Genomic DNA, 221941 nt, shown 5'->3' on the forward strand with positions numbered 1-221941 from the left:
GAAAGCTTTTGGAAAAAGGCTTCATCCCGGTGCTCTTTGGAGATACTGCAGTTGCCCTTGATAAAGGAATAGATATCCTCTCTGGAGACCAGATAGTGGGCTATTTAGCAAAGATGTTCAAGCCAAGCAAAGTAGTCTTTTTGATGGACGTTGATGGAATTTATACCAAAAATCCAAAAGAAGAGGGGGCAGAGCTTATTAAAGAGCTTACCAAAGAGGGAATCGAACACCTATTAGAAAGCTCAGAATCAGCGGGAATAGACGTAACCGGTGGCATCGGAAACAAGCTCAAAAAAGCCCTTGAGATATCCCACTATTCGGAGGTTTACTTCATAAACGGAAAGGTTAAGGAAAATCTAGGCAAGGCAATACGAGGAGAGAAAGTTGGCACAAGGATTAAGGTTTAATGTCAATGTTTGTTTTTGTTCATTCTTTTTACTCTGGTTTCTCTTGGCTAATAGGATCTGGAGATACGATTAAAAGATAAAATTAACTACAATTAGTGAAATAAAATATTTACCCTAGTTCCCATTAGATCGTTAGAGTTATAAGCACTTAAGTCTTTTGGTTGATTGGTGGTTGTATTGAGCTTTCAAAGGAAAATCCTGATCATAAAATCCGAAATCTATCCGATAATCAGCAAACACTACCCGAAAAACACTCACAGGGAAATAATCAGCCTCTACGACCTAATAACCTTCGCAATACTAGCACACTTGCACTTTAACGGAGTTTACAAGCACGCTTACAGAGTCCTAATCGAAGAAATGAAGCTGTTCCCCAAAATCAGGTACAACAAACTAACAGAACGCTTGAACAGGCACGAAAAACTCCTGCTCCTAGCGCAGGAAGAATTATTCAAAAAACACGCCAGAGAATACGTTAGAATACTGGACTCAAAGCCCATTCAGACCAAGGAGTTGGCCAGAAAAAACAGGAAGGATAAGGAGGGTTCTTCAGAAGTCATCTCTGAAAAGCCCGCAGTTGGGTTTGTTCCCTCTAAAAAAAGTTTTACTATGGGTACAAGCTGACCTGTTACTCTGATGGAAATTTGCTGGCTTTACTGTCTGTTGATCCGGCGAATAAGCATGATGTGAGTGTTGTCCGGGAAAAGTTCTGGGTGATTGTTGAGGAGTTTTCCGGCTGTTTTCTGTTTTTGGATAAGGGGTATGTTAGCAGGGGGCTCGAGGAGGAATTTCTGAGGTTTGGCGTTGTTTACACGCCAGTAAAGCGGGGGAATCAGATTAGTAATCTGGAGGAGAAGAAGTTTTACAAGTACTTGTCTGACTTTCGCAGGAGGATTGAGACTTTGTTTTCGAAGTTTTCTGAGTTTCTTCTGAGGCCGAGCAGGAGTGTTAGTTTGAGGGGGTTAGCTGTCAGGATTTTAGGGGCGATTCTGGCCGTGAATCTGGACAGATTATACAACTTTACAGGTGGTGGGAACTAGGGTAATATTTATAAGTCTTGAAGTCGAAAATATATGTGTTGGAGAGATTTGTCCAACAAGCATCTTGGAGGACAAAAGATGAATAGGGAAATTCTTTATCCAGCTCGCTTTCTTCACAATTTTTTAAGTGGAATAGTTCCAGCAGAAGTACTTAGTTTGGTTTTTGGCACTGTCAATCCTCAATTTGGACTTAGATTCGCTCTGCTGTATTGGTTTATTATGAGTCCATACCTCTTGTACTTATATAACAGAGAGAAGGATGCTCTTATTAAAAAGCATGGCTGGAAGGAGGGAAGAGGAATTGTATTAAGATTGCTGTTTGTGAGATATTTCATTGCTGGAATTGCCCCCACCGCTGCAACTGTGGAAAAATACTTTGGCGAGAATATTCCTCTTCTGTTACTTCTGGGGCTTATCTGGACATTAATATACGCAAAGGTACTTGCTGACGTTAATCGTCCTGAGGTTCCGCATTACTGGGCAATGAAGCTTGTAAATAGATCAGCATAATATCTATTTTGTTTCGCGGCTTCTATCATAGAGTTAAGTTTAATTATTCCCGAAACATACTTTAAATCATGAAACTTGAAGATGAAGTAAGAAGACTTGCTCTTAACAAAGAGGAAAAAGTTAAATTCATAATTCTGCATGGCTTTCATGCAAATGAAGAAGCTCGAAACCGACAGCGACGTTGATTTATGTATCCACCATAACAGCTCAAAGAGAAAAGCCTTCCAATTTAAAATGGGAATGATAGGGGAAGTCGCCAAGAATGTCCCCAAAGAGATTCAGCAGAAATACCCTCAAATACCTTGGAAAGAAATTGCTGGAATGAGAGATAGACTTATTCATGCTTACTTTGGAGTTGATCTAGAGATCGTCTGGTTACCGAAGTTAGAATCCGAGTTATCAAGAGGGAGGGCTAAAAATGAGAGTTCTTGCTTCCGCACCTGCTAAAATTATCCTCTTTGGAGAGCACAGCGTAGTTTACGGAAAACCTGCAATAGCCGCGGCTATTGACTTGAGGACATATGTAAAAGCGGAGTTTAACGAAAACGGGAGAATTAGAATAGAAGCGAAAGACATCAGGACTCCAGGCTTGACGGTCTCGTTTTCTGAAGCCTTGGTGTCTCAACAAAAAGCTTGAGTGATTTGGTGTATGCTTCAAGAGAAGCTGGAGCTCTTGGGGCAAAGATAACAGGTGCCGGAGGGGGGGGATGTATGTATGCGTTAGCTCCAGGAAGGCAGAGTGAAGTGGCAACAGCAATAAAAATTGCCGGTGGAATGCCTATGATAACTAAAATCAGCAGGGAAGGCCTTAGGATTGAGGACGTTACACAATAATGTTCTTCTTTGTTCAGTCTTTTACTCGGGTTTCTTTTGACTATTGGGATTCTTGAAGATTCAGTTGGAAAGTAAGAACTCACGAAAAAAAAGCGTAACAGATTAAAACTCGAAAAGGAAAAACTTATAAATTTCAAAGTTAAAAATATTATTGCAATATTTTGATGGAGGTGCAAGCATGAAGAAAGTGTTTGCAGTATTAATAGGATTATTGATAGTTGGAGGAATAGCAAACATTGTAAGCGCAAGGAATAGTATGGAAAATCCAATAGAACCAAATGATTACGTCGCTCTGGGGCACGATAAAGGTTCCAATATCAGAGATATGGACACCTGAATGTAAGAGTATTGTCTCATAGAGGTGAAATTTATGGAAAAGTTCGGGTGGAGTATAGTTGTTGTTTCAATCTTTCTTTTCTCAGCTCTTTTGGTGGGAATTTCTAATGAGAAGAGTGTTGAATCATTACGCTGTAGTTCTGATATTTTTCTCAGTGAATATGTAGCCTATGTATACACATCTCAAAACGATACTATAAATGTGCCCATCTATTGGTGTCCTTCAAAGGTTGGGAAAAATGTAAGCGTTGTGTTGTATCTCCCATTTTTTAATGCGTGGGTCAATTATGACAAAAGTAGTATCCGCAGAGGTTTCAGAGGATACTTTAAACTGCAGGTTCCTATGCCCATAATGCTCAATCACAGCAGAGATATTAAAAATCTTAGTTTGGATGTTCTAATTAGAGATTCAAACTCTGAGAAAAATCTTATAATTCCCTTCGGGAACTGGAGTTTTGAAATTAGCAAGAAGAATCCTTATAAATTGGTGGTTGTGGAACATAGAGAGGAGGTCTTTACCCCAAAGATTGACACGGCTTTTATAACCTATGGACTTGGACTTCTCAATCCAACAAACACGACTGTTTATATAATGAATCTATCTTACTCTCTCAGTCCTTCAAAAGTCAGCACTATAGCAGTAGCATGCTATAACGTTACATCAATCTCTGATTTGCCCTGGGTTAATAAAATAGAGGACATCCCAAAAGATTTAATGCTTTCTAATGGGGGATGCCCTATTCTACCGGGTAAAAGGATTTATGTGCTTGTTTACATGAAGGTTGATCCTTCAGTGAGAATGTTACTATTAAGACCAAAAATTATATATAGGATAGGTAATAGAACAGAGTCCATGCCTGGTGGAACAATGAGCTTCATACGAATACCCGAAATGTGCGAATGTAATTTTAGGTAACTTTATTTTGTTCATAATTCTAAATGCAGCCCTTTATCCCAAAACTCTTTTAACTTGTTTTTGCATCTCTTAATGGGATTTGCGATGATAATCATCAAACTTGGTGGAAGTGTAGTAAGTGACAAGGAAAAAGAATACTCATTCCACAAGCACATAGTGGAGCAGATAGCTGAAGAAATTGCTCAATTTTACCCAGATGAGGACTTCATATTGGTTCACGGCGGCGGGAGCTTCGGGCATCCAAGTGCAAAGGAATACAAAATCACTGAAGGTCTTGGAGGAGATGTTGATAGAAAGAGAATTGGCTTTTCGAAGACCCACCAGGCAATGCTCAAGCTCAATGATTTGATAATTCAAACTTTCTTAGAGAAAGGCTTGCCCGCTTATTCCCTCTCTTCATCATCAATTTTTCTAATTGAAAATAAAGAGATAATCTATGGGGAGATTGAGATAGTGAGGAAGCTCCTCGAGCTTAAGTTTATTCCCATTCTGTTTGGGGACACAGCGATAGCCCTTGATAAAGGCATAGATATTCTTTCGGGAGATCAGATAGTAAGCTATCTCGCAAAGATGTTCAAGCCAAGCAAAGTCATCTTTTTGATGGACGTTGATGGAATTTATGACAGGAATCCGAAGGAAAGAGATGCAAAGCTAATTGAAGAGCTCAACGCTGAAGAAATCAGACATTTACTGGAAAGTTCAGAATCGGCTGGAATTGATGTAACCGGAGGAATTGGAAACAAGCTGAGAGAGGCTTTAAAGATAGCAAAGCACAGTGAAGTGTACTTCATAAATGGAAAGGTTAAGGAAAATCTGGCCAAGGCAATACGAGGAGAGAAAGTTGGCACAAGGCTTAAGCTTAAGGTTTAATGCTCTTCTTTGTTCAGTCTTTTACTTGGGTTTCTTTTGATTGATGGTGTTCTTGAAGATTCAGTTGGAAAGTAAGAACTCACGAAAAAAAAAGCGTAACAGATTAAAACTCGTAAAAGAAAATATTTATAAGTCTTGAAGTCAAAAGTATTGTTGCAATATTTGGTAGGAGGCGCAAGCATGAAAAAACTGCTGGCCCTACTTGTTGGAGTGTTAATAATTGTTATTGGGATACAGCAAGTAATAGCCGGCAATGATTGTGAATATTGTGAATGGCCACCAAGTTCATGGACTCTTGTTTCTGTGGACTATACTACTGACTATGCTTATACAGAACAGAAATTTAAGTGGGACTGGGAACATTTACAAGCATTGTGGAGCTATCCGGATGAGGATTATCATTAAGAAGAATTGATGGAGCTGGACAAGATATTAATGTGTGGGATTATTTTACAGACTGCAACTACAGACATGGGACATATTGGACAAACCTTCCTGATCCAACTGATATCTACTCAGAAGAATCCCATTGTTCAATAATAGACAATGAAGAATTTGAGATTAAAGTTAAGGAACATTATTCTTCCTACAAAGTGAATCAGAAGTTAAATATCTTACTGGATTTGAATGGTGCATAATGGAGAAACAGTTAATATCCTCATGAAAAGATGATATAAGGTGGTGATATAATGAGAAAAAAGACGCTTGTATTAATGTTTGTGGGAATACTTGCAGTATCGTTAATTGTTTCTGCTTTCACATTAGGAGATAAACAAAATACAGTTGAGATGAAAGTATTCCATATGAAACTCCCGATAGCACGAGACAAAGCCAGTGTTATCCCAGACATTCACAGCAAAGAGGAGCTTCTTCTCTTTGTCCGTGAAAACAAGAAGAGGCTTTATTCTCTCAAGGATGGAGAAGTTGTTAGTGCAACGATAACCTTTAGCAGACCTCTAAGCAAAGAGGAAGTTCTGGAGCTCTTGGGATCAAATGTAAAGATACTGGCGGTGAGGTATAAGTCTTATCCAGAGGGCATTGGTCAGTTACCTTATCCCATGGAAGTAAATGAGTCTAAAGAACTCATGTTACTTGAAAAAGACTTAAGGCAAAATTTTGGAGAGGAATTTAAACTTATTGAAGGCTTTATTTCGACAAAGGTTGTTGCACCAAAAGAGGAATTGATAAGGATTTCAAAATCAAGAGATGTCTTTGATGTTAACATTGGACCAAAAGCTACCTTAGATGGCTATGGTGTTAAATATGTGACTATCGAAGACGTTTGGTGGAAGTATGAAAAGTACATTCTTAAAGCAGAAAACAGGTAAAGTTTAGAGTTTCTCACCCTAGTTCCCATCAGGTCGTTAGATTTATATGCATTTAAATTTTTTGGTTGATTGGTGGTCGTGATGAACTTCTACCAGGAAATCCTGATCATAAAATCCGAGATTTACCCAATAATCAGAAAACACTACCCGAAAAACACCCGCAGGGAAGTAATCAGCCTCTACGCGTAACGCGCAATACTGACACACTTACACTTTAACGGAGTTTACAAACACGCTTACAGGGTTTTAATTGAGGAAATGAAGCTCTTCCCAAAAATCAGATACAACAAACTGACAGAACGCTTGAACAGGCACGAAAAACCTCATCATAACTCAGGAAGAATTATTCAGAAAACACGCCAGGGAATACGTCAGAATAATCGACTCGAAGCCAGTTGAGACCAAAGAGTTGGCCAGAAAAAACAGGAAAGGGAAGGCAGGTTCTTCAGAAGTCATCTCTGAAAAGCCCGCAGTTGGATTTGTTCCATCTAAAAAAAGTTCTACTATGGGTACAAGCTGACCTGTTACTCTGATGGAAATTTGCTGGCTTTGCTGTCTGTTGATCCGGCGAACGAGCATGATGTGAGCGTTGTCAGGGAAAAGTTCTGGGTGATTGTTGAGAAGTTCACTGGTTGTTTTCTGTTTTTGGATAAGGGGTATGTCAGCAGGGAGTTGGAAGAGGAATTCCTGAAGTTTGGCGTTGTTTACACGCCGGTAAAGCGGGAGAGTCAGATTGGTAGTCTGGGGGAGAGGAAGTTTTACAAGTACCTGTCTGATTTTCGGAGGAGGATTGAGACTTTGTTTTCGAAGTTTTCTGAGTTTCTTCGGATACCGAGCAGGAGTGTTAGTTTGAGGGGGTTGGCCGTTAGGATTTTAGGGGCGATTCTGGCTGTGAATCTGGACAGATTATACAACTTTACAGGTGGTGGGAACTAGGGTTAGGAACTATAGACTGAGGTGATATTGGAGTGTTGAAGATACCCTACTCCAAAAAGTGTTATGTAATAGTGGAAACTCCCCAACATCCATACAACACAGAGGATCCAGTAAATGTTAGGGAGACTCTCCAGAGTTGGGATGTTGATGGAGTATTTTTAAGCTATAACCAAGGATTTGGAGAAAGAGAGAGATTTTATGAATATTACTCAGCTTTGGAAGACTACATAGAAAATTCGGGATTTATCGTAAATACATTTGGACCTTATTTCTCCGATTATACAACAACAGCTTGCACTACTGGAGAAGATATTAGTGGGTGGATCAATCCTTATTTGATCTCAAAACTTTGGAGGAGTTTTGCATCCCCAGAGGAATTCAGAAAATAACACTTGTTGCCAAGCTTGGAATGTTGGACAAGCATATGATGATACAAAGGGTATCACAAGATGCCTTGGTTTTGTAGCTGTAATGTTGATAGTTATAAATGACGCACTGAATTATTTTGAAGGGGTTGTCTTTTGGGAATACCAATCACTAAAGAGCAACTTTGGAGGTATAGGGAGGGATTAAAGATGAAGTTGGAGTTCAGGATAAAAATCTTTGTAGTTGTAGTTCTTGTGCTTTTACTTTCTCTTCCTTTTTCATTAGTCCAAAGTGTTCCTGTGGAAAAAGATTACCAAATGAAAACGCTCTACTCTCATTCCAAAAATTACGGAATATCAAGTTATGATTTTGTTGAAAAGAGTGATGACTTTTATCTAACATGTCTTAAAGTCATAGCTCTTGCAAGAAGCGAATTTCCAAAGAATTCTCCAGAATTTCAAAGGTTAGTCGAAGAAATAAAATCAAAACAGTTTGAAGATGGTTCATTCCCCCCAATAATTACCGATGATTACTCAAGGGCTGAGGGTGAATGGGTTTACTGGGAGAAATCCAAAGCCGCTGGAACTGCTCTCGCTCTGCTGGCTCTTCTTGAGGCTGGAGAAAGCCCAAACTCCGAAGTTGTAATCAAGGGAATTAAATTTCTCTTGGCTAACAAAACAAACGAGTATTGGACGTCTACAGTTTACATTGATTGGGAGCGGAGCGGAATTAAAAGAATTGGAGAGTTTCCAAGCTTAGTAGCAACAGCTTATGCTACTGCCCTGTTACATAGACTCGGTTACAATGTTACTGATTCTTGGCAATGGCTTAGGGCTAACCTGAATACAAAGAACTTAACCAGAAACTATGCTTTTGATAATCTTTTTGTAGGTTTTCTCTTTCCAATGCCCTACAGGGATTTCAGAATGCCCTATGAAAGCCTAAGTTTACCATTACTTTACTTAAGAGAAGAAGGCTTTAAGCTCAATAATGAAACTTTAGAGTTCTTTAGTTCGCTCTTTAAGCAGTCTCAGTACTTGGAAAACACAACTTTGCTCTTCGTCTTCTACGAAAATTATAGTACCAAGTATGAGCTCAAATTCCTTCGCTTTTCTTTGATAAACAAAATGTGGGAGGAGAGTAAAGTAATCCGGGGAGTTGCTAACGAGAAAATTGAGCTCCAATTAAATCCCGAAGAGGAGATTGCAGTTCTAAAGATAGAGGGTTTGCGAAAGATAAATCCTCAAAAGTCAGGCGTTTTTAAGAAGTTGGGGATAATCAACAAAAGTATGAAGATTTACCCGGAGTTCCCTATGAACTACATAAACTTTCGTTCTTACGCTGCCTCCCAAATACTCCACTTTTCTGAAACCAATGGAACTTACTACATAATCCCTCTCCCCAAGCTGGATAAATCATGGAATCATGATGTATATTCAACCTCAATAGCCCTGATTTGGTTGTACCTAGCAAATAAAACCGGGTATAAAGGGTTTAATGGTGGAATCGAATTTTTACAAAGTAGTGGGGAAAGTCTAAGCTTTGACGGTTATGCTTATGCTTTGATTGCTTTAAGCTTGTATGGTGGAGACTGGGAGAAGAACAAGCCAGAGATTAATGCCATTGTCTCTAATAAGGAAAAGAATATTAAATACCCAGTTTACATTCTCGCGATAATTGTGATATTTTCAATAGGTTACTTCTGGAGAAAGCGTAAACAAGATAAAGGTCTCTAATAGAATGTTAATCCATCATTTTCTACTTTTTTATATCTCATATCAACTCCCGGTTCCCTAAGCTTAGTGGGAAGCCAACAAAGCAACTTCAAACCGCTTATAGGAGTAAAGTGTTGTTTATACTATTAAAAGTATTAAAAATCAAAAAGCTTAAAAAGTATTACAAAATGACTATTTATTGAGGGGACTGAATGGCAAAGTTTGGATTGTGGTATGTTAAATGGGACTCTTCCTCTGGAAGATACACCTCTAGGCTAAAAACACTAAACAAAAGCTCAGCAACAGTTGAAGACTTTAAAGAGCGATTTGATATTGCTGTTGTCACAACCCTTGGTGGATTCGATGCCAAAAACAGTGGAAATGGATATGAAGATGGGAAAGAGCTGGCAACATTCACAAAATCCATTATTGGAACAGGAGTTGATGGGCAGTTAGCATACCACTTCGGAGTGACCCTTGATGTCGTGGATGAAGTTTTTGACTATTATCTCAAGCGCATGGGGTGTTATGGTGAAATTTAAACTCCTCGCTTCCTTTGTTCTGTTGTTTTCTTTACTTGGCAGCTCTTTATCTTATGCCGCTCCAACTCTCACCGTTGATTTTTGCTCTTCAGGTTTTCAGGTAACTGTCGTCGCAACAACCAAGGGTGTTATCTATGTGAGTATTGGTTTCTATGGTCTCAAACCTCAAAACTTTGGAGAGTGCATCGCAGAATACGACCTAACTACTCAGCGCGCCCACTTTTACCTTGTAAACTCAAGCGGTGCATATCATATTGGCTGGTATCATGAATACGGCTATCAAAACAAAACGCTTTCTGAACTTTTGGGCAGAGTGGAGAGAAGTGTCCTCCCAGTGCCCGGAAAACTTGAGGGAGATTATGTGGTGTTTTTGCTTAACTCAACAACCTATAAAGTGCCCGCCAAAGAGCTTTTACCTTATTTATGGAGAGAGGATTTGTGGAACAATTTAGTGGCATTTTCTTATGAAGAAGGGATTGTAATAGTCCCATCTTTTAAGATAGATGCCGTTGAAAATAACTTCACGGTAATTAAAACTCCCGGGAAGCGCATTGGAACGACTTTGCTGGACTTCAACTTTACCTACTGGATCTCTTATAGGTATCCCATATACCTAAATGGCACCGTCGATGGTAGGTTTCTATGGAAAGGAGAAACAAAGAAAGAACTAATAGCTTGGGAAGAACTCTCTCAGATGTTCGATAAACCCCTCTATGCATTCTATTTTGATGGGGAGTCTCTAAGGCTATACCCCCTGTTTAGAGTCAAGATTTCACCGGAGCTAAAGGAGTTTAAGCTCTCCCTAAATTATGAATTCGAGAATCTGGCGCATCCCTATGCTCCGCCAACAACACCCGTTTTACCGACAGCTTCTTCTACCCCTCAAGAATCTGAATCTTTAATCTCTACTGCCGGCTCGAGCACATATTATGCCCCGGAAAATATAAAAGAGCACATTTCTTGGATTTCCCTTTTGCTCGTTATAATTGTGACTGTAGCTTTAATAGAAGTTCTGCATTTAAAAAAGACCAAGTAAAGAAGAGCAAATTTTATACTCCATGGGTGATCCAAAATTATCTTAATGGTATCCGCTTACATTAAAAGCTTTTAAACAATCTTCTCAAAACTTCAAAGGGGTGAAAACATGGCAAAGCTTCAGGCTCATCACATAAGGGTATCAACCTTTGCCCACGCAACCGAAGACCCGGAAAAGGTTCTCGAGGCCATGGGGACTTTTTTTCCAGAGGACATTCCTTCTGAGGATATAGAGTTTGAGGTAGTTGAAACCGAGGGCTACTTCGGAAATCCGATAAAGGTCATAAACGCCGAGGTAAAGAGAAGCAGAAGCGTAAAAAAGATGTTGGAGCATATTAAGGGACTTTTAAGCGAAGAGGATAAAGAGTATCTCTTAGAGAACCTTGAAGAAAAGGTTGACGAGACGGGAACGTTTTTCATTCGCTTCAGCAAGCAGAAAGCATACCTAGGAGAGGCGGAGGTTAGTGAAGGAGAAGACGTTATCCAAGTAAAGATAAAAGTTAAAGCATTCCCAATGAAAAAGGAGAGCGTTGTAAAGGCAATCAGGGAGTGGTTGAGTGAATGAAGTGGATTGAAATGGACGTCAGGAGTGAGGAAGCTTACAAGCAAGCAAAAGAATGGTACGACGAGGTAGTTTTTACAAGGAAGATTTATCTAAAAAGTCCTCCAAACTTTGATGAACTTAAAAGCGAAATTAAAGGGCTTAAAGAAAAGTACAAAAATGTTGCATTGCTGATTATCACAGAAAGGCCCTCCCTAATAAAAGAAATTAGAAAAAGGGTTCCAAACTCCCTCATCTATGTGCAGGGAGGAAATCTGAGGGTTGTTAGATTCGCGATAGAGAACAAGGTTGATGCGGTGATAGCTCCAGAATACGGGAGAAAGGATTCCGGTTTTGATCATGTCCTTGCGAAGTTGGCGGCCAAAAACAACGTTGCTGTGGGGTTTTCTCTTGCTCCCCTGCTGAAGGCAACTCCCTATGAAAGGGCAGAGATATTGAAGTTTATGATGAAAAACTGGAGGCTTGTGGAGAAGTATAAAACTCCCAGATTTTTAACTTCCTCAGCTGAATCCAAATGGGAAGTGCGGTTTCCGAGGGATTTAATGAGCCTTGGAATAAATATAGGCATGGAAATTCCACAGGCAAAGGCATCTCTGAGCTTTTATCCAGAAATGGTGCTAAAAAAATTGAAAAGGGCTTGAAAGTCTAAAACGCTATTCTTTGGCTTCTTCGAGCAAGCGAGTTAGCAGTGCCCACTGCTGGTCTTCAAAGGCGTCCTTCTCCGCTACCAGAATTAAAGTTCCCTTATGGCTCACGACAAAGTCCTTCAGCTTGTTTAAGAACTTCATCACGCTTGTGAATTCGTTGTACATGATTAGGTATTCAAGACAGTCTATCAGTATGATTCCCCTACTCCCGGCTTCTTCCATTGCTTTTAGATATTTGTATGACAGCTCTGTCATTCTTTCTAGGTTCATTGGTGATATGGCCTCTACATCACTTTCTTTGGTAGCAGTGGTTACGAAATAGTGAGTCCAACTCTCGGGGATATTGTTCAAAGTTCTAACAAACGCAAGCACAGGCACATTTTTCAGCTTTTCTTTTATCTTTTTGTACTCTTCTTGGTTTAGTATTTTGACACCGGACTCTATTTCGACTTCATGAATCTCCATTGTTTTTAGCCTAAGGAACTCTTCAGAGGAGGTGAGCCTTATTGTTAAGAATACTAGTCCAAGGATAAGTACTAATGAAATAGTGGAGCCTATGATCGGATATATTTTGCTGCCAAGTATAATGGATATTGGAACCGGAAGCAAGTGAAGTCCAAAAAGCACTAAAAGTGTTGAAAGATATTTTGCTTTTCTTCCATAAATGTATGTCAACTCTTTCATAAGATAGCCTGTAGTGACCATAACAATTGTCGCTAGACCATGAGATACGTAGAGACTTGCTATGCCCCTGAACAACCCATATTGAAACATGTAATCTGGAAATAGAGAGTACACTGCGAATAACAAAGACAACAGAGGGAACAACACTTTATAGTTTACTTCAATACTTATGTTCTCTTCTCTTATCAGTTCTATAGTCCCGTTCAGGAAAAATGCACTGAATAGGAGTATAAACATCCCCGCCAATGGGAGGAGCTGAAATGCATAGCCAATGACCGTTAATAAGTCGCAAATCCACGCTAGGGAAAGCAATAATGCTGAAGTTCGTTTGTTTTTTAGATAGATGCGAAAGATAAGTAAAAACGCCAACAAGTCTGCTAGTGCAACAATAAACCCCTCACTTATCGTTATGGTTTGAGGATTTGCCATATTAACACCTCCTCTTTGGATTTGCGAAACCATCCCACTTAAATGGTTTTTCGGGTGCAGCACGGGTAATATAGTCATCTTCCAGCTTTACAACCAACAGCTCTGGTCTTGCGATTATAAGTCCCATCTTGCCACTTTCTCCTCTATTGGCTATAGTGTATCCATTTCGGGTAACCTTCAAAGGGAAGACTATAGTAAATGGATAGTTCGGAAAATACATGAGGTCATTATTTTTAACTATTCCAACGTTATCACCAAAGCCGTAGTAGCCATAGAAAGGTATAACAACAGAATTCGGGAACTTCTTCCTAGCAAGTTCAATTGCATCCATATTCAACCCAACCCCACTAAAAATAATAGTCAGTATTTCCTCTTTTCTGATAAGGTAGAGATCTAAAAAATGAGGAATGGTGCGGATGAAGTTTATGTGATCTTTTTCGAGCACCCTTTTCGTGTACTTCAAAAACGGAGAATATCTCATTTTTAATATGTATCCTACTCCTTTTTCCTCAAGTTCCCGCTTAACACCATCGGTTTCCAAACCAATAAAATATAAGATCCCTCCATATGACCACACTAACTCACTTATCTCCTCTTGATACCACCCATAGGGTCCTCCACTGAGAGCCCGCATTTTATTTTCCTTATAGATCTTATTCAACTTGTAGATTTCATCAAGGGTTACTTTTAAATATTTCACAAGGAGCTTCATATACTCATAGTCCCAGTGAAGGATGCTCCTTTCTCTGGTGGTTCCGGAAGATTGGTAAAATCTGATTCTCCCTTCATAATTTTCAGGAAGAAAATCAAGCCAGTTGTTTCGGAGATAATCTTCGCTAACAGCCAGATTTGAGTTGAAGATATTCTCAAAAACGTCTTCAAGCTTTCCCTCAAAAATCTCATCCAAATTTACCTTGTTTCTCATCCTTTTCCAGTAAGGGGTGTTCTCAAAATGATACTCAAACACTTCTCTAAGATAAGATAAAGTTTCTTTTTCTGTCACATTAAGGGGATCGTAGTCCTTTGCAAAATCTTCGTATCTCATTTTACCATCCTCCAAGAACTCCCAATTAGATGTTTGCTAAATATAATAGGCGAAGATGCTATTAAATTTTTCTACATTTGAACAGATACTGTCAGGATAACTTGAGTATCACCTCCTTAAGCCATTCAGCAAAATCACTGAGTGACTTTAAAACCAGAATGAAGCCCAGCAAAATTATACCAGAAGGCAAACAGAAAAACAAACTTTTGAGCTTTCCACTCTTTACCCCTGAAATTATTCCAGAAACGCTTCGTACTCCCCTTCAACGTCCCAAACCAGCGCTCAACACAATTCCTTGGCCCGAAAGTCACATGCGGATAACCCAACCCCAGACTCTTAAATGCTGACCTGTACCCTAGCATTATCAACCAGAAAAACAGGCCGCCCTTCACAGGACTTCAAAACAACCAGAATGAAATTTTTTAGTTAGATTGCTTCTGCTATTTTCTGAACTGCCAAGTTGTCACGTGGCTGATTTTGAGAATTCTGGCGGTTTGTCCGTAGCTTAGGCCTTTCAGTTACAAGTTTATCACCCTGATTTTCTTCTCTACTGGAATTTTGTTGAGGTGAAAGGGTTTTAAGGGAGTAAATAATGACTTCAACTTCCATGTTCTCCCTTTCTTTTTTGAGAATTTCAGTGATTTAAACCTGACGCTCCACAGCCTATCCTAACATTATCACAGTACCAAGGAAAAATATTAATAGAGGGCAAATACATAAATCATAACTAGGTGTCGCAACTATGGGCGGCATTTTGCTTGGGAAGAAAGACCTTGAGGATTTAAGATATACAGCCGAGACAGCCTATAAAACAACGGAATTCTGGAAAGAAAGGTTTTCAGACGTTGATATAGATGAATTAAAACCAGAAATCCTTGCTTCTCTAACTGACAAAGTAATCATAGAGCCCCACGATCTGCATGAAAGAGAAAAGGTCTGGCCATCATACATAAAGAATCACGAGATTTTTTACGGGGTTATGAGAACCAGCGGAACTACTGGAAAACCGAAAAGAATACCCTTTACTAGGTACGATAAAATAAGAACAAGCAGACAGTTCTCTTTCTGGGTGGAGGAATATCTATACAAACAAAAACTTGCCTCATTCCTACCGCAGTTGCCTTCTGGTTCGGGATTTCTAACGGCGACTTCTCTTGAGTACATGGATGTAAAAGTAGGATTTTATCAGATCCCAATACAATATTTGAGAATGAGAGATGCATTAATAGAGGAGTTCAGGGATACGAGGGCTACGGCAATTTTCACCCTCACAACGGGGGCTTATGTTTTGGGACTAACGCTACCTGAAGACATCAAAAACGATATACAGGTTATTTTGGTAGGCGGAGAGACGTTGAGTCAAGAAATGGCCAATGCTATACTGGAGAGCTTCCCGAATGCTGTTATCTTAGATGTATTTGGAAACTCCGAAGATGACGTCACAGGCAGAAGGGCAGTAACTAAAAAGGGGATGGAACCCTTTACTTTTCCGGAATCACTAATAGTCCTAAAAGAGAACGAGGACCCAGAGTATAAGGACTATTACGAAATGTATATCACCAAGATAATGAAAGAAGGCGAACTTACAGGACTGCCGCTCTTCAACTATAAGATTGGAGACTTGGCAAAGGTAGTTGACGGAGAAGTCATGAACATCATCAGGGTAAAAGACGTGATAAGTTTAGCTGGAGCAAAGCTTCACATAGACCAGGTCATGGACATCGTTCACAGATATCCCTTCTTGGTGGACTTTGTAATAATCTACCACCCCCTCTCGCCGGGTAATCCAAAACCAAAGGCAATAATAAAAGTCGGATACGTGGGGGAAAAGCCATCCGGCATAGAAGATGAGATAAGAGAGCTGATATATGAAGCCAACAACCCAGTGAGATATGAGGTTGAAGAGGCTAAATCCTCCGAGCTTGTAGTGGAGGCAGTGCCGGCGGAGAAAGTAAGAGAAGGCTTACCTCAAAAACCAGGAAAGACAAAGAGAATCTTCATAGTTGGAAAAGACCTCTAGCCTTTATTTTCTCCTTTTGTACGATAAATTATTTAACTTAAAGCATCAAATCCGTTCTAGGTGAGAAATCATGAAGCCGAAGATAATCCACGACCCCATTCACGGAAGCATGAAGATAAGCGGGCTCATTTTAGACCTCATAAAAACTCCAGAATTTCAAAGGCTGAGGAACATAAAGCAACTCGGCCTTGCATACCTCGTCTACCCCGGTGCAAATCATTCTCGCTTTGAGCATTCCCTCGGCACATACAACATTGCAAAAAGGCTTGCAATGGAGCTGGGACTTAGCGAAGAGGAAAAAACCCTCCTGGAGGCAGCGGCTTTGCTTCACGACATTGGTCACGGTCCGTTTTCACATACCTTTGAACAGATATACGAGCACTACGTTAAGGAATACGACCACATGCATCTCGGCCAGAACATCATCCTTGGAAAGATAGACATAATAGATGGGGAGATAGAAGAGAGGCAGTTCATACCTGAGATACTTGACTTTTACGGATACAAGCCAAAAGAAGTTGCCGACCTTATTCTGGGCAAGTACGAAAAGAGGTATCTCGGGCAGGCATTGCATGGAGACGTGGATGTGGACCAGCTGGATTATCTTATCAGAGATGCCCACTACACCGGAGTAGCCCATGGGATAATCGACCTCGAAAGGCTCCTGAAGGTTCTAAGAATTCACAACAATGAACTTGTTGTTGACGAGAAGGGAGTGGAAGCTGTTGAGGGCATGATGGTTGCCAGAGCTTTGATGTACTCCAGAGTTTACTTCCACCACACGGTAAAGATAGCGGAGGGAATGCTAACCAGGGCTTTGGAGTTTGCCCTCGAAGACGGTTACCTCTGGGAGTTCTGGAAGATGACAGACTGCAGAGTTCTCGTGGAGCTCGAGGATTTGGAAGGCTATCCAAGGGAAATCGTCAAGCGCATCAAGTACCGCGACTTGTTTAAGGCAGCATTGCTATTAGGGGCCGATGAGCTTACCGCCGAGGAGAAAAGGGAATTGTTGACTGTCTATAGAGACATAAAGAAGCGCCAAGAGCTCGAAAGGAAACTGGTAGATGCCGTGGGAGCGAAGGAAGGAGAGGTGATTATAGAATTCTCAACGGCTGACCTAATGCTTACCGAACCGAGATTGAAGTCAACGGAAATCGGAGTGGTAATGCACACCGGAGAGATAAAGCCCCTAACAAAGGTTACACCCTTAGCAAACGCCCTCAAGAGAAGGCAAACACCAAGATGGGCCGTAATGGTTGCATCGCCTTCGAAATATGTCGATAAGATTAGAGACGTGTGGAGAAAGGTTTTCTTCAGCTGAATATCTCTCTCTTTATTTCCTTCTTGAGCTCTTCAATCATCTCAATAAGCTCATCGGCATCCCTAATCTCGTTGAGCTTCTCCTTTGGGATGAGGGGAATTTCCCCCACAACCTCGATTTTAGTTTTTTCAAGGATGAACAGCCCGTCGCTTTGGATAATTTTGCTGACTTCATTTACCATTTGAGCCCTCTTCACAGTTGATGATGTCTTTTTCTCACTTATGCCCGTTAAAATCTTCACTCCCTCTTCCTTTGAGATAGCATCAAACGGAGCTTTTTTGATTTTAACAACACCCATTCCAAAATCTTCTAAGCGTTTGAAAACTTCCTTTTCAAGCTCTGTCTCCGGTTCAACTTCCATCTTAGCCTCAACTCTGGCGTGAAGGACATCAATGGGCTTTGCAATTGGAGCCTCAAACAGCTCTTCAAGCCTCAGGGCAACCTCAAGGCTCATAGCCTGTTCTCCCCTTTCATAGTTTTGGAGACTCTTTCTTGAAACTCCAAGAAGTTCGGCAAGCTCCCCAATACTGTAACCGTGTTTTTCCCTAAGCTTTCGCAAATACTCCCCATTAACTCTCACGTAAAAGCCTCCTCTCTCGGCAAAGATTGCGGGCAATTCATTTTCCACAAGAACGTCATACAGTGTTTGAGGGCTCAGAGCGTAAATTCCATGTCTCTCGTAAACCACTCCCTCTTCAAGCTCCTCGCTTTTAGATCTTAGCCCCACAATAAGCGGAGAAGCCTCAAAGAGCTTGGCCAAACGCTTTAAATCTTCTGCCTGCTCCTCTGTGAGGGAGTCGATGTTTTGAATAACCTTCACAAAGAGCAACAAAAAGAGCCTACTCGCGGCTAGGTCAAAGCACGAACCTTTAAACTCCATTCTCGCTACCCTAAATCCAGTTCCCCTGAATATGCTTTCAACAATTCGCAACAATCTCTCTTTTTCCATCGTATATAAATAAAGCTTTGGAAATTTAAAAGTTTCCCATCGATGGATAAACTTTTAACCATTTGACATATCCTACGGGATGATGAAGCTCCACATAGGCATCGACGACACGGATTCACCGGACGGGATGTGCACCACTTATCTTGGTGCCCTGCTTTATAGAGAGATCTCCAGAGTAGCGGAGCCTCTAGATTTTCCAAAGCTCATCCGTCTAAATCCAAACGTACCGTACAAGACAAGGGGAAACGGAGCTGTGGCAATGAGTTTCGAAGTGGAAGAGAAGGAGATTCCAAAGATAAAAGATTTCGTTTTGAAAATGGTTGAGGGGTTATCAGACTTTAATCATGAGAACACAAACCCCGGAGTTGTATTTCTGGAAGGAGAAATTCCCAAGGAACTGGAGGAGTTTACGTATAAGGCCATATGGGAGCACGTTACCGTTGAGGATGCTGAAAAAGTTGCGAGAGAAGTAAACGCAGAAATTCACAAGTTCAAGCTCGGCAGGGGCATAATAGGAGCCCTAGCGGCAGTTGGTCATCCATTGAAAAACTTCACCTATGAACTCTTGGCATACAGGAAAAGGGAATTTTGGGGAAAGGAAAGGAGGGTCAACAGAGAGAGCGTTTTTGAAGCTGACAGATTAACCTATCCCTTCACATACGATAACGTCGACCCCTTCAAGGGGAGCGTTCTAATAACACCCCACGGAAAAGACCCTGTTCTGGTCGGCATTAGGGGAATAGACAAAAATAGGGTCTTGTGGACATTTGAAAACCTCATCATCGAAGAGCCCGTGGAGTTTTTCCAGATTTATAAAACAAATCAGAATACAGATGAACACTTGAGGTTTAGAAAGATCGGTGAACTGAAGCCCTTAGAAAGCGCTGTTGTAAGGGGGAGGGTTAGCGGAGAGTACTGGGAGAAAGGGAGGCACGTATTTTTTGAGCTGAGCGACGAAACCGGCACAATTAGAGTTGCAGCCTTTGAGCCAACCAAGGGATTTAGAAGGTACGTTAGAATGTTAATTGAAGGTGACGAGATCATTGCAGCCGGAGGAGTAAAGGAATATGAAGGTGTTTTGACCCTCAACTTGGAAAAATTTTATCCACTGAAGCTTGCCGAAAAAATAGTTTATGAAAAGCCAAAATGCCCGAAGTGCGGAGGAACTATGAAAAGCAAAGGGGACTATCTGAAATGCAAGAAGTGCGGGCATAAAATGCCAAAAGTCCTGATCCCAAAAAGACTGCCCCGCCGGCTTGAGAAAAAAATTTACGAAGTTCCACCAGATGCCAGGAAACACCTCTCCAGACCGCTCGTCCTCCCGCTTGGAGAGAAAAAAATCTTGGAGGCGGCTGAGAGGGACTAACTTCTCTCCCTTCTCTCGACCTCTTCTATGTAGGCTATTACGTTATCCACTATCTGGGGAGCCAAACCAATGTAGTTTTCAGGCCTTAGGGAGTTTAAATCGTCTTCAGTGAGATATTCCATGGCTTCACTTTCCCTTACTACTTCTAACAAGTCCCTTCCCTCTTCGAATGCCTTCATGGCGAGTTTCCTCACCAGTTCGTGAGCCTCTTGTCTCCCCATTCCCTTCTCCGCAAGCTTGAGCATCAGCGGCTCGGCCATTATGAGGTTCTTTGTGAGGTATAGGTTCCTCTTTATGTTATCCGGGAAAAACTCCAAGCCGGATAAGACCTTCTTCATGCTCTTCAACATCTCGTCCAAGAGTATAAACGTCTCTGGAAGGATAACACGCTCAACTGAAGAGTTGGTGAGGTCCCTCTCATGCCACAGCGGATTGTTGAGTAAAGCTGGAATAACGTTGGAATAGATAACCCTTGCAAGCCCGCTGATTTTTTCACACCTTATCGGGTTCCTCTTGTGGGGCATTGTTGAAGAGCCGACCTGCTTCTTTCCAAAGGGTTCGCTGACTTCAAGAATCTCAGTTCTCTGGAGGTTTCTTATCTCAAGGGCCATTTTGTCGAGGGTTGAAGCTATTAAGGCTAGAATGCTCATGAGCTCTGCGTAGATGTCTCTCTGAATTATTTGGTTGCTTATTCTTGCGGGTTTAAGGCCAAGATCCTCCATAACTAAACGCTGAAGTTCGAGCCCTTTTTCGCCAAAGGATGCCATTGTTCCAACAGCACCGCTCATCTGGCCTACAAGAATCCTCTCCTTGGCCTCTTCAACTCTATCAATATGTCTTTGGATCTCATCCAGCCAGATGGCAAACTTCATTCCATATGTGGTTGGGACGGCATGCTGGCCGTGAGTTCTTCCAATGCACACCGTATGCTTATGCTCCTTTGCAAGTTTTTTGAGTATTGAACGGAGCTCCCTCAGGTCTTTTAAAACAATCTCCAAAGATTCTTTAATGAGAAGAGCGTTGGCGGTGTCTATTATATCATTGGAAGTCGCCCCAAGATGGACGTATTTTCCATGTTCTCCACAGACCTCGCTTAAGGCTTTAACAACGGCCATTATATCGTGGTGGATTTCGGCTTCAATTTCTTTAACCCTTTCAACTTTTACCCATTTTGTGTTTGCCCTTTCGCTGATTATCCTCGCGCTCTCTTCGGGGATGTTGCCGAGCTTTGCATGGGCTCTTGCCAAAGCAGCCTCAACCTCAAGTAGTTTCTGGAGCTTATTTTCTTCCTCCCAAATGCGTTTCATCTCCTCGCTACCGTACCTGTAATCGATTGGATGAATGGCCATCGTATCACCAATTTTTTGTAATAATCAACCTTAAAAAGATTTTCTAATGTACACAAAAATGTTAAAACTCAAACTCAACTTCCTGAGTTTTTGGGGCATATCTGAAAACCCCGGCAGTTAACCGAAAAGTATTTAACCACATATCCAAAGTCTGCTATTGACAAAACTTTCGGAGGGTGTCAAAAATGGCAGAGGAGCATGTTGTCTTCATAGGAAAGAAGCCTGTTATGAACTATGTATTGGCCGTAATAACCCAGTTCAACGAGGGTGCAAAGGAAGTTAGCATCAGAGCAAGAGGTAGGGCCATCAGCAGGGCCGTTGACGTTGCGGAGATCGTCAGGAACAGGTTCCTTCCAGAGGTTAGGGTTAAGGAGATAAAGATCGGCACAGAAGAGCTCCCAACAGCTGACGGAAGAACAGCCAACACTTCAACAATCGAGATCATCCTCGAGAAGCCATGAATTTAGCTTTTCTTTCCTTTTCATAACTTTACTCGAATTTTTTGCTTCAACCCCTTTCGAAGTGAAAACAAAGGTTTTAATATTTCTATTGCAAAATAGTCTTGGTGTGGCAGGTGGAATTTGAAACAATTGATGTGAGAGATGAGAAGGCCAAAGAACTTGCTCAAATCCTTGCAAATGAAACCTCACTTCTAATACTGGGACTCCTGCAAGAAAGGGCGCTTTCAATGTCGGAAATAGCAAGGGAACTTGGAATCCCAATGTCAACCGTCTCTTACCACTTAGATAAAATGATGAGGGTGGGACTTGTAGAAATTGCCGGAAAAAAGTATGGCAAGCGATTGCAAGAGGTAAAGCTTTACAGGGCATCATCAAAACCAATTCTTCTGCTTCCCAGAGGAATGCCCGTCAAAAAACGTTTCCTAAGAGTTTTTGAGAAAATACAGATTATAAGCCTGGGAATAGCCGGGCTTCTGGCTTCGGGAGTTTATGTAGTATTCGACAGGCTCCTCCAAGAAGAACCCCAATTAGTTGCCAAGAATGCAACGTACACTATTAAACGAGCCCCTTCTCCAGGGCTTGAGGGTATTAACGAAACGGTTACATCCAAGTTAATTGAGAGTTCACCAATACCATACATTTTGGCGATTTTAGTATTTGTGGTGGGGTTTTTCCTGGTTTCTCGATACCTAATGAAAAAGAAAATTTAACCCCAAAACATTTTTAAGTTTCTCATCGTAGTTCAACATGAATCAGGAGGGAAGAACAATGATGCCCAAAATTACTGTGGAGCAAATAGTTAAAAGGAAGGCAGTTGTTGTTAGACCAACCGAAACTGTTGAAAAAGTTGCGAAAATTCTCGCAAGAAACAAAGTAAGCAGTGCGGTTGTCATGGACAAGGACGAGATAATAGGTATAGTTACTGATAGAGACATCCTCAACAAGGTAGTTGCCAAGGGAAAAAATCCCAAAGAGGTAAAAGTCAGTGAGATAATGACAAAGGATCCAATAACCATAGAATACGATTATGACATTCAGGATGCCATCGAGCTTATGATGGAGAAAGGAGTGAGGAGAATCCTAATAACAAAGCTTGGAATGCCCATGGGCTTTGTAACGGCGGCTGATCTCCTTGCAGCGGTAAATGCTTACAATCACGAGGAAGAGGAAGCTGAAAAAGAAGAAGGAGAGGTCTATGGGATATGCGAGGTCTGCGGGCAGTATGCTCAGCTTCACAGAGTTGTCCACGAAGGCTATGAGAGATGGGTCTGCGAGAGCTGCAAGGACATGCTTGAAGGTTGAATACTCCTTCGATTATTTTTAAATCCGCTTTAGCTTAGCTTATATTCCCAAAGGTTTAAAACTCTTCTAAGGAATACACATCCAGAGGTGAGAGGATATGGAAAAGAAAACCGGAACAACTACCGTTGGAATTAAATTGAAAGATGGAGTAGTATTGGCAGCGGACACTCAAGCTTCTCTCGACCACATGGTGGAGACCCTCAACATAAAGAAAATTCTACCCATAACCGATAAGATAGCAATAACAACCGCGGGAAGCGTTGGAGATTTGCAGGCTTTGGCGAGGATGCTCGAAGCTGAGGCGAGATACTACCAATTCACCTGGGGAAAACCAATGACGGCAAAGGCAATGGCAAATCTCCTCAGCAACATACTCAACGAGAGCAGATGGTTCCCCTACATGGTGCAGATAATAATAGGTGGCTACGTTGAAGAGCCAACACTTGCAAGCCTCGATCCTTTGGGAGGGCTTATCTTTGATAACTACACTGCAACAGGCTCTGGGAGTCCCTTTGCAATAGCGATCCTTGAAGACGGGTACAAGGAGGATATGACAATCGAAGAGGCAAGGGAATTGGCCATAAGGGCAGTCAGGACAGCAGGTAAGAGGGATGTTTACACGGGAGAGAGGAAGATTCAGGTGGTTACAATAACCAAAGATGGTATGAAGGAGGAATTCGTCGAGTTTAAGGAGTGATTTTTGCATTTCTGGTGGTTAAATGAGGAACAAATCTCTCCTTGCCCTTTTTCTCGTAGGTATTTTCTTTATTGCATTCTTGTATCACACCTACTCCTCTCCAAGCGAAGATGCCCAGCAAGTGCTTCAAATAGCCTCCAACATATCGAAAGAAGTAGAAGAAACAAGGGGGCTTGGTTTTAAGGAGAGTCCCAAGATAGTTGTCCTTACTAAGGAAGAAGCCCTTAAAAGATGGGGTCCGGGCAGAGAGGATTACCAAGAAATCAGAAAATGGGAGCTAATATACAAAATGACCCTTCTTGTTCCGCTTGACTATAACCTTACAAAAACAAGAGAAAAGGAAACTGCCTCATGGATAGCAGTTACCTCCGGGAATAAAGTCTACATAATCTCGGAAAACTTTTTTAAAACAGGGGATACCTCCAAGAGAGTTCTGGCTCATGAATTTACCCACGTAATACAAAAGCAGCACTTCGACCCAAAGTATCCAGAGACACTTGACGGTAGCCTTGCCATTAAAGCCCTAATTGAAGGCGATGCAGACCTAACTGCTGACCTTTATTGCAGGAAGCACGGTATCAGAATAGAGAAAATAACTTCGCTGTACCTCAAAGATCCCCCAATGAACTTTGGGTACTTTCCCTATGTTTTTGGTGACAAATTCGTCGAATACCTTTACCAAAAAGGAGGTTGGGAGCTTGTCAATGAAGCCCACACCAATCCACCACAAACAACCCAGCAGATAATGCATCCAGAGATTTATTTAGCCAAAGTTCTTCCCCAAGAGGTGGAGATAAGCTTGGACAGAGGTTACAGGATAATTCACGAAGATCGACTCGGGGAGTTCTATTTCTATCTCCTTCTTGTGACGAATGGCGTAGACCAAGAAGAGGCCTTAAAAATCTCTATGGCATGGCGGGGAGATAAAGTAATCCTAGCGGAAAACTCCACGCACTATATACTAATGTGGAAGAGCCTTTGGAAAGACGATAGAGCTCTTCAGGAAATCCAAAACCTTCTCACTAAAAAGGCCAACAAATCAACCAAATTGGAGGCCCAAGTAACGGTTAGTGGAAACGAGCTCATGCTTAAAACGGCACTCCCAAAACAATAGGTGTTCTCTTATGTCCAGTTTTGTAGTACTATTATCGAAACTTCTTTTTAACTAACGAGGGCAGAATGAAGATTTTTGGACGAAATATTTCATTAGGCAACAAAAATAGTTATAAATGCCAAAATTCAAACACCATTTGCCCAAATCAAAATATTTTGAGGTGATAGAAATGGCCGAAAAGAAAAGAAAGAGGGTCGTAATTCTTGGTGCGGCAGGGAGGGATTTCCACAACTTCAACATCTTCTTCAGGGACAATCCCGAATATGAAGTGGTAGCTTTTACAGCCACCCAGATTCCGGACATCGAGGGTAGAATTTATCCCCCAGAGCTCGCTGGTGAGCTTTATCCAAAGGGAATCCCAATATGGAGCGAGGACAATCTTGAGAAGATAATCAAAGAACACGACATTGACATCGTTGTTTTCGCATACTCAGATGTTTCCCATGAACACGTTATGCACCTTGCCTCAAGGGCACATGCAGCCGGCGCTGACTTCTGGCTCCTTGGACCAAAGAGCACAATGATAAAGAGCACCAAGCCAGTTGTAGCGGTTACAGCCGTTAGAACGGGTTGTGGAAAGAGCCAAACATCAAGGAAAGTTGCCCAGCTCCTTCAGGAGATGGGCTACAAAGTAGTGGCAATAAGACACCCGATGCCCTACGGTGACTTGAGAAAGCAGGTTGTGCAGAGGTTTGCAACCTTTGAGGATCTCGATAAGTACGAGTGCACCATCGAAGAAAGAGAAGAGTACGAGCCCTACATAGAGAGGGGCATGGTGGTTTATGCGGGCGTTGACTACGAGAAGATTCTGAGGGAGGCCGAGAAGGAAGCCGACATCATCCTCTGGGACGGAGGAAACAACGACTTCCCGTTCTATGTTCCGGACCTCTGGATAGTAGTTACCGACCCGCACAGGCCCGGGCATGAGCTCAAGTACCACCCCGGTGAGACCAACTTCCGCGCAGCTGACGTCATAATCATCAACAAGATAGACACTGCCAACAGGGAGGACGTTCAAAAAGTGAGGGAGAACATAGAAAAGGTTAATCCAAACGCCATTGTAATCGAAGCCGCTTCCCCGATATTCGTTGACAAACCAGAGCTCATTAAGGGCAAGAGAGTTCTCGTGGTTGAGGACGGCCCAACACTAACGCACGGTGGAATGAGATACGGAGCAGGTTATGTGGCGGCCAAGAAGTTCGGCGCCAAGGAGATCATCGACCCAAGACCCTACGCCGTTGGCTCAATAGTTGAAACATATAAGAAGTACCCACACCTTGACGTCATATTGCCGGCAATGGGCTACGGCAAGAAGCAGATCAAGGAGCTTGAGGAGACCATCAACAGGGCAGATGCAGATGTGGTTATAATGGGCACCCCAGTTGACCTTAGAAGGTTCATGAACCTCAACAAGCCAGCTGTAAGAGTCAAGTACGAGCTTGAAGAGATAGGATATCCAAAACTCAAGGATGTCCTCAGGGAATTCGTAGAAAAGCACGTTAAGAAGGATTGAATCCTTCCCTTTCTTTTATTCTGACTTTTAAATCGAGTTTGGTGTCACATTCTTCTGCTCTATGGATAATTTTGGCACCGGTGTTCGGTCTAATTGGGGCGGCTGCATACTATATTGTGGGGGAAGGGAGGTTAGGTCCCTTCAACTTTGATTTTTTCTCCCCTGTAAAAATCTATAAGGTGTCTCTTCATTGATGTTAAGGTTACGGGCTTTAGCGTTTCCCTCATCCAATCTGGGAGGTCCCTTTGAACAGACTTCCAGAGCAAGCGGTAGTCCAAGACTATTATCGCTCCCTTTTCTTCTTCACTTCTGTGCACTCTTCCAGCGGCCTGAACGAGCTTTCTATGAGCCGGCAAAATGTATCCATAGTACCTACCCTTTCCGGGGAATTTGTTTTCGAAGTACCTTATCTGGGCTTGAACCCTCGGTGTTGGCCTCGCATAGGGGATGCCCACTAAAACAACGCCGTTCATCTCATCTCCGCTGTAATCCTGCCCTTCACTGTTCCTTCCCCCCATCACACCAAGCAAAACAGCACCATCCTTTTTTGCTTCCTCCTTAAATGCCATTACCAAAAGGTCGTTCTCTTTTGAGGAGGCCCCTTTCTTCTCAATGAACACCTTTTTTCCGGTCTCTTCTCTTATTCGTACATCAACATTGACAGATAAAAGACCTTCGAGGACTTCATAAGAGGCCGTGAAAACGCCAACGTTTTTTGGGATTAGCCTTACTGCTTCGACAACATATCCGGCAAGCTTCTTGTAAAGTTCAAGGCTTCTTTCGTCCCCCCTTGTGGAGACATCCCTCGCAACTAAAACAAGGGCATTTTCCCTCTTAACCATCCGGGGGAATTTTTTAAGCCTGCCCTCTACTCCCATTATGTCCGCAAAAGCCTCTAAAGGAGTCAGCGTTCCGGACATGAAGATTGCCGATTGCACATTCTTGATAAAACTCAGAGCTTTTGAAGGATCCAACGCCACAAGCTCAAGAGAGAAGCCTTTATCTCTGCTCATCAAAAAGAGGTAGTCCTCCTTCCCGATAAGGGCAAACCAAAGGAGCAAAAACTCCCCCACCCTTCCAACATAGCTCCTCGGAGGAAGATTTCTCTCAATCTTGTCTTCTCTTATCGCATCCCCAGCCTTTACCATCTGATCGAGAATTCTAATAAGCTGCCTCTCGTTAATCCCCAGAACGTCAAAAACGTGGTAAAAGATACTCTCGGGCAGTATGGGAACTTCCTCAATCTTCATGTCCTTTAATTTTTCCTGATAGAGATTCTCCAGACCCTTTAAAAAGATGCTCAAAAAATTGGCAATCTCGTGTTCCTTGTATTCATCGGCCTCCTTTATTGCCCTGTTGATGCTATGGATGCTTATTTTATCGCTTAGGGCATTTATTGCCTGATCCGGTAGATTATGTGCTTCATCAAAGATCACTATCAAATCAGAGTAGTCAAAATCAAAATAGCTCATAAAGTTCTCTCTGATAGCTGGATTTATCATGTACAGATAGCTCGCCACTATCACGTCAGAATTAAGTGCAACCTTCCGGGTAAGCTCGTAAGGACAGAAGTCAAACATTTTAGAATAGGTGAGCACTGTTATGGGCTCCGCAGGCGTTTGGATGAAGTACTGGACAAGCTCTTCAAATTCCTCCTTCTTTTTCTTTAAGTTTTCAAAAAACTCGCATTTGCCAAGCTTTTTGAGATTCTTGCAGACTATCATCGCGTTGTATGCATCAGGGGCAAAGTCTTGAATATACTGGTGAAGGCAAAGTTCTTTTCTGCTCCTGAACTCAACCCCGCTTACATGGATTTTCTTGCTTATGGCTTTGAGCTCTTCTATAACTCTGTCCATCTGCTTATGCGTTCTTGCGAGGTAGATTATCTTGTATCCCATCTCCTTGGCATAGGGCAAAGTTCCGGCCAACACACTTACGGTTTTTCCAAAGCCAGTTGGAGCCTCAATGATGATGTTTTCACCATTTCTCACTGCATTATCCACTAGCTTGATGAACTCTTCTTGGTTTGGCCTTAAAGAGTTGTAAGGGAAGTATTCGCTCATCTCAACTCATCAAAAAGGTTATTAATGAAGGTTTTTAACTTTTCCCAAAGTGAAGAGAGGGAGTAAAATGGAGGAATACCAAAAAAAGCTGATAGAGGCTGGAATTGAGGGAGCTATAATCACGGTTTTAGCGTACTTTTTCTACTACCAGAACTATCTTCTCTATAAGTGGCATCGCGGTCTTCCGTTGCCGTCAAAAATTCCCTTCGTAATAGCTGGAATTCTCACGGGAGCGGCTTATCTCATTTACAAACTCTACAGAATCTATCCTTTGATGCAAAAGGAGAAAATAGCAAATGTGATAAGAGAAGAAGAAAACTTAGAAACCATTTAATCAGATCTCAAGCTCGTGTATGTGCTCAAGAACCTTTACCATGAGCTTAACGCTTGCATCGACGTCCCTCTCATCAACAACCTCAGCGTTTGAGTGGATGTACCTTGAGGGAATGCTTACTGCCCCAGTTGGAACACCCGCCTTGTTGAGGTGTATTGCCCCAGCATCGGTCCCTCCGCCAAGGAGAATGTCCCACTGGTAGGGTATCTCGTATTTCTTCGCAAGTTCCTCCATCCATCTGACTATCTTTGGATGGCATATGACTGAGCGATCCATTATCTTTATTGCCGTTCCCTTGCCGAGCTGAGTAACTTGCTTGTGCTCCGGAGTGCCCGGAACGTCAGCTGCTATTGTAACGTCTATTGCAAACCCGTAGTCCGGGTCAATCCCAAAGGCACTTGTCTTCGCTCCTCTAAGCCCCACTTCTTCCTGAACTGTTGCCACGAAGTATATGTCGGCGTTTGACTCTTTAAGCTGCCTTGCAGTCTCAACGAGAGTGTAGACAGCTATTCTGTCGTCAAATGCAATGCTAACAAAGCGGTGCTTGCCGAGCCTCTCGAGTCTTCCATCCCATGTAATCACGGTTCCGATTTTGACGCCCATCTCTTCTGCTTCTTCCTTTGACTCAGCTCCTATGTCAATGAAAATTTGGTCCCAATCGGGGGCTTTTCCCCTATCCTCGGGTTTTTGAATGTGTGGAGGAACACTCCCACCAACACCGTAGATGAACTTGCCCTTGTCAATCCAGACCTTGAAGCGTTGGGCAATCAAAGTTCTCGGATCAATTCCTCCTACTGGAGCAACTCTCAAAAACCCATTTTTTTCAATGTGCGTTACCATAAGGCCAATTTGATCCATATGACCGGCAATCATAACCTTTGGACCATCACCCTTCTTGTGGGCAATAACGTTTCCGAGCCTGTCAACTTTGATCTCATCAACGTAATCCTTTAGCGCTTCAATAACAACGTCCCTAACTCCCATGAACTCATAGCCGGTAACTCCAGGAGCTTCGACTATCTTCTTTAACAGTTCATAGTCCACCATCACTACCACCTCGTTTAGATATTCATCTTAATGTAGGACGGGTAATATTTAAGGTTTTAGGTCAATAATCCACTGGGGAGCGCCGTGTTGCTAAAACTTCCGATAATCGAGTGCACGTTTATAAGAAGACTGAACAGATTTGTGGGAATAGTGGGGGTTAACGGGGAACTCAAAAAGGCGTTGATAACGAATACCGGAAGATTGGAAGAGTTCATGGTTAAAGAAAAGAAAGCATTTTGCATTCCCAAACAGGGAGGAAAAACAGAGTTTGTTCTTGTTGGATTCCTTGAAAAAGATGGGAAGGGTGCAATTATAGACACAAGAACTCAGGCAAGAGCCTTTGAAAGGGCTGTTGAGCTGGGACTGATCAGGTGGCTTAAAGGATGTAGAATCAAAAGGAGGGAGGTTAGAATCGGCAACTCTCGACTTGACTACCTCTTGGAATGCGACGGTAAAGAGATTTGGGTGGAAATGAAAAGTGCCGTTTTGAGAGAGGGAGACTACGCAATGTATCCTGACTGTCCGAGTTTAAGGGGGCAGAGGCATATAAAAGAGCTGATACGCTTGAGGGAAAACGGCAAAAGGGCAATGATAATCTTCATAGGCGCTCTGCCGGGAGTTAAGAGGTTCAAGCCCTACACCAAAGGCGACCCAAAAATTGCCGAGCTGTTAAAAGAGGCAAAGAAAAAGGGAGTGGAGATTAGGGGAATATCGATAAGCCTCCTTCCCAACGGGGAAGTAATTCTAGAAAACGAGGATCTCATAATTGAGGTATAGCCCAAAGGCTTTTATAACGCTTACCCTATAAAAGCTCGGGGTAACACCCCGCGGAGGTGCTGGGAATGACTATTGTTGATGTTAGGATTTTGGTGGAAGGAGCAAGTGATGTAGAAGTTGTAAGTAAGGCCCTTCAAGGGTTGGCTCTCGGTAGTGAATACAACATAACTATTTCCGCAATAATCCCAACGACGAATCTGGAGATAGCCAAAAGTGCCGCAGCGGGGGCGGATTTATTGATAATAGCCACCGATGCGGACAGAGTTGGACGAGAATTGGCAGAGAGAATGTTTAGAGAGCTTGGCGAGCTCGTTGGGCATGTGGAGAGAATGAAAATACCCCTGGGGCATGATTTGGAACATATAGATGTCGAGCTTGTGAGAAAGGAAATCAAGAACACGCTCGTAAGGGCAGGCCTAAAGAGTCTCCAGATTTTGCCGGAATACATGGCATTGAGAAACCAGCTGCTCGACCTAAAAGGAAAATATGAAATGCTCATGCAGGAAAACGAGAAGCTCAAAAGTGACTACCAAGAACTCGAGGGCAATTATAGAAAATTACTGGAGGAATACAGCAAGCTGGTTGAGGAGAACAACAAACTGAAAGAGTCCTTGAAGAAAAGAGCCAATGTTTTTAAGATAAGCGAGATATGGAAAGAGCTCTTTGGAGAGACAGAGCCTCCAGAGGAGAAATACATAGCAGAGGCAGTTGAGAAACTCAACCTCGGCGGAAAAATCATCGTTGGCCAAGGGTACATATATTCAGATGATGAAGACCTGGTAATCGAGCTGCTTAGAATAGTCCACTTAAGCCTCATCATAGCAAAGAGCAGAGAAGAAGAGAGAGCAGAAAAAGAGGAGAAAAAGGCAGAAAAATTAGAGGAGCGTATAGCTGAATTTGAGAGCTTTTAGCCCTTTAAAACTCATTTTTTGTGGTTTGTATGGACGTTATAGAGGAATTCAAAACGTATCTTGAACTCGAGGGGAAAAGTCCCCAGACTGTCAGAATGTACACCTACTATGTAGACCGATTCTTAAAAGAGACAAAAACCCCCAACTATCGCTCTGCACTTAGATTCCTGGCAAAGCTTAAACAAAGCGGATACTCAAACAAAAGCCTCAACCTTGTGGTTCAAGCGCTAAAGGCGTACTTTAGGTTTGAGGGATTGGAAGAAGAAGCGGAGCGGTTGAAATCCCCAAAAGTACCCCGGAGCTTGCCGAAGAGCCTAACAAGAGAAGACGTGAAGAAGCTCATAAAGGCCGTTCCACCCACAAGAAAGAGGGACAGGTTGATAATCCTGCTCCTTTATGGAACTGGATTAAGGGTAAGCGAAGTTTGTAACCTTAAAATAGAGGACGTGGATTTCAAACGGGGGATTTTAATCGTAAGAGGTGGCAAGGGGGCTAAAGATAGGATTGTACCTATCCCGGACTTCCTTTTAAAGGAAATCGAGGATTACCTAAAAACAAGGGAAGACGGGAGTGAATACCTCTTTGTTGAAATTAGGAGGGAAAAGAAGGATAAAATCTCTCCAAAGACAGTTTGGTACCTCCTCAAAAAGTATGGAAGCAAAGCGGGAGTGAAGGTGACTCCACACATGCTCCGCCACAGTTTTGCAACTCATATGCTGGAAAAAGGAGTGGACATAAGGGTTATCCAAGAAATCCTTGGCCATTCAAATCTCTCAACAACGCAGATATACACGAAAGTCACGGTAGAACACCTAAAGAAAGCGCAGGAAAAAGCAAAGCTCGTTGATGAAATAATGAAAGAGTAGTCTCTACCCCTTTCTTCTCAAAAGGCTTAAATAGCTTGCAAAAGCTCCAGCGGATATCGTGTCCCCTAACCCTACCGTGGATACGGGATTTTTGACAAGCCTTGTGGGGATAATAACTATCTTGTATTCCCTTGTCCTCATTTTGGCCTTTGCTTCTTCAAACCTCAGCTTTACGTATTCCCCTTTTTCGTTGAATGGAATGTTCAAGCCGGCCTTAACATCTTCCGGCCTTTTGATGTCTCCAAGAAATGCCCTTGTAGCTGCGAGGGTTGTTCCCATATCTAAGGACTTCATTAGCTCTTTCTCGGTGAGCGGATTGTCGTCGTGGGTGATGTACATCAGATAGTAAATCGTGTGCACCTGAAGAATTTCAAGATTTAATTCATCGAGGAGGATTTTGGCCCCTAAAACAGCATCCTCGATTCTATTGTACGTGAAAATTCTGTCGCTTAATTCTCTATATCCGAGAACACTCAATATATGCGCTATCTCCGCTTCGTCCATTCCCACACTGTCAACGAGGGGGAAGATGTTGTAGATTACCTTCTTCCTGAGCTCTCTATCTTGAATAGAGGCAAATTCCACGTGAATCTTTATGTCCTTTTTCTTCTTTAGCAGCTTTATGTCTTCTTTAGCCTTCCTTAGATAGTAATTGGCATCTTTCCCATCACTGTAATATCTTCTTAGCCCCTGATAGCCAGAGAGAATAGCCCCATCAACCATCTCTCCTATTTCCGGTAGATAAGGCTTAAGTTCCGGGGAAGTTTCAATTCTAGCAAAATCCTCGAATCTGCAGGCAACTATAAACCTTCCAGAATAGGGAACTTCAATAGTTTCATTCCCAAGTTTGAATTTTGTGCCCGCCCTAAACTCGAAAATTCTGTTGATTTTTACTGGATCATCCTCCCTGTAAGCTTCCAAGGGCTTCTTTAGGACAAGCCTTCCATTCTCAACAACAGGATAAAGGAGGTTGTCCCTATTTACGAACATTTCAGCCTGTTTTCTTCCAAGAAGAGGGGAATATGCGATAACTTTATTAAAGTCCAGGTTGGCAAGAAGGTTCGCTATTACCCCCACCTGCCCCCCAATTCTCTCGAAATCATATTTAAATCGAGAATTGAACCACCTATCAGCTTCATAGCTTACCAAAGGTACGGCTTGGGGTTTTCCAGTCTTGAGGGCATGGATTAATCTCGCAACAAAGTCTAAAGGCTCGTTTATCTCTCTCGGATATTCATCTATTCTTTTCTTAATGTTCTCTGCCCCGAATTCCTTTATGAGGCTCTCTATGTGCTTTTCGTTCAAATATACTATTGCGTCAACGTTCACGTTGTAGGCCAGGTAGATGCCCATCTTCTGGAAGTCCTTGAGGAACTCCATCATGTTATCACCCTCAGTGAATACTTGGAGAAAAGTTTACAAAAGTGCTTAAAAATATTTTTGTGAAGATAAAGAAAATCGCCAAAAGAGTTAAAACTCCCTAAAAAGCTTTCCGAGCCGGGGGATTTTCTCCCCTATGTCAATTTCCCTCAAAGCAAGCCATAGAGAGGCTTGATTGCTTGTAACGACAGGAACTCCTAAGTCATCTTCGAGGGCCTCGATTATCTCAAAGGTCCTCAAATTAGTACAGCTTATGAATACTGCATCAGCCTCATCGGTAAAGAGTGCTTTAGCCATTCTGTAAGCCTCATAGGGCTCGAGCCTTCCTATTCTGGTGTTGTCAACTATCCCGAGCCCCCTAATGTCTATGACCTCAAACTCATTGGCCTCCAAAAACTCTCTCTCCCTCTGGTTTATCTCATCGGTATAGGGGGTTATGACAAGTATCCTTTGGGAGTCAAGAATCTTAAGGGCTTCAACAACCGCTGTACTCGTCGTTATAACCGGTAGCTTCACCTCGCTCTCGATTTTTTCCGCAAGCTCTCTGTCAAAGTCTCCTCCGCCTATAAAAGAACCGCTTGTACACCCATAAAGAATTAAGTCAACGTCGGCATCCCTCAATAGCTTCGCACTCTCCACTGCAAGCCCGCTCATCGTTACAAGCTCCTCTTCAGTAACGTTCTTCAGGGGCATCCTTGCTGTGTGAAGTGATACTCCCTCAGGTAAAGCTGAATGCAGTTCCATCTCCATTGTTGTGTTTGAAGACGGTACTATCAAGCCAATTCTACCTCTCCATCCGTACATTATTTCCACCTAAAAGGAGCTTTAGCCCCCACCTATATTAAAGTTTTCCAAGAAACCCTAATAAACCTCCGGTGCAAATAGAGTGTGGTGATGAAAATGATAAGATATCCCGCAGTTGCCGGGAGCTTTTATCCTTCCGGAGGAGAGCTAAAACTCATGCTTGATGAGTTTTTCAGCGACCTTGGAGAGCTTGGAGAAGAAAGGAAGATTACCGCAGGGATTGCACCTCACGCTGGATACATCTTCTCCGGTTATACTGCATCAAGAACGTACAAAGCAATCTATGAAGACGGTCTCCCGGAGACGTTTGTGATCATAGGGCCAAACCACACTGGATTAGGTTCTCCCGTAGCAATTTACCCTGAAGGCATCTGGAGAACTCCAATGGGAGATGTTGAAGTTGATGCCGAGCTGGCAAAGACTATCGCAAAGCATTCCAGTTTGGCTGATTTAGACGAGTTTGCTCACAAATACGAACATTCTCTCGAAGTGCAGGTTCCTTTCATTCAGTACATCTCCGAAAAAGCAAAGAAAGAAGTGAAGATAGTCCCCATAGCGCTTGGACTGCAAGATGAGGAGGTTGCCGAAGATCTGGGAAGGGCGATATTTGAAGCAAGCCAAGAGCTCGGGAGGGATGTAGTAGTTATAGCAAGTACGGACATGATGCATTACGGCTATGCTTACGGCTACGTGCCCTTCAGAGCAAGAGGAGATGATTTGCTGGGAAGAATTAGGGAGTGGGACTTCAGAGTAATTCAAAAGATTCTCGAATTTGATTATAAAGGAATGTTCGACGAGATAAGGAAAATGGACCATACAATGTGCGGCCCGGGGGGAGTTGCAACGGCAATAGTCTTCTCAAGGCTCAGCGGAGCGGTTGAAGCAGAGGTTTTGCACTACACCACAAGCTTTGAGGTGAGCAGGAGTACAGACGCAATAGTTGGCTATGTGTCAGTTGTAATGAGGGGAACATGATTCATGGTTTGGGGTATTGAATTTGCTTCTTTCTTTTAATGTCTATTTTTGTTCAGGGAAAAACATGGCGCCAGAAACCATTATTCACCATTTACTTCCTTAAAACCCTTCACCTCAACAAAATTCCAGCAGAGAAGAAAATCGGGGCAATAAACCCATATCTGCAAGGCTTAAGTTACAGACAAACCGCCAGAATCCTTGGAATTAGTCACACAAGAGCCGAAGCAGTTCAAAAAATAGCGGAAGCAATCTACCGGCCAAAAATCCTCGCAGTTGAGGAAACAATAATAAAAATCAAAGGGAGGAAGAAATGGCTTAAGGAGGTGATGCCGCAGCCTGACAGTATCAGCTCGCCTGAAGAAAAGTTTTTAACTTCAGCAAAGATACTTCTGGTTTGGCGGTAAGACATGCCTCACTGGGAAACCGAGAAAATATTGGTTATCGGACATAGGGGAGGAAGAGGCAAGTACCCGGAGAACAGCCTACTTGCCTTTGTTGAAGCAATAAAAGCCGGGGCTGATGGTGTGGAATTGGACGTTTGGCTAACTAAAGACGGCAGAGTTATAGTTATGCATGACGAAAGCATAGATAGGACAACAAATCTAAGGGGGAAGCAGAAGGAAATGACGTTGGATGAACTCAAGAAGGCTGACCTTGGAATGGGGCAGAAAATACCGACACTTGAGGAAGTTTTTGAAACTTTGCCAAAAGATGCACTGATTAACGTTGAGATAAAGGATATAGAAGCAGTGGAAAAAGTGCTTGAGATAGTGGATACGTTCAATGCCGTGGAGAGAACCATGATTTCCTCTTTCAACATAGATGCACTGAGGAAAACAAGGGAGGTAAACAAAGATATAACCTTAGGACTCCTCGTGGAAGAAGAAAGTGTAGCTCCTCTAATTCCAAAACTTAAAGATGAGCTTTCCCTTTACTCGGTCAATGTTCCCATAGACGGCATACGGGTAATTGGCTTTGAGAGGTTTAGGCAAGCTTTAGCATGGGTTAAAAGCCTAGGCCTTAGGATAGCTCTGTGGCCTGCAAATGAAGAGCTCTATTATCAAAACAACAACCTTGAGAGGCTTAGAGGACTTTTCGATACCGTAATCACAGACGATCCCGGGAAAATGGTGAAACACCTCAAAGCACTGGGATTAAGGTAGCGCCAAACTTAAATATATCAAAATTCTATCTCTTTTTTTGGTGGGAAAATGGAGAAGTTTGTTCTTGCGTTGGATGAAGGCACCACTTCGGCAAGGGCTATTGTTTTCGATAGAGAAAGCAACATTCTTGGCGTTGGCCAGTACGAGTTTCCCCAGCACTATCCAAGGCCCGGATGGGTCGAACACAATCCAGAGGAGATATGGGAAGCCCAGCTCAGGGCGATAAAGACGGCAATTAATAGCGCTAAAATCGAACCGAATCGGATAGCTGCCATTGGCGTTACCAACCAGCGCGAGACGACGCTCGTTTGGGATAAAGCTGGAAAGCCCCTCTACAACGCGATAGTCTGGCAGTGCAGGAGAACGGCCGAGATGGTGGAAGAAATAAAGCGCGAGTACGGGGCGATGATAAAGGAGAAGACCGGTTTGGTTCCAGATGCCTACTTCTCGGCGAGCAAGCTCAAGTGGCTCCTCGACAACGTTCCCGGCTTGAGGGAGAGGGCCGAGAAAGGGGAGGTGATGTTTGGAACAGTGGATACATTCCTCATCTACCGCCTAACCGGGGAGCACGTTACGGACTACTCCAACGCCTCAAGGACGATGCTTTTCAACATCAAAAAGCTCGACTGGGACGAGGAACTCCTTGAGCTCTTTAACATCCCGGAAAGCGTCCTCCCCGAGGTCAGGGAGTCAAGCGAAATCTACGGCCACACAAAGAAGGAGCTCCTCGGCGCTGAGATTCCCGTGAGCGGAGATGCCGGTGACCAGCAGGCCGCTTTGTTCGGCCAGGCCGCCTTCGATGCTGGGATGGTGAAGGCCACCTACGGTACGGGAAGCTTCATCCTCGTGAACACGGACAAGATGGTGCTCTACTCCAACAACCTGCTCACGACCATCGGGTGGGGTCTCAATGGGAGGATTTCTTACGCCCTCGAAGGGAGTGTTTTCATAACCGGGGCAGCGGTGCAGTGGCTCAGGGACGGAATAAAAATCATAAATCACGCTTCCGAGACAGAGGAGCTCGCCAGGAAGCTCGAAAGCAATGAAGGAGTTTACTTCGTCCCTGCATTCGTTGGCTTAGGGGCGCCCTACTGGGATCAGTTTGCAAGAGGCCTAATAATCGGCATAACCCGCGGTACCGGAAGAGAACACTTGGTGAGGGCTACTCTTGAAGCTATTGCTTATCTTACGAGAGACGTTATCGAGGAGATGGAGAAGCTCGTCCAGATAAAGGAGCTCCGTGTCGATGGTGGGGCCACTGAAAACGACTTCCTCATGCAGTTCCAGGCGGATATTCTCAACAGGAAGGTCATAAGACCCGTTGTGAAAGAAACCACCGCCCTTGGTGCTGCTTACCTTGCGGGACTGGCCGTGGATTACTGGGAGAATACCAAGGAGATAGCCGAGCTCTGGAAGGCTGAGAGGGTTTTCGAGCCTCTGATGGATGAGAAAACAAGGGAGAGGCTCTACAACGGATGGAAGGAAGCTGTGAAGAGGGCCCTTGGCTGGGCAAGGATTGTTGAAACTCAGTAAGCTATTCATCACAGATGTCCACTAATTCAATGTCTAACCATGTTCTCTCTTTTTATGCCCAAAACTGTTCTTTCCTTTCCGTTGAGATGTACTAAAGCCCAGAGAAAGCTTTAAAATGATGAAAGTCCTATACTAAGCTAAATTGGGGGATGGACCATGAAGACAAGAGCTGTCATAATAGGCGCTGGAATAAGCGGTGCGAGCATAGCACGTGTTTTAAGCAGATATGAAAATCTTGAAGTTCATCTGATTGAAAAGAACGCCGACGTTGGCTGGGGCGTGAGCAAAGCCAACACCGCCCTCATCCACGGCGGCTACGATGATGACCCTGAGAAGTACCCAACAAGGGCAAAGCTTTGCATAAAGGGAAACCGCCTCTGGCATGAGTGGGTAAAAGAACTCGAGATTCCTCACATCTGGAACGGGGCTTTGATAGTCGCGTTGGAAGATGAAGACTTCAAGGAACTTGAGAAGCTCTTAGAGAGGGGGAGAAAAAACGGAGTTCCAGAGATGAGGATTGTCGGTAGGGAGGAGCTCTTCCACCTTGAACCCAACCTTAATCCAGAAGCTCTTGGTGGGCTTTGGGTTCCTATAGTTGGTCAGATAGGCCCGATTCCAGCGGTTATTGCAATAGTGGAGAATGCCGTTGCAAATGGAGTAAAACTTCACCTTGAAACAGAGGTCAGAGGGATAAAAGTTGAAGGAGGGGAAGTGAAAGGCGTTGAAACTAACAACGGCTTCATTGAAGCGGATATAATCATAAACGCCGCAGGACTGTATGCGGATGAAATCTCCAGAATGGTAGGAGTGAATGACTTTGAGATTCACCCGAGAAAAGGCGAATACTGGATTTTTGATGACGATATACCCGGTCCAAGAAGGGTTCTCTTCCCTACACCAACTCCAAAGAGCAAGGGTGTAGTTGTTACCACGGAGATAAGCGGTCATCTGATGATTGGGCCAAATGCTCAAGATTTGCCAAGGGAGGAGAAAGAGAATACAGCCACCACCAGAGAAGGGCTCGAAGAGGTGTGGAAAAAAGCAAGGGAGCTCTGGCCGAACTTGCCTCCAAGAAGCAAGGTAATAAGGACGTTTGCCGGATTGAGGCCCGAACCCACAGGAGGAGACTTCATTATAAGGGCAGAAAAGGAGGTTTGGGGATTTATCAACGTTGCCGGCATCCGCTCTCCAGGCTTAACAAGTGCTCCTGCCATAGCATATGAGGTTAGGGATATAATAAAGCGAGATCTCGGGATAAAGTTAGTTGAAAAGAAAAAATGGAACCCTTACCGCAAAGACATAACGCACTTCTTCATGCTTTCCAGGGAAAAAGCAAACGAGCTCGTGAAGCAAAATCCATCTTATGGAAAGATTGTATGCAGGTGCAACCACGTAAGCGAGGGTGACATTCTGGAGGCTATTGAGAGAATGAAACTTATAGGCGTCAAGACTCCAAGCATCGACTCAATCAAAGTAAGAACAAAAGCCACAAGCGGGACATGTCAGGGAAGCTTCTGCAGGGTAAGGATAGCAAGGATACTGGCGAGAGAATATGGGGTAGACCTCTGGGATGTGACCCTCAAAGGAAAGGGAAGCGAGATTGGTATTGGGGATGTAAAGGTTCTCCTCAGGGGTGAAGTGGAGTGATCTATGACACCATAGTAATCGGTGGGGGTCCGGCGGGTTTAGCCGCTGCAGTTAAGGCAAAGAAGCTTGGCCTAAAAGTTCTTCTGTTAGATGAAAATGAGTTCTTAGGGGGCATTTTGCCCCAATGCATACATCCCGGGTTTGGACTGCACTATTTCAAAGAGGAACTTACCGGGCCGGAATTTGCATATAGGTTTGTCAAACAGGTCAAGGAATTGAACATAGAGCACTATACCAATGCATACGTTCTTGAGATCGAGAACTACTCCGACTTGGAGAAGAGGGTTGTCTTTTCTTCTCCGAAAGGGGTGATGGAGGTATGGGGGAAGACGATAATTTACGCTGCTGGGGCAAGAGAGAGGCACGCTTCCGAGATAGGCATTGTGGGAGACAGGGTTGCCGGAATTTACACGGCCGGAGAGGCTCAAACCTTGATGGACATTTACGGTGTAATGCCCGGAAAAGAAGTGGTTATAGTTGGCTCCGGTGACGTTGGCCTAATAATGGCACGCCGCTTTGCCTTAGAAGGGGCAAAAGTAAAAGCGGTCATTGAGCTCATGCCCTACCCTGGCGGTCTTGCAAGGAACGTTATGATTCTCAGAGACTTTGAAATTCCCCTCTACTTAAGTCACAAGGTTGTTGAGGTAAGGGGAAAGAAGAGGGTGGAGAAAGTTAAGGTGGTTAAGGTCGATGAGAACCTGAAAGAAATCCCCGGAAGTGAATTCTGGATCGAATGCGATACGCTGCTTATTTCAGCAGGGCTAATACCAAACGTAAAGCTTCTCAAAAAGATAGGGGCTCAAATAGACCCCCTAAACGGAGGGCCTGTGGTTAATGAACTCCTTGAAACAACGATCCCGGGAATATTTGTGGCAGGGAATGCTCTGCTCATAAACGATCTCGTGGATTACGTGGCGGAACAGGGGGAGCTAGCAGCTTTAGGCGCTAAGGAGTTCATCGAAAACCAAGGCATCCCCTCAAGAAAGTGGATAGAGCTGAAAAGAGGTAAAAATGTCAGAATTCTGGCCCCACATTACGTAAGCGGAGAGAGGGACGTCTATATTTATGCAAGGGTTTCCAGACCGATGGAAAACGTTAGGATAACTTTTCCAGAAATCGGAAAGGAGCTAAGACTTCCGGTGGTTAAGCCCTCTGAGATGCTCAGAATAAGACTCAAAGCCGAGGAAATACGGAAAGCGGAGAAGGAGATAACCATGGAGGTGGGGGAGGGTGAGGTATAGGCTCACCTGCATAGTATGTCCCATGGGATGCACGATGGAAGTGGAGATCGAAAATGGCAAGGTTAAAGAGGTAAGCGGCTACAAATGTCCCAGGGGAAAGGAGTGGGCAATTGAAGAGGTCATAAGCCCAAAAAGGGTTGTAATGAGTGTAATAAAGGTTAAAGATGGCAAGCTGCCCACGGTGAGTGTTAAGACTGACAGGCCTGTTCCCAAAGAAAAAATACCCGAGCTCATGAAACTGCTTGCAAAGATTGAAGTTAAAGCACCGGTAGAGGTTGGTCAAGTAATCTTGGAGAAACCGCTAAATTTAGACGTGAAGGTAGTTGCAACCAGAGAAGTTGATTCGGCTTGATCCCTTCATTTTTAATTCGTTTGGACCTTTTCAGCTTTTCAAAGTAATCTTGAATTGTCATGTTTGCTTCGCCACTCCGCACTATCTTATTGTCCCTCTCTGTTGCAAAGGAGAAGTATATAACATCTCCGAAAAGGGTTCGATTTGAGTAAAAACTTCATTGTTGCTCTGAATTGTAATTAGCTCTCAGAACGCCTCTGTCTTTTTCTGCACAGATTTCCCCAATAAAGAAAAAAGAAAAGTCAGCTCTTGGATTTTAAGAGTTTTGAAGTCTCCCTCAGCTGGGCGTATCCAGACTCTAAGTAGGTATCCCCTTCCCTAATGTATCCATCTGCATAGGCACTCCAGGCTCTGTTTAGATGTCTTTCGGCCTTGATGAAAAGGCCTCCAAGCCTGTATGCTGTTATTAAGAGCGAAGCAAATGCAAAAATTGCTCCACCGATTAGATAGTATACTGGAAGCTCCTCACTATTTCCATTTTTGTCTCTCACCCTGCTCGCCTGTGCAAGGCTTTTCATTGCAACAGCAATTACCGGAAGTGAGAGTATAAGTCCCGCTATTGAACCGCCAAGAAGCATTCCTATACCAAGGGGTCTTGTCATAGTTCCATAAACGTAACCGCTTATAGCACTGCCTTGAACGTCAGCTGGAATCCATCCAAGGGCTTTAACCACTGGGGTTATGATGTAGTAGGAGAGCATACCACCAGCAAGAACTATCAGACCGTTCCTTCCAGTGATTAAACCCATACCGAATACCATAAGTGAGAGGGCTATAGTTAGGTTAATCCATTCTGGAAGGTGGAGCACTGAGCCAAGGTCAACGACCCCAGGTATTATGTGCGCCAAATATAGGGATACTGTTGAATGAGATAAACTAGGCACTGAGGATTATGCCAAAGAACAGCAATCTTGCCTTCTCTATACCGCTACCGGAAGTTTTGAGTATTGTAGCCACTGCAGTATCTGTTGGAAATCTAAGTCTGTCTATCTCGATCATTTGCTTCCTGAGTGGAATTATGAATGTTATACCCAAAATTGCTCCAGCGGCTGTTGCCAGGAAGAAGTAGAAAATCCAAAAATCATTGGGAGGAGCTTCCTCAGAGAGAACTAAACTTTTGAAGGAATATCCTTAGGTCTGTTTTAAAGGGCTCTTGGGAGTTCCTTATCTCTTCTTCCAAAGATTCTACAAAAGAGACTTCATCTCGGGCTTTTGAACTTATCTCCTCAACTTTTTTCTTTAGCTCCTCATAGTACTCAATATACGGCCTTACCTCAAAGAGGGCTCTCTCTATTTTTTCCTTCATGCCTTCACCTCCTAACGAACCAGTACCACCACGCCCTTTCGAGGTCTTCCCTTTGTCCAAGCATTATAAAATACCTAATGAGGGCTATGTTAATAAAAATCAGCAATATCGTGAGGATGTAATACGAGGGGATTGCAAGGCTTAAGAACGCGAAATAATCCCACAGAAAGTGGAGCAGTATTGCAAGGGCAAAATAGCTTGAAAGGCTTTGGATTTTCCCCTCCGCTTTTAGGCCATATCCAACGCCAACGATTGCACTCCAAGTGGCATGGGCGAAAGGTGTTAAGAAAGCCCTCACAATGGTAGTCCCAACCCCAAAGCCAATCCCGTACAAGAAATTCTCGGTAGCTGCAAATCCCAATCCCGCTGCAACACCGTAAACCACGCCATCCATTATCCCATCCATCTGGCCTGCCTTAAATGGAAGCCTAATGGCCAGAGCTTTTGCCGGTTCTTCCACAACGCCAGCCACAAGCGCCATATAAAATGCGGTTGCTGGTAATAGAGCATATCCAAACTCTCCTTCTACTAAAAAGGCCTCGAAGAGCACTGCGATGCCAACGGAGAGAGTACCCCCCAAGATGAATGTTGCTATAACATAGCGTTTTGGCTCGGGTTCATACTTATCCTTGTGATAGAAATACCAGAGCAGTGCCAAAGCTGGTGCATAGGCGAAGAATATTATGGCACTCAATACATCCATATCATCACCAGAAGAAATTTAGTTCTTTTTGATTTTAATCCTTGCGGTCAAATTCTCTGGAGTGCTTTGATTAGGTCTCCAAGCTTCCCAAAGTCCAAGAGTTCTTTGTCCAGGGGCACAAGAACCTTAAAGTTGAAAAGATCGACATCTCTAAGAAATGGAGAAACGATTTCCCTGAGAATATCGTTTCCATATGCCCATGGGGAAAAAGCCGGGAGCACTATTAGAGGATCACCCACTAAAAATATCGGAACTTTTATTAATGCTCCGACTTCATCCCTGAGCCTTATTGCAGGGTGCTCATGTCCTATTATAAACTTCTCCCCCTCGACAAGCTTGTGACCGTGAACTATTTTCCACTTCCCGATTTCAAGCTCATCAACGACCTCCACACCAAGTTCCCTGACCCAGCTTATCCCTACGTCATGGTTACCCCTTACAACAACTATTTCCTCTACAAGAGGAGTTACCTTCCCAAAAAACGCCTTGAGCTCAAGCTTTTCTCGCTTGAGGGGAATGAACGAATGCTTGAGGTCGCCGTTTATTATCAGCCTTTTTGGCCGTTCTTCTCTGAGGAGTGCAAGGACAGAATTGACCATCTGTCTGAAGGCTTTTGGAAGGTAGATGCCTTCTTTTGCCATGCTTTCTTCATACCCAATGTGCAGATCAGCTATTATGATGGAGTTTTTAATTTTAATTGCCTTCTGGGGGAGGAGCTCATACATGTTCGGGATTACTCCTCAGAATTTTTAAACATATTGAATTTTGTTAGGCTAACCGAAAAATATTTAAATTTGGGCTGAGAGCTAAAGCCGGTGGTAATATGGCTTATATAGGATTTGCAAAGACAGATTTAGCCCCTTATGAGACCTATAGCATAATACTAAAGGAACTCGAAGAAAGGGGCTTTAAGATAAAGTTTTCCAAACATCATTGGGCAGGAGACATGCCCTTTGGTCTTGTTATAGTCGAGAGTGACAGAGGAAATATAGCGATAAGATGGGCGCTTGGAAAAACCTTTGAGCTCAGAATTGAAGAAGTAAGCGATAAAGATCTTAGCGAATTCATTGATGATACCTTAGAATACATAAGCGGGGATTAGCTTCTCTCGCTTTTTATTCTCTCTATCACATCAAAAATGCTCCAGAGGTCCTGGATAACGTGAAGGTGCGGAATTTGGTCCAAGATTTCCTTGGTAACGTATTTTGCCGTTGGAGGAAAATAGTACCAAACGTACTCCGTGTTTTCATCTCCCCTTCCAATAAAGCGCCATGGTTTATCATCAACCCATACAAAAATTTCGTTTCCATACTTCTCCCTAACAAGCTGAAATGCCTCGCAGAGCGTCATCTCCCTTCCAAAAATTATCACATCATCAAAAAGTTCATAAAAGCTCCCAGCTTTCAGTCTGTATTCCTTCATGCCATCTAAAAAATCCTCCGCAGAGAAGGAGATCACAATATGGCCATCTCCCTTAAGCTTTTTCAGAAGTTCTTTTGAATCGTCAATTGGTTTTGAAAGTTTTGCTCTTTCTTCAAACCATGTGCGGGCAAATTTAGTCCTAAAAAGTCTTGGTTGCTTTATTTTACCCGTATGCTTTCCAAATTTAGGTCTTTCAAAGTAAAGCTCTATCTCGGTGAGAATTTTAGCGAATAATCCTTTAAATGGAAGCCAAGGAAAATGTTTTTTTAATGCTCTTCTAAATGCCTCCTCTATGACTGAGTAGCTGTCCACGAGCGTTCCATCAAAGTCAAAAGCTATTATCATTTCCGCTCCTCCTTTTATTCTACCACTACCTCAATGAATGCTATCCCCTTTAAGTTTTGCCCTCCACAAAGCATATATTTTAGTGAAGCAAAATGTTCAGATGATAATTTCAAAAAGGTGGTGAACATGGGGAGACACTACATTCCAAACTCGGCACACAAAGAGGAAATGCTTAGAGAGATTGGCTTTAAGAGCATTGAAGATCTCTTCTCCGATGTTCCGAAAGGCTTTGTCAAGAAATTTAACCTTCCAGAAGGCAAGAGCGAATATGAAGTTTTCCTTGAGATGAACGAGATTCTCAGCAAAAACAAGACTGTCCTTGAGATGCCAACGTTTCTTGGTGCTGGGGCTTACTTCCACTATGTACCAGCTCATGTAAAGTACCTCATAGAGAGGAGCGAATTCATAACCTCCTACACTCCATATCAAGCGGAGATAAGCCAGGGGATGCTGCAAGCGCTCTTTGAGTACCAGAGTTTGATCGGAGAACTTGTGGGCTTAGAGATTGTAAATGCCTCGATGTATGACTGGGGAACTGCACTCGGTGAAGCGGCAAGAATGGCAGCGAGGGTTAAGAAAAAGAACAAATTCGTGGTTCCAAAGCATCTTCATCCGGAAAGAGATAAGGTTCTCAAGACCTTTGTGGAAGGAGCGGACATGGAGATAGAATACGTAAAATGGAATGAAAAGGGGCAGATTGATCTTGAGGATCTGAAGGAAAAGGTAAAAGATGCCGCCGGAGTTTACGTTGAGCTTCCCAACTTCTTTGGAATAATAGAAGAACAGGTAAAAGAAATCGGAGAGATTGCTCATGAAAACGACGCCCTATTTGTTGTAGGAGTAGACCCAACGATTTTGGGGGTAATAGAGGCACCAGGTAACTTAGGAGCTGACATTGTGGTTGGCGAAGCGTCTTTCCTCGGAAGTGCACTAAACTTCGGAGGCCCAAGAGCGGGAATATTCGCCACTAAAAATGAAAGGGCCCTCGTAAGACAGATGCCAGGAAGAATTATTGGAATGACAAAGGATGCTGAGGGCAGGAGAGCTTTCGTCATGACACTTCAAACAAGGGAACAGCACATAAGGAGGGCAAAGGCAACATCAAACATTTGTTCAAATGAGGCCCTTGTAGCAGTTGCAGCCGCAATTCACATAGCTTCCCTTGGGCCAAAGGGACTGCAGAAGCTTGGAGAAATAATCCTGAAGAACACGGCGTATTTCAAGAAGAGATTAAGCGAAGTCGCTGAAATACCGTTTGATGCAATCAACTTCAAGGATGTCCCAGCTAAATTCGAGATTCCCTACTCGGTAATCCATGAGAGACTCCTCGAAAAAGGAATACACGGTGGTTTCTACCTAAAACCACACTTCCCGGAGCTCGGCGAGAGTGCTCTATTGGCAGTAACTGAAACAACCAGGAAAGAATGGATAGATGCACTCATAGAGAATGTTAGAGAGATAATAAACGAGGCGGAGCTGTGAGGTGGTAAAGATGTTCAGGCAGGCTAAATGGGATGAGCCTCTAATTTTTGAGCTCTCAAAGCCCGGAAGAATCGGCTTTACTCTTCCAGAACCTATTGAAGACGTTAATGTTCAAATTCCAGAAGGCTTAAGGAGGAAAAGCCTTGAGCTTCCGGAACTCAGTGAACCGGAGATAGTCAAACACTATACAAGACTAAGCGAGATGAACTATGGCGTGGATTCCGGCATATACCCACTGGGCTCCTGTACTATGAAATATAACCCAAAGATAAACGAGGAATTTGCCAACCATCCCAAAGTGGCCTTCATACATCCCTACCAAGATGAAAGAACTGTTCAAGGTGCCTTGCAGATAATGTGGGAGCTCGAGCAGTGGCTTAAAGAGATTACCGGAATGGATCGCTTCACCCTTCAGCCGGCTGCAGGTGCCAATGGTGAGTTCACGGGAGTCATGGTAATCCGTGCCTATCATCTCGACCGCGGAGAGACCCAAAGGACTGAAATGCTTGTTCCCGATTCAGCCCACGGCACAAATCCAGCCTCAGCAGCGATGGCTGGCTTTAAGGTCATTGAGATACCCTCGAACGAACAGGGCATGGTGGACTTAGAGGCTTTGGAAAATGCTGTAAGCGAGAGGACAGCTGGGATAATGCTCACAAATCCCAATACTTTGGGAATTTTCGAGGAGGACATTTTGGAGATAGCAAAGATAGTCCACAAAGCAGGCGGGTTGCTCTACTATGATGGCGCAAACTTGAATGGAATTCTTGGCAAGATAAGACCCGGAGACATGGGTTTTGACGTTGTCCACGTAAACCTTCACAAAACGTTTTCAACGCCTCACGGAGGTGGCGGCCCCGGAGCAGGGCCTGTCGGTGTAAAAGAGCACCTCGTAGACTATTTGCCAGTGCCATTAGTGGAATTCGACGGAGAAAAATACTACCTAAACTACGATCTGCCAAAGAGCATAGGAAAGGTTAAGGAATTCTATGGAAACTTCGCAGTGCTTGTGAGGGCGCTCACGTACCTTAAGATGATGGGAAGAGAGGGACTTAGGGAAGTTGCTGAGGTTGCCGTGTTGAATGCCAACTACCTCACACAAAAACTAAAGGGTACAAGAGGATATAAGCTGCCCCACAAAGAACTTAGGAAGCACGAGGTGGTATTTTCAGCGGAACCCATGAGGGAGGAGACAGGTGTAAAGGCCTTAGACGTCGCCAAGAGATTGCTCGACTTTGGACTGCATGCACCGACGATTTACTTCCCGCTCATAGTGCATGAAGCATTGATGATCGAGCCAACAGAAACTGTCAGCAAGGAGGAATTAGATGCTTACGTTGAAGCGCTCAAGAAGATCAGCGAGGAGGCATACACAAACCCAGAAATCGTCAAGAGTGCTCCCCACAACACGGCAGTTAGGAGAGTTGACGATGTGCTCGCAGCTAAAAAGCCGATTGTAACATGGAGAATGTACAAAGAGCTCAAGGAAAAAGGGGAAGTTGATTACTGAGTTTTCTTTTTTCTTCTCCTTTTCCAAAAACGATATAAACCCTCTTTAGCTCTCTTCTTTGGGGGTTGTATGGAAGTTGAAAAGCTAATCAAAAAAGCCGAGGAGCTCAGTCAAAAGTACGGGATACCTTACTACGAGGTGAGAATAGCCAGAATAAGTGCAACCCATATTGAAATGCAGAATTCTCACTTTGAGGACATCTCTTCAAACGTAGAAATTGGGATCGGTGTTAGAGCTTTTGACGGTTCCTGGGGTTTCTCATCGGCAAATGACATTAGAAGGGCAGAAAAAGCCATTGAAACTGCAATGAAAATTGCAAAAGCCACAAAGAGGAACTCAAAGATTTACGTCGGAGACCCGGTCAGGGATGATGCGGAAATAAGTGTTAAGAAGCCATTTTCCGATGTGGATTTGGAGGAGAAAATAACCCTTCTAAAGGAGCTGGATTCTCTGTTGGTGGAAAAAGAACTACCCAACAGAAGGATAGCCTACGGAGATGGGGTGAAAGAGCAGTTCTACTTCAACTCCGTGGGAAGTGAAATCAGAACAGTGGTTCCAAAAATACGCTTGAGCTTCTCCGTTACTGCAAAAAAAGGCAATGACATGCAGACCTACTGGAAGGTCTTTGGAGGCACTGTTGGGTGGGAGATGATTGAAGAAATAAACCTTGAGTACTGGACGTCTTTTGTCAAAAATAAAGCCAAAGAACTTTTAAACGCATCCCTACCTCCCTCCGGAGAGTTTGACGTAATAGTTGACCCCGAGCTGGCCGGAGTTTTCATTCACGAGGCCCTTGGGCATGCCGCTGAAGGAGATGCCGTTAAAAACGGCGAAAGCATACTGGAAGGAAAACTCGGGAAAGAGATAGCCGTTGAAGAGCTCACCGTTGTAGACGATCCCACTTTGCCAGGAAAATTTGGCTCATACATCTACGATGATGAAGGGATAAGGGCGAGGAGAGTTGAGATAATAAAAGATGGAGTTCTTAGAGAATATCTCCTCGATAGAGAAACCGCAGCATTCTTTGGGCTTGAGCCTAACGGTCATGGAAGGGCACAGAGCTACAGCTATCAGCCCCTCGTGAGGATGAGCAACACCTATATAGAGCCCAGAGACTGGAGCTTTGAGGAGATGGTTGAAGAGGTCAAAAACGGGCTCTACCTCATAGGAGACAAGGGCGGGCAGGTGGACATAGCGAACGGAACCTTCATGTTCGGGGCAAAGGAGGGGTATATAATCGAGAACGGAGAGATAAAGACCCCCATAAGAGATGTAGCGCTTTCGGGCAAGATTCTGGACGTCCTCAAAAACATAAGAGCCATAGGGAGAGACCTCAAAATCGAGTTCCCCGGCTACTGCGGAAAAGGACAGTGGGTATCTGTTGACGACGGAGGGCCCCACGTTTTGACGAGGGCACTAGTGGGAGGCCTCCTCTGAGCCCCAGATTTTATCTTAACTTTTTCCAAACGCCTTGCTTAACTGTTCTCTCTGAACGAAAGCTTTGCTTTAAATATTTTCGTGAATAATTGTGAGTGTATGGTAGTGAAAGAGAAACTCTACACGGTAAAGCAAGCAAGCGAAATTCTCGGCGTTCACCCAAAAACAATTCAAAAATGGGATAAGGAAAGGAAAATCAAAACCATTAGGACACCCGGCGGAAGACGAAGAATACCAGAAAGCGAAATCAAGAGACTTCTCGGTATAAGCGAAGAGAAAGGCATAATCATTGGCTATGCAAGAGTCTCAAGCCATACCCAAAAAGATGACTTGGAAAGGCAGGTTGAAGCTATCAAGCAATACGCAAAAGAACGAGGCTGGCAAGTCCAAATACTCAAAGACATCGGTTCAGGATTGAACGAGAACAGGAAAAACTATCGCAAACTCCTCAAACTCGTCGTAAAGGGAGAAGTCTCAAAAGTCATAGTCACTTATCCCGACAGGCTCACCCGCTTTGGCTTCAAAACTATCGAATTCTTCTTCAAGGAAAACGGTGCAGAGATAATAATCATCAACGAGAAAGAAAAATCCCCACGAAAAGAACTCATTGAAGACTTGATAACAATAATCAGCCACTTCGCTGGCAAGCTCTACGGAGCTCGTTCCCACAAATACAAAAAGCTCAAAGAAGGCGTGAAAAAATTAATCGAGGAGGTCGAGAATGACTAAAGTCGTTCTCACATACAAAATGCCTCACAACTGGAATGTTGATTCGTTCCTCAAAGAATATCAAAAACTGCTCCAGAGAGCAATTGATGAAATATGGGAAAGCACGACTTGGAAGGAGAAGAGAGTTAAGCACAGGTATTCCATCGGTGACAGGAAGCATCACTACTACGAGACAACTCGTTTAATCCCTTATTTTCCACAATCAAACGAGTTCAAGCGAAAACTGAGGAACGAACTCCTCCGAGAGTGGCCTTTTGCTAAGCACTACGTTGATTCTGCAATAAAGACCGCTTATTCAATCCTCAAGAGCTGGAGGCAGAACTACCTCAAAGGAAAGCGAAGAAGAGCGAAGCCAGTCGTTAAGAGAAAGTTCGTGAGGGTGAAAACGACTCTGATGAAAGTCGAAGACTCGACAATCAGAATAACAATTAAACCGAGGGAAGAATACCTTGAACTGGACTTCTCAAAGGAGTGGTTCTACGAGAGAATCAAGGAATGGAAGGTTGGTGAACTGATAATCAGAGAGAAAGATGTCCTCCTCACTTTCTCAAAGGAAGTCGAGTTCTCTGGAAGAATCAAAATCGGTATTGACAGCAACCTCACAAGCCTTGACATCTTTCACCCTGAAAGAGGTTGGATTAGGGTAGACTTGAGCAAGCTACACAGGATTGCCGAGACTTATGACAGAATTATTGACGGACTGAAGAGCGTTCAGCGGAAAGCCCCGAAGAGGATTGGAGTGTTGCTCAAGAAATACTGGACGAGAAGAAGGAACAGGATTGATGATTACCTGAACAAGCTCGCAGTCCAGCTTTCGAGGGAGTTTCCCGACGCTGTTTTCGTCTTCGAGGACTTGGACAAATTCAAAATGCTCCAGAACGGTTCGAGAAAGTTTAACAGGAAGCTTTCCCGTGCCATTTGGAAGAAAATCGTTGGAAAGCTTTCTTATCGTGTTCTAATCGAGTTTGTCAATCCCGCTTACACTTCGTCCACCTGCCCGGTGTGTGGGAAGAGGTTGGAGTCCCGAAACGGGCTGGTGGAGTGTCCCAACTGTGGTTTCGAGGCTAATAGGCAGTTTGTTGGTGCTTTTAATGTTTGGGTGCGGGGACTCGGGGTCGCCCTGAGCGGGGCTGAGCGTGATGGTTTGCTCCTCGATGAACCCAGAGGGGAGCTGAACGTGATGAGGCCCAAGTCCGTCGTGAGGGTTGATTTAAACGGGAGGAGGTTTACTCATATTCCTCCCTAAAAACTCACGACAGACAGACCCCTATTGTGAAATGGGAGAGGGATGCACCACAAAACCTTTAATAATCTTTTTCGGCTTATGAAAGCCGGGTGGAAAAATGATAGATGAGCTGATTAAAATCCTAAACCGCGAGAACGTTGAGTGGGAAGTTTACTGGGAGATTGGTAGGGGAAGTTCGTTTAAAATTGAGAATTGTGAGCTTGAGAGAGCCCAGAGGAGATACCATTCTGGCATTGGCCTTAGGGTAGGGTATAAAGGGAAGCAGGGCTTTTCCTATATTACCGGGCTAACCCACTCAAAAGAAGACCTTGAAAAGTTTGTTAAAAAGGCCATAAAACTTGCAAAGGTCGGAGAGGTAAAGTTTTACGGATTCCCCGAAAAAAAGTCCGCCAAAAAGGTTAGCGGGATTTATGATAAGCGGATAGCGGAGCTGGAGTTTGAAGAAGCTTTGGAGCTGGGGATGGAGATTTCCAAAAAAGAGAGCGAGCTGAGAGATAAATACGGCAGAAGCTATACTTTTTCGGGGAGATTGGCCTTTGGTGTGGCAAAAGACGGCATAGTGAATTCAAACGGGATCGAGATGGAAGAAGAAGGCACAGCGATGAGCTTTAGCGTTTACATAGTTAGAAAAGACGGGAAAGTTGGAACAGGGAGTTACCACAAAGCCTCAAGAACTATGATGGACTTCGAAAGAGAGCTTGAGGAAGGGCTAGAAAAGGCTATGCAGGAGGTTGAGCTAAGCTACAACGCAAAACCGCTTGAGTCCTTTGAGGGAGAACTCGTCTTAGAGCCGCACTCAGTTGCGTCAATCCTTGAACTGTTCATTTCAAACCTGAGGGGGGATAACGTATATCACAAAAGGGGCAGATTCAACAAACTGGGTGAAAGCGTTGCAAGTGAGGCGTTTACCCTCGTTGATGATGCCACGCTGAAAGGCAGAATAGCAAGCTATTCCTTTGACGGCGAAGGAAACCCCAGCCAAAAGACTGTTTTAGTCAAAAATGGAATATTGACAAACTTTCTCTTAGATGAAACCTATGCAAGGCTTCTTGAAATGGAGAGCACGGGAAATGCCGTGAGAGACTTTAGGAATCCTCCCCACATAGGGACGAGCAACATAATCGTGGAGGGAAAAGAAGAGAACCTCGAGGATTTTGAAGGAGTTATAATAAAAAAGGTCTTTGGCGAGCACACTGCAAACCCAATAAGCGGGGATTTCTCATTAACAGTGGAACTTGGATATGTTGTTAAAAATGGTGAAATAATCCCGTTTAAGGACAACATGTTTACTGGAAATATATTCGAGTTCATGAGCTCTATACTTGCCGTAGGGAAGAAAAAGGAGGAGCTTGGAGCGTTTATATCTCCCAGAGTACTCGGTATGGGGAGGATTGTTTAGCCAGTTTCCAATAGCATAACCGGTATAAAGGCTCTCAAAAACCTCCCCCTAATCTCCTTAATTTTTAGCTTCAGTTTTTGGGTGCGTTCCCCCTCCAAGCAATGCAACTTCATTGTTAAGGAAACAAAGCGTGCACTCTGAAATGACAACATCAAAAGCGTTTATCTGCTAAGATAAAAGTAGTTCTACCTTCCATCCGCCACAAAAGTTTATACGCTTAGCGGCTCAGGGGTTGACCATCATCACAGTTCAGATACCCTAGAGTTCGTCATCGCCTGCTCTAAATACAGAGGAAGCCTTATAAAAATTATTCGATGAGTCGAGAATTAAAATAAAAGATAAAAGGAAATATCAAGCATTCCTCTTCTTCTCAAGATACTCCTTAATTCCCTTTGCGGCTTTTCTTCCGTCACCCATTGCCAGGATTACCGTGGCTTCTCCCCTTATGGCATCCCCACCAGCAAAAACACCTGGAATGTTGGTCATTAGGTTCTCATCGACCTTTATTACTCCGTACTCATCAGCCTCTATTTGCGGGAGTGTCATCCTGAGGAGCTTGCTTGTTGTTTTACCTATTGCTATCACAACCGTGTCTGCCTCAAGGACTACGGTTTCTCCGGTGGGGACTATCTTTCTCTTTCCTCTTGCGTCTCTCTCTTCAAGGGGTTTCATTTTCATGAACTTCACTGCCTTCACTCTACCGTTTTCGTCGCCAATGAACTCAATTGGATTGAGGAAGAACTCGAACTTGACTCCTTCCTCCTTAGCGTGTGCAACCTCTTCAACCCTCGCCGTAACGTCCTCCTCTCCCCTTCTATAAGCTATCGTAACCTCCGCCCCAAGCCTTCTCGCGGTTCTCGCTGCATCCATTGCGGTGTTTCCGGCTCCAATGACTATAACTTTCTTGCCCACCTTTATTGGGGTGTCGTATTCTGGGAACGCATAAGCCTTCATAAGGTTGACCCTTGTTAGGAACTCGTTCGCTGAATAGATTCCATTCAGGTTTATTCCGGGGATATCTGGAAGTTTAGGAGTCCCAGCGCCGGTTCCTATAAAGATGGCATCGTACTCCTCAAGGAGTTCATCGAACGTTACAGTCCTTCCCACAATGTAGTCGGTCTTTATCTCAACGCCAAGCTTTTTGAGTTTTTCAAGCTCCTTTTCTATGGTATCATTCGGCAATCTAAACTCCGGAATTCCGTAAATCAGAACTCCCCCAGGCTTGTGAAGGGCCTCAAATATTGTGACCTGATAGCCATCTTTTGCCAGCTCGGCGGCACATGTAAGACCAGCTGGCCCGGCCCCAATAACGGCAATTTTCTCCTTCTTCTTTTCAATTTTTGGAATAATTTCCTGAAGCAATTTTTCGTCTATGCCTTTTTCCCTCGCATAATCTGCCACAAAACGTTCAAGCTTTCCTATGTTAATGGGCTCACCAACTTTGCCCATAACACACGGGGCTTCACACTGGTCTTCTTGGGGGCAAACTCTACCGGTAATTGCGGGCAAAGTATTGCACGCCCAGATAACTTCTAATGCCTCTTTAACGGCTTTTTCTGGATTATCCTTGTTCTCGCGGAGCTTCCTTATGAAACCGGGAATGTCTATGTGAACGGGGCATCCCTGGACACAGGGGGCTGGATTACACTGGAGGCACCTTTCCGCTTCTTTAACGGCAAGCTCAAACGTATAACCTAAGTTAACCTCCATAAAACCTTTAAGCCTTTCTTCTACAGGTCTCTCTGGAGTTGGAACCCTTTCCTTAATAAGCGCCATCATTGAACACCCCCTTGCTGGAGTTTGGCAAGGTAATCCTCCAAAGCCTTCTTCTCCAGATCCGTATAGAACCCGGACCTAGCAACAAGCTCATCCCAGTTTACTTCATAAGCATCAAAGCTCGGGCCATCTACACATGCAAATTTGACTTCTCCTCCAACGGTAACTCTACATGCACCGCACATTCCAGTTCCGTCAACCATTATAGGATGAAGATCAACTTCCATGGGTATTCCATATTCTTTAACCACTTCAAAAATAGCCTTCTGTCCCTCCGCTGGTCCAACCATGAAAACCAAATCTGGCTTTTCTTTTTCAATGAGCTCCCTTACCTTTGCTTGTCCCCTTACGACAAGCTCTTTGAATATTTCTGGCATTCCCATGCCTTCTCTAAGCGGGAAGCTCTCTATCACATGTTTTGAAACTGCGCTTTCTAGCTCTTCTTTAAGGAGAACCATTGGCTCTGGAGCTATGTGGAGGGTTATTACCTCGTTTCCAATTTCTTGCCACGCTTTTGCTATTGGGTAAACCTCCACTATCCCGGTCATCATCCCTATTGCCAGAATCTTCCCAAATTTTTTCATCGGTGCCGGGTTTCCAAGAGGGCCGGCTATGTTCAATATTTTGTCTCCTTCCTTCAGCTCTACGCTCATTCTTAAGGTGGTCTTTCCTCTTATGAAAACCACAAGTACTATCCATCCTTCCTCAGGATCCCACATCACGGGGGTTAGGGGAATCCTTTCACCGTTCTCGAATGCCCTAACTACGACAAATTGGCCCGGCTTGACTTTTTTAGCTATGTGTGGGGCGTGGATTTTATACAAAACGTTCTTAGCGGCTATTTCTCTCTTTTCCAGTATCTCGTACATGATGAACACCTCCGTACATTGGTTCAGATTTGATCATCTACTTTTGTTCAAAACTTAGGGTATTTATAAAATTATTGTAAACCAAAGGTTAAGAAGCATGCCAACAGGAGAAAGCCTAAAAAGATAAACACCCGCAAAAAAGATTAATGGGGGATAAAAAGAAGTGAAGGCGATTTATCTTTTTCTAGCAAAGGTTATGTAACCTGTATGTGCCAGCATTGTCGTTCTTGGTCTTGTGCATTCTTCCTTAACCTCCTGCTCCCTCACCAAACACTCAACAGTCTTTGGATTCGTAAAGTGGGCTTTATGCTTCCTCAACTCCCTATATAGTCTATCAACCTGATTTATACAGGGAGTGTATGCAACAAAAAACCCTCCCGGCTTTAGAGCTTTTATCGCATGTTCCACAACATTTTCTGGCTGTGGAAGGTCTAGGATGATATGATCAACATTATCCTCATCAATTCCATCATAGATGTTCTTTAGCTTTATCTCGACCCTATCAGCGAAACCTGCCCACTCAATGTTCCTCCATGCGAGCTTTGCGAAATCTTCCCTCACTTCGTACCCAATTATTTTTCCCTGAGGACCAATAATGTTGGCCAAGAAAAGTGTTAGTGCCCCACTTCCCACTCCTGCCTCAACTATAACATCTCCCGGAGAAATTCCGGCAAATGCCACTATCTGGGCGGCATCTTTGAGATGAATTATCTGGGGGCCTCTTTTCATCCTGTCGATGTAGTCTATTATTTTCGGCTTAAGAACCCTAAATTTGTATCCCTTGTGAGATTCGACAAAATCCCCAAATTCTCTCCCTAAAAGATCGTTTAAATCTATCTTGCCAAGATCTGTATGGAATTCCCCCTCTTTTACCGTTATAAGATATCTCTTTCCCCTGGGGTCAAGTAACACAACTTTATCTCCCTGTTTTATCATTTTAACCACCAAACTACTCCTCTATTTCGAGTTTGTAGAGAGTTCCCTCTTTTCGAATCTTTATTGACTTGCTTGCGAGCTCCCTTAAAACAGCAATTTGTTGGCTATCCAAAATATCATTATTTATAAAATAAATGGAGGTCCAGTCTTCAAAGGGAAGCGTGCTCCTTGTAAACAGAATTGCCCTAAGAGCCTTGTCCCCACCGAAGTAAATGTACTGAGATATGCCAAGGGTTATTGAGTACTCAACTTTTGTTGAAGAAGAAAAAAGCTTCATCAGAGCGTTGTAATAATTCCTCATGAACTCGGAGATCTCATACGTAACCGGCATCTCTTCAACTACAGAGGCGTAGCTTGTTCTACCGGGACCAATCCTTATTGCCCTTATCTTTTTTGTGGACTCCATTAACACCTTATATTTTTCGGGAGAGCTTTTTCTTAGATAATCCCTAAACAGCAGATTACCCACACCAAAAAAGTCGTCTATTAAGATCTCACGACTGGAAAGTGAGGGTATAAGCTCCCCCCATATCAAAGTTTCAAGAGGGTACAGCGAGGGATATTCTATGAGAATGAAATCGCCAGGTGCAGCTTGTTTTTTTAAAAACTCAGTAAGTGAATTCACTTCCATGCTCTCACCAAAGAATTTTTAATGCCAAAGCTTTTAAACTTTTTAGGTGTTCAAAATGAGCAAGTTCGTAATATGGACAAACGAGATAGATGCCAGGATTCCAAGGAAGTACGGCAGAGAGGTTCCAAAAAACCTTGCAGTAGAAAAGCCAGACATAGATGAAATAATAGAGGCGGCTAAAAGTATAGGAATAACCATTGTAGGTATCGATAGGGAAGCCCTTAACCCAAGGCTTGCAGGAGTAGATGATGAACTGCGAGTTAAAGGCAGGATTGTAGTAGAAAGCAGGCATGGAAAATCAAAAACTCTAAAGCTGATAGCCCAAAAGATTAGAGAATTTAGGAAAGCACATAGGAAAAAGTAACTTTACTCCTCTGTTTCTACAACTATTGCAGTTGTTGTGTCAATTACCCCGTCTATGTTGTGTATGTCGTGCAGGATTTTTCTTGTAAGCTCTCCCAAATCTGCAGCCTCAAGTTCAACTATTGCATCGTAGGGGCCGGTAACAGCATCGGCCTTCAAAACCCCTGAAATCGCTTTTATTTCTTCTATTACCTTTTCAACCTTCCCGATTTCAATTGTTAACAAAATGTATGCCCTAACCATTTACATCACCAGATTTTGTTGTCAGTCTTTTTAGAGATGTTCTATAATTTAAGGTTTTCGCATTTATTTTCAGGATATCCGACAAAAGTTATTTCGTTATTGCTACAAAAACATTGCTCAATAGAAGGGAATAACCGGGCCATATTATGTTATTTGTTGCACAACCAAGCTCTTAGAAAGAGTGTCAGGATAGGCCGGGCATCACCTTAGAGGGTTGTAGAGTGCAGAGAAGCTTTCCAACCAGCTTTGGGTTGGGGTAAAAGCTTGTGTGGGGATTTCTTCCAGAACCTCCCGGTTCCTCTCTTCAGCAAAGAAGGATCCCGCGCGGGAACAAGTAAGCGCCCACATCAACCACAACCGATACTGTCAGGATAGGCCGGGCATTACCTCGTGAAGCCATTTCTTCCTCCCGTTGATTTTTATTATTGTTTTCTCAACTGCGATGAAGTTTCTCCGTTTTCTCACTGCGAGGATTTTTGGCCGGTAGATTGCTTCCGCTATTTTTTGAACTGTTTCGGCTCTTGTGTGGCTTATTTCGAGTATTCTGGAGACTTGTCGGTAGCTGAGGCCTTGCAATAATTTTACTGCTTTGATTTTCTTTTCTGGTTTTGTTTTGGCAAGAGGGTTTTAAGGAAGTAAATAATGACTTCGGCCTTCATGTCCCCTTCTTTTTAAACCCGACACTCCAATGCTTATCCTGACAGTATCTTGTGAGTTTTAATACGCTTTTATTTTTTTGGATTTTTACTTTCCTGCTGAATCTTCAAGAACCCCCAATGGTCAAAAGAAATCGAGTAAAAGGCTGAACAAAAATGAGCGTTTAAAAGCAAAAAAGCTAAACTTTTCTCCTGCTTACTCTGAGAAACTCAGCTAAGTCAACTCTCTGCTCAAGCCACTCTCTTGCAAAGCCGGTGATCACGAGGGGGACTTTCCTAAGTTCCTCAACGTTTCTTGCCCCCACAAGGAACATGGCATTTTTCAGCTCGTCTATGTAGCGCTGGAGGATCTTGATTACCCCTTCAACATCTCCCTTTACAGCTGGTTTGAGCAAGGGCAAAGCGACTCCCGCTAAACTCGCACCGAGGGCCAAAGCCTTTGCTACCATTATACCATCCCTTATCCCACCCGTGGCGATTATTGGTAGCTTTGTTGCATAGCGAACTTCAGCCACGCTTAAAGCCGTTGGAATTCCCCAGTCCCAGAACTTTAGGGCTAAATTTTTACTCCTTTCGTCCTTTGCCCTATAATACTCAACGCCGCTCCAGCTCGTACCTCCAAGCCCACCAACATCTATTGCATCTACGCCAATGCTCTCGAGCCTTATCGCCACTTCCATCGAAACTCCCGCGCCGGTTTCCTTGGCTATTATCGGGTAGGGAAACTCCGCCTTAAGTTCAGCCAAGGCTTTCAAAACGCCTCTGTACTGGGTATCTCCTTCAGGTTGGACGCTCTCTTGCAAAGGATTCATATGAATAGCCAGAGCATCAGCTTGAATTGTTTCAACGGCTTTTAGGGCTTCTTCAACTCCATAACGGCTTGGCATTGTCTCGGCAAACTGGGGAGCACCCAAGTTGCCAACCAAAAAGACATCTGGAGCGACGTCCCTAACGTAGTAGCTCTCCCAAGTTTCGGGCTTTCTTATCATCGCCCTCTGGCTCCCAACCCCCATTGGGATGTTCAGCTCTTGAGCGGCCTTGGCAAGGGTTTTGTTTATTCTCCCGGCAAGCTGTGAGCCTTTAGTTCCTCCTGTCATTCCAGCAATCATTATTGGGTAGTCAAACTTTTTCCCAAGGAATTCAACGCTCAGGTCAATTTCATCCTTGTCTATTTCGGGCAGAGAACGGTGAACGAAGTGGATGTTCTCAAATTGAGTAGTTACGTGAGCTTCAACCTGTTTCTTTAAGCAGTGCTCTATGTGCTCAAATTTTCTAATGACAGTAAGCTCCTCCTTATCCATAACACCACCAAGATAAAAAAGAAAAAGGAGGTTAAGAGGTTTTTGGACACTAAAGATTAACTTGCATTTTCTCTGAAGAGTTTTGTAGAAAGTGGATCAATACCAACACCAAGGCAACTAAACTCACTAAAAAGAGATGCCCCTAGGTATACAACAAGCTCCGGCCGTTCGTATTTAGTTACTTCTTCCCCCCGAGTAGGAAAGCCACAAGTCCGGAATTATCGTTCCTATTTGTCTCTACCCTTTTAGAGAGTATCCCAACAAGTTATGGAAGTTATTCCGTAAGTTGCGCTGGAGTTGGAATTGGCACGATCTCGTAAGTATATACAAGTGGAATGGCGTAAAATCCGTCTTTTGTTCTGTACGATATCTTGAATCTAATTACTGCCGGCTTTCTCGGATATCTAAAGTCCCCTTCTTTAAAGTGAACTATTATAACCTTGCTCTCATTAGGTTTAAGCGTTAGCCCTTCCGCTGGAAATCCAATTTCTTTTGTGTCATTTTCGATTTCGCTAAGATTAGTTGCGTTAACGTATGCTATCCCATCAATTTGAAGACTAGAGAGGTTGTATTGAATCCCTAATACAGTTAATGGCTGCGTTCCTATATTTTTCACTGCAAATATGCATTCAGGAGAGACATTTTTGTCAAAGAACCCTATTTCCAAGTCGATCATATCCGTTATCTTCAGAGGATGTCTCTGTTTGGGAGAAATTTCAAAAATCCATTTCATATTAAGCTCTTTGTGATAATTTTTCTTTTTATTCTCTATTATCAAAGTCACGTTGCTCTCGTAAGTTCCAGTTTTGTTTAGCGTGAGATATATCCCGAATGTCAACTCTTTTATTGCTGGGTCGTGATATTTTATGGTTTCTTTTATTCCTGCTTTTTTAAGTGTTGCAAAATCGTCCAAACCAACGATGTTCAAATTAGAGTCTTTAATAAGGGCATATTCTTTGGAGTCTGTCCCAATCCAGTAAATCCTGACCAGCACTGTGTCGTTAACCTCACCATAAATGTAAGCATCGGGGGCTAGGAATATGCTCTTTTTTGGAATATGATAATGAATGTAGCTGGCTCCAATAAAGATAAGAGAGAGAAACAGAAAGATACTTATTTTCTTTGTTTCCATATTTTCACCCTCAGTTCAGAGGTTGAGCTCGTTTTTGATAAAGTAGAAACTTTTTAACCCATGCTGTTTCTCTTTCTTCAGTTGGATAATTTTGTCCGTCAATATGTATATATTTTCTCTGGGTGACTTCATATTCTTCATACTTGGGTCTTATTTGGAGGGCTACAATCTGCTTATCATGTTCAAACTTCCCACTAATGGTTACTTGAACAGCTCCCGTAGCTGTTACGTCAAAACCAAGAGCCGCAGAGAGCACACTATATGTTACCATCACCGTACCGCTAATTTTATGTGCCCATGATACCCAAGTGCTAAAGGAATATTCTTGACCAGCATATCCGAAAACTTCATCCAGAGTTATCCAGGATCCATAAGTTGACCCGAGATCGTCTACATCTTCTACTTTCCAGAACTCCCAGTATCCCGCGTTTGGGGAAACAGCTCCTTTGCTACTTGTTGGTTGAGCAACTACCACTTTACCTACTATTAACAACCCAATAAGTAGTGCAAGCAGTTTTTTCATGCTTACACCTCCTTGCTATCCACAATACCTCACCCCTGTTCATATAACTCAGAGTAAAACTTTGATACCTTTGAAGCTATTGAGGAATCAACGGAAGATATACGGTAAAGATACTCAAAAGCAGTTTGATCACCTCCCAAGAAAATATCTACAAGCACTATACCAGTTTCTTTGTCAACGTATAAAATCCTCTCTACGTTATCACTGAAATATTCGTGAACTTTGAGGATTTCTCTATCCCTATAATGAAGTACTTTTTCCAACGTGGCGTTGAAGTTGTATCCGTGATAAATCCTCTTCTGCCTAATGATGTCTGCCCATGAAATGAAATACCTTATCCCAGTTCTCTCCATCTCTCCCTCCGCTTTAAAACCTTTAAGTTTAGTTATATCCCCTGGCTCCCTTACAGGTAACTGGAGAGTATACATATAGTACCTCAGATTGCCATATTTATCATAAAACATAATCTGCAAATCATTGTGAACGTTTTTCTTTCCACGTCTGCTGATATAATAGAGCCAGAACACCGTATACCCAGTATCGTTCTTTATTACAACATAATATTCCTGCTCCGTATAAAAGGGAACTTCACGGATAATCCCCCTCACGTATCCAGTTCCATTGTAATAAAATAGTGTGTCATTTGTAAGAGGATTTGTGAGATTTTTAAAAACTTCAACTGGAATCAAACTTAAGTATTTCTTATCAGAACTATTCGAGGTCTCATAAGTATATATGAAAATTCCTCCAGCAAGTAATAGGACGATAAGAAGAATGATAGCTTTTTTCATCCAATCACCTCCAACCATTGTTCCCAGCTCCATCCTTTACAGTCATTTAAGGTACATTCTCCTTTTAACCAGAACAACATTCTTTTCTCTGAATCAATTGCTAGCAGTAGAATAGCATCATTTGTTTTAGCCCGTACCAATAGACACTTTCTTCCATATATTTCCTCAATATCAACAACTGTTAAGATAAAATACTTTGAAGTATACGAGTAATCCTTCTTTAAGGGAAGCTCCGAGAACAAAGGGACATAGGGGTACCTAATTCTAAGGAGCTCGGCCTCCGCCTGTTCCCCTTCCATGTACTCCGATCCGTCTGGCTGGAGTAGCTTTATATGCGAATTCATAATTTCAGCTTCGTCTCCTTCACCTTTAAAATATGAATAGCTCTGTTCCCGCCACTCAGTTTGGACGTATTCTTTGATAACAATTGTAGTCCCATTCCTGTAAATCCTAAACAGGCAAGTTGAATTGTCTATCAATTTGCTACCTGAGTATTCGACCATTCTATAAATAAGGATTATATTATCCTTGTCCTTAATAGAGTGAAGATTTATAGCTTCAAATTTTACAGATTCAGCAGGAAATTCCTCTCCCCTTTGATTCCAAAAAGGAACATGCAAGATGAAGAATAATATATCCAAGGTCAAAAAGAAAAATACAAAAACAAATTTAAGTCTCATTTTCTCCACCATCAGCAGGTATCATGCCATAAAAATGTCAACTCAGGCCAAAAGCCATGACTAAAACCGTACCAATTAGCCTCTGGATTTGGCTCTGGTCCTTCACTGTATCCCATTTTTGTGTTTTTATTCCACCAAGATTCATATCTGTATCCATATCCTATTCCTCTCGTATAATCATATCCATATGATCCATACGCAGCATACTTTGCCGTTTTGTGGTATCCTTTACTTGTGACTTCCTCAACAAAATCATTTAAAGTGTTAAATGCTCTCTTTTTCCATCCTAGTTTAGGATCTGCATTAGTACATCCCCATAAACATGCTATCTCACCTTCTTCTTTACACAACTGTGGAGTTGGATCTGTCCATGAGCAGGGAATTGCTCCAAGTTTTGAGTGCGTTGGTATACCTGTAGCATGGATTACTCTACGAGGGAGCTGATAATCACAGGAATACGTGCCACTTGAAGACATTGGACTAACCTGGCTTGTTATGAATTTGCTTAGGAGACAAATTCTCTTTCTTTCTATCTCTGCTGTTATTAATTTGTTGAGAATTATTTCCTTCTTCCTTTCTTTCGGTAGACTACAGAAAATCTTTACTTTTTTGATTTCTTCTTTTGTCAGACCATCCTTAAGCATTTCCTCATCAGACATTTTACACAGTCTTTCTTCAAAGTCTTTGACTATTAGAGTTGCTTGGCTGTCGAGAATAACTAATATTTGCTTGTCTAATCTTTCTTTAGGGCTTTCAGCAGAGATAAAGTTATTCGCCGTAGCTACCAGCAAGAACAATCCAATAAGTAGTGCAAGCAGTTTTTTCATGCTTACACCTCCTACCAAATATTGCAATAATATTTTTGACTTCAAGACTTATAAATATTTTCTTTTACTAATTGTAGTTGATTTTATCTTTTAGTCGTATCCCCAGAACCTATTAGCCAAAAGAAACCAGAGTAAAAAGAATGAACAAAAACAAACATTATTATATAACATCCTCGATTCTTAGTCCTTCTCTGCTTATTTTTGTTATCATTGGTACTCCGCCCGCTATCTTTATGGCCGTTGCAACCTCGGTCTGCTTTCCTGGAGCTAACGCATACATACATCCCCCCCCTCCGGCACCTGTTATCTTTGCCCCAAGAGCTCCAGCTTCTCTTGAAGCATACACCAAATCACTCAAGCTTTTTGTTGAGACACCAAGGCTTCAGAAAACGAGACCGTCAAGCCTGGAGTCCTGATGTCTTTCGCTTCTATTCTAATTCTCCCGTTTTCGTTAAACTCCGCTTTTACATATGTCCTCAAGTCAATAGCCGCGGCTATTGCAGGTTTTCCGTAAACTACGCTGTGCTCTCCAAAGAGGATAATTTTAGCAGGTGCGGAAGCAAGAACTCTCATTTTTAGCCCTCCCTCTTGATAACTCGGATTCTAACTTCGGTAACCAGACGATCTCTAGATCAACTCCAAAGTAAGCATGAATAAGTCTATCTCTCATTCCAGCAATTTCTTTCCAAGGTATTTGAGGGTATTTCTGCTGAATCTCTTTGGGGACATTCTTGGCGACTTCCCCTATCATTCCCATTTTAAATTGGAAGGCTTTTCTCTTTGAGCTGTTATGGTGGATACATAAATCAACGTCGCTGTCGGTTTCGAGCTTCTTCATTTGCATGAAAGCCATGCAGAATTATGAATTTAACTTTTTCCTCTTTGTTAAGAGCAAGTCTTCTTACTTCATCTTCAAGTTTCATGATTTAAAGTATGTTTCGGGAATAATTAAACTTAACTCTATGATAGAAGCCGCGAAACAAAATAGATATTATGCTGATCTATTTACAAGCTTCATTGCCCAGTAATGCGGAACCTCAGGACGATTAACGTCAGCAAGTACCTTTGCGTATATTAATGTCCAGATAAGCCCCAGAAGTAACAGAAGAGGAATATTCTCGCCAAAGTATTTTTCCACAGTTGCAGCGGTGGGGGCAATTCCAGCAATGAAATATCTCACAAACAGCAATCTTAATACAATTCCTCTTCCCTCCTTCCAGCCATGCTTTTTAATAAGAGCATCCTTCTCTCTGTTATATAAGTACAAGAGGTATGGACTCATAATAAACCAATACAGCAGAGCGAATCTAAGTCCAAATTGAGGATTGACAGTGCCAAAAACCAAACTAAGTACTTCTGCTGGAACTATTCCACTTAAAAAATTGTGAAGAAAGCGAGCTGGATAAAGAATTTCCCTATTCATCTTTTGTCCTCCAAGATGCTTGTTGGACAAATCTCTCCAACGCATGGGGGATTTGCTGGGGGATAGCTTCTCTCTGGATAAGCATCATATGAAATTTCAACTTGTGCCTTGATATACTTTTCCCATCCTCCACTAACATAACTGCCAATGAGTTCACTTACTCCCCATGAAACAGTTCCAGATATTATTTTAGAGCCTGTTGTTCCAAACAATGCCTCAGCGGCTTCTGGTGAGAACCAAAGAGACATTGCAATACTCACAGTGAGTCCTACAGCATCTGAACCATCCCATGTATGATAATAGAGTTCTAAAGTCGTCAATTCCATCTCCTGATATTCCCTCTTTGGACGAACTCCAACATAAATAATTCCTCCTGGGACGTCATCATCAACTGGGATTTTAATTTTAGCGAAAGTAAACCAGTAACCCCCAATGTACTTTGGATTTAGATCCATGCTAATAATAGGGGTTCCTACTGAAGACTTATACTCTTCCCAAACACTTACATATACATAAGGAACATCATTTTCAAAAAGTCGCTTCCATTCCCCATTAATTTTGATTTCCCATGGAATTTCTATTACAATGTAGTCCTTACTTCCATCAAAAATCTCGGTTAGTCCCTCCCAATACCACCAATATGCCAAGTAGACAGTACCCCTGTAAACATAAGATGAATCTGGGTCAAATTCAAGATGAAGTTGGTCTTTATCTCCAAAATATTGTGGTTGTGGTGGCTTCTCGATTGTGGGTTCTGCACTTGCCACTTCCATTGTCATTCCAATCGTCAACAACCCAATAAGTAGTGCAAGCAGTTTTTTCATGTTTGTACCTCCTACTAAATATTGCAATAATATTTTCGACTTCAAGACTTATAAATATTTTCTTTTGCGAGTTGTAATATGTTACGCTTTTTTCGTGAGTTCTTACTTTCTAAACCCTAGTTCCCACCACCTGTGAGGTAATCCCTCCAGATTCACAGCCAGAATCGCCCCCAAAATCCTAACAGCCAATGTTGCATAACCTACTTGACGCATGATCAATTGATGTTTACCTTTAAAAGTAGTAAAATTTTGACTCTGTGATTATTAATAACGGGATTTCCCATGGTTAGCTTTAAATAATTTAGGGCTTATTTACATTTAGGTGATAGCGTTATGAGTAAGATCGAATGGAATGAAAACACCTTCTCTAAGTTTGCCTATTTGAGCGACCCTAGGATATCGAAGGATGGGGAGAAAATCGCATACGTCCTAACAAGGGCAAATCTGAAGGACAACAGGTATGAGAACACGATAGTTGTTGAAGACGTCGAAGAAGGCGGAAGAAAATTCATTGAAAATGCATCGATGCCCAGATTTTCTCCAAGCGGAAAGAAAATAACCTTCGTAAGGGCAAATGAAGAAAAGAAAACTGCAGAGGTGTGGCTTTATGATTTGAGTTCAATGAGCGGGAAGAAAGTCCTTGAGGCAAAGAACATCCTCGACGTAAGCTGGAATGAAGATGACAGGAGAATACTAATAACTGGCTTCAAAAGGAGAGACGACGAGGATTTCGTCTTTGAAGACGACGTTCCCGTATGGTTCGATGCTAAGGGCTTTTTTGATGGTGAGAAGACAACTTTCTGGATAGTCGATACTGAGAGCGAGGAAGTTCTTGAGGAGTTTGATGCAGAGAGGTTCTCCTTCGCAATATGGCATGGGGATGCGGTTATTTACAACGTTCCCCACAGAATGGAGGGGAAGCTTCAGTTCTTCAAGTTCTACGACGTGTATCTCTACAGGGATGGAGAAAGCGAAAAACTCTTTGAAGGAGTTTCCTATGCTGCTGTGCACTCCAATGGAGAGCTGGTTTTACTCTATGGAAAGCCAAAGAAGGAGAAGAGAAGCGAGCATAACTTCTTCTACCTCTGGGACGGCAAAGATGTCAAACCCCTAACGGAACAATTCATCTACAACAACGGGGGAGGAAAGCTCGATGAGAAAGGAAACCTCTACTTCACCATGGCAAGGGAAGGCAGAGTGAGTCTCTACAAGCTGGAAGGGAGGACTTTAACTCCAATAGTAGAGGACAACTCCTGGGTAATGGGTTTCGACGTGAGCGGAGATGGAAAAGTAGTTCTCCTTAAAGAGACCGACACGAGGCTTGGGGAACTCTACCTTTGGGATGGAGAGCTGAAGCAGATAACAGACTACAACAAGCTGATATTTGCGAAGCTTAAGACAAGACCAATAAGGCACTTCCGCTTCAAGAGCATCGATTTAGAGCTTGACGGCTGGTACATCAAGCCCGATATCAAAGAAGGTGAAAAGGCCCCGGTGATAGTGTTTGTCCACGGCGGGCCCAAAGGAATGTACGGCTATTATTTCAAGTACGAGATGCAGCTAATGGCCGACAAAGGCTATTACGTGGTTTTCGTTAACCCAAGGGGGAGCAACGGCTATGATGAAGACTTTGCCCTAAGGGTTCTTGAGAGAACAGGTCTGGAGGATTTCCAAGATATCCTCAATGGAGTTGAGGAATTCTTTAAACTCGAGCCTCAGGCAGATAGGGAGAGAGTCGGGATAACGGGTATAAGCTATGGCGGCTTCATGACAAACTGGGCACTAACGCAGAGCGATCTCTTTAAAGCCGGGATAAGCGAGAACGGCATAAGCTACTGGCTAACAAGCTATGCTTTCTCCGATATAGGCTTGTGGTTCGACAAGGAGGTTATAGGGGATAACCCACTCGAAAATGAGAACTACAAAAAATTGAGCCCGCTTTTCTATGCAAAGAACGTCAAAGCCCCGCTCTTGCTGATTCACTCCCTTGAAGACTACCGCTGCCCGCTCGACCAGAGCGTGATGTTCTACCACGTGCTCAAGGACTTGGGTAAAGAAGTCTACATTGCCATCTTCAAACGAGGCGCCCACGGGCACAGCCTAAGGGGAAGCCCAAGACACAGGGCAAAGCGCTACAAGCTCTTCATGGAGTTCTTCGAAAGGAAGCTTAAGAAGTATGAGGAAGGCTTTGACGTGGAGAAGATATTAAAGGGGTGTGACAATAAAAAGGAAGAATGAGTTCTCTTTCCTTATTTTTTGATTTTCATAAGTAGCAATAAAATTCGGCTTCTGGTCTACTAATATCCCAAAAACTTAATTTTTCTGCAAACCAACGTAAAAACACGAAAAACCTTAAATCCCTATAATAAATGCTCTCCCTTGAACGATGAGGACACTTTGACCATCTGAGTGGTGATGACTACGGGAGTGACCGAGCTCAAAGCTCTATTATCCTTGCCTTTCCATTCTTTTTGAGCCAGTCCAGAAGCATTTGAGCAATTTCAAACTTTTTCTTCTTACTTTCCCATATTGGGCCGTGTTCCTCCAAGTAAGGCTTGCTCCACTTCCCGACGATTTCCCCAAAATCAAAGCCAATGAGAAAAATTTCCTTTGCTCCAAGCTCCTCCGCAAGAAAAACAGCTCTGTCTCCATCGGTAAAACCGCCAAAGTTGTAAACAATGTCCAGAGGCTTTGTTTGACATGTTCCCAAAACGTTCCTGAGCTTTGGGACATAAGCTTTAAGTTTGTCCATGTTGTCGCCATGGGCATGAACAACGGCATAAGCCCCAAGCTCGTTTGCCCTCTTTATGTCTTCAAATCTTCCATCCAAATCCGTGACAACAATATCCGGAGTGATGCCATACTCCAAAAATGCTGAGGTTGCCCCATCGGCGGCTATTAAGGTTCCCTCAAATTTTTCTCCCCTGAATGCCTTCTCCAAGCTCGGCCCGGCTCCAAAAACATAAGCTCTCTCGCTAATTCTTTTTTTGAGGTCTTCAACCAGAATGTAGTTTTTGTTCTCCAACAAAAGTTCCCTCAATAAAAAGGCAGCTTCTCTGTCTCTCCCTCTATCGTAGCCCATTTTGTTGATGATTTGGATGTAAAATGGTTCCCAATCCACCCATTTCATGTGCTTATCTATGGCACTCTACTTTATAGAGATTTTGTTGCAAGGGAAAATCAAAGGGTGCAAAAAGAATTGTTTTAGAGTAATTTTTCACTCATCTCTATTTGAACATCCGACAACTTTTACAAAAAAGTAAAAATTTCCCCAATTTAGCGATTTTGCCGCCTAAATGACTACAAAAATTTTAAATACACAAGCCCTCTTAGATACACCTTGGTGAACCTCTATGAAGAGGAAAGTACTGTCTTTAGCATTGTTGTTCATTTTTGTTTTTAGTGTAGTGGCCAGCGGGTGTATAGGGGGAGAAAAAACAACCACCCAAACAGGTGGAGCAGGATACGCAGAGCAAATAGTAATAGGGGTAACGGATAAGGTCACGGATCTCGATCCAGCAAACGCATACGACTTTTATACATGGGAGGTTCTCAACAACATAATGGAGGGGCTTGTCAAGTACAAGCCCGGAACTCTCGAGATAGAACCAGCCCTTGCAGAAAGCTGGGAAGTTAATGAAGATTCCACCGTTTGGACGTTCCACCTTAGGAAAGACCTGAAATTTGCAGATGGAACACCTTTAAAAGCTCAAGACGTTGTAAGAAGCATAGAGAGAGTAATGACAATCCAAGGAGATCCTTCGTGGCTTGTCACTGACTTTGTGGAAAGAGTCGAGGCAAAAGACGATTATACAGTCGTGTTCTACCTGAAACAGCCGACGTCTTACTTCTTGGCACTTTTAACAACGCCACCGTACTTCCCAGTTCATCCAAGCTATTCTCCAAATGAAATCCAAAGTGACCAAACTGCAGGTGGAGCCGGGCCATACAAGATAGCCAAGTGGGTTAGAGATGAGGAACTTGTCCTCGAGGCCAATCCAAACTATTATGGAGAGCCTCCCAAGACCAAGAGGATAATAATCAAGTTCTATAGAGATGCTTCAACGATGAGACTGGCACTGCAAAACGGTGAGATAGACATTGCATGGAGAACCCTGAGGCCAACGGACATTGAGAGCTTGAAGAGTGAGGGCAAATATTCCGTTATTGAAGTACCCGGAGGATTCATAAGATACGTATGTCTTAACACAAAGGCCGAGCCAACAAACAACTTGAAAGTAAGGCAGGCCCTTGCAGCGGCAATTGATAGACAGGAGATTTCAAACAAGGTCTTCAAAGGTACAGTCGAGCCACTGTATAGTCTGGTTCCAAATGGAATGTGGTCCCACATAGACGCATTTAAGGAGAAATACGGTGACGGCAACATTGATCTCGCTAAGAAGTCGCTCAAGGAGGCGGGTTATGATGAGAACAATCCGCTAATGATACAGCTCTGGTACACCCCAACTCACTACGGTGACACTGAGGCAGATCTTGCCCAAGTGCTCAAAGAGCAGTGGGAGAGAACGGGGGTAATAAAAGTGGATATCAAGAGTGCCGAATGGGGAACATACGTCGACTATGCAAGAAAGGGACAGATGCAAGTGTATCTCCTTGGATGGTATCCGGACTATTTGGATCCCGATGATTACACAACCCCCTTCTTAAAGAGCACCGCAAACAGCTGGGCTGGAACAGGATACGCAAATCCAACCGTTGATGAGTTATTGACAAAAGCCCAATCGCTCACAGACCAAAACGAAAGGACAAAGCTCTATGAGCAAGTACAAAAGATACTTGCCGAAGAAGCTCCCTACATACCTCTGATACAAGGGAAGCTCTTTGTTGTGGCAAGTTCAGATGTCAAGGGCGTGACAATAGGCCCGGACATGATATTCAAGTACTCCACCATTTATAAGGAGAAGAGCTGATTTTTCCCTTATTCTTCCTTCTTTTTGAATTTTTGAACTGCAATACATCAAGGTGGTGGTCAAATGGCTCGTGGAATCGGCCAATACATAGTGATAAGGGGTCTCATGATAATCCCAACAATTTTGATCCTTTATACAATTGTTTTTATCTTCCTCAGAATTTTACCCGGAAACCCTGTTTTAGCCGTTGTTGGAACCAAAAACATTTCTCCAGAACAGCTTCAGCATTTGATGAAAATGGCGGGGCTTGATAAGCCCCTGTATGTTCAATACTTTGATTATCTCTGGAAGATGCTTCATGGGGATTTTGGAGTGACTTTAGCATTCCCCATGGGAAAGCCCGTTGTTGAATATTTAAAATTAAGATTCCCCGCCACGTTAGAATTAACTATTTTTGGATTCACTGTAAGCGTTCTCCTTGGCCTTTTGACCGGGACAATAGCGGCAACAAAAAAGGGCACAAAAATTGATACTGGAATGAGGCTCTACAGCATAATAGCATACACACTCTTCATCCCATGGTTTGGGATGATGCTTCAGTACGTTTTTGGCATACACTTTCATGTACTCCCAACTTCCGGAAGAATAGACCCCGGGATAGAGTTGCAAAGAATAACCGGCCTTTATGTGCTGGACAGCATACTAACCGGAAACTGGGAAGCATTCGCCAGCGCAATAAGGCACATCATACTTCCAGCGACGACATTAGGCATAGTGCTTAGTGGAGCATATACGAGGCTTGTTAGAAACAACATGGTCGATGTCCTCAGCCAAGATTTTATTCGCTCCTACTACGCCAGAGGAGTTAGGGACTGGAAAGTTACATGGTACGCTCTTAAAAATGCATTTATTCCCGTTGTAACCTTAATGGGACTTCAGTTTGCAATTTTGCTTGGGGGTGCAGTTTTAACTGAAACTACCTTCAACTGGCCGGGTATGGGAACCTTCATAGTAGATAGAATCGATTACAGAGACTACAATGCCATTCAAGGTGCGGTGGTGTTCTTTGCCTTCTTTGTGGGGCTCATCAGCTTGATAGTGGACATTGTGTACGCACTCTTAGATCCGAGGGTTAAATACTGAGGTGATTTAAATGGAAGTAATAACCAAAATTGCAGGATTCATCTTTGATAAAAAACCCGGAAGAGGGCTTCTACTGTTTGGACTTGCAATAGTGCTGGTAGTTATTCTAATGGCGATTTTTGCACCTTTCATAGCTCCGTACGATCCCACAAAAACAACGGAAGATAGCTTTGCGCCGCCAAGTAAGGAGCATCCAATGGGAACGAACAGATTGGGACAAGACGTCTTCTCAAGAATAGTCTGGGGATCGAGAGTAGTTCTTTATGTCGTGTTTATAGCCACCATGCTCTCTATGAGCATAGGTGTTCCTCTGGGCCTCCTCTCTGGATACCACGGAGGAAAAATAGACAGGGTACTGAGCGTAATCATGGACAGCATCTACGCATTTCCGGCACTCATACTTGCAATAGTCATTGCCGTAGTCCTGGGCCCAAGTCCGGTAAACACCGCCATTGCAATATCATTTGTATACGTGCCAACTTACTTCAGAATGGTTAGGGGACAAACGCTGAGCTTAAAAGGACAATTATTTGTCGAGGCTGCTAAGGCATTGGGAGCAAAAAACAGGGAAATAATGTTTAAGTACATCCTCCCCAACCTAGCACCAACCGTATTAGTCGTTTTCACTTTAAGCGTTGCAGATGCCATTCTGACAGAGGCGGGATTGAGTTTCTTAGGACTATCTGTAACACCTCCAACTCCAGACTGGGGATACGACCTGAGAGTAGGGCAACCATTTCTCTTAGATGGCTACTGGTGGCTTGTATTTTTCCCGGGAGTGATGATAATGCTGCTCGCAATGGCATTTGCACTAATTGGAGAAGCCTTGAGCGAAAGAATTTCCCTCGGGACGAGGTGATCGAAATGTTGCTTGAGGTAAAGAACCTAAGCATTTATTATTACACCCTTGCCGGCACTGTGAGAGCGGTTGAAAACGTGTCTTTCACAATAGACAAAAAAGAATGGGTGAGCTTTGTTGGAGAAAGTGGAAGTGGAAAGTCTACAGTAGCTTACGCTCTCTTGAACCTCGTCCCATCTCCAGGTAAAATCGTCAATGGAGAGATTATCTTTGAGGGAAAAAACATACTTGGACTGACAAAAGATGAGCTGAGGGAGATAAGAGGAAGAGAGATCAGCATGGTATTTCAAGACCCTATGACAAGCCTAGACCCCCTGAGGAAGATTGGTGACCAAATAGTGGAGGTTATGGTGGAACACGGTATGAAAAAAGACGAAGCATATAATAGAGCCAAAGAATTGCTTGGGAAGGTAAACCTCCCAGAAGACAGAATGAGCTATTATCCTCACCAGCTTAGCGGAGGCCAGAGACAGAGGATTGCCATAGCCATTGCCATGGCCTTCAATCCCAAACTCCTTATAGCGGATGAACCCACAACTGCTTTAGATGTTATAGTGCAGGATGCAATTATGGATCTCATTGAGGGCCTTAAGAAAGAGGGAACAAGCATATTTTTTGTGACGCATGATATATCCCTTGCGGCAGAGAGAAGTGATAAAATAGCCGTAATGTATGCAGGAAAGCTGGTGGAGTTTGGGAAAGTGGAGCAAATTCTTGAAAATCCCCTTCATCCCTATACCCAATCACTGCTCGCCAGCGTCCCTGATCTGTGGAGTGAAAAAGAGATAAAAGCAATACCCGGCTATCCTCCCGACCTCAGAAATCCTCCAAGTGGATGTAGATTTCACCCAAGATGTCCCGTGTTTAAAGAGAAATCCGATTTAAAGGGAGTCTGTGATTCCATAGAACCTGAAACTATTGAAATTGAAAAAGGCCACTTTGTGGACTGCCACTTCTATAGGTGATAAAAATGGAAAGCATACTCAAAGTTGAAAACCTCAAGAAATATTTTCCGGTCAAGAGAACCATCTTGGAAACCATCAGAAAAGAGCCTCAAAAATACGTCAAAGCTGTGGATGGAATAAGTTTTGAGGTGAGGAAAGGTGAAACCCTCGCGTTAATTGGGGAAAGTGGATGCGGGAAAACTACCACGGGCAGAGTTGTTCTGAGGCTTATTGAGCCTACCGACGGAAAGATAATCTTTGATGGAGTAGACATCACTCACCTCGGCTACGAGGCCTTAAGACCCTACAGGAGAAGAATGCAAATGGTTTTCCAAGACCCATACGCAAGCCTGAGTCCAAGAATGAAGATTGGAGATGCAATTGCTCATCCACTTTTGATTCACAAAGTAGCGACAAAAGAAGAGGCAAGAGAAATGGCCCTAAAAATGCTTCGCAGAGTGGGCTTAACTCCCGAAGAGGAGTTTTACGAAAGATATCCTCACCATTTGAGTGGTGGGCAAAGGCAGAGGGTTGTCATAGCCAGAGCAATGATACTGAAACCGGAGTTCGTAGTTGCGGATGAAGCGGTCTCCATGATTGATGTTTCGATGAGAGCATCCATTTTAGAGCTTCTTGAGAGCTTTAAGAAGGAATATCACCTAAGCATGCTTTTCATAACACATGACATAGCCGTTGCGAAGCTCATAGCCGATAGAGTAGCCGTTATGTATCTTGGAAAAATCGTGGAGATAGGACCAACAGAGGAAGTTCTCAAAAATCCAGCCCATCCATACACAGTGGCGCTAATTCAAGCTGTTCCTTCAATCGTTAAACGGGAAAAGAAAAGGAGGATAGGGATAACAGGTGAAGTCCCCAACGCGGTTAATCCTCCGAGCGGGTGCAGATTCCATCCAAGATGTCCATTCATGACCGAAGAATGCAGAACAAAAGAACCGGAACTTGTAGAAATAGGCAAAGAACACTTCGTTGCCTGCTATCATCCCCTTGTCTGAGCTATTTATTTTCCTTTAAGTTTCTCAACTTTCTATCCATTTTTACCATCTCTTTCCACTGCCTCCCGGGCCAGTAGATTTGACCGCACTGAGTGCAGATGTAAAATTCATCGTAATCCTCATAAACGCCTTCTGGCACTTTCCCCTTGATTTCTTCTTTTTTGGCCCTTCTTATTAGCCCGTTACACTTCGGGCATCGTGCATTTTCTGGAAACAGCTCTTTAAACTCAAAGCCCAGCTCCATAAGCTGCTTCACCTGCTTTTCGAACTTATTGGACTTTATCAGAATTGCATTCTCACACCTCTTCGCAAGGTCTTCGTCCCTCGTCAGAATTACTCTGCCTTCCTCTTTAGCAACCTTCAGAATTTCCTCGTCATCTTCTATCCCGTAGAGCGTGTCGTAACCGTATAACCTAAGCCACCTCGCTAATCTTCCGAGCATCATGTCTGCAATGAACTTCATTCACACTCCCCTGAAATGTTAGAAAAGAACATTAAGGATTTTTCGATTGGAACCCTCTTTAGAAATCACTTCCTAAGACAGCACTTTTTGAATTTCTCCTCAACTCCCCAGTGGGGGATATCAGCTTTGAGGACGTGTAAAGTCTTCAATCCAGGATTTTTCTATCTCGACCACTATCCACCAACCTCCTCCTATCCTCGAGATTTCACCCCTCCTCCATGCACGCGTGTTTCTCGTGCAGAGAGTCTCTTACCTCTTTTTCCGCTTTTATAAGATTATTCCTGTAGAAAAGGGGTAAAAGCGAGATATGCGCATGAATTTGAACGTCTTCTCCCTCTTGCACTCGGGGTTCGTGGGCACAGCCTTCCAGAAACCGGTGCCCGTTATCTCCCTGAGAGCCTCCGTTTTATCACCCGCCCCTCACTACCTCCAGGCCTATTTCCCCAAACGCTTGAGGTCGTAGAGAAACACATCCGCAAGTGGCTCAACTTTCTTTAAAACGTCCAAAGGTGCGTATCCCGAAGTATCAAGCGCGGTGTTGATGTGGTGTTCCCTTACTGCCTTCAGGGCCTCCACCAGGAAATTTGGCTGGAAAAGCAGCCCTTCCAGAGAATGTGACAACACCACCCGAATCGTCGTAGAGCTTGACATCCCTCTCAACTTTCCTCATGAGTTCATCGAGGCTTATTGTTCTTCTGACAAGCTTCAAAGCGCTTGTTGGGCAGAATTCTGAATAAACACCACATCCATCACATTTTTCCCGGTCTATGTGCTGAATCTCGTTCTTGTCCAATGTGATGACTCCAAGGGGACAGACGTTAACGCAAGTGTGGCAGTGGATGCATTTTTATTCAAGATACATCAGCTGAGGTTTCGACAATATTCCCTCGGGATTATAGCACCACCAGCATTTCAATGGACGCGAACAGTCGTCGGGAGGAAATAAGCCCTTTTTGATGCTTTCCTAACTGGAGAAGGCGGAGAGCTCTCGATGAGCTTGACTACTACTGGGTGTTGTACCTCGCTCTGCCGCAGTTGTAGTCTTTGGCGTTTTTACGCAGTCCTCTATCCAGAGGGACATAAACGGCACTGGCAGATACTTTGCGTAGAGAGCCTCAATTATGTTGTTGCCCTTCATCTTTATGTCGAGGAAGTGCTTGACCTGCCTCATGAATGCATTCCAGAGCTCTTCAAAGCTCTTGAATTTCCCCGGATTACCGGTCTCAAGGCCAATCTTCTTGCCCGTTCTTGGATTAACGCCGTTGTTAGGGGTTATCTCAAGGATTTTTGGTAAAGTCGTTATAAGTGAAGCTCTCCTCCGCAGTCACCCCAACCTTGGGACGGCCGGCTGGTTGTTGAACTTGAGCCAGAAACACTAAAGGATCTTGCCAGAGCTGTGGGGACTCTTCGGAAAAGCCGCCCTTCTCTGCGATTGGCAATATTATCTTCACTAAGGATAATCCTTGTTGGCATAAAAATTTAAGGTATTGGAGGTTGAGATAAGTGGGGCGCTCTCACACGGCTCCATAAAGTTTTTCTGCAGAACACTTGAGAATTTATGGTGATTAAATGTGTGTCCCTGAGCTGGCTAAAAGGAGAAAGACTGTTAGAAAGTTCATGCCCGACAAACCGCCGAAAGAGGACATTCTAAAGGCCATAGAAGCAGCAAAAGAAGCTCCCTCCGGAATGAATGCCCAGCCGTGGCACTTTGTTATCATTGAGAGCATCGAAATGAAGAAAAGGATTCGAGAAGTCTGTGAGGAAGGAGAGAGAAAGTTTTACGAGAAGATGAAAGGAAAACTTGGGGAGTGGCTGCAGGAGAGAGGTTTTACATGGGAAAAACCCTTTTTGAGCGAGGCTCCCTATCTTGTTCTCGTGTTTGCCGATGTTAGGGCGCCTTTTGCAGTTCAGTCCACATGGCTGGCAATAGGTTACCTCCTGCTCGCCCTTGAGGAAGAAGGGCTCGGCACGGTGACTTACACTCCTCCCAATCCCAAAGAGATTGAAGAACTTGTAAATGCTCCTAAACACTACAAGCTCCAGACAATACTTCCCATAGGCTACCCCAACGATGAAAAGCCCAAATATGAGAGGAAGAAGCTGGGAGATGTAGTTAGCTTCAACAGCTTCTGAGCACTTTCCTTTTCTCCTTGATATTTGCAAAGTTAACAATTTGCACAACGCCAACATTTTTGAACTTTGCCGAAATTTAATCGACTAAAAAGTGATTTTTGAGAAAAATTTTTCAATTTTTTAGATTTTTAGAAAATTTATTCGATAAAACTTCAAAATTACCGAAAAATTTATATGCTCTTTCCAATCATATCTGAGTGGGTGGTGCATATTAAGTGGTGGAATAATGGTGCTGGACTCAACGCTCAGGGAAGGGGAGCAGACACCGGGAGTAAACTTCAGCCCTGAGGACAGGCTTAGAATAGGAATTGCCCTCGACGAGATCAGGGTCGATTTTATAGAGGCCGGCCATCCAGCAGTAAGCGAAGAGATCCTTGAGGGGATACGCCTTCTCGCTTCTCAGGGCCTCAACGCGAACATTCTGGCGCACTCAAGGGCCCTGAGAAGCGACATTGACCTAGTTCTAAAGGCCGAGGCAGAGTGGATAGGCATCTTTATGTGCCTCTCCCGGAGGTGTCTGGAAAGGAGGTTCAGGACGGATCTCAGTGAGGCCCTCGCTAGGATCGAGGATGCCATTCTATATGCCAAAGACCATGGGCTGAAGGTCCGGTTCACACCGGAGGACACCACTAGGACGGAGTGGGAAAACTTAACTGCAGCCCTGAATCTCGCCAGGGAACTCAAAGTCGACAGGGTGAGCATAGCAGACACCACAGGGGTCGCTCACCCACTCGAGTTTTACGACCTCGTCAAGCGCGTCGTCGAGTTCGGCATTCCGGTGAATGTCCACTGCCACAACGACCTGGGATTGGCCCTGGCAAACGCAATAATGGGAATAGAGGCAGGAGCTACGCTGGTGGATGCAACCATTAACGGAATAGGCGAGAGAGCTGGGATAGTTGATCTGTCCCAGCTCTTGGCGGTGCTGTACTACCACTATGGGATCAAGAAGTACAGGTTGGAGAAGCTCTACTCACTGAGCAGGCTCGTGAGCGAGATAACAGAATTGCAGGTTCAGCAAAACTATCCCATAGTAGGTCAGAACGCCTTCACCCACAAGGCAGGTCTGCACGTTTCGGCAGTCGTCAGGGATCCATCTTTCTACGAGTTCTTACCTCCTGAGACCTTCGGGAGGGAGAGAACTATCTACGTCGACCGCTTCGCTGGCAAGGATACTATACGATTCCACCTCTGCAGATTCGGAATCCACGACGAGGGGATAATTGAAGAGCTCCTCAGGAGGGTAAAGGCCTCAAGAAGACCTTTCACACCCGAGATGCTGGCCGAAGAGGCGAGGAGGATGATGACATGACGCTCGTTGAGGAACTTCTCGGAGCCAAAACAGGCGAAGTTGTTGTGAGGGAAGTCAACCTCGTTTACGCGCACGACGGTACGATGCCCCTTATAATAGAGGCATTCAGGAGAAACTTCACGAGAGTCCTTCCGGAGACCTACGTTTTCTTTGACCACGTCTTTCCGGCCCCAACGGTTAAGGTGGCAAACCTCCAGAGGGAAATCTTGGAGTTCGCGAGGGAGCAAGGAATTCCAGTGGTCCAAGGGCAGGGAATATCACACCAGGTGGCCGTTGAGATGGGCTTGGCCAATAATGCGAAGATAGTGGTCGGTGCAGACAGCCACACGCCCACTTTGGGAGCCCTTGGAGTTTTTGCCGTTGGGATGGGGGCCACCGACACTGCGGTGGTTATGGGGCTTGGAAAAACCTGGTTCCGCGTTCCCGAGAGCGTTTCAGTGGTCTTCGAGGGAAAACCTGGAAAAAACGTCATGGCGGCAGATGCCATGATTTACATCATTACCTCATTGAGGGACTTCGAGATGAACTATAAAGCTATAGAGTTCTTCAACGTCCCCTTCAGTTTCGACGAGAGGTTGACACTCACCAACTTCAGCGTCGAGGCCAACGCGAAGACCGGAATCATAGGCGGGGAGTACACAGGTGACGGCTACGTCTTGGAGCTTGAGATTGACCTCTCATCCATTCCACCGATGGTTGCAAAACCGCACCATCCATCGAACGGCGTCCCCGTTGAGGAGGTCGATGGGACAAAAATAGACCAGGTCTTCATCGGCTCGTGCACCAACGGCCGCTTCGAGCAGATAGAGAAGGCGGCGGAGATACTCGCTGGGGAGGAAGTAGCGGTCAGGACGATAATCGGGCCCGCATCGGTCAACGTCTACCGCAGAATGATTGAGACCGGCATTGCCAAGGTCTTGATCGATGCCGGAGCGGTCATACTCCCGCCCGGCTGCGGCCCGTGCCTCGGGAGGCATATGGGCGTTGCTGGTGATGGCGACGTTATCCTGAGCACAACGAACAGGAACTTCCGTGGAAGGATGGGCTCGCCCAACTCCGAGATTTACCTGGGGAGCCCGGTAACCGCTGCCCTCAGCGCCCTCTACGGAGAGATAACGAACCCGGAGGGAGGGGCATGATAACGAGGGGAAGAGTGTGGCTCTTTGGTGACAACGTTTCAACCGACACGATAACCCCGGGGAGGTACAACCTCACGAAGGATCCCGAGGAGCTGGCCAGGATAGCCTTCATAGAGGCCCGTCCCGAGTTTTCGAAGGAGGTAAAGCCCGGGGACGTTGTGGCCGGCGGGAGGAACTTCGGGATAGGCTCTTCCAGGGAATCCGCTGCCCTATCGCTCAAAGCGGCGGGAGTTGCTGGGGTTATAGCCCAGTCATTCGGAAGGATATTCTACCGCAACGCTGTGAACCTCGGCCTCCCCCTGCTCGTCGGCGACACGAGCGGGCTGAGGGACGGGGAGATAGTCGAGGTGAACTGGCGGACCGGTGAGGTGAGAACTGAGAGCGGAACCTTTTACTTCAAACCGCTCGACGGCTTCCTCCTCAGGATCGTCGAGGAGGGGGGAATACTTAGCTTCATCGAGAGGAGGGGTGACCTGTGTATAGAGTAGCCGTGATTCCCGGAGATGGAATAGGACCGGAGGTCATCGATGGTGCTGTGAGGGTTCTAAAAGCCGTAACCGACAGGATAAGGTTCGAGTACTACGAGGGAGGATTGGATGTTTTCCGGGAGTGCGGGAGCCCGATCAGAGAGGACGACCTTGATGAGATAAGGAGGAGCGACGCGGTCCTCTTTGGAGCAACCACAACCCCCTTTGATCTCCCCGGTTACAGGAGTTTAATACTCACCCTCAGGAAGGAGCTCGGCCTCTACGCCAACCTGAGAATAATACCTGAGCTCAAAGGCGGGAGAGAGATCGTCATAGTCAGGGAGAACAGCGAGGGCCTCTACTCTGGAATAGGCTCGGTTGTGAACGAAAGAGCAGTTGACGTCAGGCTCATAACGAGGGAAGGGGCTGAAAGGATAGCCCGCTTTGCCGTGGAGCAGGCCAAGGTCAGAGGGAGCTTCATAACCTTCGTCCACAAGGCGAACGTCCTCATCGGTGACAAGTTCTTCAGAAGGATAGTCTTGGAAGTGGCGGAAGAGGAGGGCGTTGAGGTTAAGGATGCCATAATCGACTCCTTCACGATAAAACTGGTTAGAAAACCCTGGGAGCACGGAGTAATCCTCAGTGAAAACCTCTTCGGGGACATACTGAGTGACCTTGCCACTGTACATGCTGGAAGCATAGGGATCGTCCCCAGCGGGAACTACGGGGAGGAGATAGCTCTCTTCGAGCCGGTTCACGGTTCCGCACCGGACATAGCAGGCAGGGGAATAGCCAACCCGATAGGAGCCATACTGAGCGGTGCAATGCTCCTCGATTACCTTGGATTAGATGGTTCGCTTATCAGGACGGCGGTCAGCAACTACGTTAGGGATGGCGAGCTGACCCCAGACATGGGGGGAAGGTCAAGGACGGACGACGTCGTCAGGGGAATAATCGGCGAGATAGAGAACCTCCTCTCCATGGACGAGGTCTGGCGGGATGAGATTCGGGTGAGCAGACTTGAAAGCGACATAAGCCGAATGGCGGGGTTAAGGTTGCATCCGTAACTAAAGCTCTAAAGCTGATTTCATTTGTTACGAAGCCTTTAAGTTCCAGATCTGTGGCAAAAGGTGGGGGTGAAGGGAATGGTGGAATGTCCGGTATGCGGAAGTGAAATAGAGGTCGGAGAGGTTGAACTGCATCAGATAGTCGAATGCCCTGTATGCGGAGCGGAGCTTGAGGTTGTGAGCCTTGAGCCCTTAACCTTGGAGGAGCTCCCCGAGGTCGAGGAAGACTGGGGGGAGTAATCTTTTCAATTTTTTTGGTGGTGGTGATGAGGATAGGGATCACATACACAGTTCTCAGAAGGGAGGAGATGGCCATAAAGGAGAGGGCCGGTGAGTTTGGGGAAGTTGTTATGCTCCACGAGGATGAACTGCTCTTCCCCAGAAAATACAACCTCGATGTGGTCATAATAAGGAACGTGAGCCACTTCAAGGCCCTCTACACAGCCAGACTCTTCGAGAGCGAGGGGATTCCGGCAGTTAACTCCTCCAAGCTCATCCTTGAGGCAGGTGATAAGCTGTTCGCCACTCTGAGGCTGGCCAAGAAGGTGTCAGTTCCCGATTGGATGGCCGCTTTAAGCGAGGGAGGAGCTTTGAAGGTCCCGGACTCCCTCGGATATCCTCTCGTTTCAAAACCGGTTTTTGGAAGCTGGGGGAGGCTCCTTGCAAAGGTGAACGACAGAGATTCGCTCGAGGCAGTTCTGGAACACAGGAAATGGATGAAGAACCCGCTCTACGGGATACACTACTTCCAGGAATTCGTGGAGAAGCCCGGAAGAGACATCAGGAGCTACGTTATAGGAGGGGAGTTCGTCGGGGCAATATACCGCCATTCCAACCACTGGATAACGAACACCGCGAGGGGTGGCAAGGCGGAACCCTGCAATGACCCCGAAGTAGAGGAGCTATCCGTTAGGGCCTGGGAGGCCTTCGGAGAGGGAGCTCTGGCAATAGACATCTTCGAGAGCGAAAAAGGTCTCCTGGTTAACGAGGTAAATCCAAACATGGAGTTCAAGAACGCCGCCAGGGTTACCGGCGTTGACATAGCCAGAAAGCTGGTTGAATACGCGGTGGAGGTGGCTAAGGCATGATAAAGGCCGCAGTCATCGGTGCCAGCGGTTACATCGGTGGGGAACTCGTCAGGCTTTTGGCCATGCACCCCGAGGTGGAAATAAAGGCGATAACATCGAGGCGCTTCGCAGGTCAAAAGGTGCACAAGGTTCACCCCAGCCTAAGGGGGCTTAACCTACGCTTCACGAACACCAATGAGTTCGATGCCGACGTTATATTCCTTGCCGTTCCCCACGGAACCTCGATGGAGATAATAGACGACTACCTGGGGAGCGCGAAGATCATAGACATGAGCGCCGACTTCAGGCTGAGAGAAGATCTATACCGGGAGTACTATGGCGAGCACAAGAAGCCAGAGCTCATAGACGAGTTCGTCTACGGCCTTCCGGAGCTCCACAGGAAGGAGATAAGGAAGGCCGAGCTAGTTGCAAATCCGGGCTGCAACGCGACCGCCACAATCCTCGCGCTCTACCCATTCAGGGAGCTCACAAAGGAGGCAATAGTCGATCTCAAGGTGAGCTCGTCTGCGGGGGGGAGAAGGGAGAACTTGGCGAGCATACATCCAGAGAGGAGCCACGTCGTTAGGGTCTACAAGCCCCACCATCACAGGCATGAGGGTGAGGTGATCCAGGAGACCGGGGTTAAGGTGGCCTTCACCGTCCACTCCGTTGACATCGTCAGGGGGATTCTTGCCACCATCTACTTCCGCTTTGAGGGCAGCGAGAGGGAGCTTCTGAAGAGGCTTTTGCTCTACAAGGATGAGCCCTTCGTGAGGCTCGTTACGGACAGGGACGGCCTCCAGCGCTTCCCGGATCCAAAGTACGTGATAGGGAGCAACTTCGCCGACATCGGCTTTGCCTACGACGAGGGGAACTCGAGGGCTATCGTCCTCTCTGCCATAGACAACCTCATCAAAGGCGGTTCCGGGCAGGCTGTTCAGAACATGAACCTCATGTTTGGACTTGACGAGAGGACCGGTCTGAACTACTACCCGGTCTACCCCGTGTGAGGTGGTACCATGAGGGTCGTTAAGATAGGTGGGGCAGCACTGGTGAGGTTTGAGGAGGTCTGGGCAAGCGACGGCCTCTCCAGCTCGCTGAAGAGCCCTGACACGGTGGTTGTGCACGGGGGCTCAAGGCACGTCGACGAACTCTCCAAGAAGCTCGGGGTAAAGGTTGAGAGGTTAACCAGTCCCTCCGGAGTGACCTTCAGGAGGACGACGTGGGAAGTCCTCGACGTTTACCTGGCCGCCATGATGCGGGCGAACAGGGAGCTGGTGGAGTTCCTCCGGGCCAGGGGGATAAACGCGGTAGGCTTTATGGGAATTGAGCACGAGCTGGTGGTGGGTAGGAGAAAAAAGCTTGTCAAAGTCCTCATAAACGGGAAAATCGTTGCAATAAGGGACGACTACTCGGGAACCGTGGAGAGGATAAACGTTGAAGCTCTAATGGAGCTCAGGAAGCTCGGACTGCCCGTTATAGCCTCGGTGGCATACGATCCCGTTGAAAACGTCCCCCTCAACGTCGACGGGGACAAGGTGGCCTACCACATGGCCATCGCCACCAACGCCAGGGAGCTGGTCTTTGTCTCGGACTCGGCATTTATGGCAGATGGGAGCGTCGTAGAACGCTTGAACCTGAACGAGCTCCCAGAGCTTCTCGGATACGCTGGAGGAGGAATGAGGAAGAAGCTCATGATGGCGGCAAAGGCCGTTGAGAGCGGCGTTGAAAGGGTGGTCATCCAAGGACTCAACGGCAGGACGGTGATAACTTGAGGGAGATGCCCCTCTACATGAAACGGCTCAGGCTCGTCAGAGGTGAAGGTGTCTACGTCTGGGATGAAAGGGGAAGGCGCTACCTGGATCTTATAGCGGGAATAGGCGTGAACGTCCTTGGGCATGCCCACCCGGAATGGGTGCTTGAGATGAGGCACCAGCTGGAGAAGATAGTCGTTGCTGGTCCAATGTTCGAGCACGACGAGAGGGACGAGATGCTTGAGGAGCTCTCACACTGGGTCGACTACGAGTACGTTTACATGGGCAACTCGGGAACTGAAGCCGTTGAAGCTGCCATAAAGTTCGCCCGCCTTGCAACAGGGCGTTCGGAGATAATAGCCATGACTAACGCCTTCCACGGAAGAACTCTGGGTTCCCTCAGCGCCACCTGGAAGAAGAAGTACCGCGAGGGCTTTGGGCCACTCGTGCCAGGATTCAATCATATTCCCTTCAACAACGTCGAAGCTGCAAAAGAGGCCATAACGAGGGAAACGGCAGCGGTTATCTTCGAGCCGATCCAGGGCGAGGGGGGAATAGTACCTGCGGATGAGGAGTTCGTCAAAGCTCTCAGGGACCTCACCGAGGATGTGGGAGCCCTGTTGATAGCGGATGAAGTCCAGAGCGGACTCAGAACGGGAAAGTTCCTTGCAATAGAGCACTATGGGGTGAGGCCCGACATAGTTGTGATGGGGAAGGGCATAGGCAACGGCTTCCCCGTGAGCCTCACCATGACTGACCTGGAGATACCAAGGGGAAAGCACGGATCCACCTTTGGCGGAAACCCTCTGGCCTGCAGGGCCGTGGTAACAACGCTGAGAATACTCAGGAGGGACAGACTCGTCGAAAAGGCCGGTGAAAAGTTCGTGGAGTTCTCGGGTGAGAGGGTAGTCAAGACCAGAGGAAGGGGGCTAATGATCGGGATAGTCCTCAGAAGACCAGCAGGAAACTACGTTAAGGCCCTCCAGGAGAGGGGAATCCTCGTAAACACGGCAGGAAACAGAGTGATAAGACTCCTCCCGCCGCTGATAATAGAGAGAAGCACACTGAAGGAAGCAGGGAAAGAGATAGAGGGTGTTCTGAATGATATCCTCTGACGAGAAGATTGAGTTCCTAAAGAAGCTCGTCGAGATATACTCTCCCACCGGAAGGGAGGGCGAGGCGGTTAAGTTCATCGTTGAATCATTCGAGAGCTTTGGGGTTGAGGCCTACGTTGACGAAGTTGGCAACGCGATAGCGATAAGGAAAGGAAAGGGTCCGAGGATACTCCTGGCTGGGCATGTTGACACAGTCCCGGGAATAATCCCGGTAAGGATAGACGACGGCGTCCTCTGGGGTAGGGGGAGCGTTGACGCAAAGGGGCCTCTGGCTACTTTCTTCTTCGCCACGCTGGAGAGCAGAGCCAACGTGATATTCGCGGGGCTAGTAGATGAGGAGGGCTTCTCGAAGGGCGCTAAGAACCTCGACGTCCCCAGACCTGATTACATTATTATCGGTGAGCCGAGCGGTGTCGATGGCGTTACCATAGCCTACAAAGGGAGCTTAACTGCAAAATTCGTTGAGAGCGTCGAGAAAGTTCACGGAAGCCTCGGAGTTAACGCAGCAGAGAAGCTAATAAACAGGTGGCTCGAGATAAAGTCCTCCTTCGGGGAGGGTTTCAACGCCCTGAGCGGCAGAATAGCGGAGTTCCACGCCTATGAGAGGGACTTCGACTTCTACGGCGAGATGGTGATAAACCTCCGCACTCCGCCCGGTTACGAGCCGCCCGATGATTGGGAGATACTCGACTTCGTTCCGGCCTATCAGGTCGACAGGAGGGGTGCACTCGTCAAAGCCTTTGTCAGGGGCATAAGGAGGAACGGGATGAGGCCGAGACTGAAGAAGAAGACTGGAACGGCCGACATGAACATCCTCGGCCCGAAGTTTGGCGTTGATGCCGTCGCCTACGGCCCGGGGGACTCCAGACTGGATCACACGCCCCACGAGCGCATAAGCCTTGATGAGTACCTCTTGGCAGTGAAGGTACTGGTTGACGTCATCGAAGAGCTCAAAGGCACCAAGAGCAGGGTAGTTGAAGAAAGCGGAGATATGGAAATCGGAAAGGGCATCTCATGGTAGAGTTCTCGTGGAGAGCATTGGACTTCTTCGTTGCCGCATCTATGGTCTTCATTATCGCCGTTATTTTCCCTCTTCGAGCTCGATTGCAGTGCTGAGGAGCGTCTGAAGGGCAGCTATTTTTGCCACCTCTCTCGGAAGACCGACCCTTATGCCGCCGTATATCATCGACTTAACGAAGACCGAAACTTAGGCAGGTCTCGAGCCTCTGAGCCCGTTTATTGCGTCCATGTGCTCCCCATCGACGAGAAGACACTCGCCAAAGGCCCTGAGAAGGGATTTGGCCTTCTCTCTCATCGGGCTCAAGATCGGTCGTGGTGTGGCCTATGAAAGCCTCACCAACGAGGATGGCTATGTTGGGCATCGCCCTGACGACCTTTGCCCCGGGGCGAGCTCCTTTAGGGTCTTTGTTGGGAACTCCAGCGGCTAAAGAAACCAGTATCCTGCCTCTAAGTGCATCTCTTATTCCTCCCAGTACGTTTGCCACCTTGTTGGGCTTCACCGCCAGAAAAACGATTTCGGCCCACATGGCGTTAACCCCGTATTCCTCAAGCCATTTTGCCTTCTCAATGTTCCTCCTCGTGGCCTTTCTCTGCCAGAGCCCTCGCAACGGCCCCCTATAATTCCTGCCCTATGCTGTCCTCATTTAACCACCGCATGCCAATTTTTGAACCGCATGATAACATTTTTGGACATCTGTTTGTCAAATTGGCAAAAATACATCAATTTTCCACTTATTTTTGACAGATTGGTTAGAGGTGAGCCCTATTTTAGGAATTGGACAGGTTTGCCTGACGAATGATTTAAAAGGATTGTTGATTCATCTGTCTCCGGTGATCGGTGATGTCCCGCCAATGGGTGATGCCCCGCCAATATTAGTAATCCCCGGCGGGGAAGAGGTAATCAGGAAGCTCGTTCTGAGGGCTTTGAATGAAAACCAGAGATTGATACTGAGGAGCATAAACGGTAGACACCGCTCCCTGAATTCTTTCCTTGAGGAGCTCAGCAGGAAGGAAAGAAAAGCCCTCTCGACGCTGAAGCTGAATGCCAGGATTCTCAAAGACCTTGGACTCATAGACTACGGCACCAAGGAAAACCCCAGACCCGTCAGGCTTACCGAGCACGGTAGGATGATTCTCAGCCTTCTGGAGGTGGACGGCCATGAGTGAGACCCTTGATCCAAGGGCAAAGCTCCAGAGCGTGCTCCAGCCCGTCAACAACTTCCACCTTGAGTCTTCCGAGACCTGCCTTGAAATTCTCTCAGCAATTCTCGAAGAGAAGAGAGAGGACGACGTTGTGATACTCAGCAAAGGCCACTCGGCCCCAGCGTTCTACGTGATACTCCACGAGATGGGCCTTCTCAGCGACGAGGAGCTCTACAGCTTCGCGGACATAGACGGCCTCCCGAGCCACGTTACCAGGGGATTGCCCTTCATAGAGGTTTCGAGCGGCTCCCTCGGCCAAGGTCTCTCGGTGGGTAACGGAATAGCGATGGCTAAGCGCATTGACGGAAAAAATGGCTACGTCTACGTCATACTCGGCGATGGTGAGCTGGATGAGGGCCAAGTCTGGGAAGCTGCTATGACTGCATCGCACCACGGGCTCGATAGAGTGATTGCCATAGTAGACAGGAACTACTTCCAACTAACTGGCAGCACTGAGGAGATAATGAACAAAGAACCATTGGCCGACAAGTGGAGGGCCTTTGGTTGGGAGGTGATAGAGGTTCCCAACCGGAAGGAAAAACTGAGAAAAGCCCTCGAAAAGGCGAAGAGGATCAGAGGGAAGCCCAAAGTCATCATAGCGAGGTGGGGAGTTTGATTGAGAGCTTCAGGGAGGCCTTTGGGAGGGCTTTAGTTGAACTGGGAAGGGAAAACCCAAACATCGTAGTCCTCGACGCCGATGTTAAGAGCTCGACGAAAACTGCCTACTTCGAGAAGGCCTTTCCCGGAAGGTTCATCCAGGTGGGCATAAGCGAACAAGACATGGTATCAATGGCGGGGGGTTTAGCCATAGCAGGCAAGATTCCAGTTGTCTCGGCCTTCGCCGCCTTCTTGATGCGGGCATGGGAGCAGATAAGGAACACGATAGCCAGGGACAATCTCAACGTCAAACTCATCCCTACCCACTCGGGCCTTTCAGACCATATGGATGGTTCCTCCCATCAGTGCCTTGAGGACATAGCGCTCATGCGCGTCCTTCCGAATATGACGGTTGTTGTGCCAGCGGATGCCCCCTCAGTGCCCGTCCTTCTCCGGCAAGTCGTCGAGCTTGAAGGGCCTGTTTACATGCGCCTCGGCAGGGATCATGCGCCCAGGGTGTACAACAAACCGGAGCTGGAGCTGGGCAAGGCCAGCGTTCTAAGGAAGGGGAACGACGTTCTCCTTGTGGCCACGGGAGTTATGGTGTCGGTGGCACTTGAAACAGCGAGAAAGCTTGAGGAAAGGGGGATAAGTGCTGGAGTGGTCGACATGCACACGATAAAGCCCCTCGATGAGGAAACACTGCTAAAGCTTGTATCTAAGGTGGAACTCGTAATCACACTTGAGGAACACAGCATCCACGGCGGTCTCGGGGGAGCGGTGGCGGAGGTCCTCTCGGAAAAGATGCCAAAGAGACTCATCAGGATCGGAACTACCGAGTTTGGCAGGTCGAGCAGAGACTACTTGGCACTCCTGGAGCGCTATGGTTTAACAGCGGAAAATGTCGTGAGGAAGGTTGAGGTGATGCTGACGTGAAGTTCAAATTCGAGAAAGACTACAAGTCAAAAACGGTTGTCAAGGTCGGAGGGGTTAAAATCGGAGACGGCTTCACCGTAATAGCGGGCCCCTGCGCGGTGGAAAGCCAGGAGCAGATAATGAAGATTGCAGAGTTTTTGGCTGAAAAAGGCGTTAAAGTGCTCCGCGGGGGAGCTTTTAAGCCGAGGACCAGCCCATACTCCTTTCAGGGACACGGGGAGGATGCCCTGAAGTGGATGAGAAAGGCGGCCGATGAATACGGCCTCGTAACCGTTACAGAGGTTATGGAAGCATCGCAGGTTGAGCTGGTTGCAAAGTACTCTGATATGCTTCAGATCGGTGCCAGGAACTCCCAGAACTTCGAACTCCTCAAGGCCGTCGGAAAGGTCGACAACCCAGTGGTTCTGAAGAGGGGAATGGCCAACACAGTCCAGGAGCTCCTATACTCGGCCGAGTACATACTCAATGGCGGCAACGAGAACGTTATTCTCTGCGAGAGGGGTATAAGAACCTTCGAGACCTCCACGAGGTTTACCCTGGACATCTCCGCCGTTCCAGTCGTCAAGGAGCTCTCTCACTTGCCGATAATAGTCGACCCATCACACTCAGCTGGGAGAAGGGAGCTTGTGATACCCCTTGCAAAGGCCGCCTACGCCGTTGGGGCTGACGGTATAATAGTTGAGGTTCATCCAGAGCCAGAAAAGGCCCTCTCAGATTCTGCACAACAGCTGACATTTGAAGACTTCGAGAGGCTTTTGAGGGAGATTGAAGGGCTTGGATGGAAGGTAGAGACTCCCAGAGAAGTTGCAGAGGGCGTTCCGAGGTACGTGCTCTCAGAGAGGGTCGAGGAGAACGACTGGTACACGGAGGTATTCCTCATGGAGCTGGGGGGGCTCGGATGGAGAGCCTGACTTTCGGCCCCCTCTCCACCCTTCCATCCCTCGTGGAGGAGCTGAACCCCCACAAGGTCGCATTTCTGACAAACATGACAGTGGAGAGACTCTGGCTTAAAAAAGCCTTCAGCGGAATAGAGAATCCGATAAAAATAGTCATTCCAGACGGCGAGGAATACAAGAGCCTTGAGACCACCATGGCTATTTGGAAGAGGCTCCAGGAGGAGGGCTTCACAAGGAAGTCCCTCCTTATAGGCCTCGGCGGGGGAGTCGTGACTGATATAGCTGGCTTCGTGGCCTCAACCTACATGAGAGGAACCCTTCTCGGCCTCGTTCCAACGACGCTTTTAGCCCAGGTGGACGCGGCCATAGGGGGCAAGACCGGGGTGAACTTCAACGGAAAGAACATGATAGGGACGTTCTATCTTCCTAACTTCGTCCTGATAGCCCACGAAACTCTCTCCACGCTCCCTGATGAGGAAATCAGGAACGGGCTCGGAGAAGTTGCCAAGTACGCCCTGCTTGACAAGAAAATCTACGCCCTCATCAGGAACTTCAAGGGGATAGATGAGGCCATAATACGGGAGTGCGCACTTTTCAAGGCTGAGGTCGTTGAGAAAGACCCGGAGGAGAGAGGGCTAAGGAGAATCCTCAACCTCGGCCACACGACCGGACACGCAATCGAGAAGCTGTCGAACTACAAGATAAAGCACGGACTTGCGGTTTCCATGGGACTTATGGTGGCTTCAAAGGTTGGAGAAGAGCTGTACGGCTTTGATTCTGGAAAAACCGAAGAGCTCCTGGAAAAGCTCGGACTACCCACGAGGCATCCCTTTGGGGCCGATGAGATACTTAGGGAGATGGCGCTTGACAAGAAGGCTTGGTATGGGAAGATCGTCTTCGTTGCTCCAGTTGAAATAGGCGATGTCGTCGTTGAGGAAGTAGCTGAGGAGGTTTTAAAACGGGCCTTGGAGGCAACGAGTTATGATAGCGGGAGTGGTGACAGCCAAAAACCCGAGGGAAGCGCTTGAGAAGATTAAAGCATCGAACTTCGATCTCTACGAGATCAGGCTTGACTCCTTCTGGGAGTTTGAGGGACTGGAAGTGCTGGGGGAATATTCTAAAAGGCTCATCTTCACCCCAAGGAGAAAGGAAGAAGGGGGAATCAGACCCCTCGATGACGGGACGAGACTTAGGCTCTATCGGAGAGTTATGGCCCTAAAACCCGCCTACGTTGACGTCGAGTTCGGTTCAAAGATAGCCTCTGAGGTCATTGAACTCGCCAGGGAGAAGAGCGTAAGAGTTGTTCTCTCACACCACGACTTTAAAGGTACACCGGGCTTCGGAAAGCTTCTCGACCTCCTCAAGGAGATGGAAGAGCTGGAGCCCGGGATAATAAAGATAGTCACCACCGCAAACTCGGTCCTCGACAACCTGAGAGTTTTGAGGCTCTATGAGTATGCAGAGAACCTTATAGCCTTCTGCATGGGGCCCCTTGGGAGGGTCTCCAGGGTCTTTTCGGCCCAGCTGGCCCCATTCACTTACGCCCCTGTTGACGGAGAGGTAGCCCCGGGACAGTTTCCGGCGGAGGAACTGGAAAGATTGAGGGTGATGCTCTTTGGTTGACGCAAAAACAAGGCTCTACGGGGTAATCGGCTTTCCAACAAGACACTCGCTCAGTCCATCCATGCACAACGCAGCTTTTAGAGCCCTTGGAATCAACGCGGTATACTTAGCCTTCGAAGTCCACCCAGAAGAGCTCGGGGATGCCATCAAAGGCTTCAGAGCCCTGAGCATCTCTGGATTGAACGTAACAATGCCGCACAAGGAGGCGATAATCCGCTTCCTCGACTCACTCTCCGAGGACTCCGGAGAAATCGGGAGCGTCAACACGGTCGTTAACAGAAACGGAAAGCTGGAAGGCCACACAACCGATGGTATAGGTGCCAGAAGGGCCCTCGAAAGAGTGATTGAGCTGGGGGAAAGGAGGATCCTCATTATCGGTGCCGGTGGTGCAGGCAAAGCGATAGCCTATGAGCTTGCCAAGGACAACGACGTGGTCGTTCTCAACAGAACCCCCGAAAAGGCTAAGGTACTGGAGCGCTTCGGAATAACGGGGGACGCTCTGAACAGGGGGAATCTTGGGAAGTATCTGAAATGGGCCGAAGTTTTGATAAACGCCACCCCCGTCGGAATGAACTCTTGGGAGACGCCGGTTCCGGGAGAGATGCTAAGGAAAGATCTCGTCGTCATGGACATAGTTTACAAGCCCCTGAAGACGCGCCTTCTCACCGAGGCCGAGCTGAGGGGCTGTAAAACCGTTGATGGCCTCTGGATGCTCGTCTATCAGGGCATCGAGAGCTTCAGGCTTTGGACGGGGTTGGAACCAGATGAAGGGCTTATGAGGGGGGCTGCGCTTGAGAGCCTCAGCCAGTAGCGCCATCACCGTTGTGAACGCCTTCGCAACCGGCATTGGTTCTGCGATAGGGATAGACCTCTGGACGAGGGTGGATGTTAAACTAACGGGTGAGGGGATTGAGGGGGAGATCAGGGTTAGAGGAGAAAATTTGAGAGATTTCAGGCTCGTTAAAGCGGCCGTTGATGTTTTCAGGGAGATAACTGGCGAGGACTTCGGGATCAAGTTCAGAATAGAGTCGGAGATACCCGTCGGGATGGGTCTCAAGAGCAGCTCTGCAGCTGCGAACGCCCTCTCAAAGGCCCTGGCTAATGCCCTCGGGCTTGGTATGAGCGAAATGGAAGTTGTTAAAGCCGGAGTCGAGACCGCTAAGAGGGCGGGGGTTACCCTAACCGGGGCATTTGACGACGCCTGCGCCTCCTACTTCGGTTCGTTCTGGGTAACCGACAACCTCAGAATGAAGGTTCTCCGCAGTTCCAAAGTCGAGCCCCTTCCCGTTCTACTCATGCTCCCGGGGAAGACTCTCCTGACCGAAAACCTAAGCGGGAGGGACTTTTCTCCAATCAAACCTTACGTGGAGGAGGCCGTAAGGCTGGCCCTCGGTGGAGAGTGGAGAAAAGCGGCCCTCATTAACGGCCTGGTTTACTCGACGTACCTCGGCTACTCCCTCGAGCCATTCAGGATTGCCCTAGAGAGGGGAGCTGTGGTAGGGCTGAGCGGGAAGGGGCCAGCGGTTTTTGCCGTCACGAATGAGCCCGAAGAGCTTGCTGAGGAGTGGGAACAGTTTGGAGAAGTTTTGACAACCGAGCTGAGGTGATTGCGTTGATAATCACGCCCGTTGACGAGATCAGGGGAGAACTTGAGGCTCTTCCCTCGAAGAGCTACACCCACCGGGCCTACTTCTTAGCCCTACTGGCTGAAGAGGAGAGCACCATAGAGAATCCTCTTTTCTGCGACGACACGCTGGCTACTGTGAGCGCCATAAGGGCTTTTGGCGCGGAGGTTAATGGAAAAACCGTTAGTCCCCCTGAAGAACCCTCCCCTGGCTTTGTATACGCCAGGGAATCGGGGACGACGGCAAGGTTTTCAACTGCCCTCGCCGGTGGCATCAACGGAAGAACTCTCATAGACGGGGCGAGAAGGTTGAGGGAGAGACCGATGGACGGGCTTGTGAAAGCCCTGAAGGACCTTGGGGCAGGGATTAGTAGTTCTCATCTCCCTCTGGCCGTGAAGGGTCCCGTAAAGTCTGGAAAGGTCTCAGTAGATGCTTCCAAGTCCTCCCAGTTCGTCAGCGGTCTGCTCCTCCTGGGGGCAAAGGTAGGACTGAAGGTTGAGGCCATGAATCCCGTTTCGAGGCCCTACATCGAGATGACGCTCAGGACGATGGAGGCCTTTGGTGTTGAATTTGAAAGGGAGGGCTTCTCCTTCGAGGTATATCCCGGGGTTAGGAGAGCCAAGTACAGGGTTCCAGGTGATTACTCAACGGCTTCATTCTTCTTGGGAGCTGGGGCCCTTTACGGTAAAGTTAGGATAAACAACCTCCTGAGGGACGATGTGCAGGCAGACATTGCCTTCCTGGATGCGCTTGAGGAGTTTGGGGCGAAGGTGAGGAGGGGAAGTGACTACGTGGAGGTCGAGAGGGGCGAGCTTAAAGCGATTACCCTTGACTGTTCCGATTTTCCCGATTCGTTTCCCATACTCGCGGTTATTGCGGCTTACGCAGAGGGAAAAAGCGTGATAAGAGCCAAACAGCTCAGGTTCAAGGAGAGCGACAGAGTGAGGGCGATGGCAGTCAACCTGTCGAGGATGGGGATTAAGGTGAGGGAGCTTGGAGACGGGCTTGAGATAGAGGGCGGAAGGCCGAAGGGAGCGAGGATAGAGACCTTCAAAGACCACAGGATAGCCATGGCGATGAGCATAGCCGCGCTGGGTGCTGAGGGCCCCTCAGTAATCGAGGATACCGAAAGTGTCTCGAAGTCGTATCCGGGATTTTTTGACGACCTGAGGAGGCTTCTGGGATGAGGGGAAGACTGTTGAGCTTTTCCCTTTTTGGCGAGAGCCACGGAAAGGCGATTGGAGTACTGATAGAGGGGCTTCCCCCCGGGATAGAGGTCAGCCTTGAGGAGCTAAGAAAGGAGCTTGAGAGGAGGAAGGGCATAGAGAGGTTCTCCACCAAAAGGAAAGAGACCGACGAGCCAAGGATCATCTCCGGAGTCTTCAGGGAAAGAACCACAGGGGCACCAGTTGCAGTGATCGTGGAGAACAGAGATGTAGATTCCTCACACTACGAAGAGATAAAGAACACGCCGAGACCGGGGCATGCGGACTATCCCGCGAGGGTAAAGTACTTCGGCTACAACGACTACCGAGGTGGGGGCCACTTTTCGGGGAGACTGACGGTTGGGGTCGTTATAGCGGGCTACTTCGCGAAAAAACTCCTCGAAAGGGAAGGAATAGCTGTTAGGGCTTACCTCAAGAGGATAGGGTGCGTAGAGGCTCATGTTTCTCCCGGGGAACTGCTCAACTCAGAAAACCCCTACTGCCCCGACGAGAGGGCCTTCGAGGCTATGATGGAGGAGATGGAACGGGCCAGAAAGGCTGGCGATAGTGTGGGGGGTGTTATTGAGGCCGTCGCCTTCAATGTTCCTCCCGGCCTTGGCGGGCCCTGGGAAGAGGACATTGAGGCGGACATAGCATCGGCCCTCTTCAGGATCCCCGCTGTCAAAGGGGTTGAGTTTGGACTTGGCTTCAGGTTCGCCGAGCTCAGGGGAAGTCAGGCCAACGATCCCTTTCTCCTGAAGGACGGAAAGGTTGTGACCGAGACCAACAACCACGGCGGTGTTCTCGGTGGCATAACCACGGGGATGCCGCTCGTGGTTAGAGTTGCTTTCAAGCCGGCCCCCTCTATATACCTCCCCCAGAGAACAGTTGACCTGGAGAGGATGGAGGATGTTACACTCAAGCTTAGAGGGCGCTTTGACTCCTGCATAGTCCCAAAGGCCCTCCCCGTCGTGGAGGGAGCCCTTGCTTTCGTAATAGCCGACCACCTCCTAAGAAGGAGGGCCTGGGAAGGGTTGGTTGGTGAGTCCAAAATATTAAATTCCGGGATTCGACTCCAAAACGGTGAGGTGATGTCCCACCAATATCAAACCCAGAACCTTTGGAGCTCGCCCTTTTGAGGAGAAGGATAGACGAGATTGATAAGGAGATTATCCACCTCCTCCAGGAAAGGTTTGAGATAGCAAGGAAAATTGGGGAGGTTAAGCTCAAGTCGGGCCTCCCGGTTTACGACCCGAAGAGGGAGGAGGAAGTCCTCCTGAGGGCCGGCAACTTCAGGAGGGTTTTTGAAACAATACTTGAGGTGAGCAAGGATGTTCAACGTTTACGAATTCTTCAACAGGATAAATGAGGTAAAACCTGAATCAAGACTCGACGTCGGACAGCCGGACATACCGGTTCGGGTAGAGATCATTGAGGAGACCATAGAGTCTCTCAGGAGGGGAGAGACTGGTTACACGAACACTGGCGGAATACGGGAACTCAGGGAGAAGATAGCCGAGGTCGAGGGAGTTTCAGCTGATAAAGTAATAATCGCCCCGGGTGCCAAGATCCTCATAGCGGCCGAGATAGCCTCCGCGAGGAGAGTTGCTGTTGTTTCACCCCACTGGAACGCCTATTCGCTGATAGCCCATCAGTTCGGGAAGGAGGTAGAGGTGATAAGAACGACCATTGAGGAGAAATGGACTCCAGGAGTTGAGGACATAAAAGCCGACCTCCTAATCATCAACTATCCAAACAACCCGACGGGGAGGGTTTTATCGGCAAAGGAGCTCAGGGGAATCCTTGAGGCCGCTGAAGAAAAAGGAGTTAAGGTGCTGTCCGACGAGGTTTACGCTGAGCTCAGCTTCACTCGCTTTACTCCCGCGAGAGAGCTTTGCGAGAACGTTGTTACTGTGAAGAGCTTTTCCAAGCTCTACTCGATGACGGGCTTCAGGCTGGGCTACGCTATAGGCGAAAGGGACGAAATAAGAAGGATTCAGAGGTTCATTGAGAGCACCGTAACTTGTGTTCCGCCCTTTGTCCAGAAGGCTGGAATAAAGGCCCTTGAACTCAGAGAGGAGCTCTCAAGGGAGGTCAGGAAAATCTACCTCGAGAGGGCCAGAATGGCCTCAAAGGTGCTCGGGGGATTCGACTTCGTTGAGCCCGAAGGAGCGTTTTACATCTTCCTCAGAACGCCTCAGGACGGCATGGCCTTCGCAGAGAGGCTGCTCTCCAAGGGCGTGGCTGTTTTTCCGGGCATAGCATTTGGGGATTATCCAAACTTCATAAGGATATCCCTCTCTGGAAGGGGGCTTGAGAGGGGCTTAAGAATCATTAGGGAGGAGTTGGAATGCGCCTTGGAATCGCGGGCTACGGAAGGATGGGAAGGCTCTTCGAGAGGTGTCTCGGTGGAAGGTTCGAGGTGATCTTCTACTCCGAGCACGGGCGGAGCGACGTAGAATCACTGGAGGAGCTCTACCTGAAGTCCGACGTAGTAATGGTGGCTTCCTCCCTCGCCTCCACTCCCGAAAGGCTTGGGAAGCTCGCGGAGATTTCAAGGGAGTACGGTGGAAAAAAGATCGTCTTTGATATAGCCACGTTCAAGTCCCACGTTATCAAGGCCTACACTGGTTTCAGCGAGGAAACAACCGTCGCAAGCGTGCATCCCATGTTCGGGCCCGGCGCGAAGACCATCGAGGGGAAGAGGTTCATAGTCGTCCCCATACCCGGAAGGGAAGAAGGTGCGGAGAAAGTTGCTGACTTTATACGTTCCTTCGGGGGGAAGGTGACCTTCCTCGACTGGAAGACCCACGATAAAATGATGGGCTTCGTCATAGGCGTCCCCTACTTCATCGGATTAGGTTACCTCTCATTCTCCCGCAAGCTTAGACTGGAGGAGTTCGGCGGCACGTCTTGGGCCTTCCTGGAGACCTACGGAAAAGCTGTGCTCCACGACTCTCCCGATTTTATAAGAGATGTTCTCAGCCTGTCCAGGGAGCAGATAGAGGATTTCCTCAACTTCCTCAGGGAAAACCCGCCGAATCCCGGGGCTCTTATAGGGGAGTTTGAAAGGGAAGAAATAAAGGAAGCTTACAGGAGGTTCTACAAAACCTTGGAGTAGCCCGAAAGCTCCGCCACTTTCTTCCTCAGCTCCTCCACAGGGTTATCGCTCCGTGAGATAACCTCTATCAGCGCGCTACCGACAACAACCCCGTCCGCTCCGGCATTCAAAAGCGCCTCCACCTGCTCCCTTCTCGAAACGCCGAAGCCGACGGCCACCTTGTTGTTGCACACCCGTTTGGCACGCCTTACGAACTCAAAAGCGGTCTCGGGAAGCCTTTCGCGAGCTCCGGTAGTTCCGTAGAGCGAGATGAGATAGACGAAGCCGGTCGATGCCTTGTCTATCTCCCTGAGCCTTTCATCAGGGGTGTTTGGAGCCGCCAAAAATACTGTCTTTATCCCCTCCTCCCTCGCAATGTCGAGAAATTCGCCAGCGTGGCTCACGGGAAGATCTACCACGAGTATTCCATCGGCACCACAGGCCTTGGCCTCTCCGAGGAACTTTCTAACGCCCGTCCTGAAAACCGGGTTGTAGTAGGTCATCAGGATTAAGGGGATTGAAGAGTGCCGCCTGAACTCGCGGAGGAGCTGGAAGAGGCTCCCAAGTTTGAACCCGTTCTTGAGGGCCCGATAGTGGGACTCTTGGATCGCCTTCCCATCGGCTATCGGGTCGCTGAATGGAATTCCAAGCTCTATCACTCCGGAAAACTCCTCGATTGCGAGTAAGAACTCAAGGGTCTTTTCAACGCTGGGATCCCCGGCGGTGAGGTAGGGAATCAGCGAGTCCCTCTCAAACATTTCCCAAACCTCCTGACTATGTCCAGATCCTTGTCGCCCCTCCCCGATAGGTTCACGATTATTATCTCATCCCTCTCCATCTCGGGGGCAATTTTCATCGCGTAGGCTATCGCGTGGGCCGATTCGAGCGCTGGCAATATTCCCTCCGTCCTGGAAAGCTCGTGGAAGGCCTTAAGGGCTTCACCGTCAGTTACTGTGACGTACTCGGCTCTTCCACTCTCCTTGAGATACGCATGCTCGGGACCCACACCGGGGTAATCGAGTCCCGCCGAAACGCTGTGTGCGGGGGTTATCTGTCCCTCCTCGTTCTGGAGGAAGTAGCTGAGCATGCCGTGGAAAACACCGAGCTCACCCGCGTTCAGCGAAGCCGCGTGAAGACCCGTTTCGAGACCCTTTCCCCCGGCCTCAACGCCTATGAGCCGGACTCTATCCCCCATGAAGGGGTAGAAGATGCCCATTGCGTTGCTTCCCCCTCCGACGCACGCAATCACTGCATCCGGTAAAGTGCCCTCGGCTTCAAGTATCTGCTCCCTGGCTTCCCTGCCTATTACCGACTGGAAGTCCCTCACGATGATAGGGTAGGGATAGGGCCCGACGACAGAGCCTATGAGGTAGTGGGAATACTCAAAGGTGGTGACCCAGTCACGTAGGGCCTCGTTTATGGCATCCTTTAGAGTTCTTGAGCCACTTTCAACCGGAATAACCTTCGCACCGAGGAGCTTCATACGGAAGACGTTCATCCTCTGCCTCTTGACGTCTTCAGCACCCATGTAGACATCAACCTTCATCCCTAAAAGCGCGCCTGCCATGGCCGTAGCAACTCCGTGCTGGCCCGCTCCAGTTTCGGCTATTAGCCTCTTCTTCCCCATGAACTTGGCGAGGAGGGCCTGGCCTATGCCGTTGTTCGTCTTGTGGGCCCCTCCGTGTAGGAGGTCTTCCCTCTTGAGGTATATCTTCGCCCCTCCAAGCTTCTTACTCAACCTCTCCGCGTAGTAGAGGGGCGTTGGTCTGCCGGCCCAGTTCCGAAGGTAGTACTCAAGGGCATTCCGGAATTCTGGATCGTCCTTAAACTTTTTGTAAGCCTTTTCAAGCTCTCTCAAAGGTTCGATAAGTGTTTCGGGGACGAACTGTCCCCCAAACCTGCCAAAGAACATTTCATCCATTCCTCACCACCGCCATGAAAGCTTCTATCAAATCCCTGTCCTTGACGCCGTTCCTCTCAACGCCACTTGAAACGTCAACCCCGGCGGGTTTAACCCACCTAATCGCCTCCCCCACGTTCTCGGGGGTCAAACCTCCAGCTAAGACTATCGGGTACTTCCTCGCTATTATCGCGCTTACCCTGTAGTCGTGCCTTTTCCCGCTACCGGCTCCGGTGTCAAGGAGTATCTTGTCCACCTCGTACTCTCCTATAAGCTCAAGGAGCTTTTCCGCATCTTCCAAGGGATCGTCGCTCTTCCTGGGAACCGTGAAGGCCTTCATAACACTTACCCCGTACTCCTCTTTCAACCTGTTGACGGCCTTGGGGTGCATGTCCGAGTGTACCTGGACGTATTCAGCTCCGGTCTTCTCTACCGCGTTGGCCCACTCAGGGAAGGTCTTCATAGTCGAGACGAGGTATACCGAGATCTCGGCCATCTCAATCAGCTCTGCGGCCGTTTTCAGTGGCACCTTTCTCTTCGACTTTGAGTTCACAACAACGCCCGTTGCATCCGCGTACCTCTCGACCAGTCTGAGCTCGTCTACCGTTTTTATGCCGCATATCTTAACGAACTCCACCATCCCTGCTCATCTCTACGAAGTTTTTGATTATCCTAACCCCCTCCTTCCTCTCCCATTCGGTCAGAACGCTTTCAGGGTGGAACTGGAGGCCCTCTATCGGGAGCTTCCTGTGCCTTATCCCCATCACCACGTTATCGTCGAGGGAAACCGCGCTCACCTCGAACTCCCTCGGCACTTCCAGAACGGCAAGGGAGTGGTACCTGCCTGCCCTCAGAGGGTTCTTGACGCCCCTCAAAACGCCCTTTCCGTCGTGCCCTACTGGGCTGGCCTTTCCATGCCTTGGATTGACCCTCCCAACCTTACCACCAAAAGCCGTCGCTATTATCTGGTGACCGAGGCAGACTCCGAGGACAGGCACTTCCGCTTCAAGGACTATCTCCGGCGAGTTTCCCACTTCCCTTCTCTCGAGCGGGTGCCCCGGCCCGGGGGAGATTATCACTCCGTCAGGATCGAGCCTTCTGAGCTCTCCCAGCGTTATCGTGTTCGGAACGACCTTCACCCTGTCGAAGAGGGAAGCATACTCGGCTAAATTCCAGACGAAGGAGTCCCTGTTGTTTACGAGGACTATCACCCTTCCACCCCCAGCGCCTTCAGAACGGCCCTCATCTTGTTCTCGGTCTCGAAGAACTCCTTCTCCGGAACCGAATCCGCAACTATACCTGCCCCGGCCCTAACGCTCGCTTTCCTACCCTCAATCTCAGCCATCCTTATCGCTATCGCCATGTCAGCATCTCCAGTGAGGGAGAAGTACCCAACCGCTCCCCCGTAGACCCGTCTCCTACTCCTCTCCAGCTCGTCTATGATCTCCATCGCCCTTATCTTCGGTGCCCCAGTGAGCGTTCCGGCCGGGAAAGCCGCCTCCATGGCGTCGAACGCGTCCTTTCCATCGTCGAGCTCTCCAACGACCTCACTCTCTATGTGCTGGACGTGGCTGTACTTTAGGACGTCGAAGAAGCGGACAAGCCTAACGCTCCCGGACTTTGAAACCCTCCTGACGTCGTTCCTCGCAAGGTCAACGAGCATGACGTGCTCGGCCCGCTCCTTCTCGTCGGAGAGAAGGGCTTTCTCCAGCTCCCTGTCTTCTTTCTCATTTCTCCCTCTCGGCGCTGTTCCGGCTATGGGGTTTATCTTGAAGGTTCTCCCCTCCACCGAGCCCATGGTTTCAGGTGAAGCCCCCACGACTGTCTTCTCGAACTCCAGAATGAAGGTATAGGGGGAAGGGTTGAGCTCCACTAATCTCCCGTAGATTTCGAGGGCATCGAGCTCCGTCCTGACCCTGTACTCGCGCGACAGAACCACCTGGAATACGTCGCCGGAGTAAATGTACTCCTTCCCAGCCCTTACCATCTCAATGAAATCCTCCATACCTGCGTCGGTCGAGATGACCTCCGAACTGCCGTCTTCAAACCTTAGCTCTCTCCTCCTGGCTCTTTCAACTATGGCCTCGGGATCAAAGGGGGCTTTCCCGAGGTAAAAGAAGGAGAGACCCCCCGTTGAATGGTCATAGATGAAAGTCCAGGGATAGTAGCCAAAGACGGAGGGCTCCTCTATTTTCCCCCCTATGACGGAATGGACCGAATCGTAGGATACGTAGCCCACAAAGCCGCCCATGAACCTTCTACCATAGATTCTCTCCCCCATGAGTCCCTTGAGTGCCATAAAGGGGTTCCTCTCATCGGAAACCCGCTCCCCGTCGAGCTCAGTCCCCTCACCGATCTCCACGACGAACTCCGGCTCGGCAGATATGTAGGTGAACCTGGCCTTCCTGGAGTCCTTTTCTGCAGAGCGAAGCATGAAGGGCATCCTGAGGTCTCTGAGGGCGCTGTAGAGCTTCAGAGGGTCAACGGGCTTCAACTTTTTGAGAGGCATGCTATCTCCTCCAGTTTTTCAAGCATTCCTTGGCCTAAGGCTTCCCTGGCCATCTCAAAGCCCTCCCTGAAGTCCTCCGCAACCCCAGCGGCGTATAGGGCCGCTGATGCATTCACGAGAATGAAGTCCCTATCCTCCCTTCTTCCCGAACCCCCAAGAACTGCCCTTATCCTCGCGGCGCTCTCCTTTGGGGAAGAGCATGGAAGAGGTTTCACAGGCTTTATTCCAAAGTCCTCTGGCGAGAGGGTGTACCTCTCAATCCCTCCACCAACCTCCAGAACGAGGGTCTTTCCATGCGGAGATACCTCGTCCATGCCCGAACCGTGAACCACAAGGGCTCTCTCAACCCCAAGGAACTCAAGGGCCTCCGCAACTGGCTCGAGGAGCTCTGGAGAATTGACCCCGACGACCTGGTATGCTGGATCCGCTGGGTTCGTGAGCGGCCCAAGGACGTTGAAGACGGTCTTTATACCGAGGGCTCTTCTCACGGGCATTATGGGTTTTAGTGCCGGGTGATAGGCGGGAGCGAAGATGAACGTAAAGTTCGTCTTTTCAACCATATCCCTGGCCTTTTCGGGCGGAATCCTTACGTTGATACCAAGCGCCTCAAGTACGTTGGCTGAGCCGCTCTTCGATGTTATGGAAACGTTTCCGTGTTTAGCGACCCTCGTAAATGTTGAGAGAACCAACGCTGATGCCGTGCTTACGTTTATGGTTGAACTGCCGTCTCCCCCCGTTCCAGCAGTATCGGCCACTTCCCCGAGGTCAAGCTTGATGGCGCTGTCCCTCATTGCCCTCGCCAGACCCGCGAGCTCTTCGCCGGTATAGCCCTTGGTCTGGAGCGCGGCCAGGTATGCTCCAATCAGTGCTTCACCGCTCTCCTTTAGCTCCGTAAAGAGCCCGTAGGCCTCTTCAAAGCTCAGGTTCTTCCCCTCGACGATCTTTGCCAGAAGGCTCATACTTCCACCTCCACGAGCTCCCTGAGAAACTCTTCGGGGTTTGGAGCCCTCATGAGTGCGGTGCCTATCAAAGCAGCGTCCGTATGCTTAAGGGCCCTCCTCAGGTCTTCCGTGCCCACTATGCCGCTCTCGCTGACCTTCACGTATCTTTTTGGTATGAGCGGCGCTAACTTCTCGGTTAGACTCACGTTGCCGTCGTCGAGCTCAAGCTTCCCTATGTCTCGGTTGTTTATTCCTATCATCGTTGAGTCCGTCTGGAGTGCTATTCCAAGCTCCTCCTCGCTGTGCACCTCCACAAGGGTGTCCAAGCCGTGCTCCTTCGCGAAGTCCACGAACTCTGGCAGTTGCTCCCTCAGAAGGCGCGTTATTAGGAGAACCGCCGAAGCTCCGGCTTCAGCTGTTTTCTCGACTTCCTCCTTAGTGGCTATGAAGTCCTTCCGCAAAACGGGCAGTTCTGTTTCCCTGCAGAGGGTTTTGAGGAACTCAAAGCTTCCCCTGAAGTACTTCGGGTCGGTTATGTAAGAGATACCAATCGCACCGGCCCTTTCATAGGCCCTCAGAATCTCAAAAGGATCCCTGCCCTTCAGAAGGTCCCCGTATTTCGGAGAATAGACCTTCAGCTCAGCTATTATGGCGTTCTTTTTGGCTTTTTTAATAGCCCTGCTCAATCCAAAAACAATCACCCACTTGAGCTCACCGGTATTAAAAAGGAGAGCTCCAATTTAAGTCTTTGGACATGCTGAGGTATCCACGACACTGTTAGGATAAAGCTGTGTGGTGTCAGGTTTAAATCTCTGAAACTACCTCTGAAAAAGAAGGAGAACATGTTAGAAACATTTCTGGAATATTCAGAAAAGAAAAGCCCCCCATGGAGAAGCCCTTAAGAGCTTTAGAAGCAGCAAAAGCGTCGAAAAATTTGGAGAAAAGAGGGACTAACTTACCTGCTTCACTCCAAGGTCTTCGAGCTTGAGGTAGGCATATATATAAAGCTCCTCGTTGGTCTTTGGGTCTTTATATCCATAAGTTCCCTCACCCTCTATCACGAGAGGCAGGTAAGGGGAGATCTTTCCTTTTCCACTCAATGAGAGTCCCTCCGCTCCGGCGTAACTCCATTGAGCTTCTACAACCTTGAATGAGAGGCCTCCAAGCGTAATACTTCCATCCGGTTTTGTCTCCCAGGTCCATGTGTGCAGTCCATCGCTCCAGGTTCCGCTCTGTGGAACGAGCAAGTTGTAATCTTCCCATGTGTACCATATCCCGAAGTGAATTGTCGCAAACCAACCCATGTAGAGGTAGCTCAAATCATGGTCAACCTTAGAGAGAATGTCATTGTCACCCTCAAAGTAGGGGAACAAACCGCTCTGGAATGGCGTTGGATTGTAGAATGCAAATGTTTTTCCATTGTATTCAATTCTCATCCCCACAAACTGTGCGTCTCCCCCATAGGGGGATAATGCCCCAAACCATGCGATATCCCATGGATAAATAGCCGCAGTGGTCTGGTTGCTCTTGTACCAAATTGTTATTGTTAACTTTTCCTCTAAGCTTTCGGCCTTTATTGGAGTAACTATCGTCCGATACGCCCAAACCTCGAATTCGCCCAAATCTTTTTTGTTCATCTGAATATCCTGCCCATAAACATGGATAGTTTCCTTTCCAATTTTCTTCTCAATTTCATACTCATACATAGGGGCTGTTTGATTTGGTTTGATCTTGTAGTAGTATTTGTAGTAAGTTATGATGTACCTTTTTCCATTAAGTTCGAAGGGAGCGTACTCCCATGGTTTCCAATAAGCTTCCTCTGTGGGGGTTTGGGTGGTTGTAGTTTGAGTTGGAATCTCGGTTGTGGTGGTTGTAGTGTAAGTTGTGGTTGTTTGTGTGGGGGAAGAAGTCGTTGTGGTTTGAGTTTGAGCGGTTGTGGTGTGGGGAGGAGTTTCGGTTTGTGAAGTCTGTGTTGTGGTAGAAGTTTCCTGAGTCTTTGTTCCTCCTCCAATGCAGCCAGCTATAAAAACCAAACCCACCAAAAAGAAAGCCAACAGGGTGCTAAATTTTCTCATACCCTTTTCCTCCCCGATTTTGGAGACTTACGTTACTATTTTGGACATTCATCCTTAAATATTTTTCTCTTATTCAAAATGAACCAAAAATTTGACGAAAATAATTCTAAGATCGAACCTTAAATCTTGACATTAACATAGTAAATTTTAGCCCTTTAGATACCCTTCAAGCTCTCTCAACACTTCCATTTGTTCTTGAGTCTCGACTGCGGAAGGCTTAAGAGAACGCACCTTTGCAAGGGCTTCCCTTAAAGAAAGTCCGTAAGCGTGCATAAGGTATGCAGTTACCACAGTTCCGCTTCTTCCACTTCCACCGAGGCAATGTATCAGGACCTTTTTGCCTTCTTTGGTTTTCTTTTCTATCCACTCGACAATCTTAAGCAGCTCCCCTAAAGATGGTGCGGTAAAGTCCTCTATTGGTGCATAAAGAACTTCAACGCCTCTTTTGCTAAGTTCCTCCAAGTCGTAATACAGCTCGTATTCGTAGGTAAGAACAACCACAGCATCAAATTTTTCCGCAATTTCTGGAATGTCTTCCGGGTAGGGCATAGGTGAAAAAGCCACCTTCCCGTCAACGAACTTCGGATACACCATTTTTAGTCCCCATCCCAAAATTCGCTGGATAACATTATAAACTCTTACGCCGATCTTCAGTTAAGGTGAGGAAAATGAGAAAAAAAGAGCTTGGGCTCTTTCTGCCAGTTTTGATTTTTATAGGAATCTTGTGGTTTTTCAGACCGTGGTTCCATGGAATTGTCATGAGCTTTTACCGAAATCCAACGATAATATACCTCTTCATCATATTAGCAGCCATCTTAATATACAGCTCCAAGAAAAGGTTTGTTGAAGGAAATACAAAAAGGAATGCCTCATTGGGAGGCACCTTTGCCTTGGTGATTCTCTTATTGATCATTATCTCGGTATTCACTGGAGCCCTTTCAAACACGGCCCTCTACAAAGAATACCACCCAACTCAAGTTTCAAATGAGCTTGAGCTTTCAAGCAGCAAGATAAGGATTTTGCCCAAGCTAACCGCATACCGTTATGCGGTCGATACGATAGAATACGCCCGATATACACTGGGTTCTTCCCATTTAACCATTAGGGACGGAACTCCGGTCTGGGGGTTCTTCATAATACCGGATGGAGCGTGGAACGCAATAAGGCTCAAAGACAAAGGTGTTCTCTTCGTTGACATGAACACTACCCAAGCAAGAATGGAAAGAATCGAGAACGAACTCCAAGTCGGCCCGGGAATGCAGATTTTTGACAACCTTGAGTGGAATCTCTACAAAAAGCACTATCTAATAGACCTCGACATTCCGCGGGCACTCTATCACGAGGGCAAGATTTACATTGTTATTCCCTACATCTCGTACAGCTTCCGCGTCTTTTACACCGTTCCCAAATGGGGAGGAGTTTTAATAGTTGATGAAGAGGGCAACGTTGAGGATTTAACTCCAGAAGAAGCCCTTAAAGATGAACGCCTCAAGGACTTTCCAATCTTTCCAGAGCTTTTAACAAGAAAGATCGTCCATGCCCAGAACTACTGGAAGGAAAGTGTGCTTTCAAACGTAAAGAACCTCTGGCTTCACCACGAGAACCAGATAGAGCTAATAGACGTGAGCGGCCAAGGAAACAGACAGCCCTTCTTAGTCATTGCCAACGATGGGAGGGAATACTGGATGATTGCGGTGGAGCCATACGGTAGGGCACATGGACTGGCTGCCATATATTTAATCAATGCCCAAACCGGAGAAATGAGCCAAGTAAAGTTTGAAACTCCCCTTACCGGCCCTGTAAAAGCCATAGACTATGTTAAAAAAGCCCTCCCAACATTTGACTGGAGCCAGTTCATGGCTGTTGAACCGATTCCAATCTTTCTAAACGGAGAACTCTGGTGGAGAGTTGCAATAATTCCCGGAAGCGGTTCGGGTGTTGCGAAGATAGCTTTTGTAAACGCAGAGACCAAAGAAGTGAAGATTTTTGAAAACGAAGACGAAGTTAGAGCATTCCTTCTCTATGGGCAGGTAGGAGCAAAGATTGAAGAGATCAGCGGGATTGTTGGGGCAATTTACTCATACATCAAAGATGGGAACACCCACTGGATACTAATAATTGACAATGAAACCCTCTACCTAAGTGCAGGTCAGCTGAGTGATGAGCTCATCCTCAAAGTGCTTGGCCTGAGAGAAGGGGATAACGTAACTGTAAAAATGAGTGAAGGGCGGGTCGTAGAGATCGAGAAAATGTGGAGGCAAGGAACATGAGAAAAACATTTCTCGCCTTTCTTCTCTTTTTAATTGTCTTGGTTTCCCTTTGTATAACTCGGCCCTCAACCACCCCTACCCCCCCACCAAACGAGGCTTCAAAGGTTGTTTCATTTCTAAATGAAGCCAAAGAAAATCTTAATAAATGTAATACTACCTTAAAATCACCCTTAAACCCCCAGAGCGATCCAGCATACCTCAACATGACTATCCTAAACGAAACAACGCTTAAACTAAATGGCGAGTTATATAAATATGTGGTTTTAGGTGTGCAAGATGTTAACTTCTCAGGTGAAGTGTTGTTTAAAGGATACAGAATAATATGGAACACTCCAAAGAATCTCACAACTACAGGGGGACAGAGAATCGATTTTAAAATTTACAAAGGAAGTTCAGTTGTTGACTCATTCATATACTGGTACATACCGTTTCAGCTTGATTCTTACTGTGTCTCAATTTATACCAAAACTCTGAGTCTTCCAGAAGAAAAGATGACCTTCATTTTCATCCACATAGAGGAGAAAGATTTGTGGATGGCTCTGGCAAAAAATAAATATTAGTTCTACTCTATTGACTTTGGTGAACTGAATGGAAAGAAGCACTAAGGCATTCATCTTTCTTATCTTTGCAACTCCATTGTGGGCCCTAGTAGCTTTTGGGATAGAAAAACTTGAAAGCATGTATGGCAAAATTTCCCCGGAAATTCTTATCTTTGTTTATCCGACTCTTATTGTGGCTTTAGTATCTACGCTCTTTCTATGGAAGTTGCGGATTTCTCTTCTAGAATTTGCTGTAATGGCAAGTATCGTTCCCCTCATAGTTGTAATAGCACTTTCCGTAGTTACCATGATTGAAGATCTTCTCTCCAGCTCTTATCACAGCGACGATTCAGGATTTTTTATTTTCTTTCTCTTTTATCTGTTCCCTGTGGTTTCTTTCCTTTTAGGGGCAATTATGTACTACACCATAACCCGTTTAAAGGGTGATGCATAATGAAACGCCAAACTTTCGTTCTAATTTTAATTTCCATTGTGCTTTTGCTTCTCTTAACCCCCATAAGACTCGCTATAATGATTTTGCTTGACATAAGCGACGTCTCTAAGCTTCTGCCACGTAGCGTCTCTTTCTTACCAATAACTGGAAGTGTCTTGTCTGCGTTTATTGTGGGATTTTTAGTTAAAATTGTGGCGTTGGAGATTTATAAAGAAGAAAAACCAGCCAGAATATCTTTTTTGGTGGTCTTTTTCATTGCGCTTTTTATCTCTATGTATATAATCAACGTTCCCAGCATTGGGCCCTCTCCACAGAAAGTCATCTACTACACCCTTTATGAAAATGAAGCTTATGTCAACCCATATTTCGGAGAAATTTCTCTTCCCTTTAAAGAAAGGGACTGGACAAAAGAATATGGTCTAAGACGTAGCAGAGACCCAAAGAGAAAGGAGGGAAGGCTTATCAATGCCACGATGCTTCAGCAAGGCAACAAAGCTGTGTACTTAGAATGCTCGGATGTGATGGCCTATGGAAGGCTAATTCTGTACTGAGAAAAAGGGGAAGTTATTGAACTGGCTTCAATCTTGAGCTAGCTATTCCCTTATGAACAAAGCCGCGCCCATGCCAAAGTATGATGGGCATGCATAAGCAGTTCTTTTAACCGTCATTGGCACCTTCTTTAAAACCCCATAAAGGACGAGTAGCTGCCAGTAGCTGTCCGGCAAAGCTTTGTTTATCAGCTCATCCGGCATCTCGAGGAGCTCCTCAAGTCTGTTTTCTTCAATTATTCTCATGACAATCTTGTCATATTCCTTAGCCTCCGGTGCGTAACCGTATGGGCCGTTGCCATGTGCATGGGCATGATCCGCACTCGCTACGAAGGCCACCCTTTTTCCATAACTTTCGAGAGCTTCACCAATAACCTCCCCAAATTTAACAAGCGTTTCTTTCGGAATGTGCCGTGCGGGAGTTAAAAGCACCAATGGTCTCTTTTCCAAGAAATGAAGAGGTATGAGCTCTCCCCAGGTTAGAGGAAAACGGGAGTATTCTCCGCTCAGCGAGGCAAAGTTTATGTCAACCACGGGCAAACCTTCAGCCTTTGCCCTTAGGTATATCTCCTTAGCAAGCTCTTTGTCCGTTTTGTATTCTCCTGAAAGCTGCACTCCAGCAAAACCGAGCCACGAAATCAGATTTTCAGCCATTATAACACCAAGGGCTTCGCTCATGCGAATGTTGTGGGGGCTTATAAGAACATAAACCTCTGCCCTTGAAAGCTCCTTGCCAATTTTCTTAAGAACCTCTGCAAGCTTTTTTGTTTCCTCATCCTCTGGCTTGAGAACGGGATTTCCATGGGGCATCATAGCAGCACCGATTAACATCATCTCACTCCCCAAAACACTCTTCAAAGGATTCCAAGAGGCATTCCTCCACTTTTGGAGCTTTAATGTAGCTTAAAGTCTTCAATCCGGCTCCGGTGAGAATGCCAACGACCTTCGCCCCTTTTTCAATAGCCTCTCTTTCTCTAAGTTTTCTTATTGCAGCTACTCCCGTTGCAGAAGCAGGCTGAACAAAGAGGCCTTCTCTGCCAAGGGCTCTCTGTGCTTCCAGTATTTCCTCATCTCTAACGGTAACGCATAGACCGCTAAGTTCTTTCAAACGCCTCAACACTGCATTCCCGCTTGGCGGGTAGGGGTTTTCTATGGCGTGGGCTATCGTGTGTGGACTCTTAAAGCGCTCTATTTTCTCTTTCCCCTCCCTGAACGCCCTGCATATAGGCGAACAGCCCTCTGCTTGAACCACCACAAAACGAGGGAGGTTCTCGATTAACCCACTCTTTTTAAGCTCTAAAAACCCCTTCACAACTCCTCTCAATAACCCTCCCGAGGAAGTAGGGACTAAAACATAATCCGGCGTTATCTCCTCAATTATCTCAAAGCTTATACTCTTGTAACCTTCTACTCTGAAGGGATCATCCGAGTTTATGAAGTATATACCCTTTTTCTGGCCTATTTCAAGGCTTTTGTAATAGAGCTCCCCGTAATCTCCGTGAACCTTAACGATTTTTGCCCCATAAACTTCTAAAGCTTTGAGTTTTTCTTCTGCTATCGTCGATGAAACGAGGATGTACGTTTCGAGGCCAGCAAAAGCTCCATAAGCGGCCACACTTGCTGCCATATTGCCCGTTGATACGGTTCCAATCTTTTTAAAGCCAAGCTGAAGAGCCCTATGGATGCCCAGATAAGTTCCCCTGTCCTTAAAGCTCCACGTGGGATTTGTGGTTTCGTTTTTGAGATAGACTTTAACTCCGATCTCCCTTGAGAGCTTTTTAGCCTTCGTCAGTGGGGTATCCCCTTCCCCAAGACTTAGCTCTGGCTTAAGGTCAAATGGGAAAAATCCAGAGAATCTCTTCCAAACTCTTCTCCCTATCCCGGGAACGCTCTCGAAAGGTTCAAGCTCTAAAGGCTCCCCGCACTCACACCTCTGGTAGGGTTTCCTCATTGAGTATTCCCTTCCACATGCGGTGCATTTAAGCATAAAGCCACCTCCAACATGCTTATATACCTTTTGCGACTTTTCCTAGAACTTCTCTGATTATCTTTGCTGTTGCAAAGGCTGTTATTCCCTTATAATCGTAGTTGGGGTTGACTTCAACTACATCAAAAGCCACAACTTCAGCATTTAGGCCTTTTATCACTTCAACAAGCTCCCTCGTGCTCAGACCTCCGGGCTCAGGATTTCCCACTCCAGGAGCAAAGGCCGGATCGAGGACGTCCATGTCAAACGAAAGGTAGGCTTTTTCAAAGGGCACATCCACCTTCCGGCCATGGTATACCTCAGAAGCTGAGATAATCCTTATCCCCTGCTTCTCTGCAAATTCAATCTGCTCTTTGGTAGGAGCCCTAACCCCTATCTGGACTACCTGTTCTCCCCTCACAAAATCTTCTTCCACAAGCCTTCTAACAGTACACGCGTGGGAGTATCTGTCTCCTTCGTATTCAGGGTACAAATCCGGATGGGCATCGAAATATATAAGGCCAAATTCCTCTCTGGAAACATTTTTCAAAGCCCGAAAAGTTGCATACGTTACCGAGTGATCTCCTCCAAGAAAGAGGAAAAGTTCTCCATTGTAATGACTTTTAACGAGTTCATGAACCTTCCCAACAAGCTCCTCAAAGCTTTCTGCCCTTACATCCCCTAAATCTTTGTAACTCCAGTGCTCGGCAAGGTTCACAAGATCCTCATTAAAGCTGTTGTAAAGCTCCTCGGAAGTTGCCTCTCTTATTGCCCTTGGCCCTTCAGCACAGCCCCTTCTAAAGGAAGAGGAGTTATCCCACGGAATCCCAAGGATGTAAAGGTTTGGCTTTTCAGACGAGGGGATTCCAAAGAGCATTTACCACACCTTCGTTCCTATTGGAACTTCATCCGGAACTGGCAGAAGATAAACTTTGCCGTCTTCGCTCTCGGCAACTATAAGCATCCCCTGACTCTCAACACCTGAAAGCTTCTTGGGCTTCAGGTTTAAGACGAAAATGAACCTCTTTCCTTCAAGATCCTCGGGAGCGTATTGGTCAGCCAGACCGGTTATTATATTCCTCTGCTCGCTTCCAAAATCAACTTCGAGTTTTATGAGCTTCTTCGTTCTCTTCAGCTTTTCAGCTTTCTTAACGAGGCCCACTCTAAGGTCGAACTTCCAGAATTCATTGACATCATAAAGTTCCATAGATTTCACCACAAAAATTGGGGAAAGCGAATATTTAGACTTTGTGGTGAGAAGAGACGTTTGCATTAAACTTCCAGACAATAAAAATGCTGAGAAGGATTAAAAGGGAAGCAAAAAGAAAGTCCACGAAAAATCCACGGGAGTTCACTATGATGCCGCTTAAGGTACTTCCAATGATGGCACCGAGAGAACTTATCAAGTTATAAAAGCCCATCATCGCTCCCTGCTCTCTTTCTTTTGCAAGCTTGGAGATTATTGAAGTTGTTGATATGCCTATGTATGCCCAGGAATAACCGGCCAGTGCATAGGAGGCGAAGGCATAGAGTTTAAATACCATTCCAGTTTGAGATAAGCCGAGCAGAATAAGGGAAAAGCCAAAGCTCCGTATGCTCAATCCCCTAATGAGAGAGGCTTTTCCACCCATTCTCTCGGTGTGTATTCCGGCTTTCATATACATGTAGGCTGATATTGAGGAGTTTAGAACAGCAGCCAGATATATCTCGGGCGTGCTAATGTTGCGGGATTTTAACAGGACGGGGAATTGTGAAAAATACAACATTGCTCCTATCCAGAGGAGGATTGAGGCGAGATAAAACTCTTTAAACTCCAAAAATCTTGTGAAAGCCCGCTTGTTGTAGTCGGGCAGGTGAATCATAATATTTGGCAAATACCTAAACTTTTCGACAATGTAGTTTGCATAAACTCCAAGATTCTTTCTTTCAATCCTAAACGGAACCTCCTGAATCCATTTAACTCCCAAAACGATCGAAAAAATATTAACGAGGGCAAAAACCACAAGGAGCTGTCTAATATTTAAAAAATAAGCCAGAAAAAATCCTAAAATAAGCCCAACAACCCATGCCCAACCACCTATCTCGTTAAACTTCGCAATCCCATAGTTGAGTTGCTTTTTCTTTAGGACTCTTGCAATAAGTATAACCGGAATTGGGATTGTGGCTGCGATGAAAAAAGAATACAGAAAGTTGAGGATCATTAGGTGAGTGATATCTCTTGAAAATGCCATTAGAAACGAGAATAAAGATGTTCCTATAAAACCCAGCATCAAAAATGGTTTTCTCTTAAGCGTCTTATCCGAAAGCCTCCCCCAGAATGTGCCTCCAATCATTGAGGCAATGCTTCCAATAGCGTTAATTACTCCCACTTCTTGAGGGGATCCGCTCGCTTCTAAAGTTAAGAGGGGTATCAGTGTAGAGGTGCCACCTGTTGAAATTTTGAACGGGACAAATGCATAAAACCATTTAATCTTGGACTTCTTTGTGTAGGCAGAAAGGACTGAATTTTCAAGGGTTCTTAGAGATGCAATCTCCCTCTTCCGAGAAGCTTTCATTGGGGACACCTAAAAGTGGTGAAAGAAGAAAAGAGAGAAAAATCACCAGTCTTCATCTTCTTCCCAGTCTTCCTCCTCCCACTCTTCTTCGTCCCAGTCTTCTTCAAAGTCTTCATCAAATTCCTCATCAAATTCTTCTTCCTCTTCCACCAGGGGCTCTTCTTCGTAGTCTTCTACCTTTTTCTTTTTCTTAGGGGGCTGCATATTTGATACCTCCCGCCCTCTCTAAGGGCGTTATATACGGAAATCATGAGTTTATAAACTTTTCGCCATGGTTTCTCGGTTCTCATCCGAGATCTAAAAATATTAGGGGTGGATAACAATGTTAACTGGATATAACAGCCATATCTGGGAGAAAGGTTTATATACCCATAACCAACCTTAGAATGTTTAATATCCAGAATACATGGATCGGATAATCGAAGATTATGATAAGGCCGATATAATCCTTTAAATCCAAAAATAGAGACATTTGGTGTAAGAAATGGAGACAGAATTGAGCTCCGACGAATCACCACTATTGAGGGCAACAAACCTAGAGAGGAAATTAGGAGTCTCAAAAATACACCTAAAGCTCGAGATAGTGAATCCAACAAAAACGCATAAAGACAGGATTGCAAAAGCACACGTGAAGTATGCTAAAGAGCTTGGCTTTTCTGGGATCACTGTGGGAACGTGTGGCAATTATGGGACATCTATAGCATATTTTGCAGAAAAAGAGGGATTAAAAGCCGTGATCTTTATCCCAAAGCACTATGAAAACTCAAGAGTGGAAGAAATGAAAAGGTACGGGGCAGAGGTTATACTTGTAGACGGGTCATATGAATCGGCAGTCTTTATGAGCAAAACCTTTGCAGCTACTATGAATTATTACGATGCAAACCCGGGGTCACAACCTATGGTGGATTACGAAGCCTATTCCCTCATTTCAAAAGAAATTCTCAAAGAAGTTGAGCCATATGCAGTCTTTGTTCCGGTAGGAAACGGTTCCACCTTGGTTGGGGTTTACTATGGTTTCAAGAAGTATGGAAAGATGCCAAAAATCATTGGGGTTACAACAAGCTACGGAAATCAAATACTGAACGCGTTTTATACCGGCAGTACGGAGGAAGTTAGAGACTTCGTGGAGACTCATCTTAATGAACCCCTTGTCTCATCGATATCTTTTGATCTTCAAAAAGCATTAGAGGCTATAAAATCATCGGGAGGTTATGTTTTTGGTTTTGCCGATGATACCGCCTTAAAATATGCCAGAATTCTGGAAACGAGTGAGGGAATAAAAGTACTTCCCGCCTCTGCTCTAACGATGGCCGGACTTGTTAAATTTGTCAAAAAATTCGGGATAACTGACGAGGACTTTGTTTTGCTTCTCACTGGAGGGGTTTGAAAATGGAAGAAGCATTGATCCTTGCGGAGGGAAGATATAAAACAACCGACGGAAAGACCGCCCACGGGTTGGTTAGATATTCCAAGAGGTTTAAGATTGTGGGGGTAATAGATTCCACTTTGGCCGGAAAAGATGCTGGAGAAATCTTGGATGGTATCCCAAGAGGGATCCCCATCTACGGAAGTTTCGAGGAAGCGGTTGCAGAGAACCCCGATGTCAAGTACCTCATAATTGGAGTGGCAACCCCTGGCGGATATTTGCCTCCCCTCTACAGAGAGATTATAAAAAAGGCAATAAAAAGAGGTATAAGCATAGTTAACGGTCTCCACAACTTTCTTAGCGACGATCCCGAATTTTCTCGCTTAGCCAGAAGGTACAAGGTTCAGCTGATAGATGTAAGGAAGATATACAGAGACCTAAAAATTCCTTTCACAGGAAAAATTGAAGAAGTCAAAGCTATAAAAGTCGCTGTGCTGGGCACGGATGGGGCAATAGGTAAAAGAACCACTGCGATAATGCTTCATGAGGCATTTAAGCACTTTGGAAAGAAGAGCGTTTTTGTGGCAATGGGACAAACAGGATGGATGCAAGGGGCAAAATATTGCATAGTAATGGATTCGATAGTAAACGACTTCGTTGCTGGAGCCATTGAAGACGTAATTTGGAGGGCTTGGAAGGAAGAAAACCCTGACGTCATAGTTACACACGGCGAAGGTTCTCTCCTCCATCCAGCTTACCCGGGAGGTTTTGAGTTAATAGCCTCCGGAAGACCTGACTACATTGTGCTCCAGCATGCTCCGGCAAGAAAATTCTTCGATGACTTCCCCCAGTATGAGATTCCACCCTTAGAAAAATACATACAGCTAATTGAACTTTTGTCTGGTAAAAAACCGATAGCTATCACAATAAACTCTGAAAGACTCACAAAGGAAGAGGCTCTCCAAAAAGCAAGAGAAATAGAGGCAATGTATGGCATTCTAACAAGAGTTCCTCTATATGAGGGTGTCGAAGACATAGTTAAGGTAATTCTCGAAGATGCAGGACACTTAAAAGCGGTGGTCCAGCAAGAGGTGAGTGCAAATGCTTCTCAGGTGCTTTGATTACATAACCATTGGAAAACCAAAGGTATCTTCCCGGAGAATTTCTGCCGTTTATACCCTTTCCATCGATGGAAACGAGGAAAAATTCAAGCTGATCCACACCTACAAAGAAAACATTCCAAAAAATGAGGTCTTCGCAAAGCTTATGGTCATAACTCCAGCGATAAACTACGCCCTCTTCACCCCAGAAATTTCCTTTAACTTCTCCCTCGATCCAAGAGACCTGCAGTTCTTTAAAGAGATGATGGAGCTTACTGCTAACGATATCCTCGTGAACAGGATATACAAGAGGACGGGATTTGTTAGAGAGGAATTCATCCCCAAAGAGATAAAACCCCAGCCACTGGCAAGGGTTGTTCCCGAAAGAATTGAAGAGGAAGAAATTGAACTCACTCCGGACTACAACAGATGTGGGGTAATGCTCAGCGGCGGAAAGGAAAGCCTTCTCACTTATGGACTCATGAAGGAGATTGGCTGTGAAGTATATCCCTTCTTTTTTAATGAATCAGGTGGCCACTGGAAGGTCGCTTTAACTGCGTATAATTGGTTTAAAGAACACGAACCAAATACCAAAAAAGTGTGGAGCAACGTGGACAGGCTTTACACGTTTATAGAGAAGCATATGAAGATACTCCAAAACGTAGGGAAACCAAGAACAGAGGTGTATCCCATAAGGCTGTTCTTCTTTGAGCATTACGTTTTCTCCTTCCTGCCACTAATTGAAAAATACGGCATAGGGAACGTTTTACTCGGCAACGAATACGACGATCCAAGGGGTCTCACCTACGAGTTCCATGGGATACCTCACTTTTATGCCGTCCTCGACCAGAGTCAATTCTTTGACAAATACATGAGCTCATGGTTCGCCGAAAGAGGCTTAAATATAAGACAGTGGTCCGCTGTAAGGCCGATAACGGGACTCATCGTTGAGAGAATCCTCTACAACCGTTATCCGGAGCTCTTTAAACTCCAGAGAAGCTGCCATTCAGTCCACAGAGAGGGTGAAGACTACGTACCATGTGGAGAATGCTTCAAGTGCAACGGGATCTTAACTTTTCTCCTCGCAAACGGCATAGATCCTCAGATCATCAAGTACAAACCCGAGCACATAGAAACGCTCCCCAAGAGGATTGCCGAAGGAAAGATAAGACTTGACGAAGATGAGCTCCAGCACTCCCTCTATCTGATAAAGCAGAGAGACCCCAGCTTCCAACTGGAAGGAAAAAGAAGGGACCACGTGGAGATGCTCCACTTCGATGATAAAAACTCTCACTTCGACAACATTCCCCCGGAGTTCAGAGAGAGGATATACTCAATATTCGAGCAGTATACGAAAGGCTATGCCTACCTAAAGGGAAATGAATGGGTTGAAATAACAAGGGAGGAAGCACTCCATGGAGTACAAAATAGTTGATGGGGAAAGCTACTTAGAAGAGATCAAAAAGCTTGACAGGGAAATAAGTTATTCATTCGTTCACTTTTCTATTCCCTATGAGGAATTTGCGAAGAGGCACGAAGAGCTCTTTAAAGACCTTCTCTCTCACGGAGAGCACAAATTCTTCGCCGCCATAGATGAAAATGGAAAGCTCCTGGGCCACGTCTGGGTTTGTTTAACCCTTGACACGGTGGATTACGTCAAAATAGCTTATATCTATGACATTGAAGTTGTTAAAAAGGCAAGAGGTCTTGGAATTGGTTCGGCTCTTTTAAGAAAAGCTGAAGCATGGGCAAGAGAGAAGGGAGCAAAGAAAGTTGTACTTAGGGTAGAAGTTGATAACCCTGCGGTAAAATGGTACGAAGAACGAGGATACCAAGCAAGAGCACTTATAATGGAAAAATTGTTAGACGACGATTTCATCATATAGCTCTCGCTCCACTGAAGTCCCACTCCCTAAAACCCGTGAGGCAGTGGAAACTGAGAGTTTCCATCTTCAACGTGCATCGGGATTAGGGCACCTTCATCAAAAATTATAACAATAAAAGTGCTAGAGTTTTAGTTTAAAGCCCTCCATCTCAGTGTTAATTGCCTTCAAAACCATAACATGCACGTATGGCTTGGTTTCTTCCTCATCTTTTGCCCTCACAGCTCTTATTACAGTGGTTGCCAATTCTTCCAAGAGAGACATCACGTATCTGGAACCATCATCCAAGACATCCATGTTCACAAAGTAAAATATGGTCTTTTTCTGGGAGTTCTCGTATTCCACAAGAAGGTCAATGAGCATAAGGGCTTCAAACTTTGATTCAGCAAGCAAAAACAGTTTAGATAAACCTAAAACAACAACGATAGTTTGTTTGTTTTCATTTTGGGAGAAATAGGGGGTGCAGGTTAGTTCAAAATCCTTAATGAGCTTTGGAATATCACTCGCTGGTAGCCTAGCAAGCACTTTGCCTACGTTTAAGCGACCACCAACTTTAATGACTTCCACGTTGTCGAGAAACTCAACTTCCAGCTTTGCAAGGCCTATTTGAGTTTTGTACAAGGATAGGGTATCAAGAATGTCGATGATCATAACATCATAGCCTTTTTTTTCTGGCCCAGGTGATCAAGTAATAAAACCCCTTGTAGGGAAGTCTCAGTGAATCGTACTCTATTAGGACGCTCTCTCCCGGAACAATCGATTCCCATATTTTAGCACCCTCGGTCATTGCGATCTCCATCTTATCCCCCTCATTATATAACTGCGGGATTCACTACTTATTAGTTTTTGTGTCAAAAGTCAAAAACACTTGTATCGTGAGAACTACCTCTTCAGCCGTTTACTTATTTTAAGCATCTCCTCTGAAAGCTCATCCGGAATATCAAATGGATTTTGGTACTTGTTGAGTTCTTTAAACAGGCTATCAAATTGTTTTAGGGTCTCTAAATTTTCCTCAACGTCCTTCCTCTTTGAAACATTGTTTAGAAACTCAAATAAACCTTTCATCGCAATATAAAGTTTCTAAAACTTCTCTTCTTTAGAAGCTAAGACTATAAATTAGCAACAAAAACATCATCACGATAGTTTCGGGCATATGGTTGGATAACTTCATCAGAAGCATTGTTCTGGAGAGGATACTCAAAAATTTCTCCCATTGATTCAAGCTCCCACCTATTCAACTCGAACTTCGCGCACACCTTAACAAGCATTTTTCTTCCTTCTCTTTACACTGCCACCAGGAATATGTTGAAAGGGCGTAATGCTATGAGAGGGTAAAATTATTTAGATAATCTCAAAAAGCGAGGCTTTGATAATGAACTAATGGAAGTTTATGACCTTCAGATCACACAATGCAACCACCACAACTATGAGTGTTTCTCTGGAAAGTATCTCATCGAAGATGACGTTCCCTGTTCTACGAAAAGGCCATGAAAGCTGATGTCTTGATCTTTGCCGTGCCCACTTATGGAGGGCATGCTTCAGCTCTTTACATAGCTTTCTGCGAGAGAGGACAGGCGGTTTTTAAGATTATGAAGAATGGAACGACTTTGCAAAGAAGCTAAACTTCATCGTCGTGGGAAACTTGCCTTCGGGTGGAGACATGGCGCTTCATGAGGTTCTCCATGGGATTGCCACATCGAACTACTGCCCCAAAGCAATCCTGATATCTTCAAGTGAATACCTGAGAAGCTCAATTAAGGGAGGTTTAATCAAGAAAGATGAAATCAAAGCTCGGATAAATAGATTTGCAGGAAGGATAATCCAAAAGATGGGGTGAAAAGAAGTGTTTAAAGACCTCGGCTATACTGATTCACCCTTTTACGAAAAGACCCAAGATGAACAGGATATAGAAAGCGGGAGAGGTAAAGAAAGATTTTCAGAGTTAAGAGAGATTCTTTCAAGACACTTACCCATTAAGAGCGGCAGGGCTTTGGACATTGGCTGCAACACTGGGCTAAGCAGTTTTGTTTTAGAAGAGTTGGGTTTCAACGTTGTGGGCATAGACATTCAAGAAAAGGCCGTAGAGCGGGCTAAAGAGTTAGCCAAAAAGCGAGGTTCAAAGGCAAAATTTTATGTTATGAACGCTAAAAATCTGGTTTCAAAGAAAACACCTTTGACCTCGTTGCTCTGCTCGGTTATCCACTGACACATTTTAGCATCTGGGATTTTGATAAGATTTTGCAGGAAGTTAGACGAGTTCTGAAGCCTCAAGGCTGGATTGCGATTCAAGAAAACGACTTCCTCTGGACGCTTATAAGGGGTTCAACCAGTCGGGACTTGAGGCTGAGGGCTTGATTAGAATAAACATAGATGTAAACGTTTACGAGGGATATCTTGAGAGACTGCTCATTGATTTTGAAAAAGGTGTATCCTCAAGGGATAAGTTCCACATAAGGATAAGGACTTGATTCTTGCTCGAATGAGGTGATACTATGTTCAAAAACCTTAGAGAGACTTTTGAGCCAACTTATAAGAAAAAGCTCTGGATGTACGACCCAAGAACTGAAGTTGGTAAGAAAAGAATGAAAAAGCAGAAAGGACTGCTTGAGAGAAGATACATGCAAAGTTGATGCCCTTAATGAGAGAATGAAGCTCTTAGAAGTGCTGAAAAGTGCTGATGTAATAGTCATCGGAACGTCAACTTGCAACATGGACGTTCCTTCTAAGCTGAAGGCTTTGTTGGAGCGTGATTTTCTTGAGAACTATTTAAAAACATTTACTTCAGTTCAAAGCTGGTTGAAAAGTTTCTTTGCGGTTTATAATTTTCTGGAGGTGATGCCTAACTTATCTTGACAGTCTCAGTCAAGTATTATTAACTAAATCCAAAAACTAAAAATATGAAAATTCAGCGAGATTCTATGTAGATGCCGATGGGCACTTGAGTATCGCATGTTCCTACATGGTATGTGTAATCACTAACACCTACATAGATGTATTCTGAGACATCCTGATCTACGTTCCCCCATTCTCCGTAATTCTGAATGCCTCCATAAATATTAAGAAAACTTGGGGAAGTATAGTATATCCCGGCACTCAGCCCAGCAGCCCATGGAGGAACTGCCCCACCACTTAATGCCACTGCAAGTGCACCTATTGGAATTCCAATACCAAAATCTGCCGAACAGGAGCCTGAAGCGTCTGAAATCAATAAGGCGAGGCTTTTCGAATCACTAACTGCAAGAGAATCTGCATATCTCATCTCTGTTCCACTGTAAATCCAGTTCATAATCTCCGAATCGGGGAGGCCATTGCTGCTTCCCCCTACAATTTCATTATCTCCAGTAGTCTCTATGTCATTAACACCCTCTTGGATTCTCTCATCGCCGGTGGGAACACAGTTTTCAAGACTCGCTGTGCAGTAGTACTCCTTCTCGTGCAGATGATAGGGCTTTGCATAAATGTAAATGTGTCCCTTCTCCTCTGGCCCGAGTATGAGACTACGGGAAAAGTAAAACTTGTCGTGGATTGTGTAGAAATCGTTTCCATAGATGTCCAAACTCGGAGTGTCTTTTTCTGAGATTTTGTAGCCGTAAGCGACTGTAAGCCCAAAGTTTGTATAATATTCCTTGATAATATCTACCCATGCATTGACGACTCCTGACGCGGGATACTTGTTATCCACGATTAAGACGGGAACCCTAATATAATCTTGTGGTCTCCATGAGAAGCTCCAGTCGGTCTTCCAGTAGTAAAACTGCCTGTTGGAGCCTTGAATTGAAACATCCCCGCTTGAAGCCTTCTCTGGGAGCGGTTTGGGGGGTAGCTTGTGAATGTTGATTTTTGCAGTCTTCTTGAACCCCTTTTTAATGTCTCTGGTGTTGTAGTTCACCACAGTAAAACCTCTATAAACCTTTCCTCTCTCATAGTCAAGAACCCATACAGATATCACAAAAGATGCTCCAATGCCCTTTGGGTAGCGCTTCTCCCATTTTGAGAGGACACTTCGAAGTTTCTGATCTGATAGTGGAATTTTGACGACATTTCCAGAGTCCCAGAACTTTAAGCTATTTGGCTTTTTAAGAACTCCATAAAAAATTGTCTCATACACTTCCCCTGTAGGTACAAGGGCATCTATCTGAACCTGAACTTCTGCATTCTTTGAAATCTCTGTTAGAGGTTTCCCTTTTTCATCCAGCAGAATCAACTGTATCGCCGCAAGTTCTTGGGCTTTTACTGTATATATGGCAACACTCCCAAACACCCCAAAAACAACAAGCGCCGTTAATAATATTGCCCTTTTTTTACTAAGCTCATTGTTACCACCGCAAGACATATTATTTTAAGACATCATTATTTATATCGCTTTTTCTATTTATCAGATGGATACTGTTAAGATAAGGCTTCTAGTATTTACCCATCAGCTCATCCTAACAGTATCGAATAAAGTTCCAGAAGAAAGAAAAATCAGAGCAGTAGAATTATACCTGAAAGGCCTCAGCTATCGCCAAATCACAGAAATACTGGAAATCAGCCACACGACAGTCTGGGAAACAGTTCAAAAACTAGCAGAAGCAGTTTACCAGCCAAAACTCCTCGCAGTGAGGAAACAAAGGAATTTTATCGCAGTTGACAAGACTGTAATAAAAATCAACGGGGAAAAAGATACCTCTGGGCCGCAATTGACGTTGAAAGCAGAGAAATCCTCGCAGTCCGGACTACAACAACCAGAAATTGGTGGATTGCCAGGGATTTTATTCTGGTTGTTTTAAAGTCCTGCGAAAATCAGCCTGTTTTTCTGGTTGATGGAGCGGAGTGGTATAAGTCTGCTTTTAATTCCCTTGGGCTGGATTTTGTTCATGTAACTTTCGGGCCGAGGAACAGTATTAAACGCTGATTCAGGACTGTTAAAGAACGGACAGAGCGTTTCTGGAACAATTTCAGGAGTAAGGACTGGTGTAGGGTTCAAAAGTTTGTTTTTCTGTTTGCTTTCTGGTATAATTTTGTTAGAGTTCATTCTCGGTTTGGTTCCCCGCCTAGTGATGTGACTGAATGGCTTCATAAGGTGATGCCAAAGTTATCCTAACAGTATGAAACAGAAAATTATGTTTATCCGGAAGGTTGTGGGAAAGAGGTCTTTCTTGGGGTGCGAGATGCCTTAGCGGATAGCTGGGAAGAAATCAGTGTTCCTGCTAACTTATCCATCGGAACCCTAAGCGTAAACGCCATATTCAAAAAAGGCAATACGGCTGTTTACATTGATTATTCAAGGGTGATGGGTTTTGATAGGGTAATAATTCTGTACGGAAGCGAGGAGGAAGTCAAAAACTGGCTTCGATATTGATGTGGAAGGTAAATTTCATGTTAGAGGTGTTTTCATGCCAAATAACTCACAGATGCCGAGATAGTAGAGATCGTGCAGAGCTATCCACACACAGGGGAGCACACCATGGAGAATGCTACTTTCACTTACTGGAAAGTGAGGATGTAACTCCTTCTTATTTTTACTTTTCGCACTTCAAAAAGTTTCATCTTTTTAGAACACGAAGCTTAAAAGGCTTGGTGAGGATTTTAAACGGTGAAGTGCATGAACCCCATAATTCGCGAGGCCAAACCCGAAGACAAGCCATTCATCGAAGAGATAGCAAAGCTAACATGGGAAGGTGAAGACTACTTAGCAAGAGTTTTTGAGAGCTGGTTAAAAGATGGAAACTTTTATGTTCTTGAAGTTGAGGGAAAGGTCGTCGGAACGGCAAAGCTGACTCTTTTACCCGATAAAGTTGGCTGGCTTGAAGGGCTTAGAGTACATCCAGATTACCGCGGAAGAGGCTTTGGAAGAATGATTCACAACTTCATGCTGCAAAAAGGAGAAGAGCTTGCAAAAGAGGGCATCATAAATGCTTTGGAGTTTTCGACTTATTTTCTCAACAGGGAGAGCATAGCAATGGCGAAGAAGGATGGTTTTGAGGTCATCAAGCGTTACTATATCATGGGGAGACCTGTAGAAGGGATTAAACCTTTAAAGCCATCCAATAGCACAATAGCATCCCTTGAAGAGCTTGAGTATGGAGAGTATATCCCTGTAGGATGGAAGTTCGTCCATAAAGTCCCGGAAGCTTTAGACTGGCTTAAAGAAAAAGCTATTGTCAAAGAATGCGGCGGAGCTAAGTTTATGATGCCCAAAGATTCCGAGAGCGCTTTTGTACCGTTTCATCTTTCGAAATCTTATGTGGAGCAACTCCTTCCCTGCATGGCCCAAGAAGCTTTGAATACGAGTCGAAAATACATTGAAATTATGGTGCCCGAAGAAAGGATGGAATTGCTTGAGCCCTTCAGAGAGCTTGGCTTTGAGGTCTGGGACAACTGCAAGGAGCCCAACGTGTTGGTGTTCAAAAAGAAGCTGAAATAAACATGCCGGTAGTAGCGGCTACCAGCCAATTGTTCTCCCTTCTCACCGGATTAGTGGGGAGAACTTTCAAAAACGTCTGTTTAGTGTGTGGCTATTTGATGAAGAGCAACGTCTCTAATGAAATGGGGTGAAATCCCGCGACGCTAAGGCTTACATGCTCTATCGCACTTTCATAGCGCCGGCACCGAAATAGCGTCCTCACGGTAGTAGTAACCTCGGCCCGTATCTTGTGCCTATGTAGGCATCCCCAAGCCCCATGGGGAGGCTTCTGTGACCTTATGAAATCCATCACCTTCTCTTCCGCTTCAAGGGCTTTCCCAAGAGCCACCAGAAGCCCCTCACCGGGTGAGCCCCCAGTACCAAATCGGTCTATTTAATCAACATGGCTTTGAGGTAGAACTGGAGTGCCTGCTCTGCGAGAAAAATTGCGACATCGCACCTCCTCTCTTCAAAAGCGGAATTCGCAAGTTCCATGTGGTCATGGGTCGTCTCATCAAGATTTCGACTTCCCCGTAGTGCGTCTTCCCACGAAAAGTGTTTGGGCCTGAGAAGTTAATACCTTTTCGGTGCTAAGATTTAAGAAGCGGAAGAAAACTCAAACCCCGCCCATCTGAGAGGTGTAGAGCCTGTAGAAGTGGCCTCTCCTCGCGAGCAGCTCCTCTGGAGAACCTTCCTCCACTATCTTTCCGCCGTCAACCACGACGATCTTATCGGCGAAGCGTGTTATTCCGAGGCGGTGGGCGATTATGATGCTTGTCCTGCCCTCCATCAGTCTGAGCATGGCATCCTGCACCAATCTTTCGGTCTTGGGATCAACGCTTGAGAGCGCCTCGTCGAGGATGACTATATCAGGATCCTTGAGGAGCGCCCTCGCGAGGGATATGAGCTGCCTTTCCCCAACGGAGAGCAGCTTTCCGGCTTCTCCCGCGGAGGTATTGTAGCCCTGTGGAAGCCTCTCTATGAACTCGTGGACGCCAAGCTGCTTGCAGACCCTTATAACGTCCTCCTCGCTCGCCTCGGGATTCGCCAGGAGGATGTTCTCCATTATCGTCCCCGGGAAGAGGTAGGTCTCCTGCGGGACGTAGCCTATTCTCCTCCTCAGGCTCTTCCGACTCAGCTCTCTCCCATCGATTCCGTCATAGAGAATTCTACCTTTAGTAGGATCGTAGAAGCGCATTATCAGGTTTGCCATCGTAGTCTTTCCGGCTCCGGTCTTTCCGACGACGGCCACCTTTGTGGCGGGAGGTATGTGGAGGTTTATTCCCTCGAGAACCGGAACCCCCGTATCGTACTCAAACCAGACGTTTTCAAACCTTATCTCTCCCCCCAGCCTCTCCACTTCCCTTCCGGAGTAGTCCTCGACGTTCTCATCGTCAAGAACCTCGTATATTCTCTCAAGCGCGGCCAAAGCCGACTGCAGGCTGTCGTAGAGCCCTATGACCTCGTTTATCGGCTCGCGGAAGCGCTGGGCGTACTGGATGAATGCAACGAGCACACCAACGCTCACGGCCCCTTGGTATGCAAGATAGCCTCCATAGGCTATAACAACTATGACCGAGAGCAGGCTGGTTATGTTCATGAGAGGCCAGAAGAGGCCCATGTACACGGCTACCCTTAAATAGGCCTTTATGGTCTCCCTTGAGACCTTCGAGAACTCCCTCTCGACGTCACCTTCCCTCCCAAAGGCCCTTATGGTTTCAACTCCAGCGACGCTCTCCTCAACCATGCTCGAAATACTCGCTATCTTCTGCCTCGTCTCCCTGTATGCCCTCCTCATCTTCCCGCCGAAGTAGTAAGCGACAGCAACCATCAGCGGGACGCTCGTGAGGGTCACAAGCGTCAGCTTTACGTCGAGGAAGAGCATGGCGATTATTATGCCTATAAGGCTCAGCAGACTGCCGAGGCTGCCGAGAAGGCCTGATACGAGGACGTCGTTCACTATTCCGGTGTCGTTCACTATCCTCGAAACGAGGTCGCCCGTTGATTTGTCCTTGAAGAAGTTTAAATTCGAGAGGAGAACCTTCTCGTGGAGCCTCGCCCTCAGGTCGCGGAGGACTTTCTGGCCGAAGACCTCGATGTAGAACGTTTGAAGCGTGGCGAAGAACCACTGGGCCACGAGGGAGGCGAGGTAGAGCATAGCCACAACCAGAAAGCCGGAATACCTGTTAGCCAAAATGTAGCGGTCTATCGCTATCCTCAGGATGTACGGGGGAGCGAGCGTGGCCAGAGCAGAACCGACGATGCTCGCAACGACTATCGCGAGGGTTCTTTTATGGGAGAGGGCCTCGCCCATGAACCTTTTCAGGAGCGAGAGGGACGAGCTATCAGCCATTCCAACCACCTCTGCCGAGCATCTCGCTGAAGAGCCCGCCTTTCTTTGCCAGCTCTTCCGGCTTCCCGTCCTCCACGACCCTGCCATCGACCATAACTATGACCCTGTCAACGAGCCTCGCCATCGAAAGCCTCTGGGAGACGATTACTGCAGTCCTGCCTTCGAGAATCCCTCTGAGGTCTTCAATCAGGCTCTCCTCGGTCTTTGCGTCGAGGTTCGATACCGGATCGTCGAGGAGGATTATCTTGGGCTCGAGGAGGAGCGCCCTGGCGAGGGCTATCCTCTGCCTCTGGCCGCCGGAAAGGGTTACGCCTTTCTCACCAACTACAGTGTCGTAGCCCTCTGGAAGCGAGGAAATGAAGTCGTGGATTTTCGCTATTTTGGCTGCCCTGATTATCTCCTCAAGGCCCGCGTCGGGCTTCGCCAGCGCTATGTTCTCCCTTATGCTCCTGTTGAAGATGAAGGGCTCCTGCGGTACATAAGCCACTATCTTCCTAAGGCAGGACGTCTTTATCTTCCTCACGTCCACGCCATCAATGAGGACTTTCCCCTTTTCCGGCTCGTAGAAGCGCGCTATGAGCTTTAGGAGGGTGCTCTTTCCAGAGCCGGGTGGGCCGGTTATGAGGACTTTCTCTCCCGGGTTTATCCTCAGGTTCAGCCCCTTGAGCACGGTCTTTCCGGTGTGATAGGTGAGGTAAACGTCCTTAAACCCGATCTCACCACGCGGGCTGGTGAGCTCCACAGCGTCTGGCGGGTCAATATGTTCCGGAGCAGAATCGATTACCTCGAAGAGCCTTGAAGCAGCTGCGAGACTTCTCTGGATGTCGCCTATGGTGAAGCCCAGAGCTCTTAGAGGCCACGTCATGGTAAGCATGTACGTTAGAAAGGCGGTAAGCTCTCCGACGGTCAGGTTTTGAGCCATTATTGCCCTTCCGCCGTAGTAGAGCATGACGCTCATCGCTATCCCCATTATGAGGAACGGCGCATTGCCGTAGAGTGCCGTTATCTTGGTGGCCTCGACGTTGAGAGAGTAGAGCTTCTCGTTCTCTCCCCGGAACTTCCCCTGGATTTCTTCCTCCACGGAGAGGGCCTTTATCGTCTTAACCCCCGCTATGCTGCCCGTGGAGACCGAGGCTATGACTCCCGTCTGGTGCCTCACCTCGTCGTATATGGGCCTCACCTTCTTCGCGTAGGTGGTGTTTAAAGCAACCACGAGGGCTATCGTGAGGAGGGCAACACCCGTGAGATTCAAGTTCATGCGGGCCATGTAGTAGAGCGAGACGATGATTAGGAAGACGGAATAGACGAACATCCTAACGCGGAACGAGAGAAAGCGCGTTATTCTCTCCGTGTCGTTGGTTATTCTGCTTATGAGCTGGCCGGAGTATGTTTTGTCGAAGAACTCCATCCTCTGCCGCTGGATTGCCCTGAAGGCATCCATCCGGAGGTGGTAGACAGCATACTGAGCCGCTTTGACCAGAAGGTACCTCCCGCCGAAGCTGAAAACACCGTTGAGGATCGAAACGAGAAGGACAAGGAGGGCGTAGCGAATGGCAACTCTATACTCGCCGGTGGTTACACCCCGGTCTATGGCCTCCCTTATGAGAACCGGAATCACGCCGTTGGTGTACGACATAAGGAGAACTATGATTAAGCCGCCTACGAAGTGTAGTTTGTGGTCTCTGAGGTAGCTCAGGAGCCTTTTGAGTTGATGTATCGAGTCGCTCATGGGAAAACGTTGCACCCGCTACTATAAATATTTGTCGGTTAAGATGTCCATCTGATAAGTTCCCCCAAGTTGGGCATAGCCCTGCGAAACTCCAAGGGAACGGCGAAGGTCGTGAGCTTATGAGGCTCCCTAAAAGGATCCAACGAGTAGCTCATCTCACAGAGAGGAAATATGAAACTCCTCTTTTCCCCGGGCAGGAGTGTTACAGGACAATAAGACAAACCCGCTGGCCAAACAAAAGCTGTAGGCTTAAGCCCAGTACAAGCCGACGCCACCGTGGAGGCGGTCTCTTGACCTCTTTACTTTTATACCACATTCTTTAAATACCCACCGGCTTACCCCTTCTCGGTGAGAATATGCTAAACACGATGGTTCTGATAAGGACGGACAACTTCGACAAAGCACTAATAGCGCTGGCAGACCTCGTTAGGTATGCCGGGATGGAGATAAGGGGAAAGCCAAGGATAATACCTCCAGCCCTCTCCGATTGGGCATTTGAGAAGCTTGTGGGAGAAAAGCCCAGGAAAAAATATCGGGCCCATGTTGTAGCTCAGATAGATCTGCCTCCCGCAAAGGCAATAGGGAGATTGAGAGAAATACACCCCCCAGCACACATAATAGTTATCCCTCCGGATTCTCCCGTTCACAGGGAGCTCCTCAAAATGTGGGGAACTTTTGAAGTGCTGAAGGGGTTTCACCCTCCCAAGAAATTCGGAAAGGGAGAAGAAAGCGAGGAGTGATCACTTCTTTTTCTTCTTGATTCTTATATTCGCGACGTCTCCAAGTGTTGGCTCGTAGTCCCTTGGGATTGTAACCTTTTCCTGCACGCTCTCCTCTGCTCTCTCAATTAAGGTTATCTTAAAGTATCTTTCGAGCTTCTTCGCTTCTTCTATGGTCGGCATGTACTCACCATGGGCTATCCTCCTAAGGAGGTTGGTAGAGAGACCCACCTTGTGGGAAAGTTCTTCATAGCTCAAACCGCTTTTTTGAATCGCTTCTCTAACCCGCTCCGCATAATCCTCAACAATATCCTCCGTGTAAAGCGGTCTTTGCTCCCTTAGGACTGGTTTTGGCTTTGGTTTTGGCGTGTAGATTCTCCTTGGCTCCCTTCCGGTAGGCATTGGACTCCACGTCCCGGGCTTTTTTCTGCCGTATTTTTGGTAGCATCCATTACAAACCAAGAGCTCTGCACCCTCTATTTTTATTGTATGCCCCTGTCCTCTAATCTCTGCCCCACAGATTTCACAAATCCTTGGTTTGGCTTTTGCCATTAAAATCACCTTCAGCGCTCTCTACTCTGAGTTAAGGATTGGATTTTATAAACCCATCTGATAACCTAACACCGAGGGACATGGCGGATGAAATCAAAATAGAGAAGCTAAAGAAAATGGATCAAGAGATCCTCGAGACCCTTGTCGGGATCTACATGAGGGGCTATGAGGGCATGAGAGAATATGGAGGAGAGGGAGAGAGCTATGCTAAAAGGTATCTTAGATGGTGCTGGAGCAAAGCCAGCGAGGGATTTTTCGTGGCAAAAGATGGTGACAGAATAGTTGGATTTATCGTGTGCGACAACGACTGGCACAGCGGATATGAGGATAGAGTGGTAGGAGCTATACACGAGTTTGTGGTTGATAAGGGCTACCAGGGAAAAAGCGTTGGCAAGAAGCTTATGGAAAAATGTTTGGAGTATTTGAGCAAATATAACGACAGAATAGAGCTATGGGTTGGGGAGAAAAATACCAAGGCAATTGAATTCTACAAAAAGCTCGGCTTCAAAATAGCGGAAAAGAGCGGCATATGGATAAGAATGATAAAAGACCTAAAAGAGAAAAAGTAGTCATTTTATTGGCGGCCTAAACTTGTAGCCGTAGAGGATTATTCCGTCCTCTTCGAACTCCCTGACCTTTCTCGTGACCATCTCCACTTCCATGCCAAAGTCTATTTCCTCTGGCTCCACATCTGTGAGCTGAGCCAAAACCACCGGTCCCTCTTCGAGCTCGACCAGTGCTATGGGGTATGGCTTGTAGTATTCGTAACCGCTTGGTGGGTTTCTCACTATAGTCCAGCTTATCACTTTGCCCTTTCCGCTGAACTGGAACTCCTCTATCTCTTGACTTCCACATTCAGGGCAAACGGGTCTCTTCGGGAAGTGAACGTGACCGCAGCTCTTACATTTGCCTCCAATGAGGCGGTACTTCTCTTTAAAGTGCCTCCAATACCTAGAAACTTGCATTGGTCTCCCCATCTTCACACCCTCCTCAATATGGTTACGGTTATGTTTGAACCCGTTCCACCTATGTTTTGGGTCAACCCGATCTCTGCATCAGGTACTTGGTTTGGAGCTTCACCCCTAAGCTGCCACACTGCCTCTACGGTTTGATAAACACCAGTTGCTCCCACAGGATGTCCCCTCGCTTTTAATCCGCCGAGTGTTTGAATTGGATAGTCACCATCTATTGCTATCTGTCCTTCCTTCGCAAGCATGGCACCTTTTCCTCTCTCAGTAACGCCTATTGACTCCAAACTTAAAGCCGCCATTACCGTAAAGGCGTCGTGAATTTCAAAGAAGTCTATGTCTTTAACCTCAATACCGGCCATCTTATATGCCCTTTCTGCAGCAACCTTTGCCGCTCTGAGGAACAAGAACTCCTTTCTGTGTGAGAGGTTTATTGTGTCAATTGCCCTCCCCATTCCCGCAACTTCGACCATCCTTGCTTTATCTACGAACTCCTTAGCCTTCTCCTCGGTGGTTATTATCACGGCAGCGGCTCCGTCAGCTATTGGGGAGGCATCAAAGAGCTTTAATGGGTCGGCTACATAAGGGCTCTTCATAACGGTTTCAACTGTTATCGGCTTTTTGAACATTGCATAGGGGTTTTTGGCACCATTTGCGTGAGCGTTAACTGCAAAAAGAGCCAAATCTTCTTCAGTGTAGCCGTATTCCTTCATGTAGAGCCTCATAACGAGGGCGTTTAAGGCGACAAAGCTCACCCCATGGAAGAGCTCCCACTCTGCATCCGCGGCATAGGCAAGATATCTCGTAGCGTCGCTTGGCCAGGCATCGGTCATCTTTTCAACGCCTACAACGGCAACAACATCTTCAAGACCGCTCATGACGGCTTTTACTCCCTCTTGGACTGCAGCTCCACCGCTTGCACACGCTGCCTCAACTTTAACCGCTGGAACGTTGCCAAGGCCAGCCCAGTCCGCTATTAGTGCACCAAGGTTTTCCTGTTCAACGAATGAACCAGAGGCCATGTTGCCAACATAAAGTGAATCCACCTTATCAACGCCCGCATCTTCCATGGCATTGAGTAAAGCTTCAACGGCTAAATCTCTAAGGGCAAGCTTCCAGTGCTCTCCAACCGGAGTCAATCCCACACCAATAATCACTGGCTTCCTCATTTTGACCACCTCACAAGATGTACTTACCTCTGTGCTTTGCATATAAGGCGTAATCGATGTATTTCTTCCTGTTTACGTAATCCATAGTCTTTGGTGCCAGATCTCTCTTTTCTTCAATTGCATCCTGCACCACTAAGCTGAACGCATCGCTACCCGCACCGCTTCCAAAGCTTACCCAGAGAATCCTCTCTCCCGGCTTCGCTATGTCCAAAACAGCTGAAATGCCAACTAAAGTAGCACCGCTGTATGTGTTTCCTATTATTCCACTCAACAATCCCGGAAGGACTTTTTCTTTGGGGATTCCAAGAATCTTTGCGGCTGTGAGCGGGAACTTAACGTTTGGCTGGTGGAAGACAGCGTAGTCAAAATCGCTTGGCGAATAGCCCAGCTCTTCCATTAAGCCCTTTGCGGCGCTTATTATCTGGTGGAAGTAAGCAGGCTCTCCGGTAAATCTATTCCCATGCCTCGGATAGTGTTCATGCTGTCTCCTCCAGAAATCTGGAGTGTCCGTTACGTAGGAATAGCTCCCCTCAAAATAGGCAACCGTCTCAGGGCTCTTCTCACCAACGATATAAGCGGCTCCTCCAGCGGAGGCCGTAAATTCCAAATGATCACCGGGCCTTCCCTGAGAAGTGTCGGCACCAATTGCCATTGCATATTTTGCCATTCCACTCCCAACAAAGCCAATAGCTGCTTGTAAGGCTTCGGTTCCAGCTTTACATGCGAATTCAAAGTCTGCAGCATCTAAATCCGGAGTTGCTCCAATTGCCTCGGCAATAACGGTTGCAGAAGGCTTAACAGCATAGGGCTTGGATTCGGTTCCAAACCACAGTGCCCTAATTTCTCTTGGGTCTATTTGAGCTCTTTTAAGGGCATTTCTTGCCGCTTCAATTCCTATTGTTATGGCATCTTCATCCAAATTGTTTACGGACTTTTCCTGGATGGGGAAGTCGCTTACTCCCCAAACCCTTCCGATCTCCTCGTTTTTAATTCTATACATCGGTATATAGGCACCATAACCAACAATTCCGACGTCCTTTATTGGCTTCAGCAGTCTTCTCATTCTTCATCACCTTTCCAGGAGATTAGCTTAAATGTGTCCTCTCGAAGGTTAAGGATGTACGTTATAAAAGCCTTTCGGTAAATGTGTAATGTTTTTTCGACAATTAGCGATAAAACAATGCCCCGGAGTAGGTTTAAAAGCTCAACTCTTTTATACTTCTTCAACAAAGAATAGAAAAGGTGATGCTCATGAAAGCATACATAAGCGAAAATGTGCAGGGGATTTATGCCTTTGATGAAGAGGGCAACCTAATAGGAAAAAAAATCTTCACAGAAAAGCCGGAGATTGCACTGGATAGGCTCCTAAAGGGGGAGGTTACAGAAGACCTTGTTGCTCTCCTAAAAGAACTAAGAGATAGAGGATACTCAAGCTTTGTGCTTGAACATCCAGAATTAAGCAGAAATATTAGAGAGCTTGGTTTTGAAGCTGAGTTTGAATTCCCCAACTTAGCCGGGGAAAGGCTCAGAGAGAACCCGGAGGAGTTTTTGGGAAAAGAATGGTTCGAGAGATACTTCACTGTGGGGGTGGCCTTAACCAGAATTAGAATACAGGAGCAGAGCGGTGCAAGGGATAAAATGATAATTCAGGCTATAGAAGCGCTAGATGACATTGACAAGGTCATAAACCTCCTCGTCTCTAGGTTAAGGGAGTGGTACTCGCTTCACTTCCCGGAGCTTGATGAACTTTTGCCTAAGCACCCCCAGTATGTGGCCTTTGTTAAGAACATTGGACACAGGGAGAACATCACAAAAGAGAACCTAGAATCCCTTGAACTTGGTGAAAACAAGACAGCAAAGATTCTCGAAGCAAAGGAGATGACTATGGGGGCATGGATGGATGAGAAGGACATTAGGGTTATCCAAGACTTAGCAAAGAAAATTGACGATTTGTACAAGCTGAGAAGCGAGATTGAAGATTACATAGACAAGGCAATGGACGACGTTGCTCCAAACTTAAAAGCCTTGGTGGGGGCAAAATTAGCTGCAAGGTTGATAAGCCTCGCTGGAGGACTGAAAGAGTTAGCAATGATGCCTGCCTCAACGATTCAAGTTCTCGGTGCAGAGAAAGCCCTCTTCAGGCACTTAAGGAGCGGTGCAAAGCCGCCAAAGCACGGGGTAATCTACCAGTATCCAGCTATTAACAAGTCCCCATGGTGGCAGAGGGGTAAAATCGCAAGGGCTTTGGCTGGAAAACTTGCAATAGCTGCTAGAGTGGACTATTTCTCCGGTGAATACATAGCTGAGGAGCTCAAGAAGGAGATTGAGGCAAGGATCAAGGAGATCAAGGAGAAATACCCCAACCCACCAAAGCGCAAGGAGAAACCAAAGAAGGAGAAGAAAAAGAAGATGTTCAAAAAGAAGGAAAAAGAGAAGAAATTCGAAGGGAAAGAGAAAGAAAAGAAAAAGAAACACAAAGAGAAGGGTAGGAGGTGAGATGAATGAACGTTAGGAAGCACAAATTCCCCGGCGTTTACATCGTCATCGACGATGATGGGAGCGAGAAGATAGCGACCAAGAACTTGGTACCCGGGCAGAGGGTTTACGGGGAGAGAGTTATCAAGTGGGAAGGAGAGGAGTACAGAATATGGAATCCAAACAGGTCAAAGCTTGGCGCTGCAATCCTTAATGGACTTAAGAACTTTCCAATAAAGCCCGGAACCAACGTATTATACCTCGGAATAGCAAGCGGTACAACAGCTTCACACGTAAGCGACATCGTTGGCTGGGAAGGAAAAATATTTGGTATCGAGTTTTCACCAAGAGTCCTCAGAGAGCTAGTTCCCCTCGTGGAGGAGAGAAGAAACATAGTGCCTATTTTGGGCGATGCAACAAAGCCCGAAGAATACAGGGCTTTGGTGACAAAAGTAGATGTAATCTTTGAGGACGTTGCCCAGCCCACGCAGGCCAAAATACTCATAGACAACGCAAGAGCCTACCTTAAGAGCGGCGGCTATGGAATGATTGCCATCAAGAGCAGAAGCATTGACGTCACGAAGGAGCCGGAAGAGGTGTTCAGAGAAGTAGAGAAGGAACTCGGCGAATACTTTGAGGTTGTGGAGAGAATCTCTTTAGAGCCATACGAGAAGGACCACGCACTGATAGTCGTGAGAAAGCCTTAAGCTTTTCTTCAAAATTTTTCAACGTTTTTCAAAATTTTAAAAAGAAAAGAATCAAAGCAGCGGGTTCCTAAACTTCTTGCCCGGGTAATAGGCAATTCCTTCAAGCTCTTCTTCAATTCTTAAGAGCTGGTTGTACTTGGCGTTTCTATCACTCCTTGCTGGAGCACCGGTCTTAATCTGGCCCGCATTGAGGGCAACGGCTATGTCGGCAATTGTTGAATCTTCCGTTTCACCGGAGCGGTGGGACACAACGACTCCATAACCCGCTCTAAAGGCAAGGTAAGCGGCATCAATAGCTTCGCTGAGCGTTCCAATCTGGTTTACCTTGAGTAGCAGAGCGTTTCCAGCTCCCATTTCAATACCCTTCTTGAGCCTCTTGACGTTTGTAACGAAGATGTCATCTCCAACGAGCTGGACTTTCTTTCCAAGCTCCTTTGTAACCATTGCAAAGCCCTCAAAGTCCTCCTCTTGGACTGGGTCTTCTATTGAGACTATTGGATAGGTGGAGATGAGCTCCTTGTAGAGGTCGATAAGCTCTTCTCTCGTATACTCCTTGCCCCCAACGACATAAACGTTCCTCTCTTCCTCGTAGAACTCACTTGATGCAACATCAAGGGCAAAGGCTATTTCATCCCCAACCTTGTAACCGCTCTCTTCAATTGCCTTTACGAGGGCATCCAGTGGCTCGGTTACTTCCTTCATCGGTGGTGCAAAGCCACCTTCATCACCAACGTTAACTGCTAACTTGCCGTATTTCTCCATGAGAATCTTCTTCAAAGTATGATACGTCTCGCTCACCATTTGAATGGCTTCTCTAAAGCTCTTCGCGCCAACTGGCATAATCATGAACTCCTGAAAGTCCAGATCGTTACCCGCATGTGCGCCTCCGTTGATAACGTTGCTCATCGGAACAGGCAAAACATAAGCGTTTACTCCCCCAAGGTAGCGGTAGAGGGGCATTCCAAGGCTATTGGCTGCAGCTTTTGCAACGGCTAAAGATACACCAAGAATAGCGTTTGCACCAAGGTTGCTCTTGTTCTCTGTGCCGTCAAGCTCAAGCATGAGCATATCTATGTCCCTCTGAAGCGTAACGTCCATGCCAATTAACTCGGGAGCGATTATCTTGTTAACGTTCTCAACGGCCCTCTTAACGCCCTTTCCGTGATATCTCTTCCCACCGTCTCTGAGCTCTAAGGCCTCGTGAATTCCCGTTGAGGCACCGCTTGGCACTGCCGCCCTTCCCATTGCAACTGGGGTGTATACATCAACCTCAATTGTCGGGTTTCCTCTTGAGTCCAAAATTTCCCTTGCCACTATTCCGGTAATTTCGAGGGGGTTTTCCATTGCTTTCACCTCGGGTGATATTTGAGGTTCCTCTTTAAAGCTTTTTCACATGGGTTTGATTGTGAATTTTGGGAACCCTTAGAACACTCATTTTCCTGGGAGGAATTGAAACTAAGAACAGCATGGCATTTTATTTTGGAGAACTCTACCAAGTGAAAAGCAGAAAACAACTAATGTTTAACAAGCTTGAAGAAATCTTCACCCGACAAAGAAATTTCTGAACCCACGATGCTGAGATTTGGGGATTTAACGATTCTGAACTTGTAAATCTCTTTATGCAGCTCCCATGTAAAAACGCTAGTAACGCTTTCCTCAAGAAGACCAAGAATTTCCGGGAATCTTTCTTCTAAGGTCTCTCGATTTATAAAGTACACTGCAAAACGGGTTTCGGTTCCTACAAAACTTTCAATGTTGCGGACAAGTCTCATAGCATCTTGAAAATCAAGGGATGCAAAAAGCTTGTGAATACCCAAAACTGGATTGCAAACGGGTTTCTTTGGAACAACTTTCTCGTAAACTTCTTTATATACAGAAAAGTCTAAGGAGTACCTTCTAATTTCAACTTTTCCCAGAACTTTTCCAACATCCTTATTTCCGCCAATTTTTATAACAGATACTTTCAATAAGTCCTCAGTTGGAAGTCCTGTGATCTTGAGCCTCTTTATATATTCTGAAAAAGTGTCGGCGATGTCATCAATTATAACTGGGATATCCCTTTTCAAGCATCCATTTACCATAAGATAAAACAAGAGTTCGGGTGATGAGACGGAGGTATACTCAACTAATGCAGTTTCTCCGGGTTTGATTCCAAGCAATATTGAATCCAACGTTAGCTCTCTCTCACCTTTATCCATATAACCCCCTTTTTTTTCTTGGAATACAGACTATAAAACATTTTCGTTTATGAGGGTAGTGCTGCATCAACTCGAAATTAAGGGAAAAGAAAGAGCTTAAGAAAGCTCAAAAGCCCTTTCAAATTCCCTGTCCACAGGTTCTGGAGAAGTCAAAAGGCTGACAAGCACCATGACAACTGCTGAGACGAGTGCACCACTGACGTAAATGTACTCCCAGTAGCTGAAGCTCACTATCCCGGTTATTCCAACAACTGCCGTTAATGAACCCGCTATCATTCCAAGTAAAGCCCCTTCCCTTGTAGCCCTCTTCCAGTAGATTCCAAGTATCAGCGGAACGAAGACTCCCGAAGTGTAGATGTCGTAGGAGTATATGAGGAGCTCAACTATGCCTTGAACCGCAAGCGCCGCCACAAGCGCCAAAAGGCCTATGATTATCGTAGTCACTATTGAAAGTTTTAGCAACTTTTTATCCTCCGCTTCCGGATCTATAAAGCTCTGGTAAAAGTCCTTGACCACGTGGGAGGTTGCTGCTGATAATAGAGAATCAGCAGTGCTCATTACCGCCGCAAGAATTGCGGCCACGAATATTGCTCCCACCCCACTTCCAAACACCGTAATTACCAATTTTGGCACTGCAGTCTTTGGTGAATCGACTATCGCCTGAGGATCGTTCGAAAGGGCCAGTGCAAGCATCCCTGCGAGGGCTGGAAGAAATGACAATAGCATTAGCAGTATTCCACTGTAAATTGCCCCCATTCTTGCGGTTTTCTCGTCCTTTGATGCAAAGAGCCTCTGATAGAAGTCTTGCCCTATTAGAGTATACATAACCGTCGCTGCCAATGTCAGGGTAAACAGCGAGAACCCTAGAGACATGAAGTTAAAATACTCTCCGCTCGCTTGGGGCAGGTTAGGAATTGACGAGAGAGCCCCTCTTAGCCCTTCAAGCCCTCCCACTTTGCTCAGTCCAAGCACCACTGCAACCAAAACGCCAATGCTTCCGAGTATTATTTGAACAAAATCCGTCAATGCAACCGCCCACAGCCCTGAGAAGGCAGTGTAAGCTATGAAGATTAAGGTGGCAAATACCGCTCCAGCAGTTCCCGGCAATCCTATAGCTTCAAAGACAGCCGATGCTGCCCATACTTGTGCTCCGAGTATGCCTACGAGAGCTAAAAGCGATAGCGTTGCTGCCAAAAGTCTTATTGCCTTACTCTTATAGCGCATCTCCAAGACATCTGGGACTGTGTACAAGGCCAGAGCACGCATAGGCTTCGCAAGGGTTATACCCAAGAGAAGAAGCCCCAGACCACAGGCAAAACCGTACCAAATTCCTCCTAACCCGTAGGTGGCTCCCCAGCTAGCGCCTCCTAAGATGAAAGCCACCACCATAGTGAGTGGCTGCAAGAGTTGCAGTGGTTAGTGCTAACCCAAGCCTTCTCCCGGCCACCAAAAAGTCGGCCGAGGTCTTGATGTATTTCCTGGCATATGCTGAAATTCCCAGCATTGCTCCCATGTATAAAACAAGTGTTGTCCAAACTACGCTCATTTTCCTGCACCCTCCTGGAAGCACAAGTCAAAGACCTTTGGAAGTTATTTAAAGTTTTTGGAAGAAAAATTGACAAAATGACAGAAGATATCAAAGAATGCCTACCCCCCATAGCCGTCATGCATTTCAAACCCTTGAAATTTGTTGGCAGAGCATTGGAATATAATTGACAAGATTATGATGCTCTTGATTTAATTACAACATCATCACCCAATATGTGGCATAAGTTCCAAAGCAAAACCGAAAATCTTAAATATTTTGCAACGCTTATGTTATCAGGTGTAATGAAGCGAAGGTTATCACTTTTTCTTGGGGGTGAGGGCAGTGGGGCTGATAATCGACCCACACGTATTGCGATCGTTGCACAGAAGCGAACTGAGGAAGAGAATACTTTTTTATCTAAATGAGATTTACCCTTCCGGGACTTATCTTTCAGAGATCGCTAGAGTTATCAGATCTGATCCATCAAATGTAAAGGGTGCCCTCGTTGGTATGGGTAACAGATACAACGGAGAGAGCTCTCTCGTCTATCTTGGACTTGTTGAAGAGGTCAATCAAGATGGTTTTCGATACTACAGGTTAACCGAATATGGGAAAAAAGTTGTAGAATTTCTAAAAACCTATCAAACCTATTACACCAGATTTATGTGAGGTGCCAAAGATGGAAAATCAAATAAAAAAGTTTGACTTTAATCTGGAAACTCTAATCGACTTTTTCTTCTTTAATGTAATAAGGATAGGTCTTGAGTTGGGTGTTTTTAGGAATATTGAGAAAGCTAAAACCCTTGAGGAGCTCTTAAATTCGATAGACGTTCAAAATAAGACCTACCTAAAATCACTCCTCAGCACGTACTACAATCTCGGCATTATAGAGGTTAATGAAAGGGGAGTGAGCAGCAAAAAGTTTCTAAGAACATTTCTGCTTGAATATGATAGACTAAAGGATGTAATTCCGGAATGGATACCAATTCAAGATAAGATTGTTGAGATGGCCAACTATGCCTTCTTGTCATTTGAGAACTCCAAAGTGATGATGGACTTTGACAAAGATGCGGACTTCTGGGACATTCGACTTTCGAATCCCCTCAACGCCCTATACCGGGAGATAATGGCTGAAATAGGCAAGCTTAGGGATGGTCTCAGGGTTCTTGACTTGGGATGTGGTTCGGTCTCCCCGGTAGAGCTCGGGAGATATGTAGGTCCAAACGGGGAATACGTAGGTGTTGACTTCTCTCCGGGACTTTTAAGCATCGCCCAGCAAAGGGTTAAGGATTTGGGCATGGACTGGGTAAGTTTAAAGGAGATGGACATAAGAAACGTAATCCCAAAGAGAAAATACGATGTTGTAATAATGAGCTTTGTGCTCGAGTACATTCCAGAAATTCACCAAACCGTGTCAAAAGCCCTTGACTTTGTCGATGAGGGCGGAAAGCTAATAATAGTGGAGCCCTTCAGAGAAAACTTTGAAAACATAGCCGCCTGGGAGTTCTTTGAAAGGCTAACCAAAGAATTTCACAGGTTCCCGAGAAAAGCAGACGTAATTGATGCCCTTGAATATTACGGAAAGGAAGCGAGGGTAAAGGAATACGGGAAGTCAATTCTTGTTCTCGAGCCCGTCTATTAATTTGAATTTTTGCCTGTCCTATTCTCGCATCGTTACTACTCAAAGTTAGTGGGCACCTACATATGTATCTACATGTGCAAAAACCAATGTAAAAACAAAAAATTGCTTTATATCCCAGCTGTTCTAACATATATTGCAAAACTTCCAATGGAGGTGCCAAGAGATGAAGGAGATTTTTGGTAGGAAGAGGGGTGCCGTTGGTATTGGCACCCTGATAGTGTTCATAGCCATGGTGTTAGTAGCTGCAGTAGCTGCAGCAGTACTCATCAACACCAGCGGCTACCTCCAGCAGAGAGCAGAAGCTACAGGAAGGCAAACAACAAAAGAAGTAGCAAGCGGTCTGAAGATTGACAAAGTTACGGGACATGTGAACACATCATATACCGGAATAGACAAACTTGCTATATATATCTCACCAAACGCAGGAAGTGAAGCAATCGACCTAAGTCAAGCCAAAGTGTACATAAGTGATGGAACCAACGCCTATGTACTTAGCTATAATTCCAGCGCATTTACAGATGATAGCACTTTTGACGGAAATGTCTTTGGAAATGCAACGAATTATCCCACAACTAAAACATTTGGAGTAATAGTAGTTCAAGATGCCGATGGCTCACTCACCTCAAGCAATCCAACTATTAATGCCGGTGATATTGTAATTCTCACTGTGAATGCAAATTCCGTATTTGGCAGTGCAATCCCAACAAGAACCGAAGTCACAATCGAAGTTAGACCAGAATTTGGTGCTCCAGGATTCACTAAGGTCGTCACACCTCCAAGCTATGGAACCAAAAATATAATAGAGCTTAAGTGACGCCAGTTCTTTTGATTTTTCTTTACATTCTCTTTATTCCACTAACCTTTGGAGGAACCAGCAATGTCGTTCAGCTATTTGAAAGAGAAGTTCAAGAAAAAGCCAGAGGAGCAGAAGGAAGATAGGGGAGAAGACAAGCTGGAGCTCGCATTGGGCGAAGAGCCTCAAGTGCCAGAGGAGCAGAAGAGAGAGGAAGAAGAAAGGCTGACCATGGTAATGAACAGGTTAAATGAAATCGAAAACGAGCTTCCGAGAATTAAGGTAAACATCGACACCCTAAAAAGCCAGATTCAGGAGCTCAGGGAAGACATAGAAAAGCTCGACAAGACAATCAAAGACGTTATGATGCTTTACGAAGTCGTCTCCCAAGAGATCAATCCTTTCAGAGACTTAGAGAGCGAGAACCCAATAATGAAAGAAATCCACGAGTTAAAGCAGGAGATCGATGACATTAGAAAGGAGATAGCCCAGATAAAGGCAGATTTAAGGCTGCTCTCCTACCACGGTGTTGACCTGGATAGGATAATCTATGAAGCAATTTCGGAGGGAGAAGCATGATCACTGAAAATGAAATAGACGCAAAGCTCCAACAACTTCAAGGGAAAGTGCCGAGTGTCCTCATCAAGGACCTAAGGGACAAGCTGGTTTCAAAGATGGACATACTAACGCCTGAACAGGTTGATGTTATAATAAAAAAGGTGCTTGAAAACTATTCAAGCCAAGTTGAGAGGCTTAAGAGATTAGACAAAAGAATAGAGGAAATAGGGAAGTATTTGGAAGAAATAAGGGAGAGATTATCAGAAAGTCGGAGCCCCCTTGAGAGGCAGAATACAGGAATCGCAGAAAGTTCAATCAGCTGGGAACCACAAAGAATTGAGTTTGAAAGGGTTGAACCCCCGAAGGAGGAGAGGGAATTTGAAGAAGAGGGTGAGAGGGAGTTTTCAATGACTGAGGAAATTCAAATCCCCAAAGAAATAAGGGATGTATTGATAACACCCACAAAAAGCAGGGCAAGATTGGAAAAACTCCCTGACGATGCACTCTCCACGATGATAGCCTTAAAGTGGCTGGGATTCCTTATAGAGAGAGCGGGAATGCAGAATCTGGAGAACGTGCTCGAGTTTTACTATACAATAGGTTGGATATCCGAAGAAGTCCTTGAGGCACTGTTAAAGTATGCAAATGGCACAAGACCCCATCAGAGAGAGCCAAACTGGAAGCCTGACGACAAGCTTACTATTCAGGATCACCTGATATCCTTGCTCTTCATCGAGAGGCTAAGGGGAACAAGAATAACTCCAGAGGTTCTAAACTCCATTGAGAGAGAACTGAAGATGATGACCAAGATACTGGAACATGTTTATGGGGTTTAGGGGATAGGGTATGGGATTCAGCGTATCCGCAAGCTTCGCCGTAATACTTATCGCATCCATAGTGGCGTTTGGAACACTTTATTTGTCCCTTGAAAACAGCTATCTCTCGGTGGCGAACTCAGTAGAGGTGTATAAGGAATCTTTCGTAAAGAGACAGACCTCAAGATTATCCCTTTACAGCTACTCCTACACTGATCCGGGTTCAGAATCATCAATATACTCCATAACGTTCAATATTACCAATAACGGCTCTACCCTATCCCCTAAATATTGGAATTTCATCAGGGATGGAAGATTGAAAAATCCCGACGGCTCAACCCTCATCGTCGAAAACAAATCCTTTCTCCTCCCTGGGGAGCATATAAGCGTTACAACAACTGAGATTAAAGATAACGATGTTCACAGCCTAGTGATAGCTACCGAAACCGGATGTTCCTTGAAGATAGAATGGAGATGGGTATGGCTGGACCAAAACCAGACGATAGGGGAGCCCTCTATAGTTGGAACCTCATGGTACTGCAACTAGGTGAGTATCATGGCAAGTTCAGTGGTTTCAGAGATTATACTCTTCATAGTCTCACTCCTCGTCGCCGCAACGGTGGCAGGGGGGCTTTACGTTGTTACGCAAGATCTAGCCGATGGAATAACGTATAGAGGAACCACAATAGCCAAGAATCTCAGAACAGACTTCACAATAATAAACGATCCGGAAAACATTCCGGTGTCAGGAGGGGCATATGTATTTTACATAAAAAATACGGGAAGTGAGACCTTCCCTTTCACCTCCGATACCGTTGTGGTTTTCATCGACGGAAACCTCATACCGGCTTCAAACCTCACTCTAACCCCCTCACTATTAGCCCCCCATAACGTTGGAGAGCTAAAGGTGGCAACCACATTATCAGCTGGATATCACAAGCTCGTGGTAGTAATTGAAAACGGAAAGCAGAGGGAGTTTGTATTCAAAATAGGGTGATGACTATGGCACATTTGCTGAAAATCCAGATACCCAACGATGAGCTCCACAGGAGACTTGGGGGTGGCATCCCCTCTGGAAGCATAGTCCTGATAGAAGGTGAGAGGGGTACCGGTAAGTCTATCTTCTCTCAACGCCTTGCTTATGGGTTTTTGAGAAACGACGTTTCTGTTAGCTATGTTTCAACCCAGCTAACTACCCCCGAGTTCATAAATCAGATGGAATCACTTGGCTATAGTGTAATCCCCTTTCTGATAAAGAGAAAACTCCTCTTTGTATCCCTCTATCCTCTTCTCAGCAGCGTTTCCAAGAGAGAGAAATTCTTACCCAGATTTTTGAGTGAAGAGAGACTCTGGGAAAAGGACGTCATTATTATAGACTCACTTGCCCCTATTTTACCCCCAAAGTTAAATGAAGATACGCTCAGGCAATTCACAGAACACCTCAAAAAGCTCAGCGCTCTGAACAAGGTGATAATACTAACTTCAAGCCCCAATGGAATTGAACCTTCTGCCCTTTCCGTGCTGGAAGAAATCTCTACAATGCTGATAAGACTCCAAGTGAAAGTTTTTGGGGGGGATTTAAAGAACTCCGCTACCATAATCAAGTACAACAACGCTATGGGGATCTTCCAAAAGATAATTCCATTCAGAGTTGAACCGAAGGCAGGATTCATCGTGGAGATAGCCGCGGTGGTGTGAGATGGCAGAAAGAACTAGTGAAACCCTCGAAACCGCAATGGCAAGGAATCCTCACTTGAGGGAATACGTCGAAGACTTCGCTAGGAAATACGGCAAGATGCCGGAGTTTCACGTTCAGCTCAGCAGGGATATGAAGGAGATAAAATACCCGAACATAATATACCCAGTTGGGGATCCAATTTTTGTCCACATCTACGGAGATCCCAAAACCGAGAAGAGATATATTGTGATAGAGCCCAGAATCCAAAATGCTGAGGAGAAGGCAAAGTATGAATTGGTAAAAGAAAAAATTCTTGAGCTGGCTCCCACCAAGGTCGTTCCCGAAGAGAGGGAAGAGTTTGAAATATTTCTCGACGAGCTATATAACGAAGCCCTAAAAAAAATCAACGGTGGAGGTTTATTCTCCAGAAACAGTGTGAAATTAACTCAAAGAGAGATAGAAAAATTTAGGTATCTGCTGAAAAGAGACATAATCGGTATTGGGCCTCTGGAGGTTTTAATCAGAGACCCATATATCGAGGATATACACATAATCGGTGCCGATTACATCTCCCTAATACACAAGATCTTCGAGGCACTGCCCACCAACATAACCTTCGAAAGCAACATAGCCCTGGCGGATTACTTTAAGGCCTTGAGTGAGAGAATCGGAAGGCCCGTAAGTGACAAGAATCCAATTGTCGATGGAACCCTTCCCGATGGCTCGAGAATAAACATCATATACAGCCCAGACGTTAGCATAAAGGGTCCCTCAGCGACGATAAGAAAATTCTCCGCAACTCCTATAAGCGTTGTCCAGCTCGTAAAATGGAACACATTCTCAGCTGAAATTGCCGCTTACCTGTGGCTTGCCTTGGAGTATGGAATGAGCATATTTGTGTGTGGTGAAACGGCAAGTGGAAAAACAACGACTTTGAACTCCATCATCCCTTTCATAAAACCTCAAGCGAAGATATTCACCGCTGAGGATACTCCGGAGGTTGTTGTGCCACATCCAACATGGCAGAGGCTAACGACAAGAGAAAGAGGGCCCGAGGAGAGCAGAGTAACGCTCTTTGACCTCCTTAAGGCTGCTTTAAGATCGAGGCCCAACTACATCATAGTTGGTGAGATAAGAGGTGCGGAAGGAGCAATAGCCTTTCAGGCAATGCAGACCGGACACCCGGTTATGGCTACGTTTCACGCGGGTGATGTTAAGAAGATGATACAGCGTTTTACCGGACACCCCATAAACGTCCCCGTAACCTTCATAGATAACCTCAACATTGCCCTTTTCCAGCAGGCAGTTTACGTAAAGGGAAAGTTCCTGAGGAGAGTCCTCAGTGTAGTGGAGATAGAGGGCTACTATGAAGAACTCGGAGGAGTTGCTACGAGGAGTGTTTTTGAATGGGATTCAGTCAGCGATAAGCACATCTTCAGAGGAATGAACAACTCCTACATTTTGGAGAGAAAAATAGCGGAAGTAGCTGGCTATGAAGACCCAAAAGACATCTACAACGAGCTGTTTTTGAGGGCAAGGATAATCCAGAGAATGGCGGAGCTGGGAATAACGGACTACTGGGATGTCTATAGGGAGATAAAGAACTTCTATGAAAAGGGCATACAAGGATTGAGCTTTAGGCTTTAGGTGAGGTAGAATGCCAAAACAAAAGGCCAACATATTCGTGCAGGCAGATCTGGACATGAAAACTTACGTGAGAAGAATATTAGCGCCAAGCATAGTGGCCAGTGTAGTTCTTTTTGTCGTGCTCTCGCTTCTCACAACGTTTATCTCAACCTCCTCTATGATCAGAATAGCACTCTATGCAATTTCCCTGCTTCCCCTGATATATGCCTTTATGCACCCCTACTCCGTCGCAAGTGGAAAGAGGGTCAAGATAAACTCAAAAATTCCCTACTTTGTGACGTATTTTGCCGTTCTCTCAACAAGTGAAGTTGGTAGAGACGAGTTAATCTTGAATCTAGCAAAGGAAAAGGTGCTTGAGCCTATTTCCAGAGACATGGAGAAGATTTACTACCTAATAGCAAAGTTCAACAGGGGAATGCCAGAGGCTTTTAGGTTCCTTGCAAAAAGGACTCCAAGCAAAGTATTCTCGGACTTTCTTGAGAGGCTTGCATATTCCCTTGACAGCGGTGTGGAGTTAAAAGACTACCTGTTGCAAGAACAAAAAATTGTGATGGACGATTATCAGACGTTTTATGAGGGTGCTCTTTACGATCTGGATGTCTTTAAGGAAGTCTACAGCTCACTTATAATCTCCGTGGTGTTTATGGTAACTTTCATCATAATAGGACCCATAATAACCGGTCAAGACTTGGTAACACTAACGATTTTTACATTCATTCTGGTTATGGTGGTTGAGATAGGGGTTCTTATTCTAATAAAACACAAAATGCCCGAAGATAGCATATGGGCCAGCAACGCCATGAACGCAGAAAGAAGGGCTAAAGTTACCAAGGGGGCCCTAATATCAATCACCGGAACTGTAGTCGTTGCCCTTTTGTATCTTTTTGTACTGAGAGTTAGGTTCAACATCCCGATGGAGATAGCGTTGGCCTTGATTATGAGTCCCTTGGCTTATATAGGCTATGTCCTCACAAAAGAAGAGGAAAACATTCTAATAAAAGATGAAAACTTCCCAGCATTTATGAGAAGCCTCAGCTCATCTTTAGCAGCAAGTGGGGCATCCATGGCATTAGTTTTGAAATATCTCAGCTCTCATGACTTCGGAACGCTGACAAAAGACATCAAAAACCTGAATAAAAGAATATCCCTAAAAATAGACGACACAAAATCTTGGAAGTATTTTGTCTCAGATACGGGAAGCTGGCTCATAGACATCTTCTCCGATATATTTAGAAAGAGCCTCCATCTAGGAGCAGATCCAGACTACGTGGGAAGGGTAATCTCAAACAACTTTGAAAGACTCCTCAGGCTAAGAAGGAAAAGGAAGCAGAGTGTGGCAAGCTTTAAGGGTGTAATATACGGTGTTACGGGAGCCTTTGCCTTCTCAGTTGCAGCTGCATTTCAGGTTGCAGTTTATATGACCCACTTATTCTCCAACATCCAGCTTCCGGGGGAGTTCATTCAGGATATCCTTTTTATACCAAGTGCCAGGGGTCTTCAACTAACCAACTATATTCTGATCTCGATACTTCTGCTTCACTCATTGCTCTCAGCGTTTTCAATAAAAATCGCAGACGGTGGACATCTGGGCATAGCCCTTTATTACTTTGTAATACTCACATGGATGTCTGCCATAGGTCTTTATCTCGGTGAGTTTGTGATGGGGAAGATGATGAGTTTTTCAGGGTTGATACTACCTCTAATGGGGGTGGGACTGTGAAAAAGTTCTTCATAATTTTTCTCTTGACCCTCTTCTTACCTTATGTAAGCGCACAGTCTGTTTTCACTGGATGGATTAGAGTACCTTCTCATGTAGGAATAGAAGGAAAGGAGATAGAGCTCAAAGATGTATCACTGGATGGCAGGTTTCTAGTGTTAACCCCCAAAGGCAACTTCTTTGTAACCCCCGGAGAGACTGTAAATTCAAGTATCTATTCCCTTCGTCTCATTTCAGGCTTTGTAAAGGATGACGGTGGTTATGCAAAGCTGAACATCACATTCCCGTACATATTAGAAAATCAAACCCTGCTGCTTGGAGACTACAAAATCTCACTAATAAGTGTGGGCGACAAAGAAGCAAAGATAAGACTGCTGTATAAAAACACGTCAAAGGAGATCCTATACAGCGGAGGAAAAATTGAGTTTAATGAACTTCTCGGGTCGTTCAAAATAATGCCAACTATATTCGATGGTTATCTATACAAGGGTGGTACCAAAGAGATTTATGAGTGGACAGTAAAGTTTGAAGACTTTAACATAACGGAAGTCAATGGAGAGTTCAGAGAGTTTGTTGGCATATCTATAAACGGGAAGGAACACTGGGTCGGAGTGGGAAAAACAATAGAAGCTGATGGAATCATAATTGACGTAAAAGACCTTGTTGGATCAAGTTATGTGAGAGTTTTAATAAAATTAAAAGGAGTGTACGCAACGTTATCCATTTCGCCCTCGGTGTATAAAGAGGTGGAAGAAGGAAAAGACACCCAAATAGGGCCATATCTGGTGAGAGTTGAAAAGGTATTTTCAGATGGGGCTTATGTAACTATAAGAAACTTCTGTGGAATGACACTCAAAAGCGGATGGGTGTATACAAACACACTAATTTCTTATGGGGGGCTTTACATAGGGGTTGAAGGGATAAAGGATCTGAAAACAAAGAAAATTGTAACTCTGGTTGGATTCCTTGAAAGTGAAAAAATTCCAAAACCAGAGGCAGACGTCTTTGTGAACGTCTCTTTCTCAACCCCCGAAAAGGCGTTGCAGTTTGAGCCCTTTAATGCCACCGTAGTAATTAAAAACGAAGGAGAAAAAGACCTACACTTCGTTGAGATAATCCCCAACCTCACCAGCGGGTTTAAGATAACAAGCCCGTATCCAACGTATATCCCGGAGCTAAAGGCAAAGGAGAGCATACACTTTAACCTAACTCTCCTGTCAGAAAACTCCGGACTTCTCAAGTTGGGCTCCATAAAAGTGCGTGGAAACGTACCTTTTCAGCTATCATGCGATGGCTTTGCCAGAATATCATTTTCGTCAGAGATCAGATGGATAAACATTGAAAACGCATCTCCTTATTATCTGCTATCAATCCAAAGTTCCGATGGAAGCATTGGAGAGCCTATTCCCCTAAATATTACCGTTGTAAACAAAGGAAATACACGCGGACCGTTTACACTTACAATAGCCTTGCCAGAGCATTTTGGAATAATAGGGGATAAGCTAACAGCCTCTGGAAGGTTTGCATATATAACCGGCTCTCTGAAACCCGGAGAAAACAAAACGTACAGTTTCTACTTTATTCCAACAAAAGAGGGGGAATTTGAAGTGCTTGCAGCGCTCAAAGAGCGGGAGTACATAGCCAAGAACTCCACCATAGTAAAGATCGAGGCTCCGAAGATCTCTCAAACCCAAATTCCCGAAGGAACAAAAGAGACCGAGGTCTCATCAAATTCCACAAAAATTGTGGAAACCTACACAGAAACCATAACCTACACGGAAATTAGAAACACTACCATAGAAATATTTCCAACAAAACAAAAGCTCCTTTTTGCAGGCGGGGGATTTGTAGGAGGAATGATTTTCATATTGCTGCTCGCCTGGATCGCAGCAAAACTTGAAGAGAGGAGTGGGAGGTGAAAGCCTTGAAATTCAAAAACATTTGGAGATTCCCAAAATTTGGAGAAACCGTGCTTTTAGAGTATCCATCTTCGACACTTCCATACAGAGAGCTGGTTGAGCTGATAACTTGGGGCAAAGAAAACAAAATCCCAGTTGTGATGGATGATATTCTCGATACCCTCTATGTTTACAAAACCCACATGAAGCTCGCGGGGATTGATACCGGGATTTTAGAAGACGTTAGGGTAATCAAAACCGGAGGTCGGTTGGAGGTTGGAAACGTTATAAAGAGATTCCGCGTCAGCGATATAATGTCTCTAATCCAAGAATTTGAAGAAAATTATGAGGCTCTGCTTTCTGAGATGGAACATGCAATTGTCCCAGTGCTTGGAATTGAGAGACTATTTTTGCTTGCAGATTCAAAAATAGAGGCATTAGCTTTGATAAACATGTTAACCAGATATGCTGGAAGTAGAAGAAGAACCGCGTTCTACTTCACTAACGTTGATGTCCTAAGAAATAGTGTCCCTTATGTTCTTCCACTATTGGAGGAACTCGCCACAACCGTTCTGCAAATACATAGAAAAGGCGAAGAAATAATTCCCGAAGTCAAAAAATCCATATCCATGGAGGTAAAAGTCTAAGCAAAAATCCTAAGCACAAAAAACAGAACCAAAGCCATTATCGTTAACACGATGGTAACCCCTATTCCTTCTTCTTCCCTGAGCCTGTAGTGGGCTAAAATGGCATTTGCCATTATTGCGGGAGGCATCGATGCCTCAACCAGCACCGCATAGAATATTTCCGAACCAGTTCTTAGAGTCAAAGTAACGAAAACAAACGGTATAGCTATTCTAAACGCCCCTACTTCGAGAAGCTTCCTCCATTCAAACTTCTGGAGATTTATGCGGGAGCCAAAGTAGATAAGAATTGCAGGAATGCTCCACCAGCCGATTTTGTTCATTCCACCCAGCAGTTGAGAGGGAAGCTCAATCCCAAGCAGTACGAGGGTGAGGGCAAGTATATTGGCACTGGTGGGTGGAAAGCTAAGCGCTCTTAGGATGCTTTCCCCAAGCGAGGCTTTTCCACTCGAATAATGTGCAGCAACGAAAGTCACTACCGGGAGAACTATTAAAGTATTCGTACTTGCATAGATAATCGCGGGGGTTAAATCATCTAAAAACAGGCTCGCTATTGGGAATCCCACTGCGACTGTGTTTGGATACGTTGAGAGTATCATCAAAGCCCCTTGCCACTTCTTATCCCCTACAAAAAGCCTCGCATAGAGAAAAGATGTCCCGAGACTAAGGGCAACAATTAAGAAGACATACAAGAACACAATCTTGATTTCCATCAGATAGGCGAGATCCTTTGAGGCAACGTTTGAAAAGACATAGAGTGTCAGAAGTCCCCGGGATGCAAACTTATTCAAGTGAGCAAAAGGCTTCTCAGATTTTATTATCCTCCGAAGGATAAACCCTATGGCTATTAAAGCAAGCATCTGGTAAATGTTCATGACTCTTAGATAAAAGGAAGGTTTAAAGAATTTTTCGCTTAACTGTTCATTCTTTTTTCTTTTTCAGGTACTCCTCATACAGCCTTCTTAGATCCTCAAGCTCCTCAAGGTCTTCAAAAAACCCGAGCTTTTCGTAAAATGTCTTTAAATTCTCGATGCTCCTGAGTGAGTTCTTAAATTCTCTGGTAAGGGCTTTTTCATCAATATCCACACCAAACTCTTCCTTCAATCTTTCTTCGAAATCATGGCCAAGCTCAAAAATATCCCCCTTATGAATCCCAAAAAGCAAATAAGGGATATTAAACAGCTTAAAAGCCGCCAGAAGATATCCAAGTCTTTCTAAGTCTGGTTTATTGGATGAGGGTACGTAAAGATACTCAAGTTTATCATTAAAATAAACCACAAGATACCATGATTCCGGAGATAGGGGGAACATTTCTGCCTTTTCCTTCCTTACTCTCCCCATGTTAATCCCTCAACCAGACACTGTCTTCTCCAAAGTAGTTCAGCTTAACAACGAAGAGCCTAAATGGTTCCTCCCTTTCGTTTACGACCCAGTGAACTGTTTTTGGCTTTACAAGGTATATATCGCCGGGCCTGGCTTCATACTCCTTTTTCCCAATGCCAAGCTTCGCCTCACCGCTGATTATGTAAAAGAGCTCGTACTGCTTCTCATGATAGTGCTTTGGAACGGTTTGCTTTGGCTTTATCTCAACTATCTGGGCGTAGCTGCCTTCCGGGAGTTCACCCTCAAACAGCGGTGCCTTCCTATACGTGCCCCTATCGACAAATACCCCAACTTCTGCCCTCATTTCAATCCCCAACTGTACATTCCGAAGTTATGTTTAAAAATCCTTCATTTAATCCCCAAACATGGTTATACTTGGAGTGCACGATGGACACGATGCGGGAGCAGTGCTGTTCAAGGGAGAAGAAATCTATGCCGTAAACGAAGAGAGGTTAAACCGGATAAAAAAGTACCGCGGATTCCCAGAGCTGAGCATAAAGAAAGTCTTAGAAATCGGAGAAGTACATCCGGAAGAGGTCGAGGTAATAGCGGTAGCGGGTATTTTCAGGAAGCAATCAAGATTGTTAGAGCTTGAGAGAAATCTCAAATCCATATTTGGCAAAGATTTCAAGAAGAAAGTTCTTTTTGTTGAACATCACCTTGCCCACGCTTCTTCTGCATACTTCACCTCGGGCTGGAGAGAGGCATTGGCGTTAAGTATAGATGCCGCGGGGGATGGACTGAGCTCTTCCATTTATGTGGCAAGAGATGGTGAGATGATAAGAATAGCCCAGAGCACCTATTTAGACTCTCTCGGAGATTTCTATGCATCGGTTACTGAACTTTTGGGCTTTAAACCGATGAGACATGAAGGGAAAGTCATGAGCTTGGCAGCCTATGGTAAGCCAACCTACGATCTCTCCCATATAATAGAACTTAGCGGTCTGGGCTTTGAGAACAAGCTGAAAGTAGTAGGTAGTGAAGCAACTAAAAAGCTCGCCGAATTTTTCAACTACCCCCTATTTGAGGCTAAAGAAATCGCCCAGGAAATGAAAAAAGGCAAGCTGGATGGAGAACTTCAAAAGAGGGCAATAGAAATAGCAGCCTCCGCCCAAGCACACCTTGAAAAGCTCATCGATGAGCTTGGGTTAAAACTTAAAAGTTATAACTTAAAACTTGCCTACGCCGGGGGAGTTGCACAAAACGTTAAGGCAAATGCCGTTTTGAGGAGGCATTTCCCCGACCTATGGGTATTTCCGGCAATGGATGATTCTGGACTAGCTTTCGGTGCCGCAGCCTTCGTCAAAGCCCAGTTCGAAAGGCTCGATAGGAGATGGAAACCCTTTAAGCTTGAGCACGTCTACCTGGGCCCCTCCTATAATGAGAACGAAATTGAAGCCCTCTTAAGGGCAGAGGGACTAAGATTTGAATATCGTGAAGACATAGAAGGGTTTGTAGCGGAGATGCTTCTTGAAGGTAAAATGGTGGGCTTTTTCCAAGGAAGAATGGAATACGGCCCAAGGGCCTTAGGCAACCGCTCCATCCTCGCAGACCCGAGAAGCAAATATGTTGTAAAAAAGCTCAACGTAGCATTGAACAGAGACGTCTTCCAGCCGTTTGCCCCTTCAATGCTGGAGGAGAGAATTGAAGACTACCTCGAGGAGCCCTATCCGAACAAGTTCATGACAATGAGCTACAAGGCAACGGAAAGAATGATTGAGGAAGCCCCAGCGGTTGTGCACGTTGATAAAACAACAAGACCCCAAACTCTCCTTAAGGAGGATAATCCGCGCTATTACAACATAATAAAACACTTTGAAGCGGAAACGGGCGTTGGGATGGTTTTAAACACGAGCTTTAACATGCACGGGGAGCCGATAGTTTGCTCTCCAGCAGATGCCCTGAGAACTTTCAAAAAAGCCAAGCTCGATGCCCTCGTTTTGGAGAACTTTGTTGTATACCAGTGAGCTATTCTATTCATTATTGCCAAATATTTCATCTCGGTAAAATTATAAACACCAAGGAGAAATCTCACTGGTGAAGATTATGGCGCTGAGCGATAGGCTTGAGATGGTGAACCCTTCTGAAATAAGAAAGCTTTTTGATCTTGCCCAAGGTATTGAGGGAATAATCTCACTCGGAATTGGAGAGCCGGACTTTGACACACCGGAACATATAAAGGAGTATGCAAAGGAAGCCCTTGACAAGGGACTAACACACTATAGCCCAAACATAGGGATTTTGGAGCTCAGGGAAGCAGTTGCAGAGAAGTTAAAAAAGCATAACGGAATTGAGGCAGATCCAAAAACCCAGATAATGATAACCGTCGGCACCAACCAGCAGATTTTAATGGGACTTGCAACCTTCTTGAAAGACAACGAGGAAGTTCTCATTCCCTCCCCAATGTTCGTTAGCTACGCCCCCGCAGTTATTCTGGCGGGAGGAAAGCCCGTTGAGGTTCCCACCTATGAGGAAAACGAGTTTCGCCTAACCGTCGATGAGCTCGAAAAATACGTGACTCCAAAAACAAGGGCATTGATAATAAACACCCCAAACAATCCCACGGGGGCAGTATTAACGAAGAAAGATCTTGAGGAGATTGCAGATTTTGCGGTTGAGCACGATCTGATGATCTTAAGCGATGAAGTTTATGAGTACTTCGTCTACGATGGGGTCAAAAACTACAGCATTGCCTCTCTGGACGGCATGTTTGAGAGGACAATAACCATGAACGGGTTCTCAAAGACCTTCGCAATGACCGGATGGCGTTTGGGGTTCCTAGCGGCTCCAGAATGGGTTGTGGAAAAAATGGTTCGATTCCAAATGTACAACGCAACATGTCCCGTGACATTTATTCAATACGCGGCTGCAAAAGCCTTGAGGGACGAGAGAAGCTGGAAAGCGGTAGAAGAGATGCGCAGGGAATATGAGAGGAGAAGAAACCTTGTTTGGAAGAGATTAAACGAGATGGGTCTGCCAACGGTTAAACCAAAGGGGGCGTTTTATATCTTCCCAAGGATTAAAGACACCGGTTTAAGCAGCAAGGAGTTCAGTGAGCTGATGATAAAGGAGGCAAAGGTGGTTGTAGTTCCCGGAAGCGCATTTGGACAGGCTGGAGAAGGCTATGTGAGGATAAGCTACGCCACAGCCTATGAGAAGCTTGAAGAAGCTATGGACAGAATGGAAAAAGTGCTGAAGGAAAAGAAGCTCGTTTAACCTCCCCCAGCAATCTTTTTATCTTTTCTCCCCCACTTTGATGGGGATGAAAAATGCTTCCGGGAAAAGTTCCTCCAGAAGTGCTTGAAAAAATTGTCTTTAACCTTCTTGGAGTTGAGGATGAGAGGGTTATAATAAAATCTGGTGTAGGCATTGATGCGGCTGCAATAGACTTTGGAGATAAAGCTCTCGTTGCATCAAGCGATCCCATAACCGGGGCAGAGAAGCACATAGGCTTTTACGCAATAAACGTTAACGCAAACGACGTTGCAACGTTTGGAGCCAAGCCGAGGTGGTTCTTAGCAACTATTCTGTTGCCGGAAAATGCTAATGAGGCTCTCCTTAAGGAGATAATGGAGGACATGCACAAAAGCGCCGAAAAACTTGGCATAGCCATAGTAGGGGGCCACACGGAAGTGACAATTGGACTAAACAGACCTATAGTCATCGGAACGATGCTCGGTGAAGTCGAGAAGGGAAAGTTGGTAAAATCAAACGGTGCAAAAGCTGGAGACGCCATAATATTGACCAAAGGTGCCGGAATTGAGGGAACTTCAATTATAGCGAGTGAAAAAGAAGAGGAGCTTAGGAAAGTATTTGGAGATGAGTTGGTGGAGAGGGCAAAGGGATTTCTTGAGAAAATCAGTGTGGTAAAAGAGGCATTAATTGCTGCAGAGATTGGGGTTAATGCCATGCACGATCCCACGGAGGGAGGGATAGCCAACGGATTCCACGAGATGGCAGACGCCGCTGGTTTAGGATTTAGGGTTTATTACGATAAGATACCCATAGCGGAAGAGACCAAAAAGCTGTGTGAGTACTTCAACTTAGACCCCCTTGCTCTGATAAGCTCAGGCTCTCTCCTAATCGCGGCGCCAAAAGAAAAAGCCGAAAAAATCGTGAATGCAATACAAAAAGAGGGCATTGAGGCGGCAATAGTTGGAGAGTTCCTGGAAGACAGGAACACAAAGGTTCTTGTGAAAGATGGGAAGGAGATCCCGCTAAAAAGGCCAGAAACGGACGAAATCTGGAAAATCTTTTAAAGGTATTTTTCCCTATGTTGCTCACATGGCCGGTTGGAGATGGCTAGACCCTTATCGAAGTTGGTGGGATTTTAATGCCCCTGGCCTAGTACTGCTGCCTTCAGAGAGCACTACCTCAACCTCCTAACCTTCCTACCCTTTATGTCTATTCGCCCTTCCTTCTCAAGCATTCTCAGAATTTCTTCAAATGCCTTCCCGTTCATCACGTTTATTATCATGGTGCCCTTTTCGGTGGGTATCTCCATGGGCATCGCCTTGAGAAACGCCATGGTTAAGTCTTCTTTGGAAACCTTCTCGTTACCAAGGGCATTTAATATCTCGCTCGCAACTATTCCCCTTGAGATAAGGGCAAAGTAAACATCCATAACCGTCTCTTCTTCAAAGTACTTTGCGGCTATATGCATAGCCCGGTTGATTTTCTCTATTTCAAGCTCCCGGATCTCTATCTCATATTCCGGAAGCAGGTCAACAAACGCAAACTGCTTCGCTATCTTCTCAATTTTCTCAAGGTTTTTTGCAATTTGATACGGAAACCTGAACTGGAATTTGAGCTTTGTAATATCAACGTTTTCTTTTAACCTTGCTTTGTTCTCTTCAATAACAACTGCATCGTTTTTAAACAGCTGATCAAGAACGTCCCCCATCCAGTAGCCCTCTTGAAGGAGATGCTCTATTTCTTCACCCTCCTTAAGATGCTCAAGGGCATGGTTTATCTGCTCCTTAAACGTGAGAAAGCCCTCAAGAAGAATTTCCTTTTCCTCACCTTCAAAAGAGCTTATGGCATTGTTTATCTCCTCAAGCGTTCCTTCAATCATGTAGCCAATAAACGCCTCATACCCGAGTCTTTCCATAACAGCAAACCTGATCCCTTCCCTCTTAAGCTCGTTTAAGAAGGCTTCTTTCACAACTTCATTCTTTGTGAGCAACCTCATGTGACCACCAGATGGAAAAGGCTAAAAGTCATTTATAGTCTTTTTGTATAGGTGGGAACATGAGCGAAGAAAAACCCCTTTTGCTTGACAAAACCCTCGAAACGTGGAAAGGCAAACGTGTTGCCTTAGCGGTAAGCGGAGATCATTCCTTCACTGGGGTGCTAAAAGATTTTGACGAGGAAGTAATAATTTTGGAGAACGTTGCCGATGTTGTGGGTAACCGGGGGAAAGCCTTGGTGGTAAGGATAGACGACACAAACTGGATAATGCTCTTAGAGTGATAAAAATGAGGGCAGTTGCGTTTGTAGGGTTTAAAAAGAGCGGGAAGACAACCACGGTAGAAAGGGTCGCAGGAGAACTCAAGAAAAGAGGATACAGGGTGGGGATAGCAAAGAGCATGCACACGAACTTTGACAGAAAGGACAGTGACACTTGGAAATTAAAAAGAGCAGCAGATTATGTAATTGTAAGAGCCCAAGACACAGATGCCCTCCTTTTTGAGGCAAAGGACTTAAATGCCCTATTATCCACAATGCCAGAGGTTGATTTCCTCCTCCTTGAGGGCTTCAAAGATGCCAAGCATTTGCCCAAGGTAATATGTGCCAAAAGTGAAGAGGAAGTGAAAGTATTAAACGATGGGCTTGCTATAGCCGTTAGCGGTGTTATATCAGGCGAAGCCAAAAGCATTGAAGGGCTTGAGGTGATAAATCCCCTTGAGAATCCCGAAAGACTGGCAGATTTAATAGAGGAAAGAGCGTTTATGCTGCCGAACATTAACTGCGGATTGTGCGGGTTTGACTGTTACGAGATGGCAAAGCTCATAGTAAAGGGCGAAAAGAGCACAGAAGACTGCGTTGTCTTAAGTTCAAAACCAAAGGTCATCGTTAGGGTTGATGGGAAGGAGCTTCCAATGAAAGACTGGGTTCAGGAGCTTGTTGAAAAGACCATTAAAGGCATGCTTTCCGCCATGAAGGGCTACAGAGAAGGGAGGAAAATAGAGATTATAATCGAAGGCTAAGTTACTCCAACATTAATTTCTTTTATCTGGCCGTTTTCGAGAACAAATGCCCTATATTCTCCAGTGTTATTCACTATCAACCATACGTTTCTCCACAAGTCCATGCCTTTCAAATCCCTATGAGAGGGATACGGGGAACAGTTAAGGTGGGAGTGAAATATTCCGATGACTTCCTTCCCCTCCTCTTCAGCTTTTTCAAGAACTCTGAGCGTTTCCAAAGGGTCTATTTCAAAGCCTACTGGAGAATTTAGCCGATTCTCTGCAAAGACAACATAGTCCACAAAGGCATCTTCCCCTTTCATCGTCCCTATCAAAAATCCGCATACTTCAACTTTGCTCTCTCTGGCCTTGGTTAGAATTTCCTTCAAATGTGCACGTTTTATAAAAATACTCCTCATGAGTGCTTCTCTTCCTCAGGCATTTAAATCTTTTTTGTTCACCAATGAATAAATCAGTGCAGAAAAGCTTATAAATAGGTTTACAATCATCAAGATTTGGTATCCCTTTATTATCACTCAAAATGATACAAGAGGTGAAAAACATGCTCGCGAGAATAGTCTACTACAAGAGGAATTCCATTCCCGAAGAGGAAATAGTTGTGGTTAGCAAGGTAGAGAAAGCCCTCGAAATAGCGAGAAGGAAGCTGGGGATAGAAGTTGTGGGGTTTGAAGTCGAAATAATTTGATCACGATCGCCTTCTTCTCCCCTTTTATTCTATGTGCAAACTTTCATCATAGCCCCACTCATAGAGATAGCCTATCCTTTCAAGTTTTCCTTTAGAGTACTCATAAACAAGCGGCACTCCTGTGGGGATGTTAAGCTTCAAAACCTGCTCTTTAGTTAGCTTTTCTATGTGCATGACTATTGAGCGTAGGCTATTTCCATGGGCAGAGACAAGTACGTTTTTCCCCTTTTCAAGCTCGGGGAGTATCTTTTCTTTAAAATAAGGAATTGTTCTCTCGGCAGTGTCCTTAAGGCTTTCTCCTCCCGGCGGTGCTATGTCGTAGCTTCTCCTCCACAGTAAAACTTTATCTTCTCCGTAGATTTTCTTTGCCTCATCCTTGTTAAAACCCTGCAGTTTGCCGTAATAGCGCTCGTTGAGATGCCACGACTTATAAACGGGGACGTAATTTTTCCCGTATTCCCCATATACGATTCCCCAGTCTTTCATTTTTCCGTTTTCGTGCTCTATCTTCGGAACGCCGGAGGTGTTTTTGCTCATAACGAGCATTGCAGTCTGGATTGCTCTGACAAGTTCTGAGGTAAATACCACATCTATCTTCCACCCTCTCAAAAGTTCTCCAGCCTTTAAAGCTTCTTCAATTCCCCTTTCGCTCAAAGGCACATCAACCCAGCCTGTAAAAAGGTTTAGCTTATTCCACAGACTTTCGCCATGTCTTATTAGTATAAGTTTGCTCATTAGGTTCACCTAAAAATTGTTGGTGGACTGGTATAAAGCTCTTTCTGTTCAAGGATGAGCAACGGCAGTTTTTCTTTTGACCATTCAAACTCGTAGTGACACCACCCTCGTAGAAGATTAAAATTATATAGGTAAATGCACAGTCATAAATAGCTATAGCAAAGGAGGGACTTACATGGAAAGGAGGCTCTACAGAAGTAGAAAGAACAGAATGCTCTTCGGAGTTTGTGGGGGATTGGGAGAATACTTTAACGTAGATCCTACCCTTGTCAGGATACTCTTTATAATCCTGCTCTTGGGAAGTGTAGGAACTGCAATATTGCTATACTTTCTTTTAGCTATTGTAATACCGGAGGAACCTGAAAATGGAGGTGAGTGATGGTGGAAAAGAGACTCAAAAGGAGTAAAAAGAATAAAATATTTTTGGGAGTTCTTGGAGGAATAGCCGAATATATCGACGTTGATCCAACTATAGTGAGGGTACTCTTCATCCTTCTCTGTCTCGTTGAGCCAGTTTTCATCCTGGCGTATTTCTTAATGGCTATAGTTATGCCCGAAGAAGAGGAGGAAAGAGTAACTGCAGAGAAAATTCCAGAGAAGATCGAAAAGCTAGCTGAAGAGGCTGGAGAAAAAGTTGAAGAACTGACCAAAAAAGCTCCAAAGGTAGAGAAAAAAGACGACACGAAGCTTTTTGGGATAGCCCTTGTCCTTTTAGGAGCAGTGTTGCTCTTAAAGGTTTTCATACCGTTGCCACTCTTTGGACTAAGGGTAATAGTTGCACTGCTTATCCTCTTACTCGGCCTGTACCTGATAGCGAGGGGATGAGAAATGAAAAAACTTCTTGGGGTCTTTTTAACCTTTTTGGGACTGTTAATCCTTTTAAAAAGCATTAGACCGGAGTTGTACGACCACCTCATCCCATATGCACACTACATTAGGGAGGCATTTTGGGGAGTAGTGCTCATTGCTGCCGGTCTCTACGTGCTGATTAAGAACAAAACCGCAAGAACAGCCATAGCACTTGCCCTTATTCTTTACTTGGCATTATTCCTTGTAACCTCTCCACACTACTCATGGAGATTTTCCTTCAAAGATGCCGGAGAGATAAAGACGCTTGGAAAATTTAACTCCTCTGAAGTATTGATAGAAAACATTGCCGCAGAAATAACAGTAGAACATGGAACAAATGGGATAGAGGTCTTCAGCAATCTGCCGGTGAAGATAGAAGAAGGCGAGACCTTGAGAATTTCATGTGCCGGGTGTGGAGAGTACGAAAATGGAAAGCTCTTAGTAAAAGTCGGAGATGATAAGATAGCATCCTTAGCCCTAAGGAACACGGTTGGAGATGTGAAGGTTGATTTGGGGGGAATTTCTTCGGTTACATTGGACAATGTTGTTGGCGAGGTCACAATTTCAGGGGCATTTAGCTCGCTCGTTGCAAGGAACTTCATTGGGGATATGGAGATAGAATTGGAGAGATGCCCAGAAAATAAGGAGTACTGCTCTCAAATTGAAATATACAGGGGAAGCGGAGAGATCAACATTTCTCCTCCAGCTGGCACCAAGGTAGTTCCCATGATTGAGGGCTCTCTAACTTCACTAACTATAAACGAGGGATTTGAAATCGGGGAGAAAACATTAAAACTAACAGTCAAAAACTTCATTGGAAAAATAGTCGTGGAATGATGGCTATGGACAAGTGGGAAGTCGTCAAGGCCTTTACCCTTGGCTCTCTGCTCGAGGCAACAATACCCAAGCCGGGGAACGTAAACAGATATAGAGACTTTGAGGACCTTACCCTTTACCATTTCCTTTTTGCCCATACAGCTGTCATGGATGTTCTTTTTGAGGCTGCAGAGAAGGGAGAATTAATTAGGAAAGGCAAAATTTCACCAGCAGAGGCTGAGATAGGAGCACTGATAAGAAAGGCCATTGAAAACTCCAGGAAAGCCCAAAACTCAAACCCCAACTTTGGAATAATCACCCTTGAGATTCCACTTGCAATCGCACTAACCTGGGCAAAAGACATTGAAGCAGAAGAAGAGGCTAAAAAGCTTATTGTCCTCTCCACTCCCCAAGACAGTGTGGAGTTTTACAGAGCCATAAGAACCGCAAACCCAAAGGGGATTAAGAGAGGTGTAAAATATGACGTTTACGACGATGCCTCCTTTGAAGAGCTTCTCAGAGATGGAATAAACCTCAAAAAACTTGCCGAAATTTCAAGCGAGAGGGAATTAATTTTTAGGGAGTGGCTCACAGGTTATAGGATTAGCTATTCAACTTTTTACAGGCTTAAAGAGCTGACCTCAAGGCTTTCACTTGAAGAAGCCACTATCAAAGCCTTTCTCGAGCTTCTCTCTCGCCATATAGATACTCTAATCGTAAGAAAAGCCGGACTTGAGGAGGCAAAGCTCGTCCAAAAGAAAGCAAAAGAAACCCTTTCCGGAAAGCTCACTCTTGAAGAGTTTGATGAATTCTTAAGGGAAAAGAAGGACCTAAGAAACCCCGGAAGCTTGGCGGACATAATGGCGGTTTCACTTGGCTTGCTAATCTTAAGCGGCTACCCCCTCAGTCTTTGATAATCTTAACCCTTTTTGCCCCTCCAAGACCCAAACCAAGGACTTTTGAGTCAATTACAACGGCATCTTCCCCAAATTCCTCGACAACCTTGACTTTGAGCCCGGAAATTTCATAAACTGCATCTTCTCCCCCAAACTCCTCGTTGACCTGTGCTTTTAAAAACTCGTAAGCTTCCTTTCCAAAGAGCACCAAATCCGGCTCGAATCCATCCATCTTAAGCTCGTTGGCTTTTTCTTCGACAGCACTTAAAACCCTAATAAGTTCTCCTCTCATCCAATTCACCATAATATAATTTGGAAAAAGAGACTTAAACTTTTTCCCTAATAATCTCATAGGAGTAAGTAACTTCCGTCCCGCTGAGCTTGAGATGGGCTGAAGCGGAGCAGTACTTTTCTTGGCTAAGCTCTATAGCCCGTTTCGCTTTTTCCTCATTTACGTTTCCATAGATTTTATAGTGGATGTGAACTTTAGTGTAAATTTTCGGATGTTCTTCCCGCCTTTCCCCGCTTATTTCAACCTCAAGATCCTCAAGGGGCTCGCGCATCTTCTGAAGGATCATCACTACATCTATGGCCGTACAGCCTGCCACGCTGAGGAGAAGGGTCTTCATTGGTGAGATGCCTTTCTCCCCGAACAGTATCTTTCCACCTTCTTCTGTAAGCGCTTCAAATTTGGAATCCCCAATCCATCTAACCGTTCCTTTCATGAAAATCACCAGCCTAAGATTGCAGGAAAATTTTAAATGTCTTTTGTGAACCTATGGTGTATGTACATAAGGCCCTTCGACCCCTGGAAATCGAAGCTCTGCACATGCCCCTTTAAGTATACCCTTAACATCTACACCGGCTGTGACCATGCGTGTGTTTACTGCTACATAACCTCCTATATCCCTAAAGCCTTTAAAGTGAGGATAAAGGAAAACCTCCTCCCAAACCTAGAAAGGGAACTCCGAAAATTTAACAGGAAATTCATAGTAGCCCTCTCCTACTCTTCTGACCCGTATCCAACAATAGACAAGGATTTGGGAATAACCCGAAAGGTGCTTGAACTCTTCAAGAGATACGATATTCCATGCTTAATTTTGACGAAATCTAACCTATTCGAGAGAGATTTGGACATTTTGAGAACCCTAAAGTGCGCTGTTGGAATCACAGTCACCACGGTAGATGAGGAAAAAGCGAAACTCTTAGAGCCAAACGCACCCTTGCCGAGGGAAAGAATCAAGGCATTGAAAAAAGCAAAGAAGGAAGGCATCCCTGTCTACGCTCGAATAGATCCGATAATACCCTTTTACACTTGGGAAGACTTTGATGAGACCCTTGATTCGTTGAGCTTTGTGTCTCACATAACCGTCTCAACTTTAAAACTCCGGGTGGATTCCTGGAGGAGAATGGAGGCAAAGTTCCCTGAGCTAATGAAAAAGCTCACACCCCTTTACAAGAGAGGGGAAAGGATAGGAGGTTATTATTACCTGCCAAAAGACATGAGATTTAAAATCCTAGAGGAGGCGAGGAAAAAGATAGAGGCGAAGGGCATGACCTTCGGCTCCTGCAGGGAGGGCTATTATTCATACCCCAGCTGCGATGGTTCTCATCTGGTATTACAGCTCCTACACGGGGAGATCTATTGAATTGTTTTTTGGGTTTAGCAGGCCAAGTTTTTTCTTTTTGTATTCAAGAGCTTTCTTTACAAGAGTCCTAAAAAGGGGTTCCATCTCATCAAGGTACTCAGCCAGCCACTGAACCCCTATTGCAAACCTTCCTTCCACTTCAATGGCCTCTATTATTCCATCCTCTGCATAGGCCACGGGTTTTACATCATTTCCAAGTTTCTTAATAGCCTGATGATGGAAGCTGTTAACCCCTATAAAAACCTCGCTCGTGGACTCAACATCCAGGTTTTCCTTAAGTATCTCAAAGAGCAGAGAATCCAGCTTTATCCTCACTTCATGAACCTTTGCAGCGGGATGTACCAAGAACTTTCCGTTTTTAAGCCAATTGTGCCTTATGGCTTTTGGGATTTCGCTAACGTCTTGATACAAGCTACCTCCAAGGGCAACATTTATCGCCTGTGCTCCTCTGCCTATTCCCAGCATGGACAAATCCTTCTCTAGGGCAGCTTTAATGAGTGTAAGCTCAAACTCGTCCCTCTGTATGTCAAGCCATTCTATTTTATCAGAGAGTATCCCCATAGTACTTTGGGTGAATATCAGGCCCCTCGGGAATTATAAGCCCATCTATAGCCTCGATAACATCTGTTATTCCCAAAAGTGGTGGAATTGCGACGGGTATCCCACCGGCTTCTCTAATTCTTCTGACATAAGTGTCGTTTATGGTAAGGGCACCGGTTTCCCAGTCAAAGGAAGCCACAATTCCAATAATCGGTTTCATTTTTACCACCTCCAGGTGAATTGTATCCAGCGCCTAAATAGTTTTTAAAAATCACAATTCCAAAACTTCTTGACTTACTTTGGCTTTAACTTTAAACACAAGTGGAGGTATAATGAATTGTTTCACTCTTCAGCATCCCACAGAGCCAACCCATTTTCTTGAGGCTTTCTTATTAGAGGTTCACCAAGGAGCTCATGAATGTAAACTTCAGCGACAAAAACTTCCCCCTCAATCAAGTGGCCGCCAAATAGTCTTCCCTCCTTGTCTCCTAAACTCACATGAATATGGGCAAAGGGCTCATCGTCTTTTATGCTTATGTTCCCCAAAGCGGATACCAGTTCGTAGGTTCCTTCTAGCTCGATTACTTTATATTGTCCCTTTTCCTCTTCAAAATATCCAATTTTTGGATTCTTGAGGGTCCCAATTGCGCTGATAGTTCCAACCAACACGTTGTGCTTTTTTGCAAATTCATTTACAGCACTCAAAAATTCCTTCCCTTTGGGTATTCTAAACAGAAAGCTTCTACCCTTTGAAAACCTCATCTCAACCACCTCCTAAGTTATAGAGAGCCTAAACCCCTAAGGTAACCTCAGCATAACTTCTCGGGTCTTCCCAAATCCTCACCTTTATCTTCTTCACGTTCTCCCCTGCCTTTTCCGCTATTCTCTCGGCAAACCACTCCGCAATATACTCTGCTGTCACGTTTGGTTTGTTAAGGATTACCACTTCACTTTCAGGAAGCTCCAGATGTTTGCCGTTTTTTTCCACAACAACGTATCCATCTCTTTTGTCAGTTACCCAACCTTCACTTATTAGTATTTTATGATCGAGGAGCTTTATAAGATTGCTCAAATGGTTAAAGTCAAATATCATGCCGTTTTCGTTCAGCTCGCCCCATACCTCTACGTCAACGTTATATGTATGCCCATGAATCCTAAGGCACTTGCTCTCATAAGGCAAAGCCAAGAAATGGGAGCTGTCAAAGTCTTTGTGCCATCCAATTTTTCTTTCAACTATTTTGAACATAGACATCACCATAAATAAAAAGCAAGTAGATGCTTTTAATATTTTTGAATGGATCTAACACCCCTTACGTCTTCTCTATTCAGCGTGTGTTTTTCAAGAATATGTTGCTTTAATTCTTCTAGGCTTTTTGCCTTGTAACTGCAAAAGGGACACACGAACATTTGAGTATTCTCCATGTCTCTTCCCCCCGGAAGATTGTAGCGTGATTAGGGTATAAATACCCTCTGGAATTCTTTACTACTTTAAGTGGTATTTTTGGAGATAGTGTGCCTACTTTATCTCTCAACTTTTACTCAAATTTGTTACTTTAGCATGAGTTTAAAATAATTACGAAATATTATAATTTAAAAAATACAAAAATAAAACAAAATATAATTAATATTGCAAGTTATTTATAAATTAAAATTTAGTTGAGAGTTTAAAATTATTACTGTTGTGAATTATAAAATACAAATTTTTTACAACTTAAAGTTGTATAAATGGGAGTTCATGCGTTAGGTTTGTCCCATGGGTATGGGTCCACAATACTTGGGGAGTTGTTCCTGTATAAGCCGGCATTATCATTAATTTTTCCTTTTACAATGATAGGTGGTAATAATTAATAAATATTCAACATGTCAGCGTATAATAAAGCGTGCGGAGCATCTGCATTAACTCCTGATCAATTTGACCAAGTTCAAATGAGCCTACAACAATAGCTATGATCATGGTATCTCCAACTCGGACTGGCCTTTTTGGGAATCCCACAGCTTCTAGCACACACTTTTCAAGTTTTGAGAGGGATGCCACTGGAATTATAAGCTCAAGTTCTCCTGTCTTCTGGTTTTCCCTAATAAATGGACGAAAGTTGCTTCTAGTTATACACGCCTCCTTAGCCTTGGCTTTTAGTATTTCCACCGCTAAGGATACAAGAGATGGATATTTAGCGCCAATTCCAAAAAACCCATATTTTTTAGACTCCATGCCACTCACCTCCGAAGTTCGAGAACACTTTTTCCCACGGTGCTTAGAATCTGATAGCCCCCACGCGTCCCACCGTTAGGTTTATCGTCAGCATTCTTTTTAACGTTTGTTATTTTTACCACTATACATAATTGTCATATAATGTACCTTATATCCAAAACCCACGCACAAAAAAGAACATCAAAAACAAAGAAGGGTAAAAATTTCAAAACCCTCTATTTTTCCCGCAGGGATCTCCAGAGGCCAATCACGAACGCGGGCCCAAGCAGCAGTATTGGCGTCACTATACTATTCATGTAAAGATAGAAGGACAACGCTCCTAATCCAAAGGAGACTATGTTCAAGAGGAGTATCATTCTTGCATCCCTCTTCCTGTCCTTCCTCATTATATCGGAACTTGCCTGCTCTATTGACCAAAAGGCCAGTAGTATGTATCCAAGCGCTGCTGGAAGGGCTAGTATTCTTGATATACCTTCTGAAAACGCTGCTATAAACAGGATAACAAGCGAAGCCCCAGCATAGAAAATAAAACCGAGTATGTCCAACACGTCTTATCACCCCATGTTATAACAACAAGCGGTTTTTTAAATTTTTCTTCAGGTGGGGATACGGGCATCAAAAAGCTCGTCCACGAGGGACTTGTCCCCTGGAAGCTGAATATAACGAGTATAGCCACCCCTCAAAATGTACATGAATAGTCTTGGATCACAGGCCCTATCCCGAACTGAGGGTTAAGAAGCTATGGCCTCCACCTTTTTTAATATGTCAGAATATTGGGTTTGTTTTTGTAAATATGACAAGATTTTGCCGCATAGGTTTGATTAACAAGATCTGTTTGACTTTCTGGTTTGAACAAAAGGCATAGAATAACCCAAGTTTCTGGATAATTTATCCAACTATCGTATGAAATCTTGACATTATGATCGCTGGTTCAATGACAAGGGTTATTAAGTCCTTTTCACCTCCCTAAACATGGATAAATTATCCAGGTGTTGAACATGGAGACCGTAAAGAAAGACGTTCTTCAAGAATATATAAGCTGGAACAACCTTGACGTGCTCGAAAACGCGAACCGCTACCCGGGACCAACGGGATTCTTTGCTTACGTCATGGAAGAAGCCCTAAAGGAAAGCATCTCCCTCGTTCCAGAGGACGGGAGGAAAGCGCACTTCTCAGGGGATATCTACATCCACAAGCTCCCTTACAGCCTCTACATCCCCTACTGCTCAGGCCATAGCACGTCGAGATTGCTCAAAAAGGGCCTCAGAACGCCGACGATAACTTCGAGACCAGCAAAGCATTTTGACACTTACGTAGATCATATAGCAAACTACCTTATAACCATGCAGCACTACTTCAGTGGTGCCCAGGCGCTTTCAAGCGTTGAATGGTACGCAGGACCTTTTATAAGAAAGGACGGCCTCAACAGAGAAAAGATACGTCAGCACGTCCAGAGGCTCATCTACAACCTCAACTACCCAAGCCGGGTGGGAATGCAAACGCCCTTCACGAATTTCACCGTGACCCTCGACGCGCCCAAGGGGATGCCACTTGAGAGGCTTTTGAAGGCAGAGCTGGTTGACCACATAGCTACGGACCTCAAGGCCCCACCAGAGGAGCTTTACGGCCTTCCTTTTGAGGCATCAAGAAGACTTTGGGAGCTGTTTCTTGAAGGGCTCAGGATTGTCTCCGAGTACGGCGTTCCTTTGGAGCTCAGAGTTCCCGTGGCGAGGGGGCTCGAACAGTGGCCTTGGGTAGAAAGGGCTCTAAGAGAAGTTGAGACTGACTTCTACGTCGTGCTAAACCCGCTCGTTGGCACACCCATGACGAGTCCCCGTGATAGGGAGTGGTGCTCTAAACACTGCTGGCCGGAGGGGGAGATTGGGTTCCTTAGGGAAAAACTGGAGGATGTGGGAGTTAGAGTCTACGTAAATCATTTTGTCTGATTCCCGTCGGCTTCCTTTTTATGGCCATCCTTTCATGTGAGAGTTATTCTATTATTTCTGCATTGGGTAAAAATTTGCAAAGTTTTACTTTAATAAAACGTAATTTGTATGCAATTTTATATTTTAAAGTCATGTTATTCCGAATCTTATAAATTATAATACTATTTTATATCGTATTATGCTAAAAATCATCGAAAGTAAAAAATCGAGTCAAAGTTTGAGAGATAAGGTGAAACAAAGCAGTTTTATGTTTATAAAACATTTAGATGCTCATCTAAGAATTTAATAAAACGCGTTTTAGATGTTTAAAACCATTACCAACTCTGATTTGACCGGTATACTAGCCAAACCTGATCCCTTAATCTTTCTTCAAAAAGTCGTAGATGGCTCTAGTGAATCGTATTCTTCTCAAGAGCACTGAAGAAGAGAACCATTTATTGCTTCCAAGCTTTGTTTCTTTTTCTAAAAACTCCAAAACTTCACCTAGGCTGTCTGTCTTCAAGAGAGGTGGAGAATTAAACATTGCCCTGACGCTTTCCCTAACAAACCATACGCCAACTGGTATCCTAAAGCCGGGATAAATCTCTCTAAGAAGTATCGCGGTAGCTTGCCGTTTTATTCTCTTCAGATATTCGAGAGTCGCAAGCATACTCGCATAATAACAGCCACCTATGCTCGGGTAGCTTGTCCTCCCATGGTAATCCTCATAATCGCCTTCGACAACAACCTTACCCACCCCCGGATTCCAAGTGGAACCGGGCCACCATGCCTCCATCCATTCATAACTCCATTTTGCTGGGTATAAAATGGCAATAAAGAGATTCTCGTGAACGCGATATCTAAACACAAGGATATCATTTAATGGATTGTATTCTTTTATCTCCCTGATGAGCTTTTTACAGAGCATGCTATCTACCGCAGTGATGCTCCACCTTGTGGGAACGAGTCTTCTCTGTTTTTTAATTCCAAGTGCTCCGGTGCTGAATATCTTTTGTATGTACGACACGGGCAATCCAGATTCATAGAGGCTAACAACGGCCTCAAATGCCGGTAAATCTGTATCATCATGGGCTTTCTCCACAGGCCTTGGAATTGAGGGGTTTCCAATGACCTTCATGTTTGCAAGGGGAGATCTTGGTCCTTGTGGGGGCTCTTGTTCACTGAACGTCATGAAAAGTCTTGGTGGTTTTTTAAGGGCAAGTTCAATATCAACGGGCTTGGAACTCATGGCCAAAAGTCTCAACTCCTCTATAAGCTTGTCTTCCGGCTTTTTGACGTTTGCTATTTTGATCCCTGTGATCAGGCTCCAGCGATATTCGAGAATATCCTCTACGTTCCTATTAATCCACATCTCAGGAAAATCAAAGATATTCGTATCCCCCACCAAGGGAGGTGTTGCCGGTCCTATTCTCACGTATGGATAACCAATTCTACCAACAAAGACCGATGGGGGTGTTGAACCTTCGATAACTTTTGAAGAAACAGAGCGCCTAATTCGTAAAGTGGCCCGAGCCCTCGCTACTACGGGGCAGTATGCAAGGCCGCACCATCCTCGCCCTCTGCACAATATACACAAACCAGGATCCGGCTTCATTCACTGACTACCGTACATATGTCACAACAAGGGATAATTAAAGGTTACGAGGATATGGAGCCGGGACCGGGATTTGAACCCGGGACCTGCGGATTACGAGTCCGCCGCCCTACCGAGCTAGGCTACCCCGGCACACCCAAGTGTGATGATAAAAGAGAAATTTATAAGCTTTTTCATACCAGTTCTCTGCCCGTGGTGGTCATGACCAGCTTTCCATGCTTTACCCCTTTCAGGCTAATTAGTCTCTCGGCTATTCTTTTTATTCTGCTGGCTTTTCCCTTAACGACTATAACCTCGAGGCAATTGTGCTTGTCCATGTGAACGTGAAGGCTGGAGATGATTTCATTTACATAATCATGCTGCATGTCAAGGAGTTCCTTCACCACATCGGCCTCATCATGATTGTAAACAATGGTTATAGTTCCGGCAACTTCCTTATCCCCCTCCTCCCACTCGTGTCTAACTATAAAATCCCTCACCAGATCCCTAATTGCTTCGCTTCTGTTAGCGTATCCCTTTTCCTCTATAATGGCATCAAACTTTTCCAGGAGATCTTCCGGCATCGAGACACCAAAACGGATTATTCTCACCACAATCACCAGTGCATTTTTATACCCCGGGTATTTAAATTTTGGCAAAAGAAAAGTAGATAAGCATTGAGGAGATAATAAAAAACATGGGAAAAAAGTTTGTTGTTGATACCAAAAAAATCCTCATTGGACTTTTCTTGGCGTATTTAATCCTCCTTTTCTGGAGCATGAGAGCTGTACAGCCTCCTCCACAACGGATCACCCAAAGAGACCAGGAGATATATGAGATTGCATCAAAGCTGGGGTTTCTTGATGATGGGAAGTTAAGCGAAGAGGAGAAAGACATAGCAAATAAAATATACCCTCTCTACAAATACAGAGGTACACTGCTTGATGAAGTGGAGACCGACAACTTACTTCTCCTCGCAAATTTAAGCGAAAGGGTCAGTAGAGTTCTTGAAAAAGTTCCATATCCTCTAAGAGATGATATGATTCGTTTTCTTTTTTCAGAAAGCCCCTATACCCTTGAAGAATTCTCTAGGAGGGTAGCGATATTTGAGGATCAGGTAAGCGAATTCCTTGAAACTTACAACCAGTTGCCACCAAGAATTAGAAACGGTATAGAAAACTCCCAAAACATCTACGCCGCCCGTACGTTGCAGAATTATATTGCCCTAATAAAGGCTCTCCACATGGCCCTTTATGAACTCCCTCCAGATGTGAAGAACGCTATAGACAACATGAATGGAATAATAGATAGATTCGAGCCTTATGAGATAGAGGAATTTCTTGAAAGCCTTGGCTCGATAGAGAGTTACCTAATTGCCAACCAAACCTTTAGGGAGTGGTTTATAGAGAACTCGGCAAGATTTGAAATCACCGAGGTAAATCTCAGTTGGGAGGCATTTTTGAAAGAGCAAAGAAGCGACACGATAGCCCCTAAGATATGGGGAACTGTAGAAAGCGAGGGCAAGAAGATTAAAGTCGCCTTTACAGTAAAGGACAACATGAATCCACCAAAAGAACTCATTGTTAAGGTGGAGGAGAGAGAATATCGGGTAGACATTAAAACCGCTTCTCTCACTTACAGCTCAATAATGGAGTTCCCGCTTGAGTGGGGGGAGTATAACATAACGATAAAAGGAAGCGATTACCATGGAAACTCCAATTCAATCCGGGTGGAGTTTTCCCATTACCCAGAAATTTTTGAGATAAAATTCGATGGAAGCGGCGAATGGTTTCAGAATGCCCACCCTTACAGAAGAGATGAGTTAGAATACATATGGCGGTCAGCTGCTACTTACAAACCCCTCCATGTATACAAGATCATTTATCCGGATTTGGGGTTTGACAGGTATGGCAAAATCAAGATGGGTGAAGCTATGAAATTCTTTTATGAAAGAGCTAAAGAAGACTTCTTCCGATTTTACAACAAACCTTTACCCTTTTACTCCATAACCCCCTTACACATAGCCTATTTTGTAAACAGCTATGTCCATTCCTACGATTTGCCCATAATAAAAACCCTGAGGTCAGGCATATGCGGTTACGATGGGGAAACCCAAGTTGTTCTCATGAACAACCTTTTCATGGACTTCAACCTTAAAGCGTGGGCACTTCAAATCCCAGCAAGCATTAGCGGATGGAAGCTCGATCACTCAGAGATAATAGTGATATGGGATGTGCCCCTTTTAGTAGGAAGCAACTATAGGGGCCTTTACGTCCTTGGAAAAGACCCCTACATATCAAATGAGAACCTTTTCTATCCCTATGATGGGGATTGGTTTAAGAGGTATTATGACGATACGGTAGAGATGATGGTTCTTGGGATACTTCCTTACAGGCCAGATGTTACTGCGGTGGAGGATTTTTACAAGCGCTTTAATGTATCTGTAACTCCAGCGTATCCCTACAAAAACCTCATGGAAGAGCTGATCACGGGATATGAGTTCTTTGCCTCCTACGTGACTTTCAACATAAGCGAGCAATACGTGCAGGGGTTGCTGGAGATGGTAAAGGAAGGGAACTTGAGCGTTTTAGATGAACTCAACAAGCTCGAAGCGGCAAGGGCCTTATGGTACAGACTGGATGGACACAACCTCTATTATGGTCCAAAATACACCCCCGACTATGTCACGGTAACAAAAGATGGAAAATTCTACTACGTTCATAAAAACCGCTCCAAGGCTTTTTCCACATCATAAGGGTGATCAAGAACTACCACCCCTTCCCTTCTTAACGCTTCGAGATGTTCAAGATCAATTTTGCGTGGATAGATTTTAAAGAGCTCCCCGCTAGGGGCTTTGGTTTCCACAACTGGCTTGGAATCTGTTGGGACTAGTATTAATGGCACTCTACTTTTCAAGGCTTGAGATGCACAGCATGAAAGCAAAGAGTCTGCTATGCCAAGTCGTATCTTTGCAACCGTGTTTGAAGTTGCGGGGGATATTACAAAGACGTCAAATTTACCCAGATTGAAGGCACCGCATGAAGGAAATGAGCGTCCCTGTCTGGATTCCTTAACGAGAGGGAAGCTTCCTATTCTTTCGAGAACTCCATACATTCTGGCTACCTCTTCTCCAGCCGAGGACAGGAATATTTTGATCTCATGCTTGTCCCTTAATTTTTCTAGTACCTCAACGCTTTCCAGAAGCAGATGTCCAGCACCACTGATTCCCCATGCAACTCTCAACTCTTCCACCACTTGGATGTTGGGAACAAAGTTTTAAGCATTTTTGCTAAACTTCCCCGGTGGGCAGAATGGAGATTCCAAACTATGGAAGGGTAACAGCACAAACTGTCATATTCGACCTAAATGGAACATTAGGCCTTGAAGGAAAAGTAAGAGAGGAGATAAAGGAGCTTTTAAGGAAACTTGGCGAAAAATATGAAATAGTCGTTCTAAGCTCCGATACATTTGGAAATCTGGAAGACGAGTTTAAGGGCATGAAGATTAAAATAGAGAAGGTCAAAGATGGCAACGAAAAGCTTCAGAAAGCATTAAAATATGAACCCTACATTGGAGTTGGCAACGGCAATAACGACGTCAGAATGCTTGAGAATGCCGAGCTTGCCATATGCGTAATAGGGGAAGAAGGAGCCAGCGTCGAGGCATTGCTGGCAAGTGATATAGTGGTTAAGGACGTTAGAGATGCTATTAACCTGCTGCTAAATGAGAAAAGGTTAACAGCAACGCTTAGGGGTTGAGGAGTTTAGTTAACTGTACAACGATTCCGGAAAGTTAAAAGGTAATAAGGGGTAGTTAATAGAGGCGGATGATGAGAAACTCTGGCGGAGTGATGAAGAACCCTATGAGCGCTGACGCTTCTTCCCTTTCTTTTTAGGAAGCAGTCTAACCTTACTCCCGCAGTCGGGGCATATGTCTTCTGGCGGTTGAGTTTCGAACTTTCTCCCACAGCCAATGCAGACGTAGCGCCATTTTATGACCTCCTTTATTCCACGCTTCAGCGTTCTAAACTTTAAGCCAAGAAGGGTTGCAATGTTTTGAAGGTTGTAGTCATCGGTAAAAATCTCTCCCCTGAGTTCATGGGCTAAGGCCAAGATTTCAATATCCGCTTCGCTTAACTCTCCAAGCTCCCCGCTCTCTAAAGCTTTCTTCTTAACAGCCTCTATGCCCTCCCTTGAGGGAACGAGAACCTTAACCTTTCCCGCACTAATCAAGCTTTCAACGAATACCCTGGATTCCGGGTCTTTAATCTCTTCAAGCACCTTTGGACTTGTGACCCCTTCAACATCGACCCCTTGAAGGAATATTGAAGCATCTATAACAAGCATGATGTGCGATTGGAAAAAAGGGTTAAAGGGTTATCGCCCTATTACTGGATGGTGAAAACAATGAGAATAGACCTCAACTCTGACCTCGGTGAAAGCTTTGGGAGGTACAAGCTTGGGCTTGATGAAGAGGTTATGAAGTACATAACATCGGCAAACGTTGCATGCGGCTGGCATGCCGGTGATCCGGTGGTAATGAGAAAAACTGTAAAGCTTGCAAAAGAGCTGAACGTTGCCGTCGGAGCTCACCCAGGTTATCCAGACTTAATGGGTTTTGGAAGGAGGTACATGGACATAACGCGGGAAGAGGCAAGGAATTACATCCTCTACCAGATTGGGGCATTATATGCGTTTGTGAAGGCCGAAGGGCTGGAGCTCCAGCATGTTAAGCCCCATGGGGCACTTTACAATGCACTCGTTAAGGACGAAGGGCTTGCAAGGGGAGTCTTAGAGGGAATAGCAGATTTCAACAAGAGGCTTATTTTCGTTGGGCTCTCAATGTCAAAGCCATTGGAGATTGCAGAAGAGATGGGGCTAAAGGTGGCCCATGAGGTATTTGCTGACAGAGCCTATAATCCAGACGGCACACTTGTCTCAAGAAGAAAACCCGGAGCGGTCATTCACGATAAGGAGCTGATAGCGGAGAGGGTAATCTCAATGGTCAAAGACGGGGGCGTTAAGGCAATTAACGGCGAATGGGTTGAGCTCAAAGCGGACACAATCTGCGTCCATGGAGATAATCCTCAAGCTGTTGAGATAACAGCGTACATAAGAAAGCGCCTTGAGGAAGAGGGGATAAAGGTTGTTCCCATGAGGGAGTTTATTTAGACCCTTGGAAAGTTTAATAATGAACCAACAATGTCCACGGGAAGGGACATGCCGAACATCGTTGATGCCTCAAAGGAATTTTTGCTAAAAATCTTGAAGGAAGGGACATACAATGGACTAACGGCTGTAACCTACAACACAAGGCATTTTGAAAAAGGTCTCTGGGAGGAATCCCAAAATCTGACTGTAGGTGATTTCTATGTTTCCAATTTTTAAACCGGCTGGCGATTCAGCCATAGCAATAATTTTTGGCGATGAGATAGATGAAAATGTTAATAAAAAAGTCCATGCCGTTGCGGAAGCAATTGAAGAAGCAGCTCCAGAGTGGCTCATTGAAGTTGTGCCCACTTACACAAGCGTTTATATCTACTATGATCCCCTCAAAATCTCATACTCTGAAGTTCTCGAGGCCGTAAAGCCTTTCCTTTCTGCGGAGCCCAGAGAGGAGGAAAAGAGAATCATCGAGATACCTGTTGCCTACGGAGGAGAATTCGGCCCGGACATAGAGTTCGTTGCGAAGTACAATGGACTAACGGTTGAGGAGGTCATTGAGATACACTCAAAGCCCCTCTACAGAGTTTATATGCTTGGATTTCTCCCGGGGTTTGCATATCTTGGCGGGATGGACGAGAGAATTGCAACACCAAGGCTTGAGAAGCCTCGCTTAAAAGTTCCAGCCGGGAGTGTGGGCATAGCTGGGAAGCAAACGGGATGGTATGCCATAGAAAGCCCGGGGGGATGGCGTTTAATTGGAAGAACACCCCTGAAAACTTTTGATCCTTCTAAAAGCCCGCCAAGTATAGTAAGGGCTGGGGACTACGTTAAGTTTAAGCCTATAAGTGAGGGGGAGTTCTGGGAGATTTATAAGCAAGAATGGGGCGAGAGCGATGATAGAGCTTGTTAACGTTCCTTCGCCAATGACAATCCAGGACTTGGGAAGGACAGGTTATCAAAAGTTCGGAGTGCCGGTAAGCGGGGTTATGGATGAGGTCTCTGCCAGATTGGCAAACTATCTCGTGGGGAATGGGGACAATGCTCCTCTGCTTGAATTCGTCCTGAGGGGACCAACCATAAGGTTTCACTCTTCAGCCGTTTTCGCCGTAAGCGGGGATGTTGATGCAAAACTAAACGGTATTCCCATTAACCCATGGGAGAGCCATTGGGCAAGGAGGGGCGATGTGTTGGAGGTAGGAACTCTAAAAAGTGGCATGTACGGCTACATAGCCTTTGCCGGAGGAATAAAATGTGAACCGATTCTTGGCAGCTGCTCCACCTATATGAGGGCTAAATTTGGAAAAGCACTCAAAAGTGGGGATGTCCTGAGGCTTGGATATGCTCCGCTACCGGAAAGAGAGGGAAAGAAGCTTCCGAAGGAATTAATCCCCAAATATTCGAACGAGAGTGAAGTTATGGTGATTTTAGGGCCCCAAGAGGAGCACTTCACAGAGGAGGGCATTAAAACATTCCTGAGCTCAACTTATGAAGTAACATCTGAGTCCGATAGGATGGGATACCGTTTAGAGGGTCCAGTAATAGAGCACTTGGAAAGAGGTGCCGATATAATCACCGATGCCATCCCCCCTGGGTCTATTCAAGTCCCAAAAAGCGGCAAGCCGATAATAATGCTCGCTGACAGACAAACAACTGGAGGATATGCAAAGATTGGGATCGTGGCAAAGGTGGATATTCCAAGGGTAGCTCAAACAAGGCCGGGAGGAAAGCTCAAATTTAGAGCAGTTAGCGTTGAAGAAGCTCAGGAGGCTTTGAGAAGACGCGAGGTAACGCTGGAGGCCGTAAAGATGTTCCTCCTCGGGAAGCTGAGGGCTTACAAATTGAAGGTGTTTGGAGAAGAGCTAATAGCCTTCACAAAAGTAGAAAAGAAGAGGTAGTCACTCTTTTTCCCGCATAACACGGACAAGTTTGTATTTTTTCCCATTACATTCAAAATCCCCGAGAATTTCAAGAATTTTGACACTGTCACCTTCAAAAAGCCCTTCGGGTCTAACGAGGTTTTGCTTCTCCGGATCACTGCAATCCACAAAGCTCAGCTTTATCTTAGATCCCACTATAGCTATTCTTGGCTCTATTGCTATTTCTATTGCCGGTTCCACTACTTCTACCACCCTTACTTTCCCCTCGTGGAGAGGACAGGAGTGCTCTATGTTTCTGACCCTTACAACTTTGTACCTCCTTCCAGGTTCGAGGTTACCTACGCAGACCCTTGCCAATCTGCAGCTTTTACATGGATCTGCTGGGCCGTAATAGATGAACTCTACCCCGGGTTTTGCAAGCTTTTCTCCAACCAGCGTGATTACCATTTTAACACCTCCTATGAAGGATGATCATATTACACCTGTTATTTTAGCCGCTTTCTCAGCCGCTTCCCTTGTGAGGCCATCTTTACCCAAAATCGTGTACCTCTCGGGCCTAATTGTGTGGGCTATTGTTAATGCTTCCACAATGTACTCCGGATCAATCCCCAACTCGTATGCATTAGTAGGTGCCCCAACCCTCTTTAAGGTTTCCCTAATCTTCTGCCACTTAAGGCCATGCAGATAAGCCATTATTATTGTTCCTACCCCACACTGCTCTCCATGAAGGGCAGGCTTTGGAGCTATTGCATCCAACGCATGGCTGAAGAGATGCTCCGCACCGCTTGCGGGTCTGGAGGAGCCGGCAATGCTCATTGCCACACCGCTTGATATCAATCCCTTTATCACCTTTCTCACACTTTCTTCATTGCCCAGTCGTATGATATTGGCGTTTTTGATAACCATCTTTGCGCTCATAAGAGAAAGCGAAGCAGCGTATTCACTGAAGTATTCCCCTTTGATCTTATGGGCCAGCTCCCAGTCCTTTACCGCTGTGAGGTTGCTTATCATATCCCCAACTCCAGCCGCGAGATACCTATAGGGAGCCGTTTTTATGACCTCCACATCCGCAATAATCGCTACGGGAGGACGGGCTTTTACTGAGGTTTTGGTGCCGAGGTCCTTTATTGAAGCGTTTGCACTCGCTATGCCATCGTGAGAAGCAGTTGTAGGAAAGCTTATGAAGGGAACATCGGCCTTAAAAGAAGCCAGCTTTGCTACATCTATTATGCTCCCTCCCCCAACACCGATAACCCAGTTTATGCCTTCATTCCCTATCACGTTGAGGGTCTTTTCAACTTCCTTCATTGAAGCTTCCTTCACCGTCAAGCTCTTTACATCAAAAAAATCCTTTAAGTGCTTCTCCACATCTTTTCCAGCAATTTCTTTTGTTTTTGGACCATAAAGAATTAGAGCCTTTTCACCCAATTTAAGTCGCTTGGCAACTTGGCCAACCTTATCCTTAAGGTTTTCGCCAAGAAGAACCTCCCTTGGTAGCTCCATTAAATGCATGATCATCCCCCTTCTATTCTTCTCCCTCGGAGCTTAAAAAATAATTGGAGGAAAAAGTTTTAACTTATCCCGGAATATTCCTTGCGGGTGATTAAATGGGCATCGGAGAGGTCTTTCAGAGATATTTCATAGACCCAATAAGGTATAATCAAGGCTACAACGTTGTAAACACCCTCACTTATGCAATAATTCTTGGATTGGCGGCGCTTGGAGTGTATAGAGTTCTCAAAAAACTCGGTATAGAATATGACAATGCATTCTTTAGGGCTTTAATCCCTTACATGATTCTGGGTGCCTTTGGGAGGGCCCTTACAGATGCGACGATAATCCCCAGAACTTATCTCACAGTTACGCCGGGCATATATTTTCTCGTGTTTGCAATAACCTTCTCCGCTCTTTTAATAACGCATAAATTCTTCGAAGACTGGAGAAAAGTTTTCCTTTACTTTGGATGGGTTCTCGTTGGGGGAGAAGTTCTGCTCCTGGTTTTTAATCTGGACAAGGTAAGCTTTAACTTCGAAGTTTTAAAGTACTTCATACCATTTGTATCCTTGGCACTATCCTTGATATACCTCCTTTCCAAGAGGATAAGGCTCGTGAGAGAAAACTACTACCTTTTCTATGCCCACTTCTACGACGCAACGACGACTTTCGTGGGGGTTGATTTTCTCGGCTACTGGGAGCAGCACGTGCTGCCAAGGTACCTCATGGGGCTAACCGGAACTGCCGCAGTTATGTACCTTTTGAAGTTTTCCGTTTTAATGGTCGCCCTCTACCTGATGGAAGAGCTTCAGGAGAGCGAAAGTGAGAAGGAGCTTATGGATTTTATAAAGATGGTAATGTTTATCCTCGGCTTTGCCCCTGGAACGAGAAACCTTCTGAGAATGCTTATGGGGGTTTAGATATGCATGAATGGAATGAGATAGCCCTAAATCTCGCAAAGGATATTGAAAGAGAAGTAATGCCTCTCTTTGGGACAAAAAAAGCCGGAGAATTCATCGGGTTTAGCCCGAGTGGTGACAAAACTAAACTCGTAGATAAAGTTGCAGAAGATGTCGTTCTGGAGTACCTTAGACCCCTCGGCATAAACGTGGTGAGTGAAGAGATAGGGAACATAGAGGCTGGAAGTGAATACACTATTGTCGTTGACCCCATCGATGGTTCTTTCAACTTTATCCAAGGCATCCCTATCTTTGGATTCAGCTTTGCAGTTTTCAAAAATGAAAAACCCTCCTATGCTATGATCTACGAGTTCATCACAAAGAACGTTTATGAAGGAATTCCCGGTGAGGGAGCCTATTTAAACGGGGAAAGGATACGAGTTAGGCATTTAAATGAAAATTCCATCTCAATAAGCTTCTACACAAGAGGTAGGGGAGCAGAGCTCGTTGAGAAAGTTAAGAGAACAAGGGTTTTAGGTGCCATAGCAGTTGAACTTGCCTATCTCGCTAGGGGCTCTCTGGACGGTGTAATAGACATAAGGAATTATGTAAGGCCGACAGACATAGCTGCTGGCTATGTAATAGCAAAGGAAGCTGGAGCTATTATAACCGACGATAGCGGAGAGGAAATAAAGTTTAGATTAGATGCGAGGGAAAAGCTCAACATAATAGCGGTAAATGATAAGAGACTCCTTGAGCTCGTACTTGAAGTTATTTAATAAACGGCGAAAGATTTAAAAACAAAGCACAAAGATGTATATGCGGAAGTGCCGGGGTGGCTCAGCCTGGTCAGAGCGCCCGGCTCATAGGGCCGCTCCCCTTCGGGGGAGCCTGGGAAACCGGGAGGTCGCGGGTTCAAAGCCCGCCCCCGGCACCATTAGAATTTTTCTTGGTGTTCTCATGCTCCTCACAAATCACGCAAAGGAGAGGATAATCAAACGCCTTTCAAAAAGCAGAAGATATGAAAGAATTTACTCCGCTCTTCTGGATTTCCTTAAAGGAACAGAAAAAATTGAAGTTAACGATAGGATCGTTATATTCACGGATAAAAGAAAGTCCCTCGTGTGCTCCAAACTGGAATGGAGGAAACTCCCTACTGAAGAAATTTTTGGGAAAGTCGAAGACATTGAAGAAGCTTACGAGTGCGTATTTTGGGGAGACAAAAAAATTGTAAGGAAAACTACTCCGCGGAAGTTTTTAAGCGAAATTCCTGATGGCAGCTTTTACTTCTACATAAACAGGGAGAAGAGAGTTATCTATGTGGGGGAAGAAGAACCTTTGCTTGCCATAACATTCAGGCCCGCAAAAAGGAAAGAAAGGGACTACGTTGGAATTACAAATATCTCCCCAAAGGGTTCCTCTTGAATAAGCTCGACCTTCCCCATGTTTGCTAAAAACAGCAAGTAAAGGAATGTTCTCGCTATTATCTTAGGGGTTGGGTCAAATATCAGCTCCCAGAAGGATATTTTCTCCTTTGTTTCTTCGTAGAGCTCTTTGACTATTGCATAAAGCCTGTTCACGTGCTTCTCTATGTCCACCCTGAAGTCATCAACAACGAATATTTCCTCTTCAATATCAACTTTCTTTTTCATACTGGGTTTTTTCTTTTCCGCCTCTTCCAGTGCATCCATGAGGGCCTCAATGAGATCATCAAGGGTATAATAGCGCTCCACCCTTCTCAGCGGTGGCACGTAAGGTTCCACTTCAACCCTTATCCTTTCTTCCTCATTCTCTTCTTCCTCTTCCTCATTGCCGTAAAGCAGAGCTTCGGTTTTCATCCTAAGGAGGATGGAAGCGGCGAGGATTGCTCTGGCAGATATCCTTAAGTCGAGATCCTGCATCTCCCTGATCCGCTCGATGTATTTCTCTGTGAGATCAACTATGTCTATGTTCCAAGGGTTTACCTTACCCATTGTGACGAGCTGGAGGAGGATGTCAATGGGGGTTATCTCTTCCTCTCTCCTCTGCTCCATCTTTCTTCACCTAAATTGCTGCATTTGCATTCTTCGCCCTTGCCTTCTCCAAATATTCCATCGCTTTCTCCAAGCTTAGGCTGACAACCCTTGAGATTCCGTTGCGCATTGATACCCCTATTATCTTGTCCGCATTGGCCATCATGACGTCCCTGAGTGTTATTACTATGAACTGGCTGTCTTTAGAGGCTTCTTTTATTAAATCCGCAACCCTCTTTACGTTTGCGTCATCAAGGTGGGCATCGATTTCGTCAAAGAGATAGAACGGGGCTGGCTTAAAATGCTGAATTGCAAAGACAAAAGCCAATGCCGTCAATGCCTTTTCTCCACCGCTCATTGCCTCTATTCTCTTTACTTCCTTTCCAGCTGGCTTTGCCTCTATGTCCAGTCCACCGCTGAAGGGATCCTCGGGATTTTCAAGTATTAGCTTAGCCTCTCCACCGGGAGAGAGCTTTGCAAACAGCTCTGAAAAGTTCTTTGCAATGGCATTCAGCGTCCTCATGAAGACATTCTTTTTCTGTGCCTCTATTTCATTTATGAACTCGACGATGCTGTCCTTTTCTGCCTCAAGCCTCTCCCTTTTAGATTTAAGCTCAAGGTAACGCCTCTCCACAACTTCATAGTCTTCAATCGCTTTCATGTTCACGGGCTCAAGCTTTCTAATTTCTTCCTCCATCTCGTCTATTTCCTCTCTGAGCTTCTCCAAGTCAAGTGGGATTTCTTTAACAAGCTTAACGTCGTGATGCTTGAGCTCTCTGTTCCTCTCCTGAAGCTGGACTTCATATTGAGCGATTCTTATCTTGAGTGAGTTTGCCTCAATTCTGAGTTTTTGTAGGGTATCTCTGAGCTCTTCCTTCTTTTCTCTTAACTGCGAGATTTCCTCTCTAAGCTTTTCTCTTTCATCTCTAAGATGCTTGAGCTCTTCTTTCACTTCTTCCTCTGCCTCCTGTAGCTTCTTGAGCTCTTCCTGCAGTTTGGCAATGTCTTCTTCGTTTTTGCTTATGCTGGCCTTGAAGGCGTTTATTCTGTTTATAAGCCCTTCAATCTCTTCCTCCAGATCAGCTTTTCTTGGAATTAGCTCTTCGTTAATCCTCACATCGAGGTTTTCAAGCTTTGATTCAACTTTGCTGAGCTCCTCTCTAAGGGCACTGAGCTCGTGCTCTACTTCCCTTATCCTCTGGTTAAGTTCTCTTGCCTCTGGGTTGTCAAGTGCTTTTCTCAGCTTTTCCCTCTTCTTCTCAAGTCTTTCTATTCTTCCGCTGAGCTTCGCGAGCTCACCTTTTGTCTGATGAATCAACTCTTCAAGCTCCTTTATTCTCTTTTCACCTTCTTCGATTTCCTCTTTTAGAGCGTTGTCTTCATTGAGCAGTCTATCCATTTCCTTTTGGAGAACCTGGAGATCTTTTGAAAGGTCGCTCTTTTTCATTCTCAGCTCAAATAGCTCTCTCTCCAATCCCCTCTGTTCAATTTTGAGGGCGTTTATCTGGGACTCCAGAGAGTCTTTCTCTCTTTCCAGAGCCTCCAAGCGTTTCTTTATCTCATCGGTATTTATCCCAAGCTTCGCCTTTGGTCTGTAATAACCTCCGACAATTGCCCCACTTCTCTCTAAGAGCTCCCCCTCAAGGGTGACCATCCTGACCTTTCCGATTCCAACCTCTCTGGCTTCATTCATATCGGTGACTATCAAGGTATCTCCAAGCGCAAAAGAAACAGCATTTTTGAACTTCGGATTGTATTCAATAACATCCATAACGGGGATGCCCTTTGAAGTCTCAACAAGTTTGCTTGGCTTTATTTTATTTAATGGAAGGAACGTGAGTCTTCCAAGCTTGTTTTTCTTGAGGAAAGTTATCGCTTTTTCTGCAACTTTATCATCCTCAACAATCACGTTGTCTGAATGAGAACCAAGGGCGACTTCGACAGCAGTGAGATAGCTTTCATCCTTGACCTTTATAAGCTCTGCTAAAGAACCGTAAATTCCGGGGATGTTCGCTTTCTTCAATGCCTCAAGTGTCCTATTGTCGCTGATTTCTCTCTGTGCCTCTGATTTTATAAGTTCTTCGTTTACCTTTTTAATCTCGGGAAGGAGTTTCTCCAGCTTTTGTTGCTTTTCTTCGAGCTCTTTCTCAAGTACCCTCAGCCTACTGGTAATTTTTTCCATCTTGCCCTCTACTTCTGACAGCTCGGCTTTTTTCTTTTCGATTTCCTCTCTGGTTTCCTCAATTCTGCTTTTAAGTGCCAATCTTTTTGCAGAGTGTTGGGCATTTTTAGTCTTAATTCTCTCTATTTCATCGTTCATCTTTTCGATTTCATTTTCTTTGAGGTAGTACTCTTTTTTTGAGTCTTCAAGTTCTTTTTCAACCTTGTCAAATTCCTCCTTGGCTATTGAGAAGTTCTTGTCTATTTCCGCCAGCTTCAGAACAAGCTCGTTCCTTTCCTTCTCTTTCTCCCCTATGTCTTTGAGGAGCTTTTCCTTTCTTTTCTTCCATCTTTCTATTGCAGATTTGCCCCTCTCTATCTCCTCAGAAACAGCCTTAAGCTCTTCCTTCGTTTTTACGAGCCTTCTTTGACTTTCTTCAGTTTCTCTATTCGCTATCTCAATGTTTCTCTTCGCCAGCTCTATTTTGGAATTAACTTCACTTATCTTCCTCGTTACTTCAAGGATGCCGTCTTCGCTTTTCTCTTCAAGTTCCCTTTCAATCTGATTGAGTGCTTTTTCTTTTGCAATTATTTCCTTTGCAATCCCTTCCAGCTTTTTGCTGATCTCATTTATTTCTTCTTCAATTTCCCTGTTTCTTTTCTGGCTTTCTGCAATTAAATTCTCAAGCCTTTTCACTTCTCCCACAAGCAAAGTTGTTCTGGCTATCTCCAGCTTTTCTTTTAGGTCGAGGTACCTTAAGGCGTCGTTCCTTTCTTTTTCGAGCTTGTCGAGCTGTGTTTTCACTTCCCTAATAAGCAGATCAACCCTTGCCAAGTTTTCCTCTGCCTGTTTTAATTCTTCAAGAGCTTTCTTTTTCTTTTCGTCATATTCAGCAACTCCAGAAATCTCGTCTATTATCATTCTCCTCTCGGTCGGACTCATTTTAATGAACTTGGTTATGTCTCCTTGAAGAACTAAGTTGTAGCCATCGGGAGATATCATTGCGGCGCTCAACAAATCGAGGATATCACTTCTGCTGGTTCTCTTTCCATTAAGCCAGTAAACACTTCTCCCGTCTGGATAGACGCGCCGCTTTATGACTACTTCATCTTCATCTATTGGAAATCCCCTATCTTCGTTGTTGAAATGTATCGCAACCTCTGCGTATTTGGCCGGCTGTTCTTCCCTCGTACCGGCAAATATTAGGTCGCTTATCCTTGTTGCACGCATTGCTTTCGGTGATAAACCGCCGAGAACAAAGAGAATAGCATCACCGATGTTGCTCTTGCCGCTTCCATTGGCACCAACTATCGCCGTAAACCCACGAGAAAAAGGAACCACGACCCTTCTGTTTCCATATGATTTGAAACCCTTCATTTCCAGTCTCTCTACATAGGGCATGTTTAACACCTGAGCCGAGTTAAGGTAAAACGTAGTTATATACCTTTCTCCGCCTTAAGAGAGCATGCCCTCAAGCTCAAGAATCTTTTTTTGTCGCAAATAGACCACAGGAATGCCGTTTTCGCGGAGCTTTCTCTTTAATGCTTTGTCGTTAGTGCATACTATCACATTCGGGGTTTTTAGTGCAAACTCAAGTATCTGCTGGTCTATAGGTTTCTCTCCAAACTCACCTACCTCCACAATATTGAACTTTTCAGCTAATCTTTTGGCCATTCTAACGGCTATAAGGTCTTTTCCTTTGACCTTACGCTCTATCACACTGAGCTCGTCAAGAACAACGTTCGGAATTAGTATTTCAAACTTTACATCGAGAATCCTGCGGAGTTCACTCACTATATCAACTCCAAACTGACCCGGAATCAAAAGGAAATTCGTGTCTGGAATAACAATCCACTTCCGCATAAAATCACCAAAAAAGGGAAAGAATCACTCCCTTATGAAGCCATAACCGATAAGTCTCCACCTTGAGCCCACCTGTCTGCTGATTGCAACTCTTTCTCCGGGCTCCGCACATACCGGGATTTGAAGCTTGAGTTCAATTTCATCCTTGCTCAACCCCGTCACGAGGCCCATTGTTCTCGCCGTTCCCACGTTGAGGAGGAGCACTTCCTTCCTCTTTATCGGCTCTACTCTAAGTTCTTCTTCTGTCCCAACTACCCTTTCAAGGAGATGTACCTCTAACCTAAAATCCTGCCAGACCGGTGGGAGTTTGCCCGGCTTTCCAACAACGTTGCCCGCCATTAGATCTCCTTTGGTCAAGAAGGGATCAAGCTTAGTCCCAACTCCCACCAATCCACCGGGATATGCCTCCTCCACAAATCTCCCACCTGCTTGAAGAGAAACTATCTCGGTGGTTATGGGCTCGTATTTTATCCTTCCGTGTTCCTCATATGGAACCCCGGGTCTTATTTCGATCTCATCTCCAACCTTGAGCTTTCCTTGAATAATCGAACCCCCAATAACCCCACCGACAAGCTTTTCTGGAGGAGTTCCGGGTTTATTGACATCAAAACTCCTCAAAACAAGCATCCTTGGTGGTTTGTTTGGATCCCTTTTGGGCGTTGGAATGAAGTCTTCTATGGCCTTTATCAGCACATCTATGTTTGCTCCGTGAAGGGCGGATATTGGAATTATGGGGGCGTTTTCCGCTACGGTGCCCTTGATGAACTCCTTAATCTGTCTGTAGTTTTCCATGGCTTGTTCCTTCGTTACGAGCTCAATCTTGTTTTGGGCGATTATTATGTTCTTGTTCCCTACTATCTGCAATGCCATTAGGTGTTCCCTCGTTTGAGGTCTTGGGCATGGCTCATTTGCGGCAATGACCAAAACTGCACCATCCATTAGGGAAGCCCCAGCCAGCATTGTGGTCATCAAAGCCTCGTGGCCCGGAGAGTCTATAAAAGAAACTCTCCTCTCGAACTCGGTTTCAGAACCACAGTATGGACATTTTGGAGAGGTAGAATACCTTCCACAGCTTGGACACTTTCTTATTTCGGCGTCGGCAAAACCTATCTTGATCGTGATACCCCTTCTGAGCTCCTCGCTATGTGTATCAGTCCAAATCCCGGTTAGAGCTTTTGTTAGTGTTGTCTTACCGTGATCAACGTGACCTACCATACCGATATTAACCTCAGCCTGCTTAAACTTCTTCTTTGCCATCTCCTCTCACCTACCTAAAGTAAGAAAGGAGTAGCCTTATAAGGTTTCCTAAATCCGACTCTCATTAAAAGTCACATTAATGAGAAAATCCGTTTAGACAAAGAAAAATTAAAAAGCATCAGGAGACTTTGATGTAAAATCCAACCGGGACTGGTGTGTCTCCGTAGGTGTCACCGTACCAGTGGTGCGCTATTGGGATTCTCATAGTGTACTTGCTCTTTACACCCTTAAAGTGCAGGTAAGCTCCGTTAGTACTCTGTACATGTCCTAAGACAGCATAATTAACGTAATCCTCAAGGCTGAAACCTGCAACCAGCACGTTGAGCCAAGCGGGAGCCGTCTCTGGAGCGAGGGAGCTCACAAGGGCCCCCAGGGGGGCGCCGATGTTGAAGCCCTCTCCATCTGTCCCCACGTAGATTTCACCGTAAAAGTCCTCAATATCCGCTTTGTTATTGTAAACTGCGTCTGTTTCTTCAATCCACTGGCTTGGAACGCTGTAGGGAGGCTCCCCATAGGATTCCCCGCTATCGATGTGATATATCCCGTTGTAATAATCGGTATCAAACTCGTCTATCTTTACAAAGTACCTCTCGTTTCCGGTTGGCTCGCAGTAGAGGGAGCAGTAGTACTCCTTCTGATAAATGTAGTGAACGGTTCCCTTAATCCAAATGTACTTTGATGAGTGGGGATAAACTGTTGCTGTCCATGACGCCTTGTACTTCTTTGTTGTTGATCTGCCAAGGGCTTTTAAGGTTATTGAGCTCGGGTCGAAGCTTAGTTTTTCCGAAATCTGATCCCCAAAAGCCACTGTAACCATCGGACCCCAGTAGTAGCTTCCCTGAAAGGCCATCTCGATATTGGCATAAACACTGCTGCCAGCGTTGTTTTTGATTATCATTACGGGCACTTTCTGATGGAGGTAGTATTTGTCCTCCACGGTTTTCCATTCGTAGTAAACGTCGTGTGCCATTGGCTGGACTTCGGAATTTTTCGAGTTCAGGGTTCTTAAATCCTTGATTCTTGCTTCTTTTAGGTTGAACTTGAGTTCAATGTTTTTTGCAAGGATATTCTTTTCACTACTTCTGAGTTCGAAGCTTTCCGGTGGTAGAGTATAGATCTTCCCATCTTTAACGACCCAAACGTCAACGCCGATAAAAGCCGTGTTAGAGCCTTTCTTCACCGCAATGCCTCTTGGTGCATCGAGGTTGAGTTTTATCACGTTCTCCTGTAAGATTAAGCTTTTGAGAATGCTTCCGGTTAGAGTTCCCTTTTTTAAGATTTTTATACTCCCGTTCTCGCCGAACGTCCAGATGGTGTAGTAGACTTTTCCGTAGTTGGTTAGAGGTCTTCCGCTCTCGTCAAGGAGAGAGACTTTGGCGCCGCCGATGGGTGAGGCTTGATAGCCTAGAGCTCCAAGCACTAACAATCCAGCGAGTAGCGCAAGCGGTTTTTTCATGTTTGCGCCTCCTACCAAAAATTGCGGTAATATTTTGACTTCAAGGCTTATAAATAATTCCTTTTACTAATTGTAAAGAGTTGCGTGGGAATGCAATCAGGAATTGAAAACGGTTGAAGTTAAACAAAATTAGAGAAAAGATCAGAAGACGATCTTCATGTTGACCTGGACGATCTCGGAGCTTATCGTATTACCCCTAACGGTTTTCTTCCTTCTCTCTCCCCTCTCTTGAGGCCTAAATCCGGGACCTCTTGAAAGGAGAATCCTAACCCTTCTCGGCCCATGAACGTCAGGCCTCATTGGGAAGCCATCCTTATCAGTTCCCCCGGTTATTTTGAGCTTAGCATCTGCCGGAATTTCACTTCCAAAGATTTCACTCAAATTAAGCCCCAACTCCTTGGCCTCTATTTCGTCTCCTATTTTGAGGCCAATCAACTTATCTGCCTCGGCTCCAGTAATTTCTACTTGCTTTGCGATACCACTCTTTGGATCGGATATTACAAGCTTAAATGTCGCCATTTCCTCCCACCTCCACGTTCATTAGCGGGATTCATTGGGTAAACCCCTTGTCCACCATGGGCTAAGCGGCTTCATTTAAAAAGGTTTCTTCTGCACTGTTAGGATAACTTAATTATCGCCTCCTGAGCCAACTCGGCGATATTTCCAGGCGGTCGGCCAAGCCGAGAATAAAATCTGACAAAATTATGTCAGAAGGCAAGCAGAAAAACAAACTTCTGAGCTTTCCATTCTTTACCGATGAAATTATTCCAGAAACGCCTCGTCCTCTTCTTCACCGTCCTAAATCAGTGCCCAACACTGTGCCTCGGGCGAAGGTTACGTGAACAAAACAATAGTCCTACTGCCTTGATTTTTCCTACATGGAATTTTGTTGCGGCGAAAGGGTTTAACAGTATGCTTTTAGTACTCCACGCCCTTTCTGGCAATTACTCCCTTAGTATAGGGATGTTTTATTTCCCTCATTTCTGTCACATAGTCTGCTAATTCATAAAGCTCTTCCGGACAATATCTGCCCGTTAGAACAAGCTCAGTATTTGGGGCCTTTTCTTTTATGAGTTCTTTAACCTCTTCTATTTTTATCATCTTAAACCCCAAAGCTACGCATATTTCGTCTAGAATTACGAGATCCCAATCACCGCTTTTAACGACTTCCTTAGCTCTTTCCAAGGCCTTTCTTGCCGCTTCAATCTCTTCTGGCTCAGGTTTTCCGTGAACGAACTTTGGTAAACCATAGGATTCAACAACAACCCCGCATTCTTGGGCTTTTCTCTGTTCGCCATAAACATTAGCTGATTTCAAAAACTGTATCATAATAACCTTTCCTCCGTTTCCAAGCATTCTTAATGCTAATCCCAAGGCGGCTGTGGTTTTTCCTTTTCCGTTCCCTGTGTATATGTGTACCAAGCCGAGTTTCTCTTTCCAGTCAACCATCCCAATCACCGAAGAGACTTGGTGTTGGAGTATTTATCCATTGCGGAAGAGCTTTTATTTTTTAGGCATATCCTTATTGGTGGTCCGTATGAAAGCTCCTGAACTTGGCATCAAAATTGGGGTTTTTGAACATGGAAAGAAAAACTCAATAAGCGATGTTAAAGGTGTCAAAGTTGGTCACGTCACTTTGATTAGGGGAGAGGGGAAGCTTATTCCGGGCAAAGGGCCTGTAAGAACAGGGGTAACAGCTATAATCCCTCATGAAGGGAATATCTATAAGGAAAAGCTTCTGGCAAATGCTTTTGTTATGAACGGTTATGCCAAGCCAGTTGGCTTAGTTCAAGTGCAAGAACTGGGAACCCTTGAGACGCCGATAATACTAACCAACACTCTAAGCATCGGCACTGCTGCTGATGCCCTTATAGATTACATGCTTGGTCAAAATGAGGACATAGGAGTTAGTACAGGCTCAGTTAATCCAGTGGTCATGGAATGTAACGACTCCTACCTAAATGACATCAGAGGTAAGCACGTCAAAAGAGAGCACGTATTTGAGGCAATTGAAAACGCAAAAGAAGACTTTGAAGAAGGTGCCATTGGCGCTGGAACTGGAATGAGTGCCTTCGAGTTTAAGGGAGGCATTGGATCTTCTTCTAGGGTTCTACATATTGAGGGTAGAAAGTACACTGTCGGAGCTTTGGTTTTGAGCAACTTTGGTAAAAGAGAGGATTTAACGATATCTGGAGTTCCCGTAGGGCTGGAGCTGAAGAACTGGCCCGGAAAAGGAGGAGAGGGAAAAGGAAGCGTAATAATTGTTGTTGCAACCGATGCTCCCCTAACTTCAAGACAGCTGTACAGGGTCGCTAAGAGGGGAGCCGTAGGGCTGGCAAGAACCGGGGGTTATGCATATAATGGAAGCGGAGATATAATTTTTGCCTTTTCGACTGCTCAGAGAGTAAAACACTATCAAAAAGAACCCCTAAGCATAAAAGCACTCCCCGATAGCATTCTCTCACCCCTTTTTAAAGCTACAGCTGAAGCCGTTGAGGAGGCTATAATTAACTCCCTCCTCCAGGCAAAGACCATGAGCGGAAGAGACAATCACATCCGCTACGCCCTTCCCAAAGAAGAGCTCATAAAAATAATGGAGAGGTATGGAAGGCTGGAAAAAAGCTGAGGTGGGAGTATGGGCATTAAACATCTCTTCCCCGGATTAAAGAATTTTAAAGCTTATTTGAACACGGCAAGTGCTGGATTTTTGCCTTTGACTGCTCTCAAAAGAATTATGGATTTTTCGTCTTATTTGGTAGATTTCAGGGAAGGAGCTGACTCAGTTGATTTTCTTGAGAAAGAAATCATGGAAAAAGTCCTTGAAGAGGGAGCAAAGCTTTTTCATACCAGCAAAGAGAACCTAACCCTAACGATCCAAACAACGGAGGGGCTGAAGAGATTGCTCTCATCTCTGGAGCCGAGAAGGGGTATGAATATTGTCTCCTTTGATATGGAGTTTCCCTCGCTCGCCTGTCTTCTTAAAAGTTATGCAAAAAGATACAGCTTAGAGCTTAGGATTGTCAAAAACAAAGGTGGCTGGTACTTCATTGAAGATGTTGAGAAAGCTGTGGATGATAACACCTTTGCGGTAATCGGAAGCAGTGTCCAGTGGATTTCTGGGCAGAGGATGAGCCTAAGGGAAATATCCAAAGTTGCCCACGAGCACGGGGCATGGCTTATAGTAGATGCCGTTCAGCATGCCGGTAGTTTGGGGTTATATCCAGAAAGGGAAGGGGTTGATGCCTTTGTTGCTGGGGGCGAGAAGTGGTTGCTCAACCCTTCCGTAGGTTCCGGGATTATGTATATCTCCAATGAGCTTATCGAAGAGGCCTCACCGGTAGCTGGCCTGTTGAACATGAAGCCTCCTATGGGAGAGTGGTCATCGTGGTGGGGAATGCCGGAGAAGAATCCCTGGGGAGAATTCGAACTTAGAAACGATGCGAGAAAGCTTGACTTTGGAGGTGGACCGCCCTACCTTATGGCAACAGCCCTCTGGGGAGCCCTTGAGTTGATAAATGCCCTAAACATAGAAAAAATCGAGAAGCACAACATCAAGCTTGCAGGAAAGATCAGGGATGAAGCTCTGAGCCTGGGGTTAGAGGTTATTGGTAACGAAAACTGGGAAAACTCGGCAATAGTTACAATAAAGACCGGTTTGAGCTATGAGAAAGAAGAAGAAATTTACCAACAGATGATCGCTGAAGGAATAAAGGTCAGCCACAGGGGAGCGTTAGGTCATTACGGCATACGGGCTTCTCCTCATCTGTACAATGAAATGGAGGATGTTGAGAGATTTTTGGACTCTCTCGTTGATTCTCTTTCTAAACTCTGATCTCCTCATATTTTTTCTTCATTAACAGAGCATCGCCCTCTATGTTGGGGCTCTCGCTTATGACAACTCCTTTGACCCTGAACTCTTTCAAAACCCTTAGCAAATCCTCCCACTTCATGTCACTTTCTTGCAAATTCAAATGGTTCTTTTCGCCCTTTTCGGAGTAGTTTATCCCGCTTATGTGAATGTGCATGTTGTTTAATGCCTCCTTTCCAAGTTCCTTCTCGATAAGTGATAGCATCTCCCTCCACTCTTCAGCACTGTTGTACTTTCCTTTGTTTCTCGCATGACAGTGGGCAAAGTCTATAGCCGGCAAAACCTGTTCAACATCTTGGCTTAGCTTTATTAGTTCCTTAAGGTTTCCAAATTGTGTTGGCTTTCCAGTCAGCTCTGGCCTTATCCACACGTCTATCCCCTTGTCCTGTAGCACTCTCACGATATCCTTTATCTCGCTCTTAATTCTTTCATAGACCTTTAATGGCTCTTGCTTTAAATAATAGCCCGCATGAAATACCACACTCCAGCCTCCAGCCTCGTACAAACGCTCAGCACTCTGGATTATCCTCCTTTTGCTTGCTTCAACCTTCGCTTTCTCTGTTGCATTTAAATTGATGTAATAAGGTGCATGTGCCGTGAGAAGAACATCGTTTTTTTGTGCGACGTATTTTATTTTTTTAGCCGTTTCGGAGTTTATATTAACTCCTCTTACAAACTCAAGCTCCATTGCATCTAAGCCAAGCTTTCTAACCTGTTCTATGCCTGAGATCGTTGAGGGCTTTGGCGTTGAAAGGGGTATTCCGGCTGTTCCGAATCTCAGCCTGTCAATCTTTATCATTTCCACCACCCAGAATTAGGTAACCCTAAAAATATAAAAACTTTAACTTCTCTCGATTTTTTCTCCCAAGATGCGTTCAAGTTTTGAAATGCTTTCTCTAAGCTCTTCCTCCAGCTCCTGTATCTGCCCCTCGAAAGATCTTATTTTCTCTTCCTTTTCTTGGATTTTTTTCTTTAGCTCCTCAATTTCCCGTTTTTTGGCTTTTTCTTCACCTATAAAGGTTGAGAGTTTCTCTTCGATTTTTGTTAGTTTTTCTTTCATGGCATTTAGCTCTTGAGACTCCACTACTAAGCTTGCTTTAGCCCATTCTACGGTTTTCTTGTACTTCTTGTCGAGTTTGTTTTCGATTCTATCGAGCATCTTCAGAAACTCCTCTGGATGGTGAATGGCATAGGCAGAATCCTTTAAAAATTCTCTTGCAGTCGTATCTGGCACCCTCATTCTTTTTATTGGTTTTTGAAGCTTGGAAACCTGAGAACGGATCTTTATTTCCTTTTGCGATATTTCTCTTCTGAGCTTTTCTTCCAATTCTCCAAGGGCTTTAAGCTCTGGCTTATTTTCGAGCTCCTCAATTTGTTCCTGAAGCCTTTTTAACTGCGTCATGAGATTTTCTTTTGAACGTTCCTCCTCTTTTACATGGCTTTTAAGATCTTCCAATTCTTTTAGCAGCTCTTTAGCCTTCACGTTTTCAATACCAAGTTTATTTACCTCTTCAAGATACGCAGAGTACTCCTTGGATAGAGACTTTAAAAGGGCATTTAGCTCATATACCTCCCTCTCAAAGATCAGAAGCAAATGCCGCCCATGAGCAACATGAAACTTAGAAATTTCCGGCAGTATTTTTTCGACATCTTCAATGCTTTCTATCTTTTTCACCATATTTCGGAGCGCAGTTACGTATCTCTCCTTCTCAACCTCCACAATTCTTGCTAATTGGGGATCAACCTTTTTGGGCAACTCTCTCTGCTCAAGTTTCTTAAGATTTTTGAGGATTTTTGAGACAATTTCCTTGGAGCTATTTGTGTATTTTTCAGCTGTTTTTTGTCTTTGTTTTTTGACATCTTCCCTTACTTTTTCATACTCCCGGAGTGCTTCTTTCAGTTTCAACTTTCTCCCATCCTCTTACTTTATCCCTTAGATACATTCCCACGAGGGTTGCAAGGGCTATATCGGCAATTGCTATAAGTCCCTTCTTCAGGAATTCGATTGAATAGAAGGACACTATTGAGAGAGCATAAAGCGTGGTAACGTCAATTGTTATCCACAATGCCGGCAACAGCAGAATTCCACTTATGTAATACCATATATGGTAATCCCTTCTCAGATAAGAATGAACGATCTTGCCTATCATTAAAACGCCCAGCGCAACGATAAATGGGGTATTTATGGCATTTAGAAAAATAACTGCTCCCAAGAGCTCCGTCCCAGGATACCTGCCAGTTAGCTGAAGTGCAATGCTCTCCAAGTTAAGGTAAGCATTCACGGCTCCAGCGAAGAGAACAAACATCGCCGCGATGGCAGAAACGAACTGTATAAATCCCTTGGTTAGGAAATTTCCTAAAACTTCCCTTATCCGAAAGGCTTTTGCGAAGAAGTAGCCTCCTATGAGAAAGAGTATTACCCCGGTAACGGTTGAGGAAATTATTGCAACACTCTGTTGGTATTTTATAGAAAGCAATCGGGCAATACCATAGATGAGCAATATCATTCCGGGAAGTCCAAAGAATATTTTTGCTGCCTCGGGATCACTTAAGATTTCTTTTAGATAGCGATACAAAATGTAATACGTTGTCTCAATGCTTTCGCTTTGTTTTACTACAACCCTGCGAGTGCTTATGATGGGGATTCTTGAAGTTATTACGGGGAATATTTGCTCATCTTCCGCTCCATCTGTCACTGGTATAACCCCATCAGCGGGGAAACGCTTAAGAACCTCTTCCAGTTGTTTTTGCAGTTCTAAATCGCTCTTAACTCCCACGTCAGGATGTCCTGTGATAAGGGCCACCTCAACATCGTCAAATTCTCCTTTTTCCTTAAGCTCGTCATAGAGCTTTATCGCAGCATACAAAACGTTGGCATCGCTGTCTTCGGGATCGGCAAGGCTAAGTTTCAGAGCGGCATCTATGCATGCATCCCTTCCAATAACAGGTCCTCTAACCCCGGCTTTTTTTCCAAAATCATCATCTCTATCGATGGCAAGCACCAGTACTTTAATCTTGATCCCCCCAGACTTTCTCCAAAACTGACTTTACCTTATCCTCCATCTTTCTGTCCTTGTCCCTTCTGTCATCAATTCTTATCGTTGTTGAAACCCTCTTTGCACCTAGCGCAAACATCGCTTCATGGGCCTCTTCAACTATTCTCAGCCCTTCTCTGAGAGTTGGGACTTCAATGATTGTGCCCATAGGAGTCAATTGATATTTTACTCCCTTCTCCTCTAAAAGCTTTACTACATGAGCGATATATTTGCTTAAGCTCAGCTCCCCCAGGGGAACAATGACAAATTCAATAATCACTCCCATTTTCGACACCTGGCTAAATTAGAATCGACGATTTTTTAAGCTTAACGGTGGAAAGCCTGATACTGTCGGGATAACTGTGGCATCACCTCCTTAAGCCATTCAGCAAAATCACCGGGTGACCTTAAAACCAGAATGAAGCCCGGCAAAATTATACCAGAAGGCAAACAGAAAAACAAATTTTTGAGCTTTCCACTCTTTAACCCTGAAATTATTCCAGAAACGCTCCGTACTCCCCTTCAACGTCCCAAACCAGCGCTCAACACAATTCCTCGGCCCGAAAGTCACATGCGGATAACCCAACCCCAGAAAGCAGAACTTATACCACAACATTAACCAGAAAGACAGGCTGCTCTTCAAAGGACTTCAAAACAACCAGAATGAAACCTCTATCAACCCACCAGTTTCTAAGGGTTGCAATCCAGACTGCCAAAACCTCCTTGCTCTCAACGTGGATTATGGCCCAGAGAACTCTTCTCTCCCGTTGATTTTTGTTATTGTTTCCTCAACTGCGATGAAGTTTCTCCGTTTTTTCACTCCAAGGATTTTTTGGCCGGTAGATTGCTTCCGCTATTTTTTGAACTGCTTCGGCTCTTGTGTGGCTTATTTCGAGTATTCTGGAGACTTGTCGGTAGCTGAGGCCTTGCAATAATTCTACTGCCCCGACTTTCTTTTCTGGTTTTGTTTTGGCAAGAGGGTTTTAAGGAAGTAAATAATGACTTCGGCCTTCATGCCCTCCTTCTTTTTAAACCCGACACCCCAATGCTTATCCTAACAGTATCGAATCTATCCCAAGAAGACTTTTAAACCTCCCGCTTTACCTCTATTCATGCGGGCATATATACTTGCCTTTCCCGAGAAGAAGTGGGAGAACTATCTGGCTCCAATACTTGAAGAGCCCATGGTAAAGATAGTAGAGAAAAGGCTTTTGAACATAAAGAGAATTGATGAGGTCTTTACAGTAGTCAGAAAAGACAAACTAAAAAAGTTCTCACTCCATGTTTCGAATCCTATCGGTGTGAGTGCGAGAAACAAGCTTGAAGCCCTTCACAGAGCTTTGCCCTTTTCGGGAGATATCTTCCTTGTAGAAGGTAACATGCCCCTGGTGATGCCGTTTTTGGTGGATTATCTTTCAACGCTATTTTACGAATCCTATGCCGATGCTTTAATTCCAGTATGGGCTGATGGGAGTTTTGAAATTACCCACGCTTTCTACAATGCAAGAGCGCTAAGAAAAGCCATTGAGACGTGCTTAAGCGAAAACGAGAGAAGACTAAGTTGCATTGCAAAGCACCTTGACTACGAAAAGATAAGTATAGAGGGGCTTATCAAGAGAAATCCAAAGGTTTCGCTGAGCTTTTTTAAGGTGAGAAGCTCCTTTGACATTAGATTTGTGGAAGAAAATATTGGAAAGGGGCTCTAAATTTTAATGCTTTTATGAACCCTATCGGCAATTAGAACAGCAAGCCCTCCTTTTAGGGCATCTATTGGAATAAAGGGAGCAACTCCCAGCAAAAAGGCCTTTTCAAAATCTCCTCCCATGAAAAATCCTAATCTCAACCAGCCTAGGAGGTAGATTGTTAGAATCCCTATCGCAGAGCCTATGGCGTAGTTCTTAATATCTTTTTTCTTTTCGCTTATCAGCCCTGCTAAAAATGCCGCAACGGGAAACGATAAGAGATAGCCCCCAGTAGGCCCGTATATATGCCCAAAACCTCCACTGAAGTTTGCAAAAACTGGAAGCCCAATGGCACCCATAAAGAGATACACTAGCTGACTCAGAAATCCAAGTCTTGTTCCCAATATTAGACCGCTCAACAAAACAAAGAGCACTTGAAATGTTATTGGCACGGTACCAATTGGAATTGCTATTTGAGCTCCAATTGCTGTTAAAGCCGCGAAGAGCCCAACATAAGATATCTCCTTGGCCTTCATGTTACCACCTATATCATAGAGATTTTGTTAACCTTAAAAATTTTTTTGTTAACTAATTCAAAACTTTTTAATTTCCCCATCATAGCGATTTTCATGATGAGGGCTATTAGGGACAGTCCAGTAAAGCGCGAAATATTAAAAAAATTAAGGTGTAGAGAAGTTGTTTCAGGCGATGAAATTGCCCGAGAAGTTAAAACATCCCGAGTAGCCGTTTGGAAACATATAAAAGAACTGAACAATCTGGGATATTCCATAATTTCGACCCCAAAGGGATATACCTTGATTAGTGAGCCTCGCAAACCTTATCCATGGGAGCTTGACTTTGAAAGCTACTACTTTAAAGAAATAGAATCCACCATGGACGTTGCAAAGGAACTCGCTGAAAAAGGCGCAAAAAATGTTTTTGTAATAGCTGAAAAACAGACACAGGGAAGAGGAAGGATTGGAAGAAAGTGGAGTTCTCCGGAGGGGGGTTTATATTTTTCTCTAATTCTAAGGCCCAAGTTGCCCTTAGCTGACATAGATAGAGTCAGATACCCAGTTCTGGAAGCATTAAAAGAAGGGCTGGAGGACTATGGCCTCCCTGTGGAGATTGCTCCAGAGGGGAATATTTTTGTGAAAGGAAAAAAGATAGCCGGTATCCTAGTAGAAGCTGAAGGTGAACTCGACCAAGTGAAATACGTGATAGTTGGGGTTGGGGTAAACGTAAATAACGTAGCTCCCGTAAACGGGACTTCAATGAAAGAAGAACTCAAAAGAGAAGTAGATATGCTTGAGTTCACCAGAAATCTCTTCACAAAAATATATCAACATCTTTCAGCAGAGGCAATTTTTTAAAGCATTGTCTCAAACTCTTGAAAGATGATAGAGGTAAGGGATCTGTGGCATATCTACGAGGGGAAGAAAGAAGCCCTTAGGGGAGTTAGTCTAACTTTCGGAAACGAGATTGTAGCCTTAGTTGGCCCCAACGGTTCTGGGAAAACAACCCTCGCAAAGCATTTGAATGGACTTTTGAAGCCAACAAAAGGTGAAGTTGTAGTGGATGGTATGAACACTAGAAAACACAGTGTTGCCGAGCTTGCGAGAGTTGTTGGTTACGTTTTTCAGAATCCAGAGCACATGTTTTTTGAGGAGAACGTCTTTAGGGAAGTTGCCTTTGGTCCTAAAAATCTTGGTCTCTCGGAGGAAGAGGTTAAGGAGAGGGTCAAATGGGCGTTAAGGGAGGTTAACCTCGAGGGTTATGAGGATCGCTCACCTTATTCTCTCAGCGGTGGGGAAAAGCAGCGCTTGGCAATAGCATGCATTTTGGCCATGAAGCCCAAATATCTAATCCTCGACGAACCCACAACGGGACTCGATGAAAAAAATGCCGAAAGCATAAAAAAGATAATCAGAAAACTTTACAGAGAAGGCCATGGGATAGTTTTAATAACCCATGAGATGGACCTGGTTCTTGAGCTGGCAGAGAGGGTTGTACTTCTATACCAAGGAAAAAAGGTTTTTGATGGGGGCGTTAAAGAGTTTTTTGAGCTTGACCTAAGAAAATACGACTTAGACAGGCCAAGGCTTCTCACAATAAGTGAGGAGATAGGTTTGGGATTCTTCAGGAGTGTTGAGGAGTTCGTAAAAGCCTTGGAGATGAGAACATGATGTACAAGCTATACCTTGAGAGGGACTCCTTCCTTCACCGTCTCGATCCGAGGGTGAAGATAATTGGCTCTCTTTTTGGCATAATAGCTTTGATCCTCTTTAACTCTCCCATACTTCTAACCCTTCTTTTCCTCCTGATAGTCCTTACCCTTGTCATCCTGGGCAGGATAACCATTGGAGAAATCTTTAACGTTCTCAAACCATTAATCCCGATTTCTATGATTGCAATGCTTGTATGGCCGTTTATTCTAAAGCCGTGGTATTTTGGGCTCTTTATAGGTTTTGGCTATGGAATAAGGCTTCTTTCGGTTGCCCTGCTTACCTTGGGCCTGATAATGACAACGCCCCAAAGGGATCTCATCCTTGGCTTCATTAAAATGGGAATGCCCTATGAAATTGGCCTTACCTTGACTATAGCCCTTAGATACATCCCAACTCTCTACATGCTGGCTCAGACTATAATGGATGCTCAAAAGTCAAGGGGACTTGAGCTTGAAAGGGGCAACTTCATTCAGAGGGCTAAAAATACGGTTCCCATTTTAATCCCTCTGATAGTCGCATCAATAAAAACCGCCCACGAGCTCAGCATAGCTTTAGAAAGCAGGGCATTTGGAGCAAGCAAAAGGAGGACTTTTCTCCACAACATCAAAATGGAGGTAAAGGACTACATAGCGCTCGGAATAACTTTCGCCCTGTTCTTCCTCGCGGTTTATGCGAGATATTTCCTCGGAATTGGGTACATCAGGCTATTCTAAAATCAGCTTTATCTTTGAGTCTATTGGTATGCTATGCTCTCCCGTGTTTTTTACAAACTCAGGAGGGGCTTTAAGGACTGTCAGATTTAACCTATAGTGCCCCCTATAGCCGCTGATTCTCATAACTAAAAGATGCTCAAAAAGCTCAGGGATGAGGAAGAGCCTCCTAAACTCGGAGATCAAATTAAGTTCGTTTATCTCGAGGGCATTGTGGGAGAGTATCAAAAATATGCCCTTCCTATCGACGATTTTTCTCAATTCCAGCATGCCCTTTTTATCTATCTCCTCAAGGATTCCAAAGTTCGAGACAAAGACGAAGGAGTCATCATGGACCATCTCAAGTGCATCCAGAAGTTCCCCCAGGGTATAAACCTTACCCATTAAGATGTTCTCACTTTTTTCTGAGAACTTGCTGAGCATCTTTAGTGAAAACCCGTTGGTGGGCTCAAGGTAGTAGGTTGGAATTTCCAGATTTAGGGCGTTTGCAATTGAAGAGTATTGGACCAGGGTTTGGGCAAAGGCATCGGTGGTTATAACTCCCGCCATGCTGCTGTTCTCTAACCCGCCAACTAACGGGGTAAGCTCTTCGAGCATCTCAATGATATTCTTTGGGGTATCACTCGGCCTGAAGAACATCGACATCAATAAAACTTTGACGTCCCGATATTTATATTTTTTGAATGGGCTAAAAACTGTTGGATATTTTCCCATCCTTTTGTTAAGTTCCTTTAGAGTAAGTTAAGAGTATAACTAAACAATGAATCCATTATGACATTTTGATTGAAAGGAAGCGTATAAAATCCAATAAAATGCAAAGATCTTAAAGTATTGTATAACTATTAAATCCTTTTCAGAATTTATTAAACCCTATTATCTCCCTTTCCATGTTTTTAAAACTGTATAAAGCTATGCAGACTGTTTTAAAGGATAAAATTTTAAAAAATTGAAAATCGAACTTTTTCCAAACGTTTATATATCACTAGCACCTACAAGTTCTAAGCGGTTGTTGTAATTTGAACTGTTTTTAAATCAATCTGTTTAACTTAACATTCGTCAGGAGATGATATTGTGGAAGAAATGAATGTTAACATTGAAAAAGAGATCCTTCAGCTTCTTAAGGAAAAAGGAGAGCTAACGGTCTCTTTTTTAACCCGCTTTCTCAATGAGAGGGGTGTTGAATGTACCAGGCAGAAGGTCGAGAGAACTTTAAGAAACCTATCACAAGCAGGAAAAGTTGAGTTTTTCTACAGAAACGGAAACCACAGAAGACACTATCGGCTGGTGAGGTAATGAGGAGTATTCCAAGGGGGGCCGGAATAAACGGGGAAAATGACGCAATAAGCCCCTCATCAATGATCTTGGGAACGACAGAAGGATGCTCCTCCTAAAGTTCCTTCAGGACAACAATGGGAAGGCCGAATTAAGGGAGATTGTGGATTTTATAGCTGAAAATGAAGGGCAAAACGATAGAAAACACAGAAAAAGCGTTTACGTGAGTTTGTTTCAGACCCATCTTCCAAAGTTGGAAAGGGCGGGAATAATAAAATTCGACCACAACACGGTAACATTGCTTAAGGTTCCGGAAGATGTCGACGTTTACATGGAAGTTGTTTCAAAGCACGACATAAGCTGGAGTACCTTTTACTCGGGAGTTTCTGTCCTTTTCGCTCTCTTAGGCCTCTGGCTCAACAACATACTCCTTGTGGTAATCTCAGCGATATACTCTACTTTGTCAATTGGAGTCAGAGCATAGAGTTTGAAGTCCATGAAAACCAGAGTGTTCAAGTTGGAATGCGCTTTGATACTGGGGGTTTATCTTTAGGAGATTACACCCAGAGCATTACAATACAGGCTTTTGGGGGTTCTTGCGGATGAAGAAGTTCCTTGAATATTTCCTGATTCTCACGGTTTCCGTGTTTGTTGTCGGGTCTATCGTTGGAGCTCTTCTTGATAGACCCGTATTTATGTCTTATGTTTCCTCCGATAGCATGACCCCTACTTTGAATAGGGGGGATTTGTTTTTCATAAATCCCATTTCAAGGAGTGCCGATGTGGGAGATATACTTGTTTTCAACTTAAGGGGCAGCTGGACTGTGCATAGAGTTGTGGCGATTGTTGAAGAAGGCTACATTACCAAAGGTGACAACAACGTTGCAACCGACCAGCAGGAAGGGAAAGCAAGTCCAGTTTCAAAAGATAAAATAGCGGGAAAAGTTATCACTGTCGGTGACTCACCGTTAAAAATCCCTCAATTGGGCACATACATCCAAAAGGGAATCTCTGGAAGAAACAAAATGCTTTTCGCTGCTTTGATGATAATCCTCGGCGCCCTTGTGTTTACCGGAGAGTCAAAACACAGAAGAAAAAGGGCAAAGTTCATTAAGGTTAAGTTCAAAACGCTTTACATCTTAACTTCGGCCTTTCTCCTAATAATGCTCTCGGCATCGATTTTCGTTTCATGGCAGGTGTTTCCAATAGATTATGCGGTAACATCCGCAGGAGGGCAGAGGGAAGGCTGGGTTTTGCCGGGTTCCACATTTGAGAGAGAAATCACCATCAAAAACGGGAACTTTTACCCAATGATCTACTACCTCGAGCCCCAGACTGGAGGAATCTCAAGCCTATCAAAAACTCAGCTTGAATTAGGGCCTCAAGAGGAAGAGACGGTTAAGGTTACAATAAACGCACCCGAAGAGACTTCTTTATTCACGGATAAGGTCAGGGTAAACGCCTACATCCCACTGTTACCCGAATCGCTTATAGGCTTTCTATATAGAGCAAATCCAGTGTTGCCTGTTTTTGCAATACTCTTTGAGACTTCAGTTTTTCTTGGAGTTCTTTACTTAATCTCGGGCATTGGAAATGAAGACGTGCTGAAAATCAGAAATAGGAGATCGAGCTTATTAAGGCAAATCAAAATGGGGGTGTTTGGAAGATGAGAAAACTTATCCCAGTTATGCTTTTGTTGCTTCTCTCATCACTGATAGTCATTGGTTCAAGCGGGACTTTTGTCTACTTTAATGCCGAGAGAGAGGTAAAAGTTGCAGTTGTCCCTCACGATGAAGAGTATTTGAGCTTCATGTGTTACGATGGCTATGCAGCAACGGTGATAGTTGACCAGAACAGCGAACTTACTTTTGATGCACTAACCGTTGGCAACTACTTAAACGAACTCGAAACCGTCAATATATGGCTTGACCCGGATTACTCTAACCTTCCGAGTGGAGTCGATATGTGGATAGAGAGCGAAGATGCCATAACACGGCCAATCAACTCCCAGGAATACTACACTTTTTGGGGCAACATCAGTGTTGGAAATGCAGACCCGGGAACTTATGAGGTTCCCATAACCCTCTATGCCACTTGGGACGGCGGAGATGCCGTAATAGAGACCTGCCCGATAAGGGTGGTAATCCTGAGCGGGCCAAAGATAAAAAAGGTTCTTCTGAGCGGAAATACGACCAACATTCCATTGAAAACATATCAAGAATGGGTGTTCCAGATAAAGGTTAACAATTCGGGAACACCGAGGAATCTGACCATAAAAGATGTTATTCCTGGAGAGTTTGATGTGGACTTAAACAGAACAAGTGCAAGCAAGGGAACCTACAACTTTACAAGACATGGGAAGTCGGATCACTTAGAGTGGAACGTTGAATTGGGCCCGGGAGAAAGTGTTCACATGAACGTCACAATCTTCACAAGATGGGTAAAAACAGGAAAAGGTGGAAAATGGGAGTTCACATCTTGCGGTAATTACTCACTAAACGAAGGTGCTGAGATAGTCGGATATGGAATAGTCAGCAACAATATTACAGTTGAAGCAAATGTTGATTGTGAAGATGATAAGGAGAATGGAAACTCTCATGGGAGAGGTTGATTTATTGGGAGGAAAGTTGTATGGATGGAGATAATATAAAAGAGAAAATGAAAAAAATGGTAAGCAGAAGAGAAGTCCTTGCAGTGTCGCTTGTTCTCTTCCTGTTTTTTGGGTTTTATTCAATAAAGCTGATGGGAGTTAGCTCTGTCGTAACTACCCAGCGAACCCTTGGTAAATACACCCAAGAAGGAGAGCTCATTCATGTGGCTCTTCTGAAAAACAACACGCTTTATGGAGAAAGGCTCAGTAGGGAAGAATACCCCATTCCCCTAGTAGAGAGCTTTGTAGTGACATATAGCTATCGCTTTACCCCAATGACTTCAATAAGGGGAACTTACAACGCTCAGGGAATAGTTCAATATACAGTGAACAGAGGTAGCGAGGAAGTAGTTCTGTGGGAAGAAAAGCTCTTCGAAAAGTCTGGAGAGCTGGAGGACGGTAAATTTTTTGTGCAGTACGAACTTAATCTAACCAAACTCGAAAACAGGACAAATGAGATAATGGAGCAGCTCGGCTTGAAGAGGGTAAACCGAAAGATAACGTTTGTTACCAGGGTTAATGTAGAAGGAAATGTTTATGGAAGGGATATAACTGAAAGCTTTGAGCACAGTTCATCTTTAGTTAAGGACTCAAGCGCTGGCCTTTACTACTTCACCAACGAGAAAGAAAGCATGCAGAAGACGGTGGTAGAAAAAGGAGCGAAGAAAACTGTAGTAACGATTGCCGGCCTGCCTTTCTACGCAGATACCGCAAAGAAAGTGGCTCCTATATTGGCATTGCTGTTCTTAACCCCTCTATTGGGCGGAGTTTACACGATAAGGGCCCAAAGGCCCAAGAACGAATTTAAGGACTTGTCCCCCTACATAACGGAGGGAGCCCCAATTCATGTGGAGAAAAGGGTAATTCTCGCCACAAAGGAAGACCTAAAGAAGGCCTTTGACCTCTTGGACAAGCCAATCCTTCATTACAAGGATGGCAAAGAGGACGTTTATACGATAATTGACGGCAATATAGCGTACGAATATAGAAAAATAGAAAACAACTGAGCTTCCTCTTCTTTTTAAAATTTAAAAATCAAAAGAGAACAATGCCTATACCCAAGATTAATGCAAAAACAAACACTACCAGTATCTCTACAATAATTGTCATTAGCCATGCTATCGTTGCTTTTATCCAGTCTGTATTAAAGACCGTTTTTATGACCCAGATGTATGCTATTATCCCCAATATCCATCCTATGACCGGTATCCACCATATAAGTAAAGCAAGGATTCCACCGCCAACAACGGCTATCATGGACTTTCCGAGAGTTGCTTCCTCTATCCCTGCAAACTTCGCTCCGAGCATCAGGAAAAATCCTGCAATTATCAGGGCTATTAAGATCACCAGCACTGCCATGAGTCCCATGGCTGCCATAAGTCCAGGAACAAACGGATGCATAGGCATTTCAATCACCTCGGAAATTATTAGATTTCATTTTATTTAAACCTTACACTTTGAAGGAGAAAAAGATTTAAGGAAGCAAAGAAAAGCCTTCTGGGGATGCGAGATGGAATCACTTGAGGGATTCATATGGGAGTACTTTATAAGGCCTATGTACACAAGAGAGGGCTACAATCCATACAACACCATTGTCTATGCCGTCGTTCTGGGATTAGCAATTATCTACACATACAGATGGATAATAAGGCCCCTCAAGATAAAAGTGGATGAGAGACTTTTCTACGCTGTTACTCCGATGGTTGTGTTTGGCTCTACGGTTAGGGCCCTTGTGGATGGGGGAGTTTTGAAGCCTCACCCCCTTATTTTGACCCCAGGAATATTTTTCACGGCATTCTTGTTGATTTTACCTGCCATTTTCGCAGATTCAAGGCTAAAAACGTACCCAAAAATTACGGTAGCATGGGGAACGGTTTTGGCTTTGTATGCCAACTATCTCCTGATCACAAACGTCAAAAGCTGGAAACCTTATGGGCTGACGATATTCTATACACTAATATTTCTCTTACCTATTTTGGTTTATTACAAATTCAGACCCTTTGAAAAGCTCTATCTGTTCTCTGTTTTCGCCCACATCTTTGACATAGGATCCACGGTTGTGGCTATCCACTACTACGGCTACCGGGAAGTTCACTGGATTGAGAACATTCTAGTTCAGAAGTTCGGAGCTTTTGTGTACTATCCATGGATAGTGCTCATCCTTATAGTGGTTTATTATGGTCTGAGATATTTAGTGCCAGATGAGGAAGAGAGGAGATTTTGGTATTTGGCAGTTTACATACTTGGACTGGGTCCGGCAATAAGGGATCCGGCCCAGATGATTTTACAAATTGGTTAGTCTTTTCTTAACTCTTTCCCCAACTTTTGAGTTAACACAGAAAACAGATGGTAGAGTTTTTCGTGTCTGCTCAAGCGTTCTCCTCTCGTACTTGATTTTTGGGAAGAGCTTCTCTATTAGGACTCTGTAAGCGTGCCTGTAAATTCCGTTAAAGTGTAAGTGTGCTAGTATTGCGAAGGTTATTTAGGTTGTAGGGCTGATTTCATTGTGGGTGTTTTTCGGGTGGTGTTTTATGATTATTATGATCAAGATTCCCCTCTGGAAGTCCATCACGACCACAAATCAACACAAAAAATTAAACTAACGACCTGATGGGAAGTGGGATAGATAATTTCAACACTCCTAAACAAAACAAAGCAGAGGTAGAACACAATGGCCTCTCTCAAAATTTAACTCTTTACGAACATGATAAATTCTCGTACTCAAAGAAATGAGTTCTTTGCGAAAAATCCTCTAAAATGACAGCCCTGAAGAAGGGGACTGTTACTATTTTGGCTTCGGAACTTCTGGAAATCTCCTGGTTCAAGTACTCCCTAAGATCTTCAAGCCCAATGGAGAAAGCTACCTCATCAACGACACACATTTAGTGTTGAGCTTCATGAATTCAGTGAAGGTAAGTTAAAGAGTGGAAGATTCACCCCCTAAGCCACCTCTCCATCCATCCAACGATAAGCTCAAGCCTCCTAACCCTGTGCTTTGGTTTTCCTGAGCGGCTGAGGTCGTGGTTCTCACCCGGGAATAGGGCGAGCTCGACGGTTTTTCCAAGGTATTTTAAGGCGGTGAAGAACTGCAGTGCCTCCGGAAGCCAGCAGCGGTAGTCCTCCATGCTGTGGATTATTAAGAGAGGGGTCTCGACGTTGGGAGCATACTTCAACGGGCTCTTCTTCCAGTAACCATCCGGATTGCTCCAGGGATCACCACCTATTTGGTCGGGGGCAAAGTAGTAGCCTATGTCCGTCGTTCCAAAAAAGCTCGTCCAGTTCGATATCGAGCGCTGGGTCACGGCGGCCTTAAAGCGGTTGGTGTGGCCAACTATCCAGTTCGTCATGAAGCCTCCGTAGGAACCGCCGGTTACGCCTATCTTCTCCCCATCTATAAAGTCGAACCTCTTTACCGCCTCATCGACCACTTCCATTAAATCCCGATAATCACGCTCGCCGTAGTGCTCCCTTATGTCAGCAAAATCCTCACCATAGCCGTCGCTTCCCCTCGGGTTGGAGAATATCACCGCGAAGCCCTTGGCAGTCAAAACGTGGAACTCGTGCATGAAAGAGTAGCCGTATGCTGTTTTTGGCCCGCCGTGGATCTCCAAAACGGCCGGGTACTTTTTACCTTCCTCAAAATCTACGGGCTTCATCACCCACGCGTCTATCTCGACGCCGTCGCTCGCTTTGACTTTGAAGTGCTCCGGCTTTGAAAGGGTATACCCCCTTATCCATCCGTTGAAGTCGGTAACCTTCCTCTCCTCCCCGTCGTTGAGGATGTAGAGCTCCGTCGGAGTAACCGCGTCTTGAGCAATGAAGGCTATGTAATCCCCGATGCCGAAAGTCTCAACACTTCTATCTCCGCCGATTACACGCTCTATCTCCCCTTTGAGGTTGACACGGAAGAGGTTTGCCCTTGGGCCGTCCGTGGCTATGTAGTAAACCCAGCCGTCCTTATAAACAAGCGGATTCCGCGAGGGCCCCCTTACATCGCAGTTGAGGGAGTTATATGCTGATCGGTCAAGCTTTGCCGTGAGCTTTTTGATTTCTTTCGTCTCGGGGTTGAAGTGATAGATGTGAGTGTTCGTTGGAATGCCTCTCCCAAGGGTGCTCATTCTAAGAATGAACGTGCCGTCTTCGAGGGGAAGAAAATCGCCAATGCGCCACTTTGAATCGGTCAACTTTTCAACCTTCCTGCTCTTAAGATCAACAACAAAGAGATCGCTTATCATAGGCCTCTTTTCCCTATCCTCCTGGGCAACAAAGTAGATTTTGCTTCCATCTTTGCTCCATTTTAAAGTTTGAACGTTAAGGCTTCCTCTCGTCAGCTTCCTCTTTTTCCCGCTCTCAACATCGACAAGATAGATGTGGTTCCGCTTTCCATAAACCCAGCCAATGCCATTGAACCAGAAGGGGATTTCCTTGATTATGTGTACGTCATCTTTTGATTTTTTCTCAATCTCCACCGGGGTTATAACGGCGAGTGTTTTGCCGTCAGGTGAAAACTCGTAGTCATTTATTCCAAATTTAAACTTGGTGATAAGCCTCGCCTCTCCCCCAGTTGTAGGGATTAAGTAAAGCTCAGCCTCCTTGCTTTCCTTGTGCCTTTTGGATGTGAAAGCTATGAACTTACCATCTGGCGAAAAGCGCGGATTTGAGTCTTTTGGTCCAGAAGTAAACTGTGCAACCTTCCTACCGTCATAAACATAGATTTTTGAGAAGTAGTCATCTTTTTCTATGCTGATTTCGCTTACCGTAAAAGCAACTTTTCTTCTGTGTACATCAAGTCCACCGACAAGCTTAAACTTTTCCAGGTCTTTGATGTCAATCTTCTTCATTAAAACCACCATATTAAGTAGGCTCTTTTCGTATAAAAGCTTAGCGTTTAAATTGATATCTTAATGAAGTATAGGTTTTTAAACATCCCGGCTTTTTCATTTGTGGGGATGAAAAAATGACCGTGAAAGTGAGATTCGACAAAGAAGTGAGAGACTATGCTAAAAGCGAGGGTGTTAAGGATCCAACTCTAAAGCTCACTGAAACCGCTCTCGCTGAGGCTATTGAAGAGTTCCATAGAAGAATGATAGTTTTAGCTGGGGATACGATGAAAAAAGCCACCTTGGCTGGAATTCTTGCCGGAGCTTCTGCCAAAATAATCTCCTCAATTCTTGAAGAACTTATGGAGAAAAAGCTCAGGGATGAGAGCGAGGATAAGGTTGAAGTTCTTTATGCAACCGATGCCCTTGGGCAGGAAACTTTTGGAAGAAAGAGATATGAAGAATTTAGAAAGCATTTTGATGTTCTTGCCGGAGAAAATGTAAACGTTACCGCCGTCACCTTTAAGCACACCCACGATATTCTTGGGAGAACTTATGACCTGCTTGTTCTCGATCTCAGCTATGATTTCTCCCCCAATGACCTCGGTAGGATAATAGAGACCGTAAGGGGAGGGGGGTTGATATTCATCCTTGCCAACCCGTTTGAAAAGTGGAAGGACATGTGGACTGGCTTCCACAAAAGCCTCGTTACTCCTCCCTACACCATAGATGACGTGAAAAAAAGGTTTAACAGAAGGCTCATCAGAAAGTTTGAAGAGCATGAAGGAATTTACATCCTAAACGCCGAAAACCAGAAAATTCTAAAGGGTCCAAAAAACGAGAAGGGCCAGGCAAAGCTCCCTGAAAGGGAGAAGATCGAAATACCAAGCGAAATAAAGTTCCCAAGAGAGCTCTATGAGCTCTGCCTCACAAACGGTCAGGTTGAGGTTCTTAAGGCCCTCGAAGGGCTGATAGAAAACGATGGGATGGTCGTCCTAACGGCCGATAGGGGAAGAGGAAAGAGTGTCAGCGTTGGTATAGGTTCTGTTGGTCTCGCGGTGAAATCGAAGAAAAAGCGTGTAAGGATTGTTGTCACAGCTCCAGAGCTCGAAAATGTGCAGAGTCTCTTCCGCTTTGCAAAGAAAAGCCTCCAGAAGCTCGGGTATAAACCAAAAGTTATAGAAGAAAACGGCCTCATAAAGGAAATATACGCCAAAGGAATCAGGCTAAGGTACTACCCCCCAACTCAAGGCTATAAAATGAATGCAGACGTCTATGTAATTGACGAAGCCGCTGGAATTCACGTCCCAATACTCCACAAATACCTCACAAAGCCCAAAGTAATTTACTCCTCCACAATCCATGGATATGAAGGTGCTGGAAGGGGTTTCTCTGTCAAGTTCCTAAAGAAGGCCAAGGAGAAGAGAGAGTTCAAGGAGATACATCTCTCAGTTCCAATTAGGTACGAGAGCGACGACCCGATTGAGAGGTGGCTCTTTGACGTTCTCCTGCTGGACGCCGAGCCTGTGGAGCTAACTGAGGAAGACTACGAGCTTATTAGGAGAAAAGAAGTCTACTTTGAAAAGCCCGACCTTGATGACTGGTTTGAAAACGATAGAGAAGATTTGAGGCACTTCGTCGGTATTTACGTTCTTGCCCACTACAGAAACAGACCGAGCGATGTGGCACTTTTAGCCGATGCACCACACCATGAAGCAAGGGTTCTAAGGCTCAAAAACGGAAAGATAGTCTGTGCCGTGCAGATAGCCAAAGAAGGGGGAATTCCGAAAAAGGACATAGACAAAATGGCTAAGGGCTACAAGCCGAGAGGGAACATAATCCCTGACATGATGGTGAAACACCACTATGCAAAAGATTTTGCGAAGTTAAAAGGTTATAGGGTGGTTAGAATAGCCACCCATCCAGATGCGATGGACATGGGTCTTGGGAGCAAGGCGCTCGAACTGTTAATTCAAGAGGCCGATAGAGAAGGTCTTGACTGGGTAGGAAGCGGGTTTGGAGCAAGTGAAGAGCTCATAAGGTTCTGGATAAGAAATGGGTTTGCCCCTGTTCATTTAAGTCCTTCAAGAAACCCAGTAAGCGGGGAGTACACGGCAATAGTGATAAAGCCAATAAGCAAGAAGGCTCAAGAGATAGTTAGGAAAGCCAACGATGAATTTAGAATTAGACTCACGGAGTGGCTTGGAGACACGCATAGAGATTTAGAGCCAGAAATAGCAAGATGGCTCTTTGAAACACCTTTTGGAGAGAGCGTCAACTACCCGATAACCCTGACGGATGTGCAGAAGAAGAGGCTCGAGATGTTCGTGGACAAAGTCCTAACGTATGATACCGTTCTTGATGCAGTGAAGCCGGTGGTAAAGCTTTATTTCCTCGACGGCTGGATGAAGCCTTATCTCGATGAGAGACAAATACACCTCCTTATCTACCGCGTTCTTCAAGCACATACGTGGGAAGAAACTGCAAAGTTCATTGATAGAAGCCCAATGTTCACGATGATAGAAGTTAGGGACATAATAAGAGGCCTCTGGTACTACTACAAGCACATACTCAAGTAGGCTCAGCTTCGTCGATCCCGGGCATCAGTACCCCAAAGGCCAATGTCATCATCGCCTGAGAAAAACTCCACGAGCAGGTTAAAAATTCGTCTCAAAGGACGTTTAGATACTTGTGCACCTGAAAGCTTAAACCAACGTTTTCTCTTCCCATTATCTTTGCGGCGATGTTGTAAAGCCTCATAAGTTGATGCTGGGAAATATCAATCGGCTCCTTGGGCTGTATGGCAAGGGGGGCTAAGTTCTTCAGCAACTCCGCGTACCATCTCACGTTTTCTTCTTTTGTGTCTTTTGTGACCACAAGCTTTGCATAAGTCTTTGCCCCTGCCTTCTTGAGTATCCTAATGCTCTCCACTTCTCTGAGCACCAGCCCTCGCCAATTTTCACTTGCTTTGGCGGTCTCATCTTTTATGTCAACACTCGCATAATCTACAAGGTGGGAAACCTCTCCTATTCTTTCCGGCCTGCTGCCGTTGGTCTCTAAGAAGTTTTTGAATCCCAAATCGTGCATCTCCTCCATGAGGGCGTAGAGGTTCTTCGTCTGCAGAGTTGGCTCTCCGCCGGTGTAGCTTATTGAGTGTATATCTCCGGTGTCCAGCTTTAAGATAACATCAACAACTTCTTCAAGCTTTGCCGGGTTGGGCTTGTATTCAAACTTTCCAGTAAAAGGCTTCACTTCGTAGCGCCATCTTGGAACGTTAGAAGCTATGATATAGCTTGCAGAGTCGCACCAGATGCATCTAAGGTCACAACCGGCAAATCTAACAAAAATCTGCCTTCTGCCAAAGGCACTTCCCTCTACGCTTCCCCCCTCTCCCTGCCAGCTGTTGAAGATTTCGGCCAGGAACATGGAATCACCTAAAGCTCTATGCCCTTCACCTTGTCACTCACGTATCCCTCAAGTATTTCAATCTTGACGCTTCTATTTTCTCCAGTCAGATCTGCCATAAGCTCTACCCCTCTGGCGTAGTCCCAAAGTCTTCTTTTTGCTTCTTCATCAATAGCCTCGCACATAATAATGATCTCCCTCGGATCCTCTTTGCTTGCTATTTCTATGACCTTCATAGCATCGCTAACGGTAAAGAGCCCCTTTTTCTTAAACAGCATTTCCCTCACCTACACGTACTTCATCAAAATAGAAACGGCCTCTTCCAGAACGTGCCTATCTTCGGCATCTACAACGTTCTCCAAGTGGTAAAGACCCTTTATATTAAGAATTATGTAAGCCTCGTCCCTATCCAAGCCAAGGTCGTAAGCTTCATAGTAAACCCTTTCCTCCCCCAGGGCTTCGTTAAGCATTTCAACGAAATAGTTTATCTCATCCGTCGTTAAGTCTTCCCATTTGCTCTCCATCTCGTCGAAATACCTCTCAAGGGTTCTTAGGGTTTCCAAATCAACTTTAAGCGTCCCCTCTACGTATGGGAACTCCCCAACCCTGAATATCTTCACGCCCTCGTCATCCCTTACGCCCACATAGTCCCATAGGAGGACTCCCTCTATGACGTTGACTCCATATCTGCTCGCGAGATATGTGAACCTTTCCATAGCCTCCTCCATATCCTCCAAAAACTCCTCTTCATTGGTAAATCTAACCACCTTGCTTATTGTTCCGGCCATGCTTTACACCTTGAAGATTCATCACTCCTCAAGGGTTATAAGCCTTTAGGGCTAATGTTTATTGCCCGAGGAGTATTGGGTTGCGATGACCTCGGGACCCCCAGGGGGGCAACATCCCTAACGCCCCCCTACCAAAGTTTTTAAAACTTTGGCTGCATTAATAACTGGTGGTTATTTATGGTTATCGTTCCCAAGCCTATTGACCCTCGCGAGATAAAGAAGCTTAGAAAGGAGCTTGGCATAACACAAGAAGAGCTTGCGGAAAAAGCTGGAGTTACGCAGGCTTACATAGCAAAGCTTGAAAGCGGTAAAGTTGATCCTAGATTATCAACTTTCAATCGAATTCTCCAGGCTTTGGCTGAATGTAAAAAGGCTCGATTTAGGGCTAAGGAAATAATGTCCTCTCCCATAATAGGGGTCAAACCATACGAAACTGTTGAAAACGTTGTTAGGTTGATGAGCAAACACAACATTTCCCAAGTTCCCGTAATAGCGGGCAACAAGGTGGTCGGTTCTGTTACGGAAAAAACTCTCGTTAGGAAGAGCTTTGAATATGAAGACTTGCTTTCAAAGAAGGTTATGGAGATTATGGACGAGCCTTTTCCAATAATAAATGAGGATGAAAGCATTGAAGTCGTGAAGTACCTCCTCGAGGAGCATCCAGCGGTTATAGTTCAGGACAGAGAAGGCAAGCCCGTTGGAATAATAACCCGCTCAGATCTGTTCAAAATAAAATAAGAAGTCAGCTCGAAGAAGGTACAAGGGTAAACTCGAAGAGAAGCTCGCCAGTTGTGCGTTATAAACCTCAAGCCGGAAGAGGGGAATCCCGGATTATTGGCATTGAAAATATTTAAGGCTTCCTGCAGAAAAAAGAGGGAACCGGGAGTTTTTGAGATTAACCGTACATAACTTCGTGTGAAGCTATCTGCTGAGCTAATCTTTCCTCTGAGCCAAGGACTTTCTCAACGGCCTTTATGAAGTCCTCGTGGGTTACGTACTCCCTTCTTTCCCTGATGGCAAACATTCCCGCCTCTGTTACAATGGCCTTAAGCTCTGCACCACTTGCCCCTTCCGTCATCTCCGCTATGGCCTTGAGGTCAACGCCCTTAAGGTTCATCTTTCTCGTGTGAACTTTAAGGATTTCCCACCTTCCTTTGAAGTCTGGCAGCGGAACCTCTATAAGCCTATCAAATCTTCCCGGTCTAAGTAAAGCCGGATCAAGGATGTCAGGCCTGTTTGTGGCAGCAATAACTTTAACGTTGCCCCTCGGATCAAAGCCATCCAGTTCAGCCAAAAGCTGCATTAAAGTTCTGTTGACCTCTCTTTCTCCACCGGTTGTTTCGTCCAATCTCTTTGCACCTATTGCGTCTATCTCATCAATAAAAACTATTGACGGTGCTTTTTCCCTTGCCAGTTCAAAAAGCTCGCTAACTAATCTGGCGCCTTCCCCTATGTACTTCCTCACAAGTTCACTGCCGACGACCCTTATGAAGGTTGCATTTACCTCATTAGCCAACGCCTTTGCCATTAGGGTTTTTCCACAGCCGGGAGGACCGTAGAGAAGTACCCCTTTGGGTGGCTCAATCCCAACCCTTTCAAAGAGCTCAGGGTGCTTGAGTGGAAGCTCTATGGCCTCTCTTAGCTCCATAAGTTGCTTTTTCAGTCCACCTATGTCATTGTAGGTGACCTTGGGTCTCTCAATTACCTCAAAGCCCAGCACAGATGGGTCTTTTTGAGACGGCAAAAGTTCTATAACCGCCATTGTTCTTTGATCCAAGGCGACTCTGGCACCGGGCTTTAGCTTCTCCCTTTCTATCCACGGTGCAATCCTCACAACGAACCTTGGGCCATTGTAGTTTTGAACAATAGCCCTGTCTTCATCCAAAAGTTCAATTAAAGTACCAGCGAAAGCTGGAGGCTGCCTCAGTCTGGACATCTCCATCCTTAAGCGTGAAAGCTCCCTCTCAAGTCTCTCCTTATCAGCCTCAAGCGTTCTCACTTGGAGTTCAAGCTGCCTTATTCTACGCTTGAGGTAGTAAACGTAATCATCATAACCCTCTTCGTGCTTCACGTTGACATCTTCAACATCGCTCATAATCTAAACCCTCCTGTATATAACTTATGAAGAAGAACCTTATTAACTTACCCATACACTCTCCCTGTGAGTAGGAATTCTGAAGAGCTTATAAACTTTTGGTTTATGGATGCCCTTTCAAAAAACGTGAAACCTCCTCTATAAACAAACCGCCCATTTTGACCTTGATTTTGGCCGATCACATCTTAAAACGGAAAACTTCACCCTCGAATTGTTCGAAAGGTTTAAGTAATCTTTTGTTATTATTTGTACTCGGACGTTCAGGGAGGTGGTAATGATGGTGAAGGTAAGGTTTCTGGGACATGCAGCATTTGAAATAGAGGGGGAAGGGAAAAGAATACTAATAGACCCGTTCTTAACCGGGAACCCAAATGCGGCAGCAAAACCTGAGGACTTTGACAAGGTTGACCTGATTCTTGTGACCCATGCACACGGAGATCACGTTGGTGATGCAGTAAAAATTGCTCAAAAAACTGGGGCAAAGATAGTGGCAATGTACGACATGGCCAACTATCTCGTAGAAAACAATAGGGGTATAACGACAATAGGAATGAACTACGGCCCAACTGAGGTTGAGGGGGTCAAAATAATTCAAGTCCCGGCATGGCATTCAAGCAGCGACGGAAAATACAGCATTGGAAACGCCTGCGGATACATAATAGAACTCGAAGGAAAGAAAATCTACCACGCTGGAGACACCTACGTTTTCAAGGACATGGAGCTCTTCGCTGAGCTTTATGGAATAGATCTTGCCTTGCTTCCAATAGGGGGACACTTCACGATGGGGCCCAAAGAGGCGGCAAAGGCCGTTGAGCTCCTTAAACCGAAATACGTTATACCAATGCACTATGGAACCTTCCCACCAATAGCCAAGGACCCAGAAGAATTCAAAGAGCTTGTTGGAGACAAGGCAGAGGTCATCATACTAAAACCAGGAGAGGTCTTTGAGCTTTGAAAAAACCTTTTAAACTTTCTTTTTTAGCCTCAATGTGGTGAGTGTATTGAAGACTAAGCGTGTCGCATTAATAATCATTGCGGCCTTAATACTTGCCTCTTTCATAGCCGTCCCGATTTATGCCCAGCAGGAAGAGAATAGACCTGAGTACGAACTGATAATAGTTAGAAACGATGACCTCATAGATTATATTACCGTTCAACCCTATGCGAGACTTCTTAACATTCCTGTTCTTCCCGTTAACCCCCAAAAGCTGGATGAAAAGACATGGGCTCAGCTTTATTCATACATCCAGTTAGGGTGGAAAAAAGTCTTGATAGTTGGGAACTCAAACGCGGTTAGCAAGGAGGTCGAGGATGAGCTCCTCAAGATGGGATACAGCGTTACGAGAATAGGGGGAGATGTAAGGACTGAAACAGCGGAAAAATTGGCTGTTCACTTTTACCCTCAGGGGTCAAAAGCAGTAGTGCTGGCTAGTGCTTTAGATTATGGCTCTGCCCTTGCCGCATCAAAGTTTGCAATGGAGTATGATCTACCGCTCTTACTAACTTTAGAAAACGATCTCTCAGAGCACGCAATCGCGGGGTTAAACCATTTAAGGCCAAACCTTGTTATTCTGGTTGGAACAGGATTGAATGAAACAATTGAAGTAAAATTAAAGAGTATGGGATACGAAACCTACTGGCTCGGAAAGAACGTAGAAAAACCCCCCGTGTCTCCTCCAGAAAGGCCATCTCCATATAGATATTTTCTCATAGGTGCCATGCTATCACTGGCAGTTGCCCTCCCGATAACACTGTACTGGGCAAAGAGGAAATGGTATTCCCACAAAATACCTGTGGAAGTTCTGACAGAAAAAGAAAGAATCGTTGTAAAAGCCCTAATAGAACAGGGTGGAAAAGTGAAGCAAGAAGACCTCCCAGAGCTTACCGGCTATTCGAGACCAACAGTGAGCAGAATAATCCAAGAGCTTGAAAAGAAACAGCTGGTTGAGAGGGAGAAAATCGGCAAGACTTTCATTGTCAAGCTTGTGAAGGAAATAGACCTTAAGGAATAGGTCAGAAAGCCCTACCGCTCATCACATATCAGCGTCCTGACTTTTCTTCATCCCCTATATAAAGGAAGGAAAGAACAAAATCACGCTTTTCTAAAAAGATGCCCATGGGACTTGTTTATATGCTTGATGTAATCCTTGCTCTTTCTAAAGACCATTCCACATCTTGGGCATCTAAAAAAGACCTCCCCGTCTCTGTCCTTGATTTTTATTGCCTTAAGCACCGCCACTCTCCTCCACCCCCATGCCCTAATTTAGTTATTGATTTTTAAGCTTTATCCCACTATTAAAGCCATATCCTGTTTCCTTTTACCTTCAAATAACCCATTTTCTGCAGTTCTTTTAATATATCCTCTATTGCCTCTTCGTCAAAGTATATGTTTATCTTCTCTTTTCTCCCTTCTACCGTTAGAGGCTCATGCTCCAGGAGGGTTTCGACTAATTCCATTTTTGTGTCCTTCTTTTCGGCTATTTTGAGTATTGTATTTGCCAGTACGGACTTTCCAATTCCCACGAACATCGCCTCAACTAAAGATTCCTCGGTAGCATATTCCTCCGCTATCTCCAGAGCCCTCTTTATCAGTTCTTCCTCAATCTCAAGAACTTCAACAAAGTACTTTCTCATAAAGGAAAGCTCAGTTGTAAGGGTTGCATCGAGCTTATCTTCTATTTCTTCCAGCACGTCTTCAAGCTCGTCAATGTTAAACCTGAGCTCAATTTCAAGTTCATCAAGTTTGGGCTTTTTAACAAGCCTGAGCCTCTCTTCCCCCTCGACGTATCCGTTCTCTATCAAGGCCGTTAGGAGCGTCAGCTTGGGAATGTTAACCTCATCAAAGAGATCCTTAAATTCTTTCTCTTCTCCAACATTCCATTCATCCATAAGGGCATCAAAAGTTGCTCTTATTCCTTCGAGAGTATCCTCAAGTACTTCAATACCTTCAGATTTCCTGATCAGCTCACTGAACTTGTCTTTGATTACAATGAGGTGGTGAAGCTCCCATCCAAGCTCTTCTCGGGTTTTGTTCATTATCCCCTCTTTACTGAGTTCCTTTGAAAGTCTTATCATATCTTCCTTACTAAGCACCTCAAATCTCACGTTTATCACCAAAAATAGAAAAGGGTTCCCAAGTTATAAACCTTGAGCTTAGATAACCTTTACAATTCTCTCTGCCCAAGGAGAGATTCTAACCTTTATGTAGCCTTTAAGTTTCTCATCAACTCGCCTGTCTCCAGTATAAACCCTAATCGCCCCTTTAACTTTCGAAGGAGTCGCCACAACAATAATATTTTCCTTTGGTATATGCCTCAAAACTTCCGGAGAAAACTGCTGGTTGCCCCTACCAAAAAGAAAGTTCAAGCCCCCTACAACAGTCACAATGATTTTCGGGTTTCTATGAAGGTATTCCAGCAAATCTTTTTCCTGGGCATCTTTCACGAGAAGCTTCGCTTTCCTGTTTTTTATCTCAACTATATCGACCCCCAGCAAAGTTCCATCTATTCCAAGCATGTCTTTGAGCTTTTTTATAGTTGAGCCGGCTCCCAGAAAGTAGACTCCATCCTCAAGCTCCTCCACAATGGCCTCCACTATAGCATCAAGTTCTCCCTCTTCATCAAGTGGAATAGTCTCCTTTGCCCCCTGCACAAGGGTCTCCACATAGGGAGTTAAGGCTTTTCCATAGAGCTTTGCTTTTACTTCATCGTGCCGGTAAGCGTTTTCATCGAGGTCAAGGATTTCCCTTTCTACAAGCTTTGCGTTTCCTTTTGCGAATTCCACAAGAAGCCTTGCAGCGTCCTCTGGAGAGGTAGCAAAAACCCCGGAGAACATCTTAACTCCAGTAGGGATCCCAAGAATGGGTTTTTCTTTATCTATTACCTCATACACATCTCTAGCTGTCCCGTCTCCCCCTGCAAAGAGCAGTATGCCTACTTTATCTTTCATAAGCTTTGCAAGTGTTTTAGTGTCTTCCCTTGTGGTATCCGGAATTTTAACTCCCGATATTTCCCTATATTTGATCTCTCTGTGCTTAATAACTCTATACGGGAAATTGAATTCTTTAAGTGCTTCTTCCCCCAGTCCATCAGGCCCTGTCAAAAATTCGACATCAAGGCCATAATGAGAGAGCTCATTTAAAAAAAGCTTTGTAAAATCAAGCGCCACGGGCTTTGCCCCTCGCTTTATAGCCTCCTCGACCACACCATCTGTGCCTTTTAGAGCGACCCTTCCACCCATTCCGGCTATAGGATTGACTATTAAGCCAACTCTCATTTTTCTCACCTTTATCTCATGTATTTCCTTGCAAAGACCGTCAGAAAGACGGCCCACATGAACATTCCAAAGAGAGCCTCAAGTGAGGCAAAAACCCTTCCAACCCCAATGGGATGGAGATCACCGTAGCCAAGTGTTGTTGCGGTTACTACGCTAAAATACTCGTAATCGAGAAAACTTCTCAACGGCACACCAGAGCTTGTAACGCTTTTTGTGAAGTAGAAAATTGTTGGAAATACAAGGTTGACCATAGCTATCCAGATAATAATCGGCCTCTTCCAGTCCGTTCCGTATTTACACGTCAAATCTGCAAAAAACCACTCAAAAAGTCCCTCTAAAAGATGAATGTAGTGTTTTACTTTGGTTCTAACCCTACCAGCGGGAAGGTGTGGAAGACTCACTTTGATTCCGAGCTTGGGTAAATATGTCATGTACCTCCCCATTTTCTGCTTTCTTCTGGCAAGCATCTCCAAATAGTAATATTGATCTGCCTTCTCTTTGTCGCCACTTTTTCCCATGTAATCCTTGCCAGCCGGTAGAAAAACTCCTCCATTGTTGGATTGTTGAAGCTGCATTCCTCAAGGATCACGAAGCCTCTCACACCCAGCTCCGTCAGAAGATTTGGGAGCACCGTCAAGTTCCATGTTGTGTCCCCATAAAATGAAACACCCCTAAAGACCAGATTATTGTAAATTGTGGTGTGCACAAACTCAGGAACTTTTAACCTCCCGCCCCTTATCTCCACGTGCCCCGGAACTTCAAGATTCTCAAGCTGAAGTGTTCCATCGAAGTTTCTAACGAATATCCTGACCTGTCTCTTAAACCTCGGACTGGGATCAAATTCTACATTTTTTATAAGAAAGATCTTTGCCTTTACATGCTTCCTTGACATTCCAGGCAGGTTTATTCCATGTTCCTCTAAAAGTTCCTTAAGCAGAGGGTATCTGGAATTCACCCCTATTCTTCTAACGTTTTTAAGGTCTGAAAATTCTATTCTTCCATACACTGTTTCCTTCTCTCCATATTCCCCCTCACCTATGCTTGTCCCTTCTACGTGGTGGACTGAGTTCATCATCAAATATCGAACCGTGCTGTTCCTCACATAAATTGAGTTTTCAAATTTGATGTCAAGGATATTGAATCCAAAAAAGACCGAGTCTTTTACCCATAGCGTGGCTATAGACGATGCCAAGAGTATAACCTTGTCAATTTCGCAGTTAAAAATAGACAGCCCTTTTAATTCAGAATTTTCAACAATAAGGGTCTTTATCTTTGAGTTCTTGAAAATAAGGGGTTTATCACTTGTCAAGTTAGAAATTTTAGCCTCATACAGCTGGACACCTTCAAAATATCTAACTCCCCTCTCCAGCTTTCTCTTAAAGGCCTTTTCTTTAATTTCCCTTATTTTTCCCCCATAAAGTAGTTCACCTTCCTCGAGGGGGATATGGAGTGAGCAGTACTTTGAACCAGCTAAAGACTTTGTTCCGCATTTTTTCCCATTTTCAAAGACATATTCACACATGCTCCCACCAAATTACTCCTTAGCTATCACGATATCATCAAGACTTTTTAATCTTGCCCTTCTCACCGATTCCTCGATTTTTATGGGGATTTCTCTGAGGGGTCTAAGGACTATTGCCTCAATCTGCGAAAAGCCTAGCTTTTTCCTGGCATAGGCTCTGTGATGGCCGTCCAAGATATAATAGTTTCCCTTGTGCTCTAGAACTATAACGGGAGCATCGTAACCGTGGGCTATCTCTTGAAGCACTACTAACAGCTTCTTCTCACTCAGCTCCCACTGGGTCGGTATAAGGGCATCAAGGGGAAGATACTTGTGCTCCAGTTGGAATGGCACACCATAAAGGGCTTCATTTTCTTTCTTTATCCTCTCAGCTCTTTTAAATGCCTCCTCTCTGGTTATGAGTCTAATCACCTTTAACTCCCCTAACAACTATAAACGCCCCAAAGTTCTTTAGCTTATCGCTGAACTTTTGGTCAAACTTCTCAGCAAGTCCCAAAAATGGAAAAAATGAAGGAAAGTATATAATTCCCTTGCTCTCCACGTCTCTGAAACCTGCCTCTTCCATTAGCCTTTCAAGCTCTTTGGGCGTATAAAATCTCGCATACCGGTATGCAGTTTCCACAAAAAGACTTTTTAAGCGCTTGAAGAGGAACCATAAACTTTTACCGTTCATCGTGCCAATCACCACTTCCCCTCCAAGCTTCAAAACTCGGTAGATTTCTCTGAGAACCGTTTCAGGTTCATGTATAAATTCAAACATCGTAACGCTCAAAACTAAGTCAAATGTGTTCTCCTCAAAGGGTAACGAACGTGCATCTGCCCTGATGAACTTAACATCTGGAAGCTTTTTTCTTGCTATCTTTAGCATTTCTTCACTCAAATCAACTCCAACAACTTCAAACCCTCTTTTATAGAGTTCTAAGGTATAGTTACCAGTTCCGCATCCAAGGTCGAGGGCTTTTCCGCTTTTGGTTTTTATCATAGAGAATACTAACCTTTTTTCCGTTTTATCAACATAGCACCCGACTCTTGTCTTATACCACTCATCGTAGCGAGGGGCGATTTTATCGAAGTATTCCACGTTATACACCCAGTTTGCTCTCTATTGTAAGCTCCTTATCTTTTCTGTCATCAATCCTTAAACTTATCACAACTCTCTGGGCTCCAGTTTTAAATATTGCTTCGTGGCACTTTTTAATGAGAGCGAGTATTTCATCAATGTCCCCTTCAACAACAGTCCCCATTGGGCACGTCATGTACTTCAACCCGCTATCTTTGATTACTTCAAATACTGGCTCTAAATACTCCCCCACACTCGGTGTTTGCGTTCCAAGGGGGAAAATACAAATTTCAGCCACCGCCATTTTGCATCACCTGAACTCTTCCCTTTTTCTTTCTCTATTCCATATATAATCCAAGAGAGGCCTTATCCTCTCCCAGACTTCCTCAATTCCTCCGTGTCCATTTATCTGCACATAAACCCCCTGGCCCTTGTAAAATTTAATGATGGGCTCCATGTTGTTGATGTAAATGTCGTATCTCCTGGAAACTATCTCCGGCTTGTCATCCTCTCTCTGAACAACCTCACCTCCACAAATATCGCATTTTCCGGGGACTTTTGGTGGATTGTATTTTATATGGTACACAGCCCCACAGTTTTTGCATATCCTTCTTCCGGAGATTCTCGTTATGCTTTCTTCCTTTGAGATGAAAATGTCTATTGCCAGGTTTATCCTAATGCCGTGGTCGTAGAGGAAGTTCTCAAGGGCTAATACTTGCTCAGCCGTTCTTGGGTAGCCGTCAATGATGAAGTTTTCCCTCTTTCTCCTCAATCTTGAGAGCACGAGGGTGTTTATAACGGTATCAGGCAAAAGCTCGCCCCTTTCTATGTATTTCTTCATCTCCAAGCCAAGAGAATTTCCTTTGTTTATCTCTGCCCGGATTATATCCCCGGAGGCTATGTACTCGAGGCCGTATTTCTCAACGATTTTCCTCGAATGTGTCGATTTTCCAGAACCCGGAGGCCCAAAAATCAGAATGTTCATTCGATCACCAATAGGGATATATATCTTCAGTGCATTAAAGTATTATGGTGATGCCTCATGCCCAGACTCTCAACCGGATTTGTTAGGGCGAGTGGTTA

Annotated in this window: 250 protein-coding genes, 2 tRNA genes and 11 pseudogenes (2 of these 263 only partly in view); 145 read left to right on the top strand and 118 right to left on the bottom strand. The window is 45.0% G+C overall.

The window, feature by feature from the left end:
- The 17 genes and pseudogenes from ADU37_RS04355 to ADU37_RS04445 all read left to right on the top strand — a co-directional run.
- Positions 1 to 407: the 3' portion of an isopentenyl phosphate kinase gene (locus ADU37_RS04355; protein ID WP_058946464.1), read on the top strand. It extends 373 nt beyond the left edge of the window; only the last 407 of its 780 coding nucleotides appear in the window; its start codon lies beyond the left edge, outside the window; the stop codon is at positions 405 to 407.
- Positions 408 to 575: 168 nt separating this feature from the next.
- Positions 576 to 1447 (top strand): IS982 family transposase gene (locus ADU37_RS10930; protein WP_144433292.1). Its coding sequence is split into 2 segments (ribosomal slippage): positions 576 to 1001 and positions 1004 to 1447, totalling 870 coding nucleotides; the frame shifts between segments, so codons are not numbered across the junction.
- A gap of 78 nt (positions 1448 to 1525) precedes the next feature.
- Positions 1526 to 1957 carry a hypothetical protein gene (locus ADU37_RS04370; RefSeq protein WP_058946465.1) on the top strand — a complete coding sequence of 144 codons (432 nt, stop codon included), beginning with the start codon at positions 1526 to 1528 and terminating at the stop codon, positions 1955 to 1957.
- A gap of 153 nt (positions 1958 to 2110) precedes the next feature.
- A complete protein-coding gene (locus ADU37_RS04375; RefSeq protein WP_197923014.1) occupies positions 2111 to 2404 on the top strand; it encodes a DUF86 domain-containing protein in 294 nt (97 codons plus the stop codon).
- Positions 2376 to 2791: pseudogene (locus tag ADU37_RS10935) on the top strand (hypothetical protein). Before ADU37_RS04375 ends, ADU37_RS10935 begins: the two are co-directional and overlap by 29 nt.
- A gap of 178 nt (positions 2792 to 2969) precedes the next feature.
- Entirely contained in the window at positions 2970 to 3128 is a 159-nt protein-coding gene (locus ADU37_RS11405; RefSeq protein ID WP_158508482.1) for a hypothetical protein, read from the top strand.
- Positions 3129 to 3161: 33 nt separating this feature from the next.
- On the top strand, positions 3162 to 4043 hold the full coding sequence (locus ADU37_RS04390) for a hypothetical protein (RefSeq protein ID WP_058946469.1): 882 nt from the start codon (positions 3162 to 3164) through the stop codon (positions 4041 to 4043).
- A gap of 84 nt (positions 4044 to 4127) precedes the next feature.
- The gene (locus ADU37_RS04395; protein ID WP_058946470.1) at positions 4128 to 4913 is read left to right on the top strand and encodes an isopentenyl phosphate kinase; all 786 of its coding nucleotides are present in this window, start codon (positions 4128 to 4130) and stop codon (positions 4911 to 4913) included.
- Between the two features lie 180 nt (positions 4914 to 5093).
- Positions 5094 to 5318 (top strand): hypothetical protein, encoded by a 225-nt coding sequence (locus ADU37_RS04400; RefSeq protein WP_058946471.1) that lies wholly within the window; start codon positions 5094 to 5096, stop codon positions 5316 to 5318.
- 284 nt (positions 5319 to 5602) lie between these two features.
- The gene (locus ADU37_RS04405) at positions 5603 to 6241 is read left to right on the top strand and encodes a hypothetical protein (RefSeq protein WP_058946472.1); all 639 of its coding nucleotides are present in this window, start codon (positions 5603 to 5605) and stop codon (positions 6239 to 6241) included.
- Positions 6242 to 6313: 72 nt separating this feature from the next.
- Positions 6314 to 7177 (top strand): annotated as a pseudogene (locus ADU37_RS10940) (IS982 family transposase).
- A gap of 35 nt (positions 7178 to 7212) precedes the next feature.
- Positions 7213 to 7566 (top strand): hypothetical protein, encoded by a 354-nt coding sequence (locus tag ADU37_RS04420; RefSeq protein ID WP_144433194.1) that lies wholly within the window; start codon positions 7213 to 7215, stop codon positions 7564 to 7566.
- Positions 7567 to 7752: 186 nt separating this feature from the next.
- Complete coding sequence (locus ADU37_RS04425; protein WP_144433196.1) at positions 7753 to 9279, top strand: hypothetical protein; 1527 nt, start codon at positions 7753 to 7755, stop codon at positions 9277 to 9279.
- A 191-nt stretch (positions 9280 to 9470) separates the two neighbouring features.
- Entirely contained in the window at positions 9471 to 9800 is a 330-nt protein-coding gene (locus ADU37_RS04430; RefSeq protein WP_058946474.1) for a hypothetical protein, read from the top strand.
- Entirely contained in the window at positions 9790 to 10836 is a 1047-nt protein-coding gene (locus ADU37_RS04435) for a hypothetical protein (RefSeq protein ID WP_058946475.1), read from the top strand. The genes ADU37_RS04430 and ADU37_RS04435 overlap by 11 nt, the downstream gene beginning before the upstream one ends.
- A gap of 108 nt (positions 10837 to 10944) precedes the next feature.
- Entirely contained in the window at positions 10945 to 11400 is a 456-nt protein-coding gene (locus tag ADU37_RS04440; protein WP_058946476.1) for an RNA-binding protein, read from the top strand.
- Positions 11397 to 12038, top strand: a complete 642-nt coding sequence (locus tag ADU37_RS04445; RefSeq protein WP_058946477.1) for a Ribonuclease P protein component 3 — start codon at positions 11397 to 11399, stop codon at positions 12036 to 12038. The genes ADU37_RS04440 and ADU37_RS04445 overlap by 4 nt, the downstream gene beginning before the upstream one ends.
- A 12-nt stretch (positions 12039 to 12050) precedes the next feature.
- Here ADU37_RS04445 and ADU37_RS04450 read toward each other — a convergent pair whose 3' ends face one another.
- The 3 genes and pseudogenes from ADU37_RS04450 to ADU37_RS04460 all read right to left on the bottom strand — a co-directional run bounded on the left by ADU37_RS04450 (position 12051) and on the right by ADU37_RS04460 (position 14804).
- Positions 12051 to 13157, bottom strand: coding sequence for a DUF835 domain-containing protein (locus tag ADU37_RS04450; RefSeq protein WP_058946478.1), 1107 nt, complete (start codon positions 13155 to 13157; stop codon positions 12051 to 12053).
- Position 13158: 1 nt separating this feature from the next.
- Complete coding sequence (locus ADU37_RS04455) at positions 13159 to 14160, bottom strand: hypothetical protein (RefSeq protein ID WP_238982004.1); 1002 nt, start codon at positions 14158 to 14160, stop codon at positions 13159 to 13161.
- A gap of 133 nt (positions 14161 to 14293) precedes the next feature.
- A pseudogene (locus ADU37_RS04460) lies at positions 14294 to 14804 on the bottom strand (IS6 family transposase).
- Between the two features lie 140 nt (positions 14805 to 14944).
- Here ADU37_RS04460 and ADU37_RS04465 point away from each other — a divergent pair.
- Both ADU37_RS04465 and ADU37_RS04470 read left to right on the top strand, forming a co-directional pair.
- Complete coding sequence (locus tag ADU37_RS04465) at positions 14945 to 16222, top strand: AMP-binding protein (RefSeq protein WP_058946480.1); 1278 nt, start codon at positions 14945 to 14947, stop codon at positions 16220 to 16222.
- A 70-nt stretch (positions 16223 to 16292) separates the two neighbouring features.
- Positions 16293 to 17543 (top strand): HD domain-containing protein, encoded by a 1251-nt coding sequence (locus ADU37_RS04470; protein WP_058946481.1) that lies wholly within the window; start codon positions 16293 to 16295, stop codon positions 17541 to 17543.
- Here the strand turns inward: ADU37_RS04470 and ADU37_RS04475 are convergent.
- Positions 17536 to 18492: a transcriptional regulator gene (locus ADU37_RS04475; protein WP_058946482.1), complete on the bottom strand. Its 957-nt coding sequence runs from the start codon at positions 18490 to 18492 to the stop codon at positions 17536 to 17538. The genes ADU37_RS04470 and ADU37_RS04475 overlap by 8 nt on opposite strands.
- Before the next feature lie 82 nt (positions 18493 to 18574).
- On the opposite strand from ADU37_RS04475, the gene tiaS reads away from it, so the two are divergent.
- Positions 18575 to 19858 (top strand): tRNA(Ile2) 2-agmatinylcytidine synthetase TiaS, encoded by a 1284-nt coding sequence (gene tiaS / locus ADU37_RS04480; protein ID WP_058947626.1) that lies wholly within the window; start codon positions 18575 to 18577, stop codon positions 19856 to 19858.
- Here tiaS and purB read toward each other — a convergent pair.
- Entirely contained in the window at positions 19855 to 21207 is a 1353-nt protein-coding gene (gene purB, locus ADU37_RS04485) for an adenylosuccinate lyase (protein WP_058946483.1), read from the bottom strand. The two genes, tiaS and purB, sit on opposite strands and share 4 nt — an antisense overlap.
- A 185-nt stretch (positions 21208 to 21392) precedes the next feature.
- On the opposite strand from purB, the gene albA reads away from it, so the two are divergent.
- From albA to ADU37_RS04515, 6 genes are all read left to right on the top strand, one after another.
- Positions 21393 to 21668, top strand: a complete 276-nt coding sequence (albA, locus tag ADU37_RS04490; protein WP_004067437.1) for a DNA-binding protein Alba — start codon at positions 21393 to 21395, stop codon at positions 21666 to 21668.
- A gap of 104 nt (positions 21669 to 21772) precedes the next feature.
- Positions 21773 to 22378, top strand: coding sequence for a winged helix-turn-helix domain-containing protein (locus ADU37_RS04495; protein ID WP_343203962.1), 606 nt, complete (start codon positions 21773 to 21775; stop codon positions 22376 to 22378).
- 58 nt (positions 22379 to 22436) lie between these two features.
- On the top strand, positions 22437 to 22970 hold the full coding sequence (locus ADU37_RS04500; RefSeq protein ID WP_058946485.1) for a cyclic nucleotide-binding/CBS domain-containing protein: 534 nt from the start codon (positions 22437 to 22439) through the stop codon (positions 22968 to 22970).
- A 97-nt stretch (positions 22971 to 23067) separates the two neighbouring features.
- Positions 23068 to 23667 carry an archaeal proteasome endopeptidase complex subunit beta gene (gene psmB, locus ADU37_RS04505; RefSeq protein ID WP_058946486.1) on the top strand — a complete coding sequence of 200 codons (600 nt, stop codon included), beginning with the start codon at positions 23068 to 23070 and terminating at the stop codon, positions 23665 to 23667.
- A gap of 22 nt (positions 23668 to 23689) precedes the next feature.
- Positions 23690 to 24781, top strand: a complete 1092-nt coding sequence (locus tag ADU37_RS04510) for a DUF4157 domain-containing protein (protein ID WP_058946487.1) — start codon at positions 23690 to 23692, stop codon at positions 24779 to 24781.
- A gap of 169 nt (positions 24782 to 24950) precedes the next feature.
- Complete coding sequence (locus ADU37_RS04515; RefSeq protein ID WP_058946488.1) at positions 24951 to 26294, top strand: cyclic 2,3-diphosphoglycerate synthase; 1344 nt, start codon at positions 24951 to 24953, stop codon at positions 26292 to 26294.
- Between the two features lie 131 nt (positions 26295 to 26425).
- Here ADU37_RS04515 and ADU37_RS04520 read toward each other — a convergent pair whose 3' ends face one another.
- A complete protein-coding gene (locus ADU37_RS04520) occupies positions 26426 to 28357 on the bottom strand; it encodes a helicase C-terminal domain-containing protein (RefSeq protein ID WP_058946489.1) in 1932 nt (643 codons plus the stop codon).
- A gap of 49 nt (positions 28358 to 28406) precedes the next feature.
- On the opposite strand from ADU37_RS04520, the gene ADU37_RS04525 reads away from it, so the two are divergent.
- A complete protein-coding gene (locus ADU37_RS04525; RefSeq protein WP_370456698.1) occupies positions 28407 to 28691 on the top strand; it encodes a hypothetical protein in 285 nt (94 codons plus the stop codon).
- Here ADU37_RS04525 and ADU37_RS04530 read toward each other — a convergent pair whose 3' ends face one another.
- Positions 28692 to 29738: a M42 family metallopeptidase gene (locus ADU37_RS04530; RefSeq protein ID WP_058946491.1), complete on the bottom strand. Its 1047-nt coding sequence runs from the start codon at positions 29736 to 29738 to the stop codon at positions 28692 to 28694.
- An 84-nt stretch (positions 29739 to 29822) separates the two neighbouring features.
- Here ADU37_RS04530 and sfsA point away from each other — a divergent pair, with 84 nt between their 5' ends.
- The 3 genes from sfsA (at position 29823) to xerA (ending at position 32292) form a co-directional block, all read left to right on the top strand.
- On the top strand, positions 29823 to 30515 hold the full coding sequence (gene sfsA, locus ADU37_RS04535) for a DNA/RNA nuclease SfsA (protein WP_058946492.1): 693 nt from the start codon (positions 29823 to 29825) through the stop codon (positions 30513 to 30515).
- Between the two features lie 65 nt (positions 30516 to 30580).
- Complete coding sequence (locus tag ADU37_RS04540) at positions 30581 to 31426, top strand: toprim domain-containing protein (protein ID WP_058946493.1); 846 nt, start codon at positions 30581 to 30583, stop codon at positions 31424 to 31426.
- 29 nt (positions 31427 to 31455) lie between these two features.
- Positions 31456 to 32292 carry a site-specific tyrosine recombinase/integron integrase gene (gene xerA, locus ADU37_RS04545; protein WP_058946494.1) on the top strand — a complete coding sequence of 279 codons (837 nt, stop codon included), beginning with the start codon at positions 31456 to 31458 and terminating at the stop codon, positions 32290 to 32292.
- A 3-nt stretch (positions 32293 to 32295) separates the two neighbouring features.
- Here the strand turns inward: xerA and pfkC are convergent, their stop codons facing one another.
- Both pfkC and ADU37_RS04555 read right to left on the bottom strand, forming a co-directional pair.
- A complete protein-coding gene (gene pfkC, locus ADU37_RS04550; RefSeq protein ID WP_058946495.1) occupies positions 32296 to 33675 on the bottom strand; it encodes an ADP-specific phosphofructokinase in 1380 nt (459 codons plus the stop codon).
- 87 nt (positions 33676 to 33762) lie between these two features.
- Complete coding sequence (locus ADU37_RS04555; RefSeq protein ID WP_058946496.1) at positions 33763 to 34476, bottom strand: aspartate/glutamate racemase family protein; 714 nt, start codon at positions 34474 to 34476, stop codon at positions 33763 to 33765.
- 96 nt (positions 34477 to 34572) lie between these two features.
- Here ADU37_RS04555 and ADU37_RS04560 point away from each other — a divergent pair, with 96 nt between their 5' ends.
- The 7 genes and pseudogenes from ADU37_RS04560 to ADU37_RS04590 all read left to right on the top strand — a co-directional run bounded on the left by ADU37_RS04560 (position 34573) and on the right by ADU37_RS04590 (position 41387).
- Positions 34573 to 35451: an MEMO1 family protein gene (locus ADU37_RS04560; RefSeq protein WP_058946497.1), complete on the top strand. Its 879-nt coding sequence runs from the start codon at positions 34573 to 34575 to the stop codon at positions 35449 to 35451.
- Positions 35452 to 35489: 38 nt separating this feature from the next.
- Positions 35490 to 35768 (top strand): annotated as a pseudogene (locus ADU37_RS10945) (hypothetical protein); the annotation flags it as partial.
- Positions 35769 to 35858: 90 nt separating this feature from the next.
- Positions 35859 to 36614 (top strand): glycerophosphodiester phosphodiesterase family protein, encoded by a 756-nt coding sequence (locus ADU37_RS04570; RefSeq protein WP_058946499.1) that lies wholly within the window; start codon positions 35859 to 35861, stop codon positions 36612 to 36614.
- Between the two features lie 48 nt (positions 36615 to 36662).
- On the top strand, positions 36663 to 38147 hold the full coding sequence (gene glpK / locus ADU37_RS04575; protein ID WP_058946500.1) for a glycerol kinase GlpK: 1485 nt from the start codon (positions 36663 to 36665) through the stop codon (positions 38145 to 38147).
- A 156-nt stretch (positions 38148 to 38303) separates the two neighbouring features.
- Complete coding sequence (locus tag ADU37_RS04580; protein WP_058946501.1) at positions 38304 to 39794, top strand: NAD(P)/FAD-dependent oxidoreductase; 1491 nt, start codon at positions 38304 to 38306, stop codon at positions 39792 to 39794.
- A complete protein-coding gene (locus ADU37_RS04585; RefSeq protein ID WP_203226279.1) occupies positions 39794 to 41035 on the top strand; it encodes an NAD(P)/FAD-dependent oxidoreductase in 1242 nt (413 codons plus the stop codon). The genes ADU37_RS04580 and ADU37_RS04585 overlap by 1 nt, the downstream gene beginning before the upstream one ends.
- A gap of 22 nt (positions 41036 to 41057) precedes the next feature.
- Positions 41058 to 41387, top strand: a complete 330-nt coding sequence (locus ADU37_RS04590; protein WP_394325718.1) for a DUF1667 domain-containing protein — start codon at positions 41058 to 41060, stop codon at positions 41385 to 41387.
- 242 nt (positions 41388 to 41629) lie between these two features.
- Here the strand turns inward: ADU37_RS04590 and ADU37_RS11605 are convergent, their stop codons facing one another.
- From ADU37_RS11605 to ADU37_RS04610, 5 genes are all read right to left on the bottom strand, one after another.
- Positions 41630 to 42235: a hypothetical protein gene (locus ADU37_RS11605; protein ID WP_238982005.1), complete on the bottom strand. Its 606-nt coding sequence runs from the start codon at positions 42233 to 42235 to the stop codon at positions 41630 to 41632.
- 28 nt (positions 42236 to 42263) lie between these two features.
- On the bottom strand, positions 42264 to 42422 hold the full coding sequence (locus ADU37_RS11610; RefSeq protein ID WP_238982006.1) for an OPT/YSL family transporter: 159 nt from the start codon (positions 42420 to 42422) through the stop codon (positions 42264 to 42266).
- Positions 42423 to 42486: 64 nt separating this feature from the next.
- A complete protein-coding gene (locus tag ADU37_RS04600; RefSeq protein WP_058946504.1) occupies positions 42487 to 42693 on the bottom strand; it encodes a hypothetical protein in 207 nt (68 codons plus the stop codon).
- Between the two features lie 4 nt (positions 42694 to 42697).
- Positions 42698 to 43396, bottom strand: coding sequence for a PrsW family intramembrane metalloprotease (locus tag ADU37_RS04605; RefSeq protein WP_058946505.1), 699 nt, complete (start codon positions 43394 to 43396; stop codon positions 42698 to 42700).
- Positions 43397 to 43443: 47 nt separating this feature from the next.
- Positions 43444 to 44121 carry a metallophosphoesterase gene (locus ADU37_RS04610; protein ID WP_058946506.1) on the bottom strand — a complete coding sequence of 226 codons (678 nt, stop codon included), beginning with the start codon at positions 44119 to 44121 and terminating at the stop codon, positions 43444 to 43446.
- Positions 44122 to 44219: 98 nt separating this feature from the next.
- On the opposite strand from ADU37_RS04610, the gene ADU37_RS04615 reads away from it, so the two are divergent.
- On the top strand, positions 44220 to 44498 hold the full coding sequence (locus ADU37_RS04615; protein WP_058946507.1) for a hypothetical protein: 279 nt from the start codon (positions 44220 to 44222) through the stop codon (positions 44496 to 44498).
- Here the strand turns inward: ADU37_RS04615 and ADU37_RS04620 are convergent.
- Positions 44495 to 45163 carry an HAD family hydrolase gene (locus ADU37_RS04620; protein WP_058946508.1) on the bottom strand — a complete coding sequence of 223 codons (669 nt, stop codon included), beginning with the start codon at positions 45161 to 45163 and terminating at the stop codon, positions 44495 to 44497. The genes ADU37_RS04615 and ADU37_RS04620 overlap by 4 nt on opposite strands.
- Positions 45164 to 45289: 126 nt before the next feature.
- Here ADU37_RS04620 and gcvPA point away from each other — a divergent pair, with 126 nt between their 5' ends.
- The 6 genes from gcvPA (at position 45290) to ADU37_RS04650 (ending at position 52966) form a co-directional block, all read left to right on the top strand.
- A complete protein-coding gene (gene gcvPA, locus ADU37_RS04625; protein WP_058946509.1) occupies positions 45290 to 46645 on the top strand; it encodes an aminomethyl-transferring glycine dehydrogenase subunit GcvPA in 1356 nt (451 codons plus the stop codon).
- A 10-nt stretch (positions 46646 to 46655) separates the two neighbouring features.
- Complete coding sequence (gcvPB, locus tag ADU37_RS04630) at positions 46656 to 48155, top strand: aminomethyl-transferring glycine dehydrogenase subunit GcvPB (protein WP_058946510.1); 1500 nt, start codon at positions 46656 to 46658, stop codon at positions 48153 to 48155.
- 69 nt (positions 48156 to 48224) lie between these two features.
- A complete protein-coding gene (locus ADU37_RS04635) occupies positions 48225 to 49592 on the top strand; it encodes a TldD/PmbA family protein (protein WP_058946511.1) in 1368 nt (455 codons plus the stop codon).
- A gap of 99 nt (positions 49593 to 49691) precedes the next feature.
- Entirely contained in the window at positions 49692 to 50321 is a 630-nt protein-coding gene (locus tag ADU37_RS04640; RefSeq protein WP_058946512.1) for an IS607 family transposase, read from the top strand.
- A complete protein-coding gene (locus ADU37_RS04645) occupies positions 50314 to 51567 on the top strand; it encodes an RNA-guided endonuclease TnpB family protein (protein ID WP_058946513.1) in 1254 nt (417 codons plus the stop codon). The genes ADU37_RS04640 and ADU37_RS04645 overlap by 8 nt, the downstream gene beginning before the upstream one ends.
- A 97-nt stretch (positions 51568 to 51664) precedes the next feature.
- Positions 51665 to 52966 carry a TldD/PmbA family protein gene (locus ADU37_RS04650; RefSeq protein WP_058946514.1) on the top strand — a complete coding sequence of 434 codons (1302 nt, stop codon included), beginning with the start codon at positions 51665 to 51667 and terminating at the stop codon, positions 52964 to 52966.
- Between the two features lie 351 nt (positions 52967 to 53317).
- Here ADU37_RS04650 and gltA read toward each other — a convergent pair whose 3' ends face one another.
- The 4 genes from gltA to ADU37_RS04670 all read right to left on the bottom strand — a co-directional run bounded on the left by gltA (position 53318) and on the right by ADU37_RS04670 (position 57178).
- A complete protein-coding gene (gene gltA / locus ADU37_RS04655; RefSeq protein ID WP_058946515.1) occupies positions 53318 to 54745 on the bottom strand; it encodes an NADPH-dependent glutamate synthase in 1428 nt (475 codons plus the stop codon).
- Complete coding sequence (locus tag ADU37_RS04660) at positions 54742 to 55611, bottom strand: sulfide/dihydroorotate dehydrogenase-like FAD/NAD-binding protein (protein ID WP_058946516.1); 870 nt, start codon at positions 55609 to 55611, stop codon at positions 54742 to 54744. The genes gltA and ADU37_RS04660 overlap by 4 nt, the downstream gene beginning before the upstream one ends.
- Positions 55612 to 55785: 174 nt before the next feature.
- Positions 55786 to 56547 carry a tRNA (adenine-N1)-methyltransferase gene (locus tag ADU37_RS04665; protein WP_058946517.1) on the bottom strand — a complete coding sequence of 254 codons (762 nt, stop codon included), beginning with the start codon at positions 56545 to 56547 and terminating at the stop codon, positions 55786 to 55788.
- Between the two features lie 13 nt (positions 56548 to 56560).
- Positions 56561 to 57178, bottom strand: coding sequence for a DUF257 family protein (locus ADU37_RS04670; RefSeq protein WP_058946518.1), 618 nt, complete (start codon positions 57176 to 57178; stop codon positions 56561 to 56563).
- Positions 57179 to 57233: 55 nt separating this feature from the next.
- On the opposite strand from ADU37_RS04670, the gene ADU37_RS04675 reads away from it, so the two are divergent.
- On the top strand, positions 57234 to 57542 hold the full coding sequence (locus tag ADU37_RS04675; RefSeq protein WP_058946519.1) for a signal recognition particle protein Srp19: 309 nt from the start codon (positions 57234 to 57236) through the stop codon (positions 57540 to 57542).
- A gap of 2 nt (positions 57543 to 57544) precedes the next feature.
- Here the strand turns inward: ADU37_RS04675 and ADU37_RS04680 are convergent, their stop codons facing one another.
- From ADU37_RS04680 to ADU37_RS04740, 12 genes and pseudogenes are all read right to left on the bottom strand, one after another.
- Positions 57545 to 57784: an Lrp/AsnC family transcriptional regulator gene (locus ADU37_RS04680; RefSeq protein WP_058946520.1), complete on the bottom strand. Its 240-nt coding sequence runs from the start codon at positions 57782 to 57784 to the stop codon at positions 57545 to 57547.
- Between the two features lie 393 nt (positions 57785 to 58177).
- Positions 58178 to 58443, bottom strand: a pseudogene (locus ADU37_RS04685) (IS6 family transposase); the annotation flags it as partial.
- Positions 58444 to 58619: 176 nt separating this feature from the next.
- Entirely contained in the window at positions 58620 to 59741 is a 1122-nt protein-coding gene (fni, locus tag ADU37_RS04690) for a type 2 isopentenyl-diphosphate Delta-isomerase (protein WP_058946522.1), read from the bottom strand.
- 274 nt (positions 59742 to 60015) lie between these two features.
- A complete protein-coding gene (locus tag ADU37_RS04695; RefSeq protein ID WP_004067579.1) occupies positions 60016 to 60873 on the bottom strand; it encodes a hypothetical protein in 858 nt (285 codons plus the stop codon).
- Positions 60874 to 60883: 10 nt separating this feature from the next.
- Entirely contained in the window at positions 60884 to 61396 is a 513-nt protein-coding gene (locus tag ADU37_RS04700; protein WP_004067580.1) for a hypothetical protein, read from the bottom strand.
- Positions 61397 to 61425: 29 nt separating this feature from the next.
- Positions 61426 to 62187 (bottom strand): hypothetical protein, encoded by a 762-nt coding sequence (locus ADU37_RS04705; protein WP_004067581.1) that lies wholly within the window; start codon positions 62185 to 62187, stop codon positions 61426 to 61428.
- Complete coding sequence (locus ADU37_RS04710) at positions 62184 to 62879, bottom strand: hypothetical protein (RefSeq protein WP_203226267.1); 696 nt, start codon at positions 62877 to 62879, stop codon at positions 62184 to 62186. Before ADU37_RS04710 ends, ADU37_RS04705 begins: the two co-directional genes overlap by 4 nt.
- Positions 62879 to 63694 carry a hypothetical protein gene (locus ADU37_RS04715; protein WP_020953565.1) on the bottom strand — a complete coding sequence of 272 codons (816 nt, stop codon included), beginning with the start codon at positions 63692 to 63694 and terminating at the stop codon, positions 62879 to 62881. Before ADU37_RS04715 ends, ADU37_RS04710 begins: the two co-directional genes overlap by 1 nt.
- 160 nt (positions 63695 to 63854) lie before the next feature.
- Positions 63855 to 64267, bottom strand: a pseudogene (locus ADU37_RS10950) (hypothetical protein).
- Positions 64239 to 64532, bottom strand: coding sequence for a DUF86 domain-containing protein (locus ADU37_RS04730; RefSeq protein WP_197923014.1), 294 nt, complete (start codon positions 64530 to 64532; stop codon positions 64239 to 64241). Before ADU37_RS04730 ends, ADU37_RS10950 begins: the two are co-directional and overlap by 29 nt.
- 153 nt (positions 64533 to 64685) lie before the next feature.
- Positions 64686 to 65117, bottom strand: a complete 432-nt coding sequence (locus tag ADU37_RS04735; protein WP_058946465.1) for a hypothetical protein — start codon at positions 65115 to 65117, stop codon at positions 64686 to 64688.
- Positions 65114 to 65941, bottom strand: a complete 828-nt coding sequence (locus ADU37_RS04740; RefSeq protein WP_058946524.1) for a hypothetical protein — start codon at positions 65939 to 65941, stop codon at positions 65114 to 65116. Before ADU37_RS04740 ends, ADU37_RS04735 begins: the two co-directional genes overlap by 4 nt.
- 333 nt (positions 65942 to 66274) lie before the next feature.
- Here ADU37_RS04740 and ADU37_RS04745 point away from each other — a divergent pair, with 333 nt between their 5' ends.
- A complete protein-coding gene (locus ADU37_RS04745) occupies positions 66275 to 68179 on the top strand; it encodes a S9 family peptidase (protein WP_058946525.1) in 1905 nt (634 codons plus the stop codon).
- 199 nt (positions 68180 to 68378) lie between these two features.
- On the opposite strand, the gene ADU37_RS04750 is transcribed toward ADU37_RS04745, so the two are convergent.
- A complete protein-coding gene (locus ADU37_RS04750; protein ID WP_058946526.1) occupies positions 68379 to 69071 on the bottom strand; it encodes a 6-hydroxymethylpterin diphosphokinase MptE-like protein in 693 nt (230 codons plus the stop codon).
- Between the two features lie 223 nt (positions 69072 to 69294).
- Between ADU37_RS04750 and ADU37_RS04755 the strand changes: the two genes are divergently transcribed.
- From ADU37_RS04755 to ADU37_RS04775, 5 genes are all read left to right on the top strand, one after another.
- Positions 69295 to 70872: an ABC transporter substrate-binding protein gene (locus ADU37_RS04755; protein WP_058946527.1), complete on the top strand. Its 1578-nt coding sequence runs from the start codon at positions 69295 to 69297 to the stop codon at positions 70870 to 70872.
- Between the two features lie 63 nt (positions 70873 to 70935).
- The gene (locus ADU37_RS04760; protein WP_058946528.1) at positions 70936 to 71955 is read left to right on the top strand and encodes an ABC transporter permease; all 1020 of its coding nucleotides are present in this window, start codon (positions 70936 to 70938) and stop codon (positions 71953 to 71955) included.
- Between the two features lie 10 nt (positions 71956 to 71965).
- Positions 71966 to 72814, top strand: a complete 849-nt coding sequence (locus tag ADU37_RS04765; RefSeq protein WP_058946529.1) for an ABC transporter permease — start codon at positions 71966 to 71968, stop codon at positions 72812 to 72814.
- Between the two features lie 5 nt (positions 72815 to 72819).
- On the top strand, positions 72820 to 73779 hold the full coding sequence (locus tag ADU37_RS04770) for an ABC transporter ATP-binding protein (protein ID WP_058946530.1): 960 nt from the start codon (positions 72820 to 72822) through the stop codon (positions 73777 to 73779).
- Positions 73780 to 73784: 5 nt separating this feature from the next.
- On the top strand, positions 73785 to 74771 hold the full coding sequence (locus tag ADU37_RS04775; protein ID WP_058946531.1) for an ABC transporter ATP-binding protein: 987 nt from the start codon (positions 73785 to 73787) through the stop codon (positions 74769 to 74771).
- 1 nt (position 74772) lies between these two features.
- On the opposite strand, the gene ADU37_RS04780 is transcribed toward ADU37_RS04775, so the two are convergent.
- From ADU37_RS04780 to ADU37_RS11410, 4 genes are all read right to left on the bottom strand, one after another.
- Positions 74773 to 75234, bottom strand: coding sequence for a Mut7-C RNAse domain-containing protein (locus ADU37_RS04780; RefSeq protein WP_058946532.1), 462 nt, complete (start codon positions 75232 to 75234; stop codon positions 74773 to 74775).
- 526 nt (positions 75235 to 75760) lie between these two features.
- Positions 75761 to 76027, bottom strand: a complete 267-nt coding sequence (locus ADU37_RS11615) for a hypothetical protein (protein ID WP_058946533.1) — start codon at positions 76025 to 76027, stop codon at positions 75761 to 75763.
- Between the two features lie 171 nt (positions 76028 to 76198).
- Complete coding sequence (locus tag ADU37_RS10955; RefSeq protein WP_343203978.1) at positions 76199 to 76558, bottom strand: pyruvate formate lyase family protein; 360 nt, start codon at positions 76556 to 76558, stop codon at positions 76199 to 76201.
- Positions 76512 to 76685 carry a hypothetical protein gene (locus ADU37_RS11410; RefSeq protein WP_158508483.1) on the bottom strand — a complete coding sequence of 58 codons (174 nt, stop codon included), beginning with the start codon at positions 76683 to 76685 and terminating at the stop codon, positions 76512 to 76514. The genes ADU37_RS10955 and ADU37_RS11410 overlap by 47 nt, the downstream gene beginning before the upstream one ends.
- A 118-nt stretch (positions 76686 to 76803) precedes the next feature.
- On the opposite strand from ADU37_RS11410, the gene ADU37_RS04795 reads away from it, so the two are divergent.
- The 11 genes from ADU37_RS04795 (at position 76804) to ADU37_RS04845 (ending at position 86309) form a co-directional block, all read left to right on the top strand.
- Positions 76804 to 77367 (top strand): nitroreductase family protein, encoded by a 564-nt coding sequence (locus ADU37_RS04795; RefSeq protein ID WP_058946535.1) that lies wholly within the window; start codon positions 76804 to 76806, stop codon positions 77365 to 77367.
- 226 nt (positions 77368 to 77593) lie between these two features.
- Entirely contained in the window at positions 77594 to 78679 is a 1086-nt protein-coding gene (gene lysS / locus ADU37_RS04800) for a homocitrate synthase (RefSeq protein ID WP_082663020.1), read from the top strand.
- A complete protein-coding gene (locus ADU37_RS04805) occupies positions 78676 to 79818 on the top strand; it encodes a 3-isopropylmalate dehydratase/homoaconitate hydratase family large subunit (protein ID WP_058946536.1) in 1143 nt (380 codons plus the stop codon). The genes lysS and ADU37_RS04805 overlap by 4 nt, the downstream gene beginning before the upstream one ends.
- Positions 79815 to 80306: a 3-isopropylmalate dehydratase small subunit gene (locus tag ADU37_RS04810; RefSeq protein ID WP_058946537.1), complete on the top strand. Its 492-nt coding sequence runs from the start codon at positions 79815 to 79817 to the stop codon at positions 80304 to 80306. The genes ADU37_RS04805 and ADU37_RS04810 overlap by 4 nt, the downstream gene beginning before the upstream one ends.
- Positions 80294 to 81352 (top strand): isocitrate/isopropylmalate family dehydrogenase, encoded by a 1059-nt coding sequence (locus tag ADU37_RS04815; protein ID WP_058946538.1) that lies wholly within the window; start codon positions 80294 to 80296, stop codon positions 81350 to 81352. The genes ADU37_RS04810 and ADU37_RS04815 overlap by 13 nt, the downstream gene beginning before the upstream one ends.
- Before the next feature lie 78 nt (positions 81353 to 81430).
- Complete coding sequence (gene lysW / locus ADU37_RS04820; protein WP_058946539.1) at positions 81431 to 81592, top strand: lysine biosynthesis protein LysW; 162 nt, start codon at positions 81431 to 81433, stop codon at positions 81590 to 81592.
- Positions 81593 to 81618: 26 nt separating this feature from the next.
- Positions 81619 to 82440 carry a lysine biosynthesis protein LysX gene (lysX, locus tag ADU37_RS04825; RefSeq protein WP_058946540.1) on the top strand — a complete coding sequence of 274 codons (822 nt, stop codon included), beginning with the start codon at positions 81619 to 81621 and terminating at the stop codon, positions 82438 to 82440.
- Positions 82437 to 83429 (top strand): N-acetyl-gamma-glutamyl-phosphate reductase, encoded by a 993-nt coding sequence (gene argC, locus ADU37_RS04830; RefSeq protein ID WP_058946541.1) that lies wholly within the window; start codon positions 82437 to 82439, stop codon positions 83427 to 83429. Before lysX ends, argC begins: the two co-directional genes overlap by 4 nt.
- A gap of 9 nt (positions 83430 to 83438) precedes the next feature.
- Positions 83439 to 84194 carry a [LysW]-aminoadipate/[LysW]-glutamate kinase gene (locus ADU37_RS04835; RefSeq protein WP_058946542.1) on the top strand — a complete coding sequence of 252 codons (756 nt, stop codon included), beginning with the start codon at positions 83439 to 83441 and terminating at the stop codon, positions 84192 to 84194.
- Between the two features lie 5 nt (positions 84195 to 84199).
- Positions 84200 to 85288 carry an acetylornithine/succinylornithine family transaminase gene (locus tag ADU37_RS04840; RefSeq protein ID WP_058947628.1) on the top strand — a complete coding sequence of 363 codons (1089 nt, stop codon included), beginning with the start codon at positions 84200 to 84202 and terminating at the stop codon, positions 85286 to 85288.
- Entirely contained in the window at positions 85275 to 86309 is a 1035-nt protein-coding gene (locus tag ADU37_RS04845) for a [LysW]-lysine hydrolase (protein ID WP_058946543.1), read from the top strand. Before ADU37_RS04840 ends, ADU37_RS04845 begins: the two co-directional genes overlap by 14 nt.
- 60 nt (positions 86310 to 86369) lie before the next feature.
- Here ADU37_RS04845 and ADU37_RS11880 read toward each other — a convergent pair whose 3' ends face one another.
- Positions 86370 to 86474, bottom strand: a complete 105-nt coding sequence (locus ADU37_RS11880) for a hypothetical protein (protein WP_394325716.1) — start codon at positions 86472 to 86474, stop codon at positions 86370 to 86372.
- 4 nt (positions 86475 to 86478) lie between these two features.
- Positions 86479 to 86916, bottom strand: a complete 438-nt coding sequence (locus ADU37_RS11840; protein ID WP_343203966.1) for a pyrroline-5-carboxylate reductase — start codon at positions 86914 to 86916, stop codon at positions 86479 to 86481.
- Positions 86917 to 87160: 244 nt separating this feature from the next.
- Here ADU37_RS11840 and ADU37_RS04855 point away from each other — a divergent pair, with 244 nt between their 5' ends.
- From ADU37_RS04855 to ADU37_RS04915, 13 genes are read left to right on the top strand one after another with little or no spacing between them, the layout of a single operon-like run.
- Positions 87161 to 87475: a hypothetical protein gene (locus tag ADU37_RS04855; protein ID WP_058946544.1), complete on the top strand. Its 315-nt coding sequence runs from the start codon at positions 87161 to 87163 to the stop codon at positions 87473 to 87475.
- The gene (locus tag ADU37_RS04860) at positions 87468 to 88127 is read left to right on the top strand and encodes a thiamine pyrophosphate-dependent enzyme (protein WP_058946545.1); all 660 of its coding nucleotides are present in this window, start codon (positions 87468 to 87470) and stop codon (positions 88125 to 88127) included. Before ADU37_RS04855 ends, ADU37_RS04860 begins: the two co-directional genes overlap by 8 nt.
- Positions 88124 to 89044 carry a transketolase family protein gene (locus tag ADU37_RS04865; RefSeq protein WP_058946546.1) on the top strand — a complete coding sequence of 307 codons (921 nt, stop codon included), beginning with the start codon at positions 88124 to 88126 and terminating at the stop codon, positions 89042 to 89044. Before ADU37_RS04860 ends, ADU37_RS04865 begins: the two co-directional genes overlap by 4 nt.
- Positions 89041 to 89955 (top strand): 3-deoxy-7-phosphoheptulonate synthase, encoded by a 915-nt coding sequence (gene aroF / locus ADU37_RS04870; RefSeq protein ID WP_058946547.1) that lies wholly within the window; start codon positions 89041 to 89043, stop codon positions 89953 to 89955. The genes ADU37_RS04865 and aroF overlap by 4 nt, the downstream gene beginning before the upstream one ends.
- Positions 89943 to 90968, top strand: a complete 1026-nt coding sequence (gene aroB / locus ADU37_RS04875; protein ID WP_058946548.1) for a 3-dehydroquinate synthase — start codon at positions 89943 to 89945, stop codon at positions 90966 to 90968. The genes aroF and aroB overlap by 13 nt, the downstream gene beginning before the upstream one ends.
- Entirely contained in the window at positions 90922 to 91563 is a 642-nt protein-coding gene (locus ADU37_RS04880; protein ID WP_058946549.1) for a 3-dehydroquinate dehydratase, read from the top strand. Before aroB ends, ADU37_RS04880 begins: the two co-directional genes overlap by 47 nt.
- Positions 91556 to 92374, top strand: a complete 819-nt coding sequence (locus ADU37_RS04885; RefSeq protein WP_058946550.1) for a shikimate dehydrogenase — start codon at positions 91556 to 91558, stop codon at positions 92372 to 92374. The genes ADU37_RS04880 and ADU37_RS04885 overlap by 8 nt, the downstream gene beginning before the upstream one ends.
- Complete coding sequence (locus ADU37_RS04890; RefSeq protein WP_394325719.1) at positions 92349 to 93170, top strand: shikimate kinase; 822 nt, start codon at positions 92349 to 92351, stop codon at positions 93168 to 93170. The genes ADU37_RS04885 and ADU37_RS04890 overlap by 26 nt, the downstream gene beginning before the upstream one ends.
- A gap of 5 nt (positions 93171 to 93175) precedes the next feature.
- Positions 93176 to 94375, top strand: coding sequence for a 3-phosphoshikimate 1-carboxyvinyltransferase (aroA, locus tag ADU37_RS04895; protein WP_058946552.1), 1200 nt, complete (start codon positions 93176 to 93178; stop codon positions 94373 to 94375).
- Positions 94372 to 95532: a chorismate synthase gene (gene aroC, locus ADU37_RS04900; RefSeq protein WP_238982007.1), complete on the top strand. Its 1161-nt coding sequence runs from the start codon at positions 94372 to 94374 to the stop codon at positions 95530 to 95532. Before aroA ends, aroC begins: the two co-directional genes overlap by 4 nt.
- Complete coding sequence (locus ADU37_RS04905; protein ID WP_232054733.1) at positions 95529 to 95762, top strand: chorismate mutase; 234 nt, start codon at positions 95529 to 95531, stop codon at positions 95760 to 95762. The genes aroC and ADU37_RS04905 overlap by 4 nt, the downstream gene beginning before the upstream one ends.
- A complete protein-coding gene (locus ADU37_RS04910; protein WP_058946554.1) occupies positions 95725 to 96819 on the top strand; it encodes a pyridoxal phosphate-dependent aminotransferase in 1095 nt (364 codons plus the stop codon). The genes ADU37_RS04905 and ADU37_RS04910 overlap by 38 nt, the downstream gene beginning before the upstream one ends.
- The gene (locus ADU37_RS04915; protein WP_058946555.1) at positions 96744 to 97514 is read left to right on the top strand and encodes a prephenate dehydrogenase/arogenate dehydrogenase family protein; all 771 of its coding nucleotides are present in this window, start codon (positions 96744 to 96746) and stop codon (positions 97512 to 97514) included. The genes ADU37_RS04910 and ADU37_RS04915 overlap by 76 nt, the downstream gene beginning before the upstream one ends.
- Here the strand turns inward: ADU37_RS04915 and trpA are convergent.
- The 9 genes from trpA to ADU37_RS04960 all read right to left on the bottom strand — a co-directional run bounded on the left by trpA (position 97496) and on the right by ADU37_RS04960 (position 105512).
- Entirely contained in the window at positions 97496 to 98251 is a 756-nt protein-coding gene (trpA, locus tag ADU37_RS04920; RefSeq protein WP_058946556.1) for a tryptophan synthase subunit alpha, read from the bottom strand. The two genes, ADU37_RS04915 and trpA, sit on opposite strands and share 19 nt — an antisense overlap.
- A complete protein-coding gene (gene trpB, locus ADU37_RS04925; protein WP_232054734.1) occupies positions 98230 to 99414 on the bottom strand; it encodes a tryptophan synthase subunit beta in 1185 nt (394 codons plus the stop codon). Before trpB ends, trpA begins: the two co-directional genes overlap by 22 nt.
- Complete coding sequence (locus ADU37_RS04930) at positions 99407 to 100033, bottom strand: phosphoribosylanthranilate isomerase (RefSeq protein ID WP_058946557.1); 627 nt, start codon at positions 100031 to 100033, stop codon at positions 99407 to 99409. Before ADU37_RS04930 ends, trpB begins: the two co-directional genes overlap by 8 nt.
- The gene (locus ADU37_RS04935; RefSeq protein ID WP_058946558.1) at positions 100017 to 100604 is read right to left on the bottom strand and encodes an aminodeoxychorismate/anthranilate synthase component II; all 588 of its coding nucleotides are present in this window, start codon (positions 100602 to 100604) and stop codon (positions 100017 to 100019) included. Before ADU37_RS04935 ends, ADU37_RS04930 begins: the two co-directional genes overlap by 17 nt.
- Positions 100601 to 101902, bottom strand: coding sequence for an anthranilate synthase component I (locus tag ADU37_RS04940; protein ID WP_058946559.1), 1302 nt, complete (start codon positions 101900 to 101902; stop codon positions 100601 to 100603). Before ADU37_RS04940 ends, ADU37_RS04935 begins: the two co-directional genes overlap by 4 nt.
- Positions 101884 to 102861 carry an anthranilate phosphoribosyltransferase gene (trpD, locus tag ADU37_RS04945; RefSeq protein ID WP_058946560.1) on the bottom strand — a complete coding sequence of 326 codons (978 nt, stop codon included), beginning with the start codon at positions 102859 to 102861 and terminating at the stop codon, positions 101884 to 101886. The genes ADU37_RS04940 and trpD overlap by 19 nt, the downstream gene beginning before the upstream one ends.
- Positions 102858 to 103544, bottom strand: a complete 687-nt coding sequence (trpC, locus tag ADU37_RS04950) for an indole-3-glycerol phosphate synthase TrpC (RefSeq protein ID WP_058946561.1) — start codon at positions 103542 to 103544, stop codon at positions 102858 to 102860. Before trpC ends, trpD begins: the two co-directional genes overlap by 4 nt.
- 249 nt (positions 103545 to 103793) lie before the next feature.
- Complete coding sequence (locus ADU37_RS04955) at positions 103794 to 104918, bottom strand: hypothetical protein (RefSeq protein WP_058946562.1); 1125 nt, start codon at positions 104916 to 104918, stop codon at positions 103794 to 103796.
- 147 nt (positions 104919 to 105065) lie between these two features.
- Positions 105066 to 105512 carry a dual specificity protein phosphatase family protein gene (locus ADU37_RS04960; protein WP_058946563.1) on the bottom strand — a complete coding sequence of 149 codons (447 nt, stop codon included), beginning with the start codon at positions 105510 to 105512 and terminating at the stop codon, positions 105066 to 105068.
- Between the two features lie 74 nt (positions 105513 to 105586).
- Here ADU37_RS04960 and ADU37_RS04965 point away from each other — a divergent pair, with 74 nt between their 5' ends.
- Genes ADU37_RS04965 through ADU37_RS04980 form a run of 4 tightly spaced genes read left to right on the top strand, consistent with a single transcriptional unit; the run spans position 105587 to position 108732 of the window.
- The gene (locus ADU37_RS04965) at positions 105587 to 107188 is read left to right on the top strand and encodes a hypothetical protein (RefSeq protein WP_058946564.1); all 1602 of its coding nucleotides are present in this window, start codon (positions 105587 to 105589) and stop codon (positions 107186 to 107188) included.
- Complete coding sequence (locus ADU37_RS04970) at positions 107185 to 107748, top strand: hypothetical protein (protein ID WP_238982008.1); 564 nt, start codon at positions 107185 to 107187, stop codon at positions 107746 to 107748. Before ADU37_RS04965 ends, ADU37_RS04970 begins: the two co-directional genes overlap by 4 nt.
- A 28-nt stretch (positions 107749 to 107776) precedes the next feature.
- Positions 107777 to 108181, top strand: a complete 405-nt coding sequence (locus ADU37_RS04975) for a hypothetical protein (RefSeq protein ID WP_058946565.1) — start codon at positions 107777 to 107779, stop codon at positions 108179 to 108181.
- Positions 108181 to 108732, top strand: coding sequence for a hypothetical protein (locus tag ADU37_RS04980; RefSeq protein WP_058946566.1), 552 nt, complete (start codon positions 108181 to 108183; stop codon positions 108730 to 108732). Before ADU37_RS04975 ends, ADU37_RS04980 begins: the two co-directional genes overlap by 1 nt.
- Before the next feature lie 42 nt (positions 108733 to 108774).
- Here ADU37_RS04980 and ADU37_RS04985 read toward each other — a convergent pair whose 3' ends face one another.
- Genes ADU37_RS04985 through ADU37_RS11415 form a run of 6 tightly spaced genes read right to left on the bottom strand, consistent with a single transcriptional unit; the run spans position 108775 to position 113454 of the window.
- The gene (locus tag ADU37_RS04985; protein ID WP_058947631.1) at positions 108775 to 109560 is read right to left on the bottom strand and encodes an extradiol dioxygenase; all 786 of its coding nucleotides are present in this window, start codon (positions 109558 to 109560) and stop codon (positions 108775 to 108777) included.
- A gap of 4 nt (positions 109561 to 109564) precedes the next feature.
- Positions 109565 to 110716 carry a threonine synthase gene (gene thrC / locus ADU37_RS04990; RefSeq protein WP_058946567.1) on the bottom strand — a complete coding sequence of 384 codons (1152 nt, stop codon included), beginning with the start codon at positions 110714 to 110716 and terminating at the stop codon, positions 109565 to 109567.
- 19 nt (positions 110717 to 110735) lie between these two features.
- On the bottom strand, positions 110736 to 111572 hold the full coding sequence (gene speB / locus ADU37_RS04995; protein WP_058946568.1) for an agmatinase: 837 nt from the start codon (positions 111570 to 111572) through the stop codon (positions 110736 to 110738).
- Positions 111573 to 111902 (bottom strand): methionine--tRNA ligase subunit beta, encoded by a 330-nt coding sequence (gene metG / locus ADU37_RS05000; protein WP_058946569.1) that lies wholly within the window; start codon positions 111900 to 111902, stop codon positions 111573 to 111575. It lies immediately after the preceding gene.
- Between the two features lie 34 nt (positions 111903 to 111936).
- Complete coding sequence (locus tag ADU37_RS05005) at positions 111937 to 113250, bottom strand: MFS transporter (RefSeq protein ID WP_058946570.1); 1314 nt, start codon at positions 113248 to 113250, stop codon at positions 111937 to 111939.
- Between the two features lie 42 nt (positions 113251 to 113292).
- Positions 113293 to 113454, bottom strand: a complete 162-nt coding sequence (locus ADU37_RS11415) for a hypothetical protein (RefSeq protein ID WP_158508484.1) — start codon at positions 113452 to 113454, stop codon at positions 113293 to 113295.
- A 280-nt stretch (positions 113455 to 113734) separates the two neighbouring features.
- On the opposite strand from ADU37_RS11415, the gene ADU37_RS05010 reads away from it, so the two are divergent.
- From ADU37_RS05010 to ADU37_RS05025, 4 genes are read left to right on the top strand one after another with little or no spacing between them, the layout of a single operon-like run.
- Entirely contained in the window at positions 113735 to 114637 is a 903-nt protein-coding gene (locus tag ADU37_RS05010) for a pyridoxal-phosphate dependent enzyme (RefSeq protein WP_058946571.1), read from the top strand.
- A gap of 2 nt (positions 114638 to 114639) precedes the next feature.
- Positions 114640 to 115737: a DUF1611 domain-containing protein gene (locus tag ADU37_RS05015; protein ID WP_058946572.1), complete on the top strand. Its 1098-nt coding sequence runs from the start codon at positions 114640 to 114642 to the stop codon at positions 115735 to 115737.
- Complete coding sequence (locus ADU37_RS05020; protein ID WP_058946573.1) at positions 115718 to 117151, top strand: hypothetical protein; 1434 nt, start codon at positions 115718 to 115720, stop codon at positions 117149 to 117151. Before ADU37_RS05015 ends, ADU37_RS05020 begins: the two co-directional genes overlap by 20 nt.
- Complete coding sequence (locus ADU37_RS05025) at positions 117132 to 117602, top strand: GNAT family N-acetyltransferase (RefSeq protein ID WP_058946574.1); 471 nt, start codon at positions 117132 to 117134, stop codon at positions 117600 to 117602. Before ADU37_RS05020 ends, ADU37_RS05025 begins: the two co-directional genes overlap by 20 nt.
- A 120-nt stretch (positions 117603 to 117722) precedes the next feature.
- Here the strand turns inward: ADU37_RS05025 and ADU37_RS05030 are convergent, their stop codons facing one another.
- The 3 genes from ADU37_RS05030 to ADU37_RS05035 form a co-directional block, all read right to left on the bottom strand.
- On the bottom strand, positions 117723 to 118250 hold the full coding sequence (locus tag ADU37_RS05030; protein ID WP_058946575.1) for a DUF257 family protein: 528 nt from the start codon (positions 118248 to 118250) through the stop codon (positions 117723 to 117725).
- A 4-nt stretch (positions 118251 to 118254) separates the two neighbouring features.
- Positions 118255 to 118398, bottom strand: coding sequence for a hypothetical protein (locus ADU37_RS11420; RefSeq protein WP_158508485.1), 144 nt, complete (start codon positions 118396 to 118398; stop codon positions 118255 to 118257).
- An 83-nt stretch (positions 118399 to 118481) separates the two neighbouring features.
- Entirely contained in the window at positions 118482 to 118664 is a 183-nt protein-coding gene (locus ADU37_RS05035) for a hypothetical protein (protein WP_058946576.1), read from the bottom strand.
- Positions 118665 to 119259: 595 nt separating this feature from the next.
- Between ADU37_RS05035 and ADU37_RS11425 the strand changes: the two genes are divergently transcribed.
- From ADU37_RS11425 to ADU37_RS11285, 3 genes and pseudogenes are all read left to right on the top strand, one after another.
- Positions 119260 to 119436, top strand: coding sequence for a hypothetical protein (locus ADU37_RS11425; protein ID WP_158508486.1), 177 nt, complete (start codon positions 119260 to 119262; stop codon positions 119434 to 119436).
- 6 nt (positions 119437 to 119442) lie between these two features.
- Positions 119443 to 119954 (top strand): annotated as a pseudogene (locus tag ADU37_RS05040) (class I SAM-dependent methyltransferase).
- 137 nt (positions 119955 to 120091) lie between these two features.
- The gene (locus ADU37_RS11285; protein ID WP_203226268.1) at positions 120092 to 120229 is read left to right on the top strand and encodes a hypothetical protein; all 138 of its coding nucleotides are present in this window, start codon (positions 120092 to 120094) and stop codon (positions 120227 to 120229) included.
- A 275-nt stretch (positions 120230 to 120504) separates the two neighbouring features.
- Here ADU37_RS11285 and ADU37_RS05050 read toward each other — a convergent pair whose 3' ends face one another.
- Complete coding sequence (locus ADU37_RS05050; protein ID WP_058946579.1) at positions 120505 to 121932, bottom strand: hypothetical protein; 1428 nt, start codon at positions 121930 to 121932, stop codon at positions 120505 to 120507.
- Positions 121933 to 121978: 46 nt separating this feature from the next.
- On the opposite strand from ADU37_RS05050, the pseudogene ADU37_RS05055 reads away from it, so the two are divergent.
- The 3 genes and pseudogenes from ADU37_RS05055 (at position 121979) to ADU37_RS05065 (ending at position 124005) form a co-directional block, all read left to right on the top strand.
- Positions 121979 to 122682: pseudogene (locus tag ADU37_RS05055) on the top strand (IS6 family transposase).
- A gap of 60 nt (positions 122683 to 122742) precedes the next feature.
- A complete protein-coding gene (locus ADU37_RS05060) occupies positions 122743 to 122940 on the top strand; it encodes a hypothetical protein (protein ID WP_058946580.1) in 198 nt (65 codons plus the stop codon).
- 243 nt (positions 122941 to 123183) lie between these two features.
- Positions 123184 to 124005 carry a GNAT family N-acetyltransferase gene (locus ADU37_RS05065; RefSeq protein WP_058946581.1) on the top strand — a complete coding sequence of 274 codons (822 nt, stop codon included), beginning with the start codon at positions 123184 to 123186 and terminating at the stop codon, positions 124003 to 124005.
- Positions 124006 to 124374: 369 nt separating this feature from the next.
- Here the strand turns inward: ADU37_RS05065 and ADU37_RS11845 are convergent, their stop codons facing one another.
- The 3 genes from ADU37_RS11845 to ADU37_RS05080 form a co-directional block, all read right to left on the bottom strand.
- Positions 124375 to 124479, bottom strand: coding sequence for a HEPN domain-containing protein (locus ADU37_RS11845; RefSeq protein WP_343203968.1), 105 nt, complete (start codon positions 124477 to 124479; stop codon positions 124375 to 124377).
- Between the two features lie 121 nt (positions 124480 to 124600).
- The gene (locus ADU37_RS05075) at positions 124601 to 126337 is read right to left on the bottom strand and encodes an ABC transporter ATP-binding protein (protein WP_058946583.1); all 1737 of its coding nucleotides are present in this window, start codon (positions 126335 to 126337) and stop codon (positions 124601 to 124603) included.
- Positions 126330 to 128066, bottom strand: coding sequence for an ABC transporter ATP-binding protein (locus tag ADU37_RS05080; RefSeq protein WP_058946584.1), 1737 nt, complete (start codon positions 128064 to 128066; stop codon positions 126330 to 126332). Before ADU37_RS05080 ends, ADU37_RS05075 begins: the two co-directional genes overlap by 8 nt.
- A 356-nt stretch (positions 128067 to 128422) precedes the next feature.
- Between ADU37_RS05080 and ADU37_RS05085 the strand changes: the two genes are divergently transcribed.
- Positions 128423 to 128806, top strand: coding sequence for a DUF356 domain-containing protein (locus ADU37_RS05085; protein WP_058946585.1), 384 nt, complete (start codon positions 128423 to 128425; stop codon positions 128804 to 128806).
- On the opposite strand, the gene ADU37_RS05090 is transcribed toward ADU37_RS05085, so the two are convergent.
- A complete protein-coding gene (locus ADU37_RS05090; RefSeq protein ID WP_058946586.1) occupies positions 128807 to 129337 on the bottom strand; it encodes a multiprotein bridging factor aMBF1 in 531 nt (176 codons plus the stop codon).
- A gap of 80 nt (positions 129338 to 129417) precedes the next feature.
- On the opposite strand from ADU37_RS05090, the gene ADU37_RS05095 reads away from it, so the two are divergent.
- Positions 129418 to 129906, top strand: coding sequence for a GNAT family N-acetyltransferase (locus ADU37_RS05095; RefSeq protein WP_058946587.1), 489 nt, complete (start codon positions 129418 to 129420; stop codon positions 129904 to 129906).
- On the opposite strand, the gene ADU37_RS05100 is transcribed toward ADU37_RS05095, so the two are convergent.
- The 3 genes from ADU37_RS05100 to ADU37_RS05110 are packed head-to-tail and all read right to left on the bottom strand — an operon-like array spanning position 129907 to position 132537.
- On the bottom strand, positions 129907 to 130314 hold the full coding sequence (locus tag ADU37_RS05100; protein WP_058946588.1) for a Zn-ribbon domain-containing OB-fold protein: 408 nt from the start codon (positions 130312 to 130314) through the stop codon (positions 129907 to 129909). It abuts the gene before it with no gap.
- Between the two features lie 2 nt (positions 130315 to 130316).
- Positions 130317 to 131474: a thiolase domain-containing protein gene (locus tag ADU37_RS05105; protein ID WP_058946589.1), complete on the bottom strand. Its 1158-nt coding sequence runs from the start codon at positions 131472 to 131474 to the stop codon at positions 130317 to 130319.
- Positions 131475 to 131484: 10 nt separating this feature from the next.
- The gene (locus ADU37_RS05110) at positions 131485 to 132537 is read right to left on the bottom strand and encodes a hydroxymethylglutaryl-CoA synthase (RefSeq protein ID WP_058946590.1); all 1053 of its coding nucleotides are present in this window, start codon (positions 132535 to 132537) and stop codon (positions 131485 to 131487) included.
- A gap of 188 nt (positions 132538 to 132725) precedes the next feature.
- On the opposite strand from ADU37_RS05110, the gene ADU37_RS05115 reads away from it, so the two are divergent.
- Together ADU37_RS05115 and ADU37_RS05120 are read left to right on the top strand one after the other, a co-directional pair.
- A complete protein-coding gene (locus ADU37_RS05115; RefSeq protein WP_058946591.1) occupies positions 132726 to 133970 on the top strand; it encodes a C/D box methylation guide ribonucleoprotein complex aNOP56 subunit in 1245 nt (414 codons plus the stop codon).
- A gap of 5 nt (positions 133971 to 133975) precedes the next feature.
- Entirely contained in the window at positions 133976 to 134656 is a 681-nt protein-coding gene (locus ADU37_RS05120; protein ID WP_058946592.1) for a fibrillarin-like rRNA/tRNA 2'-O-methyltransferase, read from the top strand.
- Between the two features lie 51 nt (positions 134657 to 134707).
- On the opposite strand, the gene eno is transcribed toward ADU37_RS05120, so the two are convergent.
- From eno to ADU37_RS05140, 4 genes are all read right to left on the bottom strand, one after another.
- Positions 134708 to 136000 carry a phosphopyruvate hydratase gene (gene eno / locus ADU37_RS05125; protein WP_058946593.1) on the bottom strand — a complete coding sequence of 431 codons (1293 nt, stop codon included), beginning with the start codon at positions 135998 to 136000 and terminating at the stop codon, positions 134708 to 134710.
- 170 nt (positions 136001 to 136170) lie between these two features.
- Positions 136171 to 136854: a DUF257 family protein gene (locus ADU37_RS05130; protein WP_058946594.1), complete on the bottom strand. Its 684-nt coding sequence runs from the start codon at positions 136852 to 136854 to the stop codon at positions 136171 to 136173.
- 96 nt (positions 136855 to 136950) lie between these two features.
- Positions 136951 to 138243, bottom strand: coding sequence for a sodium:solute symporter (locus ADU37_RS05135; RefSeq protein ID WP_082663022.1), 1293 nt, complete (start codon positions 138241 to 138243; stop codon positions 136951 to 136953).
- Positions 138212 to 138400: a hypothetical protein gene (locus tag ADU37_RS05140; protein ID WP_058946595.1), complete on the bottom strand. Its 189-nt coding sequence runs from the start codon at positions 138398 to 138400 to the stop codon at positions 138212 to 138214. The genes ADU37_RS05135 and ADU37_RS05140 overlap by 32 nt, the downstream gene beginning before the upstream one ends.
- Before the next feature lie 330 nt (positions 138401 to 138730).
- Here ADU37_RS05140 and ADU37_RS05145 point away from each other — a divergent pair, with 330 nt between their 5' ends.
- The 12 genes from ADU37_RS05145 to ADU37_RS05200 all read left to right on the top strand — a co-directional run bounded on the left by ADU37_RS05145 (position 138731) and on the right by ADU37_RS05200 (position 149777).
- Complete coding sequence (locus tag ADU37_RS05145) at positions 138731 to 139051, top strand: helix-turn-helix domain-containing protein (protein ID WP_370456726.1); 321 nt, start codon at positions 138731 to 138733, stop codon at positions 139049 to 139051.
- A 10-nt stretch (positions 139052 to 139061) separates the two neighbouring features.
- Positions 139062 to 140024 (top strand): class I SAM-dependent methyltransferase, encoded by a 963-nt coding sequence (locus ADU37_RS05150; protein ID WP_238982009.1) that lies wholly within the window; start codon positions 139062 to 139064, stop codon positions 140022 to 140024.
- Positions 140025 to 140187: 163 nt separating this feature from the next.
- Complete coding sequence (locus ADU37_RS05155) at positions 140188 to 140838, top strand: flagellin (protein WP_058946598.1); 651 nt, start codon at positions 140188 to 140190, stop codon at positions 140836 to 140838.
- 63 nt (positions 140839 to 140901) lie between these two features.
- Positions 140902 to 141396: a flagella accessory protein C gene (locus ADU37_RS05160; protein ID WP_058946599.1), complete on the top strand. Its 495-nt coding sequence runs from the start codon at positions 140902 to 140904 to the stop codon at positions 141394 to 141396.
- Positions 141393 to 142211: a FlaD/FlaE family flagellar protein gene (locus ADU37_RS05165; RefSeq protein ID WP_058946600.1), complete on the top strand. Its 819-nt coding sequence runs from the start codon at positions 141393 to 141395 to the stop codon at positions 142209 to 142211. The genes ADU37_RS05160 and ADU37_RS05165 overlap by 4 nt, the downstream gene beginning before the upstream one ends.
- Positions 142212 to 142221: 10 nt before the next feature.
- The gene (locus tag ADU37_RS05170; protein WP_058946601.1) at positions 142222 to 142737 is read left to right on the top strand and encodes a hypothetical protein; all 516 of its coding nucleotides are present in this window, start codon (positions 142222 to 142224) and stop codon (positions 142735 to 142737) included.
- Between the two features lie 9 nt (positions 142738 to 142746).
- Positions 142747 to 143187, top strand: a complete 441-nt coding sequence (locus tag ADU37_RS05175; protein WP_058946602.1) for a flagellar protein G — start codon at positions 142747 to 142749, stop codon at positions 143185 to 143187.
- Between the two features lie 5 nt (positions 143188 to 143192).
- Positions 143193 to 143888, top strand: a complete 696-nt coding sequence (locus ADU37_RS05180) for an ATPase domain-containing protein (RefSeq protein WP_058946603.1) — start codon at positions 143193 to 143195, stop codon at positions 143886 to 143888.
- 1 nt (position 143889) lies between these two features.
- The gene (locus ADU37_RS05185; RefSeq protein ID WP_058946604.1) at positions 143890 to 145515 is read left to right on the top strand and encodes a type II/IV secretion system ATPase subunit; all 1626 of its coding nucleotides are present in this window, start codon (positions 143890 to 143892) and stop codon (positions 145513 to 145515) included.
- Positions 145516 to 145525: 10 nt separating this feature from the next.
- Positions 145526 to 147235 carry an archaellar assembly protein FlaJ gene (gene flaJ, locus ADU37_RS05190; RefSeq protein ID WP_058946605.1) on the top strand — a complete coding sequence of 570 codons (1710 nt, stop codon included), beginning with the start codon at positions 145526 to 145528 and terminating at the stop codon, positions 147233 to 147235.
- Positions 147232 to 149151, top strand: coding sequence for a hypothetical protein (locus ADU37_RS05195; protein WP_058946606.1), 1920 nt, complete (start codon positions 147232 to 147234; stop codon positions 149149 to 149151). Before flaJ ends, ADU37_RS05195 begins: the two co-directional genes overlap by 4 nt.
- Complete coding sequence (locus ADU37_RS05200) at positions 149148 to 149777, top strand: DUF257 family protein (protein ID WP_238982010.1); 630 nt, start codon at positions 149148 to 149150, stop codon at positions 149775 to 149777. Before ADU37_RS05195 ends, ADU37_RS05200 begins: the two co-directional genes overlap by 4 nt.
- Here ADU37_RS05200 and ADU37_RS05205 read toward each other — a convergent pair.
- The 3 genes from ADU37_RS05205 to ADU37_RS05215 are packed head-to-tail and all read right to left on the bottom strand — an operon-like array spanning position 149774 to position 151461.
- A complete protein-coding gene (locus ADU37_RS05205; protein ID WP_058946607.1) occupies positions 149774 to 150649 on the bottom strand; it encodes an AEC family transporter in 876 nt (291 codons plus the stop codon). The two genes, ADU37_RS05200 and ADU37_RS05205, sit on opposite strands and share 4 nt — an antisense overlap.
- 46 nt (positions 150650 to 150695) lie before the next feature.
- Positions 150696 to 151115: a hypothetical protein gene (locus ADU37_RS05210; protein WP_058946608.1), complete on the bottom strand. Its 420-nt coding sequence runs from the start codon at positions 151113 to 151115 to the stop codon at positions 150696 to 150698.
- Between the two features lies 1 nt (position 151116).
- A complete protein-coding gene (locus tag ADU37_RS05215) occupies positions 151117 to 151461 on the bottom strand; it encodes a cupin domain-containing protein (RefSeq protein WP_058946609.1) in 345 nt (114 codons plus the stop codon).
- Positions 151462 to 151522: 61 nt separating this feature from the next.
- On the opposite strand from ADU37_RS05215, the gene ADU37_RS05220 reads away from it, so the two are divergent.
- The 3 genes from ADU37_RS05220 (at position 151523) to ADU37_RS05230 (ending at position 155416) form a co-directional block, all read left to right on the top strand.
- A complete protein-coding gene (locus tag ADU37_RS05220; protein WP_058946610.1) occupies positions 151523 to 153124 on the top strand; it encodes a carbamoyltransferase in 1602 nt (533 codons plus the stop codon).
- A 79-nt stretch (positions 153125 to 153203) separates the two neighbouring features.
- Complete coding sequence (locus tag ADU37_RS05225) at positions 153204 to 154373, top strand: pyridoxal phosphate-dependent aminotransferase (protein WP_058946611.1); 1170 nt, start codon at positions 153204 to 153206, stop codon at positions 154371 to 154373.
- A gap of 53 nt (positions 154374 to 154426) precedes the next feature.
- Complete coding sequence (locus ADU37_RS05230; RefSeq protein WP_058946612.1) at positions 154427 to 155416, top strand: AIR synthase family protein; 990 nt, start codon at positions 154427 to 154429, stop codon at positions 155414 to 155416.
- A gap of 110 nt (positions 155417 to 155526) precedes the next feature.
- Here the strand turns inward: ADU37_RS05230 and ADU37_RS05235 are convergent, their stop codons facing one another.
- On the bottom strand, positions 155527 to 156348 hold the full coding sequence (locus ADU37_RS05235) for a hypothetical protein (protein WP_058946613.1): 822 nt from the start codon (positions 156346 to 156348) through the stop codon (positions 155527 to 155529).
- A 59-nt stretch (positions 156349 to 156407) separates the two neighbouring features.
- Here ADU37_RS05235 and ADU37_RS05240 point away from each other — a divergent pair, with 59 nt between their 5' ends.
- Both ADU37_RS05240 and mobB read left to right on the top strand, forming a co-directional pair.
- Complete coding sequence (locus ADU37_RS05240; protein ID WP_058946614.1) at positions 156408 to 156629, top strand: LSm family protein; 222 nt, start codon at positions 156408 to 156410, stop codon at positions 156627 to 156629.
- Positions 156630 to 156634: 5 nt separating this feature from the next.
- Positions 156635 to 157366 (top strand): molybdopterin-guanine dinucleotide biosynthesis protein B, encoded by a 732-nt coding sequence (gene mobB / locus ADU37_RS05245; RefSeq protein ID WP_058946615.1) that lies wholly within the window; start codon positions 156635 to 156637, stop codon positions 157364 to 157366.
- On the opposite strand, the gene ADU37_RS05250 is transcribed toward mobB, so the two are convergent.
- Positions 157363 to 157764, bottom strand: a complete 402-nt coding sequence (locus ADU37_RS05250) for a M67 family metallopeptidase (RefSeq protein ID WP_058946616.1) — start codon at positions 157762 to 157764, stop codon at positions 157363 to 157365. The two genes, mobB and ADU37_RS05250, sit on opposite strands and share 4 nt — an antisense overlap.
- Positions 157765 to 157907: 143 nt before the next feature.
- Between ADU37_RS05250 and ADU37_RS11505 the strand changes: the two genes are divergently transcribed.
- A complete protein-coding gene (locus ADU37_RS11505; RefSeq protein WP_004069223.1) occupies positions 157908 to 158051 on the top strand; it encodes a hypothetical protein in 144 nt (47 codons plus the stop codon).
- A gap of 24 nt (positions 158052 to 158075) precedes the next feature.
- Here the strand turns inward: ADU37_RS11505 and ADU37_RS05255 are convergent, their stop codons facing one another.
- Positions 158076 to 158786 (bottom strand): 2,3-bisphosphoglycerate-dependent phosphoglycerate mutase, encoded by a 711-nt coding sequence (locus tag ADU37_RS05255; protein WP_058946617.1) that lies wholly within the window; start codon positions 158784 to 158786, stop codon positions 158076 to 158078.
- A 175-nt stretch (positions 158787 to 158961) separates the two neighbouring features.
- On the opposite strand from ADU37_RS05255, the gene ADU37_RS05260 reads away from it, so the two are divergent.
- From ADU37_RS05260 to ADU37_RS05275, 4 genes are read left to right on the top strand one after another with little or no spacing between them, the layout of a single operon-like run.
- Entirely contained in the window at positions 158962 to 159165 is a 204-nt protein-coding gene (locus tag ADU37_RS05260) for a PspC domain-containing protein (RefSeq protein WP_058946618.1), read from the top strand.
- The gene (locus ADU37_RS05265) at positions 159165 to 159611 is read left to right on the top strand and encodes a PspC domain-containing protein (protein ID WP_238982011.1); all 447 of its coding nucleotides are present in this window, start codon (positions 159165 to 159167) and stop codon (positions 159609 to 159611) included. Before ADU37_RS05260 ends, ADU37_RS05265 begins: the two co-directional genes overlap by 1 nt.
- 3 nt (positions 159612 to 159614) lie before the next feature.
- Positions 159615 to 160472 carry a hypothetical protein gene (locus ADU37_RS05270; RefSeq protein ID WP_058946619.1) on the top strand — a complete coding sequence of 286 codons (858 nt, stop codon included), beginning with the start codon at positions 159615 to 159617 and terminating at the stop codon, positions 160470 to 160472.
- A 5-nt stretch (positions 160473 to 160477) separates the two neighbouring features.
- A complete protein-coding gene (locus ADU37_RS05275; protein WP_058947635.1) occupies positions 160478 to 161365 on the top strand; it encodes a triphosphoribosyl-dephospho-CoA synthase in 888 nt (295 codons plus the stop codon).
- Here ADU37_RS05275 and ADU37_RS05280 read toward each other — a convergent pair.
- Positions 161355 to 161639: a family 4A encapsulin nanocompartment shell protein gene (locus ADU37_RS05280; RefSeq protein ID WP_058946620.1), complete on the bottom strand. Its 285-nt coding sequence runs from the start codon at positions 161637 to 161639 to the stop codon at positions 161355 to 161357. The genes ADU37_RS05275 and ADU37_RS05280 overlap by 11 nt on opposite strands.
- A gap of 34 nt (positions 161640 to 161673) precedes the next feature.
- Entirely contained in the window at positions 161674 to 162072 is a 399-nt protein-coding gene (locus ADU37_RS05285; RefSeq protein WP_058946621.1) for an OsmC family protein, read from the bottom strand.
- Positions 162073 to 162132: 60 nt separating this feature from the next.
- Between ADU37_RS05285 and ADU37_RS05290 the strand changes: the two genes are divergently transcribed.
- On the top strand, positions 162133 to 162996 hold the full coding sequence (locus tag ADU37_RS05290; protein ID WP_058946622.1) for a radical SAM protein: 864 nt from the start codon (positions 162133 to 162135) through the stop codon (positions 162994 to 162996).
- On the opposite strand, the gene ADU37_RS05295 is transcribed toward ADU37_RS05290, so the two are convergent.
- From ADU37_RS05295 to ADU37_RS05315, 6 genes are all read right to left on the bottom strand, one after another.
- Positions 162976 to 163557, bottom strand: coding sequence for a gamma-glutamyl-gamma-aminobutyrate hydrolase family protein (locus tag ADU37_RS05295; protein ID WP_255357530.1), 582 nt, complete (start codon positions 163555 to 163557; stop codon positions 162976 to 162978). The genes ADU37_RS05290 and ADU37_RS05295 overlap by 21 nt on opposite strands.
- Positions 163541 to 163756 carry a gamma-glutamyl-gamma-aminobutyrate hydrolase family protein gene (locus ADU37_RS11755; protein ID WP_255357531.1) on the bottom strand — a complete coding sequence of 72 codons (216 nt, stop codon included), beginning with the start codon at positions 163754 to 163756 and terminating at the stop codon, positions 163541 to 163543. The genes ADU37_RS05295 and ADU37_RS11755 overlap by 17 nt, the downstream gene beginning before the upstream one ends.
- A gap of 122 nt (positions 163757 to 163878) precedes the next feature.
- Entirely contained in the window at positions 163879 to 164298 is a 420-nt protein-coding gene (locus ADU37_RS05300; protein ID WP_058946623.1) for a PPC domain-containing DNA-binding protein, read from the bottom strand.
- Between the two features lie 28 nt (positions 164299 to 164326).
- A complete protein-coding gene (locus ADU37_RS05305; protein ID WP_058946624.1) occupies positions 164327 to 164782 on the bottom strand; it encodes a 6-carboxytetrahydropterin synthase in 456 nt (151 codons plus the stop codon).
- A 609-nt stretch (positions 164783 to 165391) separates the two neighbouring features.
- Entirely contained in the window at positions 165392 to 165745 is a 354-nt protein-coding gene (locus ADU37_RS05310) for a hypothetical protein (protein ID WP_058946625.1), read from the bottom strand.
- Between the two features lie 215 nt (positions 165746 to 165960).
- On the bottom strand, positions 165961 to 166293 hold the full coding sequence (locus tag ADU37_RS05315; protein WP_058946626.1) for a hypothetical protein: 333 nt from the start codon (positions 166291 to 166293) through the stop codon (positions 165961 to 165963).
- Positions 166294 to 166743: 450 nt separating this feature from the next.
- On the opposite strand from ADU37_RS05315, the gene nrdD reads away from it, so the two are divergent.
- On the top strand, positions 166744 to 167691 hold the full coding sequence (gene nrdD, locus ADU37_RS11620) for an anaerobic ribonucleoside-triphosphate reductase (protein ID WP_082663025.1): 948 nt from the start codon (positions 166744 to 166746) through the stop codon (positions 167689 to 167691).
- 358 nt (positions 167692 to 168049) lie between these two features.
- On the opposite strand, the gene ADU37_RS05325 is transcribed toward nrdD, so the two are convergent.
- From ADU37_RS05325 to nikR, 3 genes are all read right to left on the bottom strand, one after another.
- Entirely contained in the window at positions 168050 to 169285 is a 1236-nt protein-coding gene (locus ADU37_RS05325) for an Nre family DNA repair protein (RefSeq protein WP_058946627.1), read from the bottom strand.
- Positions 169286 to 169340: 55 nt separating this feature from the next.
- Positions 169341 to 169417, bottom strand: a tRNA-Thr gene (locus ADU37_RS05330).
- Between the two features lie 41 nt (positions 169418 to 169458).
- Complete coding sequence (gene nikR, locus ADU37_RS05335; protein ID WP_058946628.1) at positions 169459 to 169875, bottom strand: nickel-responsive transcriptional regulator NikR; 417 nt, start codon at positions 169873 to 169875, stop codon at positions 169459 to 169461.
- 86 nt (positions 169876 to 169961) lie between these two features.
- Here nikR and ADU37_RS05340 point away from each other — a divergent pair, with 86 nt between their 5' ends.
- Positions 169962 to 172019: a hypothetical protein gene (locus ADU37_RS05340; RefSeq protein ID WP_058946629.1), complete on the top strand. Its 2058-nt coding sequence runs from the start codon at positions 169962 to 169964 to the stop codon at positions 172017 to 172019.
- Here the strand turns inward: ADU37_RS05340 and ADU37_RS05345 are convergent.
- Positions 171983 to 172516: a flavoprotein gene (locus ADU37_RS05345; protein ID WP_238982012.1), complete on the bottom strand. Its 534-nt coding sequence runs from the start codon at positions 172514 to 172516 to the stop codon at positions 171983 to 171985. The two genes, ADU37_RS05340 and ADU37_RS05345, sit on opposite strands and share 37 nt — an antisense overlap.
- A 59-nt stretch (positions 172517 to 172575) precedes the next feature.
- Here ADU37_RS05345 and ADU37_RS05350 point away from each other — a divergent pair, with 59 nt between their 5' ends.
- Positions 172576 to 173022, top strand: a complete 447-nt coding sequence (locus tag ADU37_RS05350) for an HAD family hydrolase (protein WP_058946631.1) — start codon at positions 172576 to 172578, stop codon at positions 173020 to 173022.
- Positions 173023 to 173124: 102 nt separating this feature from the next.
- Here ADU37_RS05350 and ADU37_RS05355 read toward each other — a convergent pair whose 3' ends face one another.
- Positions 173125 to 173610 carry a type II toxin-antitoxin system VapC family toxin gene (locus ADU37_RS05355; protein WP_058946632.1) on the bottom strand — a complete coding sequence of 162 codons (486 nt, stop codon included), beginning with the start codon at positions 173608 to 173610 and terminating at the stop codon, positions 173125 to 173127.
- Positions 173611 to 173670: 60 nt separating this feature from the next.
- Here ADU37_RS05355 and ADU37_RS05360 point away from each other — a divergent pair, with 60 nt between their 5' ends.
- From ADU37_RS05360 to ADU37_RS05370, 4 genes are read left to right on the top strand one after another with little or no spacing between them, the layout of a single operon-like run.
- Positions 173671 to 174435 (top strand): LamB/YcsF family protein, encoded by a 765-nt coding sequence (locus tag ADU37_RS05360; RefSeq protein WP_058946633.1) that lies wholly within the window; start codon positions 173671 to 173673, stop codon positions 174433 to 174435.
- A gap of 30 nt (positions 174436 to 174465) precedes the next feature.
- The gene (locus ADU37_RS11290) at positions 174466 to 174651 is read left to right on the top strand and encodes a hypothetical protein (RefSeq protein ID WP_144433206.1); all 186 of its coding nucleotides are present in this window, start codon (positions 174466 to 174468) and stop codon (positions 174649 to 174651) included.
- Positions 174635 to 175339, top strand: coding sequence for a 5-oxoprolinase subunit PxpB (gene pxpB / locus ADU37_RS05365; RefSeq protein ID WP_058946634.1), 705 nt, complete (start codon positions 174635 to 174637; stop codon positions 175337 to 175339). Before ADU37_RS11290 ends, pxpB begins: the two co-directional genes overlap by 17 nt.
- Complete coding sequence (locus tag ADU37_RS05370; RefSeq protein ID WP_058946635.1) at positions 175323 to 176324, top strand: biotin-dependent carboxyltransferase family protein; 1002 nt, start codon at positions 175323 to 175325, stop codon at positions 176322 to 176324. Before pxpB ends, ADU37_RS05370 begins: the two co-directional genes overlap by 17 nt.
- Here the strand turns inward: ADU37_RS05370 and ADU37_RS05375 are convergent, their stop codons facing one another.
- A complete protein-coding gene (locus ADU37_RS05375; RefSeq protein WP_058946636.1) occupies positions 176325 to 176753 on the bottom strand; it encodes a UPF0179 family protein in 429 nt (142 codons plus the stop codon).
- A gap of 24 nt (positions 176754 to 176777) precedes the next feature.
- Positions 176778 to 177818 (bottom strand): NAD(P)-dependent glycerol-1-phosphate dehydrogenase, encoded by a 1041-nt coding sequence (locus ADU37_RS05380; protein ID WP_058946637.1) that lies wholly within the window; start codon positions 177816 to 177818, stop codon positions 176778 to 176780.
- A 95-nt stretch (positions 177819 to 177913) separates the two neighbouring features.
- Between ADU37_RS05380 and ADU37_RS05385 the strand changes: the two genes are divergently transcribed.
- The 4 genes from ADU37_RS05385 (at position 177914) to ADU37_RS05400 (ending at position 180124) form a co-directional block, all read left to right on the top strand.
- A complete protein-coding gene (locus ADU37_RS05385) occupies positions 177914 to 178720 on the top strand; it encodes a DUF63 family protein (protein WP_058946638.1) in 807 nt (268 codons plus the stop codon).
- A gap of 2 nt (positions 178721 to 178722) precedes the next feature.
- The gene (locus ADU37_RS05390) at positions 178723 to 179478 is read left to right on the top strand and encodes a bifunctional fructose-bisphosphatase/inositol-phosphate phosphatase (RefSeq protein WP_058946639.1); all 756 of its coding nucleotides are present in this window, start codon (positions 178723 to 178725) and stop codon (positions 179476 to 179478) included.
- Between the two features lie 50 nt (positions 179479 to 179528).
- Positions 179529 to 179636 (top strand) — tRNA-Met (locus ADU37_RS05395).
- 23 nt (positions 179637 to 179659) lie between these two features.
- Positions 179660 to 180124 (top strand): hypothetical protein, encoded by a 465-nt coding sequence (locus ADU37_RS05400; RefSeq protein ID WP_058946640.1) that lies wholly within the window; start codon positions 179660 to 179662, stop codon positions 180122 to 180124.
- Here ADU37_RS05400 and ADU37_RS05405 read toward each other — a convergent pair.
- From ADU37_RS05405 to cobO, 7 genes are all read right to left on the bottom strand, one after another.
- Positions 180082 to 180732: a ScpA family protein gene (locus ADU37_RS05405; RefSeq protein ID WP_058946641.1), complete on the bottom strand. Its 651-nt coding sequence runs from the start codon at positions 180730 to 180732 to the stop codon at positions 180082 to 180084. The genes ADU37_RS05400 and ADU37_RS05405 overlap by 43 nt on opposite strands.
- A 10-nt stretch (positions 180733 to 180742) precedes the next feature.
- The gene (gene smc, locus ADU37_RS05410; protein ID WP_058946642.1) at positions 180743 to 184273 is read right to left on the bottom strand and encodes a chromosome segregation protein SMC; all 3531 of its coding nucleotides are present in this window, start codon (positions 184271 to 184273) and stop codon (positions 180743 to 180745) included.
- Between the two features lie 54 nt (positions 184274 to 184327).
- Complete coding sequence (locus tag ADU37_RS05415) at positions 184328 to 184735, bottom strand: PIN domain-containing protein (RefSeq protein ID WP_058946643.1); 408 nt, start codon at positions 184733 to 184735, stop codon at positions 184328 to 184330.
- Between the two features lie 24 nt (positions 184736 to 184759).
- The gene (locus ADU37_RS05420; RefSeq protein ID WP_058946644.1) at positions 184760 to 185992 is read right to left on the bottom strand and encodes a translation initiation factor IF-2 subunit gamma; all 1233 of its coding nucleotides are present in this window, start codon (positions 185990 to 185992) and stop codon (positions 184760 to 184762) included.
- 118 nt (positions 185993 to 186110) lie between these two features.
- Positions 186111 to 187448, bottom strand: coding sequence for a hypothetical protein (locus tag ADU37_RS05425; protein WP_058946645.1), 1338 nt, complete (start codon positions 187446 to 187448; stop codon positions 186111 to 186113).
- A gap of 141 nt (positions 187449 to 187589) precedes the next feature.
- Positions 187590 to 187967 (bottom strand): 30S ribosomal protein S6e, encoded by a 378-nt coding sequence (locus tag ADU37_RS05430; RefSeq protein ID WP_058946646.1) that lies wholly within the window; start codon positions 187965 to 187967, stop codon positions 187590 to 187592.
- Between the two features lie 399 nt (positions 187968 to 188366).
- A complete protein-coding gene (gene cobO, locus ADU37_RS05435) occupies positions 188367 to 188897 on the bottom strand; it encodes a cob(I)yrinic acid a,c-diamide adenosyltransferase (RefSeq protein ID WP_058946647.1) in 531 nt (176 codons plus the stop codon).
- An 88-nt stretch (positions 188898 to 188985) separates the two neighbouring features.
- Here cobO and ADU37_RS05440 point away from each other — a divergent pair, with 88 nt between their 5' ends.
- Both ADU37_RS05440 and ADU37_RS05445 read left to right on the top strand, forming a co-directional pair.
- A complete protein-coding gene (locus ADU37_RS05440; RefSeq protein WP_058946648.1) occupies positions 188986 to 190074 on the top strand; it encodes a P1 family peptidase in 1089 nt (362 codons plus the stop codon).
- A 9-nt stretch (positions 190075 to 190083) separates the two neighbouring features.
- Entirely contained in the window at positions 190084 to 191280 is a 1197-nt protein-coding gene (locus ADU37_RS05445) for an aminotransferase class V-fold PLP-dependent enzyme (protein ID WP_058946649.1), read from the top strand.
- Here the strand turns inward: ADU37_RS05445 and ADU37_RS05450 are convergent.
- The 5 genes and pseudogenes from ADU37_RS05450 to ADU37_RS05470 all read right to left on the bottom strand — a co-directional run bounded on the left by ADU37_RS05450 (position 191270) and on the right by ADU37_RS05470 (position 195366).
- Entirely contained in the window at positions 191270 to 192115 is an 846-nt protein-coding gene (locus ADU37_RS05450) for a deoxyribonuclease IV (protein WP_058946650.1), read from the bottom strand. The genes ADU37_RS05445 and ADU37_RS05450 overlap by 11 nt on opposite strands.
- 42 nt (positions 192116 to 192157) lie before the next feature.
- On the bottom strand, positions 192158 to 193222 hold the full coding sequence (locus ADU37_RS05455; RefSeq protein WP_058946651.1) for a hypothetical protein: 1065 nt from the start codon (positions 193220 to 193222) through the stop codon (positions 192158 to 192160).
- Complete coding sequence (locus ADU37_RS05460) at positions 193191 to 194318, bottom strand: DUF373 family protein (RefSeq protein ID WP_203226269.1); 1128 nt, start codon at positions 194316 to 194318, stop codon at positions 193191 to 193193. Before ADU37_RS05460 ends, ADU37_RS05455 begins: the two co-directional genes overlap by 32 nt.
- Before the next feature lie 7 nt (positions 194319 to 194325).
- A complete protein-coding gene (locus ADU37_RS05465) occupies positions 194326 to 194637 on the bottom strand; it encodes an MTH1187 family thiamine-binding protein (RefSeq protein ID WP_058946653.1) in 312 nt (103 codons plus the stop codon).
- Between the two features lie 41 nt (positions 194638 to 194678).
- Positions 194679 to 195366, bottom strand: a pseudogene (locus ADU37_RS05470) (IS6 family transposase).
- Between the two features lie 97 nt (positions 195367 to 195463).
- Between ADU37_RS05470 and ADU37_RS05475 the strand changes: the two are divergent.
- A complete protein-coding gene (locus ADU37_RS05475) occupies positions 195464 to 196057 on the top strand; it encodes an NTP transferase domain-containing protein (protein ID WP_058946654.1) in 594 nt (197 codons plus the stop codon).
- On the opposite strand, the gene ADU37_RS05480 is transcribed toward ADU37_RS05475, so the two are convergent.
- Positions 196054 to 196569: a biotin transporter BioY gene (locus tag ADU37_RS05480; RefSeq protein WP_058946655.1), complete on the bottom strand. Its 516-nt coding sequence runs from the start codon at positions 196567 to 196569 to the stop codon at positions 196054 to 196056. The genes ADU37_RS05475 and ADU37_RS05480 overlap by 4 nt on opposite strands.
- A 24-nt stretch (positions 196570 to 196593) precedes the next feature.
- On the opposite strand from ADU37_RS05480, the gene ADU37_RS05485 reads away from it, so the two are divergent.
- The 3 genes from ADU37_RS05485 to ADU37_RS05495 are packed head-to-tail and all read left to right on the top strand — an operon-like array spanning position 196594 to position 198974.
- A complete protein-coding gene (locus tag ADU37_RS05485) occupies positions 196594 to 197406 on the top strand; it encodes a biotin--[acetyl-CoA-carboxylase] ligase (RefSeq protein ID WP_238982013.1) in 813 nt (270 codons plus the stop codon).
- A 24-nt stretch (positions 197407 to 197430) separates the two neighbouring features.
- Entirely contained in the window at positions 197431 to 198219 is a 789-nt protein-coding gene (locus ADU37_RS05490) for an energy-coupling factor ABC transporter ATP-binding protein (protein WP_058946657.1), read from the top strand.
- Entirely contained in the window at positions 198216 to 198974 is a 759-nt protein-coding gene (locus ADU37_RS05495; RefSeq protein ID WP_058946658.1) for an energy-coupling factor transporter transmembrane protein EcfT, read from the top strand. The genes ADU37_RS05490 and ADU37_RS05495 overlap by 4 nt, the downstream gene beginning before the upstream one ends.
- On the opposite strand, the gene ADU37_RS05500 is transcribed toward ADU37_RS05495, so the two are convergent.
- Complete coding sequence (locus ADU37_RS05500) at positions 198966 to 199616, bottom strand: hypothetical protein (RefSeq protein ID WP_238982014.1); 651 nt, start codon at positions 199614 to 199616, stop codon at positions 198966 to 198968. The two genes, ADU37_RS05495 and ADU37_RS05500, sit on opposite strands and share 9 nt — an antisense overlap.
- A gap of 435 nt (positions 199617 to 200051) precedes the next feature.
- On the opposite strand from ADU37_RS05500, the gene ADU37_RS05505 reads away from it, so the two are divergent.
- The 6 genes from ADU37_RS05505 to ADU37_RS05525 all read left to right on the top strand — a co-directional run bounded on the left by ADU37_RS05505 (position 200052) and on the right by ADU37_RS05525 (position 203900).
- Positions 200052 to 200264 (top strand): hypothetical protein, encoded by a 213-nt coding sequence (locus tag ADU37_RS05505; protein WP_048874654.1) that lies wholly within the window; start codon positions 200052 to 200054, stop codon positions 200262 to 200264.
- Between the two features lie 85 nt (positions 200265 to 200349).
- Positions 200350 to 200727 carry a hypothetical protein gene (locus ADU37_RS05510; protein WP_058946660.1) on the top strand — a complete coding sequence of 126 codons (378 nt, stop codon included), beginning with the start codon at positions 200350 to 200352 and terminating at the stop codon, positions 200725 to 200727.
- A gap of 38 nt (positions 200728 to 200765) precedes the next feature.
- The gene (locus ADU37_RS11625; protein ID WP_238982018.1) at positions 200766 to 200849 is read left to right on the top strand and encodes a hypothetical protein; all 84 of its coding nucleotides are present in this window, start codon (positions 200766 to 200768) and stop codon (positions 200847 to 200849) included.
- Positions 200846 to 201913 carry a signal peptidase I gene (locus ADU37_RS05515; RefSeq protein ID WP_058946661.1) on the top strand — a complete coding sequence of 356 codons (1068 nt, stop codon included), beginning with the start codon at positions 200846 to 200848 and terminating at the stop codon, positions 201911 to 201913. Before ADU37_RS11625 ends, ADU37_RS05515 begins: the two co-directional genes overlap by 4 nt.
- Positions 201910 to 202854, top strand: coding sequence for a hypothetical protein (locus ADU37_RS05520; protein WP_058946662.1), 945 nt, complete (start codon positions 201910 to 201912; stop codon positions 202852 to 202854). Before ADU37_RS05515 ends, ADU37_RS05520 begins: the two co-directional genes overlap by 4 nt.
- Before the next feature lie 47 nt (positions 202855 to 202901).
- Positions 202902 to 203900, top strand: coding sequence for a DUF5305 family protein (locus ADU37_RS05525; protein WP_232054753.1), 999 nt, complete (start codon positions 202902 to 202904; stop codon positions 203898 to 203900).
- 28 nt (positions 203901 to 203928) lie between these two features.
- Here the strand turns inward: ADU37_RS05525 and ADU37_RS05530 are convergent, their stop codons facing one another.
- Positions 203929 to 204300 (bottom strand): hypothetical protein, encoded by a 372-nt coding sequence (locus ADU37_RS05530; protein WP_058946664.1) that lies wholly within the window; start codon positions 204298 to 204300, stop codon positions 203929 to 203931.
- Positions 204301 to 204403: 103 nt separating this feature from the next.
- Here ADU37_RS05530 and ADU37_RS05535 point away from each other — a divergent pair, with 103 nt between their 5' ends.
- On the top strand, positions 204404 to 205192 hold the full coding sequence (locus tag ADU37_RS05535) for a DUF63 family protein (protein ID WP_058946665.1): 789 nt from the start codon (positions 204404 to 204406) through the stop codon (positions 205190 to 205192).
- A 53-nt stretch (positions 205193 to 205245) separates the two neighbouring features.
- Here ADU37_RS05535 and ADU37_RS11295 read toward each other — a convergent pair.
- Together ADU37_RS11295 and ADU37_RS05540 are read right to left on the bottom strand one after the other, a co-directional pair.
- A pseudogene (locus ADU37_RS11295) lies at positions 205246 to 205471 on the bottom strand (IS982 family transposase); the annotation flags it as partial.
- Positions 205472 to 205826: 355 nt separating this feature from the next.
- Complete coding sequence (locus tag ADU37_RS05540) at positions 205827 to 207734, bottom strand: S9 family peptidase (RefSeq protein ID WP_058946666.1); 1908 nt, start codon at positions 207732 to 207734, stop codon at positions 205827 to 205829.
- 116 nt (positions 207735 to 207850) lie between these two features.
- On the opposite strand from ADU37_RS05540, the gene ADU37_RS05545 reads away from it, so the two are divergent.
- Positions 207851 to 210292 carry a tRNA(Met) cytidine acetyltransferase TmcA gene (locus ADU37_RS05545; protein ID WP_058946667.1) on the top strand — a complete coding sequence of 814 codons (2442 nt, stop codon included), beginning with the start codon at positions 207851 to 207853 and terminating at the stop codon, positions 210290 to 210292.
- Between the two features lie 91 nt (positions 210293 to 210383).
- Here the strand turns inward: ADU37_RS05545 and ADU37_RS05550 are convergent, their stop codons facing one another.
- Genes ADU37_RS05550 through ADU37_RS05560 form a run of 3 tightly spaced genes read right to left on the bottom strand, consistent with a single transcriptional unit; the run spans position 210384 to position 211906 of the window.
- A complete protein-coding gene (locus tag ADU37_RS05550; protein ID WP_058946668.1) occupies positions 210384 to 211139 on the bottom strand; it encodes a 7-carboxy-7-deazaguanine synthase QueE in 756 nt (251 codons plus the stop codon).
- 8 nt (positions 211140 to 211147) lie between these two features.
- Entirely contained in the window at positions 211148 to 211396 is a 249-nt protein-coding gene (locus ADU37_RS05555; RefSeq protein ID WP_058946669.1) for a hypothetical protein, read from the bottom strand.
- 9 nt (positions 211397 to 211405) lie between these two features.
- The gene (locus ADU37_RS05560; protein ID WP_058946670.1) at positions 211406 to 211906 is read right to left on the bottom strand and encodes a hypothetical protein; all 501 of its coding nucleotides are present in this window, start codon (positions 211904 to 211906) and stop codon (positions 211406 to 211408) included.
- A 177-nt stretch (positions 211907 to 212083) separates the two neighbouring features.
- Here ADU37_RS05560 and ADU37_RS05565 point away from each other — a divergent pair, with 177 nt between their 5' ends.
- On the top strand, positions 212084 to 212644 hold the full coding sequence (locus ADU37_RS05565; protein ID WP_058946671.1) for a CBS domain-containing protein: 561 nt from the start codon (positions 212084 to 212086) through the stop codon (positions 212642 to 212644).
- 157 nt (positions 212645 to 212801) lie between these two features.
- Here ADU37_RS05565 and ADU37_RS05570 read toward each other — a convergent pair whose 3' ends face one another.
- Positions 212802 to 214001 (bottom strand): proteasome-activating nucleotidase, encoded by a 1200-nt coding sequence (locus ADU37_RS05570; RefSeq protein WP_058946672.1) that lies wholly within the window; start codon positions 213999 to 214001, stop codon positions 212802 to 212804.
- A 277-nt stretch (positions 214002 to 214278) separates the two neighbouring features.
- Between ADU37_RS05570 and ADU37_RS05575 the strand changes: the two genes are divergently transcribed.
- Together ADU37_RS05575 and ADU37_RS05580 are read left to right on the top strand one after the other, a co-directional pair.
- Positions 214279 to 214956, top strand: coding sequence for a metal-dependent hydrolase (locus ADU37_RS05575; RefSeq protein ID WP_058946673.1), 678 nt, complete (start codon positions 214279 to 214281; stop codon positions 214954 to 214956).
- Between the two features lie 34 nt (positions 214957 to 214990).
- Positions 214991 to 216013: a cell wall-binding repeat-containing protein gene (locus tag ADU37_RS05580; RefSeq protein WP_082663026.1), complete on the top strand. Its 1023-nt coding sequence runs from the start codon at positions 214991 to 214993 to the stop codon at positions 216011 to 216013.
- Positions 216014 to 216093: 80 nt separating this feature from the next.
- On the opposite strand, the gene ADU37_RS05585 is transcribed toward ADU37_RS05580, so the two are convergent.
- The 8 genes and pseudogenes from ADU37_RS05585 to ADU37_RS05620 form a co-directional block, all read right to left on the bottom strand.
- Positions 216094 to 216240, bottom strand: a complete 147-nt coding sequence (locus ADU37_RS05585) for a C2H2-type zinc finger protein (RefSeq protein ID WP_058946675.1) — start codon at positions 216238 to 216240, stop codon at positions 216094 to 216096.
- 56 nt (positions 216241 to 216296) lie between these two features.
- The gene (locus tag ADU37_RS05590; protein WP_058946676.1) at positions 216297 to 217106 is read right to left on the bottom strand and encodes a hypothetical protein; all 810 of its coding nucleotides are present in this window, start codon (positions 217104 to 217106) and stop codon (positions 216297 to 216299) included.
- Between the two features lie 48 nt (positions 217107 to 217154).
- Positions 217155 to 218276 carry an ATP-NAD kinase family protein gene (locus ADU37_RS05595; protein ID WP_058946677.1) on the bottom strand — a complete coding sequence of 374 codons (1122 nt, stop codon included), beginning with the start codon at positions 218274 to 218276 and terminating at the stop codon, positions 217155 to 217157.
- A gap of 11 nt (positions 218277 to 218287) precedes the next feature.
- Positions 218288 to 219798 (bottom strand): annotated as a pseudogene (locus ADU37_RS05600) (potassium channel family protein).
- A 12-nt stretch (positions 219799 to 219810) separates the two neighbouring features.
- Positions 219811 to 220209, bottom strand: a complete 399-nt coding sequence (locus ADU37_RS05605) for a ParB/RepB/Spo0J family partition protein (RefSeq protein WP_058946678.1) — start codon at positions 220207 to 220209, stop codon at positions 219811 to 219813.
- Positions 220202 to 220879, bottom strand: coding sequence for a class I SAM-dependent methyltransferase (locus tag ADU37_RS05610; protein ID WP_058946679.1), 678 nt, complete (start codon positions 220877 to 220879; stop codon positions 220202 to 220204). Before ADU37_RS05610 ends, ADU37_RS05605 begins: the two co-directional genes overlap by 8 nt.
- Before the next feature lies 1 nt (position 220880).
- Positions 220881 to 221162 (bottom strand): MTH1187 family thiamine-binding protein, encoded by a 282-nt coding sequence (locus ADU37_RS05615; RefSeq protein ID WP_058946680.1) that lies wholly within the window; start codon positions 221160 to 221162, stop codon positions 220881 to 220883.
- Between the two features lie 6 nt (positions 221163 to 221168).
- On the bottom strand, positions 221169 to 221843 hold the full coding sequence (locus ADU37_RS05620; protein WP_058946681.1) for an adenylate kinase: 675 nt from the start codon (positions 221841 to 221843) through the stop codon (positions 221169 to 221171).
- Positions 221844 to 221900: 57 nt separating this feature from the next.
- On the opposite strand from ADU37_RS05620, the gene ADU37_RS05625 reads away from it, so the two are divergent.
- On the top strand, positions 221901 to 221941 hold the start of the coding sequence (locus tag ADU37_RS05625; protein ID WP_058946682.1) for a single- stranded DNA-binding family protein. Its footprint extends 409 nt past the window's final position; the window shows 41 of its 450 coding nt (coding positions 1-41); its start codon is at positions 221901 to 221903; its stop codon lies off the right edge, out of view.

This window comes from Thermococcus sp. 2319x1, assembly GCF_001484685.1.
Classification (GTDB): Archaea; Methanobacteriota_B; Thermococci; order Thermococcales; family Thermococcaceae; genus Thermococcus_A.

Coding starts and splice junctions, on each gene's coding strand:
- ADU37_RS04370 (WP_058946465.1), top strand. CDS start 1,526: ATGAATAGGGAAATTCTTTATCCAGCTCGCTTTCTTCACAATTTTTTA.
- ADU37_RS04375 (WP_197923014.1), top strand. CDS start 2,111: ATGAAGAAGCTCGAAACCGACAGCGACGTTGATTTATGTATCCACCAT.
- ADU37_RS11405 (WP_158508482.1), top strand. CDS start 2,970: ATGAAGAAAGTGTTTGCAGTATTAATAGGATTATTGATAGTTGGAGGA.
- ADU37_RS04390 (WP_058946469.1), top strand. CDS start 3,162: ATGGAAAAGTTCGGGTGGAGTATAGTTGTTGTTTCAATCTTTCTTTTC.
- ADU37_RS04395 (WP_058946470.1), top strand. CDS start 4,128: ATGATAATCATCAAACTTGGTGGAAGTGTAGTAAGTGACAAGGAAAAA.
- ADU37_RS04400 (WP_058946471.1), top strand. CDS start 5,094: ATGAAAAAACTGCTGGCCCTACTTGTTGGAGTGTTAATAATTGTTATT.
- ADU37_RS04405 (WP_058946472.1), top strand. CDS start 5,603: ATGAGAAAAAAGACGCTTGTATTAATGTTTGTGGGAATACTTGCAGTA.
- ADU37_RS04425 (WP_144433196.1), top strand. CDS start 7,753: ATGAAGTTGGAGTTCAGGATAAAAATCTTTGTAGTTGTAGTTCTTGTG.
- ADU37_RS04430 (WP_058946474.1), top strand. CDS start 9,471: ATGGCAAAGTTTGGATTGTGGTATGTTAAATGGGACTCTTCCTCTGGA.
- ADU37_RS04440 (WP_058946476.1), top strand. CDS start 10,945: ATGGCAAAGCTTCAGGCTCATCACATAAGGGTATCAACCTTTGCCCAC.
- ADU37_RS04445 (WP_058946477.1), top strand. CDS start 11,397: ATGAAGTGGATTGAAATGGACGTCAGGAGTGAGGAAGCTTACAAGCAA.
- ADU37_RS04450 (WP_058946478.1), bottom strand. CDS start 13,157: ATGGCAAATCCTCAAACCATAACGATAAGTGAGGGGTTTATTGTTGCA.
- ADU37_RS04465 (WP_058946480.1), top strand. CDS start 14,945: ATGGGCGGCATTTTGCTTGGGAAGAAAGACCTTGAGGATTTAAGATAT.
- ADU37_RS04470 (WP_058946481.1), top strand. CDS start 16,293: ATGAAGCCGAAGATAATCCACGACCCCATTCACGGAAGCATGAAGATA.
- ADU37_RS04475 (WP_058946482.1), bottom strand. CDS start 18,492: ATGGAAAAAGAGAGATTGTTGCGAATTGTTGAAAGCATATTCAGGGGA.
- tiaS (WP_058947626.1), top strand. CDS start 18,575: ATGAAGCTCCACATAGGCATCGACGACACGGATTCACCGGACGGGATG.
- purB (WP_058946483.1), bottom strand. CDS start 21,207: ATGGCCATTCATCCAATCGATTACAGGTACGGTAGCGAGGAGATGAAA.
- albA (WP_004067437.1), top strand. CDS start 21,393: ATGGCAGAGGAGCATGTTGTCTTCATAGGAAAGAAGCCTGTTATGAAC.
- ADU37_RS04500 (WP_058946485.1), top strand. CDS start 22,437: ATGATGCCCAAAATTACTGTGGAGCAAATAGTTAAAAGGAAGGCAGTT.
- psmB (WP_058946486.1), top strand. CDS start 23,068: ATGGAAAAGAAAACCGGAACAACTACCGTTGGAATTAAATTGAAAGAT.
- ADU37_RS04510 (WP_058946487.1), top strand. CDS start 23,690: ATGAGGAACAAATCTCTCCTTGCCCTTTTTCTCGTAGGTATTTTCTTT.
- ADU37_RS04515 (WP_058946488.1), top strand. CDS start 24,951: ATGGCCGAAAAGAAAAGAAAGAGGGTCGTAATTCTTGGTGCGGCAGGG.
- ADU37_RS04520 (WP_058946489.1), bottom strand. CDS start 28,357: ATGAGCGAATACTTCCCTTACAACTCTTTAAGGCCAAACCAAGAAGAG.
- ADU37_RS04530 (WP_058946491.1), bottom strand. CDS start 29,738: ATGGTGGACTATGAACTGTTAAAGAAGATAGTCGAAGCTCCTGGAGTT.
- ADU37_RS04540 (WP_058946493.1), top strand. CDS start 30,581: ATGACTATTGTTGATGTTAGGATTTTGGTGGAAGGAGCAAGTGATGTA.
- xerA (WP_058946494.1), top strand. CDS start 31,456: ATGGACGTTATAGAGGAATTCAAAACGTATCTTGAACTCGAGGGGAAA.
- pfkC (WP_058946495.1), bottom strand. CDS start 33,675: ATGATGGAGTTCCTCAAGGACTTCCAGAAGATGGGCATCTACCTGGCC.
- ADU37_RS04555 (WP_058946496.1), bottom strand. CDS start 34,476: ATGTACGGATGGAGAGGTAGAATTGGCTTGATAGTACCGTCTTCAAAC.
- ADU37_RS04560 (WP_058946497.1), top strand. CDS start 34,573: ATGATAAGATATCCCGCAGTTGCCGGGAGCTTTTATCCTTCCGGAGGA.
- ADU37_RS04570 (WP_058946499.1), top strand. CDS start 35,859: ATGCCTCACTGGGAAACCGAGAAAATATTGGTTATCGGACATAGGGGA.
- glpK (WP_058946500.1), top strand. CDS start 36,663: ATGGAGAAGTTTGTTCTTGCGTTGGATGAAGGCACCACTTCGGCAAGG.
- ADU37_RS04580 (WP_058946501.1), top strand. CDS start 38,304: ATGAAGACAAGAGCTGTCATAATAGGCGCTGGAATAAGCGGTGCGAGC.
- ADU37_RS04590 (WP_394325718.1), top strand. CDS start 41,058: ATGGGATGCACGATGGAAGTGGAGATCGAAAATGGCAAGGTTAAAGAG.
- ADU37_RS04600 (WP_058946504.1), bottom strand. CDS start 42,693: ATGAAGGAAAAAATAGAGAGAGCCCTCTTTGAGGTAAGGCCGTATATT.
- ADU37_RS04605 (WP_058946505.1), bottom strand. CDS start 43,396: ATGGATGTATTGAGTGCCATAATATTCTTCGCCTATGCACCAGCTTTG.
- ADU37_RS04610 (WP_058946506.1), bottom strand. CDS start 44,121: ATGTATGAGCTCCTCCCCCAGAAGGCAATTAAAATTAAAAACTCCATC.
- ADU37_RS04615 (WP_058946507.1), top strand. CDS start 44,220: ATGGCTTATATAGGATTTGCAAAGACAGATTTAGCCCCTTATGAGACC.
- ADU37_RS04620 (WP_058946508.1), bottom strand. CDS start 45,163: ATGATAATAGCTTTTGACTTTGATGGAACGCTCGTGGACAGCTACTCA.
- gcvPA (WP_058946509.1), top strand. CDS start 45,290: ATGGGGAGACACTACATTCCAAACTCGGCACACAAAGAGGAAATGCTT.
- gcvPB (WP_058946510.1), top strand. CDS start 46,656: ATGTTCAGGCAGGCTAAATGGGATGAGCCTCTAATTTTTGAGCTCTCA.
- ADU37_RS04635 (WP_058946511.1), top strand. CDS start 48,225: ATGGAAGTTGAAAAGCTAATCAAAAAAGCCGAGGAGCTCAGTCAAAAG.
- ADU37_RS04640 (WP_058946512.1), top strand. CDS start 49,692: ATGGTAGTGAAAGAGAAACTCTACACGGTAAAGCAAGCAAGCGAAATT.
- ADU37_RS04645 (WP_058946513.1), top strand. CDS start 50,314: ATGACTAAAGTCGTTCTCACATACAAAATGCCTCACAACTGGAATGTT.
- ADU37_RS04650 (WP_058946514.1), top strand. CDS start 51,665: ATGATAGATGAGCTGATTAAAATCCTAAACCGCGAGAACGTTGAGTGG.
- gltA (WP_058946515.1), bottom strand. CDS start 54,745: ATGATGGCGCTTATTAAGGAAAGGGTTCCAACTCCAGAGAGACCTGTA.
- ADU37_RS04660 (WP_058946516.1), bottom strand. CDS start 55,611: ATGTACGAGATACTGGAAAAGAGAGAAATAGCCGCTAAGAACGTTTTG.
- ADU37_RS04665 (WP_058946517.1), bottom strand. CDS start 56,547: ATGATAAAACAGGGAGATAAAGTTGTGTTACTTGACCCCAGGGGAAAG.
- ADU37_RS04670 (WP_058946518.1), bottom strand. CDS start 57,178: ATGGAAGTGAATTCACTTACTGAGTTTTTAAAAAAACAAGCTGCACCT.
- ADU37_RS04675 (WP_058946519.1), top strand. CDS start 57,234: ATGAGCAAGTTCGTAATATGGACAAACGAGATAGATGCCAGGATTCCA.
- ADU37_RS04680 (WP_058946520.1), bottom strand. CDS start 57,784: ATGGTTAGGGCATACATTTTGTTAACAATTGAAATCGGGAAGGTTGAA.
- fni (WP_058946522.1), bottom strand. CDS start 59,741: ATGGATAAGGAGGAGCTTACTGTCATTAGAAAATTTGAGCACATAGAG.
- ADU37_RS04695 (WP_004067579.1), bottom strand. CDS start 60,873: ATGGAAACAAAGAAAATAAGTATCTTTCTGTTTCTCTCTCTTATCTTT.
- ADU37_RS04700 (WP_004067580.1), bottom strand. CDS start 61,396: ATGAAAAAACTGCTTGCACTACTTATTGGGTTGTTAATAGTAGGTAAA.
- ADU37_RS04705 (WP_004067581.1), bottom strand. CDS start 62,187: ATGAAAAAAGCTATCATTCTTCTTATCGTCCTATTACTTGCTGGAGGA.
- ADU37_RS04710 (WP_203226267.1), bottom strand. CDS start 62,879: ATGGTGGAGAAAATGAGACTTAAATTTGTTTTTGTATTTTTCTTTTTG.
- ADU37_RS04715 (WP_020953565.1), bottom strand. CDS start 63,694: ATGAAAAAACTGCTTGCACTACTTATTGGATTGTTCTTGCTGGTAGCT.
- ADU37_RS04730 (WP_197923014.1), bottom strand. CDS start 64,532: ATGAAGAAGCTCGAAACCGACAGCGACGTTGATTTATGTATCCACCAT.
- ADU37_RS04735 (WP_058946465.1), bottom strand. CDS start 65,117: ATGAATAGGGAAATTCTTTATCCAGCTCGCTTTCTTCACAATTTTTTA.
- ADU37_RS04740 (WP_058946524.1), bottom strand. CDS start 65,941: ATGAAAAAACTGCTTGCACTACTTATTGGGTTGTTGACGATTGGAATG.
- ADU37_RS04745 (WP_058946525.1), top strand. CDS start 66,275: ATGAGTAAGATCGAATGGAATGAAAACACCTTCTCTAAGTTTGCCTAT.
- ADU37_RS04750 (WP_058946526.1), bottom strand. CDS start 69,071: ATGAAATGGGTGGATTGGGAACCATTTTACATCCAAATCATCAACAAA.
- ADU37_RS04755 (WP_058946527.1), top strand. CDS start 69,295: ATGAAGAGGAAAGTACTGTCTTTAGCATTGTTGTTCATTTTTGTTTTT.
- ADU37_RS04760 (WP_058946528.1), top strand. CDS start 70,936: ATGGCTCGTGGAATCGGCCAATACATAGTGATAAGGGGTCTCATGATA.
- ADU37_RS04765 (WP_058946529.1), top strand. CDS start 71,966: ATGGAAGTAATAACCAAAATTGCAGGATTCATCTTTGATAAAAAACCC.
- ADU37_RS04770 (WP_058946530.1), top strand. CDS start 72,820: ATGTTGCTTGAGGTAAAGAACCTAAGCATTTATTATTACACCCTTGCC.
- ADU37_RS04775 (WP_058946531.1), top strand. CDS start 73,785: ATGGAAAGCATACTCAAAGTTGAAAACCTCAAGAAATATTTTCCGGTC.
- ADU37_RS04780 (WP_058946532.1), bottom strand. CDS start 75,234: ATGAAGTTCATTGCAGACATGATGCTCGGAAGATTAGCGAGGTGGCTT.
- ADU37_RS04795 (WP_058946535.1), top strand. CDS start 76,804: ATGTGTGTCCCTGAGCTGGCTAAAAGGAGAAAGACTGTTAGAAAGTTC.
- lysS (WP_082663020.1), top strand. CDS start 77,594: ATGGTGCTGGACTCAACGCTCAGGGAAGGGGAGCAGACACCGGGAGTA.
- ADU37_RS04805 (WP_058946536.1), top strand. CDS start 78,676: ATGACGCTCGTTGAGGAACTTCTCGGAGCCAAAACAGGCGAAGTTGTT.
- ADU37_RS04810 (WP_058946537.1), top strand. CDS start 79,815: ATGATAACGAGGGGAAGAGTGTGGCTCTTTGGTGACAACGTTTCAACC.
- lysW (WP_058946539.1), top strand. CDS start 81,431: ATGGTGGAATGTCCGGTATGCGGAAGTGAAATAGAGGTCGGAGAGGTT.
- lysX (WP_058946540.1), top strand. CDS start 81,619: ATGAGGATAGGGATCACATACACAGTTCTCAGAAGGGAGGAGATGGCC.
- argC (WP_058946541.1), top strand. CDS start 82,437: ATGATAAAGGCCGCAGTCATCGGTGCCAGCGGTTACATCGGTGGGGAA.
- ADU37_RS04835 (WP_058946542.1), top strand. CDS start 83,439: ATGAGGGTCGTTAAGATAGGTGGGGCAGCACTGGTGAGGTTTGAGGAG.
- ADU37_RS04840 (WP_058947628.1), top strand. CDS start 84,200: ATGCCCCTCTACATGAAACGGCTCAGGCTCGTCAGAGGTGAAGGTGTC.
- ADU37_RS04845 (WP_058946543.1), top strand. CDS start 85,275: ATGATATCCTCTGACGAGAAGATTGAGTTCCTAAAGAAGCTCGTCGAG.
- ADU37_RS11880 (WP_394325716.1), bottom strand. CDS start 86,474: ATGATATACGGCGGCATAAGGGTCGGTCTTCCGAGAGAGGTGGCAAAA.
- ADU37_RS04855 (WP_058946544.1), top strand. CDS start 87,161: ATGGGTGATGCCCCGCCAATATTAGTAATCCCCGGCGGGGAAGAGGTA.
- ADU37_RS04860 (WP_058946545.1), top strand. CDS start 87,468: ATGAGTGAGACCCTTGATCCAAGGGCAAAGCTCCAGAGCGTGCTCCAG.
- aroB (WP_058946548.1), top strand. CDS start 89,943: ATGGAGAGCCTGACTTTCGGCCCCCTCTCCACCCTTCCATCCCTCGTG.
- ADU37_RS04880 (WP_058946549.1), top strand. CDS start 90,922: ATGATAGCGGGAGTGGTGACAGCCAAAAACCCGAGGGAAGCGCTTGAG.
- aroC (WP_238982007.1), top strand. CDS start 94,372: ATGAGGGGAAGACTGTTGAGCTTTTCCCTTTTTGGCGAGAGCCACGGA.
- ADU37_RS04910 (WP_058946554.1), top strand. CDS start 95,725: ATGTTCAACGTTTACGAATTCTTCAACAGGATAAATGAGGTAAAACCT.
- ADU37_RS04915 (WP_058946555.1), top strand. CDS start 96,744: ATGCGCCTTGGAATCGCGGGCTACGGAAGGATGGGAAGGCTCTTCGAG.
- trpA (WP_058946556.1), bottom strand. CDS start 98,251: ATGTTTGAGAGGGACTCGCTGATTCCCTACCTCACCGCCGGGGATCCC.
- trpB (WP_232054734.1), bottom strand. CDS start 99,414: ATGGATGAAATGTTCTTTGGCAGGTTTGGGGGACAGTTCGTCCCCGAA.
- ADU37_RS04930 (WP_058946557.1), bottom strand. CDS start 100,033: ATGGTGGAGTTCGTTAAGATATGCGGCATAAAAACGGTAGACGAGCTC.
- ADU37_RS04940 (WP_058946559.1), bottom strand. CDS start 101,902: ATGCCTCTCAAAAAGTTGAAGCCCGTTGACCCTCTGAAGCTCTACAGC.
- trpD (WP_058946560.1), bottom strand. CDS start 102,861: ATGAGCCTTCTGGCAAAGATCGTCGAGGGGAAGAACCTGAGCTTTGAA.
- ADU37_RS04955 (WP_058946562.1), bottom strand. CDS start 104,918: ATGAGAAAATTTAGCACCCTGTTGGCTTTCTTTTTGGTGGGTTTGGTT.
- ADU37_RS04960 (WP_058946563.1), bottom strand. CDS start 105,512: ATGGTGTATCCGAAGTTCGTTGACGGGAAGGTGGCTTTTTCACCTATG.
- ADU37_RS04965 (WP_058946564.1), top strand. CDS start 105,587: ATGAGAAAAAAAGAGCTTGGGCTCTTTCTGCCAGTTTTGATTTTTATA.
- ADU37_RS04970 (WP_238982008.1), top strand. CDS start 107,185: ATGAGAAAAACATTTCTCGCCTTTCTTCTCTTTTTAATTGTCTTGGTT.
- ADU37_RS04975 (WP_058946565.1), top strand. CDS start 107,777: ATGGAAAGAAGCACTAAGGCATTCATCTTTCTTATCTTTGCAACTCCA.
- ADU37_RS04980 (WP_058946566.1), top strand. CDS start 108,181: ATGAAACGCCAAACTTTCGTTCTAATTTTAATTTCCATTGTGCTTTTG.
- ADU37_RS04985 (WP_058947631.1), bottom strand. CDS start 109,560: ATGTTAATCGGTGCTGCTATGATGCCCCATGGAAATCCCGTTCTCAAG.
- thrC (WP_058946567.1), bottom strand. CDS start 110,716: ATGCTTAAATGCACCGCATGTGGAAGGGAATACTCAATGAGGAAACCC.
- speB (WP_058946568.1), bottom strand. CDS start 111,572: ATGCTCTTTGGAATCCCCTCGTCTGAAAAGCCAAACCTTTACATCCTT.
- metG (WP_058946569.1), bottom strand. CDS start 111,902: ATGGAACTTTATGATGTCAATGAATTCTGGAAGTTCGACCTTAGAGTG.
- ADU37_RS05005 (WP_058946570.1), bottom strand. CDS start 113,250: ATGAAAGCTTCTCGGAAGAGGGAGATTGCATCTCTAAGAACCCTTGAA.
- ADU37_RS11415 (WP_158508484.1), bottom strand. CDS start 113,454: ATGCAGCCCCCTAAGAAAAAGAAAAAGGTAGAAGACTACGAAGAAGAG.
- ADU37_RS05010 (WP_058946571.1), top strand. CDS start 113,735: ATGGAGACAGAATTGAGCTCCGACGAATCACCACTATTGAGGGCAACA.
- ADU37_RS05015 (WP_058946572.1), top strand. CDS start 114,640: ATGGAAGAAGCATTGATCCTTGCGGAGGGAAGATATAAAACAACCGAC.
- ADU37_RS05020 (WP_058946573.1), top strand. CDS start 115,718: ATGCTTCTCAGGTGCTTTGATTACATAACCATTGGAAAACCAAAGGTA.
- ADU37_RS05025 (WP_058946574.1), top strand. CDS start 117,132: ATGGAGTACAAAATAGTTGATGGGGAAAGCTACTTAGAAGAGATCAAA.
- ADU37_RS05030 (WP_058946575.1), bottom strand. CDS start 118,250: ATGATCATCGACATTCTTGATACCCTATCCTTGTACAAAACTCAAATA.
- ADU37_RS11420 (WP_158508485.1), bottom strand. CDS start 118,398: ATGGAGATCGCAATGACCGAGGGTGCTAAAATATGGGAATCGATTGTT.
- ADU37_RS05035 (WP_058946576.1), bottom strand. CDS start 118,664: ATGAAAGGTTTATTTGAGTTTCTAAACAATGTTTCAAAGAGGAAGGAC.
- ADU37_RS11425 (WP_158508486.1), top strand. CDS start 119,260: ATGGCGCTTCATGAGGTTCTCCATGGGATTGCCACATCGAACTACTGC.
- ADU37_RS11285 (WP_203226268.1), top strand. CDS start 120,092: ATGTTCAAAAACCTTAGAGAGACTTTTGAGCCAACTTATAAGAAAAAG.
- ADU37_RS05050 (WP_058946579.1), bottom strand. CDS start 121,932: ATGTCTTGCGGTGGTAACAATGAGCTTAGTAAAAAAAGGGCAATATTA.
- ADU37_RS05065 (WP_058946581.1), top strand. CDS start 123,184: ATGAACCCCATAATTCGCGAGGCCAAACCCGAAGACAAGCCATTCATC.
- ADU37_RS11845 (WP_343203968.1), bottom strand. CDS start 124,479: ATGGAACTTGCGAATTCCGCTTTTGAAGAGAGGAGGTGCGATGTCGCA.
- ADU37_RS05075 (WP_058946583.1), bottom strand. CDS start 126,337: ATGGCTGATAGCTCGTCCCTCTCGCTCCTGAAAAGGTTCATGGGCGAG.
- ADU37_RS05080 (WP_058946584.1), bottom strand. CDS start 128,066: ATGAGCGACTCGATACATCAACTCAAAAGGCTCCTGAGCTACCTCAGA.
- ADU37_RS05085 (WP_058946585.1), top strand. CDS start 128,423: ATGCTAAACACGATGGTTCTGATAAGGACGGACAACTTCGACAAAGCA.
- ADU37_RS05090 (WP_058946586.1), bottom strand. CDS start 129,337: ATGGCAAAAGCCAAACCAAGGATTTGTGAAATCTGTGGGGCAGAGATT.
- ADU37_RS05095 (WP_058946587.1), top strand. CDS start 129,418: ATGGCGGATGAAATCAAAATAGAGAAGCTAAAGAAAATGGATCAAGAG.
- ADU37_RS05100 (WP_058946588.1), bottom strand. CDS start 130,314: ATGGGGAGACCAATGCAAGTTTCTAGGTATTGGAGGCACTTTAAAGAG.
- ADU37_RS05105 (WP_058946589.1), bottom strand. CDS start 131,474: ATGAGGAAGCCAGTGATTATTGGTGTGGGATTGACTCCGGTTGGAGAG.
- ADU37_RS05110 (WP_058946590.1), bottom strand. CDS start 132,537: ATGAGAAGACTGCTGAAGCCAATAAAGGACGTCGGAATTGTTGGTTAT.
- ADU37_RS05115 (WP_058946591.1), top strand. CDS start 132,726: ATGAAAGCATACATAAGCGAAAATGTGCAGGGGATTTATGCCTTTGAT.
- ADU37_RS05120 (WP_058946592.1), top strand. CDS start 133,976: ATGAACGTTAGGAAGCACAAATTCCCCGGCGTTTACATCGTCATCGAC.
- eno (WP_058946593.1), bottom strand. CDS start 136,000: ATGGAAAACCCCCTCGAAATTACCGGAATAGTGGCAAGGGAAATTTTG.
- ADU37_RS05130 (WP_058946594.1), bottom strand. CDS start 136,854: ATGGATAAAGGTGAGAGAGAGCTAACGTTGGATTCAATATTGCTTGGA.
- ADU37_RS05135 (WP_082663022.1), bottom strand. CDS start 138,243: ATGGTGGTGGCTTTCATCTTAGGAGGCGCTAGCTGGGGAGCCACCTAC.
- ADU37_RS05140 (WP_058946595.1), bottom strand. CDS start 138,400: ATGAGCGTAGTTTGGACAACACTTGTTTTATACATGGGAGCAATGCTG.
- ADU37_RS05150 (WP_238982009.1), top strand. CDS start 139,062: ATGGAAAATCAAATAAAAAAGTTTGACTTTAATCTGGAAACTCTAATC.
- ADU37_RS05155 (WP_058946598.1), top strand. CDS start 140,188: ATGAAGGAGATTTTTGGTAGGAAGAGGGGTGCCGTTGGTATTGGCACC.
- ADU37_RS05160 (WP_058946599.1), top strand. CDS start 140,902: ATGTCGTTCAGCTATTTGAAAGAGAAGTTCAAGAAAAAGCCAGAGGAG.
- ADU37_RS05165 (WP_058946600.1), top strand. CDS start 141,393: ATGATCACTGAAAATGAAATAGACGCAAAGCTCCAACAACTTCAAGGG.
- ADU37_RS05170 (WP_058946601.1), top strand. CDS start 142,222: ATGGGATTCAGCGTATCCGCAAGCTTCGCCGTAATACTTATCGCATCC.
- ADU37_RS05175 (WP_058946602.1), top strand. CDS start 142,747: ATGGCAAGTTCAGTGGTTTCAGAGATTATACTCTTCATAGTCTCACTC.
- ADU37_RS05180 (WP_058946603.1), top strand. CDS start 143,193: ATGGCACATTTGCTGAAAATCCAGATACCCAACGATGAGCTCCACAGG.
- ADU37_RS05185 (WP_058946604.1), top strand. CDS start 143,890: ATGGCAGAAAGAACTAGTGAAACCCTCGAAACCGCAATGGCAAGGAAT.
- flaJ (WP_058946605.1), top strand. CDS start 145,526: ATGCCAAAACAAAAGGCCAACATATTCGTGCAGGCAGATCTGGACATG.
- ADU37_RS05205 (WP_058946607.1), bottom strand. CDS start 150,649: ATGAACATTTACCAGATGCTTGCTTTAATAGCCATAGGGTTTATCCTT.
- ADU37_RS05210 (WP_058946608.1), bottom strand. CDS start 151,115: ATGGGGAGAGTAAGGAAGGAAAAGGCAGAAATGTTCCCCCTATCTCCG.
- ADU37_RS05215 (WP_058946609.1), bottom strand. CDS start 151,461: ATGAGGGCAGAAGTTGGGGTATTTGTCGATAGGGGCACGTATAGGAAG.
- ADU37_RS05220 (WP_058946610.1), top strand. CDS start 151,523: ATGGTTATACTTGGAGTGCACGATGGACACGATGCGGGAGCAGTGCTG.
- ADU37_RS05225 (WP_058946611.1), top strand. CDS start 153,204: ATGGCGCTGAGCGATAGGCTTGAGATGGTGAACCCTTCTGAAATAAGA.
- ADU37_RS05230 (WP_058946612.1), top strand. CDS start 154,427: ATGCTTCCGGGAAAAGTTCCTCCAGAAGTGCTTGAAAAAATTGTCTTT.
- ADU37_RS05235 (WP_058946613.1), bottom strand. CDS start 156,348: ATGAGGTTGCTCACAAAGAATGAAGTTGTGAAAGAAGCCTTCTTAAAC.
- ADU37_RS05240 (WP_058946614.1), top strand. CDS start 156,408: ATGAGCGAAGAAAAACCCCTTTTGCTTGACAAAACCCTCGAAACGTGG.
- mobB (WP_058946615.1), top strand. CDS start 156,635: ATGAGGGCAGTTGCGTTTGTAGGGTTTAAAAAGAGCGGGAAGACAACC.
- ADU37_RS05250 (WP_058946616.1), bottom strand. CDS start 157,764: ATGAGGAGTATTTTTATAAAACGTGCACATTTGAAGGAAATTCTAACC.
- ADU37_RS11505 (WP_004069223.1), top strand. CDS start 157,908: ATGCTCGCGAGAATAGTCTACTACAAGAGGAATTCCATTCCCGAAGAG.
- ADU37_RS05255 (WP_058946617.1), bottom strand. CDS start 158,786: ATGAGCAAACTTATACTAATAAGACATGGCGAAAGTCTGTGGAATAAG.
- ADU37_RS05260 (WP_058946618.1), top strand. CDS start 158,962: ATGGAAAGGAGGCTCTACAGAAGTAGAAAGAACAGAATGCTCTTCGGA.
- ADU37_RS05265 (WP_238982011.1), top strand. CDS start 159,165: ATGGTGGAAAAGAGACTCAAAAGGAGTAAAAAGAATAAAATATTTTTG.
- ADU37_RS05270 (WP_058946619.1), top strand. CDS start 159,615: ATGAAAAAACTTCTTGGGGTCTTTTTAACCTTTTTGGGACTGTTAATC.
- ADU37_RS05275 (WP_058947635.1), top strand. CDS start 160,478: ATGGACAAGTGGGAAGTCGTCAAGGCCTTTACCCTTGGCTCTCTGCTC.
- ADU37_RS05280 (WP_058946620.1), bottom strand. CDS start 161,639: ATGAGAGGAGAACTTATTAGGGTTTTAAGTGCTGTCGAAGAAAAAGCC.
- ADU37_RS05285 (WP_058946621.1), bottom strand. CDS start 162,072: ATGAAAGGAACGGTTAGATGGATTGGGGATTCCAAATTTGAAGCGCTT.
- ADU37_RS05290 (WP_058946622.1), top strand. CDS start 162,133: ATGTACATAAGGCCCTTCGACCCCTGGAAATCGAAGCTCTGCACATGC.
- ADU37_RS05295 (WP_255357530.1), bottom strand. CDS start 163,557: ATGGGGATACTCTCTGATAAAATAGAATGGCTTGACATACAGAGGGAC.
- ADU37_RS11755 (WP_255357531.1), bottom strand. CDS start 163,756: ATGAAACCGATTATTGGAATTGTGGCTTCCTTTGACTGGGAAACCGGT.
- ADU37_RS05300 (WP_058946623.1), bottom strand. CDS start 164,298: ATGAGGTTTTCAAAGGGTAGAAGCTTTCTGTTTAGAATACCCAAAGGG.
- ADU37_RS05305 (WP_058946624.1), bottom strand. CDS start 164,782: ATGTTCAAAATAGTTGAAAGAAAAATTGGATGGCACAAAGACTTTGAC.
- ADU37_RS05310 (WP_058946625.1), bottom strand. CDS start 165,745: ATGGAGTCTAAAAAATATGGGTTTTTTGGAATTGGCGCTAAATATCCA.
- nrdD (WP_082663025.1), top strand. CDS start 166,744: ATGGAGACCGTAAAGAAAGACGTTCTTCAAGAATATATAAGCTGGAAC.
- ADU37_RS05325 (WP_058946627.1), bottom strand. CDS start 169,285: ATGAAGCCGGATCCTGGTTTGTGTATATTGTGCAGAGGGCGAGGATGG.
- ADU37_RS05340 (WP_058946629.1), top strand. CDS start 169,962: ATGGGAAAAAAGTTTGTTGTTGATACCAAAAAAATCCTCATTGGACTT.
- ADU37_RS05350 (WP_058946631.1), top strand. CDS start 172,576: ATGGAGATTCCAAACTATGGAAGGGTAACAGCACAAACTGTCATATTC.
- ADU37_RS05355 (WP_058946632.1), bottom strand. CDS start 173,610: ATGCTTGTTATAGATGCTTCAATATTCCTTCAAGGGGTCGATGTTGAA.
- ADU37_RS05360 (WP_058946633.1), top strand. CDS start 173,671: ATGAGAATAGACCTCAACTCTGACCTCGGTGAAAGCTTTGGGAGGTAC.
- ADU37_RS11290 (WP_144433206.1), top strand. CDS start 174,466: ATGTCCACGGGAAGGGACATGCCGAACATCGTTGATGCCTCAAAGGAA.
- pxpB (WP_058946634.1), top strand. CDS start 174,635: ATGTTTCCAATTTTTAAACCGGCTGGCGATTCAGCCATAGCAATAATT.
- ADU37_RS05370 (WP_058946635.1), top strand. CDS start 175,323: ATGATAGAGCTTGTTAACGTTCCTTCGCCAATGACAATCCAGGACTTG.
- ADU37_RS05375 (WP_058946636.1), bottom strand. CDS start 176,753: ATGGTAATCACGCTGGTTGGAGAAAAGCTTGCAAAACCCGGGGTAGAG.
- ADU37_RS05380 (WP_058946637.1), bottom strand. CDS start 177,818: ATGCATTTAATGGAGCTACCAAGGGAGGTTCTTCTTGGCGAAAACCTT.
- ADU37_RS05385 (WP_058946638.1), top strand. CDS start 177,914: ATGGGCATCGGAGAGGTCTTTCAGAGATATTTCATAGACCCAATAAGG.
- ADU37_RS05390 (WP_058946639.1), top strand. CDS start 178,723: ATGCATGAATGGAATGAGATAGCCCTAAATCTCGCAAAGGATATTGAA.
- ADU37_RS05400 (WP_058946640.1), top strand. CDS start 179,660: ATGCTCCTCACAAATCACGCAAAGGAGAGGATAATCAAACGCCTTTCA.
- ADU37_RS05405 (WP_058946641.1), bottom strand. CDS start 180,732: ATGGAGCAGAGGAGAGAGGAAGAGATAACCCCCATTGACATCCTCCTC.
- smc (WP_058946642.1), bottom strand. CDS start 184,273: ATGCCCTATGTAGAGAGACTGGAAATGAAGGGTTTCAAATCATATGGA.
- ADU37_RS05415 (WP_058946643.1), bottom strand. CDS start 184,735: ATGCGGAAGTGGATTGTTATTCCAGACACGAATTTCCTTTTGATTCCG.
- ADU37_RS05420 (WP_058946644.1), bottom strand. CDS start 185,992: ATGGCAAAGAAGAAGTTTAAGCAGGCTGAGGTTAATATCGGTATGGTA.
- ADU37_RS05425 (WP_058946645.1), bottom strand. CDS start 187,448: ATGAAAAAACCGCTTGCGCTACTCGCTGGATTGTTAGTGCTTGGAGCT.
- ADU37_RS05430 (WP_058946646.1), bottom strand. CDS start 187,967: ATGGCGACATTTAAGCTTGTAATATCCGATCCAAAGAGTGGTATCGCA.
- cobO (WP_058946647.1), bottom strand. CDS start 188,897: ATGGTTGACTGGAAAGAGAAACTCGGCTTGGTACACATATACACAGGG.
- ADU37_RS05440 (WP_058946648.1), top strand. CDS start 188,986: ATGAAAGCTCCTGAACTTGGCATCAAAATTGGGGTTTTTGAACATGGA.
- ADU37_RS05445 (WP_058946649.1), top strand. CDS start 190,084: ATGGGCATTAAACATCTCTTCCCCGGATTAAAGAATTTTAAAGCTTAT.
- ADU37_RS05450 (WP_058946650.1), bottom strand. CDS start 192,115: ATGATAAAGATTGACAGGCTGAGATTCGGAACAGCCGGAATACCCCTT.
- ADU37_RS05465 (WP_058946653.1), bottom strand. CDS start 194,637: ATGGGAGTGATTATTGAATTTGTCATTGTTCCCCTGGGGGAGCTGAGC.
- ADU37_RS05475 (WP_058946654.1), top strand. CDS start 195,464: ATGCGGGCATATATACTTGCCTTTCCCGAGAAGAAGTGGGAGAACTAT.
- ADU37_RS05480 (WP_058946655.1), bottom strand. CDS start 196,569: ATGAAGGCCAAGGAGATATCTTATGTTGGGCTCTTCGCGGCTTTAACA.
- ADU37_RS05490 (WP_058946657.1), top strand. CDS start 197,431: ATGATAGAGGTAAGGGATCTGTGGCATATCTACGAGGGGAAGAAAGAA.
- ADU37_RS05495 (WP_058946658.1), top strand. CDS start 198,216: ATGATGTACAAGCTATACCTTGAGAGGGACTCCTTCCTTCACCGTCTC.
- ADU37_RS05500 (WP_238982014.1), bottom strand. CDS start 199,616: ATGTCGATGTTCTTCAGGCCGAGTGATACCCCAAAGAATATCATTGAG.
- ADU37_RS05505 (WP_048874654.1), top strand. CDS start 200,052: ATGAATGTTAACATTGAAAAAGAGATCCTTCAGCTTCTTAAGGAAAAA.
- ADU37_RS05510 (WP_058946660.1), top strand. CDS start 200,350: ATGCTCCTCCTAAAGTTCCTTCAGGACAACAATGGGAAGGCCGAATTA.
- ADU37_RS11625 (WP_238982018.1), top strand. CDS start 200,766: ATGCGCTTTGATACTGGGGGTTTATCTTTAGGAGATTACACCCAGAGC.
- ADU37_RS05515 (WP_058946661.1), top strand. CDS start 200,846: ATGAAGAAGTTCCTTGAATATTTCCTGATTCTCACGGTTTCCGTGTTT.
- ADU37_RS05520 (WP_058946662.1), top strand. CDS start 201,910: ATGAGAAAACTTATCCCAGTTATGCTTTTGTTGCTTCTCTCATCACTG.
- ADU37_RS05525 (WP_232054753.1), top strand. CDS start 202,902: ATGAAAAAAATGGTAAGCAGAAGAGAAGTCCTTGCAGTGTCGCTTGTT.
- ADU37_RS05530 (WP_058946664.1), bottom strand. CDS start 204,300: ATGCCTATGCATCCGTTTGTTCCTGGACTTATGGCAGCCATGGGACTC.
- ADU37_RS05535 (WP_058946665.1), top strand. CDS start 204,404: ATGGAATCACTTGAGGGATTCATATGGGAGTACTTTATAAGGCCTATG.
- ADU37_RS05540 (WP_058946666.1), bottom strand. CDS start 207,734: ATGAAGAAGATTGACATCAAAGACCTGGAAAAGTTTAAGCTTGTCGGT.
- ADU37_RS05545 (WP_058946667.1), top strand. CDS start 207,851: ATGACCGTGAAAGTGAGATTCGACAAAGAAGTGAGAGACTATGCTAAA.
- ADU37_RS05550 (WP_058946668.1), bottom strand. CDS start 211,139: ATGTTCCTGGCCGAAATCTTCAACAGCTGGCAGGGAGAGGGGGGAAGC.
- ADU37_RS05555 (WP_058946669.1), bottom strand. CDS start 211,396: ATGCTGTTTAAGAAAAAGGGGCTCTTTACCGTTAGCGATGCTATGAAG.
- ADU37_RS05560 (WP_058946670.1), bottom strand. CDS start 211,906: ATGGCCGGAACAATAAGCAAGGTGGTTAGATTTACCAATGAAGAGGAG.
- ADU37_RS05565 (WP_058946671.1), top strand. CDS start 212,084: ATGGTTATCGTTCCCAAGCCTATTGACCCTCGCGAGATAAAGAAGCTT.
- ADU37_RS05570 (WP_058946672.1), bottom strand. CDS start 214,001: ATGAGCGATGTTGAAGATGTCAACGTGAAGCACGAAGAGGGTTATGAT.
- ADU37_RS05575 (WP_058946673.1), top strand. CDS start 214,279: ATGGTGAAGGTAAGGTTTCTGGGACATGCAGCATTTGAAATAGAGGGG.
- ADU37_RS05595 (WP_058946677.1), bottom strand. CDS start 218,276: ATGAGAGTTGGCTTAATAGTCAATCCTATAGCCGGAATGGGTGGAAGG.
- ADU37_RS05615 (WP_058946680.1), bottom strand. CDS start 221,162: ATGGCGGTGGCTGAAATTTGTATTTTCCCCCTTGGAACGCAAACACCG.
- ADU37_RS05620 (WP_058946681.1), bottom strand. CDS start 221,843: ATGAACATTCTGATTTTTGGGCCTCCGGGTTCTGGAAAATCGACACAT.